The sequence below is a fragment of the Vibrio sp. KUL78 genome (assembly GCF_059725505.1).
This window is the reverse complement of the sequence record NZ_AP045837.1, coordinates 3,397,307-3,570,487: the sequence shown is the minus strand read 5'-3', so window position 1 is coordinate 3,570,487 and position 173,181 is coordinate 3,397,307. Positions and strand designations below refer to the sequence as shown.

The window sequence follows — 173,181 nt, the reverse complement described above, 5'->3', positions numbered from 1 at the left end:
CTAAGTTATTCACAATTTTTTCGGTTGATTTGGCTTGATCCGCACAAATTGCCCTGATTTTACTCACAAACGCATGCACAAAACACAGATCTACCCACAAAACCCGCAATATGATCTAACTTGTGTATAGATCCGTGTTCAAGCTGTCGTCGGTTTTGATCGCACACGTAATAAAGCTGTCGAAAAAGTCAGCGTTCAACCACGGATTTGTTATGGTTAATAACAACTCGTTATTTAACTTATCGACAGCTTTACCAGTAACATCCCTCTCCATAAATAGAAGGAGTAGTAAAATGAAAAACTGGATTAAAGGTCTATTAACCGCCTTGGCGCTTTCTGCAACCGTATCTCAAGCAGCTTATGCTGCTACTCAAGAAGTGAAAGTCGGCATGTCTGGTCGCTACTTCCCATTTACGTTTGTTAAGCAAGACAAGTTACAAGGGTTTGAAGTCGACCTTTGGGACGAAATTGGTCGCCGTAACGACTACAAGGTAGAGTATGTGACCGCAAACTTCTCAGGTTTGTTTGGTTTGCTTGAGACGGGTCGTATCGACACCATCTCTAACCAGATCACCATGACCGATGCACGTAAAGCGAAATATCTATTTGCAGACCCATACGTGATTGATGGTGCACAGATTACCGTTCGCAAAGGTAATGACAGCATTCAAGGTATTGAAGACCTCGCGGGTAAAACTGTGGCGGTAAACCTGGGTTCTAACTTTGAGCAGTTGCTACGTAGCTACGATAAAGACAACAAAATCAATGTTAAAACCTACGACACAGGTATTGAACACGATGTTGCTCTTGGTCGCGCCGATGCGTTCGTGATGGATCGTCTATCTGCACTTGAGCTTATCAAGAAGACAGGTCTGCCACTGCAGCTAGCAGGCGAACCGTTTGAAACGATTGAAAACGCATGGCCATTTGTGAACAACGAAAAAGGTCTAAAGCTGCAACAAGAAGTTAACGAAGCACTGTCTGACATGCGTGCAGATGGTACGCTAGCGAAAATCTCTGAGAAGTGGTTTGGCGCAGACATCACTAAAAAGTAAGTGATCACTATTGTTACGCCCACTACGCTTGGTAGTGGGCGTTTGTTTTTCTAGAAGTTGGTAACGTTATGGGATTTGATTTTCAATACATGCTGGAGCTGATGCCGATACTGCTCAAGTATCTCGGCACCACAATGGAAATGGCAGTCTGGGGATTGTTTTTTTCACTGATTCTTGCGGTTTTTTTAGCGAATATTCGTGTTTTCAAGATCCCTGTTCTCGATCAGCTCAGTCAGCTTTATATTAGCTTTTTCCGCGGCACCCCACTTTTGGTGCAGCTGTTTTTGCTTTTACTACGGTCTACCACAAATTTTCCCATGGATGGTTGGACTGAATGCGTTTAGTGCGGCCGTCATCGGTTTAACGCTCCACTTCGCCGCTTACATGGCAGAAAGTATTCGTGCAGCCATCATCGGCATTGATCGCAGCCAGATGGAAGCGAGCTTGTCTGTGGGTATGACGACCAGCCAAGCCATGCGCCGTATTATTCTGCCGCAGGCGACTCGTGTCGCATTACCGTCGCTGATGAACTATTTCATCGACATGATCAAATCGACGTCGTTGGCCTTTACGCTCGGCGTGGCTGAAATCATGGCCAAGGCTCAAATGGAGGCGTCATCCAGCTTCCGCTTCTTTGAGGCCTTCTTGGCAGTGGCTCTGATCTACTGGGGCGTGGTGTTAGTGCTTACTCGCGTGCAACTGTGGGCTGAACAAAGATTGAACAAGGCATACCAACGATGATTAAACTGGAAAATATCCACAAGCAGTTTGGCGATACAGAAGTCCTAAAAGGTATCGATATTGATATCAAACAAGGGGAAATCATCGTCATTATCGGCTCAAGCGGCACCGGAAAATCGACGCTGCTGCGCTGCGTAAATTTTCTTGAGCAAGCAGACGAAGGCACAATCACTATTGATGATGTAAAGGTCGATTGCCAAAGTCATACTAAAGCCGAAGTATTAGCCCTGCGCCGTAAAACCGGCTTTGTATTCCAGAACTACGCGCTGTTTGCGCACATGACGGCGCGTCAGAACATCGCTGAGGGTCTGATTACCGTAAAAGGTTGGAAAAAAGACCAAGCACTTGAAAAAGCGCAACAAATTCTCGATGACATCGGTCTAGGCGATAAAGGGGATCAATACCCTGCCTCCCTATCCGGTGGACAGCAACAACGGGTCGGTATTGGCCGCGCTATGGCGCTCCAACCAGAACTGTTGCTCTTCGATGAACCAACTTCAGCACTCGATCCTGAGTGGGTTGGTGAAGTACTTAACCTTATGAAAAAGCTCGCAACTCAGCATCAAACCATGTTGGTTGTGACTCATGAAATGCAGTTTGCTAAAGAGGTCGCTGATCGAGTGATCTTCATGGCTAACGGCCATATCGTGGAACAAGGGACGCCAGAGCAGATATTCAATGATCCACAGGATATCCAACTTAAAAAATTCCTAAATCAGGTTGGGATCTGATAATGATCCTTGCGCTCTAGCTCACAAAAAGTATAATTCGCCGGCTGGAATTGAAGTTGAACTGATTATTGACTCTTGACGAGTCAGTGATTACAATTCCGCCTCTTTGTTGAGAGGCGTCGGATTTCCTCTCTATCTCTATATAGAGAAAGAAGACGGGAAATATGTCCCACGCCGGGTTCAACGAGAACCTAAAACTACTGATCAGTAAAGGTAATAACCATGTCTAAACGCACTTTTCAACCTTCAGTTCTAAAGCGCAAGCGTACTCACGGTTTCCGTGCTCGCATGGCGACTAAGAACGGTCGTAAAGTAATTAACGCACGTCGTGCTAAAGGCCGTGCTCGCCTTTCAAAATAATCTTCTATTTTGAAAAAGCATGCCTTTATTCGGGAGTTACGTTTGTTAACTCCCGAGCATTACCAAAATGTATTTAAGCAAGCTCACCGAGCTGGCTCCCCCCATTTCACCATCATTGCCCGCAAAAACTCGCTATCACATCCTCGCCTTGGCCTAGCGGTTCCTAAAAAGCAGATTAAAACAGCTGTCGGCAGAAACCACTTCAAGCGTTTGGTACGTGAAAGTTTTCGTAACAAACAACACGAGCTTCCAAGCAAAGATTTTGTTGTAATTGCGAAAAAGAGTGCGCAAACTCTCAGCAATGACGAAATGTTCAAACTTCTAGATAAGCTATGGCATCGCCTGTCTCGCCCCTCGCGTGGTTAGCTATTGGTCTCGTCTATCTGTATAGATGGGTCATCAGTCCTCTTATTGGGCCACGTTGTCGGTTCAACCCAACTTGCTCTCTTTATGCAATAGAAGCCCTTAAAGCTCACGGTTTTGTAAAAGGGTGTTGGTTATCAGGCAAACGTCTATTAAAATGCCATCCTTTGAATGAAGGGGGTTTTGACCCCGTACCACCAGCCCAAAAACAAGACAGAGATAAATAACGATGGATTCTCAACGTAATATTCTGTTAATCGGCTTGGCATTGGTTTCTTTTTTTGCTGTTCCAACAATGGCAATCGTACAAGAACCCAGCACCAGTTCCGACTCAGCAGACGCAAAGCAGTACTCTACCTGCGCCATCTTTCGCTGATGAGCATGATCCTGCACCAGGCCACACACAAGCGGCCGCAGATAAAATCATCACAGTGAAAACCGACGTACTGACCCTAGGTGTGACAACTGTGGGTGGTGATGTTGTTACCGCAAACCTAAACGAGTACGCAACCGAGTTGGAATCTAGCGACCCGTTTGAGCTACTAAAAGACTCACAGGGTCACCAGTTTATTGCTCAAAGTGGTCTAGTAGGCCCTCAAGGTATCGACCTAAGCAGCACTAGCCGTCCGGCTTACACTGTATCTGCTGACAGCTTCACGCTAGCAGATGGTCAAGACGAACTGCGTGTACCGATGACATTCGAAGCGAATGGCATTGCTTACACCAAAACCTTCATTCTAAAACGTGGCCACTACGACATTGATGTTGAATACACTGTAGACAACAACTCTGGTCAAAACGCGACGTTCGGCATGTACGCTCACCTTCGTCAAAATCTTCAAGACAAAGGCGGCAGCATCACAATGCCAACCTACAATGGCGGTGCTTACTCAACTCAAGACACTCGCTATAAAAAATACAGCTTCGACGATATGCAAGATCGCAACCTGTCTCTTAACCTGACTGACGGTCAAGGTTGGGCAGCGATGATCCAGCACTACTTCGCAGCAGCGTGGATCCCACGTGAAGCACCAGGTACTAACCTTTACACTCGTGTGATTGGTAACCTAGGTGATATCGGTGTTCGCATGCCAAACACGACGATTGCCGATGGTCAAGCAGCGACGCTAAAAGCAACGCTTTGGGCTGGTCCTAAACTGCAAAGCGAGATGGCTGAAGTCGCGCCAAACCTAGACCTAGTAGTAGACTACGGCTGGCTATGGTTCATTGCGAAACCACTTCACACACTACTGTCGTTCATTCAAGGTATTGTGGTTAACTGGGGTCTGGCAATCATCTGTTTGACCTTCATCGTTCGTGGTGCGATGTACCCACTAACGAAAGCGCAGTACACCTCGATGGCGAAAATGCGTATGCTTCAGCCTAAGCTGCAAGCAATGCGTGAGCGTATTGGCGACGACCGTCAGCGCATGAGCCAAGAGATGATGGAACTGTACAAGAAAGAGAAAGTGAACCCATTGGGTGGCTGTCTACCAATCTTGCTTCAGATGCCTATCTTCATCGCTCTGTACTGGGCACTAATGGAATCGGTTGAGCTTCGTCACTCACCATTCTTTGGTTGGATTCATGACCTTTCAGCTCAGGACCCATACTACATCCTGCCTCTACTAATGGGTGCAAGTATGTTCCTGATCCAGAAGATGAGCCCGACGACAGTAACGGATCCAATGCAGCAGAAGATCATGACCTTTATGCCGGTTATGTTCACCTTCTTCTTCCTATGGTTCCCATCAGGTCTGGTTCTATACTGGTTGGTATCGAACATAGTGACGCTTATCCAGCAAACGCTGATTTATCGAGCGCTCGAGAAAAAAGGTCTGCACTCTAAGTAGTCCAAACGAATCGTAAACGAATTCGAATAAATAAAGGCGGCCTAAGTGGTCGCCTTTTTCATTGTCCATGATTACAATTTGGCTAAAGCACGGCGAATAGGCAATACAATGACAACAGATACAATTGTGGCTCAAGCTACAGCCCCAGGCCGCGGTGGCGTGGGTATCATTCGCGTTTCAGGCCCTATGGCTCAAGAAGTCGCACAGCAAGTAACAGGCAAAACACTCAAGCCTCGCTACGCTGACTATCTCCCATTTAAAGATGAAAATGGCAGCGAGTTGGACCAAGGTATTGCGCTGTACTTCCCTAACCCGCACTCTTTTACGGGTGAAGATGTTCTTGAACTCCAAGGTCACGGCGGCCCTGTCGTCATGGATATGTTGATTAAGCGTATTCTCTCTATCCCTGGCGTTCGTCCTGCCAGACCGGGTGAGTTCAGTGAGCGCGCGTTTCTCAACGATAAGATGGACCTGACGCAAGCAGAAGCGATCGCCGATCTCATCGATGCAAGCTCAGAAGAAGCGGCAAAATCAGCACTGCAATCGCTGCAGGGTCAGTTCTCTAAACGTATTCAAGTGCTAGTGGAATCCCTTATCCATCTGCGTATCTATGTTGAAGCAGCGATCGATTTCCCAGAAGAAGAGATCGACTTCCTCGCCGACGGTAAGGTCGCTGGCGACCTACAAACCATCATTGATAATCTCGATTCAGTGCGCAAAGAAGCCAACCAAGGCGCGATTATGCGTGAAGGTATGAAAGTGGTTATCGCGGGACGTCCAAACGCTGGTAAATCCAGCCTGCTCAATACCCTGTCAGGTAAAGAGTCTGCCATTGTGACCGACATAGCCGGAACCACACGTGATGTTCTGCGTGAGCACATCCATATCGACGGTATGCCACTGCACATTATTGATACCGCGGGTCTTCGTGATGCCTCTGATGAGGTTGAGAAAATTGGTATTGAGCGCGCGTGGGAAGAAATTGAACAAGCCGATCGCGTGCTGTTCATGGTAGACGGCACCACCACCGATGCGACCGATCCAAAAGAGATTTGGCCAGACTTCATTGATCGCTTACCTGAATCGATCGGCATCACCGTGATCCGCAACAAAGTCGATGAAACTGGGGAAACTCTAGGGATCTGCCATGTGAATGATCCGACTCTGATTCGTCTCTCGGCACGCACGGGTGAAGGCGTCCCTGCACTTCGTGAGCATCTTAAGTCTATCATGGGCTTCTCTGGTGCTAATGAAGGCGGCTTTATGGCACGTCGTCGCCACCTTGACGCCCTAGAGCGTGCAGCGGAGCATCTGGATATTGGTCAACAACAATTAGAAGGCTATATGGCCGGCGAAATCTTGGCGGAAGAGCTGCGCATAGCCCAGCAGCACTTGAACGAGATCACCGGTGAGTTTAGCTCTGACGATCTACTTGGACGTATCTTCTCCTCTTTCTGTATTGGTAAGTAAGTGAGCTTAGCGTTAACGGCAGACGCTAAGGAAGTCGTTGACTGGCAATATTAGTAAATAAGGAATATTAATGATTCATATCATCACAGGCAGTACGCTCGGCGGCGCGGAGTATGTGGGAGACCACCTTAGTGACTTGTTCATCGAGCAAGGTCTTGAGACAACCATCCACAACCAGCCTGAGTTATCAGACATACCGGCAGAAGGAACCTGGCTGGTCATCACGTCTACACATGGTGCGGGTGACTATCCAGACAATATTCAGCCTTTTATCGCAGCACTCCAGGCAACCCCTCCTCGCATGTCAAACGTGAAGTTTGCCGTGGTAGGAATTGGCGACTCTAGCTATGACACCTTCTGCGCAGCAGGCAAGCATGCGTTTTCACTGCTGGAAGATATCGGCGGCACACCATTAACTGACTGTCTAGAGATCGACATTCTTAACGATCCCGTTCCAGAAGATGCAGCAGAAGTATGGCTAAATGAGCATATGGCGAAGTTTCAGTAGCGAAACCTATTGCTTAAAAGGCGGCGTAAGCCGCTTTTTTTATGCCTGTGAGTAACTTTTTTTCTGGCTCAAGGTCATTTGAACACTATTTAACCTGTCAAACTGTGGATAAAACATGATCTTTTCGGTGAAAAACCTATATTTATCCAAAGAACAAGTTTTGATCACCCTGAGCCTTGTGTATAACATTCCTTTTTGATCCCAACTAATACAGTCTCAGATCAACACTAGATCACAACAAGCGATCTCAAAAAGATCCATGGTATTGTTGATCATTTTTGAGTTATCCACAGATATCGTGGATCCTAATAATAGATCTAATAAAAGATCATATATATAGATCTTATCTTTATATTCTTATTTCTTAGATCCAAAATGTTTTAAAAGCGATTTTCTCAATACCAGAAAAGCGGTAGAATACCGCTCCTTTTGGTTTGTCTATTTCTATCGATTGAATACTGAGGTCGGTTCATGCTTTATCACGAAACATTTGACGTCATCGTTGTAGGTGGCGGACATGCAGGAACGGAAGCCGCACTCGCATCTGCTCGTACAGGGCAAAAAACACTTCTGCTAACGCACAATATTGATACTCTGGGTCAGATGTCATGTAACCCAGCTATTGGTGGCATCGGCAAAGGGCACCTAGTAAAAGAAGTGGATGCTATGGGTGGTCTAATGGCAGAGGCCATCGATCATGCTGGTATTCAGTTCCGCACGTTAAATGCGTCTAAAGGTCCAGCGGTACGTGCTACTCGTGCACAAGCAGACCGTGCACTGTACAAAGCGTACGTACGTCACGCACTAGAAAACGCGCCGAATCTGACCTTATTCCAACAGTCGGTAGATGATTTGATCGTCGAACAAGATCAAGTGCGCGGTGTCGTAACGGAAATGGGACTTAAGTTCCACGCTAAATCCGTGGTACTAACAGTTGGCACCTTCCTTGGTGGTAAGATCCACATCGGTATGGAAAGTTCATCCGGTGGTCGCATGGGGGATCAGCCGTCTATCGCGCTTGCCCATCGTCTTCGTGAGTTACCATTTAGAGTGGATCGCCTTAAGACAGGTACCCCACCACGTATCGATGCACGTAGTGTTAATTTCTCTGAGTTAGAGGTACAACACGGTGATAACCCAACACCTGTGTTCTCGTTCTTGGGGCAGCGCACACAGCATCCAACTCAGATTCCATGTTTTATCACGCACACCAACGAAAGCACTCATGAAGTGATTCGTAACAACCTAGATCGCAGCCCAATGTACGCCGGCGTGATCGAAGGTATTGGTCCGCGCTATTGTCCGTCTATCGAAGATAAGGTCATGCGCTTTGCGGATAAAAATAGTCATCAAATTTTCATTGAGCCAGAAGGCTTAACGACACATGAATTGTATCCAAATGGCATCTCGACGAGCTTGCCGTTCGACGTACAGGTTCAGATCGTTCGCTCGATGAAAGGCTTTGAAAATGCACATATCGTTCGTCCAGGTTACGCCATTGAGTACGATTTCTTCGATCCTCGTGACCTAAAACAGACCTACGAAACCAAATTTATTTCTGGTTTGTTCTTTGCTGGACAAATCAATGGCACCACAGGTTACGAAGAAGCCGCTGCTCAAGGTTTGATGGCCGGTCTGAATGCGAGCTTGTTCTCGCAAGGCAAAGAAGGCTGGAGCCCGCGTCGCGATCAGGCATACATGGGTGTATTGATTGACGACCTATCAACGATGGGCACGAAAGAACCATACCGTATGTTTACCTCTCGTGCAGAATATCGACTTCTGCTGCGCGAAGATAACGCTGACATTCGTCTAACGGAACACGCGCACCAACTTGGTCTTATCGATGAGCAGCGCTGGAGCCGCTTTAACGAGAAGATGGAGAACATGGCGCAAGAGCGTCAGCGTCTGAAAGAAACGTGGATTAACCCTAAGTCGGAAGGTGTTGAGGCGCTAAATGCCTTGCTAAAAACCCCGATTTCTCGTGAGGCCAGCGGTGAAGATCTATTGCGTCGCCCGGAGCTAACCTACTCGCAACTGACCGCGCTTGATGCCTTTGGTCCTGCTCTAGAAGATCAACAAGCGAGTGAGCAGGTAGAGATCCAAGTGAAATACGAAGGTTATATCCAAAGACAGCAAGACGAGATCGAAAAATCGCTGCGTCATGAAAATACTAAGATCCCAGCGGATCTCGATTACAGCGATGTTAAAGGATTATCTAACGAGGTAGTGGCGAAGCTGAGTGAAGCCAAGCCTGAAACTATCGGTATTGCGTCCCGTATTTCTGGTATTACTCCAGCGGCAATCTCAATCTTGCTAGTCTATTTGAAGAAGCAAGGTGTGCTTAAAAAAGGTGAAGCTGCGTGAGCAACCTAAGAACAAAACTTGATCAACTCATTGCGGAGACCTCACTAGAGGTCTCTGAACTTCAACGTGAACAGCTCGTAGGCTACGTTCAGCTTCTCGATAAGTGGAACAAAGCCTACAACCTCACGTCAGTGCGCCACCCTGAAGATATGTTAGTGAAACATATTCTTGATAGCATCATCGTCGGTGAGCATATTGAAGGCGAACGCTTTATTGATGTCGGTACAGGCCCTGGATTGCCTGGCGTTCCTCTTGCCATCATGAACCCAACCAAGTCATTTACCTTGTTGGATAGTCTTGGCAAGCGAATTCGATTCATAAAGCAGGTTGCGCACGAACTGAAGATAAAAAATGTCAGCCCAGTCCAATCTCGAGTGGAAGAATTTGACGCAGGAGAAGGCTTTGATGGAGTATTGAGTCGTGCATTTGCGTCAATGACAGACATGGTGAACTGGTGTGAACATTTACCAAAACCACAGTCTGGTCGCTTTTATGCTCTAAAGGGTCAGCTTCACGAACAGGAGATCGCCGAATTACCGTCATGGTGTTCTGTGATCGAAATCAAACCTTTGCAAGTTCCTGAGTTGGAAGGTGACCGTCATCTTGTAATCTTATCCAAGAAAGGATAACGGAGAGCTTGTCGTGGGAAAAATTGTCGCTATCGCGAACCAAAAAGGTGGGGTTGGGAAGACTACCACGTGTATTAACTTAGCTGCCTCGATGGCAGCGACAAAGCGTAAAGTGTTAGTGATTGACCTTGACCCTCAAGGCAATGCGACAATGGCCAGCGGTGTTGATAAGTACCAAGTTGAAACAACTGCTTACGATTTACTGGTCGATGAGCTACCTTTTGACCAAGTTGTGTGCACCGATACCTCGGGCCAATTTGATCTAATTGCTGCGAACGGGGACGTAACTGCAGCGGAAATCAAGCTTATGGAGGTGTTTGCGCGCGAAGTTCGGCTAAAACACGCATTAGCGCCAATCCGTGATAACTATGATTTCATCTTTATCGATTGTCCTCCCTCTTTGAACCTACTTACAATTAATGCGATGGCTGCAGCAGACTCTGTGCTCGTGCCGATGCAGTGTGAGTATTTCGCGCTTGAAGGTCTGACCGCACTGATGGATACCATCAGTAAGCTGGCCGCGGTGGTGAATGAGGATCTTAAGATCGAAGGTTTGCTTCGAACTATGTATGACCCTCGCAACCGTCTGGCGAATGAAGTATCGGAACAATTGAAAAAACACTTCGGCGACAAAGTCTACCGAACCGTTATCCCTAGGAACGTCCGCCTCGCTGAGGCTCCTAGCCATGGCAAGCCTGCAATGTACTACGACAAGTATTCTGCAGGGGCGAAAGCGTATTTAGCGTTGGCTGGTGAGATGCTACGACGAGAAGAAGTAACGGCTTAACGCTCTTAAGGAAAAAGATTCAATGTCTAAACGTGGTTTAGGGAAGGGACTAGACGCACTGCTGTCGACTAGTTCGCTTGCACGAGAAAAACAGCAGGTTGCGACTCAAAGTCAGACACTCTCTACCGATGGAGAGTTGACTGAACTTTCAATTAACAGCCTTCGTCCAGGTATCTATCAGCCAAGAAAAGATATGGCACCTGAAGCTCTGGAAGAACTGGCTGCATCCATCCAATCTCAAGGCATCATCCAACCGATTGTTGTCAGAAATGTCGGACACGATCAGTTTGAGATCATTGCGGGCGAGCGCCGTTGGCGCGCGGCACGACAAGCGGGTCTGAAAGTGGTCCCTTGCCTCGTGAAAAATGTTCAAGATCGTGCGGCCGTTGCCATGGCATTAATCGAGAATATTCAGCGCGAAGATCTTAACGCGATTGAAGAGGCACAGGCACTCGAGCGATTGCAAGATGAGTTTGAGCTTACCCACCAGCAAGTCGCTGATGTGATTGGTAAGTCTCGCACGGCAGTCAGTAACTTGCTGCGTTTGAATCAGTTAGAAACTCCCGTGAAGAAGCTTGTTGAAACCAAGCAAATCGATATGGGTCACGCACGTGCACTATTGGCACTTGAAGGTGAGGTTCAGTGTGAGATCGCACAGACTGTGGCGAACAAGCAATTGACCGTCAGACAAACTGAAGATTTGGTAAAAAAATGCTTAAAACCGAACTCTTCAGAGAAAAAACAGTCTGAAGACCGTGATGCACAAGAAATTTCCCAAAGGTTGAGCGAAAAACTTGGGGCTAAAGTTTCTTTGACAAGAAACGCGAGTGGAAAGTCAAAGGTAACGATAAGTCTTGATGAACCTCACAAATTGGAGCAACTTATTGCCAAGCTTGAGAGCTAAATGAGATAATTGATGTAGGTCAATTATTGATAAATGATAAATTTGTGCGAAAGTTATGGTTTTGTGAATGAAAGTATGTCTTTTTGATGCACTTTGATTGCAATAACTTTGGTAGAAAGTATAATTTTCGCCAATCTCCCAGCACAGTAGTTATTAGGTGCAAAGTGGATAGAACTAAAGGTAAGAATACATGGTAGCGGCATTAGCGAGACCAGGACGAGCGCTTGCAAAGCGATTGTTACTGATTCAAGCGGGTGCGGTTGCGTTAGTAGCTGTTGGGATGACAGTGGCTGTAAATGCTGAGTGGGGAATTTCAGCGCTCATTGGTGGTGGCAGTTTTGTTATTGCTAATGCTGTTTTTGCGTTGTGCGCATTTCTGTTTAGTGGGGCTCGTGCAGCGAAGAAAGTTGCCGCGTCTTTCTATGCGGGTATCGCCCTGAAAATCCTTATTATAGCCTCCCTATTCTCAATAGCTTACATGTATATTCAGGTGGAAGTGATTCCTCTGAATCTCACATTTTTACTGGTCGTCTTAATTAACCTTATGGCTCCAGTAATTTTCGTTAACAACAAAAAATAGGATGAGTTATGGCTGCGCCAGGTGAAGCGCTAACATCGGCCGGATACATCACTCACCACTTGACCAACCTTTCTTTAGGAAAGCTAGGTTTAGTGGACGAGTCGAGTTTCTGGAACGTACATATCGATAGCCTGTTTTTTTCTCTGCTAACTGGTTTGGTATTCCTTTGGATATTCCGTTCAGTAGCAAAGAAAGCAACAGCTGGTGTGCCGGGCAAGCTGCAGTGTTTTGTTGAGATGATCGTGGAATTCGTTGACGAAAACGTCAAGGGATACGTTTCATGGACGCAACGCACTCATCGCGCCCCTAGCACTAACTATCTTCTGTTGGGTATTCCTAATGAACTTGATGGACTTAGTGCCTATCGATTTCATTCCTTACCCTGCAGAGCAAATGGGTATCCCTTACTTGAAAGTGGTGCCTACTACTGATGTCAATATCACGATGGCTATGGCACTAGGTGTTTTTGCTCTGATGATCTACTACAGCATCAAAGTAAAAGGTCTAGTTGGCTTTACAAAAGAGTTGACCCTACACCCGTTTAATACCCCAATCATGATTCCATTTAACATGCTTATCGAAGTTGTGTCTTTGCTTTCAAAGCCACTTTCACTTGGTATGCGTCTGTTCGGTAACATGTTTGCGGGCGAGGTGGTCTTCATCCTTTGTGCGGCAATGCTACCATGGTATTTACAATGGATGGGCTCACTACCATGGGCGATATTCCATATTCTAGTAATAACGATTCAAGCCTTCGTGTTTATGATGCTAACGATTGTTTATCTATCAATGGCACACGAAGACAGTCATTAATTTTAACGCGTTTTATTTAGGCAAATTTAAGCCAACAACTATAAATTGGAGATAGTAATGGAAACTTTACTGAGCTTTTCTGCAATCGCCGTAGGTATCATCATTGGTATGGCTGCATTCGGTACTGCGATCGGTTTTGGTCTTTTGGGTGGTAAATTCCTTGAGGGTGCTGCTCGTCAACCTGAAATGGCTCCGATGCTTCAAGTTAAGATGTTCATCATCGCTGGTCTACTTGATGCGGTTCCTATGATTGGTGTTGTTATCGCACTTCTATTCACATTCGCGAACCCATTCGTTGGTCAGCTAGGTTAATCAGACTTTTCTCCGACAAGCTTCGAGCTTGTCACCTGATTAAACTTTAGCTCGTCAATGAATCTTTAGAGGGGTAGCTGTTGTGAATATGAACGCAACTCTGCTAGGTCAAGCAATCTCATTCGCAATGTTTGTGTGGTTCTGCATGAAATATGTATGGCCGCCAATCATGAATGCGATTGAAGAGCGTCAGAAAAAAATTGCTGACGGTCTTGTAGCCGCTGAGCGCGCTGCAAAAGATTTAGATCTAGCGCAAGCCAACGCTTCTGATCAAATGAAGGAAGCGAAGCGCACTGCAACCGAGGTTATTGAGCAAGCAAACAAGCGTAAAGCACAGATTATCGATGAAGCTCGTGAGGAAGCTTTGGCAGAACGTCAAAAAATCCTAGCGCAAGCAGAAGCGGAAATCGAAGCGGAACGTAACCGTGCTCGCGATGACCTGCGCAAACAGGTTGCAACTCTGGCTGTAGCTGGTGCTGAGAAGATTCTTGAGCGTAGTATCGATAAAGATGCGCAAAAAGACATTCTCGACAATATTACTGCGAAACTTTAAAGCGAGGGGCGCATATGTCTGAATTGACTACAATCGCACGCCCCTATGCTAAAGCAGCATTTGACTTTGCGGTGGAAAAACAAGCGCTAGACCAGTGGGTCGAAATGCTAACGTTTGCCGCTGCAATCGCTAAGAACGATGAAATTGCAGACCTGATTTCAGGCTCTGTGACAGCGACGCGAGTGGCTGAAATTTTCAACGCAATTGGTGGTGAACAGTTTGATGAATTTGGTCAAAACCTGATTAAGGTTATGGCTGAAAATGGTCGACTAGTCGCGTTGCCTTATGTGTTAGTTGAGTTTCTAGAGCTGAAAAAAGAGCTAGAAAAGCAAATCGATGTAGACGTGATTTCTGCATCTGAGCTAACCGAAGAGCAGCGCACTGAGATCAGCAACAAACTTGAAAAGCGTCTTGAACGCAAAGTTAAGCTGAATTGCAGTGTAGATGAGACCCTACTTGGTGGGGTTATTATTCGAGCCGGAGATCTTGTAATTGATAACTCAGCACGTGGTCGTTTGAACCGCCTGAGTGAAGCAATGCAGTCTTGATGGGGATTGGAGCATGCAACTTAATTCCACAGAAATTAGCGACCTAATCAAGCAGCGTATCGAATCTTTCGATGTTGTGAGTGAAGCTCGTAATGAAGGTACTATCGTATCGGTAAGCGATGGCATCATTCGCATTCACGGCCTAGCGGACGTGATGCAAGGTGAAATGATTGAATTACCGGGTGGCCGTTATGCACTAGCACTTAACCTTGAGCGTGACTCGGTTGGTGCGGTAGTAATGGGCCCATATGCTGACCTTAAGGAAGGCATGAAAGTAACAGGTACTGGTCGTATTCTTGAAGTACCAGTTGGTCCAGAATTGCTTGGTCGTGTTGTAAACACGCTAGGTGAGCCAATTGATGGTAAAGGTCCAATTGAAGCGAAACTTACGTCACCAGTTGAAGTGATTGCACCGGGTGTAATCGACCGTAAATCGGTTGATCAGCCAGTACAAACTGGTTATAAGTCAGTTGACTCAATGATCCCTATCGGTCGTGGTCAGCGTGAGCTTATCATCGGTGACCGTCAGATCGGTAAAACCGCGATGGCGATCGATGCAATCATCAACCAGAAAGACTCTGGTATCTTCTCTATCTACGTAGCGATTGGCCAAAAGGCATCTACAATCGCAAACGTAGTGCGTAAACTGGAAGAGCACGGTGCACTACAAAACACTATCGTTGTTGTAGCATCTGCATCTGAATCTGCTGCACTGCAATATCTTGCGCCATACTCTGGCTGTGCAATGGGTGAGTACTTCCGTGACCGCGGTGAAGACGCTCTGATTGTTTATGATGATCTATCTAAGCAAGCGGTAGCTTACCGTCAGATCTCTCTACTACTTAAACGTCCACCAGGCCGTGAGGCATTCCCAGGTGACGTATTCTACCTTCACTCACGTCTACTAGAGCGTGCAGCTCGTGTAAACGAAGAGTACGTAGAGCGTTTCACTAATGGTGAAGTGAAAGGTAAGACTGGTTCTTTGACTGCTCTTCCTATCATCGAAACTCAAGCGGGTGACGTATCTGCGTTCGTACCTACGAACGTAATCTCGATTACCGATGGTCAGATCTTCCTACAAACTGAAGCCTTCAACGCGGGTGTACGCCCAGCCGTTGACCCAGGTATCTCAGTATCTCGTGTAGGTGGTTCAGCACAGACTAAGATCATTAAGAAGCTATCTGGCGGTATCCGTACTGCACTAGCGGCTTATCGTGAACTAGCGGCATTTGCACAGTTCTCATCTGACCTAGATGAAGCAACTAAGCGTCAGCTAAGCCATGGTCAAAAAGTTACAGAGCTAATGAAGCAGAAGCAATACGCTCCTATGTCTGTATTTGACCAAGCGCTAGTTATCTTTGCTGTTGAGCGCGGCTACCTAGATGATGTTGAAATCAACAAGATTCTAGACTTCGAAGCAGCGCTTCTATCGTATGCTCACAGTCAATATGCTGATCTTGCTAAAGAGATCAACACTACGGGTGCTTACAACGACGATATCGAAGCTCAGCTTAAGAAACTGACTGACGATTTCAAAGCAACTCAGACTTGGTAATTGGTGGGTGACCTTATGGTCACCACTTATGGAGAGTAACGATGGCCGGCGCAAAAGAGATACGTAATAAAATCGGTAGTGTGAAAAGCACTCAGAAAATTACGAAAGCGATGGAAATGGTAGCAGCTTCAAAAATGCGTCGTTCGCAAGACGCGCGTGAAGCTTCTCGTCCATACGCTGAAACTATGCGTAAAGTGATCGGTCATTTGGCTAACGCAAACCTAGAGTACCAACATCCGTACCTAGAAGAGCGTGAAGCCAAGCGTGTTGGTTATGTCATTATTTCTACCGACCGTGGTCTCTGTGGCGGCTTGAACATTAACTTGTTCAAAAAAGCTGTCCTAGAGATGCAGGATTGGAAACAAAAAGGTGCTGAAGTTGAGCTGGCTGTGATTGGCTCAAAAGCAACGGCATTCTTTAACAACAGCGGTGCGAAAGTAGCGGCACAGGTATCTGGTCTGGGTGATGAGCCTAGTCTTGAAGACCTAATCGGTACTGTAGGCGTGATGCTGAAGAAATATGACGAAGGCGAATTGGATCGCCTGTACGTAGTGTATAACCACTTTGTGAACACTATGATTCAGGAACCAACGATCGATCAATTGCTACCTCTGCCTAAATCTGACAGTGACGAGATGCAGCGCGAACATTCATGGGGCTACATTTATGAGCCTGAGCCAAAACCACTACTAGACGCACTATTGCTTCGTTATATCGAATCTCAAGTGTATCAAGGTGTGGTAGAGAACCTTGCTTGTGAGCAAGCGGCTCGAATGATTGCAATGAAAGCTGCAACGGACAATGCGACCAACCTGATTGATGATCTAGAGCTTGTGTACAACAAGGCGCGTCAAGCGGCTATCACACAAGAACTATCAGAAATCGTTGGCGGCGCAGCTGCGGTTTAAGCTTAGGTAAAACGAAATAGATTAGAGGATTAACGATGGCTACAGGTAAGATCGTACAGATCATCGGTGCGGTAGTCGACGTAGAGTTCCCACAGAGTGACGTACCAAGTGTATACGACGCTCTAAACGTAACGGACTCTAAAGAGCGTCTTGTTCTTGAAGTTCAACAACAGCTAGGCGGTGGCGTAGTTCGTTGTATCGTAATGGGTAGCTCTGATGGTTTACGTCGTGGCGTAACAGTAGAGAACACAGGTGCGCCAATCTCAGTACCAGTAGGTACTAAGACTCTTGGTCGTATCATGAACGTACTTGGTGATGCGATTGACGAGTGTGGTGAGATCGGTGCAGAAGAAAGCTATGCGATTCACCGTGAAGCGCCAAGCTACGAAGAGCAATCTAACGAAGTCGCTCTTCTAGAAACGGGTGTTAAAGTAATCGACTTGGTTTGTCCATTCGCTAAGGGTGGTAAAATCGGTCTATTCGGTGGTGCAGGTGTAGGTAAGACCGTTAACATGATGGAGCTTATCAACAACATCGCACTACAACACTCAGGCCTATCCGTATTTGCGGGTGTAGGTGAGCGTACTCGTGAAGGTAACGACTTCTACTTTGAGATGCAGGAAGCGGGCGTTGTAAACGTTGAGAAGCCTGAAGAATCAAAAGTAGCAATGGTTTACGGTCAGATGAACGAGCCACCAGGCAACCGTCTACGTGTTGCACTGACTGGTCTAACAATGGCAGAGAAGTTCCGTGACGAAGGTCGTGACGTACTACTGTTCGTTGATAACATCTACCGTTACACACTTGCAGGTACAGAGGTATCGGCACTGCTAGGTCGTATGCCATCTGCGGTAGGTTACCAGCCAACTCTTGCAGAAGAGATGGGTGTACTACAGGAGCGTATTACGTCAACGAAAACGGGTTCTATCACGTCTGTACAGGCGGTATACGTACCAGCGGATGACTTGACTGACCCGTCTCCAGCAACAACGTTTGCGCACTTGGATGCGACGGTTGTACTTAACCGTAACATCGCTGCTATGGGTCTATACCCAGCGATTGACCCACTAGATTCAACATCTCGTATGCTTGATCCACTAGTGGTTGGTCAAGAGCACTACGAGGTAGCTCGTGGTGTGCAGCAAACACTGCAGCGTTATAAAGAGCTGAAAGACATCATCGCGATCCTAGGTATGGACGAGCTATCTGAAGAAGATAAGCAAGTTGTATCTCGTGCTCGTAAGATTGAGCGTTTCCTAACTCAGCCTTACCACGTAGCGGAAGTATTTACTGGCGACCCTGGCATCTACGTACCTCTTAAAGAGACTCTACGTGGCTTCAAAGGTCTACTAGCTGGTGACTACGATGACATTCCAGAGCAAGCGTTCATGTACTGCGGTACTATCGACGATGCTATCGAGAATGCTAAGAAGCTATAAGGCTAAATAGGAGGCGATATGGCAGCAATAACCTTTCACCTAGACGTAGTAAGCGCTGAGAAAAAGCTTTTCTCTGGTCGCGTAGAAACGTTCCAGGTGTCCGGTAGCGAAGGTGAACTTGGTATCTTCCATGGTCACACACCGCTGCTGACCGCTATTCAGCCTGGTATGGTGCGTATCGTTAAACAGCACGGCCACGAAGAGTTCATTTATGTCTCTGGTGGTATTGTCGAAGTTCAGCCTGGTACAGCGACTGTACTGGCTGATACGGCTATCCGTGGTGAAGAACTAGACGCAGCGAAGGCAGAAGAAGCCAAGCGCAAAGCTGAGGAAAATATCCAGAATCAGCATGGCGACATGGACTTCGCGCAAGCGGCCAGTGAACTGGCTAAAGCCATTGCTCAGCTTCGAGTAATCGAACTGACAAAAAAACGTCGTTAATCTAGCTCGATTAGATTAACCGCGATGAGAAAGGCGACCGTTAGGTCGCCTTTTTGCTTATTTTTATCGCAAATTTGCCTATCAACATTAACTCTTGTGCTATTCACCGCTAGAATGATGACAGTTTTTATAACGTCAATGGTTTGATAATAATGAAGTTCAGTGCAGTTGTTCTCGCCGCGGGAAAGGGAACCCGCATGTATTCCAATAAACCGAAAGTATTGCATACCCTAGCGGGTAAGCCGATGGTGAAACACGTCATCGATACGTGCGAAGGCTTGGGATCTCAAAATATCCACCTAGTGTATGGCCACGGTGGCGACCTAATGAAATCTGCTCTTGAGCAAGAAACCGTAAACTGGGTTCTGCAGGCAGAACAACTTGGCACCGGTCACGCAGTGGATCAAGCGTCACCTCATCTAGCCGATGACGAGAAGGTTCTTGTTCTGTACGGTGATGTACCGCTGATTTCTGAACAAACTATTGAAAACCTGCTAGATGCGCAGCCAACAGGCGGTATTGCACTGCTTACTGTCGTGCTGGATAACCCAATGGGTTACGGTCGTATCGTGCGCAAGAATGGTCCAGTGGTTGCTATCGTCGAGCAAAAAGATGCGACTGAAGAGCAGAAGCTGATTAAAGAGATCAACACGGGTGTGATGGTCGCAACGGGTGGCGATCTTAAGCGCTGGCTATCTGGCCTTAGCAACGATAATGCTCAAGGCGAATACTACCTAACAGACGTGATTGCTGCGGCGCACGATGAAGGCCGTGCAGTAGAAGCGGTACACCCAGCGAACCCAATTGAGGTTGAAGGTGTTAATGATCGCGCTCAGCTCGCTCGTCTAGAGCGTGCATTCCAATCGATGCAAGCACAGAAGCTGCTAGAGCAGGGCGTTATGCTGCGTGACCCGGCACGCTTCGACCTACGTGGTCAGCTGCAGTGTGGTATGGATGTCGAAATCGATACTAACGTCATCATCGAAGGTAGCGTAACGCTAGGCGATAACGTAGTGATTGGTGCCGGCTGTGTGCTGAAAGACTGTGAAATCGATGACAACACGATTGTACGCCCATACAGCGTGATTGAAGGCGCAACGGTTGGTGAACAATGTACCGTAGGTCCATTCACTCGCCTACGTCCTGGTGCTGACATGCGCAATGACTCTCATGTGGGTAACTTCGTTGAGGTGAAAAATGCTCGCCTAGGCGAAGGCTCTAAAGCGAACCACCTTACGTATCTTGGCGATGCAGAGATCGGTCAGCGTACTAACGTTGGGGCCGGTGTTATTACCTGTAACTACGATGGCGCGAACAAGTTTAAGACCATTATCGGTAACGATGTGTTCGTTGGCTCAGATAGCCAGTTGGTGGCGCCGGTGACGATTGCTGATGGCGCAACGATTGGTGCGGGTACTACCCTAACCAAAGACGTAGCAGAAGGTGAGTTAGTGATCACTCGCGCTAAAGAGCGCAAAATCACAGGCTGGCAGCGCCCAGTAAAGAAAAAGTAATCACGATTACATTCTCATCGTGAAAAGGGTCTCATTGAGACCCTTTTTGGTTTCTGATGCTTTGCTTAGGCCTTGTAGCATGCCGTGCTGGTGGTTAATGACTCGGAATTGCAATCCGTTTTTCTAACCAGCGAACGGCCTGAGAAACCAGCAGAATCAGCACCAAATACTCCAGTACCAGGAAGGTATAGATCTCTAATGGTAAGTACTCGTTAACCACCAGCTCATTGGCACGCCTAGTTAAGTCGCTCAAGCCAATGACACTCACCAATGAAGACATCTTTAGAATGTAGACAAACTGGTTCCCCAGCGGCGGCAGTATCTGCCTAAACGCCTGAGGCAAAATAACCAAGCGCATTTTCTGCCAATAGTTGAGCCCTAACGATTCTGCCGCTTCATGTTGACCACGAGTCACGGCTTGAATACCGCCACGAAACACCTCAGCCATAAAAGCACTCTCAGCGATAGTCAGTGCTATCACGCCAGCCCAGAAATGGTTAAGTGAAACGTCAAGCAGTGTGGGCATGCCGTAGTAGACCCAGAGCAGCAATACCAGCACTGGAATGGAGCGTATTACCTCAACATAGACGCGGTTTATCGTGCGCAGCCAAGGTTTGTCGGAAAGCGCTGGAAAGGCAACAAGTAGACCCAACAGCATGGCAAATACCATACTGAGCAGCGACACATAGATAGTGTCCTTAAAACCTGCCAATAAGAAGCCGAGGTTGGTTTTCCCTTGTTCGGTGGAGGGGTCGAGCACATACCAGCCCCACTCGTAATCAGAACAACCACTTAGTAGTGGTAGGCACAAAACAGCAGCAAGTAATCGATAGCTCACAATCGTCCCTAAATATTCCTGAAAAATCCATCTGTTACTGCTATGTTATCAAGGATGTACCACGAATGTTTAATAATTTTAGGGACTATTCAATGAAGAAGTGGATTCTGGGTTTTATTATTACTTTTCTTTCTATCGGTCAGGTAGCGGCGGAAACCAGTCGTCTACAAAAGATCTTAGACTCAGGTGTGCTTAGGGTCGGAACCACGGGAGACTGGAACCCGATGACCATGAAAGATCCGGCGACCAACTCTTATCGTGGATTTGATATTGATGTGACTACTGAGCTTGCCAAAGATCTTGGCGTCAAGGTTGAGTATGTGGCGACCGATTGGAAGACATTGGTTAACGGTATTACCGCCAACAAATACGATATCACGGGAAGCGCGTCACTTAACATGTCCCGCGCTAAGGTAGCAGGGTACAGCCAACCGTATTTCTACTTAGCTTTTGTACCAGTAGTGCAAAAGAAAGACCTTGAGAAGTACGCTGATTGGGCAGACTTCAACAAGCCTGAAGTTAAGGTGGCAGCGACACTAGGTACAGTGCAAGAGAAGATGGTCAAAGATTTCTTCCCTGATGCCGAGCACATCGTGATTGAAGCGCCAGCGCGTGACTTCCAAGAGCTCTTAGCTCGCCGAGCTGATGTCTCTGTGACTTCAAACGTTGAAGCGGCCACCTTGGTGACCAAGTTTAAGCAATTGGCGATAGTGCCAGTAGAAGAGCCTCGTAAGCCAACGCCAATCTCTATGCTGCTACCGCAAAAAGACCAAGTATGGATTAACTACGTAAACCACTGGGTAGAGCTTAAGAAGACTCAGGGCTTCTTTGACGCGACGGCAGAGAAATGGGGACTGAAAAGTCTGTAAGCACTGTCGATAATAAGTACAGTCGATAAGTAGAAAGGGCGACCTGCATACTGTGCGAGGTCGCCCTTTTTTGTCTTTATTCGTCGCTAACGACGCGAGAGTTATCAGGAATCGTTAGCTCCTCGGTGACCGCTGGGTTAGCAATCAGATAACCAATCCACATGACTGCCAAGCAGCCAAGAATGACGTAGCCAACTGCAGACTGCGCCATTACCGCAAACGCAGCCACAATGGCACTGGCTAGGCTGCTTACCCCTATCTGTAGGCTATTTTGCAGACCTGCAGCCGTTGCTGAGCAGTGCGCTGCGCTTGATAGTGCTCGGTTCACCACGATTGGGTAGAGCGCACCATTGGCGACAGCTAACAAACAGAATGGTAATAGGATTGGCCATACGCTGCTAAGCTCCCACTGACACGCCACAAACACCATCAAAATCGCCACCGTTTCTAAGCCAAGAAGCTGCTTAAGTACGGCGTCATCACCCAGTTTTGCCACCAGCTTTTTACCTGCATAGCCACCAACCATAAAGGCCACGGTTTGCGGGATAAAGCTAAGACCAATGTCTTTCGCTGAGTAGCCAAGCTGGCTCATGATTTCTGGCATACCGGTTAGGTAAGCAAAGAATGCCGCCGATGCCACCCCGTACATGATCACATTGCCCATGTACTCTCTTGATCCAAACAAACTCTTAAGATCGGCGCCAATGGACGATCGTTGCTCGATGGATTTTGGATGATCGTTAAGTGATAGAGTGATCATTGCCAGTAGCGCACCTGTGATCGCAAGCACCACGAAAATGCTGTGCCAGCCCCACATTTCTGTTAGCAAGACACCAAGCTGTGGCGCGAGTGCTGGAGATAGCGCGACGAGCGGCATAATGGTGGCAAAAATCTGTTGGCTGGTTTTCTTATCAAATTTATCGATAACCATAGATTGCCAGATAACAGCGGGTGCACAGACGCCAATCGCCTGCAGCAGACGCAGCGATAGCAGCTGCCATACCTGTTCGCTCCAAGCCAGACCAAATGACGCGACAGTAAAGATAGTGAGTCCGGCAAACAGCGTTTTACGATGACCAAAGCGATCACTCGCCAGCCCCCATACAAATTGACCCAGCCCCATACCAACAAGAAATACCGTCAGTGATAGCGCGATTTGCTCGGGCCCAGTGGCAAAGTCCTGCTCGATAAGTTTAAACGCCGGCAAATACATATCCGTGGCGATAAAGCCCAACATGGACAATGCGGATAAGTAGACAAGTTGAAGTTTAGAGATTTTCATTGTTATTCCTTGAAATATTTTCACAGGAATGGATTGGCGCCAGCCCATACTGCTGATGGGGTGTATTCTATTTTTGGATAAAACAAAAATAAAACGCTATATTTTGTGGTCATCTATCAAAAAATTTGAAAGCTAGTTATGTACTCACGTTCTTCATTAGAAATGCTCGATGCGGTCGCACATTTAGGCAGTTTTAGCGCAGCAGCAGAAGTGCTGCACAAAGTCCCTTCTGCGATCAGCTATAGCGTGCGTCAGATAGAGCAAGAACTTGGCGTGCAGCTGTTCACCCGTTTACCACGCAAGGTAGAGCTGACGCCTGCCGGCGAGGTGTTCATATTGGAAGCTCGCCAAATGCTGCGCCGCATGGATGAACTGACTCATCAAACCCGCCGTGCAGCTCAGGGCTGGCAAAGTAGCTTAAAGCTGACCCTAGATAATATCGTTAAGGTCGACAAGCTGTCGGATCTCATCGAAGACTTTTATCGCGAGTTTGAGTTTGCTGAGCTGCAGATCAACATGGAAGTGTACAATGGGGCTTGGGAGGCTATCTCACAGGAGCGTGCCGATATTGTGATTGGCGCGACATCTGCAATTCCTGTTAGTGGCGAATATGGGGTTAAGAAGATTGGTAGTCTAGACTGGGCTCTGGTGATGTCGCCGACGCATCCGTGCGCACTAGCAGACACGCTGGATGAAACTCTAGTCAGCCAATATCCTGCCATTTGCATTGATGATACCTCGCGTGAATTGCCAAAACGTCACACAGAACACTTTCCGCAGCAGCGACGCTTGTTGCTTCCTAACTGGTTCACTGCGATTGAGTGTTTGAAAAGCAATGTAGGAATTGGCTACATGCCCAGCCATATTGCTGAGCCTTTGGTTCGCCAAGGTCTTTTGGTTGAGCGTGTATTGCTGGACGCTAAGCTATCGAGTGAATGCTGCATGGTGTGGCGAAAACATGATAACCATAAGCTCCTTGAGTGGATGGTGGATTATCTGGGCGATGAGCAGCAGCTCTATCGTGACTGGCTGCAATCGGCATAAATATCATCTAATCGTTGCTCTTGATTAAAAATGACGCTATTTTGAAAACTGTTAATATGGTGTTCGGTAAAAGTAGCGTTGTTGTATGTCTAAGCTGATTGATAAGAAGTGGCAGATGCTGCCAGTCATAGCGCTATCAGTATGTATGCTGGTTGGGTTGTACGGTTTTTATATCACATTCGAGAAATCCATCCATGACTCCGTAAGGCGAACTACAGAATCGTTGCTTGCGGATGTTATCTATGAAATTCAAGAAGATGCACCAAGCTTTGTCAGCAGTCAGACGATTGATGACTACATCGGCGATCTCACTCAAGCCGATGCTGACGCGCGAATTCAGGTGATTAATGGTTTTGGTACGGTTGTGGGGGACACGGCGCTGTCGGACAGAGCGCTGGTGGATCTCGATAACCACGCAGACCGCCCAGAGTTCATCAAGGCATGGGAAACAGGTGTTGGTGAAGATGTCCGCTTTAGCTCAGTGTTGTCAGTCGACATGTTCTACTCGGCGCGCAAGATGTACGTCGGCGATCAAGACTACGTGATTGTGCTTGCCGTTCCAATGCACCACTTAAAAAGCATTACCTATCAATTGATGGGCATCTTAATCGGATTAGCGCTACTGAGTTTAGCGATTCTTATCACTACCTCTGTCTGGAGTCATCGACAAATCATCCTCAGCGTGACCGCAGAGAAACAGAAACAAGATGAGCGAATTCGCCAACGCACCTTAGAAATTGAGCTCATGCATCGCCTCGCCAATATGCTTGCTGCATGTAATAACCTGATTGAAGCACAGCGTGTGGTTGAGGATATCGTGCCGCGCATTCTCGGTAAGGTAAACGGCAGTATCTCGTTGATGCGATCTTCTCGAAACCAGTTGGTGACGCAATTGGATTGGGGTGATGCATGGCCGGGAAGTCGCAGCTTTGCGCCCGACGAATGTTGGTCGCTGCGCAAAGGTCGAAGTCATCTGTCGATTGAGACCTTCCATAATCTCTCTTGCGAGCATATGGCATCGATCGATCAGAACCAAACCCTGTGTATTCCTTTGACCGCACATGGTAATACCATTGGTATTATGCATCTCTATTTTGGTCAAGGAGAGATAGAGGTTGATGAGATCACAACACAGCTTGCCTATAGCGTTGCCGAGCACTTAGGGTTGGCACTGGCTAACCTGAGCTTGCAAGAGAAGCTGCGTTCGCAAGCTCTTAGCGATCCATTAACGGGACTCTACAACCGCCGCTTCTTCGAGCAGAAGCTCACAGAACATGTGAATAACTCGGCGACCAGCACGGAGTCGCTATCTCTGTTGATGCTGGATCTCGACCACTTCAAGCGATTTAACGACAACTTCGGTCATGATGCTGGTGACTACGTGCTCAAAGAGATCAGTGCGATGCTAAAACGCACCGTCTCTGATGATGAAATTGCTTGCCGTTTGGGTGGGGAAGAGCTGGCGGTGATTTTGCCACACAGTGATATGGATGAAGCGACGGAGTATGCCGACAATATCGTGACTCAGATACGTACTATGCACCTTGAACACAAAGGGCTATCGCTGGGCCAGTTAAGCGTCTCCATTGGGGTGTCGACTTACCCTGAGCCGTCTTCCGATATCGAGGGGCTGGTTAAGATGGCAGATAAAGCGCTCTATATGGCGAAAGAGCAGGGCAGGGATCGCGTCGTGAATTATCGCCAGTACAGTGAGGCTAAATCACCGGAGCTTGAGTTGGTTGAAAGCCAGTAAGGTTATTTGCAACGGATACAAAAACACCCCATAACGGGGTGTTTTATTTTAAGATAAGAAGAACTTATAGGACGGGTTGTCCGTTTCATCTTTACATTGGTAGCCAAGTTCTCGAAGGTGCGTAGAGAACTCGCTAAGATCGCTATCTTCAAGCTCAAACCCACACAACACACGACCATAATCGGCACCATGGTTACGGTAGTTAAACAGACTGATGTTCCAGTGCGTGCCTAACGTGCTCAAGAACTTAAGCAGGGCACCCGGGTATTCAGGGAACTCAAAGCTGTATAAACGCTCTTTAAGCTGCTTCGATGGCTTACCGCCTATCATGTAACGAATGTGCAGTTTCGCCATCTCATCATCAGAGAGATCAGCGACAGGATAGCCACCGGTTCGTAGATCACTGATGATGCCATCGAGCTCATCCTGTCCGCCCACCAGTCTCACACCAACGAAGATGTTTGCTAGCTCATCATCGTTGTAACGGTAGTTAAACTCAGTAACGGCACGCCCACCAATGATATTGCAGAACTCAAAGAAAGCCCCTTGGCGTTCTGGGATCGTCACTGCGAGTAAGCCCTCACGTTTTTCACCTAGTTCACAGCGTTCAGAGACGTAGCGAAGACCGTGGAAGTTGGTGTTTGCACCAGAAAGCACAGTACCAAGTTGTTTGTTTTTAAGCTGATGCTTCTCAGCAAACTTCTTGAGGCCTGCGAGCGCGAGCGCACCAGATGGCTCCGCAATAGCACGGGTATCTTCAAAGATATCTTTCACCGCAGAGCAGATCTCATCGCTAGACACGGTAATGTGACCATCAATGTACTGCTGACACAGCCTAAAGGTTTCGTTACCGATGATCTTCACCGCTACGCCATCAGCAAACATGCTCACTTGGTCAAGGACGACGGGCTCACCCGCATCTAATGCGGCTTTTAGACAAGCAGAGTCTTCAGGCTCAACCGCAATCACTTTGATTTCAGGCATAAGCTGCTTAACCAGCACGGCGACACCTGCCGCCAGACCACCGCCGCCTACAGGGACAAAGATGTAATCAAGATGACCATTTTGCTGCAGCATTTCCATACCGATGGTGCCTTGTCCTGCAATCACCAAAGGATGATCGAAAGGGGGTACAAAGGTATAACCATGCTCTTTTGATAGACGCTCGGCTTCTGCTTTCGCCTCATCAAAGTTGCTGCCGTGAAGCACCACGTTGCCACCAAAGCCGCGTACCGCTTCTACCTTGATGTCTGGTGTCGTTTTCGGCATTACGATCGTGGTATTGATGCCTAGCTTGGTGCCGGACAGCGCCATGCCTTGAGCGTGGTTACCCGCCGAAGCAGCAATCACACCTGCACGCTTTTGTTCATCGCTAAGGTTTGCCACCATGTTGTAGGCGCCGCGAAGCTTGAACGAGTGTACAGGCTGTCTGTCTTCACGCTTGATTTGGACTTGGTTTCCGATGCGAGCGCCGAGTCTTGGCATATCTTGAAGCGGCGATACAGTCGCCACTTCATACACAGGTGCTCTGAGAACCTGACGCAGATAATCTGCGCCAGATACGGGATGATTATCTACGTCACTCATGATTAGCCCTCGAGTTTGGACTTATCACGTACCGCGCCTTTGTCAGCGCTGGTGGCTAGATTAGCGTAGGCTTTCAATGCTAGAGAAACCGTACGTTCACGATCAGCTGGTTTCCAGCCAAGCTTGTCTTGCTCTGCACGGCGAGCGGTTAGCTCGTCTTCAGAAACAACAAGCGTGATCTCACGATTTGGAATATCGATATTGATCATATCGCCATCTTTCACCAAACCAATGGTACCGCCATTAGCCGCTTCCGGAGAGGCGTGACCGATAGAAAGGCCCGATGTACCGCCAGAGAAGCGGCCGTCAGTCAGTAGCGCACACTCTTTACCTAGACCCATAGATTTAAGGTAAGTCGTTGGGTATAGCATCTCTTGCATGCCCGGACCGCCTTTTGGACCTTCGTAGCGGATAACTACGACATCACCGGCTTTCACTTTGCCGCCTAGGATGCCATCTACCGCATCTTCTTGGCTTTCGAATACCACCGCAGGGCCTTGGAACTTAAGGATGCTTTCATCCACGCCTGCCGTCTTAACGATACAGCCATCCAGTGCGATGTTGCCTTTTAGTACCGCAAGACCGCCGTCTTGGCTGTACGCATTTTCTTTAGTGCGGATACAACCGTTTTCACGGTCGTCATCAAGAGTGTCCCAGCGACAATCTTGTGAGAAGGCTTGAGTAGTACGAATGCCCGCAGGGCCTGCGCGGTAGAAGGATTTCACTTCTTCCGAATCCGTCAGCATGATGTCGTACTGAGACAACTGCTCTTCCATTGTCAGACCAAGTACCGTTTTGGTTTGGTTGTTCAATAGACCTGCGCGGTTAAGCTCACCTAGGATACCGATAACACCACCTGCGCGGTGTACGTCTTCCATGTGATACTTAGGCGTTGATGGCGCTACCTTACAAAGGTTTGGCACGCGGCGAGACATCTGATCGATATCTTCCATATCAAAGTCGACGTCGCCCTCTTGTGCCGCGGCAAGTAGGTGAAGAACTGTGTTGGTTGAGCCGCCCATAGCAATATCTAAAGCCATTGCGTTTTCGAATGCTTCTTTGCTGGCGATATTACGTGGCAGGGCCGACGCATCATCTTGCTCGTAGTAGCGCTTGGTGAGGTCAACAATGCGCTTACCTGCATTCTTAAACAGGACTTCACGATCGGCGTGCGTGGCAAGTAGAGAGCCGTTACCTGGCTGAGACAGACCCAGCGCTTCGGTTAGGCAGTTCATTGAGTTAGCGGTAAACATACCAGAGCAAGAGCCACAAGTAGGGCATGCAGAGCGCTCGACTTGCTCACTTTGCTCATCAGAAACCGTTGGATCGGCGCCTTGGATCATCGCATCCACCAGATCAAGCTTGATGATCTGATCAGAGAGCTTAGTTTTACCCGCTTCCATTGGGCCGCCAGACACAAAGATCACAGGGATGTTAAGGCGCATGGAAGCCATGAGCATTCCCGGGGTGATCTTGTCGCAGTTTGAGATACATACCATTGCATCCGCACAGTGTGCATTCACCATGTACTCTACTGAGTCAGCGATGAGCTCACGTGATGGCAGTGAGTACAGCATGCCGCCGTGACCCATTGCGATACCGTCATCTACAGCTATGGTGTTGAATTCTTTTGCGATGCCGCCCGCTTCTTCGATCTCGCGAGCGACGAGCTGACCAAGATCTTTCAGGTGTACGTGACCTGGAACAAACTGAGTGAACGAGTTCACAACGGCAATGATTGGCTTACCGAAGTCTTCTTCTTTAACGCCAGTTGCGCGCCATAGAGCACGCGCACCAGCCATGTTGCGACCATGAGTTGTGGTGGCAGAACGATATTTTGGCATTGTAATACTTCCTTAAATTTACTTGGTGCTTACTGGTTATCTTGTGGGTAGACGTAGTCCAACCAGCCCCACTTATCTTCAGTGGTGCCGTTGAATAGACCGAAGTACGCGTCTTGCATCACTTTGGTGATTGGGCCGCGTTTGCCTTCGCCTACTTCAATTTTGTCGATAGTGCGAACCGGAACGATTTCCGCCGCCGTACCTGTCATGAACACTTCATCGGCAAGGTAAAGCGCTTCACGAGCAATGTTGGCTTCACGCACTTCATAGCCCATGTCTTTTGCTAGCGTCATGATAGAGTCACGGGTAATACCAGGAAGAATAGCGCTGGTGGCTGGTGGCGTCGTAATCACGCCATCTTTGACCACAAAAATGTTTTCACCTGCGCCTTCTGATAGGTAACCGTCAACGCTCAGTGCGATGCCTTCATCATAACCATGACGACGGGCTTCACCGCCAACAAGAAGCGATGATAGGTAGTTACCACCGGCTTTCGCAGCCGTCGGAATCGTGTTAGGTGCGGCGCGGTTCCAGCTAGAAATCATCGCATCTACACCGTTTGCTAGTGCTTCTTCACCTAGGTAAGAGCCCCATGGGAAAGCAGCGATGATAAGGTCCATCACCGTACCTTCTGGTGGACAAACACCTAGGCCGACATTACCAACAAAGCCAAGTGGACGGATATACGCGGACTCCAGCTTGTTTTGACGTAGCGTTTCGCGCGTCGCCTCCATGATTTCTTCTTCGGTAAAAGGAATTGGGAAGCGATAAATTTTTGCAGAATCTTTTAGACGTTTAGCGTGCTCAGGGTGACGGAATACCACAGGCCCTTTTGGCGTGTTGTAACAGCGAACCCCTTCAAAAACCGATGTGCCATAGTGCATTGCGTGGGTTAAGACGTGTACATTCGCCTCTGCCCATGGAACCATCTCACCATTAAACCAAATAAAATCTGCTGTACTTTTAGCCATTTAGCATTCCTTCCTTATGCACTTTGTTCTTGTAGGTTGTGATTGGTCAGTTCGTTGTGTTTAAGCTCTGTTACCTCGACGGTACGAATATCCCAAAGCTTTTCAATCTGGTTGATCAAGGTAGTGATCGGGCGATCGCTGTCTACGATGATCTCAACACTGGCAATCTTACTCTCATGGTTTTGAGTGGCGGCCACTTGTTTGATGATAAAGCCACGGTGGCGAATCACGCGCAATACGCGCTCAAGCAAGACAGGTTTGTCATCGGCTTTGATGTCTAGTAGATATCTGTCCATTAGGTATTCTCCAACATGTCACTATTTGAGGCACCTGGTGGAACCAAAGGCCATACGTTTTCTTCTTCATCGATCAGCACGTGCAGCATGTAAGAGGTCTTTGACTCCAGCATCTCTTTCAGTGCTGGCTCGACTTCTTCTTTGCGCGTGATGGTCTTGCCTGGAATATCAAAGGCTTTAGCAAGCATGACGAAATCTGGGTTGTCATCCAGAATCGTTTCACTATGTCTGCCGTCGAAGAACAGTGACTGCCACTGTCTTACCATACCAAGACGTTGGTTATTTAACAGTACAATTTTCACTGGGATCTGGCGGCGTTTAAGTGTACCGAGCTCTTGAACGTTCATCATGAATGAGCCGTCACCGGTAATCAGCACTGATTGGTCATCAGGACGCCCAACTGCCGCGCCCATCGCCGCAGGCAGACCAAAGCCCATAGTGCCGAGACCCGCTGAGGTAATAAAGTTCTCAGGCAGTCTTGGTTGAATGTGCTGAGCAGCCCACATCTGATGCTGACCAACGTCGGTAGAGACGATGGAATTCTCAGGCATCATGTCCGACAGCTGTTTTAGCAGCAGCGGGGCAAAAATCAGATCACCTGGGTGGTCATAGCGCCATTTGAAGCCGCTGCGCAGGCTTTCACTGTGATGCGCCCATGCGTTGATGTCTTTTGATAGCTCAAGCTGAGGCAAGATCGCATTGATGTCACCACGTAGCGCCGCATGTGCCTCGCGAAGCTTATTGAATTCTGCCGCATCGATATCGATGTGAATCACCTTCGCGTGCGGTGCAAACGTATCTAGCTTACCGGTCACGCGGTCGTCAAAGCGTGCGCCGACTACGATGAGCAGGTCACACTCTTGCACCACCAAGTTCGCGGCTTTGGTGCCGTGCATACCAAGCATGCCTAGATAGTGAGGGTCGTGGCGGTCAATCGTACCAAGACCTTTTAGCGTGCTGACGCTTGGCATTGGGTTGATGCGAAGGAACTCGCGAACCGACTCGGTCGCATTGGCAAGCTGAACACCACCACCGACATACAGCACCGGACGAGAGCTTTCATCAAGCAACTGCTGCGCGCGTTTTACCTGCTGCTCATCAGCAACCGGGATTGCAGGTGGTGTAAATGGAGGAAGCACGTCCACCGGAGCATTAGCAAGTTGGACATCTTTGGCGATATCAACGATGACAGGACCAGGTCTGCCTGTTTTAGCAACTTCAAATGCTTCGGCTAGAGTGGGAGCGAGTTCGTTGATGTCAGTCACGAGGTAGCTGTGTTTGGTACACGAGAGAGACATACCGATCACATCCATTTCTTGGAAGGCATCAGTACCGATATGTGAACTAGCAACTTGGCCAGTGATAGCAACGAGAGGGATAGAATCAAGGGAAAGCGTCGGCAAGGCCGGTAACAAGGTTGGTGGCTCCGGGGCCTGAGGTTGCCATGCAAACAGCAACATCTTTGGTGGCTCTTGCCATTCCGATGGCTGCCATTGCAGCGCCTTGTTCGTGTCGGCAAAGGATATGTTCCACACCACCGTCATACAAGGCATCGTAGATTGGCATGATGGCTCCCCCAGGGTAACCAAACACGGTCTCAATACCTTGCTGCTTCAATGCGGCTACAACTAATTCAGCACCTGTCATTATAGCCTCCTTGAGTGCCACGCTTATCGTGACGATTTGTCGTTCGCTTGCACATGTTGTGCTCCATTCTTCCTGTCATCTCAGCCAGTTGGCCTTCAATGAGTGATCACTATCAAATTACTAATATGAGTTTGTAAAAAAACCCCCGGACTTTTCAGTGCGGGGGTTTTTAAAATCTTGTGGTTATTTAACGCCCACATGCCCCCGTGCGGTACCAATCAGGACCACAATAATCAGGCTAATCAGAGTGTGAGAGTGTGCGTTAAAAGTCATTATCTTGTTTATTAATCGTTGCGTTGTGTCTAACGAAATTGTTTGCGTCACTAGTGGTATCACAAATTTCTGTTAGCTGACAAGCAAAAAATCATACTTTCTTCACATTTACTCAGCATTAAATGTCGAGATATAACATGGGGTATATATAAAAATCTGACTTTTAACCGTCCAACAAAGAGAAGTCGGAATAAAAAAAGGGATTCTATGGGATTATCTATTATTTATAGCCGTGCCAGTGTTGGTGTGGAGGCACCTTTGGTGACGGTGGAAGTGCACATCAGTAATGGCATGCCAGGCTTTACACTGGTAGGACTTCCCGAGACAACCGTAAAAGAATCTAAGGACAGAGTTCGCAGCGCCATCATCAATTCTCGCTTCGAGTTTCCTGCCAAAAAGAATTACGGTTAATCTCGCCCCTGCGGATCTGCCTAAAGAGGGAGGGCGGTTTGATTTACCGATAGCGTTAGGAATACTCGCTGCGTCCGACCAACTGCCACACGATAAGCTGCTGGCACATGAGCTGGTCGGTGAACTGGCGTTGTCAGGGGAGCTAAGATCGGTGAAAGGTGTGCTACCTGCCGCGCTCGCCGCCAACAAAGCGCAGCGCTGCTTGCTTGTACCAGAAGACAATGGCGACCAAGCAGCGCTCGTGGGCAAAGAGAACCACAAATCTGCCTCCTCACTATTGGATGTGTGCAGTTATCTGATGGGGCAGCAGACGCTTTCTTTAGTGACCAGTGAAGCGCGAGCGCCATCTTGCGCTAAAACGCGCGATCTTCAAGATATTATTGGTCAGCAGCAGGGTAAACGTGCATTAGAGATCGCAGCGGCAGGTAATCATAATCTATTGTTCTTGGGACCACCGGGAACCGGTAAGACCATGCTCGCTTCTCGCCTGTGTGACTTGCTGCCGGAGATGAGTGAAGAAGAAGCGATGGAAACCGCCTCTGTCGCTTCGTTAACTCAACAAGAGATCAACGAGAGTAACTGGAAAACCAGGCCTTTTCGAGCGCCCCATCATTCCAGTTCAATGGCCGCGTTGGTTGGTGGCGGATCTATTCCAAGACCCGGAGAAATCTCGCTGGCGCACAACGGGCTGCTTTTCTTAGACGAGATGCCGGAGTTTGAGCGTAAAGTGCTGGATTCACTTCGTGAGCCACTAGAGTCTGGTGAGATCATCATTTCTCGCGCCCAAGGAAAAACGCGTTTCCCAGCGAGATTTCAGCTTGTTGGTGCACTAAACCCGAGCCCTACAGGCTACTACGAAGGCAATCAAGCCAGAACCAATCCGCAGCTCATTCTTCGTTATCTGAGTCGACTATCCGGACCGCTGCTGGATAGGTTCGATATGTCTATCGAGATACCTTCACTGCCCAAAGGGACCTTGGCGGAAGGTGGCGATAGGGGAGAAACCACGCAAGTGGTTAAGCAGCGTGTGTTGGTTGCCAGAGAGAACATGCTATCGCGAAGTGGTAAGGTCAATGCCCTGTTGCAAAGTCGCGAAATCGAGCACTACTGCCGATTAGAAAAAGCTGATGCCGAGTTTTTGGAGAATGCTCTGCATCGCTTAGGTCTATCGATTCGCGCGTATCATCGTATTATCAAGGTGGCGCGAACCATTGCTGACCTTGCCAATGAGCCCAACATACAGAGAGCTCATATTGCAGAGGCGCTAGGCTATCGCGCCATGGACAGATTGCTCAAGCAGCTTACTGCGCAAGCGGTGTAGTTAAAACGCGAAGTTCATACCAATAGAGGTGATCCAATCTGCGGAGTCATAGAAGGCGATTGAGGAGTCTGTCGCGTTGTAGCCAGAGAGCGAGATCAGCGATAGGGACTCAATGTTTCCTAGCGACAGGTACTCATAGGCAAGAAATGCACTGTACTTGTCGTCGATACGACCAGACTGCTCGAATATCGCATTGCTACCACGATATTCGTGATTCATGTAGCTCATGGTTGCGGCAATGCTATGGTTTTTATGAACAAACAAAGCGGTAAGTTCGCTGCCCACACCTTGGTTGTTAAGCGCTTCGCCTTTGGCGTCATCGAGGAGGTAAATCAGTGAGGGAAACAGCGTCCAAGCGTTGCTCATCGATAGGGTGTAAGAGCCTTTAACGTAGTACATGTCGCTGTTACGGTCGTATTGACTCGACAGGTTGTTTGTTAGGTTGGCGGCGGAGCTTTCGTCGGTTACCTCGCGGTTGCCGTAAGCCATATCAAGGGTAAACAATGAGCCTGCAATATTCTCTATTTGTAGGCGATAGGCTTCGCCCTTTGCTTCGGTCTCTTCGAGCTGATCGGCACCGACGTAAGGGTTTTTCCAGATGGGCTCACCAATCACGGTAGGGAGATAAGAGGCACTCCAAATGGAGCCGTCTTGCAATTGCTGGCGATAGCCACCTTCGAGCACAAAGGTACCGACTGCGATGTCGTCTCGAGATGTACCGACAAACCACTCTTTGTCACGCTGAGCACCATAGGTGTATTTCACCATGCCAAGTGGCATCCAAAAATCATCATAGGCTTCTTGCGAGGCGCTGATTTTTGGATCTAAGCTTGCGACAAGATTCGACTTATCACCAACCTGCGCACTACTGATGGATATCTCTCCGCTAAACCCGCTCTCGGGTGCAAGAGCCGCCGATACTGAATGGGAGAACACTACCAGCAGAGTGGCGCAGAGAAGAGGCTTACTTATCGTCATACTATATCCGTCAGAAAAAGGCACGCTCATCACGTACACCTATATTTAGTGCGGATACTTTAACGACAAAAAATGGCTTAACAACACATCTTGCTAAGCCATATATCGGTTGCTTTAATGCTTTGGGCGAGCTTCTATTAGAATTCCCAGTTTAGACCAACAGACGTAATCCAATCTTTGGAGTCATAGAACTCGATGTTTGAACTGCTGTTGTTGATACCACCGAAAGCAACCAATGAGAGGTTGTCTGAGTAAAAGATGCCTGGGTACTCATAGGCCAAGAAGGCTTTCCACTCATCATCTTTGCGAGTGACGTCATCAAACACTGGGTTGGCACCGTCATACTGACGATTCAAGTAGGTTACAGTGAAGGCAAATTGGTGATTTCCTGCCGAGATGAAGGAAGACACTTCAGCACCATAGGTATTGCTCTTCATCGCGCTGCCATTGGCATCTTGCTGGGTGTAAATCAGTGCCGGGAACAACAGAACGCCTCGATTGATCGGTAGCATCATCTTGAACTTGCCGTAGAAGATATCAGCGTTACGGTCCAGCGTTGCCATTTCTTCAGCGCTTAAGCCCGCTCCCGAGCCGGATAGCTCTGAATCCAGTTCGCGTTTACCGTAAGCTAGGTCGAGACTAAACAGAGAACCGGCGATATTATCGATCTGCATACGGTAGGCGGTACCTTTCTCATCCGTGGTGTTTCGCGCGGTATTGAGGAGGTATGGGTCTTGCCAAACTTCGCCTTCAAGAATGGTTGGGAGTACTGCTAGACTCCACTTGGTGCCACCTTGAAACTGATAGCGATAGCCTGTTTCTAGCGCAAGAGTACCTACTGCTACGTCTGCTCGAGAGGTACCTAAGAAAACTTGATGGTTGGAGCGTGAGCCCCACGTGTATTGAACGTTACCTAGAGGGAGAACGAGCGCGCTGCTATTTTCTTGCTGTCCCCCATTGTAGGTACGGAACTCATCATCGGTATTGGTGAGATTTGACGTTTTACTGGCGTAAGCGGCGTTTATTGCTATCTCGCCACTAAAGCCATTACTTTCTCCTAATTTAGCCACTGCACCATGAGAGACAACACTCAGTGACACTGCTAAGACACTCCATGCCCTTTTCATAACGGTTCCTTATCACATTCTGAATATCGAGGTAACGGTTGTAATTATATGTTTATGTTATGTTATTGGTTCAGAATAAGATTGTTTTTTGCAAGTTACAACACAAATCAGACCAATAAATTAATCGTTGCGTGGGGCTTTTCCCCTTGTACAATTAACCGCCATAAAACTGTTACAAATACTTCATAGAACGTTAGATATGCTTGGATACCTAATTTTTGTAATGAGTTCGTCGCTCGTCATTCTCAACACGGCATTTTGCTCTATCCCAATCTTGGGTTTTGGGTTGATCAAACTGGTGTTGCCGTTTAAGCCTATTCAGGCACTGTGTACCTCGCTGGCAAACAAGTTTATGTGGCTGTGGGCAACCATAAACCACGGCATACTGCATTTGGTGAATCCAAAGCTCGAATGGGATATTGAAGGCATAGAATTGCTGAAAAAAGATGGCTGGTATCTGATGATCAGCAATCACCTTAGCTGGACTGATATCGTCGTCCTGTGCAGCGTGTTTAAAGACCGTATTCCAATGCCAAAGTTTTTCCTTAAACAGCAACTGCTGTATGTGCCATTCGTGGGGATGGCGTGTTGGGCGCTGAATATGCCCTTTATGAAGCGCTATTCTCGCGAGTATTTGATTAAGCACCCAGAGAAACGTGGTCAAGATTTGGAAACCACCCGCCGCTCATGCGCCAAGTTTAAGGATACCCCAACAACGGTTGTGAACTATGTTGAAGGGACTCGTTTTACGCCTGAAAAGCAAAAACGCAGCAAAGCAGGCTTCGAGCACTTACTGCAGCCTAAATCGGGTGGCATAGCTTACACACTGGCCGCGATGGGCGAACAGTTTGATAGCATTATCGATGTGACACTCGCCTACCCAGAGAACCGTGTTGAGCCTTTTAAGGCAGCGTTGATGGGTAACATGACTAAGATCGTGGTTAAGGTGCGAACCTTACCCGTCGACGAGAATGTCCGCGGCGATTACTTTAATGACAAGCCATACAAACGTCGCTTCCAGCAATGGCTGGGAGAGGTCTGGCAAGAAAAAGATGAGGCGCTGAAAGAGGTTCATCGCAAATAAAAAAAACCGAGCCTTCAGTGTTGACTGGGCTCGGTTTTTTCTACATTCGTTATTTCGACGCTAGGGTTACTTCTTCAGTAGGAAGTTAACCAGCTCAAAATACTCATCCAGAGACTGGATACTTCCAGATTCCACTAGATATTTATTGTTCACCACAACCGCTGGAACACCTGATAAGCCACTGTCTTTGAACTGTTTGTCAAAGCGGCGCACCATTGAATCAACAGCAAAACCTTTGAATGCTGAGTCGAATTTCTTCGCATCAACACCTTCATCAAGGAAGATCTGGCGAAGCTCTTCATCGTTTCTTGGTGGTTGGTTTAGGTCATGGATACGGCGGAACATCACTGGCACCATCTTGTCTTCGACTTTAAGTGCAATCATGGTCGCGTAAGCCTTGCTCATCGACATACCCATGTTACCACCCATAAAAGAGACGTGGTTCTTTTGGAATTTCGCGTCAGCAGGGATCTTTTTCTTCAACTGAGCAATGATAGGCTCAAAGCTATTACAGTGTGGGCAATAGAATGAGAAGAACTCGGTGACGACAGGCTTAGACGACTTTTCTAGCTCCAACACTTTATAGTGAGTGCCTTCTTGGAACTGTGCGGCACTGACGCTTAGGCTGACGAGTAGCGTCGCAAAAAGTGCGATGATTTTTTTCATTATTTTCTCCATGTGTATAACTCAATCCTATTGATGGATTTCGACTAGTTTGTCACCACTGCGGCTGCAATGAAAGTGGCTTTTCGTTAAGAGCGGCAATTTGCTCCTTAAACCCCAGTACCTGGCCTTCCCAATATTTGGCGTCGTTGAACCAAGGAAACGCGAGCGGAAACGCAGGATCATGCCAGCGCTTGGCTAGCCATGCCATGTAGTGCACCATACGTAGACCGCGTAAAGGCTCAATAAGTTTCAATTGACTGCTAGGTAAGTCGCTGAATTCTTGATACCCCTCCAATAACACGTCGAGTTGCATCAGTTTGTCCTGACGGTCACCATTGAGCAGCATCCACAGGTCCTGAACCGCAGGTCCGTTACGCGCATCGTCGAGGTCGACGAACATTGGACCATCACGCCATAGAATGTTGCCTGGGTGACAATCGCCATGCAGCCTAATGGTCTCAGTGGGTTGCCAATGCGCTTCAATCTGATTAATAAGCATGTCCAAATCACTAAAGAAGGCGTTCTCTAGATGCGTGGGGATAAAGCTCGAATTTTGCAGAAGGGTGCGAGGCTGGTACAGATACTCGTCCAGACCTATGGTCGGGCGGTGTTCAAATGGCTTGCTTGCACCGACTTTATGAATACGACCAAGGAAGCGTCCCACCCATTCAATCTGCTCAAGGTTATCGACCTCGAATTGTCTGCCGCCTTCGCTCGCAAACAGGGTGAATAGGTAGCCTTGATACTCATGAATCGACTGTCCGTTGATAATGAGTGGTGCAGAGACTGGCACTTCATGCTCCAGTAGTTCATGAGCAAAATCGTGCTCTTCTTGGATCTGTGCGTGTGTCCAGCGTTGAGGGCGATAAAACTTCACCACATAGCGTCGGCGTTCTTCATCAGTGAACTGATAAACACGGTTTTCGTAGCTATTGAGGGGAAGTAGACCGGATTCGGCTCTGACTCCAATACTTTCAAGGGCGTACCACATGAAATCGGGTGTCAGGGCATCGAAGTTGAACGCAGTATCTGTCATCGTGATGATAAAAAAGGCTCGTTGCCGAGCCTTTTCCTATTATGTCGTGCTGCTAGCGAGCTAGAGCTTTTTGATAAATCGACTCTCCACTTGTACGGAGAAGTCATTACTGTCGCTCAGTATAAACTGAATTGTTGAGACAGGTGAACTTAGCTCATCAGGATTTGCACCCAGACTCATCGGCAGGTTGTACACCTCACCTGGCTCAACGGTGATGGTTTGTCTGCCATACCAGGTTGCCCCTTCTAAACCAGAGACGCTCAAAGTATATTGCTGCTCTTGCTGTGTTTTGTTGATGACCTTTAAGGTGTAGGTGTTCTCGACCAAACCGTCACTGTTGACGCGGAACAATTGGTTACGGTCGCGAAGGACACTCAAGCCTGCTGGATCTACTGCAGAGACTTGCGCAAAGAACAGCCCCACCATGACCAGCAATACCGCGCCATAGCCGAGCAGTTTTGGTCGCATGACTTTGGTGTGTTTACCTGAGAGTCTATGTTCAGTGGTGTAGCTAATCAGCCCTTTGTCGTAGCCCATGCGGTCCATGGTCTTGTCACAAGCGTCGATACAGGCGCCGCAGTTAATACATTCGTATTGCAGACCATCGCGAATATCGATACCCGTTGGACAAACTTGTACACACAGATCGCAGTCGATACAGTCGCCTAAGCCAAGCTGCTTGGGATCGGCTTTGCGAGAGCGAGGTCCACGCTTTTCACCGCGCTTAGTATCGTAACCGACGATAAAGGTGTCTTTGTCGAACATCGCCGACTGGAAGCGAGCGTACGGGCACATGTGGATACACATAATAGAGCGCATCCAGCCAGCATTAGCGTAGGTACACGCGGCGAAGAACACGACCCAAAAAACTGGCCAAAAACTGGCATTGAAGGTGAAGAAGTCGCTGACTAGAGGCCCAATCGGTACAAAATAGCCGGTAAAGGTAAAGCCGGTGGCAAGGGCAATCGCAATCCAAGCGGCATGTTTGAGACCTTTGCGAGCAATAAGGTTACCGGTAAGCTTTCCGCTATCTTGCTTGCGGCGTTTGTTCGCGCTGCCTTCCAGTTTTTCTTCAAACCAGATGTACATAAAGGTCCACACAGTTTGCGGGCATAAGTAGCCACACCAGACGCGACCTAGAAAGGTGGTGATAAAGAACAGACCAAAGGCCGCGACCATAAATAGCAGAGCGAGTAGGGTGAGATCTTGCGGGTAAAGGGTGGTACCAAAGAAGTTAAACTGCTGATTACCGATATCGAGCAGTACCGCTTGTCTCTCGCCATAGGGGATCCATGGAATGATGGCAAACAGTACGAGTAAGAACCAGCCACCGTAGCGTCTGAGTTTTTGAAAGGTACCTTTGCTTTCGCGTACATAGATTCGATTGCTTGGGTTGAATCTGTCGCCGTTGCCTTTGTGGGTTTTGGGGTTGAACGTTTTGGGTGTTACATCCTTTACGTCGATTTTATCCTGACTCATTGTTGAGTGTCCTTCTTGGGCTGACGGTGCGTTTCGGACGCACTCTATCTATTCCGACATTGCATTGACTGTGTACGACGCCATGCCATTTTATGTGGCAGTTTTATTCAGTACGCAGTATGAAAACCCAAGGATTATAACCCTGATAACAATTTCATTTCTTTAAGGCTATCAACCTTTAACAACAAAATTAGCCAAGGCTCATATAAAAAACGACCCTTAGAGGATCGTTTTTATAACTATTCGTTATTTGATGATGCCGCGAGCCTTGAGCAAAGCTGTCTTGAAATCATCCTCTTGGTCTTTGGCAAGGCCTGGGATCATTTCGTCTTTTTTACTGTTACGCATCTTTAGGTGATAGATGAGTACATCGTCGGTCAATTCTTCCAGTTTGCCATCATAGCCCGCTTCATTAGCAAGCTTCACTAGGAATTCCAACAAGTTAAGATCAGAATCTTTTTGCCATTCAGGGTGAATGAGCTCGATTAGTTCGTTGACGCGGTGACACTTCATAACTTTCTCCACAAAATTTATAGGTATTTTTGAGTAAAAGTATCAAAGTTCATTGAGAATACCAATATGTGGTGAAATGGAAGGCAAAAAAAAGCGCAGACAGACTGCGCTTTTTATTAAGCTGCTTTAACAACGCGTGTTGGCGTTGATGTCATTCGGACACCTTGCTCAACGAGGGTCATTGAAGGAGCGACTTTTTTCGCGACAGGAGCAGAGACAAAACCACTGCGACGACGCATTGACGCACTGCGATGTACTGAGTGCGAGAACCTGACGGGTGTTGGGCGCATATTGTTGTAACCTAACAAGTCAGGCAATTCCGTTGCCAAATAGTTGGCCTGACTACTTATGAGAAACACTGAATAGACACCCAATGTCGCTCTTTTTTGACTAATGCCACTCCAAATAAGTAATCAGGAATTACGGTGTGCATGCACACCACGCATAGAATAGCAGTAAGCTTCGGTATATTCGATAGATCCCATAAAAAAAGTGGTTAATTTTTCTTCACCGACTCTGTGCGCATATCGTTTGTTTTCTCGGCAGATTTACGATACAACACTAACAGTGTCTTTGGTTATAAAGGGAAGTAAGTATGTCTTTTTTCAAAAAAACCTTAGCAAGTTTTGGGATAGGGGCGGCCAAAGTTGACTCTGTCCTACATCAAGAGTTTCTTCATCCAGGGGAAACGGCAAAAGTGACCATCCATGTGTATGGCGGTAAAACGGCGCAAACGGTTGATAACATCAAGCTTAAACTGTGTTGTCGCTATATTGATGAAGTGGCTCAGAATCAAAACGACAACAGTAACCACCATGGCGTCCCTAAAAAGAAAGTCTCCAAGACCTACGAGTTGCAATCGTGGACGCTTCCATACGCCTTTACCATCGAGCCCGGGGAAACCCGTGACTTTGATGTCGAGCTAGATGTGCCTTGGAACACGCCCGTGACGATTGGTGATTCTCGAGTCTGGTTGGAAACCGGTTTGGATATCGCTATGGCGGCGGACCCTCAAGACAAAGACATGCTGACCGTTCGCCCCGATCCTTTGATTGATGGCATCTTCGTCGCACTTGAAGACCAAGGGCTGCGCATTCGTCAGGTTGAATGTGAGGCAGCTAAGGGCTTTGCGATGCCCTTTGTTCAAGAGTTTGAGTTTGTGCCAACCACAGGACCTTATCACGGACGCTGGCGTGAGCTCGAGATCATCGCCTATCGAAGCGAAGATGAGCTAAAGCTGTGGTTTGAGATTGACCGCAACAAAGAGGGAGTGAAAGGTATGCTCTCTAGCTTGATTGGTCTAGGTCAACTGAAACGAGAATTGACATTGCTAAGTTCCCTGTCAGGTGAAGAGGCTGGAAAACAAGTCCTCGATTATCTAGAGCAAACCACCTAAGTTTGAGCTAACACATGTTCGCTGAATGTGGCATACTCTGATTTTCTGGCGAAAATGAGAGTATGCTCAATGTCGACGATCACTTCTAATTACAGTCTACGTGAAGAGTGGGCAAACAGTGTTACCCACGGCATTGGCGTTATCCTTTCTATTATCGGATTGATAATGCTGCTGCAGCGATCGCTGGCAGCAGGTGCCGACGTCATGACCATCACCAGCATGAGCTTATATGGTGGTAGCATGATTACCTTATTTCTCGCATCAACGCTGTATCACTCCATCCCAAACCCAAGCAGTAAGCGCTGGCTCAAGACCTTTGATCATTGCGCCATTTTCTTGCTTATCGCCGGCAGCTACACCCCATTTATGCTTGTCAGCCTGAGGACGCCTCTCGCGGTGGGATTGATGATCGTGATTTGGGCGTTGGCCGTGATAGGCATCATTATGAAGCTGTTCTTCGTGTATCGATTTAAACGCGCATCATTGATTACTTATTTGGTGATGGGATGGCTGTCGCTGATCGTGATTTACCAGCTTGCCAAACATCTCGACCCATCCGGTTTGATTCTTCTGGCTGCTGGTGGCGCGATTTACACGCTCGGTGTGGTGTTCTACGCCAATAAGCGCATTCCTTACAATCATGCTATTTGGCATCTATTTGTGCTCGGTGGCGCGGCGTGTCACTTCTTCGCCGTCTATTGGTACGTAGAGCCTGTTTAGCGCTCCGTCAAAATGCTTAGCGGCGCCAGAACGCAGGGAAGAACAATACGATTAGGGTCAGGATTTCTAGGCGTCCCATCAGCATGCCAAAGCTGAGTAACCACTTAGCGGCATCCGGTAGAGGGGCAAAGTTTCCTGTTGGACCAATTACCGATCCCATTCCTGGGCCCACGTTGGCAACGGCCGTTATCGCGCCAGAGATACTAGTCACTGGATCCAGTCCCATGGCACTGAGTGCGCCTGCCAGCACGATAATGGTCACAAAGAACATCAACCCAAAGGCGACAACCGAACGGACGATGTCGTCGTTTACTGGCCTTTGATTGTATCGTTGAACAAACACGCCTGAAGGGTGGATAAGCTTCATCATCTGCTTGTGAAGCAGAGTCACCGCAATCTGAAAACGAAAGATTTTGATACCACCGGATGTCGAGCCTGAGCAGGCACCGACCATCATCATAAAGGCAAAGACCACGGATGGGAGCGGTCCCCAAGCGGTGAAATCTTCCAGTCCAAATCCAGTGGTGGTGACGACAGAGACGATATTGAACATGGATACGCGGAAGGCATCGGCGAGTGTATAGCCATCTTCAATAAACAGCCAAAGCGCAACGACGGAGCTGGAGACTAGAAATAGATAACCGAAGCCTCTTACCTGTGCATCATTCAAGAGCACTCTAGGATCTCGCTTAGACAGTGCGGCAACAAAAAGCAGGAATGGCAGACCACCTAAGAACATAAACACGGTACCAACCCAATGTGAGCCCTGTGAGAAATGATTCATTGAGCCGTCAGAGGTTGAGTATCCTCCGGTGGATAGGGTGGTAAAGGAGTGGTTGATGGCATCAAAAAGGTTCATTCCAGTGGCGAGATAGCCGAGCAGACACAGCCCAGTTAGCACTAGGTACACCACAACGATGTTTTTCGCGACGGTCTTGGCGCGTGGACTGCTCTTATCTGACCAATCGGAAGACTCGGTTTGGAACAGCCTCATACCACCCACGTTGAGCATGGGGAGCACCGCCACCGCCATAACGATAAAGCCAATACCGCCAAGCCATTGCAAGATGGATCGCCACAACAAAATACTCGGTGCCATAGTGTCTAGGCCACTGAGTACGGTAGAGCCTGTTGTCGTGATACCTGACATGGTTTCGAAGTAGGCATCGGTAAAGCTGATGTGGTTGATGAATACGAAGGGCAGCGCCGCGAAAGCGCTGGCAATGGTCCACACTAAACTGGTGATCAAGAACATATCTCGAACACCAAGCTTAAAGTGTTTGGTTCGGCCTATAGATAGACACAAGAATGCCGCAACATGGGTAATGATGACCGCTAGACCAAAATCGAGGAAGCCATCAGTACCCGTAAAGAAGGCGACCAATGTCGGTACGTACATGAATAGGGCGAGTTTAGAGAGTACTAACCCTATAACGAACGAGACCGGGCGGGCGTTAACCATAAAATTGCCTTACAAGAAGAACGCGCTCGGCTGGAACAATGCCTCAACATCAGGCACGTATTTCTTATCAACCAAGAACATCACCACGTGGTCGTCCTGTTCGATAATGGTTCGGTCATGGGCAATCAGTACTTCTTCACCGCGCACAACGGCGCCAATGGTGGTACCAGGTGGTAGTTTGATATCGCCGATGGCTTTGCCAACTACTTTGGAGGTGGTTTCGTCACCATGTGCAACGGCTTCGATGGCCTCGGCTGCGCCGCGACGTAGTGACGAAACGTTAACGATGTCAGCGCGGCGAACGTGTGTCAGTAGCGCCGAAATCGTGGCTTGTTGCGGTGAAATCGCCACATCAATGGTACCGCCTTGTACCAAGTCCACGTAGGCGCCACGCTGGATCAGTACCATCACCTTCTTAGCGCCCATTTTCTTCGCCAGCATAGCTGACATGATGTTGGTTTCATCTTCGTTGGTGAGGGCAATAAACACATCGACTTGATCGATGTTTTCTTCGGCAAGCAGCTCTTGGTCAGCGGCATCACCGCAGAATACGATGGTGTTTTCTAATTCTTCAGAAAGTTTTTCAGCGCGCTGATAGCTGCGTTCAATCAGTTTAACGCTGTAGGTTTGCTCTAGACGTTTAGCGAGGCTGGCACCGATATTACCACCACCCACAATCATGATACGGCGATACGGCTTTTCTAGACGCTGTAGCTCACTCATGACCGAGCGTATGTGGTTACTTGCCGCGACAAAGAATACTTCGTCATCAGCTTCAATGATGGTGGTACCCTGAGGACGGATTGGTCGCCCTTGACGGAATATTGCTGCTACGCGGGTGTCAATGTGTGGCATGTGCTCACGCAATGTAGACAGCGCATTACCAACCAACGGGCCGCCGTAGTAAGCTTTAACCGCGACCAAACTAACTCGCTCATCGGCAAAACTGACCACTTGCAATGCACCTGGGTATTGGATCAGTCGTTCGATGTAGCTGGTAACGAGTTCTTCTGGCGCGATAAGGTGGTCAACAGGGATAGCACCCGAGTTAAACAGGCTCTCTTTTTCGATCAGGTACTCACGAGAGCGAATACGTGCCACGCGGTTTGGTGTATTGAAGAGCGAGAACGCGACCTGACAGGCTGCCATGTTGGTTTCGTCCATGTTGGTCACCGCGACCAACATGTCAGCATCTTGTGCGCCGGCCTCTCTTAAAACGTCTGGGTGACAGGCGTAACCATTCACCACGCGCAAATCATACTTATCTTGCAGCTCTCTTAGGCGGTCGCTGTCGCGGTCGACGATAGTAATATCGTTGTTTTCACCAACGAGGTTCTCCGCTAGGGTGCCACCAACTTGACCAGCTCCAAGAATGATGATTTTCATAACATTTCGCTCTTCTGTTTTTTATAAACTCATTACGCCAATAGCATAGCCATCAATAAGTTAGCATGCTATTGATTTTTAAGTTCACTATCTAATGGTCGATTACTGCGTCTTTTGTAGAACAGCGTAATAGAAGCCATCCATATCGTGCTCACCCGGAAGAATCTGACGTCCAGGGTTCTCTTTATCTGAGCCGATAAGCTTGGCATTTGCCGTACGAGCCAAGAAAGCAATCACTTGGTCTCTGTTTTCTTGCGGCGTGATAGAGCATGTCGCATAAACCAAGGTACCGCCTACTTTCAATTGCTGCCACATAGCATCAAAGATTTCGCGTTGTAACTTAGCGAGTGCTTCAATGTCGTCAGCGCGGCGCAGCCATTTAATGTCGGGGTGGCGGCGAATAACGCCTGTTGCCGAACACGGTGCATCCAATAAGATGCGATCGAACTGCTCGCCTTGCCACCATTCTTGTGGCGTTCTTGCATCTCCACAGACGACCTTCGCCTGAAGATTCAGACGTTTTAGGTTGTCATGAACACGCTTTAGACGAGTTTCGTCACAATCAATCGCGACCACTTGACTCTCTTTGGTGCGCTCTAGGATATGTGCAGTCTTGCCGCCTGGGGCTGCGCAGCAGTCTAGGATCAGCTCGCCATCTTGTGGCTGTAGATAGTTAATCGATAGCTGTGCCGCCGCATCTTGAACTGAGACCCAACCCTTCTCAAAACCTGGTAATTTGGTCACATCGCAAGGCGCGGCCAATTTTAGGGCATCTTGCGCTTCTGGGTGAGAGGTGGAATCTATGCCTTCATTTTTGAGAAGTGCCTGATAGTCATCACGAGGTAGGTGCTGGTGGTTCACGCGCAGCCACATAGGCGCCTTCATGTTGTTGGCTTCAACAATGCTCTCCCACTGCTCAGGGTAGCTCTGTTGCAGCAGCTTCAGCAGCCAACTTGGATGACCATATTTACCTGCGTTGTGGCTTACCGATTTTTGGTCTAGCTCTTCTTGATTGCGCTGGTAGTTACGCAGTACCGCATTAATCAAGCCGCGCAGTCTTGGGCCTTTGAGCGCTTTGGTTGCTTCCACTGTCTCACCAACCGCGGCGTGCGCAGGAATACGCATATGACCGATTTGGTAGAGTCCGACCAAAATCAAATGATGAAATACGCGCTGTTTGCCTTTTAGGGGTTTATCCATTAATTCGGAGGCGACAGATTCAAGACGAGGCAAGATTCGAAGTGCACCAAAGCAGATCTCTTGTAGCAGTGCTTGGTCGCGAGGTTTCACCTGCTGCTGACCCAATGGAAGAGCACTCGATAACGATTGGCCTTTATCAACCACTTGGAAAAGGATATTAGCCGCGACAGCGCGAACGTTCATGTTAGTTACCTAAAATTGTGTTGCTATGAAAACAAACTAGGGCCCGTACTGGTCAGTACTGGCCCTAAATATCGTACGCGGTAGGTATCGTTATCCTAGGATACTACCGACTTCAAACCAGCTAGCTTTGGAATTAAGAACATCACTCACTGACATGGCTTTTTTGCCTGGGATCTGAATCTGCTCCAGAACCAAGGTGTCTTTGCCTGTTGCGACGTAAATTCCTGTTTTATCAGCCTTAAGAATAGTCCCCGGTTTGGCGTCTGTCGCATTCGCTTCAACGCGCGATTGCCAAACCTTGATGTTGTTCTCTCCAACAGAGAAGAAACTCATTGGCCACGGGTTAAATGCACGAATGCAGCGCTCAATAAACGCGGCATCTTGAGACCAATCAATCTTGGCTTCGTCTTTGCTCAGTTTGCTGGCGTAATTGGCTTGCTCATCGTCCTGTTTTACCGGGTTGGCATTGCCTGACGCGATATCGCCAAGACAATCAACCAAAGCTTCAGGGCCCAACTCGGCGAGCTTATCGTACATAGTCGCGCTGGTGTCGGTGGCTTCAATCGGAAGCGTTGCGATCTTTAGCATGTCGCCGGTATCAAGGCCGATATCCATCTGCATGATGGTAACACCAGTTTCTGCATCGCCCGCCCAAATAGAACGTTGAATCGGCGCCGCACCGCGCCAGCGAGGCAAGATCGAACCATGCACGTTGATACAGCCAAGCTTTGGTGTATCCAGAACGGCTTGAGGAAGCAGTAGACCGTATGCCACGACAACCATGATGTCAGCGTTAAGATCTTTTAGCTCTTGTTTTGCCTCATCAGATTTGAAATTGACGGGCTGATAAACCGGGATGTCATGCTCAAGCGCAATGTTTTTAACTGGACTTGCTGTGAGTTTTTTACCACGACCTGCTGGGCGATCTGGCTGGGTATAAACAGCGACAACCTCGTGCTCCGAAGACAATAACGCCGCCAAGTGACGGGCGGCGAAGTCTGGAGTACCGGCAAACACAATACGTAATGATTGGCTCACACTGACCTCTCTTAACTTAAATTCTTATTCGATTACTGCTTAGCGTTAAAGCGCTTAATTTTCTCAAGCTTGTCTTTAATACGCTTGCGCTTTAGAGGGGATAGGTAATCAACAAACAGTTTACCCTCTAGGTGGTCAAGCTCATGTTGAACACAGATAGCCAGTAGATCGTCCGCATCGAAAGTGAACTCTTCACCGTCGCGGTTTAGCGCTTTTACGGTGACTTCAGCTGCGCGAGGCACCAATGCACGAGCGCCAGGAACCGATAGACAGCCTTCTTCGATACCGTCTTCACCACGTTTTTCAGTGATTTCTGGGTTGATCAGAACCATAGGCTCGTCGCGAGTATCTGAAATATCAATCACAACAATTCGCTGATGAACGTCAACTTGGGTTGCTGCCAGACCGATACCTTCTTCGTCGTACATGGTTTCAATCATGTCGTCGACGATTTTTTGGATTTCCGGCGTTACCGCTTCAACGGGCTTTGCTACCGTTCTTAGGCGATCATCCGGGAAAGTTAATACTTGTAATACAGACATATACACTCAAAATGTTGAACTGTGCCGAATAGGCTTGGACTTCGTTGGTTCAATTCTAGACATTTTCCAACCTAAATGACAGCATCCCTTGAAACAAAGCGAAGGATTGCGGTGTATGAAGCAGGGAAATGTGCTGTTATTGAGGGGGTTACATTGTTGTCGTCACGCTCGTTTTAGGTTTTCCCTCCCTCGCTGATAATTCACTCACCTTAAAAGACCAAGCCCCTTCATTCTACCAAGTGAAAAAGGGCGACACGCTTTGGGCTATTTCCAGCCTTTATCTGTATTCTCCGTGGCGCTGGCCAGAACTCTGGGGATACAATAGACACATCCATAATCCACACCTTATTTATCCTGGTGACCGATTGTCGCTGAGCTGGGTCGATGGCCAGCCAAGATTGACTCGTAAAAAGCTTGAGAAGCTATCGCCGAGTATTCAAATCGCGAGCAAAGCACCAATCGCTGCAATTAACGCGATAACGCAAGCTCGCTACACACGTATAGAAGGGTTGGTCTTAAGTAGTGAGCTGCGAGATTTTCCCAAAGTGATTGGCTCCAGCAACGGGCTAAAGTATGTCACCGCTCAAGATGATGTTTATATCAACTATCAAGGTAATGAAACCGATTGGGCCATTTACCGTGTAAGCCAAACATTCTCTGCATTGCAACCAGAGTACAGTATGCAGCAGGTTAGGATGGTGGCAGTCGCGAAGACGAAAACACAGAGTGCTGACATCACAACACTTGAGATTGAAAGGCTCATTCATGAAGTTAAACAGCAGGATGTGGTGATTCCTCTGTCGTCGGTTCAAACGCCTGCACATCTCCAATCTTTTGAACCTCACGCCGGAATACCTGCCGATGGACTTGCTATCGTTGGCATGATGGAAGCCACCCATTATGCGGTTCGAGGTCAGGCGGTGGTACTTAATCACGGGTTTGTGTCTGGTATTGAGCAAGGGAGTAGCTACACACTGGTGAGACCGGCACAGGCGTTTCAGTTCGCTCAAGGGGAGCACGGATTGACTGACACCTACCACGAAGGGCTATCACAACAATTGCCGACGATAGAAATTGGGCATCTTGTGGTGATTCGCAGCTATCCGTTTTTCAGTATCGCCCTCATTACCGAGGCCAGTGAGCCCATTACTCGCCAAACCATTGTGGCTAATCCTGATAAAACGCCGACCAGTTAATGGGCCATGCTATTGATGAAAGGTATGGATGAATGCTATGGATGATAATTCGAGAGTAGCTTGGCTCCGCCTCTCCCTGTGTCCGGGAATTGGTCCCGTCACGTTTTATAAGCTGCTAGCCGTTGATGACCCACGCAACATTGTGGAGTCAGATGAACAAACCTTATCTGCGATAGGGCTCAAGCCAAATCAAGTGAGCTTTATTCGGCGTAAGTCAGTTGAGCTTGCACATAAAGCGATGGAATGGAGCAATGGTGCCGACAACCACATCTTAATCCATCAAGATGAGCACTATCCGCCATTATTGCGTGAGTCTAAGGGCTGTCCTCCGGTTCTTTATGTCCAAGGCGATGTGAGTTTGTTGTCCGATCAGCAAATCGCCATGGTAGGCAGCCGAAATGCCAGCACAGGTGGTCTCGAGACTGCGCGCAGCTTTGCTGCTGAGTTTGTTCGGTATGGCTATTGCGTAACAAGCGGTCTGGCACTCGGAATTGATGGCCATGCTCATCAGGGAGCACTAGATGCATGCGGGAAAACCATAGCGGTATTGGGCTCAGGGCTAGGCTCTATTTATCCAGCCCGCCACCGTTCCCTCGCGCAAAGGGTTGCTCAGCACGGAGCCTTGGTGAGTGAGCACCTTCCGTGGATAAAGCCAAGAGCGGAGCACTTTCCGAGACGAAATAGAATTGTCAGCGGGCTATCACTCGGTGTCGTGGTGGTGGAAGCGGCCGAGAAAAGTGGCTCACTGATAACCGCAAAATATGCAGCGGAGCAAGGACGTGAAGTTTTTGCTATTCCCGGTTCCATTCGCCATGCCTATCACTCGGGGTGTCATTCATTAATACGAACGGGCGCCTGTCTCGTACAAAGTGTTGAAGATGTATTGTGTGAAATAGAATCTCTGTCTAACTGGTCTAAAAAAGTACAACCAACACTTTTTGACCAAGTTATTGATAAAGAAGAATTGCCATTTGCAGATCTGTTGGCTAACGTAGGAATAGAGGCAACGCCGGTTGATATTTTGGCGCAAAAGACCCATATTCCTGTTCAAGAGGTCATGCAACAGCTTTTAGAGCTCGAATTATCGGGTCATGTTGTTGCTGTAAACGGTGGTTATATTCTTAAGGGGAGAGGCTAGCTATGATGATGGACATACTGATGTACCTGTTCGAAACCTACGTGCATAGCGATGCAGATCTGCAGGTAGACCAAGACGAACTTGAGGATGAGCTGTTAAGAGCAGGCTTTAAGCAAAAAGATATCTACAAGGCACTCGAATGGCTTGAGGATCTAGCTGAGCTGCAAAACACCGACAATCACTCCGCCATTGCGATGAGTGCCGCGACCTCGACACGGATCTACACCGCTCAAGAAATGACGCGCATGGATGTGAAAAGTCGTGGACTACTGATGTTCCTAGAACAGATTGGTGTACTGACCACAGAAACCCGTGAAATGGTTATCGACCGTGTAATGGGACTGGAAACCAACGACTTTGAGCTCGATGACCTGAAATGGATCATTTTAATGGTTTTGTTCAATGTTCCAGGCAACGAAAACGCGTACACTCTCATGGAAGAACTCATCTACACCGCTGAACGAGGTGTGGTGCATTAATCCTCCCAGCCCAATCAATTGGGTTGCTTGCGTTAAGAGAACACCATGAGTGGTAAAATCGACAATCAACTTTTCTCGGCTCATGAGCATGCACTGGATCATGAGCCGTGTCCTCAATGTGACGCTGGTAAGCTGATCCTTAAAAATGGCAAACACGGCCCTTTTCTAGGTTGCGACCAGTACCCTAGCTGCGATTACATTAAACCCTTGCATCAAAATGATGGTCATATCATCAAAGAGTTAGGTGTAGCGTGCCCTGACTGTGGCTCAGAGCTACTGCTGCGCCAAGGACGATTTGGAATGTTTATCGGCTGCAGTAACTACCCAGAATGTCATTTTATTCAATCACCCAACAAGCAAGAAGAGCCAGAGCAACCAACCCAAGCGACGGTCTCCTGTCCGGAATGTGCTAAAGGCGCGCTGACAGAGAGAAAGTCGCGCTTTGGCAAGGCCTTTTATGCCTGCGATCAGTATCCGAAGTGTAAGTTCGCAGTTAATCACCCTCCAGTCGAGGGGCACTGTCAGTATTGTGGTTTTGAGTTGTTGGTAGAAAAGAAGCGGGCATCAGGTACGGTACTTGAGTGCGCGTCAAGGCGCTGCCATAAAGTGCAAGAAAGCGAATAACAAAACGGCTCCCAATGGGAGCCGTTTTAAATTCTAGCGTTTAACCAAGCTTAAAGTGCTTCAGCGGCTGGTTTAAGTGCAGGAAAAGCGGTCTCATCTAGGAGTTCAGACAAGGCAAGCAGCTGCGCTTTTAACGCGGCTTTGTCGTCTGCAGTCACATTGATGTGACCCATCTTACGACCAGCACGTTTGTCTTTACCATACCAGTGCACGTGGCAGCCAGTCAGAGCATGCACGGCTTCTGGCAGGGTATCTTCACCCAAAATGTTTACCATTGATGTCGTGCGAATGGCTTGTGTCGAGCCCAGCGGCATATCGCATACTGCGCGTAGGTGGTTTTCGAACTGACAGGTATCGGCACCTTGCTGAGTCCAATGCCCAGAGTTGTGCACGCGAGGAGCGATCTCGTTGACAAGCAACTGACCATTGACATCGAAGAACTCAAGCGCGAGTACACCCACATAGTCCAGAGACTCAGCAACAGCGGTAAACATCTGCGCCGCTTGTGCTTGAAGTTCAGGTTCATCAATCGCAGTAGATAGTGTCAATACGCCATCGGTGTGCACATTTTCAGCCAGTGGATAGATAGCAATCTCACCTTGCTTATTGCGAGCACCAACCAATGAGACTTCCCGTTGGAAAGGAACAAACTCCTCGGCAACAATGGCTTGGCTGTCTGATTCAGCAATGCACTGTGCCATTTCGGTCCAGATAGCATCGACGTCATCAAGCGTTTTCAATCGCCACTGGCCTTTACCATCGTATCCGCCTAAAGCGCTTTTGAGCACCATTGGAAGGCCAACATGCTCAATAGCCGCGTCGAAATCAGCGCGTGTGTTGATGACAGCGTATTTAGCGTTCTTCACTCCGGCATTGTCGAGAAGTGCTTTCTCTAAGCGACGGTCACCACCGGCTTTGATGGCCTCTGTCGAAGGTAGGAACTTGCCACTCTTCTCACAGATTGCGAGCACGTCATGTGGAATATGTTCGAACTCAGCGGTAATCACATCAGCTTGAGCGATCGCCTGCTCTAGACCGTTACCTAAAACTTCAAGTGTTAGCGGGTGAACGATATTCTCGCTACGCACGTCAAACGCGGAGATTTGAATATTCAATGGAGCGCCAGCCAGTGACATCATACGTGCCAGTTGTCCGGCCCCTAGAACCAGTACATGTTTCATTGTTAGTCCTCAGAAGGATCTGGGTTAGCAAGTACGGTTTCTGTTTGTTGGCTGCGGAACGCTTCAACTTTTTCCATCACGGCATTATCGTGAACACCAATGATTTGCGCAGCTAGGATACCGGCATTTGCTGCACCTGCTTCACCAATTGCCAGTGTGCCAACCGCAATGCCTTTTGGCATTTGCACGATAGACAGTAATGAATCCATGCCCTTTAGGGCACGGCTTTGAACTGGAACGCCTAATACAGGAACGCTTGTGAATGCTGCAGCCATACCAGGAAGGTGTGCAGCACCGCCTGCGCCTGCGATGATAACTGAGATGCCACGCTCTTTAGCAGAGGTCGCGTAGTCAGCGAGTAGTTGCGGTGTACGGTGAGCAGAAACAACCTTGGTTTCATAATCCACACCAAACTGATCCAGCATTTCTGCTGCAAGTTTCATGGTTGGCCAATCTGATTTTGAACCCATAATAATGCCGACTTTCATCCGAAGCTCCTTCAAGGCGTGTGCAAATGGACTAATTTGCGCGCATTATACGAGGATTTTTTTCTTAGGAAAACGTTTGCGTGGGTGAATTTTGTGTTTTTTTCTGGATTCTCACCCGGCTTTTGAGCATAGTGCCGTTGAAATGTAAAATAATTGTTTAGCTTTTAATAAAAGGAAGTCTCGGTGGATAATTTTCAAACCACAGTTGCGGCGCTTCAATCCGGTGAAGTAATTGCTTATCCAACGGAAGGTGTGTTCGGTGTTGGATGTGACCCTGATGATACTAAGGCGATTGAAAAACTGCTGGCAGTAAAAGAGCGTCCGGTAGAGAAAGGTCTTATCCTCATCGCGGCCAATTTTGAACAGCTGCGTCCCTATATAGATGAAACACAGTTAACGCAGCAACAGCTTGAGAGTGTTCAACAGACCTGGCCAGGGCCTTATACCTGGATCATGCCAGCCAGCTCTCGTGTCTCTTCTTGGTTAAGCGGTGCTTTTGATACCATTGCGGTGCGCGTGACCGACCATCAACTGGTGCAAAAGCTGTGTTTGGCCTACGGCAAGCCGATTACCTCAACCAGTGCTAACCTTTCCGGTATGCCATCATGCATGACGACAGAAGAAGTGAAAGAGCAGCTCGGTGACCGATTAGTGGCTATTCTCGAGGGTGAAACCGGCGGTCGAAACAAGCCTAGTGAAATCCGCGATGCGCGCACCTTAAAAGTACTAAGACAAGGTTAAGGAGACCCTGTGCAGCAAGTCGATAAACATCAAGTCAAAGCGTTTCTACTTCAGCTTCAAGACGATATCTGCCAAAAACTCGAGCAACAAGACGGTGTTGCTACCTTTCAGCAAGATGAGTGGCAACGTGAGCAAGGTGGCGGCGGTCGCAGCCGAGTGATGAAAGACGGTCACGTGTTTGAGCAAGGCGGCGTGAACTTCTCACATGTGTTTGGCGACAAGATGCCCGCTTCCGCAACAGCTCACCGACCAGAATTAGCCGGGCGTAAGTTTGAAGCGATGGGGGTATCGCTAGTGATTCACCCTAAAAACCCTTATATCCCTACCTCACATGCCAATGTACGCTTCTTTATTGCAGAAAAAGAGGGGGAAGATCCGATTTGGTGGTTTGGTGGAGGTTTTGACCTGACACCTTTTTATCCGTTCGAAGAGGATTGCCAGCACTGGCATGATACCGCTAAGCAAATCTGCCAGCCATTTGGCGACGAAGTTTATGCGGAGCATAAGAAGTGGTGTGATGATTACTTCTTCTTGCCACATCGAAATGAAACTCGCGGTGTCGGTGGCTTATTCTTTGATGATCTCAATCAGTGGGGATTTGAACGCTCATTTGCCTACATGCAGGCGGTGGGTAATGGGTATACCAATGCTTACTTGCCTATAGTCGAGAAGCGCAAAGACGAGTCTTATGGTGAACGCGAGCGCAATTTCCAGCTGTATCGTCGCGGACGCTATGTAGAGTTTAACCTTGTTTATGATCGTGGGACGCTGTTTGGCTTGCAAAGTGGTGGCCGTACAGAGTCCATTCTGATGTCGATGCCTCCATTGGCTCGTTGGGAATACAGTTACCAACCCGAAGAGGGAAGTGCCGAGGCGAAGCTGTATAGCGACTATCTACAACCTAGAGAGTGGTAATTGAGCGGATAGCCACAGTTCAAATAGCCATGGTTCAACTTGGCGAATGTGTGTCGAAATGATAGTGTCGGGCTATACCTTTCGGCACCCATTAGGCAAGGACAGTAGGCACAGACATGAGCAAGCCCGATCAGTACGTTGTATTTGGTAACCCCATTTCACAAAGTAAGTCACCGTATATTCATACACTTTTCGCACGACAAACCTCGCAAAACCTAGAGTATGGTCGCCAAGAGCCGGAACCCGAAGGCTTCAAACAAGCGGCAACGGACTTTTTTCTATCGGGTGGTAAAGGGTGCAACATTACCGCACCATTTAAAGAAGACGCTTATCAGTTCGCAGGTCGTCTGACCGAGCGCGCGCAGCTTGCCGGTGCGGTCAATACGCTCAAGAAACTTGATGACGGCGAAATCATTGGAGATAACACCGACGGCGAAGGCTTAGTTCAAGATCTGCTACAACACCAAGTTCAGTTAGAAGGCGCCTCCATCTTAGTGATTGGTGCTGGTGGTGCTGCTCGAGGTGTTCTCAAGCCACTACTCGATCAAAAGCCCGCATCTATAACTATCACCAACCGTACTTTTGAAAAAGCACAGCAGCTCTCTGAGCTTTTTGATGAGTTTGGCCCAATTGCAGCGGTGCCAATGAGCGATATTGCAAACGCTTATGATGTGGTCATCAACTCTTCTTCTACCAGCCTCTATAAACAGCTTCCTGATGTTAGTAGTGCTATCTTTGCTAACCACACCGTCAGTTATGACATGACTTATGGTCAAGGGCTAACGACATTCAATCAATGGGCCAAGGATTCTGGCGCAAGATTCGCTTATGATGGTCTAGGTATGCTTGTTGGGCAAGCGGCCGAAAGCTTCATGTTATGGCGAGGTTTGAGACCGGGCACTAAGCAGATCTTGCGAGAGCTAAGAAAGAACCTAGAAGGCTAATCGAATGAATCAGTCCATTTTGTTTTCCGACCAGCTTACTTGGAATGAGGAAACCGGCATGGTTGAGTTCCATGCTCAGCAGGCTGGAATGTTGATTATCTGTTTGGTGAGTTTGGACAAGCTGGGTAAGCTTAATAACTCCAGTGAGGTTTCAAAGGAAAACGCCTTTGAGCAGTTTGAAGCGGCGCGCTTTGATATAGAAGAGATAGCTGAAAGCCTCGTTGAAGATGAGGCTTTCGATGAACAGGGACGCATTATCATTAACTAACGAATGATCGTTACTTCCTGCATATAGTCATTTTTGTTCTGCACATAGTTATTGGCAGAGCGCAGCAAAAAGGCTCTTTCTTTATCGGTTAAAGGACGAGCCTGTTTGACCGGGCTGCCTACATAGAGGTAGCCACTTTCTAAAATTTTATTAGGTGGCACCAGCGAACCAGCTCCTATTATCACATCGGACTCAATGGTTGCGCCATCAAGTACGATGCTCCCCATACCCACAAGAACCCTATCTTTGATGATGCAGCCATGCAGCATTACCTTATGACCGATAGTAACGTCATTACCTATGAGTAATGGGTAGCCTTCAGGGTTTTCCGCATTCTTATGGGTAACGTGCAATACACTGTTGTCTTGGATATTAGTGCGCTCACCGATTTCTATATGGTTCACATCACCACGCGCTGACACTAGGGGCCAAACACTGGCATCTTTACCAAAGCGGACATCACCGACGATAACACTGGTTTCATCTATATAGACGGAGCTGTCTAATTGTGGCTTTATGCCCTTGTAACTGCGAATTGAAGTCATATCAGTCTCTAAATCTGTGGAATGGGGCTATTTTGGCGAGTTATTGCAGTAATTTACAGCGCCAAAGCACAAAAAATAACCATACAAACAAAAAATGCTAAAAAACTGCATTTAGGGTATTGCCAATGTGATTTCGATCTCTATAATGCCCCCTCGCTGACACGGGAAAGGACAACGAAATCCCCAACGAGTCAGAAGGTCACAAGCTTCTAAGAAGCTTAGCAAAATAAGTTGAAAAAAGTGGTTGACACGAAAGCTTATCTCGCTAAAATGGCCATCCGTTTTGAGAGGGACGCTTAGTCCGAAGTTCGAAACAAGCTCTTTAACAATATAAACCTATCAATCTGTGTGGGCACTCGTTGATGATAATCAAATTAGATATTTCTCTTAATAAAGAGCGGTATCAAATTAGGTTTCAATGAAACGAAGTGACCATTGAATCGAAAGATTCAGCACAGTCAATTCAAACATTACTTTATGTAATGTTCAGTATTCATTGAGCCGACAAAATCTTAAATTGAAGAGTTTGATCATGGCTCAGATTGAACGCTGGCGGCAGGCCTAACACATGCAAGTCGAGCGGAAACGAGTTAACTGAACCTTCGGGGAACGTTAACGGCGTCGAGCGGCGGACGGGTGAGTAATGCCTGGGAAATTGCCCTGATGTGGGGGATAACCATTGGAAACGATGGCTAATACCGCATAATAGCTTCGGCTCAAAGAGGGGGACCTTCGGGCCTCTCGCGTCAGGATATGCCCAGGTGGGATTAGCTAGTTGGTGAGGTAATGGCTCACCAAGGCGACGATCCCTAGCTGGTCTGAGAGGATGATCAGCCACACTGGAACTGAGACACGGTCCAGACTCCTACGGGAGGCAGCAGTGGGGAATATTGCACAATGGGCGCAAGCCTGATGCAGCCATGCCGCGTGTGTGAAGAAGGCCTTCGGGTTGTAAAGCACTTTCAGTCGTGAGGAAGGCGGTGTAGTTAATAGCTGCATCGTTTGACGTTAGCGACAGAAGAAGCACCGGCTAACTCCGTGCCAGCAGCCGCGGTAATACGGAGGGTGCGAGCGTTAATCGGAATTACTGGGCGTAAAGCGCATGCAGGTGGTTAGTTAAGTCAGATGTGAAAGCCCGGGGCTCAACCTCGGAACTGCATTTGAAACTGGCTGACTAGAGTACTGTAGAGGGGGGTAGAATTTCAGGTGTAGCGGTGAAATGCGTAGAGATCTGAAGGAATACCGGTGGCGAAGGCGGCCCCCTGGACAGATACTGACACTCAGATGCGAAAGCGTGGGGAGCAAACAGGATTAGATACCCTGGTAGTCCACGCCGTAAACGATGTCTACTTGGAGGTTGTGGCCTTGAGCCGTGGCTTTCGGAGCTAACGCGTTAAGTAGACCGCCTGGGGAGTACGGTCGCAAGATTAAAACTCAAATGAATTGACGGGGGCCCGCACAAGCGGTGGAGCATGTGGTTTAATTCGATGCAACGCGAAGAACCTTACCTACTCTTGACATCCTCAGAAGAGACTGGAGACAGTCTTGTGCCTTCGGGAACTGAGAGACAGGTGCTGCATGGCTGTCGTCAGCTCGTGTTGTGAAATGTTGGGTTAAGTCCCGCAACGAGCGCAACCCTTATCCTTGTTTGCCAGCACTTCGGGTGGGAACTCCAGGGAGACTGCCGGTGATAAACCGGAGGAAGGTGGGGACGACGTCAAGTCATCATGGCCCTTACGAGTAGGGCTACACACGTGCTACAATGGCGCATACAGAGGGCGGCCAACTTGCGAAAGTGAGCGAATCCCAAAAAGTGCGTCGTAGTCCGGATTGGAGTCTGCAACTCGACTCCATGAAGTCGGAATCGCTAGTAATCGTGGATCAGAATGCCACGGTGAATACGTTCCCGGGCCTTGTACACACCGCCCGTCACACCATGGGAGTGGGCTGCAAAAGAAGTGGGTAGTTTAACCTTCGGGAGGACGCTCACCACTTTGTGGTTCATGACTGGGGTGAAGTCGTAACAAGGTAGCCCTAGGGGAACCTGGGGCTGGATCACCTCCTTATACGAAAGATTATTGCGATGAGTGTTCACACAGATTGATTAGGTTTGTAAAGATAAAGAGATTTTGTTTTTGCTGAAAAGCGAAAGCAGAAAATAGTAAGTGCCCAACACTTACTGCTTAGTGTCCCGTTCGTCTAGAGGCCTAGGACACCGCCCTTTCACGGCGGTAACAGGGGTTCGACTCCCCTACGGGATACCATTGGGTCGTTAGCTCAGTTGGTAGAGCAGTTGACTTTTAATCAATTGGTCGCAGGTTCGAATCCTGCACGACCCACCATTTCCTTCTTTGAAGGAACTCTCAAGAAATGGGGCTATAGCTCAGCTGGGAGAGCGCCTGCCTTGCACGCAGGAGGTCAGCAGTTCGATCCTGCTTAGCTCCACCATTCTTGAACATTCCACGGAATGACTTTCGTGGGCGATTAGCTCAGTTGGGGGGAACCTTAGGGGGGGGGTCACTGGTTCGAGCCCGGTATCGCCCACCATCTTTAAGCGCATTTCTTTATGAAGAAAGGCTTTAAGTGCTCTTAAAAATGGTTTCGAAAGCTTTATTGCTGTAGAAAACATGCTCTTTAAAAATTTGGAAAGCTGACGAATAACATTTGATTAATGTTATTCAATTAAAAGTTCTCAAATCCTAGATGATTTAATCATTTAGGTACCAACACACATTCAAGTGTTCTTGGGAATAGCGAAAGCTATTCATATTTGAGTCCGGCAAAATCGAGTCTGCACATGTATAAAAATGCAGACAACTTTGGTTGTTTGACCGTTTGCTTTTACTTTTCAAAAGTGAAGACAAATAGAAAGACCCTTTGGGGTTGTATGGTTAAGTGACTAAGCGTACACGGTGGATGCCTTGGCAGTCAGAGGCGATGAAAGGCGTAATAACTTGCGATAAGCTCAGATTAGGTAGTAATAACCTTTGAGTCTGAGATTCCTGAATGGGGGAAACCCACCTGCATAAGCAGGTATCGCTGAGTGAATACATAGCTCAGCGAGGCGAACCGGGGGAACTGAAACATCTAAGTACCCCGAGGAAGAGAAATCAACCGAGATTCCGAAAGTAGCGGCGAGCGAAATTGGATTAGCCCTTAAGCTTTTAATGAGACAGGTGAAGGCTCTGGAAAGTGCCGCGATACAGGGTGATAGCCCCGTAACCGACATCTCATCATCAGTGAAATCGAGTAGGGCGGGACACGTGATATCCTGTCTGAATATGGGGGGACCATCCTCCAAGGCTAAATACTACTGACTGACCGATAGTGAACCAGTACCGTGAGGGAAAGGCGAAAAGAACCCCCTGTGAGGGGAGTGAAATAGAACCTGAAACCGTGTACGTACAAGCAGTAGGAGCACCTTCGTGGTGTGACTGCGTACCTTTTGTATAATGGGTCAGCGACTTATATTCAGTGGCAAGGTTAACCGTTTAGGGGAGCCGTAGGGAAACCGAGTCTTAACTGGGCGTTCAGTCTCTGGATATAGACCCGAAACCAGGTGATCTAGCCATGGGCAGGTTGAAGGTTGAGTAACATCAACTGGAGGACCGAACCGACTAATGTTGAAAAATTAGCGGATGACTTGTGGCTAGGGGTGAAAGGCCAATCAAACCTGGAGATAGCTGGTTCTCCCCGAAATCTATTTAGGTAGAGCCTCGGACGAATACTACTGGGGGTAGAGCACTGTTAAGGCTAGGGGGGTCATCCCGACTTACCAACCCTTTGCAAACTCCGAATACCAGTAAGTACTATCCGGGAGACACACGGCGGGTGCTAACGTCCGTCGTGGAGAGGGAAACAACCCAGACCGCCAGCTAAGGTCCCAAATTATAGCTAAGTGGGAAACGATGTGGGAAGGCTTAGACAGCTAGGATGTTGGCTTAGAAGCAGCCATCATTTAAAGAAAGCGTAATAGCTCACTAGTCGAGTCGGCCTGCGCGGAAGATGTAACGGGGCTAAGCTATAAACCGAAGCTGCGGCAATATACTTTGTATATTGGGTAGGGGAGCGTTCTGTAAGCCGTTGAAGGTGGATTGTAAGGTCTGCTGGAGGTATCAGAAGTGCGAATGCTGACATGAGTAACGATAAAGGGGGTGAAAAACCTCCTCGCCGGAAGACCAAGGGTTCCTGTCCAACGTTAATCGGGGCAGGGTGAGTCGACCCCTAAGGCGAGGCCGAAAGGCGTAGTCGATGGGAAACGGGTTAATATTCCCGTACTTCTTACAATTGCGATGGGGGGACGGAGAAGGCTAGGTGGGCCTGGCGACGGTTGTCCAGGTTCAAGTGCGTAGGCTTGAGAGTTAGGTAAATCCGGCTCTCTTTAAGGCTGAGACACGACGTCGAGCTACTACGGTAGTGAAGTCATTGATGCCATGCTTCCAGGAAAAGCCTCTAAGCTTCAGATTGTAAGGAATCGTACCCCAAACCGACACAGGTGGTCGGGTAGAGAATACCAAGGCGCTTGAGAGAACTCGGGTGAAGGAACTAGGCAAAATGGTACCGTAACTTCGGGAGAAGGTACGCTCCTCGCGGTGAAGTCCCTTGCGGATGGAGCTATGGGGAGTCGCAGATACCAGGTGGCTGCAACTGTTTATTAAAAACACAGCACTGTGCAAAATCGTAAGATGACGTATACGGTGTGACGCCTGCCCGGTGCCGGAAGGTTAATTGATGGGGTTAGACTTCGGTCGAAGCTCTTGATCGAAGCCCCGGTAAACGGCGGCCGTAACTATAACGGTCCTAAGGTAGCGAAATTCCTTGTCGGGTAAGTTCCGACCTGCACGAATGGCGTAATGATGGCCACGCTGTCTCCACCCGAGACTCAGTGAAATTGAAATCGCTGTGAAGATGCAGTGTACCCGCGGCTAGACGGAAAGACCCCGTGAACCTTTACTACAGCTTGGCACTGAACATTGACCCTACATGTGTAGGATAGGTGGGAGGCTTTGAAACTAGTACGCCAGTATTAGTGGAGCCGTCCTTGAAATACCACCCTTGTAGTGTTGATGTTCTAACGTTGGCCCCTTATCGGGGCTGCGGACAGTGCCTGGTGGGTAGTTTGACTGGGGCGGTCTCCTCCCAAAGAGTAACGGAGGAGCACGAAGGTGGGCTAATCACGGTTGGACATCGTGAGGTTAGTGCAATGGCATAAGCCCGCTTGACTGCGAGAATGACAATTCGAGCAGGTGCGAAAGCAGGTCATAGTGATCCGGTGGTTCTGAATGGAAGGGCCATCGCTCAACGGATAAAAGGTACTCCGGGGATAACAGGCTGATACCGCCCAAGAGTTCATATCGACGGCGGTGTTTGGCACCTCGATGTCGGCTCATCACATCCTGGGGCTGAAGTCGGTCCCAAGGGTATGGCTGTTCGCCATTTAAAGTGGTACGCGAGCTGGGTTTAGAACGTCGTGAGACAGTTCGGTCCCTATCTGCCGTGGGCGTTGGAAGATTGAAGGGGGCTGCTCCTAGTACGAGAGGACCGGAGTGGACGAACCTCTGGTGTTCGGGTTGTGTCGCCAGACGCATTGCCCGGTAGCTAAGTTCGGAATCGATAACCGCTGAAAGCATCTAAGCGGGAAGCGAGCCCTGAGATGAGTCTTCCCTGGCACTTTAAGTGTCCTAAAGGGTTGTTCGAGACTAGAACGTTGATAGGCAGGGTGTGTAAGCGTTGTGAGGCGTTGAGCTAACCTGTACTAATTGCCCGTGAGGCTTAACCATACAACACCCAAAGGGTTTTGATGGACTCAAAGCAAGAACAAATTGAATGTGTATGAGAACGCATTAACAGCTTTCCAGATTTATTGTTTTCAGATTTTCAGAAAATCTGAAGGCAAAACAGAATTTGCTTGGCGACCATAGCGTTGTGGACCCACCTGACTCCATGCCGAACTCAGAAGTGAAACGCAATAGCGCCGATGGTAGTGTGGGGCTTCCCCATGTGAGAGTAGGACATCGCCAGGCTTTGAACAATATCTGTTTAAAGCACGATTTAGATAAGACTTTAAATAGACCACTGCGGAGTGGTAGTTCAGTTGGTTAGAATACCGGCCTGTCACGCCGGGGGTCGCGGGTTCGAGTCCCGTCCACTCCGCCACTTATTAGAAAACCCGATGCGAAAGCGTCGGGTTTTTTATTATCTATAGTTTGGTAGCTTCCCTTTCACGGAAGTCGAGTCCCGGTTGGATGCAACCCTAGACTGGGCGTCTCCGCCACTTATCAAGAAGCCTCGTTTAAAGACGAGTTTTTTTTGCATTTGTAATTCTTTAATTATCTCGTACTGTATTCATCTGTAGCAATCAAACCACACTCAGTGCAAACGTTACTCCTGTAACTTTTGAATTTTTGGTAGGGTTCAGCCCACTACATCATCAAAATTTATCCTTAGTTTCCTAGATCTTCACTCGAATTTATAGAGTGTTCGTATATTATTACTCCCATCAGTAAGTTTTTTAAAAAGAGTGGTTATGGGACAGCTTTCAATTTTAGGCTTTATAGCAATCGGTGGGGCATTTGGCGCTTGCAGTCGCTATTTGATTTCTGAGCTTTGTGTGATGATCCTAGGGCGTGGTTTCCCTTATGGTACGTTAACCGTGAATGTTGTCGGTTCGTTTATCATGGGGCTGTTGATAGCGGCTTTTGAGGCAGAGGTGTTTGCTCCAGAGCCATGGCGTCAGATCATTGGTCTAGGCTTTTTAGGCGCATTGACGACATTCTCTACCTTTTCGATGGACAATGTATTACTAATGCAGCAAGGCGCATTTTTGAAGATGGGACTAAACGTGCTCCTTAACGTTGTGTTAAGTATCTCAGCCTGTTGGATAGGTTTTCAAATTTTAACCAAAAGTTAGTCAAAAACCACTCAACGGTTATTGAATGTTCGGAATCTTTTCTTCTATAATCGTTGCCAATACTTGTCGGAGTGCCCTCTGGGCTGAGACCGTTAATTCGGGATCCGTTGAACCTGATCTGGTTAATACCAGCGAAGGGAACAAGAGAATAAAAGTAACTTCACCTCTTTTATTATCAAATAGCTCGCGCTATTGCAGTTGATACCTCTTGTCTTCACACATCCGTCAAGCATTTATCTTCTATAACTATAAGATATATAAGGAAATGCTATGTCGACACGTAAGCAAAATAGACTGGACGCAAAGAACTTCATCGATACGTTATCGGTGACGCCCTATCCAAACTCAGAGAAAACCTATATTCAAGGTAGCCGCAGCGATCTGCAGGTACCGATGCGTAAGATCTCTCTTTCCGATAGTCTAATTGGTGGCAATCAAGATAACCCTGTATACGAGCCTAACGAGCCTATACACGTGTATGACACCTCTGGCCTATACACAGACCCTCAACATGACATCGACCTCTACAATGGGCTCCCAAAGCTCAGGGAGCAATGGATAGAAGAACGCCTAGATACGGAAGTACTAGACGGTGTGACTTCTGAGTTCGCCAAGGAGCGTTTAGCTGATGAAACCTTGGACGAGCTTCGTTACGGTCAATTACCTCGCATTAGACGTGGTGCCGATGGAGCATGCGTTACTCAACTTCATTACGCTCGCAAGGGCATTATTACTCCAGAAATGGAGTACATCGCCATTCGTGAGAATATGGGGCGCCAAAAACTTAAAGACGAAATGCTCACTCAGCAGCATCCCGGACAACACTTCGGCGCGAACCTACCAAAAGAAATTACACCTGAGTTTGTGCGTAAAGAGGTTGCTGAAGGACGTGCCATTATTCCGTCAAACATCAATCACCCTGAGTCTGAGCCAATGATCATTGGTCGAAACTTTTTAGTAAAGGTTAACGCCAATATTGGTAACTCATCGGTCACTTCATCGATTGAAGAAGAAGTCGAAAAATTGGTTTGGGGTACGCGATGGGGTGCCGATACTGTAATGGATTTGTCTACCGGGCGGAATATTCATGAGACTCGAGAGTGGATCCTTCGAAACAGCCCAGTACCGATCGGTACCGTTCCCATGTATCAAGCCTTAGAAAAGGTAAATGGCGTTGCTGAGAACCTTACATGGGAAGTGATGCGAGATACACTGATCGAGCAAGCAGAGCAGGGGGTTGATTACTTTACGATCCACGCAGGTTTGCTCCTACATCATATTCCATTAACCGCAAAGCGTGTGACAGGCATTGTAAGCCGAGGTGGTTCTATTATCGCTAAGTGGTGTCTTGCGCATCATGAAGAGAGCTTTCTCTACACCAACTTCAAAGAGATTTGTGAGATTTGTGCACGCTATGACGTTGCGTTATCTCTAGGTGATGGGCTGCGTCCTGGCTCGATAGCTGATGCTAACGATGAAGCTCAGTTTGCAGAGCTGAGAACGCTTGGCAAACTGACCAAGATTGCGTGGGAACATAATGTACAGGTAATCATTGAAGGCCCAGGTCATGTGCCAATGCATATGATCAAAGAGAACATGGATGAGCAACTTGAGCATTGCCACGAAGCGCCATTTTATACGCTCGGTCCACTGACCACCGATATTGCCCCTGGCTATGACCATATTACCTCAGGTATCGGTGCTGCAATGATTGGTTGGTATGGCTGCGCTATGTTGTGTTATGTGACACCCAAAAGAGCATCTTGGCCTGCCCAATAAAGAAGATGTGAAGACAGGTCTTATTACTTACAAACTTGCCGCACACGCTGCTGATCTGGCAAAGGGTCATCCGGGCGCTCAGATCCGTGATAATGCACTGTCAAAGGCAAGATTTGAGTTCCGCTGGGAAGATCAATTCAACCTCGCTCTCGACCCCGATACTGCACGCCAATTCCATGACGAAACCTTGCCTCAAGAATCTGGGAAAGTTGCCCACTTCTGTTCCATGTGTGGTCCTAAATTCTGCTCAATGAAAATCTCTCAAGAGGTTCGTGAGTATGCAAAAGACTATCAATCTAATGAAAATATTGAGGTCAGATTGATCGATGATCCCCTTGAAGGAATGCGTCAAAAATCTCAGGAGTTTAGGGCGACGGGTGCTGAACTTTACCACCCAGCTGTCACCGAAGAATAACTCTACCAACTAGAAGAATAAGGAGCTTCCGTTGAAACTTTTATTGCCCCCTATTTATGCGCCTGTACATTCTCATATTGAGGATGTACTTCAGCTTGCAAGTAAGGTTGGCTTTGGTGTCGAGTCCATCGAACTTTCTATCTCAGACCAATGTGAGGTAGTGACGATTGTTGATGGAAATGAAGTCAGTACGATTTCTAGCGACAGTAATAGTAAAGAACACTTTGTTAACAGTGACTATCGAGTTCGCTATTCACACCACTTAGATGAAACACAATTGTCGAGCAACCTTGCATCACTTAAGTTTGGCGACGTCTATATCGATGTCACTAGCGGTGATGAGTATGCCGATGTTTGGTCGTGTAGAGAGGACACCATAAAGGCTTCAACGGACGGCAATAGCGTCGTAGATAGAGAAGTTCATTTTGCTTGGTTTGTTGTCTGCTTAGTTCTGGATTTTCCTCTTGAGGACACGGTGATGCTCGCAAGAGCAGGGAGTGTTTCACGTGAAACATGGCCAGCTGAGCTCGAGCAGTTTTCAGTACCCGTTATTGAAAACCATCACTTTGGCATTCGTGTTGGCTGGGCCGTTGATGCGTCCAACCAAGCTTTCCCTACAGTGAGTAAGCAAAAGCTAGGTCTCTATCCAGTAGTTGATAGCATTGAATGGATAGAGCGTCTGTTAGCGCTAGGCATTAAAACGATTCAGCTTCGAATCAAGCAACCTGATACACCTAACCTTGAACAACAAATAGAACAAGCTATAAGACTTGGTGAGAAGCATGATGCACAAGTCTTTATTAATGACTATTGGCAGTTGGCACTAAAGCATGGTGCGTATGGTGTTCACTTAGGGCAAGAAGACATCGAAGTTGCGGACCTAAAACAGCTCGCTGAGCAAGGTATTGCGTTAGGGCTATCGACGCACGGTTACTACGAACTGCTGCGCATTATCCAGATTAATCCGAGCTACATTGCTTTAGGCCACATTTTCCCAACAACGACTAAACAGATGCCGTCGAAACCACAAGGGTTAGTTAGGTTGGCTTTATATCAAAAGCTCATCGATTCGATTCCTTACGGTGATGTAATCGGCTATCCGACGGTCGCTATTGGTGGGATCGATCTTAAAACAGCGAAACACGTCTGGGACTGTGGTGTTACGAGTCTAGCAGTTGTACGAGCAATTACCTTATCCGACAACGTACCGGCGGTACTTGATAACTTTGCAACGATTATGAGTGAGCGAACACATGATTAACGATGCTCAGTTCAAACAGTATTTGAGACAACTCAGCTTGACGAATGTGGGTGAAGCAGGACAAGCAGATATTGTGAACTCTCATGTTTTGATCATTGGTTGCGGTGGTCTTGGAACTGCCGCGAGTATCTATCTAGCTGGAGCTGGGATCGGCCGAATAGTGCTAGCAGATGATGATGTCATTGAAACGTCCAATCTACCTAGGCAAGTTACCTATGGCTACGCAGATATCGGTGCAGCTAAGGTAGCGTGTTTGGCTAAAAGTCTCACCAACCAAAACCCGAATATTAGCGTCAGAGCGATTGATAAGAGGCTTGAGGCTAGCCAGTTAGCGTTAGAGATATCGCTTGCAGATGTGGTTGTGGACTGTAGCGACAACATCACTACACGCCAGGCTGTTAACCAGTACTGCTGTCAACACAATACCGATTTAGTGACTGCGGCGGCAATTGGATGGAATGGGCAACTGAGCGTATTCCCTTTTTCATCCAACCTAGATGTACCGTGTTATCGCTGCCTGTATCCATTTGACGAGATAAAAGGGACGTCAAAATGCTCTGAATCGGCGGTAATGGGTCCTGTGGTTGGGATGATGGGGGTCTATCAAGCGTTGGAGACACTAAAGCTGATCCTAGCAGTTCATCGTGATAGCCAAGATAAACAGTTGCCAGATTTGAGACTATTCGACGGACTCAATGGTAGTTGGCAATCATTGCGAATTAACAAAGACACTGAATGCAGTGTGTGCGGCAACAAGTAAAAAGAAGTAAGAGAGCAGAGATGATTCAGTTAAAAGTAAATAATTCCATCCATCAGATGTCGCAAGAAACTAACCTAGCTAACTTGCTTACAGAGCTAGATATTGACGCGCTAGGTTGTGCGATTGCTGTCGACGATCAGATCGTTCCTAAATCGGAGTGGCCTACATTCACTGTCAAAGAAAACATGTCCATCAATATTTTTCAAGCGATAGCAGGGGGCTAACTGATGCTGAAGATTGCAGATAAAACCTTTAACTCAAGACTTTTTACCGGTACCGGTAAATTCGCTGATCAGTCGTTGATGATGAAGTCTATCGTAGAGAGTGGTTCAGAATTAGCGACGATGGCACTGAAGCGGGTTGATCTCGACGGTCAAGATGATGACATCTTGCGTCCTCTAATCAGTAATAGGGTCAACTTGCTTCCCAACACCTCAGGTGCAAAAAACGCAAAGGATGCAATATTTGCGGCTCATCTAGCGAGAGAAGCATTGGGTACCAACTGGTTAAAATTGGAAATACACCCTGACCCGAAATACTTACTACCTGATCCAATCGAAACATTGAAGGCGGCAGAGCAGTTAGTAAAAGATGGCTTTATTGTTTTACCTTACTGTCACTCTGATCCGACGCTTTGTAAACATCTAGAGGAAGTTGGCTGTGCCGCTGTGATGCCATTAGGTGCTCCGATTGGAAGCAATAAAGGCATAGTCAGTAAAGACTTCTTAGAGATCATAATCGAGCAAGCGAATGTTCCTGTTGTCGTCGATGCTGGAATTGGCGCGCCTTCTCATGCAGCACTTGCCATGGAGATGGGGGCTGATGCGGTCTTGGTTAACACAGCAATAGCCGCTGCTGCTGACCCAGTCGCGATGGCTCGTGCATTTAAGTTAGCAGTAGAATCAGGTCGCATCGCTTATGAAAGTGGATTGGCTGGTACGGTGAATCACGCTGTTGCGTCTAGTCCGCTTACTGCATTCCTTGATTCGATGTAGGAGAGAGCACCATGAGCTTTGTTGAAGAACATGCTAAGTATGACTGGGATGACGTTAGGCTGTCTATCTATGGCAAAACAGCGAGCGATGTGCAAAGAGCTTTGTCTAAATCTCGTCTTGATCTAGAAGATTTTAAGGCGTTGATTAGTCCTGCAGCCGAGCCTTTTCTAGAGCAAATGGCGCAGCGTTCCTTTGCTCTTACTCGTAAGCGTTTCGGTCATACTATGTCTATGTACATTCCCTTGTACTTATCCAACCTGTGTGCCAATGCGTGTACTTACTGCGGCTTTTCCATGGAAAACCGTATTAAGCGTAAAACACTATCGAAGCAGGAGATAGCACTCGAATGTGACGTTATTAAACAAATGGGCTTCGACAATATCCTTTTGGTGACAGGCGAGCACGAGAATAAGGTAGGAATGAAGTACTTTAACGAAGTCATTCCAGAGATTAAAAAACACTTTAGCTATCTCGCGATGGAAGTGCAGCCTCTCGATAGAGAAGATTACGCGACATTAAAGCAGCACGGCTTAGATGCAGTGATGGTTTATCAGGAGACCTATCACAGACGTACCTATGCAGAGCATCATCTGCGTGGTAACAAGATGGATTTTGATTACCGACTGGATACGCCGGACCGTCTTGCGCAGGCTGGTATTGATAAAATTGGAATCGGTTCTCTGATAGGACTCGAAGAGTGGCGCACCGACTGTTTTTACGTCGCGGCACACCTTCAGTATCTTGAGAGTCGTTATTGGAAAACGCGTTACTCGATCTCGTTCCCAAGGCTTAGACCTTGCGAGGGAGCACTGCAACCTAAGTCGGTGATGACAGACAAGCAGCTGGTTCAGTTAATCTGCGCTTATCGACTATTCAATAACGAGGTAGAGTTGTCACTGTCGACTCGTGAATCAGCCACGTTTAGAGACCATGTTTATCCTCTCGGTATTACCAGTATTAGCGCAGCATCTAAAACACAGCCAGGCGGCTACGCTAACGACGAAGAAGAGCTAGAGCAGTTTGCCATTAGTGATGAGCGAAGTGCAGAGCTTGTTGCGGCCTCTGTTAAAAGGGCGGGTATGGAACCGGTTTGGAAGGATTGGCACCAGTCTTACTCTGGATAATAACTCTTACATGTTTCACGTGAAACAACGAAAAAAGGCGCTGTAAACCAGCGCCTTTTCTTTATCTAACGGATTAATCTTATAGTGGCTTACAAGCTTCCTCTAGCCACACCAGCGCTTCCCCCTCGACTAATGGAGAGACGTCGCACCAGACTTTTTGATGATACTGATTCAACCAAGCCTTTTCGCCTTCAGTGAGCAGTTCTGTCACGATATTGCGTTTGTCGATTGGGCAGCGAGTCAACGCCTCAAAACCGTACATTACGCTATCACCATTTGTTGCCTTTTCGACAACAAGCTCAAGGTTCTCTATACGGATACCGAACTCATCTGCACGATAGTAACCCGGCTCATTTGACAACACCATGCCAGGAATCAGGGGAGTATTGTTGACAGCCTTTGCTATGCGCTGTGGTCCTTCATGAACACTCAAGAAATGACCCACACCATGACCTGTACCATGGTCGTAGTCGAAGCCATTTGCCCACAAATGCTGGCGAGCTAATACATCTAACTGGTGACCACAAGTTCCTCTCGGGAAGAGTGCAGATGCGAGACTGATATGACCCTTTAGTACCAGTGTAAACTGACGCTTCATTTCGTCACTAGGCGTACCGATTGCGATGGTGCGAGTAATATCTGTCGTGCCGTCTAGGTACTGACCACCTGAGTCTACAAGGTACAAGGTATCTTGAATGATTGGGCCTGGTACTTCCTGGTTCTCATGATTGTAATGGCACATAGCAGCATTACCAGCTGAGGCCGAAATGGTATCAAAGCTGAGGTCGACAAGGCTTGCATCTGCGCGGCGGAAGGTTTCTAGCTTGTCAGCAAGTACAGCTTCGTCATATAGATTACCCGCTGCAACTTCTGCATCAAGCCAGCAGAGGAAGTTGGTCATCGCAGCACCATCACGAATGTGGCTCTGCTTCATGCCTTCAACTTCTACAGAATTCTTAGCGGCCTTTGGCATCAAACATGGATCGGCGATTTCCAGCAGCAATGCACCGTATTGCTCTAATTTGAGCTTGAACCAAGCGTTACTTGTCGCTGGGTCCAACGTGACTTTTTTGGTTTCTAGAGTTTTAAGGACGCTCTCTAAAGTTTCAGGTAGGCAAACTTCTACGCCTTGCCCAACGTGAGAATTGAAGGCTTCACGGTCTTCGATTCTAGATGGGTCGATAAAGAACTGCGTTGTACCATCAGAGTACAGGATGGCATGGGAAAGCAATACAGGCAGGCGTGAAACATCGAGACCACGAATGTTGAGCATCCAACAAATAGAATCTAGCTCGGTGATGATGGCTGCATCGGCACCAGATTTGCTCAGCGACTCTGCAAGCGCGTTACGCTTCTGTTCACTGCTTTGACCAACCTTGTCTAAAGGCATCAAACGAACGTTACTTAGCAGTGCGTCAGGGCGGTCGCTCCAGAATAGATCAATCGGGTTTTCATCAACAGCAACGAGCTCGTACTTACCTGCAAGCTGCTCAATTGCGCCTTGATACCAACTCCCTCTATGCATGCGTGGATCCACGGCAATGCGAGCACCAAGCTCAACTGACTCCATAGTCCATGTTAGTGGTGGTTGTTCAATAAGGTGGCAGTAGTCAAAAGTACCTGCTGGAACTTGCTTGCGAACTTGTACCGTATAGCGACCATCAACAAAAATAGCGGCTGATTGGCGAGTGATAACCGCTGCACCTGCTGACCCAGTGAACTGCGTTAGCCAGTGAAGTCGCTCGTTGTGAGCTGGGACATACTCGCCCAAGTACTCGTCTTCATGGGCAACAATAAACGCATCTAAGTTATTGTCGGTGAGCCAAGATTGAATCTGTTCAACTCGGCGAGAAATCTGTTCCTGCATCTGTAGTTCCTTTGTCTCGGCGAAGCGTGTCACCTTACTATTATTTGCTCTATAAGCTAGCGCTTTTGCGGATGATATACAATCGATTCTATGCTCAGATGAAACTATCCACCATTAGTTACTACGATCAAATTTGGTTCGTTATCTTAAGTGCAATGTTTTCTGACGAATGATGTCGATAAGCCAGTTTAGAGCCGGGTCGCGATTCCTGTCTTTGTGCCAAAATAAGGTGTAAGCCATCGGAGGAAACTCTAAGGGCAGTGGCAAGACTCTCAGTCCCATTTGCTCAGCGACCAAGTGAACAAAATGCCTCGGTGCGGTAAAGACAAAATCGGTATAGCTGCAAAGAGCAGCTGCATTATTAAAGTCAGGAACCGTAATGGCGATATCACGCTCTTTACCCATATCAGCGAGTTTGTAGTCCAACAGCCAGCGGTCGCTTCCATCACAGCGTACTTGTACATGTCGCAAGGAAAGGTAGGTATCTAGGTTCCAAGGCTTAGAAAGAATAGGGTGGTTTGCACGAACCAGACACATCTGATTGTCTCTATACACCTCAAGTTCTTGGATATCGTCTGGGGCGACCATAGTGCGGATAGCATCTCGAATATCAATGTCTTTACCAGTGATACCAAGATCGAGTTCGCCTTTTTGCATCTGCTCAAATGTAGATTCATTCCAAGCATGAGTACTAATACTAAGATTAGGACCTTGGCTGAATATCGCAGGTAAGAAATGCGGCATGATGAGAGGGTAAACGCTCTCTACGGCTGCAATGTGGAAACGGTATTCACTGGTGGTCGGCGAAAACTCTGGTGGCGCAGTTATCGACTGCATGTGAGCCACCAAAATATCAAGTTTCGGCTTAAGCTGAAGGGCACGTGGTGTGGGAGACAAGCCATGAGCATGACGAGTAAATAGCGGGTCATCAAACAACTCACGTAGTTTGGATAGAGACTTACTGACCGCGGATTGGGTTAGGCACAATCGATTTGCTGCCCGAGTCACATTGCATTCATCTAAGAGAACCGACAAACAGAGCAATAAATTGAGATCGATCCGACTCAGCTTTTCTAAGTTCATAGTGAGAAATTCCTTTCAGGAATAATGCTAATGAGTATAAACCATTTCTGCTCATATCATAACGAATATAGAATCGCATCCCAATTGAACAGATTCTATCGGTAAGAGGCGACCTTTGAATAACACCCCTTCTAAAGTCCAAGTAGCAGCGCTCGTCATGTTGGTATTTTTTAGCCCTTTGGCTATTGATATTTATCTGCCCGCATTGACGCAGATCTCTTCATCTTTTGATGTCGCACATACTCGTGCTCAGGACACGATCACTTGGTTTTTGATTGCGATGGGTGTGGGTCAACTCTTTGCAGGGCCACTTGCCGATAAACTAGGACGTCGAACGGTTGCCCTTGGTGGTATCGCTATCTACGGAATGAGTGCTTGCTTGGCGTGGGCAGCTCAATCTATCGAGTGGATGCTTGCCGCAAGGTTGCTACAAGGCTTAGGTGCGTGCGCGACATCTGTAGCGGCCTTTGCAACCGTTCGCGATATGTATGGGCCAGAGCGCAGTGGAAAAATGATCAGCTACCTTAACGGAGCCATTTGTTTTATTCCGGCACTCGCTCCAATCTTGGGTAGTTATTTAACACAGCAGTTTGGCTGGCGTGCAAACTTCAGCTTTATGGCGGGATTTGCACTTATGGTTGGAGGCATAGTTCTACTTAACATGCGTGAGACCAATCCTGCTCAAATTGGCGAAAAGTACTTTGCTTTGTCTCGCTACACACAGGTGCTTAGTACACCAACTTTCTTATTTCATGCCACGCTATGTTTGTTGGCGATGGGTGTTATTCTTGCCTATGTTACGTCTGCACCCGTAGTCTTGATGGAACAAATGGGTTTGTCGATGAACGCCTTTACGTTTTGGTTCGGTCTTAATGCGGTATTTAATATTGCTGCTTGTATGTTAGCGCCAAAGATTATGGACAAGGTGGGGACCCACAAAACTCTGCAACTCGGTATTGTTACTTTATTGACCGCTGGCGCGGCGATGGTTTGGGGAGCGAAGCTCTACACACCGGCATCCTTTATGGTTCCAGTCATTCTTTCATCGATAGGCTTTGCCCTTATATTGGGGGCCGCGGCGGGTAAGGCGTTAGCACCATTTGGCGATAAAGCTGGCACAGCTGCTGCGCTACTTGGTTTGTTCCAGATGAGTGGTGCTGGTCTCTTGGTTGGTATCATGCAGCGAATGGGTTTAGAAGCACCTTATATGATTGCATTGCAAATGTGGCTTGTGCTGCCTGCACTAATTATCCTCAAGACAAAAGTTGGTAAAGGCTGGCATCAAACTGTAAAAATCGGCTAATTTAAAATCGATTTAGTTTTCCCAATTGAAAAAACGGGTGTATATTTAGCTCTATATACCCCGTATTAATTAATAACTGGATAAACGCAGTAATGTCTTTGACAACGTACGAAATGGCTCGTGTTCTCGAGCAAATGGAAGAATCTCCAGAAAAAATCATGTTTGGTAAGTTGCTCAATGAATTGGGTAACCAAAGTGAAGAGCGAATCCGCAGTGCCGCTAAACAGGTACCAATCCATATACTGCGAGATATTGTTTATCAATTTCAGCAAGTCATTGAATCTCGTAAAGGTGAGCAGGTAGAGTCACTCGCCAAAGAATTGGCAGAACAAGGCATTTCAGCTGAAGAATTAAAAGCTTTTCTTGCGAACAAGTAATCCATCGTTTTATTAAAAAGCCCGGTATATTTATACCGGGCTTTTTACTTCCTACATTATTCAATCAACAGATTATTTTATCTGTGAACGAATGACTTTATCTGCGGATATAGGTCCAGGTCCCCATACGACGACGACTAATATCATCAAGCCCCAGAGTTGGTGGTCATAGAACCCTTTTTCCCAAAGCAGTGGGTATGAAACAACGGCAATGATATTAAACACAAACAAGGCAGCTGCCATTGGTCGAGTAAACAAGCCGAGAGCAACAAACACCGGCAAGATCAATTCCGCTGCAGTACCCATATATGCCGCCAACTCCCAGGGTAAAATCGGCACTTGGTACTCGAGCTCAAATAGATAAAGCGTGCTGTCCCATGACGCAATCTTGGTGAGTCCAGAATTAAAGAAAACCCAAGCGACCCAGAGGCGGCAGAACAGTAACAGCAATGGTACAAAGCCTGCTTGAAGCGTATCGATTAGCTTATCGTAGCTTACTAGCCAATTAGAGAGTGTTGATTTCATGTCATGCTCCTTGCGGTGTGATCGTTATGCAGAGTAAATCCAGCTACAACATCCAAGGCGAATATACTTGGTAGTGCCGTTAGGAGAGCAGGATCAATGAACTTAAGTGGCTGCTGGTGAGATAAAGCGACCAACAATTGAAAGCTAGTCTCGTCAATCACATATATGTTAGGGGATGCCAATCCTTGCTTTGTGACGAGCACGGATTCGGGTTGATTGATATTGAAATCTTCGAGCTGGTCGTTGTGAATTGCCTCTATAAGGCTCGCGATAGCAAATTCAGACTGCATCAAACGATGATTTGGTTTCACATGAAACACAAGCTCACTGTGTTGTGTCTCTGGTACTAGGCTCATGTTGACGAGTGGCTCGATGTCATCATTAATGCTGCTTAACGGACATTGATTAAGTGCATCAATCGCTGATTCTAGCGTCATGACATCGACTAAATAGGGAACCGCACTTGTAATGTTGTCCAGTTCAGATACGGAGTGCGTGAAGCCTTCCCCATAGTCGGCGACATTGCCTGATTGTGGGGGATGATGAATGATGTGGTGTTTTGCCATTGACTGGAAACACTCCTCTCCCACGAGCTGTAATGTTATTGGATAGCAGGCTGCTAATACTTCACTTAGGCTAATGACGAAATTATTGCGATAGACTTGCATACGATCATCGGCACTAAAGTGGTCGCCGACAATATATTGGTTGATGCTGCTATCAGTTTTGCAGAGGGAGCGACTGAAGGCCGATTGAAGTTCTCTAAGACTTAGTTCGCTGGGATTCATTATGCGCTCCTCAATGTCTGCGTGCTATTTTCAACGAGAATATCGATCGCTTTCTCAGCTTCTTCGAGTAGCACTTGCGGCTCGGGGATATCGAGATCCCACTCAATGAGAGTAGGGACTGGCGCGTTTGAACTGTTCCACTCTCGATATAACTCCCATACTTCATCCGATACCCGAGCACTGTGGGTATCAATCCAAATTTCACCTTGCTCAAGCTGCTTAGGGGTAAAGCCCGCTAAATGAATCTCGTCTACGGTCGTTGGATCGACAGCGGCAAGATAGCGATTTGCATCGTAGCCATGGTTGAAGCAAGAGACATGCACGTTGTTCAGGTCGAGTAACAGACGGCAATCAGTACGACGTTGTACTTCAGCGAGAAATTCCCATTCTGGAATCGTCGAGTGATTGAATCGCAAATAGCTGGATGGGTTCTCAATTAATAGCGGCCTTTGAATTGCATCTTGTACTTGAAGCACATTGCGACAAAACAGTATCAACGCTTCTTCCGTATAGGGAAGTGGCAGCAAGTCATTAAAATAATGCCCACCGTGCTCACTCCAACTTAGGTGATCTGAAACAGCAAATGGCTGAATGTCATCGATGAGCCGTCTGAGCTGATGTAAGTGTTGAGTGTTTACTTCGGACGCCGAACCCAAAGAAAGCCCGATACCATGACAGCTGATATTGACCTGATCGCGAATCGCCTTTAACTGACGGTACTCAGCAGTATGCGATAGGAAATAATTTTCGCTATGAATCTCAAGCCATCCTACCTTATCAGCATGCTGCTCAAAGTAGTCTAGGTGTGGTGTGCGTAATCCAACACCAACAAGCTGAAAGGCACGACTTCGATCCATGATGATCTCCCTGATCTGTTTGATTTTGTGGGTAACTTGTAGAAAACGAAAGGGGCGTATCGTTACGCCCCTCCGGTCTTGTTGTAACTTGAAAACGTATGAACAAACAAAGTGAAGACAAAGTTACAATCAAGCTATGCTGATAGCATTGTCGCTTCTAGCACGCGGGACGGTTACGCAGACTCTGTGCTACCACCAACCAGTTTGCCGCATAGACCCTTAGGGACAACAACGAAGGCATCTTTCTGGTTATCTTCTTTAGCAGTACCTGCACATGAGCTGGTTTTTGTTGCACAGTCGTTTTTCCCAGCTTTTGATACGCCGTAGCATTTCTCTTTATCTGCTGCGTGTGCTGGTGCTGCGCCTAGTGTTGCACCGCCAAGAGCGATTAGACCGGTAACTGCTGCAGTGATAGCTAGATTAGTAGTTTTCATAGTACTTTCCTCGAGACTTGATCCGTGTGGTTTATTTTCACAGGTCACTGTTTGCGACTTGCTTATCCAATAGGATAGGAAGCCAAACAAAAATCTTTCAAAAAGATCAAAAAAACTTTGTAATAATGTTAAATATCAGGCTAGGTCATTGATTTATATTTAATTTTTTTAAATTTAAAATTAAGAAAATTTTCTGAAATGGTGAGACTGTTTGAGTTATAATCAACTGATATGTATAAATAACCAGTAGCTAAGACTCATCATGGATCCTTCTCTTCTTCTCGACGGTCTCAATGACAAGCAGCGTGAAGCTGTTGCAGCCCCTTTAGAGCACATGCTCGTCCTTGCCGGTGCAGGCAGTGGTAAAACGCGCGTTCTGGTGCATCGTATTGCTTGGCTTATGTCGGTTGAGAACGCCTCTCCGTTTTCCATTATGTCTGTGACCTTTACCAATAAAGCGGCAGCAGAGATGAGAGGGCGTATTGAAGAGCTGATGATGGGCAGTGCTTCTGGTATGTGGAATGGCACTTTCCATGGCATCTGTCACCGCATCCTGCGTGCGCATTATCTCGATGCTAAGCTTCCAGAAGATTTCCAGATCATTGATACCGACGATCAGCAAAGGCTGTTAAAACGTCTCATCAAGGCGCAGAACCTGGATGAGAAGCAATGGCCAGCACGTCAGGCAGCTTGGTGGATTAATGGTAAGAAAGATGAGGGGCTACGACCTCAACATATCGATAGCTACCAAGATCCTGTGACTAAGACCTATTTGCAGATCTACACCGCGTACCAAGAGGCGTGTGACCGTGCTGGGCTGGTGGACTTTGCAGAGATCCTGCTGCGCGCCCATGAGCTGCTGCGTGACAACAAGTTTGTTCGCGAACACTACCAAGCGCGCTTCAAACACATTCTGGTGGACGAGTTCCAAGACACCAACAACATTCAGTACGCTTGGCTACGAATGATGACCGGTGCTGATTGTAAGGTGATGATTGTTGGCGATGATGACCAGTCTATTTATGGCTGGCGTGGTGCTAAGGTCGAGAATATCCAGAAGTTCTTAGATGAGTACCTAGGTGCGAAAACCATTCGCCTTGAGCAGAACTACCGTTCAACCAAAACCATCCTTGAAGCTGCCAACGAGCTGATTGCCAACAATACTGAACGTATGGGTAAGGAGCTATGGACGGAAGGTAACGAGGGTGAAAAGATTTCTGTTTACTCTGCGTATAACGAGCTGGATGAAGCGCGTTTTGCCGTGGGTAAAATCAAAGAGTGGCATGATAAAGGTGGCAGTCTGACAGATTGCGCCATGCTATATCGAAACAACGCCCAGTCCCGTGTTTTAGAAGAAGCCTTGATTCAAGCGCAACTGCCATATCGTATCTATGGTGGTATGCGATTCTTCGAGCGCCAAGAGATCAAAGATGCTCTGGGCTATTTGCGCTTGATGGCCAATCGCAACGACGATGCCGCATTTGAACGTATTGTGAATACACCGACTCGTGGGTTGGGGGATAAAACTCTAGATACCATTCGTTTTGCCGCTCGCGATCGCGGGGCAACGCTATGGGAAGCGAGTATTGCACTACTGGATGAAAAGGTTCTTGCTGGGCGCGCTGCTGGCGCGCTATCGCGTTTCATTGAGCTTATCAATGCACTCGAAGACGACACGTTTGAATCGCCGCTTCATGAGCAAACTGACCATGTGATTAAGACCTCTGGGCTATTTGCTATGTACGAGCAAGAGAAGGGCGAGAAGTCTAAAGCGCGCATTGAAAACTTGGAAGAACTCGTCACCGCAACGCGTCAGTTTGAGAAACCTGAAGAAGCGGAAGATATGACGCTGCTGACGGCGTTCTTAACTCACGCGGCATTAGAAGCCGGTGAAGGTCAAGCCGATGAGTTTGATGATGCGGTGCAGCTAATGACACTGCATAGTGCCAAAGGTCTCGAGTTCCCAATGGTATTTATGGTGGGGGTTGAAGAGGGTATGTTCCCTAGCCAGATGTCGGCGGAAGAAGCGGGCAGGTTAGAGGAAGAGCGTCGCCTTTGTTATGTGGGTATGACGCGTGCGATGGAGAAGCTATTCATCACCTACGCAGAGATGCGTCGCCTTTACGGACAAGACAAATATCATAAGCCGTCTCGTTTTATCAGAGAGCTGCCAGAGACATGCTTGCAAGAAGTTCGCATGAAGGCGCAAGTCAGCCGTCCAACGACAGCGGGACGCTTTAGCCAAACGGAAGTGAAGAATAACTTCAACGAAACGGGCTTCAATCTAGGTGAGCGTGTCATGCACCCTAAATTTGGTGAAGGAACCATCATAAACTTTGAAGGAAGTGGCCCACAAAGCCGCGTACAAGTTGCCTTTAATGGTGAGGGTATCAAGTGGTTGGTGACGCAGTACGCCAAGCTGGAAAAGCTGTAAACGATTCAACATGAACGTTTAACCAAAAGGAGCTTATCGATGGGCTCCTTTTTTGTATCTAGTGTTCTAGGTTGAGCCTTGTTCTGAATCGCTAGATCGCAGACAAAGAAAAACCCCGAGGGCTTGCGCCCATCGGGGTTATAGTCTTACTCGCAGCAATCCGGCTACTAAAAGTGCTCCATGCATCTAATCCATGATAGTGTGCTGTAATCCGTCAGCTTAGTCCTTTCGTCGCCTTCCTAGCGGTGTCCTAATGATCTTATCCTGATCTGCTAACAATCCTCGTTAGCGCACTTCACTTGTTCCCTGAGCGGTGTCCCTGACATCATCCTGATGCTAAGTCCTTGCCTCATCCAGAGGTGTCCATTGTCTTTCCTTAGTAGTAACCATCCTAGTTACTATTGCGTCCATTCAATGTCCAATTTGCTTTCCATGCCGATCATTCATCCTGAATAACCGTATCTTCTTCCTGAAGATGCCCAAATCCGTGAGCGTTTCCTGTTCCGTGTCAGCATCCTTCCGACATGGTTAATATTAAACGAAACTGGCCTCGGAGCAATCCAGTTAAACGGTAATAATCCACTGTCTCAGCAAAGCGAAATTAGCTACATTCTAATAAAAACAAATGGTTATCTCGTTTTGGGGGTGAATGCTTGTAGCACGAAGCGATAAACACCTAAGGCTTTGTGAGAGATCTCGCACACGCTGCGTGTCGAATGGCGCAAAATACCCTAAAGGCCGGAAATCACCTGAGTGAAGATAGTCACACCAATTCCAGAAAACAGCACACCACATAGCCCATCAATGTAGATAGCCGCTGATCCAAGCTTACGCTGCATGCGCTTAGTCGATAGCGCCCAGGCTAAAAACGAGAACCAGGCCAAGGAAAGCGACCATAGAATTACGAGAGCCGCCACTTTACCCGGAATCGACATGGTTGATGGCACCAAGCTAGACATCAAACTAATAAAGAACACCAAGGCTTTCGGGTTGAGAATATTGGTGGTAAAGCCGCGAGAGAACGCCTGTCTTCGGCTAGAAAGCAGAAGACTAGGGTCATTGGCAAGGTCACTTGGCTGGTGGCGCTGTGCCCATCTACCCCATACGGAGCGCAAGGCGCCAATACCTAGGTAAAGCAAATAGCTGCCGCCAGCGATTTGCACCACGGCAAACAGCGTCGGGTGCTGATGAACGACATAGCTCACGCCCGTTAGACTGAAAATCGAGTGTAGCAAGATGCCAAATGACAGTCCCAGGGCAATATAAAAGCCAGTCTGGCGTCCAAATCGAGTCGCATTTTGTACCACGAGCGCAAAGTCTGGGCCCGGGCTCATGAGGGCAACAAAGTGCACCGTGGCGAGAGTGACTAGAATAGTGATTTCGTTCATTGTTTTCTGTGTCTGTATTACTGAGTTTTAGCCATTGTCTTCTTATTGCTGCGATTGGTTTTTAGTCCATCGAAGCTAAATACCACCAATGCACCCCAGATGAAGGCAAAGGTGAGCGCTTTATCTAAGGTAAAGGCTTCGCCATACACCAGTACGGCCAACAAGAACATTAAGCTCGGGCCAATGTATTGGAAAAAACCAAGAGTCGACAGCTTTAAGCGTGTCGCCGCACCGGTAAAGCACAGGAGTGGTAGCGTGGTGACGATACCTGCAGAGATAAGGAGGAGATTCAGTGTCGTGCTGTTATCCATCATATTTGACGTCGCCGTATCCGCGATAAATAGCACATAAATGGCGGCAGCTGGCAACATCACTAAGGTTTCAATGAATAGCCCGGTTTGAGCATCTAAACTGACTTTCTTGCGCAGCAAGCCGTAGAGGCCAAAGCTCATTGCTAGGGCGAGGGCAACAACGGGTACCGAGCCAAATGCAATAAGTTGAATCAGAACGCCAATGGTAGCAAGTGCGACGGCAAACCACTGTAGCTTTCGCAGTCGTTCACCTAAAAACAGCATGCCGAGTATCACGTTGATGAGCGGGTTAATGTAGTAACCCAGGCTAGCATCAAGCATGTGATTGGCGTTAACCGCCCAGATGAAGATAAGCCAATTAATACCAACGAGCAGAGCGGTGGTGACTAGGTAGCCCATCTTCTTCTTTGAGCGCAACACATCGCGAACGCTGCGCCAGCGTCGACCGAAGTGAAGTAAGACAGTCAGCAACACAAATGACCAGATCACTCGGTGGCTGAGAATTTCTAAGGGAGAAACGCTACTTAGTGCCTTAAAGTAGATAGGGGCGATACCCCACATTGTATAAGCACCGATAGCGAGCAGTACGCCTTGTTTGGCTCTTTGTTGTTCTTCTAATGACATGCAAATTTTCTCAAGAGCAGGTCTGTGACCTAAAAGGGGGAGGAAAGCGTTTGAGTATAACGTGTTGTAGAGTTTTGGACTATTTAATGCTCGATATGAAGCTACTTTTTCTTCACCCCGCAGAGCAAATTGAGTTTCCTTCAAGTGACAACCCCTCTACAATGTAGCGTTTTCGACCCATCAAAGACTTTCATCAGGATATTGCATGACAGCCGTACTCGCTGCAGAACAATCTGAATCACTACCCAGTTCGCAGTCGGTCTTAGAGTCCGTTTTCGGCTATCAAGAGTTCCGTCCGGGACAGCAAGAAGTTATCGACAGTGCTATTGCGGGCAACGATGGTCTCGTGATCATGCCAACCGGTGGCGGTAAATCTCTGTGCTATCAGATCCCTGCCTTGGTGAGACCCGGCGTGACTTTGGTTATCTCGCCACTGATTTCCCTGATGAAAGATCAAGTCGACCAGCTCAAGGCTGACGGCGTTGCTGCAGAGTGTATTAACTCGACTCAGTCGAGAGAGGCGTTGATTGATATCTATCGCCGCATGAACAGCGGGCAGATCAAGCTAGTGTATGTGTCGCCAGAGCGCGTGTTGATGCACGACTTCATCGAAAGGCTAGAGCATATTGAGCTGTCGATGATTGCTGTGGATGAAGCGCACTGTATTTCTCAGTGGGGGCACGACTTTCGCCCTGAGTATGCCGCGCTCGGTCGACTAAAAGAGCAATTTCCCTACGTACCCGTTGTGGCGCTGACAGCAACGGCCGACGATGCCACTCGCAAAGACATCATCCACAGGCTTAATCTACAAAACCCGCACGAATACTTGGGCAGTTTTGATAGACCTAATATCCGTTACACCTTGGTAGAGAAGCATAAGCCGGTCTCGCAGATCGTGCGCTTTCTTGGCGAGAACAAGGGCGGCAGCGGAATCATCTATTGTGGTAGCCGTAAGAAAGTGGAAATGCTCACCGAAAAGCTTTGTGGCAACCATATCCGAGCGGCAGGCTATCATGCTGGTATGGATACCGATGAGCGTGCTTATGTTCAAGATGCGTTTCAGCGTGATGACATTCAGGTCGTGGTCGCAACGGTGGCCTTTGGTATGGGTATCAATAAGCCGAACGTACGTTTCGTTGCTCACTTTGATATCCCGCGCAACATCGAATCTTATTACCAAGAGACCGGCCGAGCAGGACGTGATGGTTTGCCCGCAGAAGCGATGATGCTTTACGATCCTGCTGATATGGGCTGGCTGCGCCGCATGGTGGATGAAAAGCCTGAAGGACCACAAAAGCAGGTCGAGAATCACAAGCTTAACGCCATGAGTGCCTTTGCGGAGGCGCAAACTTGTCGTCGTCAGGTACTGCTTAATTACTTTGGAGAGTACCGAGAGCAGCCTTGCGGTAACTGCGATATCTGCTTGGATCCACCTAAGCACTTTGATGCCACCCAAGAGGCGCAGAAAGCACTCTCTTGTGTTTATCGCGTCAATCAAAGCTTTGGTATTAGCTACGTTGTGGAAGTGCTGCGTGGCATGTCGAATATCCGTATTCGCGAGCATGGGCATGACAAACTCACCACTTACGGTATTGGCCGCGACCATAGTCACGATTATTGGGTGAGTATCTTTAGGCAACTGGTCCACAAAGGGCTACTGAGTCAGAACATCACTCGCAACTCGACGTTGCAACTGACAGAAGAAGCGCGCCCTCTGCTGCGTGGTGATATCACGCTAGAGCTTGCCGTACCGAGACTTGATACCGCGGCGCGCAGCGCGAAATCCGATAAACTGGCGTCGAAACACTACGACAAGAAGCTGTTTGCCAAACTACGTAAACTACGTAAGTCAATTGCCGATGAAGATGGCTTGCCACCGTATGTGGTGTTCAGCGACGCCACCTTGATTGATATGGCGGAAATTTTACCAACCTCTTATGGTGAAATGCTCGCCGTGAATGGGGTGGGTGAGCGCAAGCTTGAAAAGTATGCCGATCCTTTCCTCGACTTAATACAGGAGCACTTAACTGGTCATGGCTGATTTTGGTCTTCGTGAATATATTGAAGAGGAAGGTAAGCTACTTATTGTCACGCCTTCTTTTGATTTTGATAGCTTTGATTCATTAGCGATGTTGATGCTCGACCAGCTCGGCGCAACTGTGGTGGAAAAGCAATGGGATGCAGACATTCACTCTTGGCTGGTGGATTTTGAAGGCTGCCGTATGCTGTTAAAAGGTGAGCACTACAGTGAATCAATGTGGCTTGAGGCTTTAGATATCTCTGCGAGCAAAGAAGAGTTTGATTTCTTAGCGGGGCTATTTCGTCGCGGCTTTTGACATAACGCATTCCGTCGTTAGCTCGAAAACGTTTGCTCTATTATCCTCTATTGCGCGTTAAATTGATTAATGTATAATCGCCCGCCGCTGAGCTTAGTTAATGAAACAATGAGTTAAATAAGCGGCACAACAAACCATTTTATTAGTCACTCGAGGCTTTGCCTCAACTTGGGTTCCCTCAACCCCAAGCAAAACGAAAAAGGTACAATATGAACCCGTTTTCCCCGCGCAGCAGCGCAAAGCCCTGACATTTCTTGTTTTATTTCACTTGGTGATCATCGCATCCAGTAATTACTTGGTGCAGCTACCGTTTACTATTTTCGGTTTCCACACCACGTGGGGCGCATTTACTTTCCCATTTATTTTCCTTGCAACCGATCTGACCGTACGTATCTTTGGTGCTGGTTTAGCCCGTAAGATCATCTTCTTGGTCATGCTGCCTGCGTTGGCGGTGTCGTATGGATTATCGGTATTGTTCTTTGAAGGGCAGTTCCAAGGCTTTGGACACTTAGGTGAATTTAACCTGTTTGTTGCTCGTATCGCGGCGGCAAGTTTTATGGCTTACCTGCTGGGACAAATCCTAGATGTGCATGTCTTCAACCGTCTGCGCCAAATGAAGCAGTGGTGGGTGGCTCCGACATGTTCAACCCTGTTTGGTAACGCGCTGGATACGCTGGCTTTCTTTGCTATCGCATTCTACCAAAGCCCAGATCCGTTTATGGCAGAGCACTGGACGGAGATCGCCTTGGTTGACTACGGCTTTAAGCTGGTGATCAGTCTCGGCCTGTTCGTTCCTATGTACGGCGTGCTGCTCAACTTCTTGGTGAAGAAGCTTACCGCAGTGAACCCAGAGTTAAAGGTGACCGGCGTAAAAGCCTAACGAGTCTCTAGAAGCTAAAAACAAAAAATCCCGAACTGTTTGGTTCGGGATTTTTTTTCACAGTAATCAGCTTGAGCCGCTTGAATCAGGCTTAGACCGCCTGAATCGTCAGTGGCCAACCGGCATCTGACTGTCGGTTAGACTCGATTTCCAGCTCTGCCGCTGACAGAGGATGGGCTTCTAACCACTGCTTATCAATAGAGAGCGTTAGGCTGTTGCCCTCACACTGCACCGCAAATTGAGGCTGCAGATCACGCTGACGGCGGTGAGTAATGATCACCGATAAGCGTAGCAGTCGCAGTACGCGCTCGGCACTTTGTGTCGATAGAGCATGCTGCGATGGTAGTGGTGTCAGTTGGTCTTTGTATCGACGAACCACTTCAGCAAGTAGATGTTTTTGCGCACGAGTGAAACCCGGCAAATCTAAGTTCTGAAGTAAGTACGCACTATGCTCACCGGCCTTTTTAAAGTCTAAGGTGAGGCCGATTTCGTGCAGTTTTGATGCAGCTTCGAGCAGTGCAATGGCATGTGGCTCTTCAATCCAGCTTTCATTACCACAGCTCACCAATAAGCTGGTGGCAGTAGCAGCAACTTGATCGCCGTATTCCACATCGAGCTGACAACGGGTTTGCACGCTGTTGATAGTGCGTGCACGAATGTCATCTTGTTGCAGCTCTTTAACCATGTCATACACCATTCCCTCGCGCAGCGCACCGCCCGCAAGCGTCATGGAGTCGATATTGAGTAGTTCAAAAATGGCAATCAGGATAGATAGGCCGCTTGGGAACACCAAAGCACGTTCTAGCGTTAGGCCATCAATGTCGAGCTCTTCAAGATGATCAGCTTGCATCGCTTGTTTTTGCAGGCGCTTGAGTTTGGCATGAGTGATGACCTCATCCATACCTTGCGCCAGCATGATCTCTTGCAGAGCTTGAACTGTACCACTGGCACCCACACACACGTCCCAGCCCAATCCCTGATACTGCTCTAGAATTGGGGCGAGTGTCTGTTTGGCGCCTTCGATAGCGCGTTCGAAGTTGGCTTTGTTCAGTTGGCGGTCTTTAAAGAAACGCTCTAACCAAGTCACGCAGCCCATTTTTAAGCTGGTCAATGCTTTTGGCTCGAACCCTTCGCCAATAATAAGCTCAGTACTGGCACCGCCAATATCGACCACAAGGCGACGGCCAGTGCCGCCAGACGTATGAGCCACACCTTTATAGATGGTCGCTGCTTCTTCTTCACCGCTGATCACTTGGATTGGGTAACCCAAGATTTGATTAGCTTTCTCTAAGAAAACATCAACGTTAGTTGCAGTACGAAGCGTGGCGGTGCCAACAATACGGATGTTTTCTTGTGGGATGTCCTGAAGTCTTTCCGCGAAAAGACTAAGGCATTCCCAACCACGCTGCATTGCTTCTTGACTGAGAGCCATCTCATCATCAAGGCCTGCGGCCAAACGCACTTTGCGCTTAATCTTGGCCATGGTCTGAATGCTGCCATCGATATGACGTACAACCAACATATGGAAACTGTTGGAGCCAAGATCGATAGCTGCATACAAAGGTGAAGAATTCACTGCGAGACTCATAAAAACTGCTTACTTCCTGTTCAGATTACTGCTTATGTCAGATCTCGGTCTTAAGACCTTGGCGATCTTGGCCTTCTTTGAGGCTTTCTGTTCGATGGTCGTGAACCACCTGTATTCGTGCGACGAGGACCTGAGTTGCGGCTCTTCATAACAAGTGGAGCAGGTAGCTCGGTCAACAGTGCGCTTGAGTCATAGTCAGACACTGGGATTGAGTGCTCGATATACTCTTCAATCGCTGGTAGGTTGATCGCGTACTCTTCACAAGCAAAGCTGATTGAGTGACCACTTGCACCAGCACGACCTGTACGGCCAATACGGTGAACGTAATCTTCACAGTCGTCAGGTAGGTCGTAGTTGAATACGTGCGTCACTTGCGGGATATGTAGACCACGCGCTGCAACGTCCGTCGCAACCAGAATATCCACATCACCTTTTGTGAATTGCTCAAGGATCTTTTCACGCTTCTTCTGTGGTACATCACCAGTCAAAAGACCAACACGGTGACCATCAGCAGCAAGGTGGCCCCATACTTTTTCACACTTGTGTTTAGTGTTGGCAAAGATAATGGCGCGATCAGGCCATTCTTCCTCAATTAGCGTCTGTAGTAGAGCCATCTTTTCATTGTTTGATGGGTAGAACAGCTCTTCTTGAATGCGGTGACCGGTCTTTTGTTCAGGCTCAACAACCACGTGCTCAGGGTTATGCATATGTTCGAACGCTAGTTCTTGTACGCGGTATGACAAGGTAGCAGAGAACAGCATGTTGAGACGGTCTTTAGGCTCAGGCATACGGCGGAACAAAAAGCGAATGTCTTTAATAAAGCCAAGGTCGAACATACGATCGGCTTCATCAAGAACTACAGCTTGAATGTTGTTGAGGTTAAAGACACGCTGCTTATAGAAGTCGATAATACGTCCACAGGTACCGATAAGGATATCGACGCCCTGTTCAAGCTTAGCAAGCTGCTTGTCGTAGCTATCACCACCGTACGCAAGTGCTGTTTTCAGACCCGTGCTTTCAATGAGCGGCTTGGCATCATTGTGGATCTGGATAGCAAGTTCGCGCGTTGGAGCCATGATGATCGCGCGCGGTTGTGTCGCTTTGCGGCCTTCATGTTCAGGCGTATTTAACAGATGGTTAAAGGTAGCAGTGAGAAACGCAAGCGTTTTCCCCGTCCCGGTTTGGGCCTGTCCTGCAATATCTTGGCCGGCGAGCAGTACCGGCAGCGCCAAGGCTTGGATAGGGGTACAGTATTCGAACCCTTTTTTTTCCAATCCTTCAATGATTTGCGGGTGCAAATCTAAATCGGCGAACTTTTGCTCTGTGATATGCGTCTTTTTCATCGGTATAGAATATCAGCTTAAGCTTGCAATACGAAGGTAAATACATTCCAATAGGAGATCTAATTGTTGGTGATTATCTCATCAATACAAAAAATATCGGAGTGAAAGATGAGTGAAAAGATTTTGCAGCTAACGGATGACGGTTTTGAAACTGACGTAATTAATGCTGCAGGCCCGGTTCTTGTTGACTTCTGGGCGGAGTGGTGTGGTCCTTGTAAGATGATTGCCCCAATCCTCGATGAAATCGCAGATGAGTACGAAGGCAAACTCACTATCGGCAAGCTAAACATCGACCAAAACGCAGGTACTCCACCTAAGTTTGGTATTCGTGGCATTCCAACGCTACTACTTTTCAAAGATGGCGGAGTGGCAGCAACTAAGGTTGGCGCACTGTCAAAAACTCAGCTAAAAGAGTTCTTAGACGAGAACTTATAATGAGAAGTAACGAAAACCGTGTATCTTAACAAATACACGGTTTTGTTTTTTTCAAAGCTAGACTAGACTCTTTTTTAGTGATAATTTATCGCACGTTAATTAAACAAGTGTTCACTTCTTGGTCGATCCTGTGACCAAATCCTTCTTAACAACAAAACAGATCCTATTTTGACTAAACAAACATCCACCACAATGAACTTAACAGAATTGAAGAACAGACCTGTTTCTGAGCTCGTTAAACTTGGCGAATCTCTTGGTCTGGAAAACTTAGCTCGTCTGCGTAAGCAAGACATCATCTTCGCCATCTTAAAAGCCCATGCGAAAAGTGGTGAAGATATCTTTGGTGACGGGGTCTTAGAGATTCTTCAAGATGGTTTTGGTTTCCTGCGTAGCGCAGACAGTTCATACCTTGCTGGCCCAGATGATATCTACGTTTCTCCAAGTCAGATCCGTCGTTTCAACCTGCGTACAGGTGACTCGATTGCCGGTAAGATTCGCCCACCAAAAGATGGCGAGCGCTATTTCGCACTTCTAAAAGTAAACACTGTTAACGCTGACAAGCCAGATAACGCACGTAACAAGATCCTGTTTGAAAACCTAACCCCTCTGCATGCTAATGAGCGCATGACTATGGAGCGTGGTAACGGTTCAACAGAAGACATTACTGCACGTGTTCTTGATCTCGCGTCTCCAATCGGTAAAGGTCAACGTGGTCTCATCGTTGCACCACCTAAAGCGGGTAAAACCATGCTGCTGCAAAACATTGCGCAGAGCATTGCCCACAACCACCCTGAATGTGAATTGATGGTTCTTCTTATCGACGAACGTCCGGAAGAAGTAACTGAGATGCAGCGCCTAGTTAAAGGTGAAGTAGTGGCATCGACGTTTGATGAGCCAGCATCTCGTCACGTTCAAGTTGCAGAGATGGTTATCGAGAAAGCGAAGCGTCTTGTTGAACACAAGAAAGACGTGGTTATCCTACTGGATTCTATCACTCGTCTAGCTCGTGCTTACAACACGGTAGTACCTTCATCAGGTAAGGTTCTAACTGGTGGTGTTGACGCGAACGCACTACACCGTCCTAAGCGTTTCTTCGGTGCAGCTCGTAACGTAGAAGAAGGCGGCAGCCTAACTATCATCGCAACAGCGCTAGTCGATACTGGTTCTAAGATGGATGAAGTTATCTACGAAGAGTTTAAAGGTACAGGTAACATGGAACTGCACCTAAACCGTAAGATTGCTGAAAAGCGTGTCTTCCCAGCGATTGACTTCAACCGTTCAGGTACACGTCGTGAAGAGTTACTAACGAAAGCCGATGAGCTGCAGAAGATGTGGATCCTACGTAAGATTGTTCACCCAATGGGCGAAATCGATGCGATGGAATTCCTAATCGACAAGCTTGCAATGACTAAGACTAACGATGAGTTCTTTGACGCGATGCGTCGCCAGTAATCGTTAAACTTGTCCGCAAAGCGGACAACGAGTCTCAAATTTTAAACGTCACCCTTATGGGGTGACGTTTTTGTTTGCACTTCCCCTGTTTCACGCGCACAATACTGAGTGTGTTAACAGGAGGTTAATATGCTACAAGGATGGTTAGCGTCTTTACTCCTCGTATTGGCAGTGTCATTTTCACAGCCAGTTTATGCGTCTAAGGAAATGACGCAGCAGGAGGTTGATCACTGGATGCAAAGCCCTGTGGTTTTGCAGAAAGTAGACGATTTTTTATTGTTGGTAGAACAAGACGATACCGACAGCCTCAGATTCGCGTTAAATCGACTCGCGTTGCCTCAGCAAGAGGTAGCGAGATTTTTGCTGCTCAAGCACCTTGAAGACAGTGAGCGTATTCTTTCCCCTAAAATGGCCATTTTCGTACAAAGCCAAAAATCCTTACCGCCTACTTATACTATGCTCGAGCGCGGTGATGGTTATGAATTTTCGATCCCTGCGTTTAATTATCCCGCCATATCAGCGCGTCTAATAAAGCGTTGGAACAGCGACCAAAAAACCTTGGAATTTATCCTTCAGGCTGAAAGTGAACAGCTAGTTTTGCGTGATTGGTTGTCACAGGGCAGTGATTATGAACGTAAGATTCGCGAAGACCTGCTTGTCAAAGAGTTTGACAGCTTGTCACCCAAAGCCAACGCCTATATTACACAACAGCTTACCGATGCCAAGATCACGGAATGGTTGCCATCAACACGAGTTTTAGTACGTATGGCTCAAGTTAACGAAGACGAAGCTCTGTATGACTTACTGTGGAAAATGCGCGCCGACTATCATAGCCAAGCAGAGCTAGAGAGGCTGGCGAGTGTCTCTTCACCGTTTGCACAGAAGCAGATCATGGCGGCCGCACGTAACCCTAGTCTCAAGCGTCAGGCCATCACTGAGCTCGCTCAAATTTCGCCACTCCCAAGTGAGGTAAAAACCTTCTTGGTGACGCGAATGACCAGAGTTGAAGATGCAAGCTTTGTGGCGACACAGCTAGCGCAGAATGGTCACAGCGGTTGGGTAAGAGATGTGCTTTCGACCAATAGCCAGGTGAAATCGAGTCTTATTTTGCAGGCGTTGTCGAACTAACTGAATTTGTTTACCTCTTAGGTTAGCTGAGAGGACATTTCGCTAGATGATAGATTTACGTATATAATGGCACCATCTTTCAAGGCGAAGTATCCCCTATGATTTACAAGGACTTACGTGATTTCACACAGCACCTGGAAAGCCAGGGGCTGCTCAAGCGCATCTCGCATCCCGTCGACCCTGATTATGAAATGACGGAGATCAGCGATAGGACTCTGCGAGCTGGTGGACCGGCATTGCTGTTCGAAAATCCAATCGGCTACGACATGCCGGTATTGACTAATCTCTTCGGCACGCCAAAGCGAGTGGCGATGGGGATGGGACGAGAGCAAGTATCCGAGCTTAGAGAAGTAGGTAAACTACTGGCCTACCTAAAAGAACCAGAGCCACCTCGTGGATTTAAAGACGCGATCAATAAAATCCCTCTCTTCAAGAAAGTGCTGCACATGCCGGCCAAAAGGCTGCGTAAAGCGGCTTGCCAGCAAGTCGTTTGGCAAGGTGATGAGGTCGATCTTGATAAAATCCCGGTGATGAGTTGCTGGCCTGATGATGTCGCCCCCTTGCTAACGTGGGGACTAACAGTCACTAAAGGACCAAATAAGAAGCGTCAAAATCTAGGTATCTATCGCCAACAAAAGATAGCTAAGAATAAGATCATCATGCGATGGCTTGCGCATCGCGGTGGTGCACTCGATCTAAGAGACTGGATGGAAACCAATCCAGGAAAACCGTTCCCAGTCTCAGTCGCATTTGGCGCTGACCCGGCTACCATTCTTGGGGCGGTCACACCCGTACCTGACACATTGTCTGAATATGCCTTCGCTGGATTGCTGCGTGGCGAACGTACTGAAGTGGTCAAATCGATTAGTAACGATCTTGAAGTGCCAGCGAGTGCGGAAATTGTTCTTGAGGGTTATATCGATCCGCAAGAATTTGCCGATGAAGGTCCGTATGGAGACCACACCGGTTACTACAACGAAAAAGAAAAGCACCATGTCTTTACTATCACGCACATTACTATGCGTGAAAACCCTATCTATCACAGCACTTATACAGGTCGTCCGCCTGATGAACCGGCTGTACTTGGGGTGTCGCTGAACGAAGTCTTCGTGCCGATCTTGCAAAAGCAGTTCCCGGAAATAGAAGACTTCTATCTTCCGCCAGAAGGATGTTCGTACCGTATGGCGGTGGTAACAATGAAGAAGCAATACCCAGGGCACGCCAAGCGCGTCATGATGGGGGTATGGTCTTTCTTGCGACAATTCATGTACACCAAGTTTGTGATTGTGTGTGATGAAAGCGTTGATGGCCGCGATTGGCAGCAAGTCACGCAAGCCATGAATGACCATATGGTACCGAGTCGCGATACCTTGATGATTGAAAGCACACCGATAGATTCTTTGGACTTTGCGTCTCCTGTGACAGGTCTAGGTTCCAAAATGGGACTGGATGCCACGATTAAGTGGGATGCAGAATTAGAACTGGAAGCGGCCAAGTATCAAACGGTACAAGATATCGAGTGCTCGAATAGTTGGGATGAAACCGTATTGACGAAACAGGTTACAGCTCAATATCCAGAGGTGACTGACTTGTATATTGCACCGGGAACGGGTACAAATCGTATGGTACTGCTGACTCTAAATAAGCAACGCGCAGGTCAAGCTATTGAGGTAATGAAAGGAGTAGAGGCTATACTCTCACCTTATCTGGCGACTAAGTTTATTGTTGCCTGTGACCAAGACGTGAACGTGCGTGATTGGAATGATGTGATTTGGGCAATCACCACGAGAATGGACCCGTCCAGAGATACATTGCTGGTCAACGATAGCACCTCTAGAGCTTATTTAGATGCAACCAATAAACTTGAAGACGAAGTGACGCGTGAGTGGGGCATACCAATTAAAAAAGACCCAGCATTGGTTGCAAAGATAGACAGCATTTGGGATGAACTCAATATCCTATGACAAAGCGAGTAGTGCTCAAGCCTCAAAACCTTGAGTTTATAGTCGAAGAAGGGCAGACAGTATTAGAGGCTGCGCTCAACCAGAATCTTGCTTTTCCTCACCGCTGCCAGGTGGGGGCCTGCGCTTCTTGTTTATGCCGTATCGAGTCGGGTACGGTGGACTATGATTTGGAACCATTACTTACCGAGAAAGAAAAGCAGCAAGGTTGGATGTTCTCCTGCCTTGCTTATCCAAAGAGTGATTTGGTGATCACCTTTGGAGACGAATAAAAGAGATAAACCATGACCATCAATTGTAAAGTTAAGTCTATTGAGCCTTTAGCAGCGAATACCTATCAAATTTTGCTGCACCCAGAACAGCCTGTTAGCTTTAAAGCAGGTCAGTATTTAATGGTAGTAATGGGAGAGGCCGACAAGCGTCCTTTCTCTATTGCTAGCAGCCCTTGCCGTCATGAAGGCGAGATTGAACTCCATATTGGTGCTGCTGAGCACAATGCTTATGCGCTAGAAGTGGTTGAGTCAATGAAACATGCACTTGAAGTGGGTGGCGACATTCAGATTGATGCCCCTCATGGCGAAGCATGGATTCGTGAAGATAGCCAACGCCCAATTCTATTGATTGCTGGTGGCACTGGCTTTAGCTATGTACGTTCTATTCTTGATCACTGTATTAGCCAAAACATTGCGCAGCCTATCTATCTATACTGGGGTGGTCGCGATGAAGCTCAGCTATATGCTAAACAAGAGCTAACTGACATCGCTAATGCTCATGAGCGCATTCAGTTCATTCCTGTTATTGAAGAAACTTTGGCTGAGTGGACCGGTAAACAAGGCAACGTACTTCAAGCTGTCAGTGATGATTTTGATTCACTGGCTGATTTCGATATCTATATAGCAGGCCGTTTCGAAATGGCTGGCGCTGCACGTGAACAGTTCACGCAAAACAAGCAGGCAAAATCAGATCACATGTATGGTGATGCGTACGCATTTATCTAATTGTTAGTGATTTGTGGCTAAAAGGAGAGTTTTTATACTCTCCTTTTTGTTTTTTGATGGTATTTCAATCAAAAGAACGTTTTTTCTAAAAAATATTGAAAAAGGGGTTGCGCGGCTTCTCATTCTCCCTATAATGCGCACCACACCAAACGGGAGGGCAGCAAAGCAAGAGCCCAACAGGTTTGGAGGGCAAAAAGCCTAAGCGAAAATAATTTGAAAAAGTGGTTGACACGACAAGTTATCTAGTTAAAATGGCCGCCCACTTCGAGAGAAAAGCCGAAAGGCTCAAAAACGAAAGTTTAGCTTCTTGAAGAAACGTTCTTTAAAAATTTAAACCTATCAATCTGTGTGGGCACTCGTTGATGATAATCAAATTAGATTCTTCTCTTAATAAAGAGGGGTATCAAATTAGGTTTTCAATGAACTGAGTGACCAATCAAGTCGAAAGACTTGGCACAGTCAATTCATTATCGTTCTGTTGGAACGATAATGGCTTTAGATTACTTAAGGTAGTTTAAAGTCAGTATTCATTGAGCCGAACAAAATCTTAAATTGAAGAGTTTGATCATGGCTCAGATTGAACGCTGGCGGCAGGCCTAACACATGCAAGTCGAGCGGAAACGAGTTAACTGAACCTTCGGGGAACGTTAACGGCGTCGAGCGGCGGACGGGTGAGTAATGCCTGGGAAATTGCCCTGATGTGGGGGATAACCATTGGAAACGATGGCTAATACCGCATAATAGCTTCGGCTCAAAGAGGGGGACCTTTTAGGCCTCTCGCGTCAGGATATGCCCAGGTGGGATTAGCTAGTTGGTGAGGTAATGGCTCACCAAGGCGACGATCCCTAGCTGGTCTGAGAGGATGATCAGCCACACTGGAACTGAGACACGGTCCAGACTCCTACGGGAGGCAGCAGTGGGGAATATTGCACAATGGGCGCAAGCCTGATGCAGCCATGCCGCGTGTGTGAAGAAGGCCTTCGGGTTGTAAAGCACTTTCAGTCGTGAGGAAGGCGTTGTAGTTAATAGCTGCATCGTTTGACGTTAGCGACAGAAGAAGCACCGGCTAACTCCGTGCCAGCAGCCGCGGTAATACGGAGGGTGCGAGCGTTAATCGGAATTACTGGGCGTAAAGCGCATGCAGGTGGTTAGTTAAGTCAGATGTGAAAGCCCGGGGCTCAACCTCGGAACTGCATTTGAAACTGGCTGACTAGAGTACTGTAGAGGGGGGTAGAATTTCAGGTGTAGCGGTGAAATGCGTAGAGATCTGAAGGAATACCGGTGGCGAAGGCGGCCCCCTGGACAGATACTGACACTCAGATGCGAAAGCGTGGGGAGCAAACAGGATTAGATACCCTGGTAGTCCACGCCGTAAACGATGTCTACTTGGAGGTTGTGGCCTTGAGCCGTGGCTTTCGGAGCTAACGCGTTAAGTAGACCGCCTGGGGAGTACGGTCGCAAGATTAAAACTCAAATGAATTGACGGGGGCCCGCACAAGCGGTGGAGCATGTGGTTTAATTCGATGCAACGCGAAGAACCTTACCTACTCTTGACATCCAGAGAACTTAGCAGAGATGCTTTGGTGCCTTCGGGAACTCTGAGACAGGTGCTGCATGGCTGTCGTCAGCTCGTGTTGTGAAATGTTGGGTTAAGTCCCGCAACGAGCGCAACCCCTTATCCTTGTTTGCCAGCACTTCGGGTGGGAACTCCAGGGAGACTGCCGGTGATAAACCGGAGGAAGGTGGGGACGACGTCAAGTCATCATGGCCCTTACGAGTAGGGCTACACACGTGCTACAATGGCGCATACAGAGGGCGGCCAACTTGCGAAAGTGAGCGAATCCCAAAAAGTGCGTCGTAGTCCGGATTGGAGTCTGCAACTCGACTCCATGAAGTCGGAATCGCTAGTAATCGTGGATCAGAATGCCACGGTGAATACGTTCCCGGGCCTTGTACACACCGCCCGTCACACCATGGGAGTGGGCTGCAAAAGAAGTGGGTAGTTTAACCTTCGGGAGGACGCTCACCACTTTGTGGTTCATGACTGGGGTGAAGTCGTAACAAGGTAGCCCTAGGGGAACCTGGGGCTGGATCACCTCCTTATACGAATAGATTATTGCGATGAGTGTTCACACAGATTGATACGGTTTATGAATTAAAGACGATGCTTGGGTCTGTAGCTCAGGTGGTTAGAGCGTTCGCCTGATAAGCGAGAGGTCGGTGGTTCAAGTCCACTCAGACCCACCAATCTTCCTCCCAGATGATTGGCGGTAAGCATCACACTGATGGGGCTATAGCTCAGCTGGGAGAGCGCCTGCCTTGCACGCAGGAGGTCAGCAGTTCGATCCTGCTTAGCTCCACCATCTTTAAGCACATTTCTTTTTAATAGAAAGTCTTAAGTGTTCTTAAAAATGGTTCTTTATGAATCAAGCTCTTTAAAAATTTGGAAAGCTGACGAATAACATTTGATTAATGTTATTCAATTAAAAGTTCTCAAATCCTAATTCTTAGAATTAGGTACCAACACACATTCAAGTGTTCTTGGGAATTACGAAAGTAATTCATATTTGAGTCCGGCAAAATCGAGTCTGCATCATGTATAAAAATTGCAGACAACTTTGGTTGTTTGACCGTTTGCTTTCACTTTTCAAAAGTGAAGACAAATAGAAAGACCCTTTGGGGTTGTATGGTTAAGTGACTAAGCGTACACGGTGGATGCCTTGGCAGTCAGAGGCGATGAAAGGCGTAATAACTTGCGATAAGCTCAGATTAGGTAGTAATAACCTGTGAGTCTGAGATTCCTGAATGGGGAAACCCACCTGCATAAGTAGGTATCGCTGAGTGAATACATAGCTCAGCGAGGCGAACCGGGGGAACTGGAAACATCTAAGTACCCCGAGGAAGAGAAATCAACCGAGATTCCGAAAGTAGCGGCGAGCGAAATTGGATTAGCCCTTAAGCTTTTAATGAGACAGGTGAAGGCTCTGGAAAGTGCCGCGATACAGGGTGATAGCCCCGTAACCGACATCTCATCATCAGTGAAATCGAGTAGGGCGGGACACGTGATATCCTGTCTGAATATGGGGGACCATCCTCCAAGGCTAAATACTACTGACTGACCGATAGTGAACCAGTACCGTGAGGGAAAGGCGAAAAGAACCCCTGTGAGGGGAGTGAAATAGAACCTGAAACCGTGTACGTACAAGCAGTAGGAGCACCTTCGTGGTGTGACTGCGTACCTTTTGTATAATGGGTCAGCGACTTATATTCAGTGGCAAGGTTAACCGTTTAGGGGAGCCGTAGGGAAACCGAGTCTTAACTGGGCGTTCAGTCTCTGGATATAGACCCGAAACCAGGTGATCTAGCCATGGGCAGGTTGAAGGTTGAGTAACATCAACTGGAGGACCGAACCGACTAATGTTGAAAAATTAGCGGATGACTTGTGGCTAGGGGTGAAAGGCCAATCAAACCTGGAGATAGCTGGTTCTCCCCGAAATCTATTTAGGTAGAGCCTCGGACGAATACTACTGGGGGTAGAGCACTGTTAAGGCTAGGGGGTCATCCCGACTTACCAACCCTTTGCAAACTCCGAATACCAGTAAGTACTATCCGGGAGACACACGGCGGGTGCTAACGTCCGTCGTGGAGAGGGAAACAACCCAGACCGCCAGCTAAGGTCCCAAATTATAGCTAAGTGGGAAACGATGTGGGAAGGCTTAGACAGCTAGGATGTTGGCTTAGAAGCAGCCATCATTTAAAGAAAGCGTAATAGCTCACTAGTCGAGTCGGCCTGCGCGGAAGATGTAACGGGGCTAAGCTATAAACCGAAGCTGCGGCAATATACTTTGTATATTGGGTAGGGGAGCGTTCTGTAAGCCGTTGAAGGTGAACTGTAAGGTTTGCTGGAGGTATCAGAAGTGCGAATGCTGACATGAGTAACGATAAAGGGGGTGAAAAACCTCCTCGCCGGAAGACCAAGGGTTCCTGTCCAACGTTAATCGGGGCAGGGGTGAGTCGACCCCTAAGGCGAGGCCGAAAGGCGTAGTCGATGGGAAACGGGTTAATATTCCCGTACTTCTTACAATTGCGATGGGGGGACGGAGAAGGCTAGGTGGGCCTGGCGACGGTTGTCCAGGTTCAAGTGCGTAGGCTTAAGAGTTAGGTAAATCCGGCTCTTTTTAAGGCTGAGACACGATGTCGAGCTACTACGGTAGTGAAGTCATTGATGCCATGCTTCCAGGAAAAGCCTCTAAGCTTCAGATTGTAAGGAATCGTACCCCAAACCGACACAGGTGGTCGGGTAGAGAATACCAAGGCGCTTGAGAGAACTCGGGTGAAGGAACTAGGCAAAATGGTACCGTAACTTCGGGAGAAGGTACGCTCCTCGCGGTGAAGTCCCTTGCGGATGGAGCTATGGGGAGTCGCAGATACCAGGTGGCTGCAACTGTTTATTAAAACACAGCACTGTGCAAAATCGTAAGATGACGTATACGGTGTGACGCCTGCCCGGTGCCGGAAGGTTAATTGATGGGGTTAGACTTCGGTCGAAGCTCTTGATCGAAGCCCCGGTAAACGGCGGCCGTAACTATAACGGTCCTAAGGTAGCGAAATTCCTTGTCGGGTAAGTTCCGACCTGCACGAATGGCGTAATGATGGCCACGCTGTCTCCACCCGAGACTCAGTGAAATTGAAATCGCTGTGAAGATGCAGTGTACCCGCGGCTAGACGGAAAGACCCCGTGAACCTTTACTACAGCTTGGCACTGAACATTGACCCTACATGTGTAGGATAGGTGGGAGGCTTTGAAACTAGTACGCCAGTATTAGTGGAGCCGTCCTTGAAATACCACCCTTGTAGTGTTGATGTTCTAACGTTGGCCCCTTATCGGGGCTGCGGACAGTGCCTGGTGGGTAGTTTGACTGGGGCGGTCTCCTCCCAAAGAGTAACGGAGGAGCACGAAGGTGGGCTAATCACGGTTGGACATCGTGAGGTTAGTGCAATGGCATAAGCCCGCTTGACTGCGAGAATGACAATTCGAGCAGGTGCGAAAGCAGGTCATAGTGATCCGGTGGTTCTGAATGGAAGGGCCATCGCTCAACGGATAAAAAGGTACTCCGGGGATAACAGGCTGATACCGCCCAAGAGTTCATATCGACGGCGGTGTTTGGCACCTCGATGTCGGCTCATCACATCCTGGGGCTGAAGTCGGTCCCAAGGGTATGGCTGTTCGCCATTTAAAGTGGTACGCGAGCTGGGTTTAGAACGTCGTGAGACAGTTCGGTCCCTATCTGCCGTGGGCGTTGGAAGATTGAAGGGGGCTGCTCCTAGTACGAGAGGACCGGAGTGGACGAACCTCTGGTGTTCGGGTTGTGATGCCAATCGCATTGCCCGGTAGCTAAGTTCGGAATCGATAACCGCTGAAAGCATCTAAGCGGGAAGCGAGCCCTGAGATGAGTCTTCCCTGGCACTTTAAGTGTCCTAAAGGGTTGTTCGAGACTAGAACGTTGATAGGCAGGGTGTGTAAGCGTTGTGAGGCGTTGAGCTAACCTGTACTAATTGCCCGTGAGGCTTAACCATACAACACCCAAAGGGTTTTGATGGACTCAAAGTAAGAACATTGAATGTGTATGAGAACGCATTAACAGCTTTCCAGATTATTTTGGCTTTTAGCTTTTTTGAAAAGCTGAAGACCAAAGCAGAATTTGCTTGGCGACCATAGCGTTGTGGACCCACCTGATTCCATGCCGAACTCAGAAGTGAAACGCAATAGCGCCGATGGTAGTGTGGGGCTTCCCCATGTGAGAGTAGGACATCGCCAGGCTTTAAATACTGTTACTTGCAATAGTAAGTAACCACATCATCAGTGTACTAATCTGTTGATGACAATTTGTGGAGAGATGGCTGAGTGGTCGAAAGCACCGGTCTTGAAAACCGGCAACCGTTAATAGCGGTTCTAGGGTTCAAATCCCTATCTCTCCGCCACATTAGAAAGCCCGCTGAGAAATCAGCGGGCTTTTTTCTTATCTGCAATTCCTCAAAAACCCCATACTTACTACTTACCTGACTAACCCTTCCGTTTAATGGTATTGTCTGTCACAGTGAGCATCAGTTTCTATTTCTAGAGGTATCTGAGGTTTGAGTTCCAGCCCGTATGAGCCAACGTTGGCAATAAAAAAACTGATTGGTGAAACGCATCGAGTAATCTCTAAAGAGCCGATACAGAGCCTTTGGAGTGGCTATGGACAGTTGTTTAGAGTAACTACGGACAATCCAGGGCTGCCAAGTATGGTCATTAAGTCAATCGACTTGCCAGAGCTGGCGCCGGAGTATCATCCGAAAGGATGGAACACCCAGTTATCGAACGAGAGGAAATTGAAGTCCTATCAGGTTGAGTTTAATTGGTATCTGCAATACGTCTCTCAAATGCCTTTTGGCTGGGCACCAGGCTGTTTAGCAGCGATCAACCATGGTTCGCACTATGATCTCGTTTTGGAGGATCTCAGGCTTCAAGAACGTGCGAGAGTGGTAAAAAAGCCAACGACGGATGAAGTAAAAGCCGTATTGAGCTGGCTAGCCCGCTTTCATGCCTTTTGGCTCGATACGAAGCCTTTAGGCCTTTGGGAGCAGGGAACCTATTGGCATTTGCCTACCCGCCCCGACGAATGGCAAGCAATGACGCCAAGCCGATACAAACAGGCAGCTAAGCGTATTGATGACATACTTAATCGCTGTCGATATCAGACCTTGGTGCATGGTGATGCGAAGCTTGCCAATTTTTGCTTTAATCAATCAGGCTCACAAGTCAGCGCGGTGGATTTCCAATACGTTGGCGGTGGTGTGGGCGTAAAAGATGTGGCTCTGTTCTTCACTACAGTACTCAACTTCGATGATACGCAGCTATCGATCGATGACTATGTCGAGTTTTACTTTCAAGCGCTGAAGGTGGCTTTAGAGGAATATCAACCCGACGTTGACTCTAATGATGTGTGTCAGGAGTGGCGCGCGTTATTGGGGCTGGCATGGGCGGATTATCAACGATTTTTGCTTGGTTGGAGCCCCGTTCATACCAGAGTGAATGCCTTTACCAATCGACTTACGCTTCAAGCATTAGACGATTTCCAGCTGTAAAAAAGCTCCCAAGGGAGCTTTTTTAAGCATAGACAGATAGCTTAGTTACTTTCGATTAGGGTCAATGCCTTACGAGAAACTTCCCCTGCTGCTTTAGTCAGATTCTGCTTCTCTAACGTGTCTGCTAAGTAAGCATAGTCAGAGACATCTGGGCGGATAGATAGCGCACGCTCGAAATGACGCTGTGCTTCTGGCCATTTTTCATCACGGAAATAGAACTGTGCTAATGCGCTTTGTGCTTTTGCATTATCTGGTTGCTTCTTCACGACATCTTCGAGCATCACAACAACGGGATGCGCGTCTGCTAGGTTAAGTTCTGGTAGCAACGTATACAGCTCGTCATGCCCCTGCTTCTTGAGCGTCTCTTTGATAACAGTGAACGCTTCTGCGTCTGCCTTACGAGCGATAAGCTGCTTGGTGAAGCATCCGACTAAGTGCGTGCTTTGGCGTGTCTTACGAGGTAGTTTATTCCAATGGCTGATTAAGCCTTCACTGCCTTGCTGGCTTGCAATATCCTCTAGCAGGCCACATTGAGCTCGTTCTTCTAATTCCGCTTGCTCTTCAGTATCGATAAGTTTTGCTTTGTTTAGCTTAGGCAGAAGATCAATCAGAGCCTGCCATTCGCCAAGCTCACGATAGGTTGTCTTCAGTAGGCTTAAAACGATGGTGTTACTTGGGTGTTCAGCTTTTAATGTCTCAAGAGTCGACGCTGCGACTTCCCATTCTTCTTCGCGGACTGCTTGTTTAGCTCGAGTAAGCTGCACGGCCAGCTCAGAGTTTTCTTGTTGAGAAGCAAGATCTAGGTAGTGGTCACGCTTTGCTTTATCACCTTGTCCCAAGGCTGCCTCTGACGCTACCAGATAACACAGTAGTGGCATGTCGTGGTAATTCGCCCAGCGAGTTACTTTCTTCTCTGCGAGCTTCCAGTCACCCTCTAGTAGCTTAACGATACCCTCATTGGTATAGCGGCGAGAGCGACGCATTTTGCGCACACTAAAGTAATTAAAGGTGGTCACACTGGTGTAGAGGATTTTCTTGATGATGTACTCAAGTAGAAACAGTGCTGCAAGCGCAGCGATCACAAACACCACAAGCGTGGTGACACTCATCTCGATGGTCTTATCAGCAATCGAGATCAGCACATAGCCTTGTTGACCTGAAAACTGCGTGCCAACAAATAGACCTGCGCCAAGGACGACGAAGAGAAAAATTAATCGAATCATTATTTCTCCTCCGTGATGATGGTAGTGACTTCACGGCGTAAACGCTCGCTGATCACGTCAGACAGTTTCGCTTGCGTTTCCAGCTTAACTGGATAGTCGACCTGAATGTTTTGCTGACTAAGCTTGCCAAGTGCTGCGTTAAACTCTTTGACGCTGTTGTTATCCATATCAAAGAAGGATTCTGACCACTCTTCAGCCGTCTCTAGCGACATCTTGTAGATCTCACCTTGCTCCTCGTAGGTCGCGCGAATCGCGGTCTCGATTTTAGACTTGATGTTCTCTCTCAAATAGAAGTGCTGCTCAGGAGACAATAGCGGAATCACGTTACCGTCACGACTACGGAAGGTAATAAAGTTTTCTGAGAAATCCTTCAGTGATGTCATTAGGTTGTCTTGCCAGTCATAGATGTCTTGCGATACCTGGCGCTTCTCAACAGCAGGGGCATCAGGAAGGATCGCATTAGCCAGCGGAAGTTGGTCGACTTGGCGTTGCAGTGAGGTTAAGCGTAGTACTAGCCCGTCACGGTCAATCAAAGGCACGGTACGAAGCTTAGTAATGTCGTTTGCCATGGATTGACGTAGGGATACAAGGCTTGGGTCGTTTAGCGCCGCGATACGTTGGTCCGCACTTTCCATCAAGCGTGTCGCACTGACGACATCATGCTCCAAAAACAGTTTGCGACCCGCGAGTTTAACCAGGTAATCCGCTTCCGCTAACAGCCAGTCATTTGGACGGCGACCTTTCACATCCGCCACGGCAAGTTGTAGGCTTTCAATGCTCTTTTTCTGCTGCCCAAGCACGACTTCGGCTTTGTGGGTCATGGTTTTCGCTTGTTCCAGGGTATCTGCCTGAACCTGCTGCATCTCAGAGCTCAACGAGCTTTGTGATGCTTTAATCTGTGCTTCAAGCCTTGCAATGCGAGCTTCATAATCGCCCGCTTGCTTTTGCATCATGAACGTCATGCCACCACCAAGTAGCAGTGCAAGGATAATGGCAGCGGTACCGAGTTTCACCCCGCGCTTACCCTGCTTTTCTTCAAATTCAGGTGATTTAGGTTGCGGGCTTTCTGCTTCCGATGCTGGCGCTTCAGGCTCGATCGATTCTTGGGTGTTCTCTGGGGCTAGAGTAGTAACGTCTTGTTTGTCTTCAGACTGGATTTGCTCGTCTTTATTTTTGTTCGTCATTGTTAAGTCCTGTTTTTAGACGCTGGAGAGCAGCAAATAGAGTAGAGTTCGATGCACCTTGGGTGTTCGTTACGTTATTAAATCCCTGTGTCATCGCGAGATTAGCGATTCGTTCACTTGGAACCAAAAGCTGATGTTGTCTTAACCAGTCATGGTTTGACTCTGGTACTTGAGACAGCAAATATTCAAGTTGTTCACCGCTTGTGACCACTAACGTGTCAGTTTTACTATCTTGCCAGTGCTCGAGGGTTTGTTTATCGAACGAGCGATACTGACGCTGATACATTTCCAGATATTGCACATATGCACCGCGTTTCGTCAACTGCTCGTAAATGAGTTCACGCCCGCCATTACCTCGGAGGATGGTCACGACCTGTCCTGAAATCTGTGCAAGCTCTGGCAAAGCGAGCAGGTGCTCACTGTCGCTTATCGAGGGATAGTTTACGTTTTGTTGTACCAGTTTGCTTAATTCATGTGCGGTTTTTTGACCAACGCCAAGATAAATAGCCTGTTTAGGCGCGCAAACGGAGGTGCGGTTGAGGTAGTGCTCTAGGCCTTGCACTGCGTATTGGCTGACGGCGATGACGATGTCTGATTGACAAAAGTGCGCACTGTCGGCTGCTTGAATAGTGGGAAAAGAAATGTCAATAAGAGGATAGTGGAGGGCAAAGCCCCCCATACGTTCGATTTGTTTACAGAGTTCGGCACCTTGGGTTTCAGGCCTTGTTACCAGTACTCTCATCTCGCATTACTCGTGATCTTGATAGAGTTTCTCTAGAATTTCTTTTGCGCCGTCGTTTAGGAGCTGGTTAGCAAGTTGCACACCTAACGCTTCGGCATCTTTGCGACTACCTTGGATTTCACCGCGAATGATTTTGCTACCATCGGGTTCACCCACTAAAGCGCGTAGCCAGATGTTGTCGCCATCAATTAAAGAATAGCTGCCGATTGGAACCTGGCAGCCACCTTCAAGAGTTAGGTTCATTGCGCGCTCGCAGCGCACGCGATCTGCCGTTTCCGCATGATTTAAAGGCTCAAGCAGCTTGATAAGACGCTCATCATCGAGGCGGCACTCAATGCCAACTGCACCTTGACCAACGGCAGGTAGCGATTCTTCTGGCTCGATAAAGCTGCGAATGCGAGACTCAAGCTCTAAGCGCTTAAGACCTGCTGCGGCGAGAATTATGGCGTCGTACTCACCGTTGTCGAGTTTGCCTAGACGGGTGCCGACATTGCCTCGTAGCTCCTTGATGATGAGGTCTGGGCGCTGCTCTTTTAGCTGGCATTGTCTGCGCAAGCTACACGTGCCCACGACAGCGCCTTGTGGTAGTTCGCTAATGCTCGCATAGGTATTAGAGACAAATGCGTCGCGCGGGTCTTCGCGCTCGCAGATAGTGACTAGACCCAGTCCCTCAGGAAAGTCGACAGGCACATCTTTCATCGAGTGAACCGCTAGGTCAGCACGACCCTCGAGCATCGCCACTTCGAGCTCTTTTACGAAAAGTCCTTTACCACCCACCTTGGCGAGTGGGGTATCTAAAATGACATCACCTTTGGTCACCATTGTCACCAACTCAACCTCGAGTCCTGGGTGCGCAGCAATCAGGGCATCTTTTACATAGTGAGCCTGCCACAAAGCAAGTGGGCTTTTTCGGGTGGCAATTCGAATTGGCTGAGTCTGTGTCATATCGTTCTCGTAAACTTCTAGGTGGTTTCAATAGCGTAATCGTACCATCGACTCTATGAAATGCTTAGTGATTTCCCAATACCCAAAGTGAGGGATAACTTCACCGATCACAAATATTATCAATACTGTGAGTTTAATCGCATTTGTTGTGGTAACTACTGTTAGAATTGTCCGCTATGATTTGGAAGGCTAAACCAAGTCCCGCATTAGTGGGTATGAGTTGTCGTAGTGCCGAGTATTGCTTTACCGCCTATAATAAAAATGTTACATTGATCACGTTTTGAACGCTCTTTTGTTTAAAACCTATGCAAAATAGCAGTTAGATTGAATCTAGGAATCACCCTTGCAGGCATACACTCAAACTCTCATCCAAAGGTTAGATACCCTTAACCAGCAGCGTATTGAGCGCGCGCTGGCGCTTATGGATCTCCAAGGACAGCGTGTATTCCAACTGATTCCAGCCCTTTTCCATTTCAATCACCCCATCATCCCTGGCTTCTATGAAGCAGAAAGCCCATGCGGCCTGTTTGGTTTTGAAGCGAATGCTCTACAGCAGCAGTTCCTTGACGACATTGCCTTAGCGCTTGGTCAACCACTCCCAGAGCCGACAGAGAATGACATCCTTGGTCTTTACACCATGGGTAGTACCTCATCTATTGGTCAAAGTACCTCGAGTGACTTGGATATCTGGGTGTGTATTTCACCTGAGATGTCGACCAAGTCTCGTGAGAAACTCAGCAATAAATGCTTATTGATCACCGACTGGGCCAAAGGGCTAGGGGTAGAAGCGAACTTCTTCTTGATGGATGAGGAGCGTTTTCGCAGCAACATCTCTGAGGAGATGACGGGCGACAACTGTGGCTCCTCACAACACCTGCTATTGCTTGATGAATTCTATCGCTCAGCCGTTAGGCTGGGTGGTCAGCGACTATTGTGGCAAATCGTTCCCCCTGAGATGGAGGAATGCTACGAGGATTATGTCGCTGAAATGTGCCAAAAAGGTCACATCAATTGCGATGAGTGGATCGACTTCGGTCGCTTAAATCGCATCCCAGCGGAAGAGTACTTTGGCTCTAGCTTATGGCAGCTCTATAAGAGTATCGACTCACCGTATAAATCGGTGTTAAAGGCGATCCTACTTGAGGCCTATTCCTGGGAATATCCGCATACGCAACTGCTAAGCATCGACACTAAGCGTCGCTTCTTTGCCCATGAGCCTGATCTCTACGGGATGGATGCCTACTACCTGATGCTCGAAAAGGTGACTCGATACCTTGAGCGTATCGGAGATTCCACGCGTCTCGACCTTGTTCGTCGCTGTTTCTATCTCAAAACACACGAGAAGCTTTCTCGTGAACCAGGCATTGGTTCTATGCCGTGGCGCCGTGAAGCGCTGTCGCATATGACGACAAAATGGAACTGGTCACTTGAGGTATTGCAAGAGCTAGACGATCGCCGTAACTGGAAGGTTGAGCAGGTGATGCGCGTTCACAACGACTTGCTTGATGCGCTCATGCTTAGCTATCGTAACCTTATCCAGTTTGCACGACGCAATGACATTACTTCTGCGATCAGCCCACAAGATATCAGTATCTTGGCGCGCAAGCTGTATGCGGCATTTGAGGTGTTGCCGGGTAAGGTTACTCTGCTCAATCCGCAGATCTCGCCTGACTTACACGAACCTGACCTTACCTTTATCGAGGTGCAGGAAGGTAAGAGTTATCAATCAGGCTGGTACCTGTACAAGCAGCCGTTGATCCCGCACCGAATCTTGGGTCAAGCACCACTCGAGCATAACGAGTACCTCAGTAAGCTCGTGGCATGGGCGTTTTTCAATGGCTTAATCACCGAGTCAACACGACTCAATTCTGTGGTGCGTGATGCTCATATTGATATCGACAAGTTCTATCAAATGGTGAGCGATCTACGAAACACCTTCTCACTGCGTAAGCGCCGCCCAAGTATGCAGGCGCTTGGTAGCCCGTGTGAGATAAGTCAGTTGGCGATGTTCATCAACTTTGAGAACGACCCAACCAAGGACTTGTCGGCAAAAGCCTCTAAAGTGGACCTCAAAAACGTTGATATCCTGAGCTTTGGTAGCGAAGGGCAAAGCCTGATCGGCTCTGTAGACCTGGTCTATCGCAACTCTTGGCATGAAGTGCGTACCCTTCATTTTGAAGGTGATACCGCCATGCTTGATGCGCTGAAAACGGTGTTGGGTAAGATGCACCAAGATGCGCTGCCGCCAGAGTCTGTCGACGTTTTCTGTTATAGCAAGAACCTTCGTGGCGTGCTGAGAAATACCGTCTATCAACTTCTCGCCGAGTGTATTGAATTGAGATTGAAGCCGATCGACCAAGAGAAGCGTCGTCGTTTCAAAGCACTCAAAGTCGCGAATCAGATGTATGGCTTATTCTTTGAGCGTCGCGGCGTGTCAGTCCAAAAGCTTGAGAACTCGGTGGACTTCTATCGCAGCATCTCGACTAATAAGCTTCAAGGCTCGCCACTGCTCATGCTTGATCGCGAAGAAGAGTATCAGCTTCCAGAAGTGGTCGATGGGTTTGCGAGTGAGGGCTTGATTCAGTTCTTCTTTGAAGACACGGATAACGGCTTCAACATCTATGTGTTGGATGAGTCGAATCAGGTGGAGGTTTACCACCAGATGCGTGGCAGTAAAGATGAGATGATCGCGAGTGTGAACAGCTTCTACACCTCCAATGTGGATAATGGTGGAGAGGTGTCATCGAAACTGATTAACTTTAACCTTCCTCAGTACTACCAGTTAGTGCATGCCGAGGAGGGAGAACCTTACATCATTCCTTATCGTAATGATGGTGGCTCTCCAAACTCGAGAAATTCAAAAGCCGTTAATGCGTAATGACTATCGATTGGGGTTAGACCCAGTCGATAGATTCGCCAGCATGCTTTTCACACTCTTCTTTTACCATCGCCATCAGCTCAAGCTGAGTCTTTGAGCATGTCCATTTACCTTCAATCAATTTGAAGTGGAAACCACCTGATTTAGACGCTAGCCAAATCTCATGCATAGGCTCTTGGCGGTTAATGATGATTTGACTGCGGTCTTCAAATTCTAGCGTCATGACGTTGCCTGTCACTTCGTAATCGATATCTGCACCTGAATCGTCAATCGCCTCTTCGATGTTTTGCATCTGCTCATCGACTAATTGGTGAAATTCCGTGTCGTTCATTTTGTAATCCTATTGCTTTTCTAATTCGTGGTGCGATTATAGGGGGCATTGATTCAATAATCACGACATGCAAAATGAAAAAGACGATTACGGCAATTTTTATGCTCGTTGTGGTTGGACTTGCGGGATGCGGCCAAATGGGTCCACTTTATCTTCCTGCAGAAGAAGCGCCAGCAAACGAGCAAGCACAATAACGACCGCCATCGACACAGTGTAAAGGGATACAGGATTTGGATTATTTCAACTATCAGGACGATGGCCAGCTTTGGGCCGAGAATACGTCACTTACCGAACTAGCCGAGCAATACGGCACACCACTTTATGTTTATTCGCGCGCGACGCTAGAGCGTCACTGGAATGCGTTTGATAAATCTGTCGGCGATCATCCACACCTTGTGTGCTATGCGGTGAAAGCAAACTCGAACATCGGTGTACTTAATGCACTCGCACGTTTAGGCTCAGGCTTTGATATTGTCTCGGGCGGCGAGCTAGAGCGTGTGGTAGCCGCGGGCGGCGATCCAAGTAAAGTGGTTTTCTCTGGCGTCGGTAAAACGGCACAAGAGATGCGCCGCGCACTAGAGCTGGGTATTAAATGCTTTAACGTCGAGTCTGAACCAGAGCTTGAGCGTCTCAACCAAGTTGCGGGTGAAATGGGCGTGATTGCGCCAATTTCTCTGCGTATTAACCCAGATGTTGACGCCAACACGCACCCTTATATTTCAACCGGTCTTCGTGATAATAAGTTCGGTATCGCATTCGACCGTGCCCCTGCAGTGTACAAGTTTGCACAAAGCCTAGACAACCTTGCGGTTCACGGTATTGATTGTCACATCGGCTCGCAGCTAACGGACATTGAACCTTTTATCGATGCGACCGATCGCTTGCTCGCGCTTATCGACCAACTGCGCGCTGACGGTGTGGATATTCGTCACCTTGATGTGGGCGGTGGTCTTGGTGTGGTTTATCGTGACGAACTGCCACCACAACCTTCGGATTATGCTAAAGCGCTACTGGCTCGCTTAGAGAACCATCCAGAGCTTGAGCTTATCTTTGAACCGGGTCGTGCAATTGCCGCGAATGCTGGTGTGCTTCTGACCAAGGTTGAATTCCTAAAACACACTGAGCACAAAAATTTCGCGATTATCGACGCGGCAATGAACGATCTTATGCGTCCTGCGCTGTACCAAGCTTGGCAAGACATCATCCCAGTGGCACCTCGTGAAGGTGATGCGACGACATACGATTTGGTCGGTCCAATTTGTGAAACGGGTGACTTTATCGGTAAAGACCGTGCCTTGGTGCTAGAGCCAAATGATCTACTGGCTGTGCGCTCAGCGGGTGCCTATGGCTTTGTTATGTCTTCAAACTACAACACTCGTCCGCGCGTGGCGGAAGTGATGGTGGATGGAGATAAGGCGCACCTTGTTCGTAAGCGTGAAACACTTGAGAGTCTTTGGGAATTAGAAAGCATTTTGCCGGAGTAACTGAACCACTATGCACTTCCACTTTTCTAAAATGCACGGTCTGGGTAACGACTTTATGGTTGTTGATTGTATTACCCAGAACGTTTTCTTTTCGCCTGAGCTTATCCGCCGTTTAGCAGATAGGCATACTGGTGTTGGTTTTGACCAATTACTGATTGTTGAAGCTCCTTACGATCCAGAGACGGATTTTCATTACCGCATCTTCAATTCTGACGGTAGTGAGGTTGAGCAATGTGGTAACGGCGCGCGCTGCTTTGCTCGCTTTGTGCAGATGAAAGGGCTGACCAACAAGTACAGCATCAGTGTCAGTACCAAGAAAGGCAAAATGGTTCTTAAGTTGGAAGAGAACGATCTCGTGACGGTCAATATGGGCCAACCGGAGTTCGAGCCAAACAAGATCCCATTTAAGGCGAAGCAGAAAGAGAAGACCTATATTCTGCGTGCTGGTGACCATACCTTGTTCTGTGGGGCAGTGAGTATGGGCAATCCGCATGTAGTGACGGTTGTCGATGATACAGAAACCGCAGACGTGGACACATTAGGCCCTCTTTTAGAGTCGCACGAGCGCTTTCCAGAGCGCGTAAACGCGGGCTTTATGCAAGTGCTAAGTCGCGGTGAAGTTAACCTTCGTGTTTATGAACGCGGCGCGGGCGAAACACAAGCGTGTGGAAGTGGTGCTTGTGGCGCGGTTGCAGTTGGCATTGTGCAAGGTCTATTAGATGAAACCGTAAAAGTGCATCTGCCAGGTGGTGACCTTAAAATCAGTTGGAAGGGGCCGGGTCATCCGCTCTATATGACTGGCGCGGCGGCTCACGTTTTCGATGGGCAGATTTCTTGTTAGCCAATAACCCATTATACTAATGGCGGGCCGTTCACTGGCCCGCCATTTTTTTATCTATTTGACAGGGATTAAAGGGAAGCATTTTGTCTGAGTTTGAAGCAAGCCACCTAACAGCAGAAGTGGTAGCCGAGTATCTTTCTGATCATCCAGATTTTTTTAAGGGTAGAGAATCACTAGTAGAATCCCTTTCCCTCCCGCACCAACAGCAAGGCGCCGTGTCCTTGGTTGGTATTCAGTTGCAGCGACAGCGTGAACGTATTGAAGCGCTTGAGGAAGAGATCACCGCATTGATGTCTCTGGCTGCTCGCAACGATAAAACCTTCTATGAGTTCATGTCGCTGCAAGAGAACCTCTTGAAGTGCCATGATTTACAAAGCGTCATATCCGCCATTAAGCAAACGGCAGCGGGGCTTAACCTGCGTGGCTACCTAAAGCTTATCGACAGCGATGACAGCGCCGATCCACTCTCACTCGAGAGTTGGCAGCGTTTCACCACTAACCATTTGAATGGCAAAGACGCTTATCTTGGCCGCCTGCGTCAGGCCGATCGTACTATGCTATTTACTGAGCAGCAGATTGCCGATGGTCACGTGCCAGAGCTCGGCTCATATGTAGTGCTGCCTCTTAAACGTAAGTTCGCGCAAGGATTGCTGATCTTCTCAAGTGAAGATGGTGGTCATTTCCAACCGGATATGGATACCCTGTTTTTACGCCATCTCGCTTTGGTGGTGTCCTATCTTTGTGAGCACCTCGATTGGCAGGTGCAAGAGGAAGACAATGTCAGACCAAGCCACGCCTAAGATTAACTTGCCGAGTGGACTGCAAAAGCCACTCGATAAGTTCTACGAATACCTTCGTAGTGAGAAGGGGCTTAGCCTACACACTCAACGCAACTATCGTCAGCAACTAGAAACCATGGGTCAGCACTTAAATGAGATGGGTGTAAAAGCCTGGACTCAAGTTGATGCTGGTTGGGTGAGGCAGTTGGCTGGTAAAGGCATGCGTGAAGGCATGAAAGCCAGCAGTATTGCCACGCGCTTATCCTCACTACGCAGCTTCTTTGACTTTCTTATCTTGAGAGGAGAGCTAACGGCGAACCCAGCGAAAGGCGTCAGTGCCCCGCGCAAGCAAAGGCCGCTCCCTAAGAATTTGGATGTTGATGAGGTTTCTCAGCTGCTGGAAGTGGATGAGACCGATCCATTGGCGATTCGCGATCGTGCCATGATGGAGATGATGTATGGTGCAGGTCTTCGCTTGGCGGAAATGGTCGGCATCGATGTTAAACACCTCAATCTATCGAGCGGAGAGATCCGTGTGATTGGTAAAGGTAACAAAGAGCGTAAGGTGCCGTTTTCGGGCTATGCGGCAGAGTGGGCGGAGAAATGGTTAAAGGTTCGTGGGGAGTTGGCTAAACCCGGTGAGCCAGCCTTATTTGTCTCAAAGCTTGGTACCCGTATTTCACACCGCAGCGTGCAAAAGCGTATGGCAGAGTGGGGACAGAAGCAATCATTGGCGAGCCACGTTAGTCCGCACAAACTGCGTCACTCTTTTGCGACGCACATGCTAGAGTCGAGCAACAACCTGCGTGCGGTTCAAGAGTTGCTGGGCCATGAGAATATCTCGACCACACAAATCTATACTCACCTTGATTTCCAACATCTTGCCCAAGCGTATGATCAAGCTCACCCAAGAGCACATAAGAAAGGTAAGCCTAAGCAACAAGAGGATTCCTGATGCGCTTCTATCGCAGTTTAGAACCGATCAAGGCGATGACCTTTGATCTCGACGATACGCTTTACGATAACTGGCCGATTATTCGCGAGGTCGAACAAAAAGCCACACAATGGCTACTACAAACCCATCCGATCAGTCAGCAGTGGGATAAAGCGCAGTGGCAGGCCTTTAAGTTTAAGCTGATAGAGCAAAATCCTATGCTGAAACACGACGTCACAGAGTGGCGTTATCAGCAAGTGAAGCAGGGTTTGGAGCATTTGGGTTACGATGATCCTAAAGCTACCGAGGCTGCAAAAACCTTAATTCGTCATGTATTGGAGTGGCGTAGTGACTTCGATGTTCCACATGAAACACATCAGGTTTTGAGTAAGTTGAGTGCCGCAATGCCGTTGGTCGCGATCACTAATGGCAATGTGAATGTCGACAAGATCGGGTTGAGTCAATACTTTGCCTTAGTGCTTAAGGCGGGCCCTGATGGCAGAGCCAAGCCCTTTGCGGACATGTTTGATAAAGCCGCAGACTTTTTGGCCTTGCCGCGTCAGCACATTCTGCATGTCGGCGATCATGTGGTAACCGATGTTGAGGGAGCGAAGCGTAATGGCTTCAGTGCTTGTTGGTTTAACGATAAAGGATTCACGCCTCGTGACACACGCCGAATGAAAGTGCTGCCAGATGTCGAGATTAGCGACATCGAGCAGTTACTTGAGTTACGCGCTGAGCGATAGAGGCTAGCGCGTTAACGCATGTCCGCTGCGCTCTGCCTGAAAGCGCAGCAAGTAGTCTTCAAAGAACGTGAGCATGGCATTGGCGTCATGTTCATTTCCTACCTCTCGAGTAATCTCGGCGCACACCTCAAAGGTGCAGAGATTGCCCGGCTCTTGGTTTCTTCTTAATTGGTATTGCGATAGCTCGGCGCTATCAAGGTGTACTTTGGGCAGCGATTGCAGCCAAGCGCTGCGGTTAAGCATCTTTTGGGCTTCTTGCCACGTCCCATCAAGCACAATGAAATTACTTTTCGCACCTTGCTGTTTCTGGTGCCATTTAGCAAGCAGCACACTTTCTTCACACGGAAATACCAGTACTGGACTATGAGGGCTAGTGTCAGGCAAGCAGCGTTCGCACGGCGACTTGCGTTGCCACTCAGTAATTGTGCAGTCATCAAATAATTTATCGATAAGCTTGCCAGTATTGGTGGCGCGTGGTGGCTCGTTAGGGTGAGTGAGTAGGGTAAAACAAAGATCAGAGGCGATCGTTGGGATCGCCTCACAGTAGCAGTTGTGGATAAAACCACAGCGTGGACACTTCTGGCTCATAGTTGGTTCTATTCGCCCTTATAAAGCACTAAACCACCGTTCGCGATTGGGTAGACGATATCGCCTACCTTCTCTTGCTTAGCGACCAGCTTATTGCCGTCTAGGGTGAAAATGCGTTGTGACACTAAATACTGCTGCTGGTGGCGCGTCATGATGACCTGGACTTGCTGATTGTTCAGTTGTTGCCAAAAGCCACGCTCTTCGGTTGCTGGAGAGTCATCTGGGTACTCGTAGCGAGTGATAGCGGTGTGATCAGGAAGCAGCGTCATCGAGATGGTAAAGCCCGCGGTCTCGGTGGATTGCGCCACATAACTGCCAGCCCAGTTTAGCGTAGTATCCGAGTTCGAAAGCGTGGCACAGCCTTGTCGAGTTTGACCGTTCATGGTCAGCACACCTGTCCAGCCATAGATAGAGTCGCTCATGGTGTCATTGCAAAGCTTGCTGCTCATTTGAAGATTGGCATCATCAAACTCATAACGGCGGGTGGTTTGAGTCACTTTACGATCTTTGAGTGTGAGCGACTGTTTATCTTCACCCATCATCGCAAAGCTCGCCTGCTTGGCGCTGTCGAACTTGAGAGACCAGAAAGGTTCATTGCCAAGTACTTGTGTTGGTCGCAGCGGTTGATCGCAGCGCTTGGGGTTTTCTGCGGTTAGCAGGTTAACGTGTTTCACCACAAAGCGGCCAGTGTAATCGGAATCAAACCCACGATGGCTCGGCGGCTCTAGATAGCCAACCACTTCCGCATATATTGGCTGATAAGGCTCACGAGTGAGCTTTTCTGCCTCAGGACGAACCTCTTTAGGTAAATCTAGCCAATATTGATGCTGACTGCCACAAGGCTGAATGGTGCGGGTCTCGTGTCCAATAACAGCTTGGCCGCGCATGACATAGGTTTGTGGTGTGATAGTTTCTGGACGTGATAGCTCCGCAGAAGGTACTGGAGGCGCGCTTGGCGGCGTCTCTGTATTGAAAGACGAACATGCTTGAAGCAATATGAGCGGAGCAACCGCAAGCGGTAGGCGCGACATTGTCATTAAATTTTCCTTATTTAGAACGATCACAGGTATCTAGACCATTATGGCATATTGGCTATTTAAAACAGAACCCGATGAGTTTTCCATCGACACTCTGCGTGTCAAAGGGAGCTCATGCTGGGAAGGGATCCGCAATTATCAAGCACGAAACATGATTCGTGATGAGATGAAGCTTGGCGACTTAGTGCTGATCTATCACTCATCGTGCAAAACCATAGGGGTTGCCGGTATCGCTCGTATTACTAGAGAGGCGTATCCCGATCATTTCCAATTTGATATCAATAGCGACTATTACGATGCGAAAGCTGAACCCGATAACCCACGTTGGTTAATGGTAGACATTGAATATGTCGAAAAGTTTAAGCGTGTGCTGCCGTTAAGTGTGCTCAAAACCATGCCGGAACTGGAAAACATGCCGCTAGTGAAGCGTGGTAACCGTTTGTCGGTCATGCCAGTGTCAGAAACCGAGTGGTCTGCGATTTTGGGTCGAGTGGCGCGCTAAACAAGCGACTGGTCATCAACGAGATAGAGTTAAAAACAAAACTCCCACGCCCAATAGCTAGGATATGCGCTATATAGGGGTGAGCATGGGAGTTTGATTGTGGATATTCGGCTTATAGCAGATGCTTTTTCAAAAATTCAGCGACGGCATCATCGGCGTTGCTGCCAATAACGGTGTTATTTGGTAGGGCTTTTTTCACTTTGTCGTGCGCGTTTTCCATCACATAACCATGTCCCGCCATCGTCAGCATTTCAACATCGTTCATGCCATCACCAAAGGCGATGCAGTTCTCAAGACCTAAGCCAAGCTTCTCGGCGACCGCTTTTAGTGCATCACCTTTAGACACTTCTTTCGCCATCACTTCTAGGCACCAAGGCGTCGAGAAGGCGATATTCAAAGAGTCACCAAATTTGGCTCTCAATGCATCCTCAAATTCTACTAAGTGTTCGTGGTCTTGCTTTGGATGGGTAATGAAGATCTTGGCGATACCATCTGTTGGCGCATTGTTGGCGTCAAATAGGTGATAGCTAAATCCTGTTTCGGTGTGGAACTTACGCAGATACTCATCTTCTTGGTTAAGCAGCCATGTATCGTCTTGGTACATGTGAACAAACAGCTCACTGTCGGTGTTGAGCACATCAACGATCGGTTGTACTAGGTCTTCAGGGACGTTCTGGCTGTATAGCAGCTCATCCTGCTGGTCATGAACTCTCGCGCCGTTCGACGTAATCATGTAGGCAGGAATACCCACAGATTGACGAATGCCTGCGACGTCCACATGGTGACGACCGGTTGCGAAAATGAAAGTGTAACCCTTAGCGTGCAGTTCCTTTAACGTTTGCTTGGTGTTAGCACTCAGTAGGTGGTCTGGAGCCAGTAAGGTGCCGTCTAAATCAGAAGCGACAATGTTGATGGAATCTCGATTAAGGGTCATAACTTTCTCTTCGTGTCGAACGTGGAGGGTAGTCGCCAAAGGGGCAACCTAATAGGGATATTGTAGGGGATATTAAACCAGAAAAAGAGGGTAAATGGGTGACAGAAATATTTCCTCATTTACCTTCTTTGTTACGTGTTATTGCTTTGAAAAGAAATGGCTTACGGCATCGAGTGCTTGATTTCGGTAGGCATCTTTTTCAAACAAAACTTCATGTTTTGCGCCCTCGACCGTCACCATCTTGGCGTGTTGATTGGTACGTGAGAGCTTGCTAACAAAGCGCTGCTGATCTTGATTACTCACAATCTGGTCGGCGCCAGCTTGCACCAGAAGTAGCGGTATCTTTACCTGCCTGGTTTGCTGAATGCACTGGTTGGCAGCCATTAAGCCTTGCCACACCCATCGGGTGCTTGGTCCGCCAATTTTCAATTCCGGCATCCTTTCGTATAAGTCTCTAAACCAGTGGTAGCGGACCTCGCTTGAGGAGAGCGGGTTGATCTCAAAGGGCTTGGCCACATAGCCTTGATACCCAGGGGCATAGGTTGGCACCGGGTAGATGGCTGTCATAATCTGCGCCACAAATGGAGCGATTGGCTTTAAATACCATGGCACATTGACGCCGTACATAGGCGCACTGAGAGCAATCTTATCGAAGTTGTGAGCGGGACGAGTTTGAATATAGCGAGTCGCAATATTTCCGCCCATAGAGTGAGCAAGGACATGGCGCTGCTGATAGCGGCTTAAGTCAAAACTCTTTAATACAAGGTCCATGTCATCGAGGTAGTCATCGAACTCATGGACGTGGCCCATCTCAGGATTAGGGGCCAGGTGGCTTGATAGGCCTTGGCCTCTGTGGTCAAACGAATAGATGTCGTAACCTTGTTGGAAGAAGTCGTAGAACAGCTCTTGGTATTTCCATGCAGATTCAATACGTCCATTGACCACGATGAGGGCTTTTTGATGATTCTCGTGCGTTAATTTGCACCAGTATAATTGGGTACCATCCTTTGCTTTTAGCTTCCCTTCCTGTCGATTCTCCCATAATTGAGCAATGTGAGTGTTTATTACTTGCTCAAACTCTGGCTCTTGAGTATAAGAGATGTCAGTAGCATTTATCGTGTGCATACATGGGCCTGCTTCAATTTTTATGTATAATGCGCTGTTTTTTAGACACTTTTGTGTCATTTTACAGGGTTATCATTCCACGGAACGTCTTATTCAGTTAAGAGTAAACCAGTGGTGAGGAATTACAATGGATTATCATGTTTGGTTCGCTTATGTGGTTACAGCGATCGTATTTAGCTTGGCGCCAGGTTCGGGTACCGTTAACTCGATCAGTAACGGCCTAAGTTACGGAACACGTAAATCCCTAGCTGCCATTGCTGGGCTGCAAATCGGTTTGGCGATCCACATTATGCTGGTGGGGGCTGGGATCGGTGCTTTGGTCGCCAAGTCAGCGCTGGCATTTAGTATTATCAAGTGGGTGGGTGTGGTTTACCTGATTTGGCTTGGTATTCAAAAGTGGCGTGATACCTCATCCGTAAAGGCTAGCTCTGAACATGAAAGTCGTACCGCAGGTCAACTGCTGCGCAGTGCTGTGTTGATTAATCTGACTAACCCTAAGTCGATCGTCTTTCTCGTCGCACTGTTTCCTCAATTTATCGACCCTGCTGGCGACCAAGTTCAGCAGCTAATGATTCTTGGTATCACGACAGTAACGATAGACTCAATCGTTATGCTCGGTTATACGTCGCTCGCTTCACAGATGGGGCGTTATATTCGCTCTGATCGTGTCATGGGACGCATTAATAAGTTATTTGGTTCAATGTTTGTAGGATGTGGCGCTTTGCTTGCCGCCGCGAAATCGTAAGGCCGCGTTTTGGATATGTACGCCACCTACGTAGCTCGCCAGCCCATTTTTAATGTCCGCCGGCACACCTTGGGTTACGAGCTGCTGTTCCGTGATGGAGAACGGAACGCCTTTCCGGCTCACGTGGAAGCGAATCGTGCCACCTACCGGTTGATTGCAGAAAATTTCTTATCGTTGGGTATCAATCCAGCGCTTTCTAGTTCACGCTGCTTTATCAATTTCCCTCAGCAGAGTCTGATTCGCAGACTACCACTCATATTACCCAAAGAGAGCGTGGTGATTGAGATCCTGGAAACCTGTGAACCGAACGATGAGTTATATGATGCAGTCAAAGAGTTAGCCCGTAGTGGCTACATCATTGCCCTTGATGACTTTGTCTATACCGACTCGTGGGAGCGATTCTTACCGTTTGTACAGATCGTTAAGCTAGACATCATGTCGATGGGCGTCGAGCAGGCATGCGAGTTTGTTCAGCGCCAAAAAGCCAAGGGCAGTCCAAGGCATTACCTTGCTGAGCGTGTTGAGACCGAGCAAGAGTTCCTCTTGACAAAAAAAGCAGGGTTTAAGTTCTTTCAGGGCTTTTTCTTTAGCAAACCCGTCATGGAAAAGCAGGTTTATATCAGCGCTGAGCAGTTGGTGGCGATGGAGCTGTTCCAGCAGGTGTGTATGCCTGAAGTGGACTTTGACAAGATTGAGCAGATCGTTGCTAAAGACGTTACGCTCTCTTATAAGTTGCTGCAGTTTGTTAATACCATGAATCCACGCCTCGAGTCTGAAATCTCCTCATTTAGACAAGCTTTGGTGTATCTAGGGCAAGAGAAACTTAAACTGTTTGTGTCGCTGACCGTCGCGTCGTTCATTTCGAGCAGTAAGCCCAAAGCACTCTATGAGCTCTCATTGCAACGTGCTCAATTTTGCCGATTGATGACCAAATACCCACCGTTTAGTGATTACAAAGATCAAGCATTTATGATCGGTTTGTTCTCGATTCTGGATGCTTTGATGGATCTCTCCCTCGACCAATTGATTACTCAATTGCCATTATGCGAAGAGATCAAACGTGCGCTGCTAGAGAGGCAAGGTCCGTATGGACGGTTGCTGTCGATGGGAGAGTGCTTTGAATCCGCCGATTGGCAGGGGCTTGAGAAGCATCGAGCTCAGCTTGGGGTATCACAAAACCAAGTGTTTGCAGCGCTGGCGGATGCCCAGCGCTGGAGTCAGAAGGTTCAGGCGTTAAGCTAGTTCTCGCCTGACGGGGTGCTTTTCGGTAAGACGGTCAGCATGTTTTGATACGCCATTTTGTTGGCGACATGTTTAGGCAGTGCAGACAGTACCGGGTCCCATACCGCGAGCGCTCCTTGCTGATACTGAAATTGACCCACGACATCACTACCAATCATAAACCGCTCAGGATACGCCTCAATCAATGATAGCCAGCTGCTGTCGACTCGACCTTGGGGCGCGATGACCTCAATGAGACTCCAAGACGCTAAGATGTACAGATTGTCATGCTCACTCAAAAGGTCGGCCACGGTTTGGTAGAGAAATCGCATCTTGATGGTTCGAGTGAGTGTGGTCGTGGTACCCGCATGAGCCCAGAGAAAGCGGGTGTTAGGGTGGTTACTGAGTGCCTCTTCAAGCTCTTGTAGATAAAGCGGATTATCCTCGCGCTGTGAGGTGATATTGGTGTGCAGCAGTACGGGAAGATCGTGCTTAGCCGCTAAATCATAGACTTTGGCAAGTGCAGGGTGGTTTGCTCTAGGTTTCTCATCGGCGGTGAGTGCGGTTAGATGGTCATGACGAGTAATCACCTCCCCAATACCCTTCCAAAACCCGGGACGAAATGTCAGCTCGCGCTCGATGTGCTCGGCGGCATTCATATCTGTGGTGTTAAACCCACTGAGAAATGGGTGCAGCCTAGCTTGGCTTTGCTTCGGTAGTGATTCTACCTCGCGCGCAATGAGCTCATCGGTGAATGAATAATAGTAGACCGGGGTGTCGTCACCATACACAAAGCGCGGTGCCTTAGGTGCGCTCGCATCCCACTTTTTTATCACAGGCAATCCCATGACGTATGAGTGGTCGATACTCAGTGCATCCATATTGTCAATCAGCGCCTGTGCACCGTCACCACGTTGGAAATAGTCGACCAGGTGTACTTCGGCATCATTGACTCGACCTTGATAGGCAGAGCTACAGCCCGAGGTAAGCAGCGCGATACACGTGAAAACGGCTTTTAGCTTCACGTTAGAATAGAAACTCATGATTAACGTCCATGTGATTGAGCTAAGCGTTACGCTACCACGACTGATAAGCGACGTAAATCTATAGGATTTAACGATTTAGCGCAAAATGTAGGAATTTATCACCCTGATAAGTCAGCACGCCTTTATCGCCAGGATTGAGGTGATGATAGTAGTGGACGCCAATCTGGAACTCTCTTTTGGGGCCAAACGCGCCTTTTTGAATGTAGATCCAGTATTCGTCTTCTTGTGTCGGGTCTTCGGTGGCAACAACCTGCTTATCAAGAATGGTGACAGAGGCTTTTCGCTCTGGTGCTTCAATACCAAGTGTGTGTTTTCTTTGAATGAAAACAAAAAGATAACCAGCAATAGCGATCAGTACAATGACAGCAATAATCAGAGAGATAGGCATACAAACCCCGTTCATTTCAGTACGCTGGAACTAAGATCGCACAAAACCAGCAGAAAATAAGCTGTCATCGTTGGTTTAGCCAAGATTTTTAGGCTCATATCACACAAAAGCGGGCTGAATTAGGTTTAAATCTTTACTTGAATTTACCTTACAATTGTCGAATTCTTAATACAGATGGTTAACAATGGAGTGAACCAAAGTTTTGGACATTAGCCAGCACACCTTTTTTCACAGTTCGCTGGTGGTTGGAGGGATGCACATGTCTGATATTGAACGTGTTGTTTTACGAACGAGGCGCTTAGAGAAGTTGCTTAGGCAGCAATATCGCGCCGATGGTAAGGGCTTACATCAACTTGTGACTAGCTGTGAAGAACGGCTACCGCATGACGTGATTAGCAAGTTGAGATACATCGCGACGATTCGCAACAAGATCGTTCATGAAGAAGACTTTGAGTTGGATGACAAATCAGGATTTCTTCGTGCCTGTGATGAGTGTGAACAAGAGTTAACGCCAAGAAGCAGTCGCTTTATTTGGCGCACCGCCATGTGGTTGATGGCATTGATCACCTTGCTTGCAATGGGCTTTTACTACGTGCACTGGGAGAAAGTGCTACACATCATCTCTAAATGAGAGTGTTTACCCCAAATAGCAAAAGGGACGCATTAAGCGTCCCTTTTTTGATCTTGTAGATTAACGTCTACTCATCGCTATTAGTAAAGCATCGGCAGTGTCATTAGCCCTACCACTACGGCTATCATCACTAGACCTTGCTTCTGAGAAGATGAAATCATAACACTGCTCCTTTTATTAATTCTGTCGTTGGATATAAGAATAGCACCTGTTTTGGCTTTTAGGCAAGGATATTGTCAAAAAAACTCCATTTTTATAAGTTTTCCACCCTAAATATGATCTTAATGCCACAAAGAAACAGTGTATTTATTCTGGGTTAATTTTGTCCGTACGTGGTTTTGTGATGTAGATTTAAATTAACTATATGTTATTTAAGAATAAATTTGTGATTACATAGTGTTCGTTATAACTGGTGTTTGTTTTGGGGGTTTGGTGTCAACCTGGGGTGAATACCTAGTTAAGCATTGTTTTTGGTGTCTAATTAAGAAGGTAATTTACTGATAGATGAGAAAGTAGGGCTGGTTTTCTTATGAGGTGATAGGAAAACCGTAACTTTTATTAAGTTATTAGAAAGTTAATGAGCGCGCTTTGTTAGAGTGATTTTGATTTTAGTGGTTATAAAACAATTATTTAAGCTCTTCTTTCTGAATGGGAGATGTTGGTTTGCGTTAGCGGTAATGATCCATCATTGGAAAAACCATATTACGTCATAGCAAAGAAAGGAAAACGTTTGCTTTGTAATTTTTATGTTTGAGTGACAAAAGGGACGTACTCACACTGAATCTTGGCCTGTCAAAGGCAAACTTTTTTAGTTTAAGACAAGTCCAACTTTTGAACCTTGCCACTGGACAGTCATCATCAGCTTCATACACTGGGTTCGAAAATAAGAATTAGGTGTGTGTATGTGGAGTTGGCTAGCTGTAGCCCTATCGTGTTTGCTGTTTATTTTTGCTGGTGAGAAAGGAGACAAAGTCCGAATGGTGGTGTTTAGTGGACTGACACACGCTCTTTTGGCTGTCATACTCATCAATACGGGCATGTTCGAGCCTTACCAAATGTGGATACTGGTAGGGTTAGTGCTATTTACTGTTAGCGACGGAGTCGTGCAGTGGCGACGTTTTACCAAACTCAGTTTTTTTGGATACATAGCGGCGCAACTCGCTTATAGCTGGGCCATGTGGGGGCAAGTGAACAGTGAGTTTGTGCTTTGGCTGCCTGCATTGTTGTTCTGCATTGCTATCGTCACCTTCTTATTACTATTACCTAGACTCGATTCATTCCTTATGCCCGTTGCCTTGATGGGTTTATCACTGGTTCATCTTATGTGTGCCGCAGGCGAGGCGTGGCTAATTACCCGTTCGTTTGAGGCGATGATTGGGTTTGCGGGGGCGGTGTCTCTTGCCTTGTCAGCGTTGCTGCTAGCACTAGATAAGTACCATTTCCAATCAAAACGCGCCAGTTATGCCGTATCGGGAAGCTACTACCTTGCGCATGGTCTTATTGTGGCTTCGGCGCTGTCGAGTTCAACTCAAATGATATAGCGTCGCTTTGGCTTGCGTCAGATCATGATGCGCCACGCTAAGATTGGCTAGCATAGTAGCACGCTATTTAGTGAGGTAATCTTCATGACAACATCTATCCATGCCCACAAAGTTCTTAACCTGCTGCGTGAGCAACCTATGAGCCGTGAGCAGTTAGAGCAAACCGTTCTTGACCAGTTTGGCGCGGATGCTACTTTCCGTACATGTAGCCGAGAAGGCTTTGATCTTGAGGCTTTGCTAGCGTTCTTTATCGAAAAGCAGAAAGTGATTGAGAATGAGGGTCTGTGGACGCTAAACATCGAGCGAGTCTGTTCTCACTAATTAAGAATTAGCCTGCTATACTCCACTGAAAATTCTTAGATAGCAGGCTGTAATCCATGGATATTCTTTCAGCGGCGACCATGTTATTCCTTATCATGGACCCGCTCGGCAACCTTCCCATCATACTCTCGATACTTAAACACCTCGACCCAGAGCGACGTAGAAAGGTATTGGTCCGTGAATTGTGCTTTGCCTTGCTCATTCTGCTTCTGTTCCTTTTTTGCAGGCAAAGGCATACTAAGCTTCTTACACGTTGAGCCAGAGACACTAAGTATATCCGGCGGTATTATTCTATTTATCATAGCGATACGCATGATCTTCCCACAGGCTGGCAGTGTGACGGGTTTAGCCGCGGGGGAAGAGCCCTTTATTGTACCTATGGCGATCCCAATGATTGCGGGTCCCTCTGTCATTGCATCGGTTTTATTGCTCTCGACTCAAAACCCAGACAGCTTGGTTGAGCTGTCTGCTGCGGTTTTGATTGCTTGGGGGGCGACCTTCTTTATTCTCATGTTCTATAACTTCTTCCATAAAATGCTGGGTGAGAGAGGTCTTAAGGCCGTCGAGCGATTGATGGGCTTATTACTAGTTATGATTTCAACCCAGATGTTCCTGAACGGGGTGAAGAGTTACCTAGGTTAAACACCTCGGGGATGGGTCAAAAGAAAAGAGCCGCTATTGCGGCTCTTTTTCTAAACATTACTTTTTATCGCTGTTTTCAGCAGTTTGGTCTTCTGGCTCTGGAGCAGGCCCCATCATGTGTTTTTGACGGATATCCAGCAGGGCAAAAATACCAAACGCAAGTATCGAGTATTTCTCCCATGTGCCCAGTTTCAACTTGTCGCCAAAGGCACCAAGAAAGATTGCCATTTGAACGCCGTGCATCAAGAACAAGAACGCGGTCATGATATAGAGAGCGATGGCACCTTTGCCTGGAAATGGATGGAAGATGTTCAGTATTAAGACAAACCAAACAAACCCGAAGGCGATTTTTGCTAGCATGAGTAGCGCTTTCATTGTGATTCCCTCTCAAATAATCGGTAGCTAACCTGACCCGCCGTCTTTTCTTTTAGTAAGTCCCAGTGCTCTGGAATGGCGTCAAGTTGCAGTTCTTTCTCCGTTTCTATATAGATTAACGCATTGTCTGCAAGCCAACCATTACTCTCTAAACGGTCGATGACATCCGGCAGTAATCCCTTTCTAAACGGAGGATCGATGAAGACTAAGTCTTGTGGCTCGCCAGCTTGTGATAAAAAGCTGAGCGCGTCGCCATGATGAGCTTTGATATTGTCCGCTTTGACCAGCGCAATGTTACTAACGATCTGCTTATAGGCTTTGTCATTAAGCTCAATCATAGTGACATGGTCGGCTTGCCTTGATGCGGCTTCAAACCCTAAACCGCCAGAGCCCGCAAACAGGTCCAGTACTTTGGCATGGGGAACATCTTGTGCCAGCCAGTTAAATACCGTCTCTTTAACGCGGTCTGTCGTTGGTCTTAAACCCTCCGCATCATGTACAGGGAGCTTGCGACCACGCCAAAGTCCGCTAATGATGCGAACGCTACCCATCTGAGACGATGGTTTTTGTGATGGAGTTTGCTTGCGACGTCTAACCATAGATTTTTTGACCGCCAATAAAGTGATACTATAACGGGCTCATTAACGAGCTTAAATTAATAAGTGACGAAGTGTACCAATCTCTGAGAAAAGTTTTCACTGCTTTGTCACAAATATTTTTTGCACCGCCAGACGTTAACCTATAACGTCTAGGCTACGACGAATTTAAGACATTTGAAAAGACAGTATTCAGGATAGTTTCAGATGACAGAAAAGAAAAAACGCGGACTTCTCTCTTGGCTCGGCTTTGGCGACGAAGATCAAACAGAGCAAAAACAGCAAGACACTGCCGCGGAGACTCAATCCGAACCGCTAGAAGCAGAAGCATCGACTGATGCTGAGCAGCAACAAGCTGAACAGGTTGAAGCGAGTGTTGAACAACAAGACGACGCAGAACCAACCGCTACTGAGCCCGCAGAGCAAGTAGTCGTTGCGGCTGACGAAACCGAAGATACTGAAAAAGCAGAAGCAGAAGCAGAAGCAGAAGCAGAAGCAGAAGCAGAAGCAGAAACCCCAGTTGTTGCTCGAGTTCAGGAGCAAGAAAAACCAACAGAGAGCTTTTTTGCGCGCTTGAAACGTAGTCTGAGCCGTACCAAAGCCAATATCGGTGCTGGTTTCTTTGGTCTGTTTAAAGGCAAAGAGATCGATGACGAGCTGTTTGAAGAGCTAGAAGAGCAGCTACTCATTGCTGACGTGGGCATGAACACCACAGTAAAAATTATTGATAATCTTACAGAAAAAGCGTCTCGTGCCGATTTAAAAGATGGCGAAGCGCTGTATGGTCTTCTTAAAGATGAGATGGCTGACATCCTTAGTCATGTTGAAAAGCCATTAGAAGTCGATACCACTAAGACTCCGTTCGTTATCCTAATGGTGGGTGTGAACGGTGTGGGTAAAACCACGACGATTGGTAAGCTTGCTAAGCAGTTCCAAGCGGAAGGCAAGAAAGTCATGCTAGCGGCGGGCGATACCTTCCGTGCAGCGGCGGTTGAGCAGTTGCAGGTTTGGGGTGAGCGTAACGATGTCCCAGTGATTGCTCAGCATACTGGAGCGGACAGCGCATCGGTGATTTACGACGCTATTGAAGCGGCGAAAGCGCGTGGTGTGGACGTGGTTATCGCCGATACCGCGGGTCGTCTGCAGAATAAAGCGAATCTGATGGAAGAGCTGCGCAAGATTGTGCGTGTAATGAAGAAGATTGATGATTCTGCACCACACGAAATCATGCTGACGCTTGATGCCGGTACCGGCCAAAACGCGATTAGCCAAGCTAAGCTGTTTAGTGATGTAGCACCGCTGACAGGTATTACGTTAACTAAGCTTGATGGTACCGCAAAAGGCGGGGTGATTTTTGCGCTGGCGGATCAGTTCCAAATCCCAATCCGCTATATTGGTGTTGGTGAAGGCATTGATGATTTAAGGCCGTTTGAGACCAAAGAATTTATCGACGCACTGTTTAGTCGAGAAGAATAAATTAAGGGGATGCATGGCATCCCCTTTCTGACCTAAGACATCCAAATCAGAGGAATGATTCGGTGATCAAATTTGAGCAAGTGAGTAAAGCCTACCGAGGTGGGCGACAAGCGCTGCAAAAAGTCGATTTTCACTTAAAGCGTGGTGAGATGGCATTTTTGGGAGGTCACTCCGGCGCAGGGAAAAGTACCTTACTAAAGCTTATCTGTGCGATTGAACGACCAACCGATGGTCGCATTCTATTTAATGACCACGATATCAGCAGACTACCTTCGAAAGATATTCCGTTCTTGCGCCGTAATATTGGCATTGTTTTCCAAGATCACCGCTTGCTGATGGATCGCACTGTATTTGATAACGTTGCGCTGCCAATGCGTATCGAGTCTATCTCGGAGAATGAAATCAAGCGCCGCGTTTCAGCTGCGCTAGATAAAACTGGGCTGCTCGATAAGATGAAGTGTTTACCAAGTCAGCTTTCTGGTGGTGAACAGCAGCGTGTCGGGATCGCCCGCGCTGTCGTCAATCGCCCGACCATGCTGCTTGCGGATGAGCCGACGGGTAACCTAGACCCTGAGCTTTCGAACAAAGTGTTGAAGCTATTCGAAGAGTTTAACCGTGCTGGCGTGTCCATCCTGTTAGCGACGCATGACATACATCTCGTACGCTCTCGCCCTCAATACCGTTACCTAGAGCTTAATCAAGGCTTTTTAAGTGAGGTGAGCGATGGTGTTTAAGCGTAATAAAAAGCCGGCTAAGCATCGTCTCAAGTCCGATGGCTTCTTTACTGTGCACTGGCGACAGGCTAAATCGTCACTGGTAGAAATGTGGCAGCGTCCGTTGGGCAATATTCTTACGCTAGCGGTTATCTCTATGGCGCTCACCATGCCCGCATGTTTGTACCTACTAGGCAAGAACGTGGCGGCAGTGACGTCGAATGTGGCCAGCCAGTCTCAAGTGACCGCATTTATCGATGTTGGGGTGCCGGATGCACGCGTTTTAGTGCTGAAAGATGATATCGAGAGTTGGGACACTGTGAGTGAGGTTGAATACATCACGCCCCAGCAAGGTTTGGCGGACTTGAGTCAGCACTCAGGTCTCGATCAAGCCTTAAGCTTACTGGATGGCTACGCATTGCCAGGTGTATTGGTGATCATTCCCAGTGATACCAGCGTAGAGACAGATCGAGAATTGGTGTCTAAGCTTCGCACCCGTAGCGACATTACCGATGTGCGCCGCGATGAAGATTGGCTAGGGCGCTTTGATGCGATCAAGAACCTGGCATCGACCTTGGTGATCAGCTTGTCTGCTTTAATGTTAGTGTCGGTGTTTCTCATTGTCGGTAATACGCTGCGCTTTAATGTACTAGCGAATAAAGAAGCCATCCAGACCATGAAACTGATTGGCGCGACGGATGCCTACATCCTTAGACCGTATCTTTACTCAGGAATGTGGTTTGGATTGATTGGAGCGGTCGTCGCGTGGCTGCTTACCGCGTTGCTGACGATTATTATCAACAGCACAGTCACCGATTTGGCAATGCTTTACGACAGTGATTATCGATTGCTTGGACTTGGCTGGGATGAAACCTTACTGATTCTAATGCTGGGTTTGTTCCTGGGCACTGGTGCGGCGAGAATCTCTGCAAAGCGTCATTTAAAAGAAATTGAACCGGTTTAAGCGAAAAGGGTCTTAAATAGTGGCATAAACATCGTAGGTCGACCTGAGCGAATAATCGTTCAACGTTTCAATAACATAGTGAGATTTAGCTCTCATTAATGGTGTGTTTACCTATTAATGAGTTAAATTTAATCGGTAATAACACTTGTTTAGACCTATTGATTATGCATAATTACTAACCCCTTCTTGAAACTGTCATGGTTTAGGTCCAGTATTGTCAGGTTAAGAAGGTGTTGACCCTACTCGAGATAGATGAGGAAGTGAATGGCAAACCAAGCGTATCCAATGGCTTTAGTAACACAAGATAGCTTAGACAGCTATATCCGCTCAGTGAACAGCTACCCTATGCTGACCGCTGATGAGGAGCGTGAACTAGCAGAAAGATTACACTACGATGGTGAAATAGAGGCAGCGAAAGGGCTGATCTTATCGCACCTTCGCTTTGTTGTTCATGTTGCTCGTGGCTACTCCGGTTATGGTCTACCTATGGCTGACTTGGTTCAAGAAGGCAACATTGGTCTGATGAAAGCAGTGAAACGTTTTAACCCTGAAGTGGGTGTAAGACTGGTTTCATTTGCAGTGCATTGGATCAAAGCAGAGATCCACGAGTACGTGTTGCGTAACTGGCGTATCGTTAAGATCGCGACCACCAAAGCTCAGCGTAAGCTGTTTTTCAACTTACGTAAGTCGAAGAAGCGCTTAGGTTGGTTTAACAATGGCGAAGTTGAAACGGTAGCGAAAGAGCTCGGTGTTGAACCATCAGAGGTTCGTGAAATGGAATCTCGTCTTGCAGCGCAAGATTCAACGTTCGAGATGCCAAGCGACGATGATGACTCCGGTACAACCTACACCGCGCCTGCGCTGTATCTAGAAGATAAGAGTTCAGATTTGGCTGAAGACTACGAAGCTCAAAACTGGGAAGCTCACACCAACAATCGTCTAAGCCATGCATTAGCGACGCTTGATGATCGCAGCCAACACATCGTTCGTTCACGTTGGTTGGATGACAACAAGTCAACGTTGCAAGATCTCGCCGATAATTACGGTGTGTCTGCAGAGCGTATCCGTCAGCTAGAAAAGAATGCGATGAAGAAGCTGAAAGCGGCAGTGGGTGAGTTTTAACCTCCGCACATCGCGAAGCAAATTTTCAAAAGCCGAGGTCAATTGACCTCGGCTTTTTTGATCTCGGCAATGCGTTGTTAAGTACCAGATCAAGTGGTCATCTCGATCCGATAATTGATCGCAAAATTTAGTCTCTTGCCTGTGGATAAGTCTGTGATGAAATTATTTGCCAACTGTCAGAAAGCAGCGACAAATGGTGCTTTGAGAGGCTTTTGGCCTTGGGGATACCTTTTGCTTTACCCACAGTTAGATCAAGATCATACCTAGATGTAGTGGATCAAATGATCCAAAACCACTTTATCAACGCAATCTACAGAGTTACACACAGCTGGTGAAAATGTAGACTGAAGTGGATAACCCTAAAAGGTGTCGGTACTTTGTTAGCACTGAATAGTGCTATTATCGACCAAGAGAAAATAACCAAAAAACGCATGCAATACGCTTAATTTTGACGTAGCGCCAAGTGCGATGAAAGTAAAGGATTAGACTCTATGGAGCAGTTTCAACATATTGACGTGCACGGGGCACATCAGTTACTACAAGACAACGACGAAGCAAGGCTGGTGGATATCCGTGATATCCAGAGTTTTAATGTCGCTCATGCCACTGACGCATACCACTTAACCAATGACAGCATTGTTGATTTCATGCAGCAGGTCGAATTTGAAGCACCTGTATTGGTGATGTGTTATCACGGTATCAGCAGTCAAGGCGCGGCTCAGTATCTCCTTAATCAAGGATTTGAGCAGGTTTATAGTGTCGATGGCGGTTTTGAAGCGTGGCACAGAGCAGCCTTGCCGGTAGAGAGTCACACATAGAGAGATCAACAATGGTTAGACTTATCACCCTGCAGAACCCGAGAATGGGGCAGGCATTTATCGATTACATGGCATCGAGAAAGATTGATGTCCAAATGATGCCCGAGGGTGGTGGTCAGTTCGTACTCTGGCTGATGAACAGTGAAGACCAGCTTGAAGCGGAGGTTGAGCTCAAGCATTTCCTCGATGACCCTATGAATCCCAAGTACCAAGCATCGTCATGGGATATGGCAGAAACGCGCCGCAATGCATTCCACTATCAAACGCCAAGCTTTACCTCAATGCTCAAAGCAAAAGCTGGGATAACGACACTTTCTATAATGGTGCTGTGCGCGGTTATCTATATCACCCAGTTTGTTGGATTAGGGCAGTGGGTGTTCTCTTGGCTGCACTTTCCAGCTTTTGATGGACAGGAGTGGCAAGTATGGCGCTGGTTTAGTCACGCCTTGCTGCATTTCTCTGCCATGCACATCATCTTTAACCTGCTGTGGTGGTGGCAGTTAGGTGGGGATATCGATAAGCGCCTTGGTGGTAAGAAGCTGTTAGAGATCTTTTTCGTCTCTGCCGCTATTTCGGGAATCGGTCAGTATTGGATTGAGGGAGCAAACTTCGGTGGTCTGTCTGGGGTTGTGTATGCGCTAGTCGGCTACCTGTGGGTGCTCACGGTGAAGCGTCCTGATATCGGTCTTATTATCCCTAAGCCTATCGTTGCCTTTATGCTGGTTTGGCTTGTGCTTGGCTTTGTTCAGCCATTCCTTGCTATCGCCAATATGGCGCACCTGACCGGTTTGTTGGCGGGTGTGGCGTTGGGCCTACTCGACAGCTATCGCTTGAAGACAGCCAAGGCTTAAAGACGCTTAAAAATAGCCTAGCCCAACACGCTCATTCTATTGGTAGAGATATTTGGTAAACAGAAGGTCGGCAATGACCGCTTTACCTGTCTCTGCCAATAGCAAGTTGTTGAGATTCTCGACCAGCATCTGACGGATCTCTTCTCTTCCCGCCAAAGACTTAATCACATCGGCATTTTGTTTGCCTAGCAGTTCAATCACGGCATCGCGAATTAGCGGCTGGTGATGCTCAATAATCGCTAAATCATTAACGTCGCCGACCATGACATCAATACGCACTTGAACATAGCCAAGTCGTTTGCCTTTGGTGTGGAAGTTAGTGGTCAATTCCGGCTCGAGAGTGAAATACGCAAGGTTAGGTGCCGACTCCTCTGCGGAGAATGCAGGCATAGCAGCAGTCAAGCCCATGATCAGGAAAAACTGGGTCAGGTAACGTTTACACATATTTCTCTCTTTTAAACTCGAATTAGCCGATATTCCATGAGCCTAATTTTGTTACAATGACGTAATAACGCTGGAGTGTACCGACATGGTTGGTGGTACAATACGCCGTCCAGATGAACAATGATTGTACGCGCTTCAAGCGTGTTATTGAATAGCAAAATGAATGATTCAGCTTTCGACTATCTGAAAATATTACGCCAAGCTCAATGGCAGTCTCCTGACGAGTTTCCTCACCTTAATCGCCATGCCTTGCAGTGGTTGACGGAGCAAGGGTCGCTTTCACATAAATTGGCAGAGCATTGTCAGCACTTCTCTGTCGAAGTCGTGCGCAATGAAGCCAGCCCGCTTCATACTATGTCTCAGGAGGAATTGGAGCTTCTTGACCACGAATCTTGTTGGTTGAGAGAAGTCGTGTTGTCTGGTGACAACCAGCCTTGGGTTATAGGTCGCACGCTGATGTCGCTTGAGTCGATGGACCGCAGCCAATATGATATTTCTCAACAAGGAACCGTGCCGATTGGTGTGACGGTCTTTTCAAGTGCTGATACCACGCGCGATGCATTGCAAGTGGCACTGATTGCCACGCCAGAGGGCGATCTTTTTGCTCGCCGCTCACGGCTTTGGGTAAAAGGACACCCGATATTGGTTGCCGAACTTTTCTTGCCCGAGTCACCGATTTACCAACAGGAGTGTGGTCAATGACCTCGACAAAAGCCAGAGCTTACTGGCAGCTGATGCGCATGGATAAGCCTATTGGCTCGTTACTATTGCTTTGGCCAACGCTGTGGGCACTGATTGTTGCTGCAGAAGGCATCCCTGATCTTTTGGTGCTTGTGGTCTTTACCTTAGGTGTGGTCATGATGCGTAGTGCGGGCTGTGTGATCAATGATTTCGCCGACCGCAAAGTCGATGGGCATGTAGAGCGAACCAAGGGTCGCCCGTTGCCATCAGGGCAAGTGTCATCAAAAGAGGCCATTGGCCTATTTCTATTTTTGGCAGTGGCGTCATTTATTCTGGTTTTGACCATGAATACGTTGACGATTCAGCTTTCATTTGTCGGTGTGTTTTTAGCGTTTATCTATCCCTTCATGAAGCGTTACACACACCTTCCGCAGCTGTTTCTTGGTTTGGCTTTTAGTTGGTCAATTCCAATGGCGTTTGCCGCTCAAGCTGACGCTTTGCCGCCAATGGTCTGGTTTATCTTTGTGATTAACGCTCTTTGGACCATCGCTTACGACACCCAATACGCCATGGTGGACCGAGAAGATGATCTTAAGATAGGAATCAAGTCGACCGCCATTTTGTTTGGCAAGCGCGACAAGCTCATCATTGGTGTGTTGCAGCTGATTACATTGTTGATGTTGATGGGGCTTGGCTACAGCTACCAGTTGGGCGCAAGCTTCTACTGGAGTTTACTTGCGGTGAGTGCGCTGTTTGTTTATCAGCAGTGGCTAATCCGCCATCGTGAACGCCCACTTTGCTTTCAGGCATTTCTCAACAATAACTATGTAGGAATGGCAGTCACCATAGGTTTGCTAAGTGCATTTCTGTTGAAGTAACTGAGAGTTATCGAGTTAAAAAAAGCGCGGTCATTGTAAAATGACCGCGCTTTTTCGTTTTCTTAAAGAGGGTTACTCACTCTCGATGCTTTCATCGTCATCTAAGCTTGGGTCGCTTTGATGAACACTCTCTTGAATAGTAAGGCGTACCTCTGGGTACAACAGACCGTAGAGCATACCAGCGAGGTTTTCAGTGGCTGCGATATCGCAGTTACCATCGATATCTAGGTAACCTTGCTCTTTTAGTGTGCTAAATAGTGCCGCGAATACGCCCTTATCGAAAAACTCTGGCGCATTGATACTGTGCAGACGACCCAGGCGCTGAGCAATGTCTTGGCTCTTTTGTTCTAGATCGCGCTTGCCAAGCTCTGGGTAGCACGCCAGTAGGTTAAGAGAGATCGCGTAGCGCTGCAGCGTCTCAGAAATTGTGCGGCCCAATAGCATCAGTGTCTGAGTGTTGGACTGATTCATTGACACGACGCCTTGATCAACCAGAACCAGATCTTGGCGCGACAGCTCATTGATGATGCTATCGACCATCGACTCCAACTCGCTCTCTTCAATGCTCAAGAACAGCTCTTTTTTCAAGAAAGGATAGAGCTTCTGCACATTGTATTGAATTTGCTCCAGTGACAGTTTGTGCTGACGAATCAACATCTGTGCGATAAGCGATGGCAGTGCAAAAAGATGAATGATGTTATTGCGATAGTAGGTCATCAGAATCGACTGGTGACGGTCTAGTGAGATAATGTCACCTAGGGTGTCCGACTCAATAACAAATTTATCCAGTGACTCAGCATGCGCGACAAGCTCTTCTGCCGTTGCATTAGGCAGCGTACATGTCTTCGAATAAGGCACGTGTTTAAGCAGTGATAGATAGCAATCAATCTGGTTAACTAAGCTGTCACGAGACAGTGCACGTTGGCGTGATGCCAACAGAGCAGTCGCACAAAGCGTCAGAGCATTAGCAGCGGCGGCGTCGTTGATGTTGGTCATCATCTTAGTCGCAAGGTCATTGACCGCCGGAACCAACCACTGTGGTTTGCTGGTACCCATTGGGTCGATGTCTTGCGTCCAGTTGGGCGCCGCTTCGTTGAGGTACTGGTTAAGTGGAATTGGCTCACCAAAGTTCACGTAGCCTTGACCGAAGTTACGCAGCTTACGCAGCGTTTTAAGTACCTGACCTGCGTTCTCTTTCTCTTTGCGCTTGCCGCGCAGTTCTTTTGCGTAAGTGCTCACTTCCATCACGTGTTCGTAACCAATGTAAACGGGCACTAACGTGACAGGGCGGTTAAGACCGCGCAGCATAGCTTGAATCGTCATCGCCAACATGCCGGTTTTCGCTTGCAGTAAGCGACCGGTACGTGAGCGACCACCTTCACTGAAGTATTCCACTGAGTAGCCTTTCGCGAACAGTTCAGCGAGGTACTCACGGAAAATCGTCGAATACAGCTTGTTGCCTTTGAAGCTGCGGCGAATAAAGAAGGCGCCACCGCGGCGAAAAATAGGGCCGGCTGGGAAGAAGTTGAGGTTGATGCCCGCGGCAATATGCGGCGGAACCATGCCTTCTTTGTACAGCACGTAAGAGAGCAACAGATAGTCCATGTGACTGCGGTGACACGGTACATAAACAATCTCGTGACCGTCTTGAGCCAGGCGGCGAACGGTAGAGGCGTTGCTGACATTGATGCCTTGATACAGCTTATTCCAAAGCCATGTCAGAACGTGATCACCACTTTTTACCAGCTTGTAGGAGAAATCTGCGGCGATCTCATCCATGATTTGCTGAGCTTCTTTGCGCGCCTTCTCTTCACTAACGTCGTTGCTTTGCGCGTGGTCTTTGATCGCTTGTTCGATAACTTGCGAGTTGAGCAGGCGATGGAACAGCACTTGGCGGTTTGGCAGGTTAGGACCTGATGCTGCGAGTTTCTGACGTGAGAAGTGAATGCGGGCTACGCGAGCGAGTTTGTGTGCAATAGACTCATCGGTGCCGTGAGAATCGGCCATATAGCGCAGTGATACCACAGGGCTAAAGCGAACCATGCAGTCTCGGCCAGATGCTAATACCGCCATGGTTTTTTGTACGCCATTCATCGGTTGCAGATAAGGCTTCGGCGTTTCTTCTTTGCCAGGCTTACGACCCCATAAGACTGTTGCAGGAATCACCTGAACATCAAGTGATGGGTCTTTTTCGTGCTCTTTGAGTAGATCAGAGAAGAGGGCAATAGACTCATTCGGGACGTCTTGGTCGCTGGTAATCAGCGTCGGTCTTGAAGCTATGAACACAAAGCGATCACGTTCTTCGCCATTGAGCACGATCGGCTCAAGCGGATCTGGTAGTCCTACCGCGAGCGCTTGCTTTTGTAGGGTCAGGAGATCAACGTTTGAGCTGAAGGGCAGTGCATACACCACAGGTTTCGAGATATCGATATTGTGGTCTTCGATGGGGTTAGATGGAATCGCCGTCCCTTTTACTAGCACCGACATGGGCAGTTTTATAAAGGAACGGAACAGTGATTGTCCTGAAGACATAAAGGTTCACAGCCTCAATTTGTTCAAAGAAACAATGCCAGAGGATGAAGCATGGCAACACGATGTTGTGTATTAATCCTAGGCATTAGATTTAGTGCGCCGCAAGCATACCAGAAACTGGTCTTACCTTTTACTGAAAAAACAGTACAACGACATATTTACAATTCTATGCGCCATTGTGTTTAGTTATGGTGTCAATCTGCTAAAAAAACAACCAATTATCGTTGCAATTACAGTATTACTGGATATACTCACAGTTAACTGTATAAACAGACAGGTGATGTATGAAGCCGCTAACGCCCCGACAACAGCAGGTCTTTGATCTAATCAAAGACAAGATAGACGACGTAGGTATGCCACCTACGCGTGCCGAAATCGCTAAGGAACTAGGGTTCCGCTCAGCGAATGCGGCCGAAGAACACCTAAAAGCACTCGCTCGTAAAAAAGCGATTGAAATCATCCCAGGCGCTTCGCGTGGTATCCGAATTCTACTTGAGCAACAAGCAGCAAACGAAGACCAAGGTCTACCGCTTATCGGTCAAGTAGCGGCGGGTGAGCCTATCTTGGCTCAAGAGCACGTAGAAGCACACTACCAAGTGGATCCGAGTATGTTTAAGCCTCAGGCGGATTTTCTACTTCGCGTAAACGGCGAGAGTATGAAGGACATCGGTATCATGGATGGCGACCTACTAGCGGTTCATAAAACCCAAGACGTTCGTGACGGTCAGGTTGTGGTCGCGCGTGTTGACGAAGATGTGACGGTGAAGCGTTTAGAGCGTAAAGGCGCAACGGTTCTATTGCATGCGGAAAACGAAGAGTTTTCGCCGATTGAAGTCGATTTGACGGCGCAGCATTTAGCTATTGAAGGCATCGCCGTGGGCATCATCCGTAACACGGATTGGATGTAAGCTAATTCGGCGGAAGGGCATTTTGTTGTCTTCCGCCAACCTTCCTCGGCCAAAATCACACAAATTGTAGAAAAAATACCCGTCTCTACTCCACTCCGTGCTCACTTTCTGGTATGTTTCGCACCCTTGTATTGATCAGGGTATCGTTCAGGAGAGGAATTGTGGAATCTTGCCCACTGTGTTCGGGACAATCCGTCCACCATTACCATAGTGACAAAAAGCGTGATTACTTGCAGTGCTCGCGTTGTGAATTGGTGTTTGTGCCAAGAGCGCAGCGTCTCGATGCGGTGAGTGAAAAGGCGCACTATGACCTTCACAATAACGATCCCCAAGACCAAGGATACCGCCGCTTTTTGTCTCGATTGGCAGAGCCAATTTTGCAGCGAATTGCACCCGGTTCAAAAGGACTAGACTTTGGATGTGGTCCAGGTCCGACTCTGTCACTGATGCTCACAGAGCAAGGTCATGACATGGCACTGTACGATCTGTACTATTATCCGGATAAATCCGTACTCGATAATAGCTACGATGTGGTGACCGCGACAGAGGTTATCGAACACTTGTATGAGCCAAACCAGGTTTGGCAACAATGGTTATCGCTCATTAAGCCTGGAGGATGGTTAGGCTTAATGACAAAACTGGTGATAGATGTAGACGCATTTGCAAAATGGCACTACAAAAATGACCAGACACATGTTGTTTTCTTTAGTCGAGCCACGTTCTTGTATTTAGCAGAGCGAGACGGGCTGGATATTGAATTCATTGGTAATGATGTCATTTTACTGAGGAAGCTTACGTAATGAGTCGTAAGAAAAAATCAAGAAAGCCGGGTTCTAATCCAGAGCCGGTAGTTGCGGTTACCCGTAACCGTTCACAAGCGGACGTTGACGGTCGCTTGCGCAAGCGTTTGAAAAAACGCAAAGGTCAGAAGTCAGGCAGCCGCCACTCTGAAGGCAAAGCTGTTAACCAGTCGACGGGTGGCGCTAAGCTAGACCCTCGCCTAGGCAGTAAGAAGAAGATCCCGCTTATCGTTGAGCCTGCGAAGAAGCCAACCAAGGTTGAGCGTCGTCTATCTGCTGAGCAAGAGCTCGAGATGCTAGAGAACGATGCGCAACTGAACGTGTTGCTCGATCGCATTGAAAGCGGTGAGAACCTAGGTGCTGGTCTACAGAAATACGTGGACGAAAAACTGGATCGTATTGAGAAGCTGATGAATCAACTTGGTCTTATGGAGCCTGAGTATGATGAAGACGAAGAGCTTGATATGCCAGTGGCTGAGGTGTCTGCACCAAGCAAGAAAGCAAGCAGTGATGATGATCTATTGTCGCAGTTTGAAGATATCGACATGGATCAGTTCAAAGGGTAACAAGGGGTAGAGTAGATGAATACCGTGACGCTGTTAACCATTGCTGGTGTGCTCATTATTGTGGGCTTGGCAAGCTACGCGGGCTATTTGCTACTGCAACTCAAAAAGCAAAAGGAGTTGCAACAACAGCATCGTGAGCTGGCAATCAAAAAGCGTAATGCCAACATCTTCGAGAGTGTGGATACCATTTGCTTAGCGACGATTCAGGGGCAGTGCGACCTGTCGGAAGCGGCAATTCGCCTCTATAACATCATGGACTATGTTCAAGGTGATGAGCGCGTCGACTTTGACAAAGAGTTTCCTGCCACTGCTGAGCTTTTCCATATCGTCAAAGACATGCCTCGCGGTGATGCGAGACAGGAGATGGAAAAGCAACAGCGAATGCGTGACAATCTGACGCGCCAAAAAGCGGAAGCACGCCTTAACGATGCTATTGTAGAAGAGCTAAAAACGCTGCAACGCACCGTCCAGCCTCTCAATGACCAAATCGATATCAAACTGGTGGGTTAGCTTTAGCTTACCTACCTTTAGCAAGTGATCGTGATAGCAAAATTGGCGATCACTTGCACAATTCCACTTCTTGACGGGATACCCGTCATATTTGTGTGGCAAAATAGCGCCTAGTTGACTCCCTATACCGTCAGGCATTTCTCGTCGGTCTTAGCTCGTAGGTTTAGTGGGGCGAAAGCAACGTGTTTATTGGAAGTATGACCATGTCTCAAAATCAATCCGAAACTCAACAACAGATCGTCTGGGATCAAGCTATCCTCGACAAGTACAACTATTCCGGCCCGCGATACACCTCGTATCCAACGGCGGTTGAGTTTCATGAAGCGTATACCATTTCTGATTACGATATGGCGTGTACTCAATACCCAGATCGTCCGCTTTCGCTGTATGTCCATATCCCGTTCTGTCACAAGCTTTGCTACTACTGTGGCTGTAATAAGGTGATTACTCGTCATGCGCACAAAGCCGATGAGTATCTTGACGTTATTGAGCATGAGATTCGCCAGCGTGCGTCGTTGCTGCAGGGCCGAAAAGTCACCCAGCTGCACTTCGGTGGTGGTACGCCAACCTTCCTGACGAAGAGCCAAATCAGCCGCCTAATGGCCATCTTGCGTGGTGAGTTTTTCTTTGAAGCGGATGCTGAGATCAGTATTGAAGTCGATCCACGCGAAATTGAGCTGGATATGCTTGACCACCTACGTGAGGAAGGCTTCAACCGACTAAGTATTGGTGTTCAAGACTTCAATAAAGAGGTTCAAAAACTGGTAAACCGCGAGCAAGATGAAGAGTTTATCTTTGCTATGGCGAAGCGAGCGAAAGAGCTAGGTTTCCGCTCGACCAACTTAGACTTGATTTACGGCTTGCCAAAGCAGACCAAAGATCGATTTGCACAGACACTTGAGCAAGTGCTCACCATGCGCCCAGGTCGTCTGTCGGTGTTTAACTACGCGCACATGCCAAACCTGTTTGCAGCGCAGCGTAAAATTAAAGATGAGGACCTGCCGCAAGCTGAAGAGAAGATGGCTATCCTTCAAGACACCATTGCTACCTTGACCGGTGCGGGTTATCAGTTTATCGGTATGGATCACTTTGCGCTTCCTGAAGATGAGTTGGCTGTTGCTCAGCGCGCAGGGGAGCTGCACCGAAACTTCCAAGGTTACACCACACAGGGCGATTGCGACTTAGTTGGGTTTGGTGTTTCTGCTATCTCTATGATTGGTGACAGCTACGCTCAGAACCAAAAAGAGCTGAAGAAATACTACGCTCAGGTGAACGAGTCTCGTCATGCGTTGTGGAAAGGTGTGGTGCTAGACAAAGATGACTTGATCCGTCGTGAGGTCATCAAGCAGCTGATCTGTAACTTCAGCCTAGATAAGCGCTCCGTAGAAAAGATGTTTGCTATCGACTTCAATCAGTACTTTGCAGAAGATTTGAAACTGCTGCAAACCTTCATTGACGATGAGTTGGTTGCGGTATCAGATGACACGATTGAGGTGACTCTGCGAGGTCGCCTGTTGATTCGCAATATCTGTATGAGCTTTGACAAATACCTTCGCCAACGTGCACGTCAGCAGCAGTTCTCACGCGTTATCTAACGTTAGCTGACGTAGAGTCGACCAAATAGCGAAAGCCCACTAGGAGCCTACTAATAAGTAAGCAGCGTAGTGGGCTTTTTTACATCTGGGATATGGGGACTGACAAACGTTTACGGGCTTAGGCCATCTTATCGAGTGAGTTGACTTGGTCATCCCAAAGCATACTTGGCCACTTCTCTATCGGAAGAGGCGGGCTGAACAAATAGCCCTGTGCATGATGGCATCCAAGGGATTGAATGAGCTCAGCTTGTTGCTGGGTCTCAACCCCTTCGGCAACCAGGCTAAAGCCAAAACTCTTAGAAAGCTTGGTAATGGCGGCAACGACGCTGTCGTCGACGTTATCACGTGTCAGTCGGTCGACAAACGCCTTGTCGATCTTCAAGCTATCAAACGGCAGCTTGTGCAGATAGGCTAGCGAGGAATAACCGGTACCAAAATCATCAATCGCGATGCTTGCGCCCAGCGACTTAATGAGGCTCATATTATCCAATAGTACCGGATCGTTATCAGCGAGCTTTGATTCCGTTACTTCGATGGTCAGTTGGCTGACAGGGAATCGAGTTCTCTCAAGCAACTGACTCAACTGCTCTACATAGTCTCCGTCTGACAGTTCAAGAACGGACACATTGATATGCAGCTGGAAATTGGCGGGCAACGCACCCTTGTCTATCTCTGTCTTGACCGTCTGCATTGCTTCCGCTGCCATGTGTTGACCAATTGCCTTGATAAGACCGGAGCTCTCCGCCAGAGGGATAAAATCGAGTGGAGAGATAAACTGCCCTTGATGATCGCGCAGCCTCAGAAGTGCTTCTGCGCCAAATGGCTGGCCGGAGCGAATATCGACAAGGGGTTGGAAGTAGACTTCGAACAGGTCATGGTCGATGGCGTGGCGTAAGTAGGTCAGCAATCGAGTTTTGTTCTTAGACTGCTCTGCCATCACAGGCGTATAGATGCTGACGTGATTACTCTCGGTTTTCGCATGACTGAGCGCAATACCCGCATTTCGAAGGCAGGTGTCTGCCTTTGCGCAGTCAGAGGTGATTCCGATAGAGATGTTGACGCTCAGTGGCTCTCCCGCCACCACAAAGGGTGCTGAGAATACCTGACGCAGACGATGCTGATAGCAAAGCTGTTGCTCTGCGGTGATGCTGGGTAGATAGATAGCAAACTCATCGCCAGCAACACGACCTAAGACGCCATTCTCTGCTAAAACCCAAGCTTTGAGGCGCTCGGCAACGATGGTGAGTAGTACATCTCCATAGTGATGCCCAAGGCTATCATTGATGTCACGAAATTGATTAATGCCAAGTAGCATCATAGTACCACTGCTACTTTGCTGCGCCTTTAGCGAGTCGCACGTCTCGATAAAGCCCTGACGACTGTACAGCTTGGTTAAGTTATCGCGAGTCAGCTGCTCTCTCAAAGCATGAAACGAGGCTTGCAGGTGTGAGCGCATCGACGAAAAGCTTTGCAACAGTTGTGAGATTTCGCTAATTCGATTGCGTTTTGGTAACGGGTAATCCCATGAACCATTGGCAATTTGCTTAGCCGCTTCTGCCGTTTCCGAAAGCGGTACGGTAAGCCTATTGAGAACGACAATCCCCATGCCCAATCCAAGCAGACCAAGGATGAGTCCTGCCCAGAGCATACGATTGCTGACGACAGGAATATTGCCCATCAAGTCATCGGCAGAAATCACCACCGCGACATACCAATTCAAACGCTTATCGGATTGATAAGGGCTAATCATGATGTACTGTGTCGTGCTCTCATCATCGAACGCGAGAAGCTTGGGGGCGCTTGGCTCCATATTGTGGATGCTTTGACTCAGATACTGCAGCAGCGGGCTTTCGCTGTTAGACAACGAGCGACGATGGCCCGATTTATCCAAAATGGTTCCAGTGCCACTTTGAGCAATGAGCTCATGGTGTTCATCCACCACGTAAACTCTGGCACTGTGTGTGGTATCCAAATCATTAAGAAAACGACTAAAGGTATCAATCTGAACATCAATGGCCGCAACACCAATCAGTTCACGTGTGCCACGAAGAGATTGAAACACAGGAGAGAGCGCGGAAATAGTGATCTCCTGCGCTTCATCTGCATTGGTATAGACTTTTGACCAGGTCGCGTTAGGCTGCTGACGTACAGGTTGATACCAAGGGCGCTCGCGTGGGTCATAGGGTGAAATCGTGGCCACGACCTTCGACTCGCGTGTATCAGAGGCGTAGACATTGAGGGTATCTTCGGTACCAATGTCTTTGACCATCAGCGAAAACTCAGACTCTTCACCGTCACGCTTGGTTACCCTCAGCGCAAGAAACTCACCTTGTTCCCCGCCAAAACCCATCAAGTCAATTTGCGGTGACTGTACGTTAAGAGACGCGAAGCTGGATCTGAGGTAGGCCTCCAATTTAGCGGTATCATTGGGCGTGTAGAGCTGGTGGTATTCGATGGCGTGCGCCAGAGTCTCGACGGCGGTCATTGGCTTGTCGAGATAGATATCAAGACTATGCACTACGTTCGTGGTCAAGCTAGAGAGTTGTCTGTCGCCGACCTCCATCGCAAGGTCGTCATAACGTTGTTTTTGTAGCCATAGAATAGTGCCAACCGAGCACAAGAACACCGCAATAAAGGGTGCAATCAGTGCTTTCTTGAGCGACAGAGTGAATAATCCAGGCATACAAACAACGTACTTAACTGATGAAACAAACAGAATGAAGTTAACGGGCGAGGGTTTCGCCAGTCTCTATAATAAATCGGCAGAGCGGGGGTAAAGTTTAGGCCATTAACACAATTAATGGCCTAAATAAGTGATAGTTTTGTCGGTAAAGTGTGTGCGAATGTGTGACGTCAGTATTAGTAGAGTTCTTTTAGCTTACGAGTCAGAGTGTTACGACCCCAGCCTAAAACTTTAGCGGCATCCTGCTTGTGACCATTGGTGTGAGAAAGTGCCGCCTCAAGCAAGATACGTTCGAATTCAGGCTGAGCTCGGTTAAGGATTTCAGTCTCTCCAGACTCTAGGGCTTGTGATGCCCATGAAGAAAGAAGCTGCTGCCAGTCGCCACCACTCATCTCTGTCATGCGCTTTGGTTCATCGAGCAGTTCTGGCGGTAGGTCGTTCGGCAGTATTTCGCTGCCACTCGCCATGACTGTCAACCAGCGACAGGTGTTCTCGAGCTGACGTACGTTACCTGGCCAATCCAGCTTATTAAGGATCTCTACAGTGTCTGGGTTGAGCGATTTGGTCTCGACGCCAAGCTCCTCCGCTGCCAGAGACAGGAAGTGTAGAGTGAGTTTTTCAATATCCTGCTTGCGCTCTCTCAGTGCTGGAATATGGATGCGGATAACATTGAGGCGGTGAAACAAATCCTCACGAAACTCGCCATCGTTAACCAGCTTTTCCAGATTCTGGTGCGTCGCCGCAACGATACGAACATCCACCTTAACTGCTGAGTGACCACCCACGCGGTAGAACTGGCCGTCTGCCAAAACACGCAGTAAGCGGGTTTGGATATCAAGAGGCATGTCACCAATCTCATCCAAGAACAGTGTGCCGCCGTTTGCCTGTTCGAAGCGACCCTGCCTAACGCTATTAGCGCCGGTAAAGGCGCCTTTCTCGTGACCAAACAGTTCCGATTCGATGAGATCTTTAGGGATGGCCGCCATGTTTAGTGCGATAAAAGGTTTTGCAGAGCGTGGGCTATGTCTGTGCAGAGCATGGGCGACCAACTCTTTACCCGTACCAGATTCTCCGTTAATCAAGACCGAGATAGAAGAGCGAGAGAGGCGGCCGATAGCGCGAAACACTTCCTGCATCGCAGGGGCTTCACCGATGATCTCTGGCGCTTCTGCCGTAATCGTATCGTCACTGCTTAGAGCACTTTTTTGCTCTTGGCTATGAGTGATGGCTCGCTCGACGAGCGTTAAGGTTTCGTCGATATCAAAGGGTTTAGGCAGATACTCGAAGGCACCTTTTTGATAGGCATTTACTGCGGCGTCTAGATCGGAGTGCGCCGTCATGATGATAACAGGAAGCTCTGGTGCGCTTTGTTGGACGCGATTTAAAAGCTCTATACCATCGATACCCGGCATGCGAATGTCCGACACCAATACGTCAGGCGTCTCTCGCTCAAGCGCCATCAATACGCTTTCGGCATCCGCGAAGGTCTCACATTTGATATTTGCTGACGACAGGGTTTTATCCATAACCCATCGTATTGAGCTGTCGTCATCGACGACCCATACATATCCTTTACTCATAGCCAAACTTCCTTACAGCAAGCTCATCCAACAACCTCTCAGGGCGTTTAAATGGGCAGATAAATAGTAAAAATGGTACGACCGGGCCAACTTTCTACGTCTATTTTTCCATTGTGTTGGTCGATCAAGTTCTGCGAAATGGACAAACCAAGTCCGGTACCGCCTTCGCGACCACTGACCATAGGGTAAAACAGTGTGTCTTGAAGCTCGGCAGGAATGCCTGGTCCATTGTCGATAATTTCTATGCGAGCGGCGAGTTTATGACGCTGTCCGTGAATGTTGGCTTGATGAACGGTGCGGGTACGCAGCGTGATCATGCCATTCTCTTGCTTGGACAAGATCTGTGCGGCATTACTGGTGATATTAAGCAACGCCTGCTCGATTTGGTCGGTATCCATCAGTATTGGAGGGAGACTCGGATCATAGTCGCGCTCGATTGCTATCCCGGTGCCAGCGTCTAGCTCCACCAGTTGGCGAACCTTTTCCAGTATTAGGTGCAGGTTTTCTTGTTTTTTAGTCCCCGGCTTTTGGGGTCCAAGTAGACGATCAACCAGAGCCCTGAGCCTATCAGCCTGCTCAATAATGATATTGGTGTATTCATTGAGTGACGGGTCTGGGAGCATCTTGGATAGCAGTTGTGCTGCGCCGCGAAGTCCACCGAGTGGATTTTTTATCTCATGCGCTAACCCGCGAACCAAAAGCTTAGCCGCCTGTTGTTGGGCGTGTTGGTTAAGCTCTTGCGTCAGCCTTTTTTGCTGGCCGATCTTGCGCATTTCAATCAGCAACATCAGCTCTTTATTCCAAGAAAGCGGACTTACGGTCACCTCGAGCAACAAGGGTTTTCCGTCAACGACAAAGGTGACGTCGCTATCGGTAATGCTCTGGCCGCTTTGCAGCGGTTGTGTCAGCAGTGCTAAATCGAGGGAGGCATGTTGGATAATCTGAGACAAATGGCAGCCAACCAGGCGCTTTGAGCTTTGAGAAAACAATTGCTCCGCTGAGGGGTTGGCATACTGAACCGTTAGCCCTTCATTTAGCATCAACGTGGCGGTTACCACATTATTGAGTATTGCATCCGTCAATTCACAATTCGCCACACGCTATCCTTACTCTGTTCAAAAATGGTGCATTGCACGAGCATCGAAAACTCAATGCACTAATTTGGTGCATCTAATGAGCTAAGTATGGCGCAATTTGGGTTAGAGTAAAAGCGTCAGGGTAGATAGGCTCTCTATTGCACCGATGCACGATGAAGATGCACAGTAATTGTATCTGATGATGCAATTACCTTGCCGCTTTGTAGAATCTGAAGTGTTAACGTGTGTGTACCGCGATCGATGTTATTGAGTCGCCACTTAGGATTCGATTGCGGAGGCATAACTGGCGAGCCATCGAGCAGTAATTGAAGCTGCTGATCCGTTCTGAGATTGGGTGTGAGTTCTGCAATAACATCGATAACGCCGGCGTTGCTGCGAATGGTCGCGTCATGCTTTGGAAAGCGGATACTCACGCTCAAAGGAAGAGCACTGCTGCTTTTGTCCTCTTTGTCCGTAAGGGAGCTAGAGGTCCAATCGACATCGCTCTCATTCAATACTTGAGGTGGAGGAGGGGCGTCAGGGAGTTCAATGCGTTTGGCGTCTTTGTGCTCGGGAAAGTCACTAAAGTGAAGATTACCCTGTGTATCTTTCCAGACATAGACTTCGCTTGTATACGAGTTAGCACTAAAAAGGCTGAGTCCCAATATACTGAAACTTAAAAGCCGAGAGCGAAATAGAGCGGGGGAACAGAGCCAGACGGAATTCATGCTTGAACCTTCAATCAAATAGAAAGATAAAGTCCATGCTAGCCCGAGTCTATAAAGGGCTGAATACGAAAAAGGCCCGCCTGCGAGGCGAGCCTAATAATTATGAAAACATGTAACGTATACAGGTCTATCTACTAAACAAAGTGTTTATTAAACAGAGTAGTATAGTTCGAACTCAAGTGGGTGAGTTGTCATGTTTACTTTCTCTACGTCTTGAGACTTAAGGTCGATGTAAGAATCGATAAAGTCATCAGAGAATACACCGCCAGCAGTTAGGAACTCACGGTCAGCGTCTAGGCACTCTAGCGCTTCTTTTAGTGAGTAAGCCACTGTTGGGATCTCTGCCGCTTCTTCAGCTGGTAGATCGTAAAGGTCTTTATCCATCGCTTCGCCTGGGTGGATCTTGTTCTTGATACCGTCAAGACCAGCCATAAGCATTGCAGCAAAACATAGGTATGGGTTCGCTGATGGGTCACCGAAACGTAGCTCGATACGACGTGCTTTCGGGCTTGGTACCACTGGGATACGGATAGAAGCAGAACGGTTACGTGCAGAGTATGCAAGCATAACTGGTGCTTCGAAGCCTGGTACAAGACGCTTGTACGAGTTAGTTGATGCGTTAGCAAATGCGTTGATTGCTTTAGCGTGCTTGATGATACCACCGATGTAGTAAAGCGCCATTTCAGATAGGCCGCCGTACTTGTCGCCAGCGAATAGGTTAACACCGTCTTTCGCTAGAGATTGGTGAACGTGCATACCAGAACCGTTGTCACCTACTAGTGGCTTAGGCATGAATGTTGCCGTCTTACCAAATGCGTGAGCAACGTTGTGTACAACGTACTTGTAAACTTGGATTTCGTCCGCTTTCGCTGTTAGCGTGTTGAAACGAGTTGCGATTTCGTTCTGACCCGCAGTTGCTACTTCGTGGTGGTGAGCTTCAACGACTTGACCCATTTCTTCTAGAACTAGACACATTGCAGAGCGGATGTCTTGAGAAGAGTCAACTGGAGCTACTGGGAAGTAACCACCTTTAACGCCAGGACGGTGACCTTTGTTACCGCCTTCGAAGTCTGTACCTGTGTTCCAAGCTGCTTCTACGTCATCGATCTTGAAGAATGAACCAGACATGTCTGTTGCAAACTTAACGTCGTCGAATAGGAAGAATTCTGGCTCTGGACCAACTAGAACAGTATCAGCGATACCTGTTGAACGTAGGAAGTCTTCAGCGCGCTTAGCGATTGAACGTGGGTCACGGTCGTAGCCTTGCATAGTTGCAGGCTCTAGGATGTCACAACGAATGTTCAGAGTCGCATCTTCAGTGAATGGGTCAAGAACCGCGCTTGCTGCGTCTGGCATCATCACCATGTCTGACTCGTTGATGCCTTTCCAGCCAGCAACAGAAGAACCGTCAAACATTTTACCTTCTTCAAAGAAGTCTGCGTCTACTTGGTGAGCAGGGATAGAAACGTGTTGTTCTTTACCCTTAGTATCTGTAAAGCGTAGATCTACGAATTTAACTTCGTTCTCTTGGATCAGCGATAGAACATTTTCTACTGACATCTTGGAAAACCTCCAGTGTTATTAAAGCGGTTAAGTGCACGATTAGTGTTAATCGGCATTGATTAACGTCTGCTCATTGAAGTGCGTTAATCGATGCTGATTCTAGTAAAGCTAAAACCGTGCCAAAAAATAAATCCTTTATTTTTCAATGCTATGAAAAACTTAGTCCCAAATTGGAGCAAACGTTTGCACCAAAATGATCATTGATTGCACCATAAGTGTGCAATGTTAAATTATTGCACCAAGTTGAATCAAATAGCCCATACATTCAGCATGGTTTTGGCGCGCCTGTCAACCGATACCTTTTCATGACGTTTCATGTTGCGCAGTTTTGGTGAAACCCAGGTTTTCCCTCTCTATATGCAGCAAAAGCAGTGTAAACCGACTATGTTTAAGCAAGATTTCAACGAAGAAGATCACAACTCTCGATATTTCTGGTATATTGCGGGCGTTTTTTTAATCGAGTCAGCGGCTATCGTGCGGCGACTCTTGACTGAGTGAAAGAAATCTATGTCAACTCCACAGATTGATAAGTTAAGAAACATTGCGATTATCGCGCACGTTGACCACGGTAAAACTACCCTTGTTGACAAGCTGCTTCAGCAATCCGGTACTCTTGAGTCTCGCGGTGAAACTGAAGAGCGAGTTATGGACTCGAACGATATTGAAAAAGAGCGTGGTATTACCATTCTTGCTAAGAATACCGCGATCAACTGGAACGACTACCACATCAACATCGTAGATACTCCGGGACACGCGGACTTCGGTGGTGAAGTAGAGCGTATTATGTCGATGGTAGACTCAGTACTACTTATCGTTGACGCAGTAGACGGTCCAATGCCACAAACGCGTTTCGTAACGCAAAAAGCATTCGCGCACGGTCTTAAGCCAATCGTTGTAATCAACAAGATTGACCGTCCGGGTGCTCGTCCTGATTGGGTTATGGATCAAGTATTCGACCTATTCGACAACCTAGGTGCTTCTGACGAGCAGCTAGACTTCCAAGTGGTTTACGCATCGGCACTAAACGGCTGGGCTACGCTTGAAGAAGGCGAAGAAGGCGAGAACATGGAAGCACTATTCCAAGCTATCGTTGACAACGTAGAAGCACCAGCAGTCGACCCAGAGGGTGCATTGCAGATGCAGATCTCTCAGCTAGACTACAGCTCATACGTCGGTGTTATCGGTGTAGGCCGTGTAACTCGCGGTACGGTTAAGCCTAACCAACAAGTAACTGTTGTCGGCGCTGACGGTAAGACTCGCAACGGTAAAGTCGGTACTATCCTTGGTTACCTTGGCCTTGAGCGTCACGAAGTTCAACAAGCAACGGCGGGCGACATCATCGCTATCACGGGTCTTGGCGAGCTAAAAATCTCTGACACTATCTGTGCTCAGGGTGAAGTTGAAGCGCTACCAGCACTGTCTGTTGATGAACCAACAGTTACCATGACCTTCCAAGTAAACACCTCTCCATTCGCAGGTAAAGAAGGTAAGTTCGTGACTTCACGTAACATCCTTGAGCGTCTAGAGAAAGAATTGGTACACAACGTTGCACTGCGTGTTGAGCAACTTGACGATCCAGACAAGTTCCGTGTATCAGGTCGTGGTGAGCTACACCTATCTATCCTTATCGAAAACATGCGTCGTGAAGGCTTCGAGCTAGCGGTTTCTCGTCCTGAAGTTATCATCAAAGAAGAAGATGGTCAGAAGCAAGAGCCATACGAAACAGTAACTATCGACGTAGTTGAAGAGCACCAAGGTAGCATCATGGAAGCTATCGGTCTTCGTAAGGGTGAGCTAACTGACATGGCTCCAGATGGTAAAGGCCGTATCCGTATGGACTTCATGATGCCATCTCGTGGTCTAATCGGTTTCCAAACTGAGTTCATGACACTAACGTCTGGTTCTGGTCTTCTATACCACACGTTCGATCACTACGGTCCATTCAAGGGCGGTGAGATCGGTCAGCGTGTAAACGGTGTACTTATCTCGAACGGTGCTGGTAAAGCGCTAACTAACGCACTGTTTAACCTGCAAGAGCGCGGCCGTATGTTCATCGGTCACGGTGTTGAGGTTTACGAAGGCATGGTTATCGGTATCCACAGCCGCGACAACGACCTAACGGTTAACCCGCTTAAAGGTAAGCAGCTAACTAACGTTCGTGCATCTGGTACAGATGACGCACAGGTTCTTACTCCGCCAATAATCATGACTCTAGAGCAAGCGCTTGAGTTCATCGACGATGACGAGCTAGTAGAAGTAACACCTGAAAGCATCCGCATCCGTAAGAAGTTCCTATCGGAAAGCGACCGTAAGCGTGCAAGCCGTGAAGCTAAGTCTTAATTGATTTAGGTGAGATGTGAAAAAACCAGCCGAGATGAAGTGACCCCATAAAGTTGGACATTTCTGTTATGCGGCTTGTAAGGCCTGATTTCGATATTCCATCGGAGTCAGGCCTTTTAGTTTCACTTTGATGCGCTTTGTATTGTAATACTCGATGTATTCATCAATTTGTTCGATTAAGTCATCCGCATCTTCAAAGTGCTGATTATGGTACATTTCTGTTTTCAGCAAGGCAAAGAAGTTCTCTGCCACCGCATTATCCAAACAGTTTCCTTTTCGCGACATACTTTGAGTTAACCCCCTGTCAGCGAGAGTTTTCTGATATTTCCTATGCCTATATTGCCACCCTTGATCGCTATGAACGATTGGCTTTGAGTTCTCATCTAAAGTCGCAACTGCCTCTGTCAGCATGTCTGTGACCAGAGGTAAGCACGCGTTTTTTGCAACCTTATAAGCGACGACTTCCTGCGTAAACAGATCGACGATTGGTGATAAGTACACCTTCTGCTGCTTAACTTTAAACTCAGTAACATCCGTTACCCACTTTTCATCAGGCTTCGTTGCATTGAAGTCCCGCTCAAGCACATTTGGTGCGGTTGTTCCTGCCTCTCCCTTGTATGAGCTGTATCGCTTGGGCCTAACCGTTGATTTTAGGCCAAGTAACCTCATCAGACGTTGGACTGTCTTGTGGTTAAGAGTGACGTTACGCCTCCTTAACTCGAGGTGAATGCGACGATAGCCATATCTCCCTTTGTGGTCATGATATATTTTCTCGATCAACTGCTTCTCATCTTGATAGCTATCGGCGGCGTTGCTCGACTGCGCGTGATAATAGAAGCTACTTCTCGCTAACTTAAGGGTATGCAAGAGATGTTGTTGTAGATGTTGATTTCTAAGAGCTAGAACTACTTTCGTTTTTTCTGTGTTCGACGACGTTTCTCCTGTTCCAGCTCCTCTAACTTTTTTAAGACAGCGTTCTCTGCTCGCAAGTACGCTAACTCCTCTTTGAGTTCTTCCAATGTCTTCTCATCATCGTGCTTATCTTGAATAAAGGGGTGCTTACTCATTGTTGGTCGTCCTTTGCTACACTCAAGCCCCTGGATACCATCTCTTTCGTATTGTTTGAGCCAAACGGAGAGAGTGCCAGGAGACGAAAAATTCAGTACCGCACTAGTGTGGCCGACAGACCAACCATTCGTCCACATGTGTTTTAAGGCTTGCAGTTTGGTTTGTGCGTTCTTTTGCAAACCCATGAGGCATAAATGCTTGAGCACCATGAATATCAAGCACTTGAGCCCAGTAACGTATTTGACGTGATGGTATGGAATGAAGACGAGAAAGCTCACCGGATGAACTCTCGCCTTGTAGATATTGTTTTGCTATCGAGCATTTTAATGCTCTGCTGTACTTGGACATAAAAAAGACCCCCAATAATTGGTGTCCAACTATTGGGGGTCAGTTCAAGAGGCTGGTTTTTTTTGTGTTTGGGGTTTGGGTTGAGTCTAGGGTTTTTATTTGAGTTTCGAGTTTACCCCCTCTAGCTCCCCCTATCTAGGGGGAGAACTACAGGCTAGCTCCTATCGTCGCATCGCTGTCTTAATTTACAATGGCTACGCGCCAGCGAGCCAGTCGTTCCTCCCCTTACTAAGGGGAGGCTAGGAGGGGTAAAGCTCTTTAATCTCTTAAAGCAACTGCTTCAAAACCCGATCAGCCCTAACCCGAGTAATCTTCTTCAATAACTTCTGCACCGGCAGCGGATAGTTCTCAACCTTCTCCAACTGCTTATAAGTACAAATCAGCTGAGTATGCTCAAGAATATTCTCAATCTCAGCATCAAACTTATCAACTAGGTGCGAGTAGTGATCCTGAATCAGAATCGCGTTCTCGAGATCTAGGCTCCAAGCGCGTGGGTTCAGGTTGTTTCCTGTGATCAGCATATAACGCTTATCTACCCAAATACCTTTCAAGTGGAAGCTGTTGTCATCGTGCTTCCAAAGACGGATGCACAGATTACGGCTTGCGATGTGCGCTTCGTTGGCTTTGGCGAAACGACGTAGATTCATTTCATACAGATAAGGCAGACCACCAATGGTCTTAAAGTCTTCTTCTGGTGAAATGTAGAAATCGTTAGCCGTCTTGTCACCGACGATGATACGCACTTTTACACCGCGCTTTAATGCGCGCTTGATCTCTTTAGCGACCGATTTAGGGAAGTTAAAGTAAGGCGTACAAATAAAAATCTCGTCCTTGGCGCTTGCCAGAAGCTGATTGATGCTCTGGTTTAGCTTGTTGCGTCGCTTACCAATGCCCACGATCGGCGTGACGGACACCTGGTGTTCATTAGCAGGCTCAGCATCGAATTCATAACGAGCTTGGGATAGTGAGCCACGCAGTTGGCGGATCTCGGCTTTGATTTCTTTGGTGGTCGGCTTCTTTGGTAGCGAGAGATCATTAACCGCAGGGTTAGCGATCATCTCTGAAGCGACAAAGTTCGCCATACTGTCGGCAAGCCTTGGATTCTCAAGCACGTGATAGCGGTCAAAACGGTAACGGTCTTGGTAGTTCAAGTAGATGTTATTGAGGCTAGCGCCGCTATAAATTACCTTGTCATCGACGATAAACCCTTTAAGGTGCAAAACGCCAAACACCTCTCGACCACGAACAGGAATGCCGTATACAGGGACGGCATGTTCGTATTTCTCGCGAAACTCACGGTACATCACTGCATTGCCATCGGATTGTTTAGCGCCAATAAGGCCACGCTGAGCGCGATGCCAATCAACACAGATTGCGATATCTAGGGCAGGGTTGTTCTGTTTCGCCTGATAAAGCTCAGTCAAAATCTGGCGACCTGCCTCATCATCTTCTAAATACAGTGCGACTAGGTAGATTCTTGACTTTGCTTCGCGTATCGCTTGAATTAAATATTCGCGATAGTCGCTGGCGGAGAGCAAAACATCGAGCTTGCTCGGATCCTGTGCGATAGAGGGAAGCTGTTCAAAAGAGTTCCTAAAAGCCATCATGTAGAGACTGTACCTTTGGTCATTGCAAAATTGCGAACCTAGAATTTTACCAAACTCTTGCCCCAAATGGGTAGTAAACCGTTGATAAGTTTAACGGGGATCAATGTAACGCATTGCTAACAGCGATTTCCCACCGCTAATGTAGCGAGAAAACAGTTGCTTAAGCGGATTTGGTAATGAATCCTCGTTTATGGTTTCAAAGCCATGTTGTGAGTAAAAGCGTTCAAGGTGTGACAAAGCGAAGCAGTAGTCTCCGTCTTTGAGTTCACCTTGCTCTAAATGCGTCATCAATTGGTGGCCGAGACCAGCGCCACGCTGTTCCGGTAAAACCAGCATGCCGGTCATCAGTCGGTAATGCTCAATTGTTCGAAAGCGCACCAGTGCACTGAGCGATTGATTGCGACTTAAAGTAAGAATGCGTTCGTCGCTTTTTGGCTTACCCGCGGGGTAGTGCGCTTTGTAGAGTTTCTTTGCTATTGGCAGCTTTATTGGGTCAAGCACACCGAAATTTAACGTATCCATAGCCAATACGGATTTCAAAAAGGATAGAATAGCGGCAGTGTAAGCCATCAATCGACGCCCATGCAAATTCAAAACAATGCCCAGCTTCGCCCGTACCATACCTTTGGTATCGACCAACAATGTCATGTCTTGGTTGAGGTCCATTCAGTCGAGGACCTTATTGCGGTTTATCAACGCCCAGAATGGTTAGCTTTGCCAAAGCTTATGCTCGGCAAGGGCAGCAATATGCTGTTTACCACACCGTTTGAAGGTGTAGTCATTATCAATCGCTTACGCGGTATCGATGTGAGTGAGACCGACGGGCAATATCATCTGCATGTCTCAGGTGGGGAAGATTGGCCGAGTTTGGTCGAATGGTGTGTCGAGCATAACTACGCGGGCATCGAAAATCTCGCCCTGATCCCTGGCTGCTCAGGCAGCGCACCCATCCAAAACATTGGCGCGTATGGGATTGAGCTTAAAGATGTTTGCAGCTACGTCGACTACCTTTGCTTAGAAACCTTTGAGGTGAAAAGGCTGACGCGTGAGGCGTGTCTATTCGGCTATCGCGATTCGATTTTCAAACATCAGCTTAAAGATAAAGCCATTGTTACTGCAATAGGATTAGCGCTTGATAAGAAGTGGCAGCCAAATCTGAGTTACGGTCCGCTGCAATCACTAGATCCAACCACAGCAACGCCCAAAGCCGTGTTTGATATTGTCGTTAAGGTGCGTCAGGAGAAGCTTCCCGATCCCAAAGTGACGGGCAATGCCGGTAGCTTTTTCAAAAATCCGATCATCAGCCGCGAGCAATATGATGCGCTCAAAGCACAGTTTGAGGCTTTGGTGGCGTATCCAGCTGATAAAGGTATGAAGCTTGCTGCGGGATGGCTGATTGATCAGTGTGGTCTCAAAGCGCATCAAATTGGCGGTGCTATGGTTCATCCCAACCAAGCTCTTGTATTAGTCAATCACAGCGGAGCGAGTGCTCAGGACATTGTTGAACTTGCGGCATTTGTTCGTCAAAGTGTCTTAAACAAGTTTGGCGTAGAGCTTGAACATGAAGTTCGCTTTATGGGCGCGCAACATGAAGTTTATTTGAAGGATTTGCTATGAAAGAACATCAAATGAAGCTGGCAATCCTAAATCAGCTATCAAAAGGCGGCTTTCACTCGGGGGAAGCGCTTGGTGAACAGCTTGGGATCTCGCGCGCTGCGGTCAGCAAGCACATCAAAGGCATCCAACAGTGGGGTGTGGATATCTTTCGCGTGCAAGGCAAGGGTTACCAATTGGCTCAACCTATGGAGCTGTTATCGGAGCAAGTCATTGGTGAAGCGCTGACAACACCGTTTGAGCTGATCCCAATTATCGACTCGACCAATCAATACTTACTCGACAAACAGGATTTACTCGATTCGGGCAGTGTGTGTATTTCCGAGTACCAAGCCAAAGGGCGTGGTCGCCGAGGTAGACAGTGGGTGTCACCGTTTGGTAGCAATCTCTACCTTTCGATGTATTGGCGTTTAGAAGCCGGAATGGCAGCGGCAATGGGCCTAAGCCTTGTCGTTGGCGTGGCGATTGTCGAAGCGCTGCAAAGCTTGGGAATCAATGGCGTTAAGCTTAAATGGCCGAACGATCTCTACTATCAAGATAAGAAGCTTGCGGGCATTCTCGTTGAAATGTCCGGTCAAGCGGGTGGGGCGGCGAATCTAGTGATTGGTATGGGTATGAACCTGAACATGAGTGAGCAGGTGACCGGTATCGACCAACCATGGACCTCTCTTAGTGAAGTTGCCGATAAACCGTTTAGCCGTAACGAGTTAGTGGTGGCGTTTATCAAAGCGTGGCACGCCGCACTGGAAGACTACGAACTGCGTGGCCTGCACGGCTTCGTTGAGCGTTGGAATCAGCATGATAACTTCCTTGAAAGAGAGGTGAAGCTGATTATGGGGGTTCGAGAAGTTAAAGGCATCGTCAAAGGTATTGATGCTACGGGCGCTGTGCTGTTAGAAACCGAGCGCGGGGTCGAGGCATACGTCGGTGGTGAAATATCGCTAAGAAAAGCCTGATCTGAGATTATTGAAGCATCGGCTCGCAACAGTCGATGCCAAATTAGCGACTATTTTCTTAGGTACACCGTCTCAACGCTGTGATCCGCACCCTTTTGCAAAATCAACTGCGCACGCTCTTTCGTCGGCAATATGTTCTCTTCTAGGTTCAAGCCATTAATCGATGCCCAAATAGATTTCGCTTTAGAGGTCGCTTCGGCTTCGGTGAGCTGAGTGTAGTGGCTAAAGTAAGAGCCTGGCTTAGTGAACGCACCCTCACGGAATTTCATAAAGCGGTTTACATACCACTGCTCAATTTGCTCACTGTCGGCATCCACGTACAGTGAAAAATCCAAGAAGTCAGAAATAAACACACGATGTGGGTCGTGCGGATAGTCCATACCACTTTGCAATACGTTTAGCCCTTCAATGATCAGCACATCCGGTAGATCAACGATTTTCTGCTCTTCGGTAATATCGTAAGTAATGTGTGAGTAGACAGGGGCTTGGACATTGCGTTTACATGCCTTAACGTCCGAGACAAACTGCACCAAGCGGCGCATGTCGTAGGATTCAGGAAAGCCTTTTTTTACCCATCAGCCCTTTTTCCAATAGCGTTTTGTTGGGATACAGAAAACCGTCAGTGGTGATGAGTTCCACTTTCGGGTGGTTATCCCAGCGGCTTAATAACGCCTTGAGTAGACGCGCAGTGGTGCTTTTGCCAACGGCGACACTACCAGCGATACCAATAACAAAGGGTGGGGTGTGCTCACTGTTTCCGAGGAACTCACCGAGTACCGAGTTACGACGCTGCCTTGCTGCGACATAGAGGTTAAGCAGTCGAGAGAGCGGCAGGTAAACATCAGTGGCTTCTTGCATGGTTAGCTTTTCATTGATGCCCTGAAGCTCTTTTAGGTCTTCTTCTGTGAGTGTCATGGGTACGGCGTTACGAAGCGCTGACCATTGCTCTCGACTGAATGACATAAAGGGACTCATAGGTAACCTAACCATGGATTAAAGTGACTGAGTGCTGAACATACCTGAAGCAAGCGATAAATCAAATAATTCATGCAACCAGGTCACGCTAATTCCCCGAAATGTGTACAAAAAGTCGTCAAACAAAAAGAATGTGGTGAAAATCGGATTTTTTTTTAATTTAACGGTTGCATCCACAAGATTCATTCAATAGAATGCGCTCCACTTATGCCGACTTAGCTCAGTAGGTAGAGCAACTGACTTGTAATCAGTAGGTCACCAGTTCGATTCCGGTAGTCGGCACCATTTTCACTTTGCCTAGGGCAATGATGACGAAAATGGTAAGTAAAATTTGGGGGGGTTCCCGAGTGGCCAAAGGGAGCAGACTGTAAATCTGCCGGCACTGCCTTCGATGGTTCGAATCCGTCCCCCCCCACCATATTCTTTAGGGAATAGCTCTCAGAGTTACGTGTTGCGGGCATCGTATAATGGCTATTACCTCAGCCTTCCAAGCTGATGATGCGGGTTCGATTCCCGCTGCCCGCTCCAACTCATTTAGAGTGCTGATATAGCTCAGGTGGTAGAGCGCATCCTTGGTAAGGATGAGGTCGGCAGTTCGAGTCTGCCTATCAGCACCAGCTCTCAAAGCAATTTTCCTTTTGATACTTTCTTTCGCCTAAACTATGTTTATTGGTTGAAAGAAGCTTTATTACCAAGATTTTTTGGTTGCGTGGTCTTCAAAGCCACCTAAATCCGTACCTAGAGGGACAACTCATGTCTAAAGAAAAATTTGAACGTACGAAACCGCACGTAAACGTTGGTACTATCGGCCACGTTGACCACGGTAAAACAACTCTAACAGCTGCAATCTGTACTACTCTTGCAAAAGTGTACGGCGGTGAAGCGAAAGACTTCGCATCTATCGATAACGCTCCAGAAGAGCGTGAGCGCGGTATCACAATCGCAACTTCTCACGTTGAGTACGATACTCCAACTCGTCACTACGCACACGTAGACTGTCCAGGACACGCGGATTATGTTAAGAACATGATCACTGGTGCTGCACAGATGGACGGTGGTATCCTTGTAGTTGCTGCAACTGACGGCCCAATGCCTCAGACTCGTGAGCACATCCTACTAGGCCGTCAGGTTGGTATCCCATACATCATCGTATTCATGAACAAATGTGACATGGTTGACGATGAAGAGCTTCTAGAGCTAGTAGAAATGGAAGTTCGTGAACTTCTATCTGAGTACGAATTCCCAGGTGATGACCTACCAGTTATCCAAGGTTCTGCACTAGGCGCACTAAACGGCGAAGAGCAGTGGGAAGCGAAAATCGTTGAACTAGCTGAAGCACTAGACTCTTACATCCCAGAGCCAGAGCGTGCAGTAGACCAACCGTTCCTACTACCAATCGAAGACGTATTCTCGATCCAAGGTCGTGGTACTGTTGTAACTGGTCGTATCGAGCGTGGTATCCTACGCGTAGGTGACGAAGTAGAAATCGTAGGTATCAAAGAGACTACAACTACTACTTGTACTGGTGTTGAGATGTTCCGTAAGCTTCTTGACGAAGGTCGTGCTGGTGAGAACGTTGGTGCACTTCTACGTGGTACTAAGCGTGACGAAGTTGAACGTGGTCAAGTTCTTGCAGCTCCTGGTTCAATCAACCCACACACTAAGTTCGAGTCTGAAGTATACGTACTTTCTAAAGACGAAGGCGGCCGTCATACTCCGTTCTTCAAAGGCTACCGTCCACAGTTCTACTTCCGTACAACTGACGTAACTGGTGACATCTCTCTACCAGACGGCGTAGAAATGGTAATGCCTGGCGACAACATCCAAATGAAAGTTGAGCTAATCGCTCCAATCGCAATGGATGAAGGCCTACGTTTCGCTATCCGTGAAGGTGGCCGTACAGTAGGTGCTGGTGTTGTTGCTAAGATCTTCGACTAATTCTTAGAATTGTCGCAAGCTCTGGGAAAATCTTTGAATAAGATTTGACTAAGCAATGCTAAAAAGGGCATCATTTGATGCCCTTTTTCTGCGCTACTATTTATAGGGGCGCATAATTCACTCAATGACTGCTCAAAGAGTGAATGAATAAAGGATTTATAAGGGTTGAGTTGGAAAGCGATTTCTACCTGAGCCCTTGCATAATGTGTTGGTTTGACTCAAATTTTACCAGCATTAAAGGAATAAGCCCTGCAGCAGCGGGGTTGTTGTCGTCTAGTTAAGACTTGTCACAGGTTGGTTTTATGAAAGCAAACGCTGAAACTCCTGATAGCTCAAATGCAGCAGATGTAATTAAGTGGATCGTCGCTTTTGCGCTGCTAGCCGCCGCTGTTGTGGGTAATTACCTGTACGGAGAGCTGTCTGTAGTTCTTCGCGCTGCAGGTGTGGTTGTATTGATTGCCGCGGCACTTGGTGTTGCAGCTACAACAACAAAAGGTAAGGCAGCTATCACGTTCGCACGTGAAGCACGCGTAGAAGTTCGCAAAGTGGTTTGGCCAACACGCCAAGAAACAATGCAGACTACGCTGATTGTCCTTGCAGTAAGTATTGTAATGGCGCTTGCGTTATGGGGTATCGACGGCATTATGGTCCGTCTTGTTGCGTTCATAACCGGGTTATAGAGGGTGTTAATTCATGAGTGAAGCTCCGAAAAAACGCTGGTACGTAGTTCAAGCCTTTTCTGGTTTTGAAGGACGTGTGGCTCAGTCTCTTCGCGAACATATCAAAATGCACGCAATGGAAGAGTACTTTGGTGAAGTGCTAGTACCGACTGAAGAAGTTGTGGAAATGCGCGCAGGCCAACGCCGTAAAAGCGAGCGTAAGTTCTTCCCAGGCTACGTTCTTGTTCAGATGATCATGAACGATGAGTCTTGGCACCTAGTACGTAGTGTACCGCGTGTCATGGGCTTCATTGGTGGTACCTCTGACCGTCCAGCACCTATCACAGATAAAGAAGCTGACGCTATTCTGAATCGTCTAGAGAAAGCTAGCGAAGCTCCACGTCCAAGAACGATGTTCGAAGCGGGCGAAGTGGTACGTGTTAACGAAGGTCCGTTTGCTGACTTCAACGGTACTGTTGAAGAAGTGGATTACGAGAAGAGCCGCCTGAAAGTGTCTGTATCGATCTTTGGTCGTGCAACACCAGTTGAGCTTGAATTCGGTCAAGTTGATAAACTTGATTAATACTCATTTTTTAAAGGCTTAGGTCTTTAAAAACGAGAGTATAAAAAAACACCATTTTAGGGTTGTTAAAGGCGCGAATTATGCTTATAATTTCGCGCCTTTTTACAGTAATGACTGTAGAAAGTTTTTTCAAAACACGGGGAGCTCTCCCATTCGGATAGCGCTTGAACCCAAAATTAGGAAATATCATGGCTAAGAAAGTTGAAGCTTATATCAAACTGCAAGTTGCAGCTGGTATGGCAAACCCAAGTCCACCGGTTGGTCCTGCTCTAGGTCAACACGGTGTGAACATCATGGAATTCTGTAAAGCGTTCAACGCAAAAACAGAATCTATTGAGAAAGGTCTACCGACTCCAGTAGTAATCACTGTATACAACGACCGTTCTTTCACGTTCGTAACTAAGACTCCACCTGCTGCTGTTCTTCTTAAGAAAGCTGCTGGCGTTAAGTCTGGTTCAGGTCGTCCTAACACTGAAAAAGTGGGTACAGTAACTGACGCTCAAGTACAAGAAATCGCAGAAACTAAAGCTGCTGATATGACTGGTGCTGACATCGAAGCGATGAAGCGTTCTATCGCGGGTACTGCTCGTTCAATGGGCCTAGTGGTAGAGGGTTAAGATCATGGCAAAACTTACTAAGCGTATGCGCGTAATCCGCGAAAAAGTTGACGTAACTAAAGAATACGAAATCAACGAAGCTGTAGCTCTTCTTAAAGAACTAGCAACTGCTAAATTCGTTGAGTCTGTAGACGTTGCTGTTAACCTAGGCATCGATGCTCGTAAATCTGACCAGAACGTACGTGGTGCAACTGTACTACCTCACGGTACTGGCCGCGAAATCCGCGTTGCAGTGTTCACTCAAGGTGCAAACGCTGAAGCAGCTAAAGAAGCTGGCGCAGACATCGTAGGTATGGAAGATCTTGCTGAGCAAGTTAAGAAAGGCGAAATGAACTTCGACGTAGTTGTTGCTTCTCCAGATGCAATGCGTGTTGTTGGTCAACTAGGTACTATCCTAGGTCCTCGCGGTCTTATGCCAAACCCGAAAGTTGGTACTGTAACTCCTAACGTTGCTGAAGCGGTTAAGAACGCTAAAGCTGGTCAGGTTCGTTACCGTAACGACAAGAACGGCATCGTACACACTACCATCGGTAAAGTGTCTTTCGAAGCTAACCAACTACAAGAGAACCTAGAAGCTCTACTAGTTGCGCTTAAGAAAGCGAAGCCGTCTTCAGCGAAAGGTACTTTCCTGAAGAAAGTAAGCATCTCTACTACTATGGGTGCTGGTGTTTCTGTAGATCAATCTACACTAAACACTCAAGCTTAATTGCTTGCATAGGCGCGAAATTCTTGTATAATTTTGCGCCTATCAAAATTTGTGGTTGAGGCTGAAATCCTAGTGATTTGAGTCTCCATCCAAGACCGTAGGCGTTCTGTAAAGAACTTAATACTACCTACGTAGATGGTGCCAGATAGAAAGGAAGTTGAGCGTAACGTTTATCTTTCTTCTGGAAAGCACCGTATGAACTCCCAAAATCGCGAAGATTTCGGGTGGTGTAAAAACAACCAGGAGTAAATCCAAGATGGCTTTAAACCTTCAAGACAAAAAAGCAATTGTTGCTGAAGTCAACGAAGCAGCCAGTGGTGCACTTTCTGCAGTTGTAGCTGACTCTCGTGGCGTTGAAGTTGGCGCAATGACTTCTCTACGTAAACAAGCGCGTGAAGCGGGCGTTTACCTGAAAGTTGTGCGTAACACTCTAGCACGCCGTGCGGTTCAGGGTACTGACTATGAGTGTCTAACTGACACTTTCACTGGTCCTACTCTAATCGCGTTCTCTAACGAGCACCCAGGTGCTGCAGCGCGTCTTTTCAAAGACTTCGCTAAAGAGAACAAAGAATTCGAGATCAAAGCTGCTGCATTTGAAGGCGCGGTTACTGATGCTGAAGTACTAGCGACACTACCAACTTACGACGAAGCTATTGCACGCCTAATGATGTGCATGAAAGAAGCTTCTGCAGGCAAGCTGGTACGTACTATCGCTGCACTACGCGACCAGAAGCAAGAAGAAGCTGCTTAATCAGCTTGCTTTTTACTGGTTGCAAAATAAACTTATTGTTGACTTAAAAGAGAATTGTTATGTCTATTACTAACGAGCAAATCCTAGACGCAGTTGCAGAAATGTCTGTAATGCAAGTTGTTGAGCTTATCGAAGCTATGGAAGAGAAATTCGGCGTATCTGCTGCAGCTGCTGTTGTAGCTGGCGGTGCTGCTGGTGGCGAAGCTGCTGCTGAGCAAACTGAATTCGACGTAATCCTAACTGCTGCTGGCGGTAACAAAGTTGCTGTTATCAAAGCGGTACGTGGCGCAACAGGTCTAGGCCTTAAAGAAGCTAAAGGTCTTGTAGACTCAGCTCCAGCACCTCTAAAAGAAGGCGTTGACAAAGCTGAAGCTGAAGCTCTTAAAGCTCAGCTAGAAGAAGCTGGTGCTTCTGTTGAAGTTAAGTAATTATTGCTTAATTTCTTAGCCGAATAGGCTAATGGCTGGTGGTTTATTGACCACCGGCCTTTTTGCGCTGTAGGGCATAGATGAATTTTCCCGCTGTTTAAGCGTCTATGCACCAAGCAAAAAACGTTGTCTCGACGCTAGAGTCAACGTCACTACAGTAAACAGTTGTTAGTCACTGCCCCATACTCCACCTTAAGTAACTAGGATGGAAGGGCAGTTTGGGTCACTTATCAGCGAGCTGAGGAACCCCATGGTTTACTCTTATACCGAGAAAAAGCGCATCCGTAAGGACTTTGGTACTCGTCCACAAGTTTTGGACATTCCATACCTGCTATCGATCCAGCTTGATTCGTTCGACAAATTCATCGAACAGGATCCAGAGGGTCAATACGGACTTGAAGCTGCGTTTCGTTCTGTATTCCCAATTCAGAGCTATAACGGCAACTCTGAGCTGCAATACGTTAGCTACCGTCTTGGTGAGCCAGTATTTGACGTTAAAGAATGTCAAATTCGTGGCGTTACGTATTCAAAGCCACTACGCGTAAAACTACGTCTAGTTATCTTTGATAAAGACGCACCAGCAGGTACCGTAAAAGACATTAAAGAACAAGAAGTCTACATGGGCGAAATTCCGCTTATGACAGACAATGGTACCTTCGTTATCAATGGTACCGAGAGGGTTATCGTATCCCAGCTGCACCGAAGCCCAGGCGTGTTCTTCGACAGCGATAAGGGTAAGACTCACTCTTCAGGTAAAGTTCTTTATAACGCACGTGTTATTCCTTACCGTGGTTCATGGCTCGACTTCGAGTTTGACCCGAAAGATAACCTGTACGTTCGTATCGACCGTCGTCGTAAACTACCAGCATCGATCATTCTTCGTGCACTAGGTAAGTCTACGCAAGAAATCCTCGATATCTTCTTCGAAAAAGTAAACTTCGAAGTTAAGGACCAAACTCTACTTATGGAGTTGGTGCCTGAGCGTTTACGTGGTGAGACTGCTTCTTTCGATATCGAAGCAAACGGCAAAACTTATGTTGAGACTGGTCGTCGCGTTACTGCTCGTCACATCCGTCAACTAGAAAAAGATGGCGTTGAGTTCATTGAAGTACCTGTCGAGTACATCGTAGGTAAAGTAGCTTCTCAAGACTACATCAATGAAGCGACAGGTGAGATCATCGTTGGTGCAAACCAAGAGATCAGCCTAGAAGCACTAGCGAACCTATCTCAGGCAGGCGTTAAGAAACTAGAAGTTCTATTTACGAACGATCTAGACCACGGTCCGTTCATGTCTGACACTCTACGTGTCGACAGCACGGTAGACCGCATCTCTGCACTGGTAGAAATCTACCGCATGATGCGCCCTGGTGAGCCGCCAACAAAAGAAGCTGCAGAAGCACTATTCGAAAGCCTATTCTTCTCTGAAGAGCGTTATGACCTATCGACTGTTGGTCGTATGAAGTTTAACAGCTCTATCCTACGTGAAGATGCTCTAGAACAGGGTACGCTGGATGAGACTGACATCATCGAAGTGATGAAGAAGCTTATCGCGATCCGTAACGGTATCGGTGAAGTTGATGATATCGACCACCTAGGTAACCGTCGTATCCGTTCTGTAGGTGAAATGGCTGAGAACCAATTCCGTGTTGGTCTTGTACGTGTTGAGCGTGCAGTGAAAGAGCGTTTGAGCCTAGGTGATCTTGATGCAATCATGCCTCAAGACCTGATCAACGCGAAGCCTATCTCTGCGGCAGTTAAAGAATTCTTCGGTTCTTCACAGCTATCTCAGTTTATGGACCAGAACAACCCGCTTTCAGAAGTAACGCACAAGCGTCGTATTTCTGCATTGGGTCCTGGTGGTCTAACTCGTGAGCGTGCTGGCTTCGAAGTACGTGACGTACACGTAACTCACTACGGTCGTCTATGTCCTATCGAAACGCCTGAAGGTCCGAACATCGGTCTAATTAACTCTCTATCAGCATTCGCGCGCTGTAACGAGTACGGTTTCCTAGAAACTCCGTACCGCCGCGTTGTTGATGGTGTAGTAACTGACGAAGTTGATTACCTATCAGCAATCGAAGAAGGCCAATTCGTTATCGCTCAGGCTAACGCTGCGCTAACGGAAGAAGGCTCTTTTGCTGACGAGCTAATCACAGCACGTCAAAAAGGTGAATCTGGTCTTCACCCACGCGACCATGTTAACTACATGGATGTTGCAACAAACCAAGTAGTATCTATCGCTGCATCGCTTATCCCGTTCCTAGAACACGATGATGCGAACCGTGCATTGATGGGTGCGAACATGCAACGTCAGGCTGTTCCAACACTTAAGGCTGATAAGCCTCTAGTTGGTACTGGTATCGAGCGCAACGTAGCGGTTGACTCTGGTGTTACAGCAGTAGCTAAGCGTGGCGGCAGCGTTCAGTCTGTAGATGCTTCTCGTATCGTTATCAAAGTTAACGAAGACGAGCTGATCCCTGGCGAAGCAGGTATCGATATCTACAACCTGACTAAGTACACGCGTTCGAACCAGAACACTTGTATTAACCAGCGCCCAACCGTACTACCTGGCGAGCCAGTAGCACGCGGTGACGTTCTTGCTGATGGTCCTTCAACAGACCTTGGTGAGCTAGCGCTTGGTCAAAACATGCGTATCGCGTTCATGCCTTGGAACGGTTACAACTTCGAAGACTCGATCTTAGTATCTGAGCGCGTAGTTCAAGAAGACCGCTTCACGACTATCCACATCCAAGAGCTATCTTGTGTGGCACGTGATACTAAGCTGGGCTCTGAAGAGATCACAGCGGATATTCCAAACGTAGGTGAGTCTGCTCTGTCTAAACTAGACGAGTCAGGTATCGTTTACATCGGTGCTGAAGTTAAGGGTGGCGACATCCTAGTTGGTAAAGTAACGCCTAAAGGTGAAACTCAGCTAACTCCAGAAGAGAAGCTACTACGTGCGATCTTCGGTGAAAAAGCATCTGACGTTAAAGATACTTCACTACGTGTACCTAACTCTATTTCAGGTACCATCATTGACGTTCAAGTCTTCACTCGCGATGGCGTAGAGAAAGACAAGCGTGCTCTAGAAATTGAGCAAATGCAGCTGAAAGAAGCGAAGAAAGACCTAACTGAAGAATTCCAGATTCTTGAGGGTGGCCTTCTAAACCGTGTTCGCGCTGTACTACTTCAAGGTGGTTACTCTGACGCTAAACTAGATACTATCGATCGTAAGAAGTGGCTAGAGCTAACGCTAGAAGACGATGCAATGCAAACTCAGCTTGAGCAACTTGCAGAGCAGTACGACGAGCTAAAAGCAGACTTCGATAAGAAGTTTGAAACTAAGCGTCGTAAGATCACTCAAGGTGATGATCTAGCGCCTGGCGTTCTTAAGATTGTTAAAGTTTACCTAGCGGTTAAACGTCGTATCCAGCCTGGTGATAAGATGGCGGGTCGTCACGGTAACAAGGGTGTAATCTCTAAGATCAACCCTGTTGAAGACATGCCTTACGATGAGAAAGGTCAGCCTGTCGACATCGTACTTAACCCACTGGGTGTACCTTCGCGTATGAACATCGGTCAGATCCTTGAGGTTCACTTAGGTCTGGCAGCGAAAGGTATCGGTGACAAGATCAACCAGATGGTAAAAGAGCAGCAAGAACTAGCGAAATTCCGCGAATTCCTGCAGAAGGTTTACGATCTAGGTGGTACTCGTCAGAACGTTGATATTGCATCACTGTCTGATGACGAAGTACGTACTCTGGTTAAGAACCTACGTGGCGGTCTACCGATTGCTACACCTGTCTTTGACGGTGCGTCTGAGAAGTCTATCAAAGAACTTCTAAAACTGGGTGACCTACCAGAATCTGGTCAGCTAACTCTGTTTGACGGTCGTACTGGTGATGCGTTTGAGCGTCCTGTAACTGTAGGTTACATGTACATGCTGAAACTAAACCACCTTGTTGATGACAAGATGCACGCTCGTTCAACTGGTTCGTACAGCCTAGTAACTCAGCAACCACTTGGTGGTAAAGCTCAGTTCGGTGGTCAGCGTTTCGGTGAGATGGAAGTATGGGCACTAGAAGCATACGGTGCTGCATATACGCTTCAAGAAATGCTAACGGTTAAGTCTGATGACGTTAACGGCCGTACGAAGATGTACAAAAACATCGTCGATGGTAACCACAGCATGGAACCTGGCATGCCAGAATCGTTCAACGTACTGTTGAAAGAGATCCGCTCGCTAGGTATCAACATCGAGCTAGAAGACGAATAATCCCTCTGGATTATCTGGTAGAAAAGGGGCTCGCACAGGTTTGCTGACCTAGCGGGTTCCTTTTTAAACTCCTTACAGGAGCTGATTGTGAAAGACTTATTAAACTTTCTAAAAGCACAGCATAAGACCGAAGAATTTGATGCAATCAAAATCGGTCTATCTTCACCTGACATGATTCGTTCATGGTCTTTTGGTGAAGTTAAAAAACCAGAAACTATCAACTATCGTACGTTCAAGCCTGAGCGCGATGGTCTGTTCTGTGCGCGTATCTTTGGTCCAGTTAAAGACTACGAATGTCTTTGTGGCAAATATAAGCGTCTGAAGCACCGTGGTGTTATCTGTGAGAAGTGTGGTGTAGAAGTTACACAAACTAAAGTTCGTCGTGACCGTATGGGCCACATCGAGCTTGCGTCTCCAGTAGCTCACATCTGGTTCCTAAAATCGCTACCGTCTCGTATCGGTTTGCTGATGGACATCCCGCTACGTGATATCGAGCGCGTTCTTTACTTCGAAATGTACGTAGTAACAGAACCGGGTATGACGGATCTAGAAAAATCACAGATGCTTACTGAAGAAGAGTATCTTGATCGTCTAGAAGAATGGGGTGACGAGTTCACTGCTAAGATGGGTGCAGAAGCGATCAAAGATCTGCTGTCTACTATGGACATGCACGCTGAAGCAGAGATGATGCGCGAAGAGCTTGAGTCTACTAACTCAGAAACTAAGCGTAAGAAAATCACTAAGCGTCTGAAGCTAGTTGAAGCGTTTATTCAATCAGGTAACAACCCTGAGTGGATGATCCTAACTGTGCTTCCGGTACTTCCGCCAGATCTACGCCCTCTAGTACCACTAGATGGCGGCCGTTTCGCAACGTCTGATCTGAACGACCTATACCGTCGCGTAATCAACCGTAACAACCGTTTGAAGCGTCTTCTAGAGCTAGCGGCTCCGGACATCATCGTACGTAACGAAAAGCGTATGCTGCAAGAGTCTGTTGATGCCCTTCTAGATAACGGTCGTCGCGGTCGTGCGATCACAGGTTCGAACAAGCGTCCTCTGAAATCTCTTGCTGATATGATCAAGGGTAAACAAGGTCGTTTCCGTCAGAACCTACTAGGTAAGCGTGTAGACTACTCTGGCCGTTCTGTAATCACAGTAGGTCCATACCTTCGTCTGCACCAGTGTGGTCTTCCTAAGAAGATGGCACTAGAGCTATTCAAACCATTTATCTACAGCAAGCTAGAAACTCGTGGCATGGCGACGACAATCAAAGCGGCTAAGAAGATGGTAGAGCGCGAAGAAGCGATCGTTTGGGATATCCTAGACGAAGTAATCCGCGAACACCCAGTACTATTGAACCGTGCACCAACACTTCACCGTCTTGGTATCCAGGCGTTCGAACCAGTACTAATCGAAGGTAAAGCGATCCAGCTACACCCACTAGTGTGTGCGGCGTACAACGCGGACTTCGATGGTGACCAAATGGCGGTTCACGTGCCTCTAACTCTAGAAGCACAGCTTGAAGCTCGTACTCTGATGATGTCGACAAACAACATTCTGTCGCCAGCATCAGGTGATCCGATCATCGTACCTTCTCAGGACGTTGTATTGGGTCTGTACTACATGACACGTGACAAGATCAACGTGAAAGGTGAAGGTATGTACCTTGCTGGCCCTGAAGAGGCTGAGAAGGCATACCGTACTAAGAGCGCAGAGCTACACGCTCGCGTAAAAGTACGTATCACTGAAACGGTAGTTGACGAAGACGGCAACAGCACAACTGAGACTAAGATGGTTGATACCACTATCGGTCGTGCAATGCTATGGCAAATCGTGCCAGCAGGTCTTCCATACAGCTTGGTAAACCAAAAGCTAGGTAAGAAGCAAATCTCTAACCTACTGAACGAGGCTTACCGTAAGCTGGGTCTAAAAGACACTGTCATCTTCGCTGACCAAGTTATGTACGCTGGTTTTGCTTACGCAGCACTTTCAGGTGTATCTGTTGGTATCGATGACATGGTTGTACCTCAAGCGAAGTACGACGAAATCGAATCGGCAGAAGAAGAAGTTCGCGAAATCCAGGATCAGTTCCAATCTGGTCTTGTAACAGCGGGTGAGCGCTACAACAAAGTGATCGATATTTGGGCATCGACCAACGATCGCGTAGCGAAAGCGATGATGGACAACCTATCATCTGAAACGGTTATCAACCGTGACGGTGAAGAAGAGCAACAAGAGTCGTTTAACAGCATCTACATGATGGCTGACTCGGGCGCTCGTGGTTCTGCAGCTCAGATTCGTCAGCTTGCTGGTATGCGTGGTCTGATGGCACGTCCAGATGGTTCAATCATCGAGACGCCTATCACCGCGAACTTTAAAGAAGGTCTAAACGTACTTCAGTACTTTATCTCAACGCACGGTGCTCGTAAGGGTCTTGCGGATACGGCACTGAAAACAGCGAACTCGGGTTACCTAACTCGTCGTCTAGTAGACGTTGCTCAGGACGTAGTTGTTCACGAGCACGACTGTGGTACGCACGAAGGTATCGACATGATGCCGCATATCGAAGGTGGTGACGTTAAAGTTGCACTTTCTGAGCTTGCGCTAGGTCGTGTAGTTGCTGAAGACGTTCTTAAGCCAGGTACTGAAGAAGTTCTGATCCCACGTAATACTCTGATTGATGAGAAGTGGTGTCAGATCATGGAAGATAACTCGGTAGACAGCATGAAAGTGCGCTCAGTAGTTACCTGTGATGCAGACTTCGGTTGTTGTGCACAGTGTTACGGTCGTGACCTAGCACGTGGTCACCTAGTGAACCAAGGTGAAGCAGTGGGCGTTATCGCTGCTCAGTCTATCGGTGAGCCGGGTACACAGCTTACGATGCGTACGTTCCACATCGGTGGTGCGGCATCTACTGCAGCAGCAGAGAACAGCATCCAAGCTAAGAACACAGGTTCTGTGAAACTTCACAACGCTAAGTTCGTTATCAACAAAGATAAGAAACTGGTCATCACCTCTCGTGCGTCAGAAATGACGATCATCGATGAGTTCGGTCGTACCAAAGAGAAGCACAAACTTCCTTACGGTTCACTACTGACTAAAGGTGACGGCGATGCAGTTCAAGCTGGTGAAACAGTAGCAAACTGGGAAGCGCACACGCTTCCAATCATCACTGAAGTAGCAGGTCGCATCCAGTTCGTAGACATGATCGACGGCGTAACTGTTTCTCGTCAAACAGATGACCTAACAGGTCTATCTTCAAGCGAAGTAACAGAAGCGGCAGCTCGCCCAGCAGCAGGTAAAGATATGCGTCCAGCTATCAAACTTGTTGATGAGCAAGGTAACGACGTAATGATCGCAGGCACTGAAATGCCAGCACTTTACTTCCTACCTGGTAAAGCGATCGTGAACATCGAAGATGGCGCAGAAGTAGGTGTGGGTGATACGCTAGCACGTATTCCACAGAAATCTGGCGGTAACAAAGATATCACCGGTGGTCTACCTCGCGTTGCGGACCTATTCGAAGCTCGTAAACCAAAAGAGCCAGCAATCCTTGCTGAGCACTCTGGTACCGTTTCATTCGGTAAAGAGACGAAAGGTAAGCGTCGTCTAATCATCACTCGTGATGGTGGCGATAACTACGAAGAGATGATTCCTAAGCATCGTCAGCTAAACGTGTTCGAAGGTGAGCGCGTTGAGCGTGGTGACGTAATCGCTGATGGTCCAGAAACTCCGCATGACATTCTACGTCTACGTGGTATTCACGCTGTGACTCAATACATCGCGAACGAAGTTCAAGAAGTATACCGTCTACAGGGTGTAAAGATTAACGATAAGCACATCGAGACTATCGTTCGTCAAATGCTACGTAAGTGTACTATCACTCATGCTGGTGACTCTGAGTTCCTACCAGGCGAGCAGGTTGAATACTCAAGCGTTAAGATCGCAAACCGTCAGCTAGAAGCTGAAGGCAAAGAACTTGTACGTTTCGAGCGTGACCTACTAGGTATCACTAAGGCATCGCTAGCAACAGAATCGTTCATCTCTGCAGCATCGTTCCAAGAAACGACGCGCGTACTAACAGAGGCAGCGGTATCTGGTAAGCGTGATGACCTACGTGGTCTGAAAGAGAACGTTATCGTGGGTCGTCTGATCCCAGCGGGTACTGGTTTTGCGTATCACCAAGACCGTCAAGCTAAGCGTGACGAAGCTCAAGAAGGTCCATCAGCTGAACAAGCGACGGATAACCTAGCTGCGCTACTAAACGCAGGTTTCTCTTCTGACGAGTAATCGCAGAGCGAAATGACAAAAGGCGCCGAAAGGCGCCTTTTTTGTGTCTGGAATCCTGAGGTTTGGTGGGTGCGTTGAGTAGCCCCTTGCCTGCGTCGGCATGCGACAATTGGAGTGATAGGATTACTTAGTCTTGATGGCTCTATAGCGCACGTCATTCCTGCGCATGCAGGAATCTTCTAGAGGCTCGGTGCATGCTTTGAGTAGACCCCTGCCTGCGCAGGGGTGACGGTCATTTTGGGTGTGAAGACTATGTAGATCTGATTACTCCACAGCGTCCGTCATTCCTGCGTAGGCAGGAATCTTTTTGAGGCTTGGTGCACGCTTTGAGTAGTCCCCTGCCTGCGCAGGCGCGCGGCTAGTGGGGTGACGGTAATTCTGGATTCAGAAGTGCTAACTATTGCACTATTACTTACGCACCTGGCGGAATCGCCAAACTGTCCGCGATCAACTGAATCAGCTTATCTTCCACTTCAAATCGCAGTTCAAGTATCTCACCAACTTTAGACATATCGTCCTCGAAACCCGGAAGCTCATCTTCAAATGATACTTGTACATACTTGTCGTTGAACTCAAGTAATGGGTCTGTGGTGAGAACGATTTTAGCGTAGGTCGCATCGATATCGTCGTTGGTCTTAAAGCCAGTCGCCTTCCACTTATCCATCACCATATCGTAGATTTTGAAGTGGCCTTCGGAGATGTAGTCAACGAGATGATCACAAAAGGAGCTGATTTCTTTCGCTGAGGGAAGCTCAACCACGTTAGATTGGGCTTGAGCGGGTTGAAGTGAACCGAGCTTACAGTATTCAACAATAAGCGCTTGTCTTGTTTCTAGCCAGTGGTCGATGACTTCGCTAGAGCCACCCCATTGTTCTTGTACTTGTTTGAATTTATTTAACATGACCATGTCCTCATGATCGGCACTGCAATTGGCAGCTGCACGCTTTGTAACGACAAAGAGTAAAAGAGAATTCGTTTCTCATTCACCAGAATTAGAATTTCGAGTTTTCTAGCTGGTATGAATTTAGATTGCCAGTAAAATGGACGAACTGCAAGTGAAGAGGATTCATGATGTTAAAAAAAAGTGAAAAGGTCATTCGCCAGGCTTATTGGTGTGTGGTGTCAGGGAATGAACTTTGGCTTGCAGACGGTGATGTGCCGCTTGGTTCGGCAGAGCAGTTTTCACTGCCTGCTCAGCAGGCAATAAAAGTAGGGGAGTTTGACGGTAAGCCCGTGATGTGGCTTAACGATGCCGACCTAGAAGGAGAGCGAGAGCTGACCTCGCTTCGCGAACTGCTTCATCTCCCAGAGACGCTGTTCCATCAAATCTCCAAAGCAATTCAATATGGCTATATGAGCCAGTCTATGCGTTTTTGTC

At 47.8% G+C, this 173,181-nt stretch carries 151 protein-coding genes, 11 tRNA genes, 6 rRNA genes, 7 pseudogenes and 1 riboswitch (1 of these 176 running past the window's edge); of the genes and pseudogenes, 117 read left to right on the top strand and 58 right to left on the bottom strand.

Annotated elements, in window-relative coordinates; all coding sequences use genetic code 11:
• Positions 1-293 precede the first annotated feature (293 nt).
• From AC6I8Y_RS16635 to glmU, 24 genes and pseudogenes are all read left to right on the top strand, one after another.
• Entirely contained in the window at positions 294-1,055 is a 762-nt protein-coding gene (locus AC6I8Y_RS16635) for an amino acid ABC transporter substrate-binding protein (RefSeq protein WP_234494898.1), read from the top strand.
• A gap of 68 nt (positions 1,056-1,123) precedes the next feature.
• Positions 1,124-1,399 carry an ABC transporter permease subunit gene (locus tag AC6I8Y_RS16630; RefSeq protein ID WP_498020584.1) on the top strand — a complete coding sequence of 92 codons (276 nt, stop codon included), beginning with the start codon at positions 1,124-1,126 and terminating at the stop codon, positions 1,397-1,399.
• The gene (locus AC6I8Y_RS16625; RefSeq protein WP_498021542.1) at positions 1,296-1,796 is read left to right on the top strand and encodes an amino acid ABC transporter permease; all 501 of its coding nucleotides are present in this window, start codon (positions 1,296-1,298) and stop codon (positions 1,794-1,796) included. Before AC6I8Y_RS16630 ends, AC6I8Y_RS16625 begins: the two co-directional genes overlap by 104 nt.
• Positions 1,793-2,527 carry an amino acid ABC transporter ATP-binding protein gene (locus AC6I8Y_RS16620; RefSeq protein WP_394154544.1) on the top strand — a complete coding sequence of 245 codons (735 nt, stop codon included), beginning with the start codon at positions 1,793-1,795 and terminating at the stop codon, positions 2,525-2,527. Before AC6I8Y_RS16625 ends, AC6I8Y_RS16620 begins: the two co-directional genes overlap by 4 nt.
• Before the next feature lie 222 nt (positions 2,528-2,749).
• Complete coding sequence (gene rpmH / locus AC6I8Y_RS16615) at positions 2,750-2,887, top strand: 50S ribosomal protein L34 (protein ID WP_004400210.1); 138 nt, start codon at positions 2,750-2,752, stop codon at positions 2,885-2,887.
• A 9-nt stretch (positions 2,888-2,896) separates the two neighbouring features.
• Entirely contained in the window at positions 2,897-3,253 is a 357-nt protein-coding gene (gene rnpA, locus AC6I8Y_RS16610) for a ribonuclease P protein component (protein WP_081936193.1), read from the top strand.
• Positions 3,220-3,477: a membrane protein insertion efficiency factor YidD gene (gene yidD / locus AC6I8Y_RS16605; protein ID WP_081936191.1), complete on the top strand. Its 258-nt coding sequence runs from the start codon at positions 3,220-3,222 to the stop codon at positions 3,475-3,477. The genes rnpA and yidD overlap by 34 nt, the downstream gene beginning before the upstream one ends.
• A gap of 2 nt (positions 3,478-3,479) precedes the next feature.
• A pseudogene (gene yidC, locus AC6I8Y_RS16600) lies at positions 3,480-5,103 on the top strand (membrane protein insertase YidC).
• A gap of 108 nt (positions 5,104-5,211) precedes the next feature.
• Complete coding sequence (gene mnmE, locus AC6I8Y_RS16595; RefSeq protein WP_498020583.1) at positions 5,212-6,573, top strand: tRNA uridine-5-carboxymethylaminomethyl(34) synthesis GTPase MnmE; 1,362 nt, start codon at positions 5,212-5,214, stop codon at positions 6,571-6,573.
• Between the two features lie 70 nt (positions 6,574-6,643).
• On the top strand, positions 6,644-7,081 hold the full coding sequence (gene mioC, locus AC6I8Y_RS16590) for an FMN-binding protein MioC (RefSeq protein ID WP_042478127.1): 438 nt from the start codon (positions 6,644-6,646) through the stop codon (positions 7,079-7,081).
• Positions 7,082-7,552: 471 nt separating this feature from the next.
• Positions 7,553-9,448 carry a tRNA uridine-5-carboxymethylaminomethyl(34) synthesis enzyme MnmG gene (mnmG, locus tag AC6I8Y_RS16585; protein WP_394154549.1) on the top strand — a complete coding sequence of 632 codons (1,896 nt, stop codon included), beginning with the start codon at positions 7,553-7,555 and terminating at the stop codon, positions 9,446-9,448.
• Entirely contained in the window at positions 9,445-10,077 is a 633-nt protein-coding gene (rsmG, locus tag AC6I8Y_RS16580) for a 16S rRNA (guanine(527)-N(7))-methyltransferase RsmG (protein WP_234494892.1), read from the top strand. Before mnmG ends, rsmG begins: the two co-directional genes overlap by 4 nt.
• Before the next feature lie 13 nt (positions 10,078-10,090).
• Positions 10,091-10,864, top strand: a complete 774-nt coding sequence (locus AC6I8Y_RS16575) for a ParA family protein (RefSeq protein WP_498020582.1) — start codon at positions 10,091-10,093, stop codon at positions 10,862-10,864.
• A 22-nt stretch (positions 10,865-10,886) separates the two neighbouring features.
• Complete coding sequence (locus tag AC6I8Y_RS16570; RefSeq protein WP_128649111.1) at positions 10,887-11,768, top strand: ParB/RepB/Spo0J family partition protein; 882 nt, start codon at positions 10,887-10,889, stop codon at positions 11,766-11,768.
• A gap of 190 nt (positions 11,769-11,958) precedes the next feature.
• On the top strand, positions 11,959-12,348 hold the full coding sequence (locus AC6I8Y_RS16565) for a F0F1 ATP synthase subunit I (protein WP_042478120.1): 390 nt from the start codon (positions 11,959-11,961) through the stop codon (positions 12,346-12,348).
• 8 nt (positions 12,349-12,356) lie between these two features.
• Positions 12,357-13,161: pseudogene (gene atpB / locus AC6I8Y_RS16560) on the top strand (F0F1 ATP synthase subunit A).
• Between the two features lie 57 nt (positions 13,162-13,218).
• The gene (gene atpE / locus AC6I8Y_RS16555) at positions 13,219-13,473 is read left to right on the top strand and encodes a F0F1 ATP synthase subunit C (RefSeq protein WP_006073065.1); all 255 of its coding nucleotides are present in this window, start codon (positions 13,219-13,221) and stop codon (positions 13,471-13,473) included.
• A gap of 82 nt (positions 13,474-13,555) precedes the next feature.
• Positions 13,556-14,026, top strand: a complete 471-nt coding sequence (atpF, locus tag AC6I8Y_RS16550) for a F0F1 ATP synthase subunit B (RefSeq protein WP_042478163.1) — start codon at positions 13,556-13,558, stop codon at positions 14,024-14,026.
• 14 nt (positions 14,027-14,040) lie between these two features.
• Positions 14,041-14,574, top strand: a complete 534-nt coding sequence (gene atpH, locus AC6I8Y_RS16545; RefSeq protein ID WP_112460761.1) for a F0F1 ATP synthase subunit delta — start codon at positions 14,041-14,043, stop codon at positions 14,572-14,574.
• Between the two features lie 13 nt (positions 14,575-14,587).
• Entirely contained in the window at positions 14,588-16,129 is a 1,542-nt protein-coding gene (gene atpA / locus AC6I8Y_RS16540) for a F0F1 ATP synthase subunit alpha (RefSeq protein WP_006073059.1), read from the top strand.
• Positions 16,130-16,170: 41 nt separating this feature from the next.
• Positions 16,171-17,037: a F0F1 ATP synthase subunit gamma gene (gene atpG / locus AC6I8Y_RS16535; RefSeq protein ID WP_042478116.1), complete on the top strand. Its 867-nt coding sequence runs from the start codon at positions 16,171-16,173 to the stop codon at positions 17,035-17,037.
• A 35-nt stretch (positions 17,038-17,072) separates the two neighbouring features.
• Positions 17,073-18,476, top strand: coding sequence for a F0F1 ATP synthase subunit beta (atpD, locus tag AC6I8Y_RS16530; RefSeq protein ID WP_006073055.1), 1,404 nt, complete (start codon positions 17,073-17,075; stop codon positions 18,474-18,476).
• An 18-nt stretch (positions 18,477-18,494) separates the two neighbouring features.
• Positions 18,495-18,917 (top strand): F0F1 ATP synthase subunit epsilon, encoded by a 423-nt coding sequence (locus AC6I8Y_RS16525; RefSeq protein WP_394154554.1) that lies wholly within the window; start codon positions 18,495-18,497, stop codon positions 18,915-18,917.
• A gap of 152 nt (positions 18,918-19,069) precedes the next feature.
• Positions 19,070-20,431: a bifunctional UDP-N-acetylglucosamine diphosphorylase/glucosamine-1-phosphate N-acetyltransferase GlmU gene (gene glmU, locus AC6I8Y_RS16520; protein WP_394154556.1), complete on the top strand. Its 1,362-nt coding sequence runs from the start codon at positions 19,070-19,072 to the stop codon at positions 20,429-20,431.
• Between the two features lie 94 nt (positions 20,432-20,525).
• Here the strand turns inward: glmU and AC6I8Y_RS16515 are convergent, their stop codons facing one another.
• Positions 20,526-21,269, bottom strand: coding sequence for an amino acid ABC transporter permease (locus tag AC6I8Y_RS16515; protein ID WP_498020581.1), 744 nt, complete (start codon positions 21,267-21,269; stop codon positions 20,526-20,528).
• A 92-nt stretch (positions 21,270-21,361) separates the two neighbouring features.
• On the opposite strand from AC6I8Y_RS16515, the gene AC6I8Y_RS16510 reads away from it, so the two are divergent.
• Positions 21,362-22,138: a transporter substrate-binding domain-containing protein gene (locus AC6I8Y_RS16510; protein WP_252012975.1), complete on the top strand. Its 777-nt coding sequence runs from the start codon at positions 21,362-21,364 to the stop codon at positions 22,136-22,138.
• Between the two features lie 76 nt (positions 22,139-22,214).
• On the opposite strand, the gene punC is transcribed toward AC6I8Y_RS16510, so the two are convergent.
• Entirely contained in the window at positions 22,215-23,420 is a 1,206-nt protein-coding gene (gene punC, locus AC6I8Y_RS16505; RefSeq protein WP_394154559.1) for a purine nucleoside transporter PunC, read from the bottom strand.
• 138 nt (positions 23,421-23,558) lie between these two features.
• Between punC and punR the strand changes: the two genes are divergently transcribed.
• On the top strand, positions 23,559-24,464 hold the full coding sequence (punR, locus tag AC6I8Y_RS16500) for a DNA-binding transcriptional activator PunR (protein ID WP_498020580.1): 906 nt from the start codon (positions 23,559-23,561) through the stop codon (positions 24,462-24,464).
• 85 nt (positions 24,465-24,549) lie between these two features.
• Positions 24,550-26,217 (top strand): sensor domain-containing diguanylate cyclase, encoded by a 1,668-nt coding sequence (locus tag AC6I8Y_RS16495; protein ID WP_498020579.1) that lies wholly within the window; start codon positions 24,550-24,552, stop codon positions 26,215-26,217.
• 48 nt (positions 26,218-26,265) lie between these two features.
• Here the strand turns inward: AC6I8Y_RS16495 and ilvA are convergent, their stop codons facing one another.
• From ilvA to ilvG, 5 genes and pseudogenes are all read right to left on the bottom strand, one after another.
• The gene (gene ilvA / locus AC6I8Y_RS16490; RefSeq protein WP_234494883.1) at positions 26,266-27,804 is read right to left on the bottom strand and encodes a threonine ammonia-lyase, biosynthetic; all 1,539 of its coding nucleotides are present in this window, start codon (positions 27,802-27,804) and stop codon (positions 26,266-26,268) included.
• Between the two features lie 2 nt (positions 27,805-27,806).
• Entirely contained in the window at positions 27,807-29,648 is a 1,842-nt protein-coding gene (gene ilvD, locus AC6I8Y_RS16485; RefSeq protein WP_498020578.1) for a dihydroxy-acid dehydratase, read from the bottom strand.
• Between the two features lie 29 nt (positions 29,649-29,677).
• On the bottom strand, positions 29,678-30,619 hold the full coding sequence (locus tag AC6I8Y_RS16480; protein WP_128649116.1) for a branched-chain amino acid transaminase: 942 nt from the start codon (positions 30,617-30,619) through the stop codon (positions 29,678-29,680).
• Between the two features lie 14 nt (positions 30,620-30,633).
• A complete protein-coding gene (ilvM, locus tag AC6I8Y_RS16475) occupies positions 30,634-30,915 on the bottom strand; it encodes an acetolactate synthase 2 small subunit (protein ID WP_103881691.1) in 282 nt (93 codons plus the stop codon).
• Positions 30,915-32,562, bottom strand: a pseudogene (gene ilvG, locus AC6I8Y_RS16470) (acetolactate synthase 2 catalytic subunit). The gene ilvM and the pseudogene ilvG overlap by 1 nt, the downstream one beginning before the upstream one ends.
• Positions 32,563-33,042: 480 nt before the next feature.
• Between ilvG and AC6I8Y_RS16465 the strand changes: the two are divergent.
• Positions 33,043-34,567: pseudogene (locus AC6I8Y_RS16465) on the top strand (YifB family Mg chelatase-like AAA ATPase).
• Here AC6I8Y_RS16465 and AC6I8Y_RS16460 read toward each other — a convergent pair.
• Both AC6I8Y_RS16460 and AC6I8Y_RS16455 read right to left on the bottom strand, forming a co-directional pair.
• On the bottom strand, positions 34,568-35,545 hold the full coding sequence (locus AC6I8Y_RS16460; RefSeq protein ID WP_498020577.1) for a DUF2860 family protein: 978 nt from the start codon (positions 35,543-35,545) through the stop codon (positions 34,568-34,570).
• A gap of 137 nt (positions 35,546-35,682) precedes the next feature.
• Positions 35,683-36,672, bottom strand: coding sequence for a DUF2860 domain-containing protein (locus AC6I8Y_RS16455; protein ID WP_498020576.1), 990 nt, complete (start codon positions 36,670-36,672; stop codon positions 35,683-35,685).
• 199 nt (positions 36,673-36,871) lie between these two features.
• Here AC6I8Y_RS16455 and yihG point away from each other — a divergent pair, with 199 nt between their 5' ends.
• Positions 36,872-37,756, top strand: a complete 885-nt coding sequence (gene yihG, locus AC6I8Y_RS16450; RefSeq protein WP_394154573.1) for a 1-acylglycerol-3-phosphate O-acyltransferase, YihG family — start codon at positions 36,872-36,874, stop codon at positions 37,754-37,756.
• A 66-nt stretch (positions 37,757-37,822) separates the two neighbouring features.
• Here yihG and AC6I8Y_RS16445 read toward each other — a convergent pair whose 3' ends face one another.
• The 5 genes from AC6I8Y_RS16445 to AC6I8Y_RS16425 form a co-directional block, all read right to left on the bottom strand.
• Positions 37,823-38,422 (bottom strand): thiol:disulfide interchange protein DsbA/DsbL, encoded by a 600-nt coding sequence (locus AC6I8Y_RS16445; RefSeq protein WP_042478078.1) that lies wholly within the window; start codon positions 38,420-38,422, stop codon positions 37,823-37,825.
• Between the two features lie 52 nt (positions 38,423-38,474).
• Positions 38,475-39,458, bottom strand: a complete 984-nt coding sequence (locus AC6I8Y_RS16440) for a serine/threonine protein kinase (RefSeq protein WP_498020575.1) — start codon at positions 39,456-39,458, stop codon at positions 38,475-38,477.
• A gap of 60 nt (positions 39,459-39,518) precedes the next feature.
• On the bottom strand, positions 39,519-40,937 hold the full coding sequence (ccoG, locus tag AC6I8Y_RS16435) for a cytochrome c oxidase accessory protein CcoG (RefSeq protein ID WP_234494875.1): 1,419 nt from the start codon (positions 40,935-40,937) through the stop codon (positions 39,519-39,521).
• Positions 40,938-41,183: 246 nt separating this feature from the next.
• On the bottom strand, positions 41,184-41,450 hold the full coding sequence (locus AC6I8Y_RS16430; RefSeq protein ID WP_042478074.1) for a YihD family protein: 267 nt from the start codon (positions 41,448-41,450) through the stop codon (positions 41,184-41,186).
• Positions 41,451-41,566: 116 nt separating this feature from the next.
• A complete protein-coding gene (locus AC6I8Y_RS16425) occupies positions 41,567-41,809 on the bottom strand; it encodes a hypothetical protein (RefSeq protein ID WP_498018382.1) in 243 nt (80 codons plus the stop codon).
• Between the two features lie 236 nt (positions 41,810-42,045).
• Between AC6I8Y_RS16425 and AC6I8Y_RS16420 the strand changes: the two genes are divergently transcribed.
• Together AC6I8Y_RS16420 and trhA are read left to right on the top strand one after the other, a co-directional pair.
• Positions 42,046-42,846: a sporulation protein gene (locus tag AC6I8Y_RS16420; RefSeq protein WP_498020574.1), complete on the top strand. Its 801-nt coding sequence runs from the start codon at positions 42,046-42,048 to the stop codon at positions 42,844-42,846.
• 69 nt (positions 42,847-42,915) lie between these two features.
• Entirely contained in the window at positions 42,916-43,566 is a 651-nt protein-coding gene (gene trhA, locus AC6I8Y_RS16415; RefSeq protein ID WP_498020573.1) for a PAQR family membrane homeostasis protein TrhA, read from the top strand.
• Between the two features lie 16 nt (positions 43,567-43,582).
• Here the strand turns inward: trhA and AC6I8Y_RS16410 are convergent, their stop codons facing one another.
• The 5 genes from AC6I8Y_RS16410 to def form a co-directional block, all read right to left on the bottom strand.
• The gene (locus AC6I8Y_RS16410) at positions 43,583-45,028 is read right to left on the bottom strand and encodes a TrkH family potassium uptake protein (protein ID WP_498020572.1); all 1,446 of its coding nucleotides are present in this window, start codon (positions 45,026-45,028) and stop codon (positions 43,583-43,585) included.
• 9 nt (positions 45,029-45,037) lie between these two features.
• Positions 45,038-46,414 (bottom strand): Trk system potassium transporter TrkA, encoded by a 1,377-nt coding sequence (trkA, locus tag AC6I8Y_RS16405; RefSeq protein ID WP_498020571.1) that lies wholly within the window; start codon positions 46,412-46,414, stop codon positions 45,038-45,040.
• 102 nt (positions 46,415-46,516) lie between these two features.
• Positions 46,517-47,797: a 16S rRNA (cytosine(967)-C(5))-methyltransferase RsmB gene (gene rsmB / locus AC6I8Y_RS16400; RefSeq protein ID WP_498020570.1), complete on the bottom strand. Its 1,281-nt coding sequence runs from the start codon at positions 47,795-47,797 to the stop codon at positions 46,517-46,519.
• Between the two features lie 90 nt (positions 47,798-47,887).
• A complete protein-coding gene (gene fmt, locus AC6I8Y_RS16395) occupies positions 47,888-48,835 on the bottom strand; it encodes a methionyl-tRNA formyltransferase (protein WP_498020569.1) in 948 nt (315 codons plus the stop codon).
• Positions 48,836-48,867: 32 nt separating this feature from the next.
• A complete protein-coding gene (def, locus tag AC6I8Y_RS16390; RefSeq protein WP_042478058.1) occupies positions 48,868-49,377 on the bottom strand; it encodes a peptide deformylase in 510 nt (169 codons plus the stop codon).
• Positions 49,378-49,742: 365 nt separating this feature from the next.
• Here def and AC6I8Y_RS16385 point away from each other — a divergent pair, with 365 nt between their 5' ends.
• From AC6I8Y_RS16385 to AC6I8Y_RS16370, 4 genes are read left to right on the top strand one after another with little or no spacing between them, the layout of a single operon-like run.
• Positions 49,743-50,573, top strand: coding sequence for a hypothetical protein (locus AC6I8Y_RS16385; protein ID WP_498020568.1), 831 nt, complete (start codon positions 49,743-49,745; stop codon positions 50,571-50,573).
• 37 nt (positions 50,574-50,610) lie between these two features.
• Positions 50,611-51,711 carry a DNA-processing protein DprA gene (gene dprA, locus AC6I8Y_RS16380; protein ID WP_394154587.1) on the top strand — a complete coding sequence of 367 codons (1,101 nt, stop codon included), beginning with the start codon at positions 50,611-50,613 and terminating at the stop codon, positions 51,709-51,711.
• A gap of 2 nt (positions 51,712-51,713) precedes the next feature.
• Positions 51,714-52,190: a DUF494 family protein gene (locus AC6I8Y_RS16375; RefSeq protein WP_042478052.1), complete on the top strand. Its 477-nt coding sequence runs from the start codon at positions 51,714-51,716 to the stop codon at positions 52,188-52,190.
• Between the two features lie 45 nt (positions 52,191-52,235).
• Positions 52,236-52,814, top strand: a complete 579-nt coding sequence (locus AC6I8Y_RS16370; RefSeq protein WP_234494868.1) for a DNA topoisomerase family protein — start codon at positions 52,236-52,238, stop codon at positions 52,812-52,814.
• 50 nt (positions 52,815-52,864) lie between these two features.
• Here AC6I8Y_RS16370 and AC6I8Y_RS16365 read toward each other — a convergent pair whose 3' ends face one another.
• Positions 52,865-53,995, bottom strand: a complete 1,131-nt coding sequence (locus AC6I8Y_RS16365; RefSeq protein WP_498020566.1) for a 5-(carboxyamino)imidazole ribonucleotide synthase — start codon at positions 53,993-53,995, stop codon at positions 52,865-52,867.
• Between the two features lie 2 nt (positions 53,996-53,997).
• Complete coding sequence (gene purE, locus AC6I8Y_RS16360; RefSeq protein ID WP_042478050.1) at positions 53,998-54,483, bottom strand: 5-(carboxyamino)imidazole ribonucleotide mutase; 486 nt, start codon at positions 54,481-54,483, stop codon at positions 53,998-54,000.
• 183 nt (positions 54,484-54,666) lie between these two features.
• On the opposite strand from purE, the gene tsaC reads away from it, so the two are divergent.
• The 4 genes from tsaC to AC6I8Y_RS16340 all read left to right on the top strand — a co-directional run bounded on the left by tsaC (position 54,667) and on the right by AC6I8Y_RS16340 (position 57,351).
• Entirely contained in the window at positions 54,667-55,224 is a 558-nt protein-coding gene (tsaC, locus tag AC6I8Y_RS16355) for an L-threonylcarbamoyladenylate synthase type 1 TsaC (protein ID WP_234494865.1), read from the top strand.
• 9 nt (positions 55,225-55,233) lie between these two features.
• Positions 55,234-56,139: an oxygen-dependent coproporphyrinogen oxidase gene (hemF, locus tag AC6I8Y_RS16350; RefSeq protein WP_252012955.1), complete on the top strand. Its 906-nt coding sequence runs from the start codon at positions 55,234-55,236 to the stop codon at positions 56,137-56,139.
• 116 nt (positions 56,140-56,255) lie between these two features.
• Positions 56,256-57,083, top strand: a complete 828-nt coding sequence (gene aroE, locus AC6I8Y_RS16345; protein WP_234494863.1) for a shikimate dehydrogenase — start codon at positions 56,256-56,258, stop codon at positions 57,081-57,083.
• Between the two features lie 4 nt (positions 57,084-57,087).
• Positions 57,088-57,351 (top strand): DUF1488 family protein, encoded by a 264-nt coding sequence (locus tag AC6I8Y_RS16340; protein WP_252012954.1) that lies wholly within the window; start codon positions 57,088-57,090, stop codon positions 57,349-57,351.
• Here the strand turns inward: AC6I8Y_RS16340 and AC6I8Y_RS16335 are convergent.
• The gene (locus AC6I8Y_RS16335; protein ID WP_498020565.1) at positions 57,348-57,896 is read right to left on the bottom strand and encodes a gamma carbonic anhydrase family protein; all 549 of its coding nucleotides are present in this window, start codon (positions 57,894-57,896) and stop codon (positions 57,348-57,350) included. The two genes, AC6I8Y_RS16340 and AC6I8Y_RS16335, sit on opposite strands and share 4 nt — an antisense overlap.
• 514 nt (positions 57,897-58,410) lie before the next feature.
• On the opposite strand from AC6I8Y_RS16335, the gene AC6I8Y_RS16330 reads away from it, so the two are divergent.
• The 14 genes and pseudogenes from AC6I8Y_RS16330 to thiH all read left to right on the top strand — a co-directional run bounded on the left by AC6I8Y_RS16330 (position 58,411) and on the right by thiH (position 71,140).
• Positions 58,411-59,962, top strand: a 16S ribosomal RNA gene (locus AC6I8Y_RS16330).
• A gap of 122 nt (positions 59,963-60,084) precedes the next feature.
• Positions 60,085-60,160: transfer RNA gene (locus AC6I8Y_RS16325), tRNA-Glu, on the top strand.
• 2 nt (positions 60,161-60,162) lie between these two features.
• A tRNA-Lys gene (locus AC6I8Y_RS16320) sits at positions 60,163-60,238 on the top strand.
• Positions 60,239-60,268: 30 nt separating this feature from the next.
• Positions 60,269-60,344: transfer RNA gene (locus AC6I8Y_RS16315), tRNA-Ala, on the top strand.
• A gap of 441 nt (positions 60,345-60,785) precedes the next feature.
• Positions 60,786-63,676 (top strand): 23S ribosomal RNA (locus AC6I8Y_RS16310).
• A 127-nt stretch (positions 63,677-63,803) separates the two neighbouring features.
• A 5S ribosomal RNA gene (gene rrf / locus AC6I8Y_RS16305) occupies positions 63,804-63,919 on the top strand.
• Together the 16S, 23S and 5S rRNA genes with 4 tRNA genes alongside form the textbook arrangement of a ribosomal RNA operon.
• A gap of 56 nt (positions 63,920-63,975) precedes the next feature.
• Positions 63,976-64,052 (top strand) — tRNA-Asp (locus AC6I8Y_RS16300).
• Positions 64,053-64,422: 370 nt separating this feature from the next.
• Positions 64,423-64,806, top strand: a complete 384-nt coding sequence (crcB, locus tag AC6I8Y_RS16295; RefSeq protein ID WP_234494910.1) for a fluoride efflux transporter CrcB — start codon at positions 64,423-64,425, stop codon at positions 64,804-64,806.
• A 57-nt stretch (positions 64,807-64,863) separates the two neighbouring features.
• Positions 64,864-64,963, top strand: a riboswitch (TPP riboswitch).
• A 113-nt stretch (positions 64,964-65,076) separates the two neighbouring features.
• Positions 65,077-67,000, top strand: a pseudogene (thiC, locus tag AC6I8Y_RS16290) (phosphomethylpyrimidine synthase ThiC).
• Between the two features lie 31 nt (positions 67,001-67,031).
• Positions 67,032-68,261 carry a thiamine phosphate synthase gene (locus AC6I8Y_RS16285; protein WP_498020564.1) on the top strand — a complete coding sequence of 410 codons (1,230 nt, stop codon included), beginning with the start codon at positions 67,032-67,034 and terminating at the stop codon, positions 68,259-68,261.
• Positions 68,254-69,021, top strand: coding sequence for a HesA/MoeB/ThiF family protein (locus AC6I8Y_RS16280; protein WP_498020563.1), 768 nt, complete (start codon positions 68,254-68,256; stop codon positions 69,019-69,021). The genes AC6I8Y_RS16285 and AC6I8Y_RS16280 overlap by 8 nt, the downstream gene beginning before the upstream one ends.
• Before the next feature lie 20 nt (positions 69,022-69,041).
• Positions 69,042-69,245, top strand: a complete 204-nt coding sequence (gene thiS / locus AC6I8Y_RS16275; RefSeq protein ID WP_252012949.1) for a sulfur carrier protein ThiS — start codon at positions 69,042-69,044, stop codon at positions 69,243-69,245.
• Between the two features lie 3 nt (positions 69,246-69,248).
• The gene (locus AC6I8Y_RS16270) at positions 69,249-70,016 is read left to right on the top strand and encodes a thiazole synthase (protein WP_498020562.1); all 768 of its coding nucleotides are present in this window, start codon (positions 69,249-69,251) and stop codon (positions 70,014-70,016) included.
• Between the two features lie 11 nt (positions 70,017-70,027).
• The gene (gene thiH / locus AC6I8Y_RS16265; protein ID WP_498020561.1) at positions 70,028-71,140 is read left to right on the top strand and encodes a 2-iminoacetate synthase ThiH; all 1,113 of its coding nucleotides are present in this window, start codon (positions 70,028-70,030) and stop codon (positions 71,138-71,140) included.
• Positions 71,141-71,219: 79 nt separating this feature from the next.
• On the opposite strand, the gene AC6I8Y_RS16260 is transcribed toward thiH, so the two are convergent.
• Both AC6I8Y_RS16260 and AC6I8Y_RS16255 read right to left on the bottom strand, forming a co-directional pair.
• On the bottom strand, positions 71,220-73,007 hold the full coding sequence (locus tag AC6I8Y_RS16260; RefSeq protein ID WP_498020560.1) for an aminopeptidase P family protein: 1,788 nt from the start codon (positions 73,005-73,007) through the stop codon (positions 71,220-71,222).
• 141 nt (positions 73,008-73,148) lie between these two features.
• Positions 73,149-74,090 (bottom strand): LysR family transcriptional regulator, encoded by a 942-nt coding sequence (locus AC6I8Y_RS16255; protein WP_394154744.1) that lies wholly within the window; start codon positions 74,088-74,090, stop codon positions 73,149-73,151.
• A 157-nt stretch (positions 74,091-74,247) separates the two neighbouring features.
• On the opposite strand from AC6I8Y_RS16255, the gene AC6I8Y_RS16250 reads away from it, so the two are divergent.
• Positions 74,248-75,393, top strand: a complete 1,146-nt coding sequence (locus AC6I8Y_RS16250) for a multidrug effflux MFS transporter (protein ID WP_498021540.1) — start codon at positions 74,248-74,250, stop codon at positions 75,391-75,393.
• Positions 75,394-75,485: 92 nt separating this feature from the next.
• A complete protein-coding gene (tsrA, locus tag AC6I8Y_RS16245) occupies positions 75,486-75,770 on the top strand; it encodes an H-NS-like global regulator TsrA (protein WP_042478912.1) in 285 nt (94 codons plus the stop codon).
• Positions 75,771-75,842: 72 nt separating this feature from the next.
• On the opposite strand, the gene AC6I8Y_RS16240 is transcribed toward tsrA, so the two are convergent.
• From AC6I8Y_RS16240 to AC6I8Y_RS16225, 4 genes are all read right to left on the bottom strand, one after another.
• On the bottom strand, positions 75,843-76,295 hold the full coding sequence (locus AC6I8Y_RS16240; protein ID WP_498020559.1) for a DoxX family protein: 453 nt from the start codon (positions 76,293-76,295) through the stop codon (positions 75,843-75,845).
• On the bottom strand, positions 76,292-77,083 hold the full coding sequence (locus AC6I8Y_RS16235; protein WP_498020558.1) for an HvfC/BufC N-terminal domain-containing protein: 792 nt from the start codon (positions 77,081-77,083) through the stop codon (positions 76,292-76,294). Before AC6I8Y_RS16235 ends, AC6I8Y_RS16240 begins: the two co-directional genes overlap by 4 nt.
• Complete coding sequence (gene bufB, locus AC6I8Y_RS16230) at positions 77,083-77,940, bottom strand: MNIO family bufferin maturase (protein ID WP_498020557.1); 858 nt, start codon at positions 77,938-77,940, stop codon at positions 77,083-77,085. Before bufB ends, AC6I8Y_RS16235 begins: the two co-directional genes overlap by 1 nt.
• Positions 77,941-78,113: 173 nt before the next feature.
• Entirely contained in the window at positions 78,114-78,374 is a 261-nt protein-coding gene (locus AC6I8Y_RS16225) for a BufA1 family periplasmic bufferin-type metallophore (RefSeq protein WP_042478904.1), read from the bottom strand.
• Positions 78,375-78,636: 262 nt separating this feature from the next.
• On the opposite strand from AC6I8Y_RS16225, the gene uvrD reads away from it, so the two are divergent.
• Positions 78,637-80,808 carry a DNA helicase II gene (gene uvrD / locus AC6I8Y_RS16220; protein WP_234494921.1) on the top strand — a complete coding sequence of 724 codons (2,172 nt, stop codon included), beginning with the start codon at positions 78,637-78,639 and terminating at the stop codon, positions 80,806-80,808.
• Positions 80,809-81,539: 731 nt separating this feature from the next.
• Here the strand turns inward: uvrD and AC6I8Y_RS16215 are convergent.
• Positions 81,540-82,196, bottom strand: coding sequence for a LysE family translocator (locus tag AC6I8Y_RS16215; protein WP_112478781.1), 657 nt, complete (start codon positions 82,194-82,196; stop codon positions 81,540-81,542).
• 17 nt (positions 82,197-82,213) lie between these two features.
• Entirely contained in the window at positions 82,214-83,131 is a 918-nt protein-coding gene (rarD, locus tag AC6I8Y_RS16210) for an EamA family transporter RarD (RefSeq protein ID WP_498020556.1), read from the bottom strand.
• Between the two features lie 205 nt (positions 83,132-83,336).
• On the opposite strand from rarD, the gene recQ reads away from it, so the two are divergent.
• From recQ to AC6I8Y_RS16195, 3 genes are all read left to right on the top strand, one after another.
• The gene (recQ, locus tag AC6I8Y_RS16205) at positions 83,337-85,172 is read left to right on the top strand and encodes an ATP-dependent DNA helicase RecQ (protein WP_498020555.1); all 1,836 of its coding nucleotides are present in this window, start codon (positions 83,337-83,339) and stop codon (positions 85,170-85,172) included.
• Complete coding sequence (locus AC6I8Y_RS16200) at positions 85,165-85,467, top strand: DUF3630 family protein (protein ID WP_394154760.1); 303 nt, start codon at positions 85,165-85,167, stop codon at positions 85,465-85,467. The genes recQ and AC6I8Y_RS16200 overlap by 8 nt, the downstream gene beginning before the upstream one ends.
• 244 nt (positions 85,468-85,711) lie before the next feature.
• Positions 85,712-86,347, top strand: a complete 636-nt coding sequence (locus AC6I8Y_RS16195) for a 7-cyano-7-deazaguanine/7-aminomethyl-7-deazaguanine transporter (protein ID WP_498021538.1) — start codon at positions 85,712-85,714, stop codon at positions 86,345-86,347.
• 91 nt (positions 86,348-86,438) lie between these two features.
• Here AC6I8Y_RS16195 and gppA read toward each other — a convergent pair whose 3' ends face one another.
• Both gppA and rhlB read right to left on the bottom strand, forming a co-directional pair.
• Positions 86,439-87,935: a guanosine-5'-triphosphate,3'-diphosphate diphosphatase gene (gene gppA, locus AC6I8Y_RS16190; protein WP_498020554.1), complete on the bottom strand. Its 1,497-nt coding sequence runs from the start codon at positions 87,933-87,935 to the stop codon at positions 86,439-86,441.
• A 50-nt stretch (positions 87,936-87,985) separates the two neighbouring features.
• A complete protein-coding gene (gene rhlB, locus AC6I8Y_RS16185) occupies positions 87,986-89,278 on the bottom strand; it encodes an ATP-dependent RNA helicase RhlB (RefSeq protein ID WP_498020553.1) in 1,293 nt (430 codons plus the stop codon).
• Between the two features lie 108 nt (positions 89,279-89,386).
• On the opposite strand from rhlB, the gene trxA reads away from it, so the two are divergent.
• From trxA to AC6I8Y_RS16120, 13 genes are all read left to right on the top strand, one after another.
• Positions 89,387-89,713 (top strand): thioredoxin TrxA, encoded by a 327-nt coding sequence (gene trxA / locus AC6I8Y_RS16180; protein WP_042478899.1) that lies wholly within the window; start codon positions 89,387-89,389, stop codon positions 89,711-89,713.
• A gap of 192 nt (positions 89,714-89,905) precedes the next feature.
• The gene (rho, locus tag AC6I8Y_RS16175) at positions 89,906-91,165 is read left to right on the top strand and encodes a transcription termination factor Rho (protein WP_042478896.1); all 1,260 of its coding nucleotides are present in this window, start codon (positions 89,906-89,908) and stop codon (positions 91,163-91,165) included.
• A gap of 129 nt (positions 91,166-91,294) precedes the next feature.
• The gene (locus AC6I8Y_RS16170; RefSeq protein WP_498020552.1) at positions 91,295-92,293 is read left to right on the top strand and encodes a hypothetical protein; all 999 of its coding nucleotides are present in this window, start codon (positions 91,295-91,297) and stop codon (positions 92,291-92,293) included.
• A gap of 98 nt (positions 92,294-92,391) precedes the next feature.
• Positions 92,392-94,257, top strand: coding sequence for a 4-hydroxy-3-polyprenylbenzoate decarboxylase (gene ubiD / locus AC6I8Y_RS16165; RefSeq protein ID WP_498020551.1), 1,866 nt, complete (start codon positions 92,392-92,394; stop codon positions 94,255-94,257).
• Entirely contained in the window at positions 94,254-94,526 is a 273-nt protein-coding gene (locus AC6I8Y_RS16160; RefSeq protein WP_234494928.1) for a 2Fe-2S iron-sulfur cluster-binding protein, read from the top strand. The genes ubiD and AC6I8Y_RS16160 overlap by 4 nt, the downstream gene beginning before the upstream one ends.
• A 12-nt stretch (positions 94,527-94,538) precedes the next feature.
• Positions 94,539-95,252 carry an NAD(P)H-flavin reductase gene (gene fre / locus AC6I8Y_RS16155; RefSeq protein ID WP_128649906.1) on the top strand — a complete coding sequence of 238 codons (714 nt, stop codon included), beginning with the start codon at positions 94,539-94,541 and terminating at the stop codon, positions 95,250-95,252.
• Between the two features lie 549 nt (positions 95,253-95,801).
• Positions 95,802-97,355: ribosomal RNA gene (locus AC6I8Y_RS16150) — 16S ribosomal RNA — on the top strand.
• A 67-nt stretch (positions 97,356-97,422) separates the two neighbouring features.
• Positions 97,423-97,499: transfer RNA gene (locus AC6I8Y_RS16145), tRNA-Ile, on the top strand.
• A gap of 40 nt (positions 97,500-97,539) precedes the next feature.
• Positions 97,540-97,615, top strand: a tRNA-Ala gene (locus tag AC6I8Y_RS16140).
• Between the two features lie 325 nt (positions 97,616-97,940).
• Positions 97,941-100,829, top strand: a 23S ribosomal RNA gene (locus AC6I8Y_RS16135).
• Between the two features lie 128 nt (positions 100,830-100,957).
• Positions 100,958-101,073 (top strand): 5S ribosomal RNA (gene rrf / locus AC6I8Y_RS16130).
• Between the two features lie 70 nt (positions 101,074-101,143).
• Positions 101,144-101,234, top strand: a tRNA-Ser gene (locus AC6I8Y_RS16125).
• Positions 101,235-101,414: 180 nt separating this feature from the next.
• The gene (locus AC6I8Y_RS16120; protein WP_498020550.1) at positions 101,415-102,380 is read left to right on the top strand and encodes a phosphotransferase; all 966 of its coding nucleotides are present in this window, start codon (positions 101,415-101,417) and stop codon (positions 102,378-102,380) included.
• Between the two features lie 41 nt (positions 102,381-102,421).
• On the opposite strand, the gene AC6I8Y_RS16115 is transcribed toward AC6I8Y_RS16120, so the two are convergent.
• Genes AC6I8Y_RS16115 through hemC form a run of 4 tightly spaced genes read right to left on the bottom strand, consistent with a single transcriptional unit; the run spans position 102,422 to position 106,474 of the window.
• Positions 102,422-103,603 carry a heme biosynthesis protein HemY gene (locus AC6I8Y_RS16115; protein WP_394154727.1) on the bottom strand — a complete coding sequence of 394 codons (1,182 nt, stop codon included), beginning with the start codon at positions 103,601-103,603 and terminating at the stop codon, positions 102,422-102,424.
• Positions 103,603-104,787: a uroporphyrinogen-III C-methyltransferase gene (locus AC6I8Y_RS16110; RefSeq protein ID WP_252012931.1), complete on the bottom strand. Its 1,185-nt coding sequence runs from the start codon at positions 104,785-104,787 to the stop codon at positions 103,603-103,605. The genes AC6I8Y_RS16115 and AC6I8Y_RS16110 overlap by 1 nt, the downstream gene beginning before the upstream one ends.
• Positions 104,771-105,529, bottom strand: coding sequence for a uroporphyrinogen-III synthase (locus AC6I8Y_RS16105; RefSeq protein WP_394154724.1), 759 nt, complete (start codon positions 105,527-105,529; stop codon positions 104,771-104,773). Before AC6I8Y_RS16105 ends, AC6I8Y_RS16110 begins: the two co-directional genes overlap by 17 nt.
• 6 nt (positions 105,530-105,535) lie before the next feature.
• Positions 105,536-106,474 (bottom strand): hydroxymethylbilane synthase, encoded by a 939-nt coding sequence (gene hemC / locus AC6I8Y_RS16100; protein ID WP_498020549.1) that lies wholly within the window; start codon positions 106,472-106,474, stop codon positions 105,536-105,538.
• Positions 106,475-106,817: 343 nt separating this feature from the next.
• On the opposite strand from hemC, the gene AC6I8Y_RS16095 reads away from it, so the two are divergent.
• Positions 106,818-109,352 (top strand): class I adenylate cyclase, encoded by a 2,535-nt coding sequence (locus tag AC6I8Y_RS16095; protein WP_234494935.1) that lies wholly within the window; start codon positions 106,818-106,820, stop codon positions 109,350-109,352.
• Between the two features lie 16 nt (positions 109,353-109,368).
• On the opposite strand, the gene cyaY is transcribed toward AC6I8Y_RS16095, so the two are convergent.
• The gene (gene cyaY, locus AC6I8Y_RS16090; protein WP_128650156.1) at positions 109,369-109,683 is read right to left on the bottom strand and encodes an iron donor protein CyaY; all 315 of its coding nucleotides are present in this window, start codon (positions 109,681-109,683) and stop codon (positions 109,369-109,371) included.
• A 74-nt stretch (positions 109,684-109,757) separates the two neighbouring features.
• Between cyaY and lptM the strand changes: the two genes are divergently transcribed.
• The 6 genes from lptM (at position 109,758) to yigB (ending at position 114,467) form a co-directional block, all read left to right on the top strand.
• A complete protein-coding gene (lptM, locus tag AC6I8Y_RS16085; protein WP_419153417.1) occupies positions 109,758-109,877 on the top strand; it encodes an LPS translocon maturation chaperone LptM in 120 nt (39 codons plus the stop codon).
• 36 nt (positions 109,878-109,913) lie between these two features.
• On the top strand, positions 109,914-111,167 hold the full coding sequence (lysA, locus tag AC6I8Y_RS16080) for a diaminopimelate decarboxylase (protein ID WP_042478751.1): 1,254 nt from the start codon (positions 109,914-109,916) through the stop codon (positions 111,165-111,167).
• Positions 111,168-111,177: 10 nt separating this feature from the next.
• A complete protein-coding gene (dapF, locus tag AC6I8Y_RS16075) occupies positions 111,178-112,008 on the top strand; it encodes a diaminopimelate epimerase (protein WP_498020548.1) in 831 nt (276 codons plus the stop codon).
• 83 nt (positions 112,009-112,091) lie between these two features.
• On the top strand, positions 112,092-112,808 hold the full coding sequence (locus AC6I8Y_RS16070; protein WP_234494937.1) for a DUF484 family protein: 717 nt from the start codon (positions 112,092-112,094) through the stop codon (positions 112,806-112,808).
• A complete protein-coding gene (xerC, locus tag AC6I8Y_RS16065) occupies positions 112,786-113,742 on the top strand; it encodes a tyrosine recombinase XerC (protein ID WP_498020546.1) in 957 nt (318 codons plus the stop codon). Before AC6I8Y_RS16070 ends, xerC begins: the two co-directional genes overlap by 23 nt.
• Complete coding sequence (yigB, locus tag AC6I8Y_RS16060) at positions 113,742-114,467, top strand: 5-amino-6-(5-phospho-D-ribitylamino)uracil phosphatase YigB (protein ID WP_498020545.1); 726 nt, start codon at positions 113,742-113,744, stop codon at positions 114,465-114,467. The genes xerC and yigB overlap by 1 nt, the downstream gene beginning before the upstream one ends.
• Positions 114,468-114,470: 3 nt before the next feature.
• On the opposite strand, the gene AC6I8Y_RS16055 is transcribed toward yigB, so the two are convergent.
• Both AC6I8Y_RS16055 and AC6I8Y_RS16050 read right to left on the bottom strand, forming a co-directional pair.
• Positions 114,471-115,055, bottom strand: a complete 585-nt coding sequence (locus AC6I8Y_RS16055; protein WP_394154713.1) for a tRNA-uridine aminocarboxypropyltransferase — start codon at positions 115,053-115,055, stop codon at positions 114,471-114,473.
• 8 nt (positions 115,056-115,063) lie between these two features.
• Entirely contained in the window at positions 115,064-116,092 is a 1,029-nt protein-coding gene (locus tag AC6I8Y_RS16050) for a COG3650 family protein (RefSeq protein ID WP_128650161.1), read from the bottom strand.
• A gap of 43 nt (positions 116,093-116,135) precedes the next feature.
• Here AC6I8Y_RS16050 and AC6I8Y_RS16045 point away from each other — a divergent pair, with 43 nt between their 5' ends.
• Positions 116,136-116,594, top strand: coding sequence for an EVE domain-containing protein (locus AC6I8Y_RS16045; protein ID WP_394154710.1), 459 nt, complete (start codon positions 116,136-116,138; stop codon positions 116,592-116,594).
• Between the two features lie 112 nt (positions 116,595-116,706).
• Here AC6I8Y_RS16045 and AC6I8Y_RS16040 read toward each other — a convergent pair whose 3' ends face one another.
• Together AC6I8Y_RS16040 and AC6I8Y_RS16035 are read right to left on the bottom strand one after the other, a co-directional pair.
• Positions 116,707-117,528 carry a Cof-type HAD-IIB family hydrolase gene (locus tag AC6I8Y_RS16040; RefSeq protein ID WP_394154708.1) on the bottom strand — a complete coding sequence of 274 codons (822 nt, stop codon included), beginning with the start codon at positions 117,526-117,528 and terminating at the stop codon, positions 116,707-116,709.
• A 138-nt stretch (positions 117,529-117,666) separates the two neighbouring features.
• Complete coding sequence (locus AC6I8Y_RS16035; protein ID WP_498020544.1) at positions 117,667-118,653, bottom strand: alpha/beta fold hydrolase; 987 nt, start codon at positions 118,651-118,653, stop codon at positions 117,667-117,669.
• Between the two features lie 127 nt (positions 118,654-118,780).
• Between AC6I8Y_RS16035 and rhtB the strand changes: the two genes are divergently transcribed.
• Both rhtB and AC6I8Y_RS16025 read left to right on the top strand, forming a co-directional pair.
• Positions 118,781-119,398, top strand: a complete 618-nt coding sequence (rhtB, locus tag AC6I8Y_RS16030) for a homoserine/homoserine lactone efflux protein (protein WP_234494944.1) — start codon at positions 118,781-118,783, stop codon at positions 119,396-119,398.
• 15 nt (positions 119,399-119,413) lie between these two features.
• Positions 119,414-120,640 (top strand): EAL and HDOD domain-containing protein, encoded by a 1,227-nt coding sequence (locus tag AC6I8Y_RS16025; protein ID WP_394154731.1) that lies wholly within the window; start codon positions 119,414-119,416, stop codon positions 120,638-120,640.
• Here the strand turns inward: AC6I8Y_RS16025 and AC6I8Y_RS16020 are convergent.
• On the bottom strand, positions 120,637-121,662 hold the full coding sequence (locus AC6I8Y_RS16020; protein WP_498020543.1) for an amidohydrolase family protein: 1,026 nt from the start codon (positions 121,660-121,662) through the stop codon (positions 120,637-120,639). The two genes, AC6I8Y_RS16025 and AC6I8Y_RS16020, sit on opposite strands and share 4 nt — an antisense overlap.
• A 70-nt stretch (positions 121,663-121,732) precedes the next feature.
• Complete coding sequence (locus AC6I8Y_RS16015; protein WP_498020542.1) at positions 121,733-122,053, bottom strand: DUF2500 domain-containing protein; 321 nt, start codon at positions 122,051-122,053, stop codon at positions 121,733-121,735.
• A gap of 259 nt (positions 122,054-122,312) precedes the next feature.
• Here AC6I8Y_RS16015 and AC6I8Y_RS16010 point away from each other — a divergent pair, with 259 nt between their 5' ends.
• The 4 genes and pseudogenes from AC6I8Y_RS16010 to AC6I8Y_RS15995 all read left to right on the top strand — a co-directional run bounded on the left by AC6I8Y_RS16010 (position 122,313) and on the right by AC6I8Y_RS15995 (position 125,188).
• Complete coding sequence (locus AC6I8Y_RS16010) at positions 122,313-122,684, top strand: hypothetical protein (RefSeq protein ID WP_042478771.1); 372 nt, start codon at positions 122,313-122,315, stop codon at positions 122,682-122,684.
• 902 nt (positions 122,685-123,586) lie between these two features.
• Positions 123,587-124,225 (top strand): lysoplasmalogenase family protein, encoded by a 639-nt coding sequence (locus tag AC6I8Y_RS16005; RefSeq protein ID WP_498020541.1) that lies wholly within the window; start codon positions 123,587-123,589, stop codon positions 124,223-124,225.
• Positions 124,226-124,309: 84 nt separating this feature from the next.
• The gene (locus AC6I8Y_RS16000; RefSeq protein WP_042478773.1) at positions 124,310-124,546 is read left to right on the top strand and encodes a YecH family metal-binding protein; all 237 of its coding nucleotides are present in this window, start codon (positions 124,310-124,312) and stop codon (positions 124,544-124,546) included.
• A 56-nt stretch (positions 124,547-124,602) separates the two neighbouring features.
• A pseudogene (locus tag AC6I8Y_RS15995) lies at positions 124,603-125,188 on the top strand (YhgN family NAAT transporter).
• A 57-nt stretch (positions 125,189-125,245) separates the two neighbouring features.
• On the opposite strand, the gene AC6I8Y_RS15990 reads toward AC6I8Y_RS15995, so the two are convergent.
• Positions 125,246-125,563, bottom strand: coding sequence for a DUF1145 domain-containing protein (locus AC6I8Y_RS15990; RefSeq protein WP_234494948.1), 318 nt, complete (start codon positions 125,561-125,563; stop codon positions 125,246-125,248).
• The gene (rsmD, locus tag AC6I8Y_RS15985) at positions 125,560-126,162 is read right to left on the bottom strand and encodes a 16S rRNA (guanine(966)-N(2))-methyltransferase RsmD (protein ID WP_498020538.1); all 603 of its coding nucleotides are present in this window, start codon (positions 126,160-126,162) and stop codon (positions 125,560-125,562) included. Before rsmD ends, AC6I8Y_RS15990 begins: the two co-directional genes overlap by 4 nt.
• A gap of 204 nt (positions 126,163-126,366) precedes the next feature.
• Here rsmD and ftsY point away from each other — a divergent pair, with 204 nt between their 5' ends.
• From ftsY to glpG, 6 genes are all read left to right on the top strand, one after another.
• The gene (ftsY, locus tag AC6I8Y_RS15980; protein ID WP_498020537.1) at positions 126,367-127,635 is read left to right on the top strand and encodes a signal recognition particle-docking protein FtsY; all 1,269 of its coding nucleotides are present in this window, start codon (positions 126,367-126,369) and stop codon (positions 127,633-127,635) included.
• 62 nt (positions 127,636-127,697) lie between these two features.
• Positions 127,698-128,369, top strand: coding sequence for a cell division ATP-binding protein FtsE (gene ftsE / locus AC6I8Y_RS15975; RefSeq protein ID WP_042478777.1), 672 nt, complete (start codon positions 127,698-127,700; stop codon positions 128,367-128,369).
• The gene (ftsX, locus tag AC6I8Y_RS15970; protein ID WP_252012914.1) at positions 128,359-129,312 is read left to right on the top strand and encodes a permease-like cell division protein FtsX; all 954 of its coding nucleotides are present in this window, start codon (positions 128,359-128,361) and stop codon (positions 129,310-129,312) included. Before ftsE ends, ftsX begins: the two co-directional genes overlap by 11 nt.
• Positions 129,313-129,576: 264 nt before the next feature.
• Positions 129,577-130,434 carry an RNA polymerase sigma factor RpoH gene (gene rpoH, locus AC6I8Y_RS15965; protein ID WP_234494951.1) on the top strand — a complete coding sequence of 286 codons (858 nt, stop codon included), beginning with the start codon at positions 129,577-129,579 and terminating at the stop codon, positions 130,432-130,434.
• A 491-nt stretch (positions 130,435-130,925) separates the two neighbouring features.
• Positions 130,926-131,252: a thiosulfate sulfurtransferase GlpE gene (gene glpE / locus AC6I8Y_RS15960; RefSeq protein WP_394154692.1), complete on the top strand. Its 327-nt coding sequence runs from the start codon at positions 130,926-130,928 to the stop codon at positions 131,250-131,252.
• 11 nt (positions 131,253-131,263) lie between these two features.
• Complete coding sequence (glpG, locus tag AC6I8Y_RS15955) at positions 131,264-132,103, top strand: rhomboid family intramembrane serine protease GlpG (protein ID WP_394154690.1); 840 nt, start codon at positions 131,264-131,266, stop codon at positions 132,101-132,103.
• Positions 132,104-132,139: 36 nt separating this feature from the next.
• On the opposite strand, the gene AC6I8Y_RS15950 is transcribed toward glpG, so the two are convergent.
• Complete coding sequence (locus AC6I8Y_RS15950) at positions 132,140-132,547, bottom strand: flagellar basal body-associated protein FliL (RefSeq protein WP_128649880.1); 408 nt, start codon at positions 132,545-132,547, stop codon at positions 132,140-132,142.
• A gap of 159 nt (positions 132,548-132,706) precedes the next feature.
• On the opposite strand from AC6I8Y_RS15950, the gene AC6I8Y_RS15945 reads away from it, so the two are divergent.
• Together AC6I8Y_RS15945 and ubiA are read left to right on the top strand one after the other, a co-directional pair.
• Positions 132,707-133,249 carry a chorismate--pyruvate lyase family protein gene (locus AC6I8Y_RS15945; protein ID WP_394154687.1) on the top strand — a complete coding sequence of 181 codons (543 nt, stop codon included), beginning with the start codon at positions 132,707-132,709 and terminating at the stop codon, positions 133,247-133,249.
• Positions 133,246-134,106 carry a 4-hydroxybenzoate octaprenyltransferase gene (ubiA, locus tag AC6I8Y_RS15940; protein ID WP_042478792.1) on the top strand — a complete coding sequence of 287 codons (861 nt, stop codon included), beginning with the start codon at positions 133,246-133,248 and terminating at the stop codon, positions 134,104-134,106. The genes AC6I8Y_RS15945 and ubiA overlap by 4 nt, the downstream gene beginning before the upstream one ends.
• Positions 134,107-134,178: 72 nt before the next feature.
• Here the strand turns inward: ubiA and plsB are convergent, their stop codons facing one another.
• Positions 134,179-136,638: a glycerol-3-phosphate 1-O-acyltransferase PlsB gene (plsB, locus tag AC6I8Y_RS15935; protein ID WP_498020534.1), complete on the bottom strand. Its 2,460-nt coding sequence runs from the start codon at positions 136,636-136,638 to the stop codon at positions 134,179-134,181.
• Between the two features lie 284 nt (positions 136,639-136,922).
• Here plsB and lexA point away from each other — a divergent pair, with 284 nt between their 5' ends.
• From lexA to hemN, 5 genes are all read left to right on the top strand, one after another.
• A complete protein-coding gene (lexA, locus tag AC6I8Y_RS15930) occupies positions 136,923-137,546 on the top strand; it encodes a transcriptional repressor LexA (protein WP_498020533.1) in 624 nt (207 codons plus the stop codon).
• 161 nt (positions 137,547-137,707) lie between these two features.
• Positions 137,708-138,346, top strand: coding sequence for a class I SAM-dependent methyltransferase (locus tag AC6I8Y_RS15925; protein WP_498017440.1), 639 nt, complete (start codon positions 137,708-137,710; stop codon positions 138,344-138,346).
• Positions 138,346-138,912: a Der GTPase-activating protein YihI gene (gene yihI / locus AC6I8Y_RS15920; RefSeq protein ID WP_498020532.1), complete on the top strand. Its 567-nt coding sequence runs from the start codon at positions 138,346-138,348 to the stop codon at positions 138,910-138,912. Before AC6I8Y_RS15925 ends, yihI begins: the two co-directional genes overlap by 1 nt.
• Before the next feature lie 15 nt (positions 138,913-138,927).
• A complete protein-coding gene (locus AC6I8Y_RS15915; RefSeq protein ID WP_042478799.1) occupies positions 138,928-139,422 on the top strand; it encodes a DUF2489 domain-containing protein in 495 nt (164 codons plus the stop codon).
• A gap of 203 nt (positions 139,423-139,625) precedes the next feature.
• On the top strand, positions 139,626-141,017 hold the full coding sequence (gene hemN, locus AC6I8Y_RS15910) for an oxygen-independent coproporphyrinogen III oxidase (protein ID WP_498020531.1): 1,392 nt from the start codon (positions 139,626-139,628) through the stop codon (positions 141,015-141,017).
• A gap of 118 nt (positions 141,018-141,135) precedes the next feature.
• Here hemN and AC6I8Y_RS15905 read toward each other — a convergent pair whose 3' ends face one another.
• From AC6I8Y_RS15905 to glnA, 5 genes are all read right to left on the bottom strand, one after another.
• A complete protein-coding gene (locus AC6I8Y_RS15905; protein WP_498020530.1) occupies positions 141,136-143,700 on the bottom strand; it encodes a bifunctional diguanylate cyclase/phosphodiesterase in 2,565 nt (854 codons plus the stop codon).
• A 176-nt stretch (positions 143,701-143,876) separates the two neighbouring features.
• Entirely contained in the window at positions 143,877-145,280 is a 1,404-nt protein-coding gene (gene glnG, locus AC6I8Y_RS15900; protein ID WP_234494961.1) for a nitrogen regulation protein NR(I), read from the bottom strand.
• 47 nt (positions 145,281-145,327) lie between these two features.
• A complete protein-coding gene (gene glnL, locus AC6I8Y_RS15895) occupies positions 145,328-146,320 on the bottom strand; it encodes a nitrogen regulation protein NR(II) (RefSeq protein WP_234496026.1) in 993 nt (330 codons plus the stop codon).
• Positions 146,321-146,511: 191 nt separating this feature from the next.
• Positions 146,512-147,021, bottom strand: a complete 510-nt coding sequence (locus AC6I8Y_RS15890) for a DUF4124 domain-containing protein (protein WP_498020529.1) — start codon at positions 147,019-147,021, stop codon at positions 146,512-146,514.
• 213 nt (positions 147,022-147,234) lie between these two features.
• Complete coding sequence (gene glnA, locus AC6I8Y_RS15885) at positions 147,235-148,644, bottom strand: glutamate--ammonia ligase (protein WP_042478804.1); 1,410 nt, start codon at positions 148,642-148,644, stop codon at positions 147,235-147,237.
• Positions 148,645-149,154: 510 nt separating this feature from the next.
• Here glnA and typA point away from each other — a divergent pair.
• Positions 149,155-150,987 (top strand): translational GTPase TypA, encoded by a 1,833-nt coding sequence (typA, locus tag AC6I8Y_RS15880; RefSeq protein ID WP_498020528.1) that lies wholly within the window; start codon positions 149,155-149,157, stop codon positions 150,985-150,987.
• Between the two features lie 66 nt (positions 150,988-151,053).
• Here typA and AC6I8Y_RS15875 read toward each other — a convergent pair whose 3' ends face one another.
• A complete protein-coding gene (locus tag AC6I8Y_RS15875) occupies positions 151,054-152,007 on the bottom strand; it encodes an IS3 family transposase (protein ID WP_498021429.1) in 954 nt (317 codons plus the stop codon).
• Positions 151,893-152,240 carry a helix-turn-helix domain-containing protein gene (locus tag AC6I8Y_RS15870; RefSeq protein ID WP_498020144.1) on the bottom strand — a complete coding sequence of 116 codons (348 nt, stop codon included), beginning with the start codon at positions 152,238-152,240 and terminating at the stop codon, positions 151,893-151,895. The genes AC6I8Y_RS15875 and AC6I8Y_RS15870 overlap by 115 nt, the downstream gene beginning before the upstream one ends.
• 9 nt (positions 152,241-152,249) lie before the next feature.
• Between AC6I8Y_RS15870 and AC6I8Y_RS15865 the strand changes: the two genes are divergently transcribed.
• Positions 152,250-152,405, top strand: coding sequence for a hypothetical protein (locus tag AC6I8Y_RS15865; RefSeq protein ID WP_498020145.1), 156 nt, complete (start codon positions 152,250-152,252; stop codon positions 152,403-152,405).
• A gap of 264 nt (positions 152,406-152,669) precedes the next feature.
• On the opposite strand, the gene pssA is transcribed toward AC6I8Y_RS15865, so the two are convergent.
• Together pssA and AC6I8Y_RS15855 are read right to left on the bottom strand one after the other, a co-directional pair.
• Complete coding sequence (pssA, locus tag AC6I8Y_RS15860) at positions 152,670-154,010, bottom strand: CDP-diacylglycerol--serine O-phosphatidyltransferase (RefSeq protein WP_498020526.1); 1,341 nt, start codon at positions 154,008-154,010, stop codon at positions 152,670-152,672.
• Positions 154,011-154,100: 90 nt separating this feature from the next.
• A complete protein-coding gene (locus tag AC6I8Y_RS15855; protein WP_394154668.1) occupies positions 154,101-154,532 on the bottom strand; it encodes a GNAT family N-acetyltransferase in 432 nt (143 codons plus the stop codon).
• Positions 154,533-154,592: 60 nt separating this feature from the next.
• Here AC6I8Y_RS15855 and murB point away from each other — a divergent pair, with 60 nt between their 5' ends.
• Together murB and birA are read left to right on the top strand one after the other, a co-directional pair.
• Positions 154,593-155,627, top strand: a complete 1,035-nt coding sequence (murB, locus tag AC6I8Y_RS15850) for a UDP-N-acetylmuramate dehydrogenase (protein ID WP_498020525.1) — start codon at positions 154,593-154,595, stop codon at positions 155,625-155,627.
• Positions 155,624-156,580: a bifunctional biotin--[acetyl-CoA-carboxylase] ligase/biotin operon repressor BirA gene (birA, locus tag AC6I8Y_RS15845; protein ID WP_498020524.1), complete on the top strand. Its 957-nt coding sequence runs from the start codon at positions 155,624-155,626 to the stop codon at positions 156,578-156,580. The genes murB and birA overlap by 4 nt, the downstream gene beginning before the upstream one ends.
• A gap of 50 nt (positions 156,581-156,630) precedes the next feature.
• Here birA and coaA read toward each other — a convergent pair.
• Positions 156,631-157,555 (bottom strand): annotated as a pseudogene (gene coaA, locus AC6I8Y_RS15840) (type I pantothenate kinase).
• Positions 157,556-157,764: 209 nt separating this feature from the next.
• Between coaA and AC6I8Y_RS15835 the strand changes: the two are divergent.
• The 13 genes from AC6I8Y_RS15835 (at position 157,765) to rpoC (ending at position 171,803) form a co-directional block, all read left to right on the top strand.
• A tRNA-Thr gene (locus tag AC6I8Y_RS15835) sits at positions 157,765-157,840 on the top strand.
• 48 nt (positions 157,841-157,888) lie between these two features.
• Positions 157,889-157,973: transfer RNA gene (locus AC6I8Y_RS15830), tRNA-Tyr, on the top strand.
• Positions 157,974-158,008: 35 nt separating this feature from the next.
• Positions 158,009-158,083: transfer RNA gene (locus AC6I8Y_RS15825), tRNA-Gly, on the top strand.
• Positions 158,084-158,096: 13 nt separating this feature from the next.
• Positions 158,097-158,172 (top strand) — tRNA-Thr (locus AC6I8Y_RS15820).
• A gap of 136 nt (positions 158,173-158,308) precedes the next feature.
• Complete coding sequence (tuf, locus tag AC6I8Y_RS15815; RefSeq protein ID WP_498020523.1) at positions 158,309-159,493, top strand: elongation factor Tu; 1,185 nt, start codon at positions 158,309-158,311, stop codon at positions 159,491-159,493.
• A 302-nt stretch (positions 159,494-159,795) separates the two neighbouring features.
• Positions 159,796-160,173: a preprotein translocase subunit SecE gene (gene secE, locus AC6I8Y_RS15810; protein ID WP_042478967.1), complete on the top strand. Its 378-nt coding sequence runs from the start codon at positions 159,796-159,798 to the stop codon at positions 160,171-160,173.
• Between the two features lie 13 nt (positions 160,174-160,186).
• Positions 160,187-160,735, top strand: coding sequence for a transcription termination/antitermination protein NusG (nusG, locus tag AC6I8Y_RS15805; RefSeq protein ID WP_103882680.1), 549 nt, complete (start codon positions 160,187-160,189; stop codon positions 160,733-160,735).
• Positions 160,736-160,923: 188 nt separating this feature from the next.
• Complete coding sequence (rplK, locus tag AC6I8Y_RS15800; RefSeq protein WP_112460208.1) at positions 160,924-161,352, top strand: 50S ribosomal protein L11; 429 nt, start codon at positions 160,924-160,926, stop codon at positions 161,350-161,352.
• 4 nt (positions 161,353-161,356) lie between these two features.
• The gene (gene rplA / locus AC6I8Y_RS15795; RefSeq protein WP_042503215.1) at positions 161,357-162,058 is read left to right on the top strand and encodes a 50S ribosomal protein L1; all 702 of its coding nucleotides are present in this window, start codon (positions 161,357-161,359) and stop codon (positions 162,056-162,058) included.
• A 256-nt stretch (positions 162,059-162,314) separates the two neighbouring features.
• Positions 162,315-162,809, top strand: a complete 495-nt coding sequence (rplJ, locus tag AC6I8Y_RS15790; RefSeq protein ID WP_096995134.1) for a 50S ribosomal protein L10 — start codon at positions 162,315-162,317, stop codon at positions 162,807-162,809.
• 59 nt (positions 162,810-162,868) lie between these two features.
• On the top strand, positions 162,869-163,237 hold the full coding sequence (rplL, locus tag AC6I8Y_RS15785; protein WP_031493851.1) for a 50S ribosomal protein L7/L12: 369 nt from the start codon (positions 162,869-162,871) through the stop codon (positions 163,235-163,237).
• A gap of 250 nt (positions 163,238-163,487) precedes the next feature.
• Entirely contained in the window at positions 163,488-167,513 is a 4,026-nt protein-coding gene (gene rpoB / locus AC6I8Y_RS15780; RefSeq protein WP_394153085.1) for a DNA-directed RNA polymerase subunit beta, read from the top strand.
• Between the two features lie 87 nt (positions 167,514-167,600).
• Complete coding sequence (rpoC, locus tag AC6I8Y_RS15775) at positions 167,601-171,803, top strand: DNA-directed RNA polymerase subunit beta' (RefSeq protein WP_394153087.1); 4,203 nt, start codon at positions 167,601-167,603, stop codon at positions 171,801-171,803.
• A 412-nt stretch (positions 171,804-172,215) separates the two neighbouring features.
• On the opposite strand, the gene AC6I8Y_RS15770 is transcribed toward rpoC, so the two are convergent.
• On the bottom strand, positions 172,216-172,710 hold the full coding sequence (locus tag AC6I8Y_RS15770) for an Rsd/AlgQ family anti-sigma factor (RefSeq protein WP_042478978.1): 495 nt from the start codon (positions 172,708-172,710) through the stop codon (positions 172,216-172,218).
• 164 nt (positions 172,711-172,874) lie between these two features.
• On the opposite strand from AC6I8Y_RS15770, the gene nudC reads away from it, so the two are divergent.
• Positions 172,875-173,181 carry the beginning of an NAD(+) diphosphatase gene (nudC, locus tag AC6I8Y_RS15765; protein ID WP_498021536.1) on the top strand. Its footprint extends 476 nt past the window's final position, so the window shows 307 of its 783 coding nt (coding positions 1-307); it begins with the start codon at positions 172,875-172,877; its stop codon lies off the right edge, out of view.

Excerpts from the sequence above, each read along its gene's own strand:
- AC6I8Y_RS16170 (WP_498020552.1), top strand. The coding sequence starts at position 91,295 with ATGCTACAAGGATGGTTAGCGTCTTTACTCCTCGTATTGGCAGTGTCA.
- punC (WP_394154559.1), bottom strand. The coding sequence starts at position 23,420 with ATGAAAATCTCTAAACTTCAACTTGTCTACTTATCCGCATTGTCCATG.
- AC6I8Y_RS16000 (WP_042478773.1), top strand. The coding sequence starts at position 124,310 with ATGACAACATCTATCCATGCCCACAAAGTTCTTAACCTGCTGCGTGAG.
- AC6I8Y_RS16335 (WP_498020565.1), bottom strand. The coding sequence starts at position 57,896 with ATGACTTCAATTCGCAGTTACAAGGGCATAAAGCCACAATTAGACAGC.
- AC6I8Y_RS16015 (WP_498020542.1), bottom strand. The coding sequence starts at position 122,053 with ATGCCTATCTCTCTGATTATTGCTGTCATTGTACTGATCGCTATTGCT.
- glmU (WP_394154556.1), top strand. The coding sequence starts at position 19,070 with ATGAAGTTCAGTGCAGTTGTTCTCGCCGCGGGAAAGGGAACCCGCATG.
- mnmE (WP_498020583.1), top strand. The coding sequence starts at position 5,212 with ATGACAACAGATACAATTGTGGCTCAAGCTACAGCCCCAGGCCGCGGT.
- AC6I8Y_RS16440 (WP_498020575.1), bottom strand. The coding sequence starts at position 39,458 with ATGACAGATACTGCGTTCAACTTCGATGCCCTGACACCCGATTTCATG.
- yihG (WP_394154573.1), top strand. The coding sequence starts at position 36,872 with ATGCTTGGATACCTAATTTTTGTAATGAGTTCGTCGCTCGTCATTCTC.
- rpoB (WP_394153085.1), top strand. The coding sequence starts at position 163,488 with ATGGTTTACTCTTATACCGAGAAAAAGCGCATCCGTAAGGACTTTGGT.
- ilvM (WP_103881691.1), bottom strand. The coding sequence starts at position 30,915 with ATGGACAGATATCTACTAGACATCAAAGCCGATGACAAACCTGTCTTG.
- atpG (WP_042478116.1), top strand. The coding sequence starts at position 16,171 with ATGGCCGGCGCAAAAGAGATACGTAATAAAATCGGTAGTGTGAAAAGC.
- AC6I8Y_RS16430 (WP_042478074.1), bottom strand. The coding sequence starts at position 41,450 with ATGAAGTGTCACCGCGTCAACGAACTAATCGAGCTCATTCACCCTGAA.
- glnG (WP_234494961.1), bottom strand. The coding sequence starts at position 145,280 with ATGAGTAAAGGATATGTATGGGTCGTCGATGACGACAGCTCAATACGA.
- rarD (WP_498020556.1), bottom strand. The coding sequence starts at position 83,131 with ATGTCATTAGAAGAACAACAAAGAGCCAAACAAGGCGTACTGCTCGCT.
- lexA (WP_498020533.1), top strand. The coding sequence starts at position 136,923 with ATGAAGCCGCTAACGCCCCGACAACAGCAGGTCTTTGATCTAATCAAA.
- cyaY (WP_128650156.1), bottom strand. The coding sequence starts at position 109,683 with ATGAACGACACGGAATTTCACCAATTAGTCGATGAGCAGATGCAAAAC.
- AC6I8Y_RS16050 (WP_128650161.1), bottom strand. The coding sequence starts at position 116,092 with ATGACAATGTCGCGCCTACCGCTTGCGGTTGCTCCGCTCATATTGCTT.
- ilvA (WP_234494883.1), bottom strand. The coding sequence starts at position 27,804 with ATGAGTGACGTAGATAATCATCCCGTATCTGGCGCAGATTATCTGCGT.
- rpmH (WP_004400210.1), top strand. The coding sequence starts at position 2,750 with ATGTCTAAACGCACTTTTCAACCTTCAGTTCTAAAGCGCAAGCGTACT.
- yigB (WP_498020545.1), top strand. The coding sequence starts at position 113,742 with ATGCGCTTCTATCGCAGTTTAGAACCGATCAAGGCGATGACCTTTGAT.
- atpH (WP_112460761.1), top strand. The coding sequence starts at position 14,041 with ATGTCTGAATTGACTACAATCGCACGCCCCTATGCTAAAGCAGCATTT.
- AC6I8Y_RS16480 (WP_128649116.1), bottom strand. The coding sequence starts at position 30,619 with ATGGCTAAAAGTACAGCAGATTTTATTTGGTTTAATGGTGAGATGGTT.
- thiS (WP_252012949.1), top strand. The coding sequence starts at position 69,042 with ATGATTCAGTTAAAAGTAAATAATTCCATCCATCAGATGTCGCAAGAA.
- thiH (WP_498020561.1), top strand. The coding sequence starts at position 70,028 with ATGAGCTTTGTTGAAGAACATGCTAAGTATGACTGGGATGACGTTAGG.
- def (WP_042478058.1), bottom strand. The coding sequence starts at position 49,377 with ATGTCTGTATTACAAGTATTAACTTTCCCGGATGATCGCCTAAGAACG.
- AC6I8Y_RS15950 (WP_128649880.1), bottom strand. The coding sequence starts at position 132,547 with ATGTGTAAACGTTACCTGACCCAGTTTTTCCTGATCATGGGCTTGACT.
- trxA (WP_042478899.1), top strand. The coding sequence starts at position 89,387 with ATGAGTGAAAAGATTTTGCAGCTAACGGATGACGGTTTTGAAACTGAC.
- ftsX (WP_252012914.1), top strand. The coding sequence starts at position 128,359 with ATGGTGTTTAAGCGTAATAAAAAGCCGGCTAAGCATCGTCTCAAGTCC.
- ubiA (WP_042478792.1), top strand. The coding sequence starts at position 133,246 with ATGACCTCGACAAAAGCCAGAGCTTACTGGCAGCTGATGCGCATGGAT.
- AC6I8Y_RS16160 (WP_234494928.1), top strand. The coding sequence starts at position 94,254 with ATGACAAAGCGAGTAGTGCTCAAGCCTCAAAACCTTGAGTTTATAGTC.
- yidD (WP_081936191.1), top strand. The coding sequence starts at position 3,220 with ATGGCATCGCCTGTCTCGCCCCTCGCGTGGTTAGCTATTGGTCTCGTC.
- glpE (WP_394154692.1), top strand. The coding sequence starts at position 130,926 with ATGGAGCAGTTTCAACATATTGACGTGCACGGGGCACATCAGTTACTA.
- uvrD (WP_234494921.1), top strand. The coding sequence starts at position 78,637 with ATGGATCCTTCTCTTCTTCTCGACGGTCTCAATGACAAGCAGCGTGAA.
- AC6I8Y_RS16455 (WP_498020576.1), bottom strand. The coding sequence starts at position 36,672 with ATGAAAAGGGCATGGAGTGTCTTAGCAGTGTCACTGAGTGTTGTCTCT.
- rplJ (WP_096995134.1), top strand. The coding sequence starts at position 162,315 with ATGGCTTTAAACCTTCAAGACAAAAAAGCAATTGTTGCTGAAGTCAAC.
- AC6I8Y_RS16010 (WP_042478771.1), top strand. The coding sequence starts at position 122,313 with ATGTCTGATATTGAACGTGTTGTTTTACGAACGAGGCGCTTAGAGAAG.
- dapF (WP_498020548.1), top strand. The coding sequence starts at position 111,178 with ATGCACTTCCACTTTTCTAAAATGCACGGTCTGGGTAACGACTTTATG.
- dprA (WP_394154587.1), top strand. The coding sequence starts at position 50,611 with ATGGATGATAATTCGAGAGTAGCTTGGCTCCGCCTCTCCCTGTGTCCG.
- AC6I8Y_RS16240 (WP_498020559.1), bottom strand. The coding sequence starts at position 76,295 with ATGAAATCAACACTCTCTAATTGGCTAGTAAGCTACGATAAGCTAATC.
- AC6I8Y_RS16525 (WP_394154554.1), top strand. The coding sequence starts at position 18,495 with ATGGCAGCAATAACCTTTCACCTAGACGTAGTAAGCGCTGAGAAAAAG.
- aroE (WP_234494863.1), top strand. The coding sequence starts at position 56,256 with ATGAGCAAGCCCGATCAGTACGTTGTATTTGGTAACCCCATTTCACAA.
- AC6I8Y_RS16445 (WP_042478078.1), bottom strand. The coding sequence starts at position 38,422 with ATGAAAAAAATCATCGCACTTTTTGCGACGCTACTCGTCAGCCTAAGC.
- recQ (WP_498020555.1), top strand. The coding sequence starts at position 83,337 with ATGACAGCCGTACTCGCTGCAGAACAATCTGAATCACTACCCAGTTCG.
- AC6I8Y_RS16045 (WP_394154710.1), top strand. The coding sequence starts at position 116,136 with ATGGCATATTGGCTATTTAAAACAGAACCCGATGAGTTTTCCATCGAC.
- mioC (WP_042478127.1), top strand. The coding sequence starts at position 6,644 with ATGATTCATATCATCACAGGCAGTACGCTCGGCGGCGCGGAGTATGTG.
- AC6I8Y_RS16260 (WP_498020560.1), bottom strand. The coding sequence starts at position 73,007 with ATGCAGGAACAGATTTCTCGCCGAGTTGAACAGATTCAATCTTGGCTC.
- AC6I8Y_RS16105 (WP_394154724.1), bottom strand. The coding sequence starts at position 105,529 with ATGAGAGTACTGGTAACAAGGCCTGAAACCCAAGGTGCCGAACTCTGT.
- secE (WP_042478967.1), top strand. The coding sequence starts at position 159,796 with ATGAAAGCAAACGCTGAAACTCCTGATAGCTCAAATGCAGCAGATGTA.
- AC6I8Y_RS16225 (WP_042478904.1), bottom strand. The coding sequence starts at position 78,374 with ATGAAAACTACTAATCTAGCTATCACTGCAGCAGTTACCGGTCTAATC.
- AC6I8Y_RS16055 (WP_394154713.1), bottom strand. The coding sequence starts at position 115,055 with ATGAGCCAGAAGTGTCCACGCTGTGGTTTTATCCACAACTGCTACTGT.
- purE (WP_042478050.1), bottom strand. The coding sequence starts at position 54,483 with ATGAAAGTCGGCATTATTATGGGTTCAAAATCAGATTGGCCAACCATG.
- ubiD (WP_498020551.1), top strand. The coding sequence starts at position 92,392 with ATGATTTACAAGGACTTACGTGATTTCACACAGCACCTGGAAAGCCAG.
- AC6I8Y_RS15870 (WP_498020144.1), bottom strand. The coding sequence starts at position 152,240 with ATGGGTTTGCAAAAGAACGCACAAACCAAACTGCAAGCCTTAAAACAC.
- gppA (WP_498020554.1), bottom strand. The coding sequence starts at position 87,935 with ATGAGTCTCGCAGTGAATTCTTCACCTTTGTATGCAGCTATCGATCTT.
- AC6I8Y_RS16270 (WP_498020562.1), top strand. The coding sequence starts at position 69,249 with ATGCTGAAGATTGCAGATAAAACCTTTAACTCAAGACTTTTTACCGGT.
- pssA (WP_498020526.1), bottom strand. The coding sequence starts at position 154,010 with ATGATGGCTTTTAGGAACTCTTTTGAACAGCTTCCCTCTATCGCACAG.
- AC6I8Y_RS16635 (WP_234494898.1), top strand. The coding sequence starts at position 294 with ATGAAAAACTGGATTAAAGGTCTATTAACCGCCTTGGCGCTTTCTGCA.
- AC6I8Y_RS16280 (WP_498020563.1), top strand. The coding sequence starts at position 68,254 with ATGATTAACGATGCTCAGTTCAAACAGTATTTGAGACAACTCAGCTTG.
- AC6I8Y_RS16420 (WP_498020574.1), top strand. The coding sequence starts at position 42,046 with ATGTCTTTTTTCAAAAAAACCTTAGCAAGTTTTGGGATAGGGGCGGCC.
- rho (WP_042478896.1), top strand. The coding sequence starts at position 89,906 with ATGAACTTAACAGAATTGAAGAACAGACCTGTTTCTGAGCTCGTTAAA.
- AC6I8Y_RS16025 (WP_394154731.1), top strand. The coding sequence starts at position 119,414 with ATGTACGCCACCTACGTAGCTCGCCAGCCCATTTTTAATGTCCGCCGG.
- AC6I8Y_RS16620 (WP_394154544.1), top strand. The coding sequence starts at position 1,793 with ATGATTAAACTGGAAAATATCCACAAGCAGTTTGGCGATACAGAAGTC.
- AC6I8Y_RS16020 (WP_498020543.1), bottom strand. The coding sequence starts at position 121,662 with ATGAGTTTCTATTCTAACGTGAAGCTAAAAGCCGTTTTCACGTGTATC.
- crcB (WP_234494910.1), top strand. The coding sequence starts at position 64,423 with ATGGGACAGCTTTCAATTTTAGGCTTTATAGCAATCGGTGGGGCATTT.
- AC6I8Y_RS16410 (WP_498020572.1), bottom strand. The coding sequence starts at position 45,028 with ATGGTTAACGCCCGCCCGGTCTCGTTCGTTATAGGGTTAGTACTCTCT.
- rsmD (WP_498020538.1), bottom strand. The coding sequence starts at position 126,162 with ATGGTTAGACGTCGCAAGCAAACTCCATCACAAAAACCATCGTCTCAG.
- AC6I8Y_RS16035 (WP_498020544.1), bottom strand. The coding sequence starts at position 118,653 with ATGCACACGATAAATGCTACTGACATCTCTTATACTCAAGAGCCAGAG.
- trkA (WP_498020571.1), bottom strand. The coding sequence starts at position 46,414 with ATGAAAATCATCATTCTTGGAGCTGGTCAAGTTGGTGGCACCCTAGCG.
- ilvD (WP_498020578.1), bottom strand. The coding sequence starts at position 29,648 with ATGCCAAAATATCGTTCTGCCACCACAACTCATGGTCGCAACATGGCT.
- lptM (WP_419153417.1), top strand. The coding sequence starts at position 109,758 with ATGAAAAAGACGATTACGGCAATTTTTATGCTCGTTGTGGTTGGACTT.
- typA (WP_498020528.1), top strand. The coding sequence starts at position 149,155 with ATGTCAACTCCACAGATTGATAAGTTAAGAAACATTGCGATTATCGCG.
- punR (WP_498020580.1), top strand. The coding sequence starts at position 23,559 with ATGTACTCACGTTCTTCATTAGAAATGCTCGATGCGGTCGCACATTTA.
- AC6I8Y_RS15905 (WP_498020530.1), bottom strand. The coding sequence starts at position 143,700 with ATGCCTGGATTATTCACTCTGTCGCTCAAGAAAGCACTGATTGCACCC.
- hemN (WP_498020531.1), top strand. The coding sequence starts at position 139,626 with ATGTCTCAAAATCAATCCGAAACTCAACAACAGATCGTCTGGGATCAA.
- AC6I8Y_RS15770 (WP_042478978.1), bottom strand. The coding sequence starts at position 172,710 with ATGGTCATGTTAAATAAATTCAAACAAGTACAAGAACAATGGGGTGGC.
- atpE (WP_006073065.1), top strand. The coding sequence starts at position 13,219 with ATGGAAACTTTACTGAGCTTTTCTGCAATCGCCGTAGGTATCATCATT.
- plsB (WP_498020534.1), bottom strand. The coding sequence starts at position 136,638 with ATGTCTTCAGGACAATCACTGTTCCGTTCCTTTATAAAACTGCCCATG.
- AC6I8Y_RS16370 (WP_234494868.1), top strand. The coding sequence starts at position 52,236 with ATGAGTGGTAAAATCGACAATCAACTTTTCTCGGCTCATGAGCATGCA.
- AC6I8Y_RS16340 (WP_252012954.1), top strand. The coding sequence starts at position 57,088 with ATGAATCAGTCCATTTTGTTTTCCGACCAGCTTACTTGGAATGAGGAA.
- AC6I8Y_RS16200 (WP_394154760.1), top strand. The coding sequence starts at position 85,165 with ATGGCTGATTTTGGTCTTCGTGAATATATTGAAGAGGAAGGTAAGCTA.
- AC6I8Y_RS16215 (WP_112478781.1), bottom strand. The coding sequence starts at position 82,196 with ATGAACGAAATCACTATTCTAGTCACTCTCGCCACGGTGCACTTTGTT.
- AC6I8Y_RS16375 (WP_042478052.1), top strand. The coding sequence starts at position 51,714 with ATGATGATGGACATACTGATGTACCTGTTCGAAACCTACGTGCATAGC.
- nusG (WP_103882680.1), top strand. The coding sequence starts at position 160,187 with ATGAGTGAAGCTCCGAAAAAACGCTGGTACGTAGTTCAAGCCTTTTCT.
- rplK (WP_112460208.1), top strand. The coding sequence starts at position 160,924 with ATGGCTAAGAAAGTTGAAGCTTATATCAAACTGCAAGTTGCAGCTGGT.
- bufB (WP_498020557.1), bottom strand. The coding sequence starts at position 77,940 with ATGGATCGAAGTCGTGCCTTTCAGCTTGTTGGTGTTGGATTACGCACA.
- fre (WP_128649906.1), top strand. The coding sequence starts at position 94,539 with ATGACCATCAATTGTAAAGTTAAGTCTATTGAGCCTTTAGCAGCGAAT.
- glnA (WP_042478804.1), bottom strand. The coding sequence starts at position 148,644 with ATGTCAGTAGAAAATGTTCTATCGCTGATCCAAGAGAACGAAGTTAAA.
- AC6I8Y_RS15855 (WP_394154668.1), bottom strand. The coding sequence starts at position 154,532 with ATGGATACGTTAAATTTCGGTGTGCTTGACCCAATAAAGCTGCCAATA.
- yihI (WP_498020532.1), top strand. The coding sequence starts at position 138,346 with ATGAGTCGTAAGAAAAAATCAAGAAAGCCGGGTTCTAATCCAGAGCCG.
- atpA (WP_006073059.1), top strand. The coding sequence starts at position 14,588 with ATGCAACTTAATTCCACAGAAATTAGCGACCTAATCAAGCAGCGTATC.
- AC6I8Y_RS15945 (WP_394154687.1), top strand. The coding sequence starts at position 132,707 with ATGAATGATTCAGCTTTCGACTATCTGAAAATATTACGCCAAGCTCAA.
- AC6I8Y_RS16255 (WP_394154744.1), bottom strand. The coding sequence starts at position 74,090 with ATGAACTTAGAAAAGCTGAGTCGGATCGATCTCAATTTATTGCTCTGT.
- xerC (WP_498020546.1), top strand. The coding sequence starts at position 112,786 with ATGTCAGACCAAGCCACGCCTAAGATTAACTTGCCGAGTGGACTGCAA.
- atpD (WP_006073055.1), top strand. The coding sequence starts at position 17,073 with ATGGCTACAGGTAAGATCGTACAGATCATCGGTGCGGTAGTCGACGTA.
- AC6I8Y_RS16570 (WP_128649111.1), top strand. The coding sequence starts at position 10,887 with ATGTCTAAACGTGGTTTAGGGAAGGGACTAGACGCACTGCTGTCGACT.
- AC6I8Y_RS16630 (WP_498020584.1), top strand. The coding sequence starts at position 1,124 with ATGGGATTTGATTTTCAATACATGCTGGAGCTGATGCCGATACTGCTC.
- birA (WP_498020524.1), top strand. The coding sequence starts at position 155,624 with ATGAAAGAACATCAAATGAAGCTGGCAATCCTAAATCAGCTATCAAAA.
- AC6I8Y_RS16365 (WP_498020566.1), bottom strand. The coding sequence starts at position 53,995 with ATGAAACATGTACTGGTTCTAGGGGCCGGACAACTGGCACGTATGATG.
- AC6I8Y_RS16250 (WP_498021540.1), top strand. The coding sequence starts at position 74,248 with ATGTTGGTATTTTTTAGCCCTTTGGCTATTGATATTTATCTGCCCGCA.
- AC6I8Y_RS16110 (WP_252012931.1), bottom strand. The coding sequence starts at position 104,787 with ATGACGAACAAAAATAAAGACGAGCAAATCCAGTCTGAAGACAAACAA.
- tuf (WP_498020523.1), top strand. The coding sequence starts at position 158,309 with ATGTCTAAAGAAAAATTTGAACGTACGAAACCGCACGTAAACGTTGGT.
- ccoG (WP_234494875.1), bottom strand. The coding sequence starts at position 40,937 with ATGAGTCAGGATAAAATCGACGTAAAGGATGTAACACCCAAAACGTTC.
- AC6I8Y_RS16235 (WP_498020558.1), bottom strand. The coding sequence starts at position 77,083 with ATGAATCCCAGCGAACTAAGTCTTAGAGAACTTCAATCGGCCTTCAGT.
- murB (WP_498020525.1), top strand. The coding sequence starts at position 154,593 with ATGCAAATTCAAAACAATGCCCAGCTTCGCCCGTACCATACCTTTGGT.
- AC6I8Y_RS16040 (WP_394154708.1), bottom strand. The coding sequence starts at position 117,528 with ATGACCCTTAATCGAGATTCCATCAACATTGTCGCTTCTGATTTAGAC.
- rhlB (WP_498020553.1), bottom strand. The coding sequence starts at position 89,278 with ATGAAAAAGACGCATATCACAGAGCAAAAGTTCGCCGATTTAGATTTG.
- AC6I8Y_RS15990 (WP_234494948.1), bottom strand. The coding sequence starts at position 125,563 with ATGAAAGCGCTACTCATGCTAGCAAAAATCGCCTTCGGGTTTGTTTGG.
- glnL (WP_234496026.1), bottom strand. The coding sequence starts at position 146,320 with ATGCTAAATGAAGGGCTAACGGTTCAGTATGCCAACCCCTCAGCGGAG.
- trhA (WP_498020573.1), top strand. The coding sequence starts at position 42,916 with ATGTCGACGATCACTTCTAATTACAGTCTACGTGAAGAGTGGGCAAAC.
- AC6I8Y_RS16460 (WP_498020577.1), bottom strand. The coding sequence starts at position 35,545 with ATGACGATAAGTAAGCCTCTTCTCTGCGCCACTCTGCTGGTAGTGTTC.
- rpoH (WP_234494951.1), top strand. The coding sequence starts at position 129,577 with ATGGCAAACCAAGCGTATCCAATGGCTTTAGTAACACAAGATAGCTTA.
- ftsY (WP_498020537.1), top strand. The coding sequence starts at position 126,367 with ATGACAGAAAAGAAAAAACGCGGACTTCTCTCTTGGCTCGGCTTTGGC.
- AC6I8Y_RS16510 (WP_252012975.1), top strand. The coding sequence starts at position 21,362 with ATGAAGAAGTGGATTCTGGGTTTTATTATTACTTTTCTTTCTATCGGT.
- AC6I8Y_RS15865 (WP_498020145.1), top strand. The coding sequence starts at position 152,250 with ATGCTTGAGCACCATGAATATCAAGCACTTGAGCCCAGTAACGTATTT.
- mnmG (WP_394154549.1), top strand. The coding sequence starts at position 7,553 with ATGCTTTATCACGAAACATTTGACGTCATCGTTGTAGGTGGCGGACAT.
- rplA (WP_042503215.1), top strand. The coding sequence starts at position 161,357 with ATGGCAAAACTTACTAAGCGTATGCGCGTAATCCGCGAAAAAGTTGAC.
- AC6I8Y_RS16565 (WP_042478120.1), top strand. The coding sequence starts at position 11,959 with ATGGTAGCGGCATTAGCGAGACCAGGACGAGCGCTTGCAAAGCGATTG.
- AC6I8Y_RS16495 (WP_498020579.1), top strand. The coding sequence starts at position 24,550 with ATGTCTAAGCTGATTGATAAGAAGTGGCAGATGCTGCCAGTCATAGCG.
- tsrA (WP_042478912.1), top strand. The coding sequence starts at position 75,486 with ATGTCTTTGACAACGTACGAAATGGCTCGTGTTCTCGAGCAAATGGAA.
- rsmB (WP_498020570.1), bottom strand. The coding sequence starts at position 47,797 with ATGAACGTTCGCGCTGTCGCGGCTAATATCCTTTTCCAAGTGGTTGAT.
- AC6I8Y_RS15915 (WP_042478799.1), top strand. The coding sequence starts at position 138,928 with ATGAATACCGTGACGCTGTTAACCATTGCTGGTGTGCTCATTATTGTG.
- hemC (WP_498020549.1), bottom strand. The coding sequence starts at position 106,474 with ATGACACAGACTCAGCCAATTCGAATTGCCACCCGAAAAAGCCCACTT.
- rplL (WP_031493851.1), top strand. The coding sequence starts at position 162,869 with ATGTCTATTACTAACGAGCAAATCCTAGACGCAGTTGCAGAAATGTCT.
- glpG (WP_394154690.1), top strand. The coding sequence starts at position 131,264 with ATGGTTAGACTTATCACCCTGCAGAACCCGAGAATGGGGCAGGCATTT.
- AC6I8Y_RS16115 (WP_394154727.1), bottom strand. The coding sequence starts at position 103,603 with ATGATTCGATTAATTTTTCTCTTCGTCGTCCTTGGCGCAGGTCTATTT.
- rhtB (WP_234494944.1), top strand. The coding sequence starts at position 118,781 with ATGGATTATCATGTTTGGTTCGCTTATGTGGTTACAGCGATCGTATTT.
- AC6I8Y_RS16005 (WP_498020541.1), top strand. The coding sequence starts at position 123,587 with ATGTGGAGTTGGCTAGCTGTAGCCCTATCGTGTTTGCTGTTTATTTTT.